This is a genomic window from Streptomyces sp. NPDC090798 (genome assembly GCF_044768965.1).
GTDB lineage: Bacteria > Actinomycetota > Actinomycetes > Streptomycetales > Streptomycetaceae > Streptomyces.
Genome location: NZ_JBIVXA010000001.1, coordinates 1 through 229,508 on the forward strand (window position 1 = coordinate 1; position 229,508 = coordinate 229,508).

A 229,508-nucleotide genomic window follows, 5' to 3' on the forward strand; every position below is an offset into this window, starting at 1 on the left:
GGTTGATAGGCCGGATCTGGAAGGCGGGTAACCGCTGGAGGTGACCGGTACTAATAGGCCGAGGGCTTGTCCTCAGTTGCTCGCGTCCACTGTGTTGGTTCTGAAACCACGAACAACCGTCGTAGCTATGCCACGGCTCCGGTTGACAGTTTCATAGTGTTTCGGTGGTCATAGCGTGAGGGAAACGCCCGGTTACATTCCGAACCCGGAAGCTAAGCCTCACAGCGCCGATGGTACTGCAGGGGGGACCCTGTGGGAGAGTAGGACGCCGCCGAACTAATTGTAGGGAGAACCCCCGTACCGGGAAATCGGTACGGGGGTTTTCTGCGTTCGGGATCATTTCTTGGGGCCTCTCGAATCGAGAGGCCCCCTTTTTTGTGCCGGCTTACAGCCGTCCCGCCGCCTTGAGCGCCAGATACGCATCCGCGAGGGCAGGCGCCAGGTTGTCCGGAACCGCGTCGACGACGGTTACTCCGTGGCGCTGAAGTTGTTCGGCCGTGCGATGGCGTTCCGTCTGGGCCTGGGCCGCGGCTGCCGCCTCGTACACCGCCTCGGCGCTTCCCCGAGCGGTAGCCATATGAGCAATGTGCGGGTCGGCCACTGAGGCCACGAGGACTGTGTGGCGGTGGGTGAGACCGGAGAGTACGGGGAGCAGACCCTCTTCGATGGGGGCCGCGTCGAGGCTGGTCAGCAACACGATGAGAGAGCGGCGAGGGGCCGTACGGAGGGCTGTGGCGGTGAGGCCGCGGGCGTCCGTTTCGACGAGCTCCGGCTCCAGGGTCGCCATCGCGTTGACCAGGGAAGGGAGGACGTCGCCGGCCGAGCGGCCCTGGACCAGGGCGCGTACCCGGCGGTCGTAGGCGAGGAGGTCCACGCGGTCGCCGGCCCGGGAGGCCAGGGCGGCAAGGAGGAGCGCCGCGTCCATGGAGGCGTCGAGGCGCGGGGCGTCGCCCACGCGACCGGCCGAGGTCCGGCCCGTGTCGAGGACCAGAAGGATGTGGCGGTCGCGCTCGGGACGCCAGGTGCGTACGGCGACCGTGGTCCGGCGGGCCGTGGCGCGCCAGTCGATGGAGCGGGTGTCGTCACCGGGGACGTACTCGCGCAGGCTGTCGAATTCCGTGCCCTCGCCGCGGGTCAGGACGCTGGTGCGGCCGTCGAGTTCGCGTAGGCGGGCCAGTTTGGAGGGGAGGTGCTTGCGGCTGGTGAAGGGCGGGAGGACCCGTACGGTCCAGGGCACCTTGTGGCTGCCCTGGCGGGAGAAGAGACCGAGGGGGCCGTACGAGCGGATGGTGACGCGGTCCGCCCGGCGGTCGCCCCGGCGGGTGGGGCGCAGGCGGGTGGTCAGGCGTCGACGCTCGCCGGCGGGAACCGTCAGGCGGTGGCGGGAGGCGGCCACCTCGGTGCCCGACTCCCAGCTGCTGGGAGGCCAGGCGTCACGGACGTGGGCGCGCAGGAGGCGGCCGGAGGGGTTGGTGACGGTCAAGGTGACATCGGCGGTTTCGCCGAGGCGTACGGAAGTGTCGCCGGAGCGAACCAGGCCGAGGCGGCGTACGGGTGCGGCGAGGACGGCGTCGCAGGCGCAGGCCAGGGCCAGGGGAGCGTTCACGGCGAGGATGCCCGCCCAGCTCGGCTCCCAGATGCCGACGGGGAGTGTGCCGAGGGCCGCCAGCAGGGCGGCGCGTCCGGTGAGTGCCATCAGCGGGGGACGGGGACGTGGGCGAGGATCGCGTTGATGACCGAGTCGGCCGTCACGCCCTCCATCTCGGCCTCGGGGCGGAGCTGGATGCGGTGGCGGAGGGTGGGCAGGGCCAGGGCCTTCACGTCGTCGGGGATGACGTAGTCGCGGCCGGTCAGCCAGGCCCAGGCGCGGGCGGTGGCGAGGAGGGCGGTCGCGCCGCGCGGGGAGACGCCGAGGGTGAGGGACGGCGATTCGCGGGTTGCGCGGCAGACGTCGACGACATAGCCGGTGATTTCGGGGGAGACCGATGTCTTGGCCACGGCGGCGCGGGCGGCTTCCAGGTCGGCCGGGCCCGCCACGGGGCGTACGCCGGCGGCGCGCAGGTCGCGCGGGTTGAAGCCCTCGGCGTGGCGGGTGAGGACGTCGATCTCGTCCTGACGGGACGGCAGAGGGATCGTCAGTTTCAGGAGGAAGCGGTCCAGTTGGGCTTCGGGCAGAGGATACGTTCCCTCGTACTCGACCGGGTTCTGGGTCGCGGCGACCAGGAAGGGTTCCGGGAGCGGGCGGGGGGTGCCGTCGACGGTGACTTGACGCTCCTCCATCGCTTCGAGGAGGGACGACTGGGTCTTGGGCGGGGTGCGGTTGATCTCGTCGGCCAGCAGGAGGTTCGTGAAGACCGGGCCGGGCTGGAACGAGAACTCGGCGGTGCGGGCGTCGTAGACGAGAGAGCCGGTGATGTCGCTCGGCATCAGGTCGGGAGTGAACTGGACTCGCTTGGTGTCGAGTTCGAGCGCGGATGCGAGCGCGCGGACGAGCAACGTTTTGGCGACTCCAGGGACTCCTTCAAGTAGAACGTGTCCGCGGCAGAGGAGGGCGACGACGAGGCCGGTCACGGCGGGGTCCTGGCCGACCACTGCTTTGGCGATCTCGGTGCGCAGGGCTTCCAGGGAGGAGCGGGCGGTGCCCGGATCCCCGGCGTACCCGGCGTTGTCAGTGGTCGGGGCCATCATGAACGGCGTACCTCTCTTTCGAGGGCGTCGAGTTGGTCGGCGAGGGAGATGAGGGCCGCGTCGTCGCTGGGCGGCGGGCCGAAGAGGAGGGTGTGCAGGGCCTGTCCGTCGCCGTCGAGGCGGGCGGACAGGGCGGGGAGCAGTGCCTCGGGCGCATGTGCCCGGGCGGGGGATACGCCGATGAGGGGGGCGAGTCGGGTGCGAGTGGTGGAGCGCAGAGCGGCGGCCGCGCGGTCGCGGGCGTTGGCCTTGCGGTAGAGGCGGGCGCGGCCTTCGACGGTTTCGGAGGCGCGGATCGCGACGGGGAGGCGTTCGGGCACGAGGGGGCCGAGTCGGCGTGCCCGCCAGAGGGCGGCCAGGCCTGCCGCGATGAAGAGCTGAAGGGTGCCCCAGAGCCAGCCCGAGGGGAGCAGGTCGAGGAAGGTCTTTTTGCCCGCGTCGGTGGCCGAGGTGTCGGAGAGCGAGGGGAGGTACCACACCAAGTGGGGACGGGAACCGAGCAGTTGGAGGGCGAGCGAGGCGTTGCCCTGCTTGTCGAGACGGTTGTTGTAGAGGATGTCGGGGGCGCCGATGACGACGGTGTCGCCGTTCCCGGTGGCCGCCGGGATGCGCAGCAGGGTGGGCAGGCCGTCGCTGGGGTAGCAGGCATCGGTGCCGAGGTCGCTGGTGCTGTAGCGGATGCCGCCGGTGTCGGCGCTGCCCGCGCGGCGGGCGGCGGGCAGGTCGCAGCTGGGGGAGAGCGTCGAGTCGAAGCTGATCGCGGCGTCGGCGGTGACTCCGGGGGCGAGGGTGCCGAGGGATGGCGAGTCTGGGGCGATCAGGATCGTGCGGCCGCCGGAGTTCTTGGTCGCCGCGCGGAGGCTGGTCTGCTGATGGTCGGTCAGCAGGTCCGGGGCAGCGACGAGGAGGGTGGTGTCGGCGCCGGCCGCGGCGCGGGCCTCGTCCAGGGTGGTGACCACGCGCGTGGAGACCCCGCGGTCGCCGAGGAGTTCGGCGGTGGCGCGGCTGCCGTAGGGGTCGGCGGAGCGTGGGTCGAGGCGGCCGTGCTGGGCGCCGGAGCGGATCGCGGCGATCGCGACGGCGGCCGCCAGCAGGATCACGACGGCGAGGACGATGCCTCGGGTGCGGGTCCATACCTGGCGGGCGGTGGGCGCGGCCGAGGTGGACGTGAGGGTGGCCTCGGTCATGAGGCGTCCCCCTGGCGGGTGTTGTGGTCCGCGCTCTGGGCGCTGCTGGTGAGTACGGGTTTGGTGCGCTCGAGGTCGCGGTCGAGTTCGGTGAGGCGGTGGTATGTGTCGGAGCCCGCGGACCGGCCGCCGTATGTGACCTCGTCGAAGTCCCGGGCGGCGGCGCGCAGTCGGTCCGTGTGGGAGGGCAGTGTGCGGCCCGCTTCGGCGGCGGCCTCGTCTGCGGTGCGGCCGGGGCGTGGGTCGAGCAGGGCGCGCTCCTCGAGGGAGCGTACGACGGCGCGCATGCGTTCCTGGACGGCTTGGTTCCAGTGGCCCTGGGCGGCGTGCGCTTCGGCGGCCGCGCGGTGTTCGGCGGCGCTGCGGGGGCGGTCGTCGAAGAGTGCGGCGGAGGAGGTGGGGGTGCGGTGCGGGGTGCCGAGGCGCCACCAGAGGGCGGCCACGACGGCCAGCACCGCCACCACGATGACGACAAGTCCGAGTGTGCCGCCGGGAGTCGCCGTGGAGGCGGCGCTGAACAGTTTGTCGACCCAGTCCCAGAAGGCGTTCAGGGCGCGTTGCACCGGGCTGGGGTCGTTCTCGTGGTACATCCGTTTGGACAGTTCGCGCTTGGCCGCCTCCCGCGCGGGGTCGCGCGGGATCGTCACCGGTGGTTCGTCGTCGCGCGGCAGCGCGAGTACGGCCGTGGCGCCGGTGCGCGGCAGTGCCAGTACCGCTGTGAGAACTCCCCCCGCCGGACTCACCGCATCAGCTCCCCGCAGTGGTGCCGGGGGTGCTGGAGCCGTAGTCCTGGACACCGGCGGCGCGGGCCAGGTCGAGGTCGAGGGCCTCGCGGCGGATGCGCTGGTCGATGTAGAGGAGCACGGTGACGCCCGCGGAGATCGGGAAGGTGATCATGGAGCCGACCACCGAACCGATTCCGCTGACGATGAGGAACGTCCAGCCGGGGCTGCCGCCGCTGCTCAGGAATCCGGCGACGCCGTCGCCGCTCAGGGCGGAGGCGATGACGGCGAAGGGGATCACGACGATCGACGCCACGATGTTGGCGATGATCGTGGCGAGCAGCTGGATGCCGAAGACTCGCCACCAGGAGCCGCGGACGAGCTTCGCAGAGCGGCTCATCGACTTCAGGACGCCCTGCTTCTCCAGCATCAGGGCGGGCGAGGCGAGCGAGAAGCGGATCATCAGCCAGAGGGCGACGACGCCCGCGCCGAGCCCGCCGAGGACCGCGAGCGCGGTGCCCGCGCTGCTCGAGCCGGCGATGGCGACGAGCAGGCCGGGAAGAGCGCCGACGGTGATGATCGCGATGGCGATGAGCGGCAGCAGGAAGGTCAGGGCGAACAGCTTCGGCAGCCGGGGTCTGGCGTCGCGCCAGGCTTCGGCGGTGGTCACCGACTTGCCGAGCACCGCGCGGCTGGTCACGGAGGTGAGCAGGGCCGTGGCGACGATGGTGCCGAGCAGGCCGATGAGCACGACGACGCCGGAGCTCAGCAGGGTGTCGCCGAGGGCGCGGCTCAGCTCGCCGGCGGTGGCGCTCGGGTCGTTGAGGACGTCCGTGCTCGCGCGGTCGTCCAGGACCAGGCCCTGGAGCAGGATGACCGCGATCTGTGTGACGACGGCGACGGTGAGCGAGATGCCCAGGACGGTGCGCCAGTAGGTCCGCATCGTGGAGACCGCGCCGTCGAGGATCTCGCCGACGCCGAGCGGGCGCAGGGGGATCACGCCGGGCTTGGCGGCGGGCGGCGGGCCGCCCCAGTTGCCGCCCCAGCCAGCGGGACCTCCTGGGCCTCCGTAGCCACGGCCGGGGCCTCCCCAGCCGCCGTAGCCGGCGCCCTGGCCTCCGTGGCCGCCCGCGCCCGGGGGCTGCTGACCGCCCCAGCCGGGGCCGGGGGGCGGTGGCGGCGGGGCCTGGCCGGGGCCCTGTGGGCTGGGAGCGGACCACTGGCCGGGCGGGGGCTGCTCCTTGGACCACTTCGAGGGCGGCTCCGGCTGGTTCGTGCCACCTTGGTCCGCGGGCTGCTCCGGGGGCTCGGCGGCGCCGGAGTTGTCCGGCTCCTGCCCGTCGGAGGGGGCAGATCCGGGCGAGGCCCAGCCCGGAGTGTCTTTCATCGTCGCTCCTTCACGGTGCCCGTCCGCGGTCGCGGCGGCAGGTTGGCAGCCATCGTGCCACGGTGTGCCCGGCATGGGACCGGCCCCCGTATGGGGTGGACACCTTCAATTGTCCGCCTGCTACGGGGCAGACTGGGCGGATGGCTGATCAGTACGCGCAATTCCGCGAGGGCGACGGGCCACTGGAGATACCGGCGATCCGCTGGGACGAGCCGCCCGAAGGTCCGGTGCTGGTCTTTCTCGACCAGACACGGTTGCCGGCCGAGGAAGTTGAGCTGGTGTGCACGGACGCTCCCGCGCTGGTGGAGGCGATTCGCACGCTGGCCGTGAGAGGGGCGCCGTTGCTGGGTATCGCCGGGGCGTACGGAGTCGCGCTCGCCGCCGTGCGCGGCTTCGACGTGGACGATGCCGCCCAGGCGCTGGCGGGCGCCCGGCCCACCGCGGTGAACCTCGCTGTCGGTGTGCGCCGGGCGCAGACGGCGTACCGTGCCGCGCTCTCCCGTGGCGGTGATCAGCGGCAGGCCGCCGGGGCGGCGCTCGAAGCGGCGCGGGCTCTGCACCGGGAGGATGCCGCGGCCAGCGCACGGATGGCCGAGCACGGGTTGGCGCTGCTCGACGAGTTGCTGCCCGGTGGTGGGCATCGGATTCTGACCCACTGCAACACCGGGGCGCTGGTGTCCGGCGGGGAGGGCACGGCCTTCGCGGTGGCCCTCGCGGCACATCGGGCGGGGCAGCTTCGGAGGCTCTGGGTGGACGAAACGCGTCCGTTGCTGCAAGGTGCTCGCCTGACGGCTTACGAGGCGGCGCGCAACGGAATGGCGTACACCTTGCTCACGGACAACGCGGCGGGATCACTGTTCGCGGCGGGGGAGGTGGACGCTGTGCTGATCGGGGCCGATCGGATCGCTGCCGACGGTTCGGTGGCGAACAAGGTGGGGAGCTATCCGCTCGCGGTGCTGGCCCGGTATCACCATGTGCCGTTCATCGTGGTGGCGCCGGTGACGACATTGGACCCGGACACCCCGGACGGAGCGTCCATCGAGGTCGAGCAGCGCCCCGGTCATGAAGTGACCGAGATCACAGCACCCCAGGTGCCTGTGGCGCGAGTGGAAGCGGGAGGCGGGATACCGGTGGCACCCCTGGGGACCCAGGCGTACAACCCGGCGTTCGATGTGACGCCCCCCGAGTTGGTGACGGCGATCGTGACCGAAGAGGGCGCTGTGTCGCCCGTGACGGCTGAGGCACTCGCTGAGCTGTGTGACAGGTCACGCCAGGTAACGATTTAGTTAATGGGATGATGTCGTTTATGAAGGGACGAGTCCTTGTCGTCGATGACGACACCGCACTGGCCGAGATGCTCGGCATTGTGTTGCGTGGTGAAGGTTTTGAGCCGTCTTTCGTAGCCGACGGCGACAAGGCGCTGGCCGCTTTCCGTGAGACCAAGCCCGATCTGGTGCTCCTGGACCTGATGCTTCCCGGCCGGGACGGTATCGAGGTGTGCCGCCTGATCAGGGCGGAGTCCGGGGTGCCGATCGTGATGCTCACGGCGAAGAGCGACACCGTCGATGTCGTGGTCGGCCTCGAGTCCGGCGCCGACGACTACATCGTGAAGCCGTTCAAGCCAAAGGAGCTGGTGGCGCGGATCAGGGCGCGGCTGCGTCGTTCCGAGGAGCCGGCGCCCGAGCAGCTGGCCATCGGCGATCTTGTGATCGATGTGGCCGGTCACTCTGTGAAGCGGGACGGGCAGTCGATCGCGCTGACGCCGCTGGAGTTCGATCTGCTGGTGGCGCTGGCCCGTAAGCCGTGGCAGGTGTTCACGCGGGAGGTGCTCCTCGAACAGGTGTGGGGCTACCGGCACGCGGCGGACACCCGACTGGTCAACGTGCATGTCCAGCGGCTGCGCTCCAAGGTCGAGAAGGACCCGGAGCGGCCGGAGATCGTGGTGACCGTCCGTGGTGTCGGTTACAAGGCCGGACCGAGCTGACGTGTCCCGGGACAGTGCCGCTTCGGCGCCCGGTGAGCCGGGGGTCCGTTCGGGGCGGCCTGTCGGCCGGAAGGTGACGGGCTCCCGTTGGGGACGTTTGTTGGAGGGCGGGCTGCTGCAGGGCGGAGTCCAGGGCAGCCCGGTCCTTCGGTTGTTCATGCGCTGGGTGCGCCGTCCGTTGCTGCCCGTGATGCGGCTGTGGCGGCGCAACATCCAGCTCAAGATCGTCGTCACGACGCTGCTGATGTCGCTGGGTGTCGTGCTGCTGCTCGGCTTCGTGGTCATCGGGCAGGTGCGCAACGGTCTGCTGGACGCCAAGGTCAAGGCCTCGCAGAGTCAGGCCACGGGTGGCTTCTCGGTGGCCAAGCAGAAGGCGGACGCGGCTGCCACGGCCAATGGTGACGACGGTTCGAGTGCGGACGGCCGTCCGTCCAAGAACGTCAGCCAGTGGATGAACGACCTCGTCGTCTCCCTTTCCAGTGGCGGCCAGGGCGCCTTCGACGTGGTGACGCTCAGCTCCACCGTGGCCGGCAACGGTGGTGCCGGGCGGGGTCCGCGTTCCTCGGGTGACGTCGATCCGACGGTGAGCATCCCGGAGGCCCTGCGCGCCCGCGTCGACAGCAACACGATGGCGGCCCAGAGCTACACCAGGGTCGTCTACAAGGACGGCACGGAGTCGCAGGCCGCGCTGGTCATCGGCAAGCAGGTCCTCGACCCCAACGGAGACTCGTACCAGCTCTACTACCTCTTCCCGCTGACGCAGGAGGAGAAGTCGCTGAGCCTGGTCAAGGGGACGCTCGCGACGGCCGGACTGTTCGTCGTGGTGCTTCTGGGGGCCATCGCCTGGCTCGTGGTGCGCCAGGTCGTCACTCCGGTGCGGATGGCGGCAGGGATCGCCGAGCGGCTCTCCGCCGGGCGCCTGCAGGAACGGATGAAGGTCACCGGCGAGGACGACATCGCACGGCTCGGTGAGGCCTTCAACAAGATGGCGCAGAACCTTCAGCTGAAGATCCAGCAGCTGGAGGACCTGTCGCGGATGCAGCGACGATTCGTGTCCGACGTGTCGCACGAGCTGCGTACGCCGCTCACGACCGTCCGGATGGCGGCCGACGTCATCCACGACGCGCGCGTGGACTTCGATCCGGTGACCGCTCGGTCGGCCGAGCTGCTCGCCGATCAGCTGGACCGGTTCGAGACGCTGCTCGCGGACCTGCTGGAGATCAGCCGGTTCGACGCGGGTGCGGCGGCGCTGGAGGCCGAGGCGATAGACCTCCGGGAAGTCGTACGGCGTGTCGTCAGCGGGGCCGAGCCGCTCGCCGAGCGCAAGGGCTCGCAGATACGCGTCGTCGGCGACCAGCAGCCGGTGGTCGCCGAGGCGGATGCCCGGCGGGTGGAGCGGGTGCTGCGCAATCTCGTCGTCAACGCCGTGGAGCACGGCGACGGCAAGGAAGTGGTGGTCAAGCTCGCCACAGCGGGCGGGGCGGTCGCCATCGCGGTGCGTGACTACGGCGTCGGCCTCAAGCCCGGAGAGGCGACCCGGGTCTTCAGCCGCTTCTGGCGTGCCGACCCGGCACGCGCGCGTACCACCGGCGGCACGGGGCTCGGGCTGTCCATCGCCCTGGAGGACGCACGGCTGCACGGCGGCTGGCTGCAGGCGTGGGGTGAGCCGGGCGGCGGTTCGCAGTTCCGGCTGACGCTGCCGCGTACCGCGGACGAGCCGCTGCGGGGGTCTCCGATACCTCTGGAGCCCATGGACTCGCGGCGTAATCGTGGACTTAATGACGCGGGACTGCCCTCCGGCGGCGGCGACAAGCTCGCCACGGTGCCGATGCAGGCCACGGGCGGGAGAGCGGCACCGCCGATGCAGCGGGCGTCCGTGGTGCCGCGGCTGGCCGGGGCATCGCCCACGGCCGATCCGACGGCGCTGCCGGGCAACGGCGCGCGTGTGGTGCCGAGGCCCTCCGGGGCCGTGCGGCAGCCGGACGACATGGCCGCCGAGGGTGGGGAGCGGAGCGTGCGGGAGCGTGGCCGGGACGGCGGCGGGCCTGAAGAACTCGGACAAGGAGAGCCCGAGGAACTCGGGCAAGGGGAGGCATTTCGTGGGCGCTGACCGCGAGGGGAGCGGCCATTGGCGTCTCGCGCACGTGGGGGTGTACCTCGGCTGCGGCGCACTGCTGCTGACCGGGTGTGCCTCGATGCCGGACAGCGGGGATCTGCGCGGGGTCGAGTCCACGCCGAGGCAGGACTCGCAGGTCCGCGTCTTCGCGCTGCCGCCCCGCGAGGACGCCCCGCCGGCGGAGATCGTGCAGGGCTTCCTGGAGGCTCTGACCAGTGACGACGCGCAGTACGAGACGGCGCGCAAATATCTGACGGCGAGCGCCCGCAAGGCGTGGGATCCGTACCGCTCCACGACCGTCCTCGCGGACGGACCCAACCCCGAGTCGGGGCACTCGGGCAGTAGGGAGGAGGGCGACGACACGTACACGCTCTCCGGCAGCAAGGTCGCCACGGTGGATGAGCAGCACGCGTACACGCCGGACTCCGGTTCGTACCGGACGGCGGTGCACCTCACGCTGCAGAAGGACACCAAGCAGTGGCGCATCGACGCGCTGCCGCAGGGCGTGGTGATGGGCAACTCCGACTTCCAGCGCAACTACGTGTCCGTCAACAAGTACTACTTCGCCTCGAATGTGCCCTCCGGGTCGGGCGGACCGCTGGGGACCGTCGCCGATCCCGTCTATGTGCGCAACAAGGTGGACCCGATGACGGAGATGGTCCGGTCGCTTCTGAAGGGGCCCACGCGCTGGCTGGATCCGGTGGTGACGTCGAGCTTCCCCTCCGACACGGAGCTGAAGAAGGGCGTCACGTCGTTGTCGCCCGACGACCGCAACAGGGTGACGGTCCCGCTGAACAAGAAGGCCGACCGGGTCGGAGAGACCCAGTGCAACAAGATGGCGACCCAACTCCTCTTCACGCTCCAGGACCTGACGCCCACGGGCGTCGACGAGGTGGAGCTGCAGCGGTCGAACGGTTCGCAGCTGTGCGTGGTCACCGAGAGCCGGGCGGAGACCGTCGCTTCGCACGGCACGGCAAATCACCCCGAGTACGAGTACTTCATCGACGCCAAGCAGCGGCTCGTACGGCTGCCCAGCGGCAACAGTGACAAGCAGCCCGAGCCGGTACCCGGTGCGCTGGGAGTGGGCGACAAGAAGCTGCGGTCGGCGGCGGTGTCCCGGACCGAGGACAGCGCGGCCGGTGTGTCGGCCGACGGGAGTTCGCTGTACGTCGGATCGCTGGTGTCGGGCGCCTCGCTGGGGGACGCGGTGCTGCACAGCCAGGGGGCGACGCCGGACGACCGGCTGACGACGCCCAGTTGGGACGGACAGGGCGACCTGTGGGTGGCCGACCGCGATCCGAAGAACCCGCGGCTGCTCTTGCTGGAGAAGGGCGCGGGTACTCCGCTGGCGGTCACCGCGCCGGGCATCGACGGCCGTGTCCAGGCGGTGCGGGTGGCCGCCGACGGCGCGCGGATCGCGCTGATCGTCCAGAAGGACGGCAAAAGCTCACTGCAGATCGGGCGCATCCAGCGCGACACCAAGACCGGCGGACGGCCTCTCATCTCGATCCTCGAGCTGCGCTCCGTGGCGCCGCAGCTGGAGGAGGTCACCGCCATGTCGTGGGCCGGGGACAGCCGGCTCGTCGTCGTCGGGCGCGAGTCCGGCGGGGTGCAGCAGATGCGCTACGTCCAGGTCGACGGCTCCACTCCGGTGGGCACCGCGCCCTCCGCGCTGACGGGGGTCAAGGAGGTCGCCGCGTCCGAGGACGAACGGCTGCCGCTGGTGGCGCACTCGGAGGAGGACGGGATCGTGCGGCTGTCGTCCGGGGAGCAGTGGCAGAAGATCGTCAAGGACGGCACCGCTCCGGTGTATCCCGGGTAGGGACCTTCTTCGTCCCGGGTAGGGACTCGCCGGGCCTCCCGTTTCGGGCAGGCCCGGCTGTCGTACGGGGTGGACCTGGCCGCTGTACGGGTGGACCTGGCTGTCGTACGGGGTGGACCTGGGGGTCATTTCGCGTGGGTCCCCCGGACGGGTGATGGCCGTGGAGTTGTCCACAGGCGGTTGTCCACAGGGGTGGCCGGTCGGCCCGCGCGTTGGCAGAGTGGTGGCATGCGGGGGTGGTGGCAGGACCTCACCGATCTGGTGCTGCCGGCCGAGTGCGGAGGCTGTGGAAGGCCTCGCACGGTGCTCTGCCCGGAGTGCCGTGCCGCCCTGAGCGGGGCCGCACCGCGCCGGGTGCGACCCGATCCGGAGCCGCCCGGGCTGCCGGTGGTGCACGCGGCGGCCCCATACGAGGACGAGGTGCGCGCGACGCTCCTCGCTCACAAGGAACGGGGGGCACTGACACTTGCGACACCTTTGGGAACGGCCCTGGCGGGGGCTGTACGGGCAGGGACGGGGAACCTGTGCCTCCCCGCCCCAGAAGGATTGCCCACGGCCCCGGACGGGCGCCTGAGGGGCGGCAACGGGCAACTGCGGCCCGGGGGCGGTCATGGAAGCGCGCCGCTTTCCGGCACAGGGCCGGTGCTGCTCGTTCCCCTGCCGTCCTCGCGGTGGGCGGTGCGGGCGCGGGGCCATGATCCGGCGCGGCGGATCGCGCTCGCGGCGGCGGGGGAGCTGCGTCGCGCGGGGACACCGGCCCGGGTGCTGGCCGTGCTGCGCCAGCGGCGCGCCGTGGCCGACCAGGCGGGGCTCAACTCGCGGCAGCGACTGGACAATCTCGCGGGCGCCCTGGAAGTGGCCGCCGGAGGTGCCCGGCTGTTGGCGGGCGGCGCGCGGGTCGTACTCGTGGACGACCTGATGACGACGGGCGCCTCGATGACGGAGGCGGCCCGTGCCGTACGGGCGGCGGTGGCGCGCATCGATTCGTACCCGGACATCGATGCATGCGTCGCGGAAGCGGGGGAACCAACGGGAGAACGGATGACCAAGACAACGACAGCGGATACCGACCGGACACAAGCAACCCGGGGAATGGCGGGTATGGGCGGAGTCGACGACATGATCTGCGCGGCTGTAGTCGCGGCCCCGCCGGACTCTTTCGAAAAAAACCGGAACTGACCGAGAACTTCCATCGTTGCAGGTAATGACCAGGTCAATTCACCTGAACGGAGGTACGCCGCAGTAGAGGGTGACGACATCCGTCCAGGCGAGATATGTTCGGTTGTGAGGCAATGGCGCAGGCCGTACCTCGCCCATCCGAATGTCGTGCTGCGGGTTTCTGAATCACCCGTAGCGGTGGGGTGTAGATCTTGCCCACGGGGGAGGAGGAGGTGAAAGTCACCAAGTCCGAGGCTCCGGCACTCACCGGGGCCTGGTGCAAAAGGGAGACGCTCCGCCAGTGCAGCGGAGCAATCCGGGAACGGAGTTCTGCGTGGACATCGTCGTCAAGGGCCGCAAGACCGAGGTGCCCGAGCGGTTCCGCAAGCACGTGGCCGAGAAGCTGAAGCTGGAGAAGATCCAGAAGCTCGATGGCAAGGTGATCAGCCTCGACGTGGAGGTGTCCAAGGAGCCCAACCCCCGGCAGGCCGACCGTTGCGACCGAGTGGAGATCACGCTCCACTCCCGCGGTCCGGTGATCCGGGCGGAGGCGGCGGCAAGTGACCCGTACGCGGCACTCGACCTGGCGGCGGACAAGCTCGAAGCCCGCCTGCGCAAGCAGCACGACAAGCGCTACACCCGCCGCGGCAACGGCCGGCTCTCGGCCGCCGAGGTGGCCGACCACGTGCCCGGCGCCGCGACGCTCAACGGGAACGGGGCCGTCGTCCACGAGGACGACATGGACAGCGTGCCGACGAAGAAGATCGGCTCCCTCGAGGTCATGGGCGAAGGCCCCCTCATCGTTCGCGAGAAGACCCACGTGGCCGCCCCGATGACGCTGGACCAGGCGCTCTACGAGATGGAGCTGGTCGGGCACGACTTCTATCTCTTCGTCGACTCCGAGACGAAGGAACCCAGTGTCGTCTACCGGCGGCACGCGTACGACTACGGCGTCATCCACCTCAGCACGGACCCCATGGTCACCCAGGCCGGATCGGACGCGCCGGGCGGTGCGCTCGGCGGCTGACCCGCCCCGATGACGGCTGAGCCGGTGCCCCTGGAGCGCGCGTGCGCCCCCAGGGGCACCGGTGTGCGACCACTTCGCGACCCGCTCTGTCACCGCACTGTCGTCCGGGCATGGAATCATGGCCGAACCGGCCTCAACCGGTGGGTCGTTGCCTCGGATCGGCGATGGCACAGGAACGCAGGCCACGGCCTTCAGGGGGAGGAACGATGGCGGACAGCTTCGGACCGATGCGTGACGGGGATGCCGACGGCGTCGTCGGCATGGGCCCGGACGCGGGCTCTCCACGCAAGGAGCCCATTCGGGTCCTCGTCGTGGACGACCATGCCCTCTTCCGCCGCGGTCTGGAGATCGTGCTCGCGGCCGAGGAGGACATCCAGGTCGTCGGCGAGGCGGGTGACGGGGCGGAGGCGGTCGACAAGGCCGCCGACCTGCTCCCCGACATCGTGCTGATGGACGTACGCATGCCGAAGCGGGGCGGCATCGAGGCGTGCACCTCCATCAAGGAGGTGGCTCCGAGCGCGAAGATCATCATGCTGACGATCAGCGACGAGGAAGCCGATCTCTACGACGCGATCAAGGCGGGCGCGACCGGTTATCTCCTCAAGGAGATCTCCACGGACGAGGTGGCCACGGCCATTCGCGCGGTGGCGGACGGGCAGTCGCAGATCAGCCCGTCGATGGCGTCGAAACTTCTCACCGAGTTCAAGTCGATGATTCAGCGGACGGACGAGCGTCGGCTCGTGCCCGCGCCGCGGCTCACGGATCGCGAGCTGGAGGTTCTCAAGCTCGTCGCGACAGGGATGAACAACCGGGACATCGCCAAGGAGTTGTTCATCTCCGAGAACACCGTGAAGAACCATGTGCGCAACATCCTGGAGAAGCTGCAACTGCACTCCAGGATGGAGGCGGTGGTCTACGCGATGCGGGAGAAGATCCTCGAGATCCGGTGAGTCGGCGCCGGGCTGGTCAGGGCGGTCAGTTCGGCCGGTCAGGTCAGGTCAGGCCAGTGCGCGGGTGAGTTCCTTCGCGAGGGGCTCGCGGAGGTCGGGGGCGTCCACGCGTTCCACGCGTACGTTTGTGCAGTCCACCCAGCTCGCTGCCTCCAGGAGGGCCTGAGCCACGGCAGGGACCGCCTTGGCGCCGTCCAGCGTGACCTGTTTGGCGACCAGGGTGCGGCCCTCGCGGGCGGGGTCCACGCGGCCGACGAGCCGGCCTCCGGCGAGGACCGGCATCGCGAAGTAGCCGTACACCCGCTTCGGCTTGGGCGTGTACGCCTCCAGACGGTGGGTGAAGCCGAAGATCCGCTCCGTGCGGGCCCGCTCCCAGATGAGTGAGTCGAACGGGGACAGCAGCGTCGTACGGTGGCGGCCGCGCGGCGGTGTCTCCAGGGCCGCCGGGTCCGCCCACGCGGGCTTGCCCCAGCCCTCCACCGTCACCGGGACCAGGCCCGAGTCCGCGATCACCGCGTCGACCTGGTCGCCCTTGAGACGGTGGTAGTCGGCGATGTCCGCGCGCGTGCCGACGCCCAGGGACTTGCCGGCCAGGCCGACCAGGCGGCGCAGGCACTCCGTGTCGTCCAGCTCGTCATGGAGCAGGGCCTCGGGGACGGCGCGCTCGGCGAGGTCGTACACCCGCTTCCAGCCGCGGCGCTCCGTGCACACCACCTCGCCGTACATCAGCGCGCGCTCTACGGCCACCTTGGTGCCCGACCAGTCCCACCACTCGCTCGTCTTCTTCGCGCCGCCCAACTCCGTGGCCGTGAGGGGGCCTTCGGTGCGGAGCTGCTTGATGACCTGGTCGTAGGTGCCGTCCGGCAGGTCGTGGTTCCAGTGCGGGCGGGAGCGGTAGGCGCGGCGGCGGAAGGCGAAGTGGGGCCATTCCTCTACGGGGAGGATGCAGGCGGCGTGGGACCAGTACTCGAAGGCGTGGGTGTCGGTCCAGTAGGCCTGGTCGACGGTTTTGCGGCCTACCGCGCCCAGGCGGGCGTACGGGATGAGTTCGTGGGAGCGGGCCAGGACGGAGATCGTGTCGAGCTGGACCGCGCCGAGGTGTCGCAGGATTCCGCGGACGCCGGCCCTGCGGTCGGGAGCGCCCAGGAAGCCCTGGGCCCGTAGGGCGATGCGGCGGGCTTCTTCGGCGGAGAGGTCGGTGGTGGGACGCGGGAGGCTCGTCATGTTCCACACGGTAGGCGGTGCCACTGACAGTGGACTCGCCCCCGCCGCCCCTACCCGTCCCATCCCCGGAGGCTCCGCCCCCGGACCCCCAGCGGGGCTCCGCCCCTGCACTCCAGCGGGGCTGCGCCCCTGCACCCCAGCGGGGCTGCGCCCCTGCACCCCAGCGGGGCTGCGCCCCTGCACCCCAGCGGGGCTGCGCCCCTGCGCCCCGGGTGGCTGCGTCCCTGCACCCCAGCGGGGCTGCGCCCCTGCGCCCCGGGTGGCTGCGTCCCTGCACCCCGGGCGGGGCTGTGCTGCCGCACCCCGGGCGGGGCTGTGCCCCTGCACCCCGGCGGGCTGTGCTCCCGCACCCCGGGCGGGGCTGTGCTCCCGCACCCGGGCGGGGCTGCGCCCCCGCACCCCGGGCAGGGCTGCGCCCCCGCACCCCACCTGGACCGTCGACCCTTGTCCGCTTCGGGATGAGGGGGCGGGTCCGCGGTCTCGAGTGTTGGATGGGGTGGAGGGGTGTTACGGGGTGGTGGGGGGCGGGGCGGGCAGGTATGGGGCCGTTGATGGCAGGCCCAGGTCTGAGGGGAGTAGGGAGCCGATCCAGCAGTCTCGGCGTACGCCCTTGTTGTTGAGGGCGGAGCGGAGGGTGCCTTCCAGGGTGAAGCCGGCGCGTTCGGCGACCGCGCGGGAGCCCTTGTTGCCGACCTCGGCGCGCCATTCCAGGCGGTCGACGGCGAGGCTCGTGAAAGCCCAGCGGGCGGTGGTGAGGGTGGCCTCGGTGATGTAGCCGTTGCCGCGGTGCTCCTTGGCCGCCCAGAAGCCGACCTCACCGACGCCGAGGGAACGCATGCTGATGGAGAGCATGCCCGCCAAGTCCCCCGACAGGAGGAAGGCACCGAAGGTGAACATGGAGCCGTCCGCCCAGCCGTCCGGCACCATCTGGTCCGTGAAGCCCGTCGCGTGCTCGCGGAGATAGGGCGAGGGAATCGTGGTCCAGCGCTGGATGTCGGGGTCCTGGACGGCTTCGTACACCGCGTCGGTGTCGTGAGAGTCCACGGCGCGCAGGAGCAGCCGGTCGGTGGTCAGCGTGACGGGGTCCATCGGCCGATTCTGCTAGGGCCGCCGAAAGGGCGCCATTCCTTTGCGGCGAGTGACGGTTCGGTTACTTTTCGCAGCGCGGACACGGCACCTTCCGCAACCCCTGTCCGTTGTCCTAGTGGCTGTCACTGGCAGACCTCCCGGCGCGGTGGGGTCCTCGCTTACGATGGCCGTTGCTCAAGCTGTGATTTGAATCTGACATTGAACCCGACCGTCCCAGGCCCGACCGGCAAGGAGACAAACCCCCGTGTCCGTCCTCTCGAAGATCATGCGTGCAGGCGAAGGCAAGATCCTGCGCAAGCTGCACCGCATCGCGGACCAGGTCAACTCCATCGAAGAGGACTTCGTCGACCTCTCCGACGCCGAGCTGCGCGCCCTCACTGATGAGTACAAGCAGCGGTATGCGGATGGGGAGAGCCTGGACGACCTGCTCCCCGAGGCCTTCGCCACCGTGCGTGAGGCCGCCAAGCGTGTCCTCGGTCAGCGTCACTACGACGTGCAGATGATGGGTGGCGCCGCGCTCCACCTCGGCTATGTCGCGGAGATGAAGACCGGCGAGGGCAAGACCCTCGTCGGCACGCTGCCCGCGTATCTGAACGCCCTCTCCGGAGACGGCGTTCACCTGATCACGGTCAACGACTACCTGGCCGAGCGCGACTCCGAGATGATGGGTCGCGTCCACAAGTTCCTGGGCCTGACCGTCGGCTGCATCCTCGCCAACATGACGCCGGCCCAGCGCCGCGAGCAGTACGCGTGCGACATCACGTACGGCACGAACAACGAGTTCGGCTTCGACTACCTGCGCGACAACATGGCCTGGTCGCAGGACGAACTCGTCCAGCGCGGCCACAACTTCGCGATCGTCGACGAGGTCGACTCCATCCTCGTCGACGAGGCCCGTACGCCGCTCATCATCTCCGGCCCGGCCGACCAGGCCACCAAGTGGTACGGCGACTTCGCCAAGCTGGTCACCCGGCTGAAGAAGGGCGAGGCCGGCAACCCCCTCAAGGGCCTCGAGGAGACCGGGGACTACGAGGTCGACGAGAAGAAGCGCACGGTCGCCATCCACGAGCCCGGCGTCTCCAAGGTCGAGGACTGGCTGGGCATCGACAACCTGTACGAGTCGGTGAACACACCGCTGGTGGGCTACCTGAACAACGCCATCAAGGCCAAGGAGCTCTTCAAGAAGGACAAGGACTACGTCGTCATCGACGGCGAAGTCATGATCGTCGACGAGCACACCGGCCGTATCCTCGCCGGTCGCCGCTACAACGAGGGCATGCACCAGGCGATCGAGGCGAAGGAAGGGGTGGACATCAAGGACGAGAACCAGACGCTCGCCACGATCACCCTGCAGAACTTCTTCCGCCTCTACGGCAAGCTCTCCGGCATGACCGGTACGGCGATGACCGAGGCCGCCGAGTTCCACCAGATCTACAAGCTCGGCGTCGTCCCGATCCCGACCAACAAGCCGATGGTCCGCAAGGACCAGTCGGACCTGATCTACCGCACCGAGGTCGCCAAGTTCGACGCGGTGGTCGACGACATCGCCGAGAAGCACGAGAAGGGCCAGCCGATCCTCGTCGGCACGACGTCGGTCGAGAAGTCCGAGTACCTCTCGCAGCAGCTCTCGAAGCGGGGCATCCAGCACGAGGTGCTGAACGCGAAGCAGCACGACCGTGAGGCCCCGATCATCGCCCAGGCCGGCCGCCGGGGCGCTGTGACCGTCGCCACGAACATGGCCGGTCGAGGCACGGACATCAAGCTCGGCGGCAACCCGGACGACCTCGCCGAGGCGGAGCTGCGTCAGCGCGGCCTCGACCCCGAGGAGCACATCGAGGAGTGGGCCGCTGCCCTCCCCGCCGCCCTGGAGAAGGCCGAGCAGGCCGTCAAGGCGGAGTTCGAAGAGGTCAAGGAGCTCGGCGGGCTCTACGTGCTGGGCACCGAGCGCCACGAGTCGCGTCGTATCGACAACCAGCTGCGCGGTCGTTCCGGCCGTCAGGGCGACCCGGGCGAGTCCCGCTTCTACCTGTCGCTCGGTGACGACCTGATGAGGCTGTTCAAGGCCCAGATGGTCGAGCGCGTGATGTCGATGGCCAACGTGCCGGACGACGTGCCGATCGAGAACAAGATGGTCACGCGCGCGATCGCCTCCGCCCAGTCGCAGGTCGAGCAGCAGAACTTCGAGACGCGCAAGAACGTCCTGAAGTACGACGAGGTGCTCAACCGGCAGCGCGAGGTCATCTACGGCGAGCGCCGCCGCGTCCTGGAGGGCGAGGACCTCCAGGAGCAGATCCAGCACTTCATGGACGACACGATCGACGCCTACATCGCGGCCGAGACCGCCGAGGGCTTCGCCGAGGAGTGGGACCTGGACCGGCTGTGGGGCGCCTTCAAGCAGCTCTACCCGGTGAAGGTCACCGTCGACGAGCTGGAGGAGGCGGCCGGTGACCGTGCCGGTCTGACGGCCGAGTTCGTCTCCGAGTCCATCAAGGACGACATCCACGAGCAGTACGCGGCCCGTGAGGAGCAGCTCGGCTCCGAGATCATGCGGGAGCTGGAGCGCCGCGTCGTCCTGTCGGTCCTCGACCGCAAGTGGCGCGAGCACCTCTACGAGATGGACTACCTCCAGGAGGGCATCGGTCTGCGCGCCATGGCGCAGAAGGACCCGCTGGTCGAGTACCAGCGCGAGGGCTTCGACATGTTCTCCGCCATGATGGACGGCATCAAGGAGGAGTCCGTCGGCTATCTGTTCAACCTGGAGGTCCAGGTCGAGCAGCAGGTCGAGGAGGTCCCGGTCGAGGACGCCGCGCCGTCGCTGGAGAAGAAGGAGGACGTCGTGCCCGCGGGTGCGCGTCCCGAGATCCGCGCCAAGGGGCTCGACGCCCCGCAGCGTCCCGACCGGCTGCACTTCTCCGCGCCGACCGTGGACGGTGAGGGCGGCATCGTCGAGGGCGACTTCGCCAGCGACGACGACGAGCCCGTGCGATCCGAGGCGGACGGCCTCACGCGCGCGGAGCGCCGCAAGCAGCAGAAGAGCAACGGGCGGCGCCGCAAGAAGTGACCGATCGGCTCGCGAGAGCTGACGAGAGCTGAGTGGTGGTGAAGGGCCGGGCACCTTTGGGTGTCCGGCCCTTTGCGTTGCTCAGTGGGGGTTCAGGGGCCCTCGGGAGTCGCCAGTGGGGTGTTCGGGCCCCAGGAGCTGCTCAGTCGTCGTCCGGGCGGGGCATGCGGGGGCCGCCCAGTTCCACCGCTGTGCAGCGCCAGCGGAGGTCGGGGCCCTGTTCCAGGCGGAAGGCCATCGCGCGGAGCCGGTCGCCCGCGCCGATGCGGGCGAAGGCCTCGATCGCGCCTGGCCGTGGCACGTAGTAGCCGATGTCGCGGACGACCGGGCGGGTGCCGCGGGTGCGCAGGGGGCCGCGTTCGGCGAGCCAGGCCAGCTCGTCGTAGGCCCGGCCCGCGGTGTGGCGCAGCATGCAGTGGACGGGACGTTGGCCGCTGAGCACCGCGAGGAGGCGGTCGGCGAAGAGGTCGGTGGGGCGGGGCTGCGGCGGCGGTGAGGACGGCGGTGACGGCCGTGGGTGGTCGGCCGGTGGGGGCAGGAGGAGGGTGCCGGATGCGGCCTCCGCCGGGGGCGCCTGCGGTGGGCTGTCTCCCGGGGCCGGGCGGGGCGCGCCCGCGCCCGGGGTGCGCGGCGGTGTGGTGCCGGGGCGGCGGGTGTCGTGGCGGCCGGGTGGGTGGGTGCCCGGGCGGCGCTTCGTCCTGGTCATCACCTTGTTCATGCGTCGTCCCCGTTCATGAGTCGGCCCCCCCACTCGCCGCGACCGGTTGATACCGGGCGGTAACTTCGTGTTGGGGATCTTCTACGAGGCGGGAGCGGGCCCCCGCAAGGACGCCCGGCGCGCGCCGCGGCGGCCGGGAGGTTCACCTATCAGAGTGAGCGGGAGGGGTGGGAGGCCTGGCGGGGAAGGGATGTACCGGGTGAATCGCGGGCCGGGGGTGGACGCCGTACGGGGGAGGGAGCGGGACCCGAAGGGGGACGCCCACACGTATCCTGAAGGCCTTCCCGGGAGGCGCGGGACCGCCCTTCCGGGAGCCCTCCGACCCGGGAAACCCTCCCGACTACGAAAGCGGCCAGCCATGCGCGTCTACGTCCCCCTGACCCTCTCCGGTCTCGCCGAGGCGTACAAGACGGGGCAGCTGGCGGCGGGACCGGTCGTCGCGTACGCCGTCACGCCCGCGTTGCGCGAGTGGTACCTCTCCGACGACATCGAGGAGCTCGAGTACGCGGCGCTGAACCGGGCCGCGCTGGCCTCGCTGCGGCTGCTCGCGGGAGAGCCGGCGGCCGTGCGGCGGCGGGTGGTCGTCGCGGTCGACGTTCCCGACCGGGCCGCGGTCGCCGATCCCGACCGGGGGCTCGATCCGGGGGCGCTCGGTGAGGTGCGGGTGTCGGGGCCCGTGGCCCTGTCCAAGGCGGCCGCGGTGCACGTGGACGCCGATGACGCCGGGGAGGAGGTCTCGGCCGCCGTGGACGCGCTCGGGGCGGCCGATCACGGGGACGACGACGCGCAGTTCATCGTGGACGGTGCCCAGGACCACGAGTTGTTGTGGTTCGCGACGCAGGAGATCCCCAGCCTGGTCGGGCTGGAGGACTGAGCCTGCGCCGAGGGGCGTTGTCAGTGCGGGCGGGTATTTTCTTGGTATGGGGAAGCAGGGCGCAGCAGCGCACATCGTGTGGGACTGGAATGGGACGCTGTTCCACGACAACGCCGCGATCATCGGGGCGACGAACGCGGCGTTCGCCGAGTTGGGGTTGGAGCCGCTCACGCTGGAGCGGTACCGGGAGCTGTACTGCGTGCCGGTGCCGAAGTTCTACGAGCGGCTGATGGGACGGCTGCCGACCGATGCCGAGTGGGTGGTCATGGACGACACCTTCCATCGGTACTACGCGGAGCACCGCATCACGTGCGAGCTCACCGAGGGGGCGACGACGTTGCTCGCGGACTGGCGGTCGGCGGGGCGCAGCCAGTCGCTGTTGAGCATGTATGTGCATGAGGAACTGGTGCCGCTGGTCAGGGGGTTCGGGATCGAGCCGCACTTCGTGCGGGTGGAGGGACGGGTCGGGCCGTCCGGCGGCAGCAAGGCCGAGCACATGGTGCGGCACATAGGGTCGCTCGCGGGCGTGGACCCGGAGCGCACGGTGGTGATCGGGGACGCCGCCGACGACGCGGTGGCCGCCCTGCACGTGGGGGCGCGGGCCGTGCTCTACACCGGCGGTTCGCACAGCCGCGCCAGCCTCGAAGGGGTCGGCGTGCCCGTGGTGGACAGCCTGGAGGAGGCGGTCGAGGAGGCCGAGCGACTGATGGCGGCGTAGGGCAGCTCGCTGCCCGGGGTGTGCGGCGCCCCTCGTCGGAGGGGCAGCCGCGTACGCGGCTCGCGTCTCGCCGGCGCTGAGCCGCGCACCCGGCTCCCACTTCACTGGCGTTGAGCCGCGTCCCGGCTCGCGTCTCGCCGGCGCTGAGCCGCGCACCCGGCTCACACCTCACCGCACTCACACCTCACCGCACGCGAGCCGCCCACCGCCCCCGCCGGGACCGCACCGCCCCCGCCGGGACCGCACCGCCCCCGAGTCGTTCAGCTCACCGGTGCCTTCGTCCTCAGTACCGTGAGGAACTCGCGCATCCAGGCCGGGTGGTCCGGCCAGGCGCGGGCAGATACGAGGGTGCCGTCGACCACCGCCTCCGCGTCCTGGAAGGTCGCTCCGGCGGCCTGCATGTCCAGTTCCAGTGCCGGGTAGGCGGTGACGCGGCGGCCGCGCAGGGCGTCGGCGGCGGCCGTGAGGAGGGGACCGTGGCAGATCTGCGCCACGGGCTTGTCGGCGTCGAAGAAGGACTTGAGGATCTTGCGGAGTTCGGGGTCGTTGCGGAGGTACTCGGGCGCGCGGCCGCCCGGGATCACCACGGCGGCGTACTGACCGGGGTCGACCTCCGAGAACGCGAGGTCGGCGGGCCAGGTGTAGCCGGGCTTCTCCGTGTACGTGTCGAAGCCGGGTTCGAAGTCGTGGACCACGAAGCGGAGCTGCTTGCGGGTGGGGGCCGCGATATGGACCTCGTAGCCCTCCTCACGCAGGCGCTGGTAGGGGTACAGGACCTCCAGTGATTCCGCCGCGTCGCCGGTGACCATCAGAATCTTCGGTGTCATGTCGGTGCCGCTCCCTTCGGTGGAGCTTCGGTGGAGCTTCAGCGGGGCCCAGCGGGTCTCGGCGGGTCCCAGCGGGACTTCGGAGGGGCTACAGCTCTATTCCGCCTCTGCCCCACCACCGTCGTCAACGTGGTGCCGTGGGAGAGGGTTACCGGAGGACTGCACGTTCCCGTCCCTTTCGTCCCTGTGCATACTGTCAAAGTTCCACCCCCGGTTTTGTACACATACGGCTCATGACGGGCCCCGGGTAGGGAGCGATAGCCTGGTGGCGTGATCAGCGCGATATCTCGCGGGGGCCCAGTTGCCCCTGCCTCGCGCCCGGAGCGCACGGACGACATCCGTGACCGGGCGGCGATCGCTGGTCTTCATGGGCGGGACGGAGCGGCGACCGCGGCAAGCACCAGCGGAAACGCGGGCGCAAGCGGAATCGCGAGCGTGCTCCGCAGGCCGCGGACACCCCGGGGACGGACGACGCGGAGATCAGCGTCACAGTCGCCGCAGGTGCCGAGAATGGCCGATACCACCCCGCTCATCTCTCCATGCGGCATAGCGTCGGACCAGACCGGACACCCCGCGTCACGGCGTTACGTCGGAGAAGAGACCGTACTTCCTTCTACGTCACGCAACGGCGCGCGACAGGAGCCAGAGGACAATGCAGACCAAGCTGGACGAAGCCAAGGCCGAGCTGCTCGAGAGGGCTGCCCGGGTAGCTGAGAACAGCCCGGTCGGGGGGCACCTACCGACTGGGACGACGAGCGAGGGCACTCCGGACAAGGACACCGTGCTCGCGTTCCTCCAGCGCTACTACCTGCACACCGCCCCGGAGGACCTGACCGACCGCGACCCGGTCGATGTCTTCGGAGCCGCCTTCTCCCACTACCGACTGGCCGAGAACCGCCCTCAGGGCACGGCCAACGTCCGAGTGCACACGCCCACCGTCGAGGAGAACGGCTGGACCTGCAGCCACTCCGTCGTCGAGGTCGTGACCGACGACATGCCCTTCCTCGTCGACTCGGTCACCAACGAGCTGTCCCGGCAGGGCCGCGGCATCCACCTCGTCATCCACCCGCAGTTCGTCGTACGGCGCGATCTGACCGGCGAGCTCATCGAGGTGCTGCCCGGCCGGCCCACCATCGAGGATCTGCCGCACGACGCGCACGTCGAGTCCTGGATCCACGTCGAGATCGACCGTGAGACCGACCGTGCCGACCTGAAGCAGATCACCGCCGATCTGCTGCGCGTCCTGTCCGACGTCCGCGAGGCCGTCGAGGACTGGGAGAAGATGCGCGACGCCGCGCTGCGCATCGCGGAGGAACTGCCCACCGAGCCGACCGCCGACGACCTGCGCGACCTGGAGGTCGAGGAGGCCCGTGAGCTGCTGCGCTGGCTCTCGGACGACCACTTCACCTTCCTGGGCTTCCGCGAGTACGAGCTGCGCGACGACGACTCGCTGGCCGCCGTCCCCGGCACCGGACTCGGCATCCTGCGCTCCGACCCGCAGCACGGCGGTGACGACAGCCACCCGGTCAGCCCGTCCTTCGAGCGGCTGCCCGCCGACGCCCGCGCCAAGGCCCGTGAGCACAAGCTGCTCGTCCTCACCAAGGCCAACAGCCGCGCCACCGTGCACCGGCCGTCCTACCTCGACTACATCGGTGTGAAGAAGTTCGACGCCGAGGGCAACGTCATCGGCGAGCGGCGCTTCCTGGGCCTGTTCTCCTCGGCCGCGTACACCGAGTCCGTGCGCCGCGTCCCCGTGGTCCGCCGCAAGGTCGAGGAGGTCCTCAAGGGCGCGGGCTTCTCGCCCAACAGCCACGACGGCCGCGACCTGCTCCAGATCCTGGAGACCTACCCCCGCGACGAGCTCTTCCAGACGCCCGCCGACGAACTGCGCTCCATCGTCACCAGCGTCCTCTACCTCCAGGAGCGGCGCCGGCTGCGCCTCTACCTGCGCCAGGACGAGTACGGCCGCTACTACTCGGCCCTCGTCTACCTCCCGCGCGACCGCTACACCACCGGGGTGCGCCTCAGGATCATCGACATCCTGAAGGAGGAGCTGAACGGCACCAGCGTCGACTTCACCGCCTGGAACACCGAGTCGATCCTCTCCCGGCTGCACTTCGTGGTCCGCGTCCCGCAGGGCACCGAGCTGGCGCAGCTCAGCGACGCCGACAAGGACAGGCTCGAGGTGCGGCTCGTCGAGGCCGCCCGCTCCTGGGCCGACGGTTTCGCCGAGGCGCTGAACGCCGAGTGCGGCGAGGAGCGCGCGGCCGAGCTGCTGCGCCGCTACGGCAGCGCCTTCCCCGAGGGCTACAAGGCCGACCACACCCCGCGCGCCGCGGTCGCCGACCTGGTCCACCTGGAGAAGCTCACCCGCGACCGGAGCAAGGACTTCGCGCTCAGCCTGTACGAGCCGGTCGGTGCCGGTCCCGGCGAGCGCCGCTTCAAGATCTACCGCACCGGCGAGCAGGTCTCCCTGTCCGCGGTCCTGCCGGCCCTCAACCGCATGGGCGTCGAGGTCACCGACGAGCGCCCGTACGAGCTGCGCTGCTCGGACCGTACGACGGCCTGGATCTACGACTTCGGGCTGCGCCTGCCCAAGGGGCTCAACGGCAACGGGGACTACCTCGGTGACGACGGCCGCGAGCGCTTCCAGGAGGCCTTCGCCGCCACCTGGACCGGCCAGGCCGAGAACGACGGCTTCAACGCCCTCGTACTGAGCGCCGGGCTGTCCTGGCGGCAGGCGATGGTGCTGCGCGCGTACGCGAAGTACCTGCGCCAGGCGGGCTCCACCTTCAGCCAGGACTACATGGAGGACACCCTCCGGAACAATGTCCACACCACGCGGCTGCTTGTCTCGCTCTTCGAGGCGCGGATGTCGCCGGACCGGCAGAGCGCCGGTCTTGAGCTGACCGACGCGCTGATGGAGGAGCTGGACGCCGCTCTCGACCAGGTGGCCAGCCTGGACGAGGACCGGATCCTGCGTTCCTTCCTCACCCTCATCAAGGCGACCCTGCGCACCAACTTCTTCCAGGAGGCGCTGGGCGGCAAGCCGCACGAGTACGTCTCCATGAAGTTCGACCCGCAGGCCATCCCGGACCTGCCGGCGCCGCGACCGGCGTACGAGATCTGGGTGTACTCGCCGAAGGTGGAGGGCGTGCACCTGCGCTTCGGCAAGGTCGCGCGCGGTGGTCTGCGCTGGTCCGACCGGCGGGAGGACTTCCGGACGGAGATCCTGGGCCTGGTCAAGGCGCAGATGGTGAAGAACACCGTCATCGTGCCCGTCGGCGCCAAGGGCGGCTTCGTCGCCAAGCAGCTGCCCGACCCGTCCGTGGACCGTGACGCCTGGCTCGCGGAGGGCATCCGCAGCTACCGGACCTTCATCTCGGCGCTGCTCGACATCACCGACAACCTGGTCGCCGGTGACGTCGTGCCCCCGGTGGACGTGGTCCGGCACGACGGGGAGGACACCTATCTCGTCGTCGCCGCCGACAAGGGCACCGCGACCTTCTCGGACATCGCCAACGAGGTCGCCGAGAGCTACAACTTCTGGCTCGGGGACGCCTTCGCCTCCGGCGGCTCGGCCGGATACGACCACAAGAAGATGGGCATCACCGCGCGCGGTGCCTGGGAGTCCGTGAAGCGGCACTTCCGGGAGCTGGGCGTCAACACCCAGACCGAGGACTTCACCGTCGTCGGCGTCGGTGACATGTCCGGTGACGTGTTCGGCAACGGCATGCTGCTCTCCGAGCACATCCGCGTGGTCGCCGCCTTCGACCACCGGCACATCTTCCTCGACCCGACCCCGGACGCGGAGACCTCGTACGCCGAGCGCCGTCGCCTCTTCGAGCTGCCGCGCTCGTCCTGGGCCGACTACAACACCGAGCTGATCTCGGCCGGTGGCGGAGTCTTCCCGCGGACCGCCAAGGCGATCCCGGTCAACGCGCACGTCCGCGAGGCCCTCGGCATCGAGGCCGGCGTCACCAAGATGACCCCGGCCGACCTGATGAAGGCGATCCTGCAGGCGCCGGTCGACCTGCTGTGGAACGGCGGCATCGGTACGTACGTCAAGGCGTCCACCGAGTCGCACGCGGACGTCGGGGACAAGGCCAACGACGCCATCCGCGTCGACGGCGCCGACCTGCGCGTCAAGGTCGTCGGCGAGGGCGGCAACCTCGGTCTGACCCAGCTGGGCCGGATCGAGTTCGCCCAGCACGGCGGCAAGATCAACACCGACGCCATCGACAACAGCGCGGGCGTGGACACCTCCGACCACGAGGTGAACATCAAGATCCTGCTCAACGCGGTCGTGACCAACGGCGATCTGACGGTCAAGCAGCGCAACAAGCTGCTCGCCGAGATGACCGACGAGGTCGGCGCGCTGGTCCTGCGCAACAACTACGCGCAGAACGTGGCGATCGCCAACGCGCTGGCCCAGTCGCCGAGCATGCTCCACGCCCAGCAGCGCTTCCTGCGCTTCCTGGTCAGGGAGGGTCACCTCGACCGGGCGCTGGAGTTCCTGCCCAACGAGCGGCAGATCCGTGAGCGGCTCAACGCCGGGCAGGGCCTGACCGGTCCGGAGACGGCCGTGCTCCTCGCGTACACGAAGATCACCGTCGCCGACGAGCTGCTCGCCACCTCGCTGCCCGACGACCCGCACCTGCAGAAGCTGTTGTTCGCGTACTTCCCCACCGCGCTGCGCGAGAAGTTCCGCGAGCAGATCGAGGCGCACGCGCTGAGCCGTGAGATCGTGACGACCGTCCTGGTCAACGACACGGTCAACACGGGTGGTACGAGCTTCCTGCACCGCCTCCGTGAGGAGACGGGCGCGTCCCTGGAGGAGATCGTCCGGGCGCAGACCGCGGCCCGTGCGATCTTCGAGTCGAGCAAGGTGTGGGACGCGGTGGAGGCGCTCGACAATGTCGTCGCCGCCGACGTCCAGACCCGGATCCGGCTGCACTCGCGCCGTCTCGTCGAGCGCGGCACGCGCTGGCTGCTCAACAACCGGCCGCAGCCGCTCCAGCTCGCCGAGAACATCTCCTTCTTCCGTGAGGGGGTCGCGCAGGTCTGGGGCGAGCTGCCCAAGCTGCTGCGCGGTGCGGACCTGGAGTGGTACCAGCAGATCTTCGAGGAGCTGACCGGCGCCGGCGTCCCCGAGGAGCTCGCCACGCACGTGGCCGGGTTCTCCTCGGCCTTCCCGACGCTGGACATCGTCGCCGTGGCCGACCGCATGGGCAAGAACCCGATGTCCGTCGCCGAGGTCTACTACGACCTCGCCGACCGCCTGAACATCACCCAGCTCATGGACCGCATCATCGAGCTCCCGCGTGCCGACCGCTGGCAGTCCATGGCCCGCGCCTCGATCCGCGAGGACCTGTACGCGGCCCACGCGGCGCTCACCGCGGACGTGCTCGCCGTCGGCAACGGCACCTCGACCCCGGAGCAGCGCTTCAAGGCCTGGGAGGAGAAGAACGCGGCGATCCTGGGCCGCGCCCGCACCACCCTGGAGGAGATCCAGACCTCGGACTCGTTCGACCTGGCGAACCTGTCGGTGGCGATGCGCACGATGCGGACGCTCCTGCGGACGCACTCGTAGGTCGCCTCTGAGTGGCCTTTTTCACTCGATCGGATGTACGTCGATGGGGGCAGTCCCGGCCGCGGTGGCCGGGGCTGCCCCTGTTCGTGCGGGCAGGCGCAAACGCCCTGGCCGCCCTCTTGCCTCGCTCTTGCAGATCTCTCGGGAAAACCGGAACTGGAATTTACCTATTGCTGATAAAAGGGACAATTGTGACCGTGAACCTCTCCGAGGGGCGGGCCCGTGCAGGCCGACAGGCCCCCGCACCGCCCCAGCCCGCACCAGCCGCCACTCCTCCCGGGGCGATCGAAAGGACCCGGCGGATCGTCCTCGAAGTGGTGAAGTTCGGAGCCGTCGGCGGTAGCGGTATCGCAGTCAACTTCCTGGTCTTCAACCTTCTCCTGCACGGCCTGAAGTGGGCCCCCATGGCCGCCACGGTCATCGCCAGCTGTGTCGCCATGGGCAGCAACTACCTCGGCTTCCGCTTCTTCGCGTATCGTGACCGGGCCTCGCGCAGCCGACGCCAGATCGCCCTGTTCTTCGCTTTCAGCGGCATCGGCGTCATCATGGAGAGCGCACTGTTCTACATCGGCTACCACGGTCTGGGCATGGACACCCCGCTCGGCTCCAACCTGGCCAAGGCGTTGTCGATCGTGCTGGCCTCGGCGTTCCGTTTCCTGGTGTACCGCACCTGGGTGTTCGAACAGGTGAAGCACAGCCGCTAGACAGTCGCTCGCAACCCTTTGCCTGTGATCGGCATCTACCTAGGTGATACGCAAATGGACTAGATCGCCTAGGTTGAACCATCAGGAATGTCTAGCATTAATAGGATGAGTGTGGATCACCCCCGCCCGCCAGCAGAAACAGCAGCCGTGCCCGCCGTGTCCGTGGTCGTGATCGTCTACAACGACGCGTCCCGGCTGACGACGGCCGTGCGCTCCGTTCTCGACCAGACCTTGCGCGGTGTCGAGGTCGTCATCGTCGACGACCGCAGCACGGACGGCTCGTACGACGTGGCACAGCGACTGGCCGCCGCGCACCCGGACCGCGTCCGGGCCTTCAGGCTGCCCGAGAACAGCGGCGGCTGCGGCGCCCCCCGCAACCACGGCATCCAGCAGGCCCGCGGCGACTACGTCCTCTTCCTCGACAGTGACGACGTCCTGGAGCGCAACGCCTGCCGCAACATGCTGGAGGCTGCCGAGTCCACCGGCGCCGACCTCGTCTCCGGCCTGTGCGTGCGTGTGCACGTCGACTCGCGCACCGGCAAGGAGGTCAAGTGGTACCCCTGGCTGTACGACCGCACGCGCACCCTGGAGTCCATCTCCGAGCTGCCCGACCTGCTGGTCTTCGACACGCTGTCGACGAACAAGTGCTATCGCAGGCAGTTCCTGCTCGATGAGGGCCTTCAGTTCCCGGTCGGGATCCACTACGAGGACCTGCTGTTCTCCGCGCAGGCCTACGTGGCCGCCCGCCGCATCACGCTCATCCCCAACCGGGTGTACGAGTGGCGGATCGTGGACAAGCCGAAGACGGCCGTGAAGTCCATCAGCAACCGGCGTGACGAGATCGCCAACTTCACGCACCGCATGGAGATCCACCGCCGGGTCGACCAGCTCCTCGCCGATCATGGCCTGCTGGAGCTGAAGTTCGCCAAGGACGTCAAGTGGCTCAAGCACGACCTGGTGCTGCACCTGCGCGAGCTGCCCTTCCGTGACGAGACCTACCGCCAGGAGTTCGCGCAGATCGCGCGGACCTACCTGGAGTCGATCGACCGCGTCGCCTTCGACGAGATCGAGCCGATCCACGCCATCTGCGCGTACCTCCTCCACGAGGCCGACTGGGACAACCTGCTGCCCGCCGTGGACACGCTCAGCAACCGCGACAAGATCTCCTCGCCGCTCGTCGAGCACGAGGGGCGCGTGTACTGGTGTGCCGAGCACATCGAGCACGACGCCTTCGCCCGGCACGTCCTGGACGTCACCGAGCTCGGCTACCACACCAAGCCGGTCGAGAAGATGTTCCTGCGCAACGCGCTGACCGGATACGCGGAGACCGACGGCACCGTCCGGCTGGCCGGGCGCATCACCAACCCGCTCGGCGTGATCCCGCCCGACGCCCGGCTCTCCGCGCAGCTGGAGTTCTACGCCCGCCGGCCGGGCGTGCGCTTCCAGACCTTCCGCTTCCCGGTGGCCACCGTGCGGCACGAGGGCGCGGTCATCGCCTGGGAGGCCTCGGCCGACCTCGCCAAGGGCCTGCGCCCGCTCGGCATCGTGGACGCGGTGTGGGACGTACGCCTCCACCTCGCCGTCGCCGGTGAGGGCGAAGGAGCCAGGACGGTCCGCACCGCGACCCGGCTCACGGCCTCCGAGCCCGAGCTGGCCCAGGGGCACCTGCCCGTGCGGCCCCGCCTCACCCGGCTGGTCGCCGACCGCATCGAGCCCGAGGTCTCCTCCCGCGGCCACCTCTCCTTCCGGCTCGTCCCGGACAAGAAGGCCAACGAACTCGTCCAGCGCGGTGTGCAGGGCCCGACCGGGCGGCTCGCCAAGACCGGCTACCGCAAGGTCAAGGCGCTGCGCAAGGAACTCGCCTCCGGTGACACCAAGCTCCGCGTCTACCACGACGTGTTCAGCCGCCTGCCCGTCAAGAAGGGCCTCGTCGTCTTCGAGAGCCACCTGGGCCGGCAGTACAGCGACAGCCCCAAGGCCATCTACGAGGAGATGCGCCGCCAGGGCATCGAGTTCGAGGCCGTGTGGGCCTACGCGGACAGTCCCCAGGGCTTCCCGGACGACGCCACCCTCGTACGCCGCTGGTCGCTGCCGTACCTCAAGGCGCTCGCCCAGGCCGAGTACTGGGTCGACAACCAGAGCTACCCGCTGAAGGTCACCAAGCGGCCCGAGACGACGTACATCCAGACCTGGCACGGTTCGGCGCTCAAGCGGATGGGCTTCGACGAGCCGGAGTGGAAGCTCAAGTCCCGTGAGGAGCAGGCCGAGCAGCAGCGCACCCTCGACCGCTTCGACCGCTTCCTGATCCGCTCCGAGCACGACGTGCGCACTCTCGCGCGGGCGTTCCGGCTCCAGGAACGGACGCTGCTGCGGGTGGGCTACCCGCGCAACGACGCGCTCGTCCAGGCCAAGGAGCGCGAGGAGGCCACCGGGCAGCGGGAGCGCGGCGCACTGGCGGCCGAGTTCGGCATCCCGGAGGACAAGCAGATCCTGCTGTACGCGCCGACCTTCCGGCAGCGCGGCGGCAAGCGCCGGTTCGAGCTGCCCTTCGACGTGGAGCGCTTCGCCGACACCTTCGGCGACCGCTATGTCCTCCTGGTCCGCTCGCACTACCTCAACCACGTCGTGCTGCCGCCCTCCGTGCGCGGCCGGATCATCGACGTGACGAACTACCACGACATGACCCCCCTGCTGGCGCTCGCCGACGGTCTGATCACCGACTACTCGTCCGTGATGTTCGACTACTCCCTTCTCGACCGCCCGATGTTCTTCTTCACGTACGACTACGACGAGTACGTGCACGAGGGCCGCGGAACCTACTTCGACCTGCTGGAGAGGGCCCCCGGCCCGGTCGTCCGCACCGAGGACGAGCTGCACGCGGTCCTCGACTCGCTGGAGGAGCAGAAGGTCAAGTACGCGGCCCCGCGCGAGCGGTTCGTCGCCGACTTCGGCGAGTTCGACCAGGGCAACGCCGCGCAGAGCATCGTCGACCAGTTCTTCTCCCAGTGGAGGCGCGCGTGACCGCGTACAGCGAGCGGGACGTCTTCTTCGTCTCCAACAGCGTCGACGAGCTCGGCGGCGTGACCAGCTGGTCGCACCAGATGGCCCGGCTGTTCACCGAACGCGGCCACCGCGTCCACGTCATCGGCATCACCGCGCCCGCGGTCGTCCAGGAGCTCGGCGAACTCCCGTACCCCACCACGACGTTGTACGACGTCCACCCGCCGCGCGTGGGCTCCGCGCGCGGCATCAAGGGGCGGCTCAACGTCGCCGAGCGCAGGCTGCGCGCCGAACGGGCGGCGGGCATGCGCGAGCAGGCCGCCAAGCTGACCCGGCTGTTCCGGGCCGCGCGCCCCGGCGCCGTCGTGATCGTCACGCAGGTGTGGGCGATGGAGTGGGTGGAACTCGCCGACACCACCGGCCTGACCGTCATCGGCATGAGCCACGAGTCCTTCGCGTACTCGAAGGCGACCTCGCGCTTCGGGCGGGTGCAGAAGCACTACAAGGACGTCGACCGGATGCTCGCGCTCACCCGCGAGGACGCCGACCTGTGGATCCGCCAGGGCCTCGACAACGCGTCCTTCATGCCGAACCCGATCCCCTTCATGCCCGAGGTGCCCTCCTCGCGCACCGAGAACGTCGTCGTCAGCGTCGGCCGGCTCTCGGACCAGAAGGGCATCGACATGCTCCTCGACACCTGGGCCGAGGTGGCGCCCCGCCATCCCGACTGGACCTTGCGGATCTTCGGCTCCGGCGAGGACGAGGAGATGCTCAAGAAGCAGTGCACCGCCCTCGGCCTCGACGACTCCGTCGAGTGGATGGGCCGCACCAGCGACGTACCGGGCGCCCTGCGCGGCGGCTCCGTCTTCGTCCTGTCCTCCCGCGGCGAGGGCTTCCCCCTCGCCCTCATGGAGGCCATGGCGACCGCCCTCCCGTGTGCCGCCTTCGACTGCGCTCCCGGCGTGCACGAGATCATCCAGGACGGCGAGGACGGTCTCCTCGCGGCCCTGGGCAACACCGGCGAACTGGCCCGTCGTCTCGACATCCTGATGTCCGACAAGGACCTGCGCGACCGCATCGGCGAGGCGGCCCGCGTCAACATCCAGCGCTACACGACGGACGAGATCGTCCGCAGGTGGGAAGAGCTCTTCACCTTCCTGGAGAGGTGAGCGGAGGCGCCCCGAAGGGGCGCGGGGAACTGCGCGACCGGCCACGACGAACTCGCGGCCGACATCGAGCAGTTCCCCGCGCCCCTGCTTCGTCCCGCCTACTTCCCCGTGAACTTCTCGTACTCCGCGAGCACATCCTCCGTGGGCCCGTCCATGCGAAGCTCCCCCCGCTCCAGCCAGAGCACGCGGTCGCAGGTGTCCCGGATCGACTTGTTGTTGTGGCTCACCAGGAACACGGTGCCCGCATGCTTGCGCAGCTCCCGGATCCGCTCCTCGGAGCGCTTCTGGAAGGAGCGATCCCCCGTGGCGAGGGCCTCGTCGATCATCAGCACGTCGTGGTCCTTGGCCGCCGCGATGGAGAACCGCAGCCGCGCCGCCATCCCGGAGGAGTACGTCCGCATCGGGAGGGTGATGAAGTCGCCCTTCTCGTTGATGCCGGAGAAGTCGACGATCTCCTGGTAGCGCTCCCTGACCTGCTCGCGGGACATGCCCATGGCGAGCCCGCCGAGGTAGACGTTCCGCTCACCCGTGAGGTCGCTCATCAGGGCCGCGTTGACGCCCAGCAGCGAGGGCTGACCGTCGGTGTAGATCTTGCCGTTCTCCACGGGGAGGAGGCCGGCGACCGCCTTGAGCAGGGTGGACTTGCCCGAGCCGTTGGTGCCGATCAGCCCGATGGCCTCGCCCCGGTAGGCGGTGAAGGACACGTCCTTGACGGCGTGCACCTTGCGTACGCCCGCGGCCTGCTCGGCCTGCTTGCGCCGCAGCATGCGGTTGAGCGCGGCGGTGGCGCTGCCCCGCCCCGCACCGGTGCCGTTGACCCGGTAGACGATGTCCACGTGGTCGGCGACGACGGTGGGGACGAGCGCGTCGGCGCTGCCGGCCGCACCCTGGGGCCGGGCGTCCTGCGTGAGGGTGTCAGCCATGTCAGCCACGTCCGTACGTCTCCTCGGCCTTCCAGAAGTAGATGAAGCCGCCGACCCCGGCGAGCAGCGCCCAGCCGGTCGCCAGCGCCCACACGTGGTGCGGCAGCTGGTGGGCGTGGAAGCTGTCGATCAGCGCGTAGCGCGTCAGGTCGATGTAGACGGCGGCCGGGTTGCTCTCCAGCGCGACCATCGCCCAGTGCGGCATGTGGCTGTGCTTGAGCGTCGAGGCGATGCTCCACATGACACCGGAGACGTACATCCAGGTGCGCAGCACGAACGGCATGAGCTGTGCGATGTCCGGCGTCTTGGCGCCCATCCGCGCCATGACCATCGCCACGCCCGCGTTGAAGACGAACTGCAGCGTCAGGATGGGCACGACGAGCAGCCACGACGCGCTCACCGGAACGCCGAAGCAGAGCAGGATGACGACCAGCGCGGCCATCGAGAACAGCAGCTGCTGGAGCTGCTGGATGGCGTACGACACCGGCAGTGCGGCCCGCGGGAAGTGCAGGGCGCGGACCAGGCCGAGGCTGCCGGAGATCGCCCGGGTGCCCGCCATGATCGAGCTCTGTGTGAAGGTCCAGATGAAGACGCCGGTGACCAGGAACGGCACGAAGTCCGGCACACCGTGCTTGGTGCCGAGCAGCACACCGAAGATGAAGTAGTAGACCGCCGCGTTCAGCAGCGGGTTCGCCACCTGCCAGACCTGGCCGAGCTTCGCCTGGCTGTACTGGGCGGTGAGCTTGGCGGTGGCGAAGGCGGTGATGAAGTGACGCCGTGCCCAGAGCTGGCGGACGTACTCCGGCAGGGTCGGGCGGGCGCCGCTGACGGTGAGGCCGTACCGGGCGGCGAGCGCCGCGGGATCGTCGGTGGGGGGAACCGACGTCGGCGGTGTGTGGAGGACCTGGCTCACATCCGCTGCTTTCGCTCGGGGGGTGGGATGCGCGGGCCGTCCTTGACGTTTCTTACTGCCGCTTTGCCAGCTTCTTACGTCGGGACGGGACCGTATCGTCGCAACGCGAGACTATGGCTTTTCGACGTCGGAACGCAACCGTTTCGTCGTCACGCCCTATGCTGGGAGGCATGACGACGAACGCCGACACCACGAGTGCCGCCGCGCATGCGGGGAGTGCTGCCGGGAAGGCCCCGCGTCGTAGGGCACCGGCGGGGGCGGCCGTGCTGCGCGAGGACGTGACCGAGGCGATCAGGGCCGCCGTCTTCGAGGAGCTCGCGGCCGTCGGCTACGCCCGGATGTCCATCGAGGGCATCGCGCGCCGCGCCGGCGTCGGCAAGACGGCGGTGTACCGGCGGTGGCGTTCGAAACTGCACCTGGTGCTCGACCTGGTCTCCGCCATCGCGGTCCAGGGACTGCCCGCCCCCGACACGGGCTCCCTGGAGGGCGACCTGCGCCTGCTGTACGAGGTCACCTCCCGTGCGCTGCGCCACCCCGTGGCCGGCCAGATCATCCCGGACCTCCAGGCGGAGGCGGCCCGCAACCCCGACATCGCGGACGCCATGCAGAAGGCGCTGCGGGAAGGCCAGCAGGGAGTGGCGAGCGGGATCGTCGCGGCGGCGGCCGCGCGGGGCGAGGTACGCGAGGGGATCGACCAGGAACTCGCGCTCGACCTCATGTCGGGCCCGCTGTACTGGCGGGCGGTGGTGGTCCGCGGGCCCAAGCTGCCGAAGGGGTACCTGGCGAGCCTGGCCCGGGCTACGGCGGCGGCGCTGCGGGCGTTGTGAGAGCGCCCGCGACCGCGGCGACGACGGGGTTGAACGGCAACGGGACGCGGTCGAACGGCGACAGGTAGTGGGCTGCACCGCACCAGGTCACCGTGCTGCCGATCACGGCCACGCTGACACTCGTGGTCGTCGGCGCCGGGCTGCTGCCCGAGGCTCGGCGACTTCCTCTGGATGATCTCCCACTACGTCTACGGCTTCCTCGGACTGCTCACCGACCAGGGCGCGCCGAGGGCGTCTCCCGCGGCGGAGCCGAGAACGGTGCCGAGGGCGCGTTCTTGAGGGCGGGTCATGGGGTCAGCCTGGTGCGGGGGCGTCCGGGGCGCAGCCGCGGAGGGTGTGGGCGATGACGTGTTCCAGATCCCTGTCCAGGGTTTCGCCGGGCAGGGTGACGCTGACCGCGAGCCGCGCGAAGCCGTTGAGGGTGCTGAAGATCGGGATGGCGATGGTTTCCATGGGTCCTTCGCGGACCTCGCCCCGGCGCTGGGCCTGCGTGATGAGTTCCGCTGCCAGACCCCCCATGCTCTGGGCGGCCTTGACCAGGGCCTCGGACGCCTCCGGGTCGTGCTTGACGGCGAACATGAGGTCGAGGAGTTCCGCGTTGGCGGTGGCGAAGCCCACGTAGGTGCGGGCCAGGGCGCCGAGCCGGTCGGCGAAGGACTCGCCCGCGGTCTCCTGCGAGGCGGTCAGGGTGGCCAGGAGCCGTTCGAAGCCGACCAGGGCCAGCGCGTCCAGCAAGGCCTGCTTGTCCTTGAAGTGCCGGCTCGGGGCCGCGTGGCTGACGCCCAGGTCGCGGGCCAGTTCGCGCAGCGACAGGGCGCCGGGGCCCTTCTCCTCGAGTGTCTCCTCGGCGCGGGTCAGCAGTGCGGCGCGCAGGTCTCCATGGTGGTAGCGGCGAGGGCGGGTCTGCATGCCCGACAGTCTATCCGGTATGTAACCGGCGACTACATTGTTGGCGCTGTCAGCTTTGTTGGCATCGCCATCATTGTTGTCGTTGACATCATTGTTGTCGGCGTCTACATTCGGACTATGGCTACCAAGCACTCGGCTGACCGGAACAGCAAGTGGAACGAGGGCGGCATCGGTGACCAGCGCGGCCGTACGGCCGTGGTCACCGGCGCCAACAGCGGGCTCGGCATCGCCACCGTCGACGCCCTCGCCCGGGCCGGCGCCCATGTCGTCCTCGCCGTACGGGACCCGGAGCGCGGCGAGGCCGCCGCCCGCACCGTCAACGGAAGCGTGGAGGTGCGCCGACTGGATCTCGCGGACCTCGCGTCCGTACGCGAGTTCGCCGCGTCCTGGCGGGGCGAACTCGATCTGCTGATCAACAACGCGGGCGTCATGAACATCCCCGAGGCCGGCACGAAGGACGGCTTCGAGATGCAGTTCGGGACCAACCACCTCGGGCACTTCGCCCTGACGAACCTGCTGCTGCCGCACCTGACCGACCGGGTGGTCACCGTGTCCTCGGGGGCGCACAAGATGCCCGGTACCCCCCGCATCCACTTCGAGAACCTGAACCTGACCGGCGAGTACTCGCCCGTCGCCGCCTACAGCCAGTCCAAGCTCGCCAATCTGCTGTTCACCCTGGAACTCCAGAGCAGGCTGGCCGCCGCGGGTTCGTCCGTACGGGCCCTCGCCGCGCACCCCGGCTGGGCCGCCACCGGCCTCCAGGGGCGGGACGCCAGCGTGCTGCGGCGCACACTGATGGCGGTGGGCAACCGGTTCATCGCCCAGGACAGCAAGGCCGGCGCCCTGCCCACGCTGTACGCCGCGACGCAGGACCTGCCCGGCGCCAGCTACGTGGGGCCCGACGGGCTCGGCGAGATGCGCGGCGCGCCGACACTGGTCGGACGCTCGGCCGCGGCCAGCGACCCGGTGTCCGCGGTCCGCCTGTGGGCGGCCTCCGAGGAACTGACCGGCGTCACCTTTCCCCGGCTGGAATCCGAGCAGAGCCGGAGCCGGACCCCGCAGACCGTCTCCGTCTAGGTCCTGTCCGCCGGACAGCACCTGGACGGACAGCACCTGGACGGAGAGGACCTGGACGGAGAGGACCTGGACGGAGAGGACCTGGGCCGACGAGACCTGGGCCTACAGAACCTCGGCCTACAGAGGACCTACGAGCGCGCCGCGCCGGGGTGCAGCCGTACCCACCCCGCCCATGCCGACGTGATCATGTCCTGGACGTCGTACTTCGCCTTCCAGTCCAGTTCCACCGCGATGCGGTCGGCGGAGGCGACGACGCGCGCCGGGTCGCCGGGGCGGCGCGGTGTGGTCACCGCCGGACGGTCGTAGCCGGTGATCGCGTTGATCCGGTCGATCATCTCGCGGACCGAAACGCCTTCCCCGCGGCCGATGTTGAGGGTCAGGTCCCGCCCGGGCGACGCCTCGAGGGCGCGGGCCGCGGCCACGTGGGCCTCCGCCAGGTCCACCACGTGGATGTAGTCCCGTACACACGTCCCGTCGGGCGTCGGGTAGTCGTCACCGAAGATGCGCGGCGGCGCGTCCTGCGTGAGCTTCTCGAAGACCATGGGGACGAGGTTGAAGACACCGACGTCGGCGAGTTCGGGGGTCGCCGCCCCCGCCACGTTGAAGTAGCGCAGCGACGCCGTGGACAGGCCCGTGGCGCGGCCCGTCGCGCGGACCAGCCACTCGCCCGCCAGCTTCGTCTCGCCGTACGGGCTCATGGGTGCGCACGGGGTCTCCTCCGTCACCAGATTGACGTCCGGCATGCCGTAGACCGCGGCGGAGGACGAGAACACGAAGGAGCCGACGGACGCCGCCGTCACCACCTCCAGGAGAACCCGCAGGCCCTCGACGTTCTCGCGGTAGTAGTGCAGCGGGAGGTCGACGGACTCGCCGACCTGCTTCTTCGCCGCGAGGTGGACCACGCCGGTGATCGCGTGCTCCTCGATCGTGCGGGCCAGCAGCTCGGCGTCCAGCGTCGAGCCGACCACCAGCGGTACGTCGGCGGGGACCCGCTCGGCGATGCCCGTGGACAGGTCGTCGTAGACCACGGCCTGCTCGCCCGCGTCCCGCATCGCGCGCACCACGTGCGCCCCGATGTAGCCGGCGCCGCCGGTGATCAGCCAGGTCATGAACGGTCGTCCCCTCGGGAGTGAGATCAGTGAGATCGGTGTGAATCAGTGTGAATCGGTGCGAGATCGGTGCTGTGAGACGGGAGAGCGGCGCCGGTGAGATCGCCGGGACGCTCGCGTATCAGTGAAGCAGGCGCTTGAGCCGGCGGCGCACCACGTCGGCCATCCCTCGCAGTCCGGGCGCCAGACGCAGCGCCAGCGCCCCCGCGTGGGTGCGGTAGGGCTGCACCAGCAGGATGCCGTAGCGCAGGTTCGGGACCGCGCGGCGGCGCAGCAGGCCCCCGCCGCCGACCGCGTGCGCGGTGACGTCCCGGCTCGAACCGTCACGGTAGTGAACCCGCAGCCGCAGGTCCCAGGTGCCCGAACCCAGCGCGGACAGGTCCACCGGCAGCTCGCCCGACCAGGTGGACCGGCCCGCGTCCTGCGTCAGCTCGACCGGCAGGCTCAGCCCGATCCGCCCCTCGTCCCGGTGCGCGAACTCCACGTCCGCGGAGGCCGGACCGGCCTCCGCGAGCCGTCCGTACAGGTCGTGCAGGCGCAGCCGCAGCCGGGCCGCACGCGCGTGGGGACGCAGTTCGGCGTCGATCGCGGCGGGCAGCATGTGCGCGGGGCGTTCCAGGTAGTGGTCCAGCGTGACCTGGGGGAGGTCGTCCGACCAGACGGGCGTGCCGTCGGCGGTGCGGGCGTACGGCGGGCGCAACCGGGCCGGGCGGGCGGCGAGTTCCTTGAGGCGCGGCAGGTCGCGGGGCTCTTCGGAGGCGAGCACGACACGGGCGATCAGCCGGCCCGGGGCGGTCGGGTTGACGGTGAAGTCGCCGGCGTCGAACGTCGACAGGTACGCGCGCGTGAGCTGCCACCAGGCCCGCCGGTAGTCGGCGTCGCGCAGCTCCAACTCGCGGGCGTACATGCGCAGTTCATGGTCGAGGAACTTGGCGTTGGCGGCCCGGGCGAGTTGCTTCTCACCGGCGCCGAGCAGGATCTCGTACGCCGTGTGGTGCGCCTCGGTGCGGGAGCGCCAGTTCTCGATGTCCGCGCGGTCCAGCGAGATCGACAACTGCTGGGCGTCGCGCCGCACATGCCACACGTACACCGTGTCGGGGATCAGTGCGACGCGCGGCCCGGCGGCCAGCACGCGCGCGGTGAACACGAAGTCCTCGTAGGGGTGACGGCCCTCGGGGAAGCGGATCGCGTGTTCACGAAGGAAGTCGGTTCGGTACAGCTTGTTGACGCACAGCGTGTCGTGGACCAGACGGGGCCGCTGCGACGGGTGGGGGATCAGCGCGGGCTTCACGTAGAGATCGCGCTCCCAGGGAACCTCGCGGCCCGAGGGCAGTTCGCGGCGTACGCACAGTCCCGCCGCGACCTCCGTGCGCTGTGCCCGCGCCGCTTCGAGCAGTGCGTCCACGGCGCCCGGCGGCAGCACGTCGTCGCTGTCCAGGAACATCACGTACGGGGCGGTGGCCGCGTCGATGCCGTCGTTGCGGGGGCTGCCGCAGCCGCCGCTGTTCTCCGAGCGGCGTATGACCTTCACGCGCGGCTCATCGGCGGCGAGGCGGTCGAGGAGGTCGGCGCTGCCGTCGGTCGAGCGGTCGTCGACGGCGAGCACCTCCCGGACGGCCGGGCCCTGAGCGAGTGCCGAACGCACCGCGTCCGTCACGTGGTCGGCGTCGTTGTAACCGATGACGACGACACAGACCTGCGAGTGGTGAGGTTTCATAGAATCCACGGGCCAAAATCGTAGGGCTTGACAGTAATTTTCCGTTAAGAGGTACTTAGTGGCCGGTCCGGAAGACGACAGGAATCGGGTGAGGGTTCCGTTTCTGTGTGTCGTCTTTCAGTCGATCCACCATGAGCGCGGGAAGTCCGGAGTGCCAGAGCCGGGTGAAGGACAGCACCGCCGCGGCGGCCAGCAGACCGTTGCGGATGAGCATGAGCAAACAGCCCGTCCAGGTGCTGTCGATGACCTCCCCGTACAGGGCAGGGTAGGCGATGGAGCTGACTGCCGTCGCCGCGACGACGAGCGCGGCCACCGGGCGCTGTGTGGTGTGCCGCGAGGTCAGGCACACGGCGGCCAGGCCGAGCAGCCACACCATGTACTGGGGGCTGATCACCCGGCTCGTCACCGTGAACATCAGCACAGCGGCGAGCGCGGCGTCGTAGGGGGTCGCCGCCGTCCAGTGCCGCGCGCGCACCCGCCACAGCAGCAGGAGCGCGAAGGAGACGGCCGTCAGGGCGAGCGAGAGGGTCGCGACGGTCTGGACGTAGGGGCCCACGAACTCCATCGCGCCGTACTGGTAGCGCACGGTGCCCGGCCAGCCCGCGTGGCGCGCGAAGCCGAGCACCGTGCCGCCCAGCGACTCGATCTGCACGCCCCGGCCGCCCTGCTGGCGCAGGAAGTCGAAGGGGTTGCTGAACGCCGTCGCGAGGACGGCGAGCAGGGTGACCCCCGTGAGCACCGCCGCCGTCCAGGCCTCCCGGGTCGTACGGCCCCGGGGTGTGCCGATGAGGGCGAGCGCGGGCCAGACCTTCACCAGGGCGCCGAGTGCGGCGAACGCGCCGCCCGCGCGCGGGGAGCGCTTCAGTACCAGCAGGGAGACGACGGCGAACGCCGTGACCTGTACGTCGTAGCGGGCGAGCGGGATGTGCAGCAGCAACGGCAGGCCCAGCGTCCACAGTGCCGCGCCGCGCAGGCTGCGGCCGGGTCTGCTGCCCGCGCGCGCCAGGGCCAGCACGATCACGGCGTCCGCGACGAGCGTCAGGGCCACGAAGGCGTGCGGGTACGTCAGGCCCGGCAGCAGCCCGGGCGAGAGCAGTACGGGGCCCGCGCCCGGCGGGTACTGCCACAGCCGGTCGCCCGCCGGATAGGCACCGTGCGACAGGGTCTCGTACCAGCGGAAGTAGAGGTGGCTCACCTCGCGGGAGACCCCGCCGCCGCCCAGCACGGAGAGGTCGTCGTGCGCGAGCAGCCACAGCATCAGGGCGCGGGTCGCCACCCAGGCGGCGGCGAGGGGGAACAGGCGGGATCGGCCTCGGGGGCTCAGGTATGCGCTCATCAAGGCCGGATCGTAAGCTCTCGGATGCCTCAAGAGAGCTGATACGCCATCAAGGCTAGTGAAGGTTAGTTAATAGTAAGAATTTGGACATGGGGGTAAGGGTGTTAATGAAACGGTCTGGCGCCGGCCGTCAGGAGGCTCCGGAGGTCTCGGAGGTCCCGGCCGAGCCCGTGGCGCGCGTCGTCGCCGTGGTGCTGCCCGTGGTCGTCATGCTCGCGCTCGGGCTCTGGAGGCTCGACCGCGGGGGCATGTGGCGCGACGAGGCGGCCACCTATCAGGTCGCGCGGCGCTCGGTTCCGCAGATCTGGCATCTGTTGCACCACGTCGACGCGGTGCACGGCCTGTACTACCTCTTCATGCATCTCGTCCTCGTCCCCGCCCCCGGCGAGGTCGCCCTGCGCCTGCCCTCGGTCGTCGGCGCCGCCGCGGCCACGGGTCTCGTCGCCGCCCTGGGGACCCGTCTGTGCAACCCTCGCGTCGGCCTCTGGGCGGGACTGCTGTACGCGGTCACCCCCCTGACCGGGCACTTCGCCCAGGAGGGCCGGTCGTACGCCCTGGTCGCGGCCGGGGCGACGGGGGCGACCCTGCTCCTCGTGCGGGCCCTGCGCAGGGGCAGGGGCTGGTGGGCGTACGGCGTGACCGTCGCCGTGACCTGCCTGCTGCACGAGTTCGCCGTACTCCTCCTGCTCGCGCACGGCACGACCCTGGCGCTGGCGCGGATGCCGTGGCGGGTGTGGTGGCGATGGGGTGTCGCGGCGGGGGCCGCGGTGCTCGTCCTGTCGCCGCTCGCGCTCGTCTCCCACCGGCAATCGGCGCAGGTGGCATGGCTGGCGATGCCGAACCGGAAGAGCGTGGACCACCTGATCCACGCGTTCCTCGGTCAGGCCCAACTGGTGTTCGTGCCCTACCTGTTCCTGATCGCCCTCGCCCTGTGGCGCCCGGTCCCGCGACGCGGCGAGGCGACCCTCCTGGCGGTCGCCCTGCCGCTGCTGCTGGTCCCGCCGACGGTCCTGATCGCGGTCTCCCGCTTCCGGCCGCTGTACGACGAGCGGTATGTGCTGTACGCGCTGGCGGGGGCGCCGCTGCTGGCGGCGGCGGGGGCGGAGCGGCTGACCGGGTGGGTGTCACGGCTGCCGGGCGCCGCGGCTCCCCGCCTCGTCACCCTCGCCGGTGTCCTCGCCGTCTCCCTCGTCCTCACCGTCCAGTTCCCCCTGCTTCGCAAGGACCGGGACCCGGCCCGTCGTCCCGACAACCTCGCCGCCGTCTCCGCCGTCGCCGGTCGTGAACTACGGCCCGGCGATCCGGTGTTGTACCTGCCGTCGCTCGCACGTCGCTCGGCGCTGGCCTATCCGGAGGGCTTCGGCGGGGTGCGCGACGTCGCCCTGAAGACGTCCGCCATGGCGTCCGGGACGCTGTACGGGACGGAAGTGGGCCCGCGCGAACTGCGCAGCCGGCTCGGCCGGCTCGACCGGGTGTGGCTGATCTGTGAACCGTTCGTGTTCCGGCCGAACTGGCATCCGGACACCTCGGTCGCGACCGAGGAAACCAAACGCGCCGTACTCACCCAGGAATTCACCCTGCGCGAGCAGATCGTCCGCAGGGGCGTCACCCTTCGCCTGTACGTACGCCACGGCTAGGGCCTGTCGGGGTCAGGCCTGGGTCGCGGGGTCGAGCGCCGCCGCGTCCAACGCCGCCGTGAGCCGGTCGAGCCGCGCCTGCAGCTCCCGGATCTCCTCGAGCTTCGCGCCCGTGGCCGCGGCGATCCGGCGCGGCACGAGCAGCGCACGCTCGCGCAGGGCCGTGCCCTCGTCCGTGAGATGGACGTGAACGGAGCGCTCGTCCACCGCGCTGCGCTCCCGCCGCACCAGACCCGCCGCCTCCAGCCGCTTGAGCAGCGGGGACAGCGTCCCGGAGTCGAGCCGCAGATGCTCGCCGACCTTCTTCACTGGCAGCTCGCCGTGCTCCCACAGCACCAGCATCACCAGGTACTGGGGGTAGGTGAGCCCGAGGTCCTTGAGGATCACCCGGTAGACGCCCCCGAAGGCGCGCGAGGCGGCGTTCAGGGAGAAGCAGATCTGCTGGTCGAGACGGAGGTAGTCCCCGTCGGACGGAGCCTGGGGGCTCGGGGTCGGCATGGCGGTCATGACTCCAGGATAGCTCTTGCCCGCCATTAAGTTGTGCACAATTGAATTGCGTGCTCTAATTGAGGACGTAAGGCGGTCGGACTGGCCGCCCCGGCAAGACCTTGACTTGAGAGGGATGGTCTCCATGGACGCGCTCTACACCGCTGTCGCCACCGCCACCCACGGCCGCGAGGGCCGCGCCGTCAGCTCCGACGGCAAGCTCGACCTCCAGCTGGCCGTCCCGGTGGAGATGGGCGGCAGTGGCCAGGGCACCAACCCCGAGCAGCTGTTCGCCGCCGGCTACGCCGCCTGTTTCGCCAGCGCGCTCGGCCTCGTCGGCCGCGCCGCGAAGGTCGACGTCAGCGAGGCCGCGGTGACCGGCGAGGTCGGCATCGGCAAGCAGGGCGAGGGCTTCGGCCTGGCCGTCACGCTCCGCGTCGAGCTCCCCGACTCCGTGGACGAGGCCACCGGCCGCAAGCTGGTCGAGCAGGCCCACCAGGTCTGCCCCTACTCCAACGCCACCCGCGGCAACATCCCGGTCGAGCTCGTCATCGAGTAGCTCGGGAGAGTTCCGTGAGGTCGTGAAACGCGCCCTGCGCCCCGTGCCCCTTCAGGGGTGCGGGGAACTGCGCGTTCGGCCCCCACCGCCCGCGGTCAGCGAACACCCCTTGACGCACGCCCCCACCCGGGCCAGCACCTCACCGGTCTGAGAACTCCAGGCCACCACCGTCGCCTCCGCCGGCACCCGGCGCTCCCGGGTCAGCAACAGCCACCGCACGTGATACCGCCGCACCACCGCCGAGCGCCCGGCGCGCGTCGACGCGGGGTCGAGGTACCCCCGGACGGCCGTGAGCCGCCGTACCCGCTCCCGTTCGTCCAGTCCCGCGTCCGGCCACACGGGCGCGGCCAGGTTCGGGCCGTAGCCCGGGATCAGACGGGCGGCGTAGTACCCGTCGGCGATCACCACCTCGCCGGGCTTGATGTGCTGCGCCGCCCAGTCGTACGACGGCCAGCGCGGCGGCTGGTCGAAACTCACCGGATCGAGTGAACGCGGTACGACGGCACCGGCCTGCACCGTGAGGAAACCGACGCAGGCGCCGACGGCCGCCACCACCCCCAGCGTCCGCCGCCACACCGGCCACGGCCGCGCCGCCGCCAGCTCGACCGCGAGCGCGAACTGCGGCGCCACGAGCGCGAGTCCCAGGATCCTGCCGTAGGTGTAGTGCCCGCTGACCCAGCCGTACGCCACCGCCAGGCAGTCCAGCGCGAACATCAGCACCAGGGGGTCCCGCCAGGAGCGCCGCGTGCGCAGCCACAGTGCCGGTACCCCGATCAGCGCCAGCCAGAAGTGCCCGGGCACCCCCTCGTACAGCCGCCGGTGCATCGCGTCCATGCTGTGGTCCCCGGGCAGCGTGAGGACGTCGAAGTACGGCCAGAGGTGGGCGGTCAGCAGCGCCGCCGCCCCCGTGACCGCCCACCGGACCGCCACGGCGGCCCGCCATCCCCGCTGCCACCCGGCCACGAACGCCACCGCCCCGAGCGCCGCCGCCGACGCGGTGATCGGATGGACGAGCAGGATCAGTCCGTACAGGACGCCGAGCCCCTTGTACCCGGACAGGCTCCGCAGCCCGCTCGGCCCGACGTACCGGACCGGGCCGCCGATCCCTCCCGCGAGCGTGCCCGTGAGCGCCCAGGCCCAGAAGGTGAGTCCGATGGCGAACGTCGACGGGTAGCCGAGGTTCCCCGTCATCGACATCAGCCCGAGGTAGCCGCTCGACCAGGCCCGCTCGGTGCCCCACAGCAGCACCATCGCGAGCAGCGCGCACACCGGTGCCCAGGGGCGGCGGGGCGCCAGGACGCGGACGAAGCGGCCGATCCCCGTCAGCAGCACCAGCAGGTTCAGCGGCGCGGAGAGCCGGACCACCTCCCAGCCCGCGAGGCCCGTCAGCCGGGCGAAGGCGCCCTGCGCCACGGTGTACGGCGAGTAGAAGGGGCTGCCCTCGCCCGGCAGGTCCGCCGTCGGATGGGCCGGATGCAGGAGGTTCGCCTTGAGGCGCTCGACGACCGCCGCGTGCTGGCCGAAGTCGCAGCACATCGGCACCCGCCAGGAGGCGAGACACAGCACCAGCCAGAACAGTCCGCCGAAGACCTGATAGGGCGTGGGGCGCCGGGCGGCGCCGCCGCGCAGCGCGGTCGCGCCACGGGCGGTCCGCCGGACGGGGAGGTCGACCTCGGTCTGAGCTGTTCGGGTCATTTGTCGTATATGCCCACCGAAGTCGACGGCTTTGCCGAACTTCACCTCATCGAGCGACTCCGGCGTCCAGCCCGGCGCCCGTACCGGAGTTCGCTCCGGTCTTCAGCCCCGCGTCCGTCCGAAGAGGGCCCGGCACCGTGTCGAGACCCCGCACCCGCGGCCGTACGACCTGTTCCAGCAGCAGCGGAAGTCCCACCACCGGCAGCACCCACGCCAGCACGATCAGCCGGGCGCCGTAGATGTTGATGTCGGGGTGCCCGGCCTGGTTGAGGACGCCGGTGAGCGCGCCCGCGACCAGGAACACCCCGAAGGCCGGACGCTGCCGCAGCGCGCCCCAGGCCCCGGCCAGCAGGGCCGTCAGGAAGAACGGCTCCCGGAGCTCGCGGCGCAGCCACTCCACCCAGAAGTTGACCTCCAGGTCCAGGAACTCCGGCCACGGGCGGCTGCGGTCGGGCCGGGAGAAGTGGGCCGTGAGCAGGTCCTGGAGGGACTCCGACTCGGACGGGTAGCCCAGCACCTTCGCCGCGAGCAGGGTGACGGCGACCCCGCAGGCCGCCACCACCCCCACCTCCCGCAGCGGCCGCGCGAGCCTGCGCAGCGGCTGCCGGGCCCCTCCGCGCCGGATGCCGAGCACCGCGCAGGCGCCCGCCAGGCACAGCCCGAGGAACAGGGCCTGCGAGTGCTTGACGGCGAAGAGTGCGGCCAGGGACCCGCCGACCAGCGCGGTCGCCGCCCGCGTCCGGCCCTCCAGAGCGAGTGCGCAGCCCCACAGCGCGGCCAGCGTCAGGGTCAGCAGCAGGCCCTCGGTCATGGGCCGCATGGCGGTCGTTCCGCACGGCAGGACGTAGAAGAGGGCCTCTCCGGTCAGGGCCGCGACGGTGGGGGCGCGCAGGGTGCGCAGCACCAGGAAGGCGAGTACGCCCCCGGTGACCGTGATGAGCACACTCGACGTCCACAGGCCCCACTTCACGCCGAGAACGGTGATGAAGGGGACCAGGAAGACCGGGTAGCCGGGGCGCGCCTCGAAGATCCGCATGAAGCGCGGCGGCATGAACGGCACGGTGTGGCCCGCAGTCTGCCCGGCGCTCAGCCGCTTCGAAACCCACCCCCACTGGTCGCGCCGGCACTCCTCGGCGACCTGCCCGGCGGGGCTCGGCTCACGGAAGTGGACGACGTTGACACTCTGGTTGCGGCGCGCGATGGACGCCCGGCCGGCGCAGGCGTAGTCGATGGTGGCCGCGGCCGCCTCGTGCTTGCTCGCGCCGCGCAGACTCAGGGCGTACGAGAGGTAGTTCTTGGTGTCGGGGGTGTCGCGGCCGGTGACGTTCGCGAGCTGGAGCAGGGCGAAGACGGCGGCCAGGACGACCACCCAGAACCGGGGCGGGCGCGGCTTCACGAGCAGACCGACGACGCTCATGAGGGTCCTCACGACGACGTGAGGACGTCGTGTCCCGCCTGCGCGGGCACCACCGCCACCGGCGCCGGGTGCTCGACGCGCTCGCCGAGCATCAGCGTCCGTACCACCCGCTCGGCCGCCCGCCCGTCGTCGAACGCGCAGAACCGCGCCCGGAACCCGGCCCGCAGCCGTGCCGACTCCTCGTCCCGCCAGGACCCGGACGCGAACATCCACGCCAGCTCCCGGTAGGAGCCGGCCACATGGCCCGGCGCGTCGGCCGTGATGTCGAAATACGCGCCCCGGCTCGCGGCGTACGCGCCCCAGTCGTCCGCGTGGATCACGATCGGCCGGTCCAGGTTGGCGTAGTCGAACATCAGGGCCGAGTAGTCCGTGACCAGCACGTCGGAGGCGAGCATCAGGTCCTCGACGTGCGGCTCGTCGGTCGCGTCGAGCACGACCCCGCGCCGGTGCAGCTCGGACAGGCCCATCCCGCGCGAGGGGCCGTCCGTGAGCGAAGGGTGCAGCCGTACGAGGAGGGTGTGGCCCTCGCCGAGGTCGTCGGCGAACCGGGCGAGGTCGATCCGGTCGACGAGCCCGCCGCGGACGTAGTCGCGGCGCGTCGGCGCGTACAGCACCACCCGGTGGCCGGCCGGGATGCCGAGGCGGGCGCGGACCGCCGCACCGTCCTCGGGCCGGGCCCGTACGAGGACGTCGTTGCGGGGGCTGCCGGTGCGCAGCGAGGTGAAGTGGCAGGGGTAGGCGCGGTCCCAGACCAGTTCGGAGTGACGGTTGGCGACCAGGCTGTAGTCCCAGCGGTCGGCGCGGCGCAGCATCTGCGGCACGTCGAAGCCGTGCCGGGCGCCGGGCTTGTCGCGCAGGTCGGCTCCCATGTACTTCAGCGGGGTGCCCTGGTGGGTGTGCACATGGACGCTGCCCGCGCGCTTGACCAGGGTGCCGGGCCAGTTGACGTTGTTGATCAGGTAGGTGGCGCGGGCGGTGACCCGGCGGTAGCCGAGGGTGTCCGGCAGGACGTACTCGACGCCGGGCGGCAGCAGCGGCACCTCGTCCTCGCGCACCACCCACACCCCCCGGACGTGCGGGGCGAGTTCGCGCGCCGCGTGGTAGATCGCGCCCGGGTCGCCGAGCACTCCGCGGTGCGAGAACGCCGAGTACACCGCGAGGTCCGGGTCCAGCGGCCGGTGTTCGTACGCCGCGGACCAGCCGCTCTTGACCCGGGTGGCCGCCGCCCCGCGCACCTGGAGCCCGCGCCGCCCGAGTTCCGCGCCGAGCCGGCCGGACTGGCGCCGGGCGAGGTAGGCCACGTAACCGCCCTGAAGGACGCGCAGTTCGCGCGGCACCGGGCCGCCGCCCTTGTGCTTGCGGAAGAGAGCGGCCGTACGCCGGAAGAACTCGCCCTTGTCGGACGCGGGCAGCCGGTCCGGCTTGGCGAGGATGTCCAGACAGTGCTCGCCCATCTTGCGGTGCAGGAACGGGCGCCAGCTCGACAGCTGCGGGCGGGAGTCGACGAAGGCGAAGACCCGCTCGTACTGGTCGTGGATGTCGAAGTGCTTGCGGCTGGTGGTGGAAAGGATGTTGCCCTGGCGGCGCTGCCGGTAGTTCAGGCAGATCCGGTCCAGGGTGGCGATCCGCTCCGCGCTGAGCATGACCGGGAAGGTCCAGGGAGTGTCCTCGTAGTAGCCGGGCGGGAAGGTGAAGCCCTCCCGCTCGACGAACGCGCGGCGGTAGACCTTGTTCCACACGACCATCAACAGGTCTAGGATCTCCGGGTGTTCGGCGGCCGTGAAGCAGCCGTCGCCGCCCCCGGCCAGCAGCTGCGCGAGGACGTTGCGGCGCGTACCGCCCCACCAGTAGGTGCGCGCGTAGTCGAAGACCAGTACATCGGGGTCGGCCGTCTCGTCGAGGCGGTCGGCCATGGCGCGCAGGGCGCCCGGCGTGAGGGTGTCGTCGCTGTCGAGGAAGAAGAGGAAGTCCCCCGTCGCGTACGGCATTCCGGCGTTGCGGGCGCGGCCGAGGCCCACGTTCCGCGGCAGGTGCAGCACCCGCAGGCGCGGTTCGCGGGCCGCGTACTCGTCGAGGATCGCGCCGCAGCCGTCCGGCGAGCAGTCGTCGACCGCGATCACCTCGATGTCGGTGTACGACTGATCCAGGACGGAGTCGAGGCACTCGCGCAGAAAGCCCTGCACCTTGAAGACGGGGACGATGACGCTGAAGCGGGGCACGTCAGCTCCTTACGAGGGTGGAGGCGGCGGGGGCCGGAAGGCGCTCGGCGAGGGGGATCACCGGGGGGATCGCTTCGGGCGGCTGGCCCAGCAGCACTCTGCGGACGACCCGCTCGGCGGCCTGCCCGTCGTCGAACTGGCAGAAGCGCTCACGGAACGCGGCCCGCAGGGCCCGCGAGGAGTCGTCGGCGTAGGAGCGGTCACGGAAGGCCCCCGCGAGCTCCTCCGGGGTGCGCACCACCGGGCCCGGCGGTGTCTCCATCAGGTCGAAGTAGACGCCCCGCGTCTCCCGGTAGACCTCCCAGTCGTCCGCGTACACGACGATCGGGCGGTCGAGGTTGGCGTAGTCGAACATGATCGACGAGTAGTCCGTGATCAGCGCGTCGGCGGCCAGACAGACGTCCTCCGAGGACCGGTGCCGGGTCACGTCGATGATCCGGCCGCTGCTTCTGCCCCTGCCCTCGTCGTAGAAGTAGTGGGCGCGCAGGAGCACGACGAACTCGTCGCCGATCTCCTCGCAGAAGGCCTCCAGGTCGAGCCGGGACTCGAAGCCGGTGCTGTAGTCGCGGTGCGTGGGCGCGTAGAGGAGGGCGGTCCTGCCCTCGGGGACGCCCAGCCGGGCGCGGACGCGGGCCACGTCCTCGGCGGTCGCCGTGTAGTAGACGTCGTTGCGCGGATAGCCGTACTCCAGGGCCTCGTACGTGCCCGGGAAGGCCCGCTCCCACATCTGGGTGGAGTGCCGGTTGGAGGAGAGGTTGTAGTCCCAGCGGTCCATCCGGGCCAGCAGCTTGGCGAAGCTGCCGGTCGCGGCGGCCACGATCGGATACGTCGACTGGTCGACGCCCATCGTCTTCAGCGGCGTGCCGTGCTGGGTCTGGAGGTGCACGCTGCCCGGCCGCTTGACGACATCGTCCGCGAAATTGGCGTTGTTGACCAGGTACTTGGCGCGAGCCAGCACCTCCCAGGCGCGCGGGCTGCCGATCACCGCGTGGTCGACACCGTCCGGCATCTGGTCCGCCACGTCGGCCTCGACCAGGAACACCGAGCGCAGATGGGGGGCGAGTTCGAGGGCCTTGGCGTGGATCGCGGCCGGACTGCAGGCGTAACCGCGGCCCCAGTAGGCGCAGTACACGGCGAGGTTCTCGTCGAGGGGGAGGCGCAGCCGCGCGGCGTACAGCGCGCGGGTGCTCAGCCGACGGGGGCGCGGCAGCTGCCGGCCGGCCCTCGTCATCCGCCGGCTGACGCCGCGCAGCGCGCGGAACGCGCTGTACGCCCCGGCCGCCAGGAGCCGGTACTGCAACCCGATCCGGCCCGGCGGCGGCCGGAACCCGGCAGGCCGGTGGCGCCGGTAGAGCCGGCCCGCCCGCCGGAAGAAGGCCCGGCGCCGGTGCAGCGGAAGCCGCTTCGGATGGGCGGCCGACTTCAGCACCGCCGCGAAGAGGTCACCGAACAGTGCCCGCGACCGCTCCACGGACAGCCCCTCCTCGGCCGCCCGGGTCAGCACCAGGTCGATCTGGTCGAGGAGCTGGAACTGGTGCTCGCCCGGCGTGTTCAAGCGGCTGCCCTGCCGCCGCAGTCGATGCCGTACGACGACCTGGCGCAGCACCGCCACCTGTCCGGCGGCGACCGTCACCAGGCCGCCCCAGCCGAGATCCGTGAAGTGCCCCGGGGGGAAGGCGAGGCGGCGTTCCCGCAGGAACGCCCGGCGGTAGGCCGCGCTCCATGCGGGAAGGCCCGCCCCGGTCAGCAGCGGCGCCCGGTCCGGGGTGAACACCCCCGCCGGGGTCTTCGGGAGCGATGGTGTGCTGGTCTCGACGTCCCACCAGTGGACGCGTTCGTGCCCGAAGTAGAGGACGTCCACGTCCTCGGGCTCCTCCTGGAGTTTGTGGTCCAGGGCGGCCAGCGCGCCCGGCACCAGGACGTCGTCGCCGTCGAGGAAGAGCAGATACGTGCCGCTCGCCGCCCCCATCGCGGTGTTGCGCGCCCCGCTCAGCCCGTCCGCGGGCGGTGAGTGGACCGGGGCGACCCGGGAGTCCCGCGCGGCGTACCCGGCGGCGACCTCGCCCGCCGGGGAGTCCGGCCCGTCGCAGACCGGGATCAGCTCGAAGTCGCCGAAGGACTGGTCGAGGACCGAGTCCAGTGCGAGGGCCAGTCGCCCGGCGACTCCATGAGTGGGGACGAGGATGCTGAAGCGGGGCATTCTGCTCTTTCTCTGCTTACTTCTCTGGGCTTACTTCTCTGGTTGCTTCTCGGGCTACTGCTGGGGTGCCGGTGGGTGTCAGCGCCAGGGCCGCCCGGCGGGGCGCCAGGTGACGGGTCTCGTCGGGGTGGGCCGGGAGGGGCTGGAGGACATGCCTGCTCCGGTTCAGAGGGTCTCGGCGACAGGGACGGGGGTGCCGGGGACGGGGGTGCCGGGCGCGGGCACCGTGGCCAGGGGAGTCCGGGGACGGGCGGCGGCGGCCGACGGGACCGGGTGGCGCTCCGCGGGCGACAGGACCCGCGGCAGCCCGGCGCTCTCGCCCAGTACGACATGGCGTACGACCCGCTCGGCGGCGCGCCCGTCCTCGTACGGGCAGAACCGCTCGCGGAACGCGGTCCGCAGCTGCGTCGAACGGGAACCGCGCCAGTGACCGGTCGCGAAGATGTCGATCAGCTCGTCCTCGCTGCGCGCGACCGCGCCCGGCGGAAAGTCCCGCAGGTCGAAGTAGGTGCCCCGGGAGGCCTGGTACGCCTCCCAGTCGTCCGCGTGGATCACGATCGGCCGGTCCAGGACCGCATAGTCGAACATCAGGGAGGAGTAGTCGGTGACCAGCGCGTCCGAGGCCAGGCAGAGGTTCTCGATGCTCGGGTGGTCGGAGACGTCGATGAGCCGGGCCCCGGAGCGGGTGCTCAGCGCGGCGGCGTACGAGTGGTGGGCGCGGGTCAGGACGACGAACCGGGGGCCGAGCCGGCGCAGGACGCGCTCCAGGTCGAGGGCGAGGCGCTGGGTGCGGCGGTAGTCGCGGTAGGTCGGCGCGTACAGGACGGCGACCGTGCCCTCGGGGATGCCGAGGGACTGGCGCAGCCGGGTGACGTCCGTCGAGGACGCCCGCTGGAACACGTCGTTGCGGGGGAGGCCGTACTCCAGCGTCGTGTACGCGGCGGGGAAGACGCGCTCCCAGATCAGGGTGGAGTGGCGGTTGCCCGACAGGCAGTAGTCCCACTTGTCGGCGCTGCGCAGCAGCTCGGCGAAGTCGGTGTCACGGGCGGCCGCCGGGCGGTCCTGGAGGTCGAGGCCCATGTACTTGAGCGGGGTGCCGTGCTGAGTCTGGATCATGATCTGGCCGGGGCGCTTGACCAGCCGGCGGTCGAAGTTGACGTTGTTGACGAGGTACTTGGAGCGGGCGAGTGCCGTCCAGTACGCGGTCGTTCCGGGCCGCAGACGGCGCGTCGAGGCCGGGATCGTGTGGTGGTGCTCGGGGTGCGCGATCCACGCCGTACGGATGTGCGGGGCGAACTCACGGAACGCGGACTCCAGGGCGCCCGGGTTGCAGCCATGGCCGCGCCCCCAGTAGCTGGAGAAGACGGCGCGGTCGGCGCGCAGCGGCAGGCGCAGCTGGACGCGGTAGTGGAACTGGAGGGCGCCGCCGCGGACCTTGCGCAGCAGTCCCTTGACGCCGCGCAGGGCCTTCTTGTGGGTACTCGTGGCCAGGCCGAGCAGGCGGTACGTGCGGTGGTTGCCGAGCCGGACCAGGGCGTGCCGGAGGCGGGTGCGGGGGCGGACGGGGGCGCCCGGGACGCGGTAACGGCGGTAGTGGGTGCGGGCCTTGCGCAGGAACTCGGCGCGGCTGCCGCGCGGCAGCCGGCCCCGCTTGGTGAACACCGTGGAGAGGTGGTCGACCATGCGGCGGAACAGGACCGGACGCCATCGCGCCAGCTCCGGGTGCGCGTCGAGGTGCGCGAAGACACGGTCGTACTGCTCGAAGATGTCGAAGTGCTTGCGGCTGCTGGTGCCGAGGATGTTGCCCTGGCGGCGCTGGCGGTAGTGCACACAGACCCGGTCGAGGGTGGCGATCGTCTCGGCGGAGATCAGCGCCGGGTAGGTCCAGGGGGTGTCCTCGTAGTAGCCGGGCGGGAAGGAGAGGCCCTCGCGCTCGACGAACTCCCTTCGGTACGCCTTGTTCCACACCACCATCAGGACTCTGAGCAGCCCCGGCCGGTCGTCGAGCCGGAAGGGCGCGGGGCCTCGCTCGCTGAGCTGCTCCGCGAAGTGGTTGCGGACGATGTCCCCGTTCCAGTAGGTGCGCGCGTAGTCGTAGACCAGGACGTCCGGTTCGGCGGTCTCCTTCAGCCGGTCGGCGATTGCGCGCAGGGAGCCCGGGGTGAGGGTGTCGTCGCCGTCCAGGAAGACCAGGTAGTCGCCGGTGGCGTGTTCGAGGCCCGCGTTGCGGGCGCGGCCGAGGCCCACGTTCCCCGGCAGGCGGACGGGGCGGACCCGGGAGTCGCGGGCGGCGAACTCGTCGATGATCGCGCCGCAGGCGTCGGGCGAGCAGTCGTCGACGGCGATCAGTTCGAGGTCCGGACAGGACTGCTCCAGAACGGATTCGAGGCATTCGTGCAGGTACGCCTGAACCTTGTACGCGGGGACGATGACACTGAACCTGGGCAAGGGACATCCATGGGTCGGCGCGGGCATACTGCCCGGCAACGGCCGAAGGGGTGACTTGGTTACGCCAGACGTGGCATACGGGGGATTCCGGGTGAACGCCGAGGGGCGAACCGGTGTCCGGCTCGCCCCTGATATGGTTATTTGTCCGGCTACTTCACCGCGCCTGCCATCACCCCGGACACGAACTGACGTTGGAACGCGAAGAACACTGCCAGTGGGATGATCATCGAGATGAAGGCGCCGGGCGCCAGCACGTCGATGTTGTTGCCGAACTGGCGTACCTGGGTCTGGAGTGCGACCGTGATCGGCTGGCTGCCCGAGTCGGAGAACACCAGCGCGACCAGCATGTCGTTCCACACCCACAGGAACTGGAAGATGCCGAGGGAGGCGATCGCGGGACCGCCGAGCGGCATCACGACCCGCAGGAACAGGCGCAGTTCACCCGCGCCGTCGAGCCGGGCCGCCTCCAGCAGCTCCCGGGGGATCTCCGCGAAGAAGTTCCGCAGCAGGAACACCGCGAAGGGCAGACCGAAGCCCACGTGGAAGAGGATCACCCCGAAGATCGTGCCGAAGATGCCGATCCTGCCGAAGAGTTCGGCGATCGGGATCAGCGCCACCTGCACGGGGACGACCAGCAGACCGACCACCGCCAGGAACCACCAGTCGCGGCCCGGGAACTCCATCCAGGCGAAGGCATAGCCCGCGAGCGCGCCGATGACGACGACGAGGACGGTCGCCGGGACGGTGATCAGCACCGTGTTCCCCAGCGAACTGGTGATGTCACCGTTCTCCAGGAGCTTCTGGTAACTGTCCACGGTGAGCTGGGAGGGCTGGCTGAAGACCTTCCACCAGCCGGACGCGCTCATGTCCTGCGGTGTGCGCAGCGAGGACAGCAGCAGCCCGATCGTCGGCACCAGCCAGAACAGGCCGACGAGGAGGAGGAAGACCCGGACGATCCCGCCGCTGACACCGCTCGCGAGCCGGGAGCCGAGCGACTGCCCGGCCTTGACGCCGGTGACGGGCGCGGTCTTCGTGAGACCGCCGGCCTGGGTGGTCATCGCCGTACCTCCCGCCGCAGACGACGCACGTTGAACCACACCACCGGGATCACGAGCAGCAGCAGGAACACGGCGATCGCGCTCGCGATCCCCGGCTGGTCCTCGGAGAAGCCCTTCCGGTACAGCTCCAGGGCCAGCACGTTCGCGTCGTCCTGGGACGAGCCCGGCGGGATGATGAAGACCAGGTCGAAGACCTTCAGCACGTTGATCATCAGCGTGACCAGGACGACGGCGAGGACGGGCGCGAGCAGCGGCACGGTGACTCTTCGCAGCACCTGCCACTCGTTCGCCCCGTCCACCCGCGCCGCTTCGAGGAGTTCACGCGGCACGCCCGCGAGCCCCGCCGCGATGAGCACCATGGCGAAGCCGGCCCACATCCAGACGTACGCTCCGATCACGGCCGGGGTGACGAGCGACGGGCCGAGCCAGTCGACGCCGTTGTAGGGCTCGCGGAAGTTGCTCGCCGGGAGCCGGAGTTGAGCCCCGTCGGCCTTGTCGGAGAGGGTGAAGGTGCCGTCGCCCCGCACCTTCGCCGAATCGACGACCTTGCCGTCCTTCACCGCCTCGATCTTCATGCCCACGTAGCCGAGTTCGCCCGGGTCGACCTGGCCGAGCCTGCCGACGCCCTTGCCCCGGGTGAAGTCCTGCCAGGCGGTGCCGGTGACCTTGCCGGGCTCGGACGGTGCCTGTACGGCCTTCTTCGCGCCGCCCGGCATCTTGTCGGGGGCGACTCCGACGAGGGGAAGGGTGACGGACTGCCCGGCGTGCACGGCCTGTTGGGTGAGGAACCCGCCCTTCTCCGGACGGAGCGGCGACTGCCGTCCCGGGTGGGCGTTCGGGAACGCCGACGACTCGGCGAAGGTGTCGTGCACCCCCACCCAGACTGCGTTCGCGACCCCCTTGTGCGGGTCCTGGTCGTACACCAGCCGGAAGATGATCCCCGCGGCGAGCATCGAGATCGCCATCGGCATGAAGACCACCAGCTTGAACGCCGTGCCCCAGCGGACCCGTTCGGTGAGGACCGCGAACACGAGACCGAGCGCGGTCGCGACGGTGGGCGCGAACACGACCCAGATGACGTTGTTCTTGAGGGCGGTGCGGATGCCGTCGTCGGTGAACAGCGCCTTGTAGTTGTCGACCCCGGCGAAACCGTCGCCGGACTGGTTGAGGAAGCTGCGGATCAGCGAGTACCCGATCGGGTAGACCACGAGCGCGCCGAGCAGCACGAGACAGGGCAGCAGGAACAGCACCGCCACGGCCCTGCGGGTGCCGGTCACGCTCTTGCGCGTACGGGCCGGAGGAACCGGTGGGGTTCCTCCGGCCGTTGCCGACGTCATCGCCGGATCAGCTTCCGCTGCCGTACGCCGCCGCCGCGTCCTTCTCCAGCGTCGCCTGGGTGCCCGCGACGTCGGTCGGGTTCTTCAGGAAGTCCTGGAGGTCCTTCCACTCACCCTTGCCGGGCGTGCCGCCGAAGGCCTGCGGGGCCTGGTCGGACATGTCGAAGCGGAAGTCGTCGCCCGACGCGATCAGGGACTTGGCGATCTTCTGCTGCACCGCGTTCGGGTACGCCGAGTTCGGCACGTTCTTGTTGGGGGAGAGGTAGCCGCCGAGCTTGGCCTGGATCGTCGCCGCGTCCGGGGAGGCCAAGAAGGTGGCCAGGGCCTGCGCCGCCTTGGAGTCCTTCAGGATGACGGCCGCGTCGCCGCCGGAGACCACGGGCGCCGCGCTGCCCACGGCCGGGAACGGGAACACCTTCGCGTCCGTGCCCACCTTGGCCTTGGTCTCGCCGATGTTGACCTGCGCGAAGTCGCCCTCGAAGACCATGCCCGCCTTGGGCTGGTCCCCGCCGGTGAAGGTCTGGGTGACCGAGGCCGGGAACTCCGTCTGCAGGGCGCCGTTCGCGCCGCCCGCGACGTAGTTCTTCTTGCCCCAGATCCCGGCGAGGGTGGTGAGGGCCTGCTTGACGGACGGATCCGTCCACTTGATCTTGTGCTGGCTCAGCTGGTCGTACTTCTCCGGGCCCGCCTGGGAGAGATACACGTTCTCGAACCAGTCGGTGAGGGTCCAGCCGTCGGCGCCGCCGACGGAGAACGGGGTGACACCGGAGTCGTAGACCGTCTGCGCGGTGGTCAGCAGGTCCTGCCAGGTCTGGGGCTCCTTCGCGCCCGCGTTCTCGAAGACCTTGGCGTTGTACCAGATCAGCGACTTGTTGGCCGCCTTGTAGTACACGCCGTACTGCTTGCCGCCCACCTTGCCGATGTCCTGCCAGCCCTGCGAGTAGTTCTTGGCGAGCTCGGCCAGGGCCTCGGGGCCGAGGGGTTTGGCCCACTTCTTGTCGACGGCCTGTTTGATGGCGCCGGGCTGCGGGAGCAGCGCGACGTCCGGCGGCTGGCCGCCCGCGATCTTCGAACCGAGGAAGTTGATGATCGGGTCCTGGGCCGCCACGAAGGTCACCTTCGCGCCGGTGCGCTTCTCGAACTCCGCTAGGACCTTCTTGAAGTTCTTCTGCTCCTCGCCGGTCCAGACGGCGGAGACTTCGAGGCTCTCGCCGTTGAGCTTGGGGAGGGTGACGGTGCCGCCGCCACTACTGGCGCTGCTCGTACCGCCGTTGTCGTTCTTGTCCTTGCTGCCACCGCCACACGCGGTGAGGGCGAGCGCGACGACGACGGCGGCTGCGGCGGCCTGTGCGGCCCTGGGTGACCTGCGGTTCTGAGCGGCTCTGGATGACCTGTGCGTCGAGTGATTGGGCGACCTGTGTGTACGAAGACCTCTGTGCATCACTGCCCCGTTCTCGTTCCTCGTCGAACGTCCGGCGCTGTCCCGTGCGCTCTGGTCTACGCCCGGGGCATCGAGGGCGGCAAGAGCGCCTGCGCTGTCAAGTGGGTGATCGTGATTGGGTCGTGACGTGGGCGGCTGTGCGAACGCGGTGCAGACTCTGTGCGGCGGCGGGCGGGGCGAGGGGACGGCGGCCGGTGGGCCATGGGGAGAAGGGGGACGGGAATTTGGGCGAGGGTGGGCTCGACGGCCGGCTCGTGTCGGCGGTCCGGGCGGGGGATGCCGAGGCGGTGCGCGCCCTGCTGGAACAGGGCGCGGATCCCGAGGCGGTGGACGCCCACGGGCTGCCGGTGCTGTGCGTGGCCGCGGCGGCGTACGACGCGCCGGTCGCCGAGGCGTTGGTGACGTCCGGCGCCGACCCCGATCGGCTGCTGCCGGAAGGGGACACGCCCCTGAGGCGCGCCGTCGACGGCGGCTCTCCCGCGGTCGTCTCGGCGTTGCTCGGTGAGGATCCCCTGAAGCGCCTTTCCGAGGCCGCCCGGGCAGGGCTGCTCGCCCTGGCCCGGGGCTGGCACGAGACGGGCGCGGTCGAGGAACTGCGGCGCAGGAGCGGCGCGCCGGGCCCCGCCGGGATCGTGCGGGTCCAGGACGACGAGTACAACTGGGTCGAGCAGGTCTCTCTGGGCGGACTCGTCGTACGAGCCGGGCACGGCGCCGTCCTGACCTCGCTGGAGTGGGCCTTCCGCATCCTGCCGCCCGTCGACGAACTGATCGACCGCGCCGTGCGGCGGCCCGACGAGAACCATGTGGGCTGGTCGACGGGCCGTCACGTCCTCTGCGGACGCCACAGCCCCGAGGCCTGGGCGGCCGTGCTGGCCCATCGCCACCACCCCGATCCGGCCCACCGCTCGTTCGCGGCCGACTACCTGGCGGGCAGGACGCTGTTCTCCAGTGGCAGTGGCTCGGACTACTACGCGAAGAAGGCGGGGCCGATCCTGGCCGCCTGGGCGACCGAGGAAACGGACGGCGAGGTGCTCGCGCGGGTGCTCTACGTCTTCAGCCACCACGACCACCCCGGCCAGGAGGCCATCGCGCTCCGCCACGCCGGCCATCCGCACCCTCGCGTACGCCGCCGGGCGTCCGACATCCTCTGCGGGCAGGACGCCCCGCACCCGCCCGCGGTCAGGACCGCGCTGCTCACCCTCGCGCGGGATCCCGACCCCGACGTGTGCGTCAGCGCGTGCGAGGTGGTCGCCCAGTGGGGCGACCTCGCCCCGGAGATCGCCCAGGCGCTGTTCGCCCTGGTCCAGGGACCGGACGCCGGATTCCGGGCCGACGCCGCGGGCGTACTGGCCGCGTCCCGGGACCGCACGGCAGCCGTCGCGGACGCCTTGGCGGCGTTGCTCGACGACGCCGACCTGCGGGTACGCCTGGCGGCGGCCTCCGGCCTGGCCCGCCGCGACGATCCGCGCACCGAGGAGGCGATCGAGCGGGTGGGGCCGCTCGGCCCTGACTTCGAGTACGACCGCCATGCCGAGGCGCTCTGGCGGTGGAAGTGGCACAAGGAGGACTCGAACGCCGGGTGATGGCCGGTCAGCCGGGCGGCGTGGGGTGCACAGTGCCGTCGAGGGGGCCGTCGGTTCATGTGCGCAGCACCAGGCCTGATCCCAAGGGCGTGCCCTACAGCAACGACGGCATCTCCACTGCCGCCACCGATCTCGCCGCTCGCTCCAGCGCGCTGGCCAGCAGGGCCAGGTCTGTGGGGCCGTTGCCGAGTTCGCGGACGGGGCGGCGGGCCGGGGGGTCGCCCATGCGGTGCCATTCGAGGGGGACGACCGTGGGGCGGAGGGTGGCCGTGCGGGGGATGCGGCCCGTGACCCGGCCGGCCTGGAAGGGGGTGAGGCGACCGTCGGGTGTGGACAGACGGCCCCGGCCGGGGGCGGGTTCGTCCGCGCCGGGGGACACCGGGTCGAGGGAGATACGGAGTGAGGCGGCGCGGCCCAGTTCGGTGGTCGCCGTGCGGCCGTCGTCCGCGGCGGCCGCCACAAGGTGTACGCCGAGACGGTCACCCTCGCGGGCGACGGCCTCCAGAGCCCGTACGACCGAACCGGCCGCCGGCCGTCCCGGGGAACCCAGCGCGGGGGAGAGCAGTGCGTCCAGGTCGTCGATGATGACGACGAGACGGGCCAACGGTGGGCCCGGATCCGTCCGTTCGCGGGCAGCCGCCGGGCGCAGCCGCAGCGTCGAACTGGGGGGCGCGTCGAGATCCGCGGCGCCGGAGGCGGAGGGAGAGGCGGCGCCGGGCTTCGCTCCTGGGGTGGGTTTGGGGGTGCGCTGGGCGACCATCCGGCCCGACACCTCGCCACGCGTGTGCCACTCCGCGAAGCCGAGCCGGCCCAGGAGCTCGGCCCGCCGCTTCAGCTCAGCACTGAGTGACTGGGCGAACTCCCGCATCCGTACGGGGTCGTTGGCGGTGAGGTGGGTGGTGACATGGGGCAGGTCCGTGCAGACCCGCAGCCCCTCCGCTCCTTGGCCCGCGCCGTGGCCCCCGGTGCTGTCCCGGCCGTCCATCAGCACGATCCCGAGCCGGTCGGGGCGCTCCGCGGCGGCCAGGGACGCGGCGACCGCGCGCAGCAGCTCCGTACGACCGCTGCCGGGCGGGCCCTCGATCAGCAGGTGCGGGCCCTCGGTGGGGAGCTCCACGGCGACCGGGCCGCGCGGGCCGGCGCCGAGGACGGCCCGGCCGCGGCCGCCGAGCGCCTCCGTGTCGTCCGCCGCGTCCGCCCAACGGGCCATGAGCGACGCCGGGGTGGCCCGGGCCAGTCCCAACTCGTCCAGCAGACGGGCCGCTTGAGGGAGCGGCGCGGACACGCGCGCGTGGCGGTCGGCGTGCGCCCCGTCCGTACGGAGGGGGGCGAGGGCGCGCGCGAAACGCTCCGCCCAGGCCAGTGACACCGCGTCCACGGCGGCGACCGTGCCGTGCCCCACGGGCCCGTCGGACCCCACCCGCATCAGCCGCAGCGCCGTCGCCACGTCCCCGCTGAGCAGCGCGACCGCCCCGCACTCGCGGAACGCCGGTGACGCCTCGCAGGCCGCCTGGTACGTCTCCGTCACCGGGGACGCGGGTGACGCCGACACGGTCTCGGCCAGACACACCACATGTATGCCTGCGAGCGAGCCCTCGTGCGTCAGCCGCAGCACCGCCTCCCGTACGTCGGCGCCCCCGGGGTCCCCGTCCACGACGAGCACGGTGAACGGCCCCTCGAAGTCCCGGTCCGCGCCCGTCGGGTCCTCGTCGCGGGCCCAGGACGGGCGCCGTGCGCCGCCCCGCGCGTCCACGGGGACGCGATCGGCCCTGTCGTACGCACCCCGGGTGCCGCCCGTGTCCGTCAGCTGGTCCTCCAGGCGGCGCAGGAGCTCGTCCGTGCGGGCCGTCGCCTGTTCACGGTCGTAGGCGAGGAGGAGTCGGCAGTCCTGGCCGTGGGTGGGGCGCAGATGCGGGAGCCAGCCGAGCCAGGACCACTCGGCGGTGCGCTCCTGCACCGTGCGGGAGCGGTCCGCGCTGATCAGGACGATGTCGAGGGCGTCGGGGGAGTGCAGTGCGGCGAGCTGGGCGACCACCGAGCGGGCCAGCCCGGCCAGCCGTGCCCGCGGCCCCGCCAGGCCCAGCGAGCCGACCTCCCGCAGGCCCGCGGTCACCGGCACCGCAGGCACCAGCCCCGAACCGTCGGCCGCCGCCCGGTCCGCCGTGCCCAGCCGCACCGCCAGCGTCTCCGGGTGGCCCGGGCCGCGCTCCCACAGCCGCGGCCCCGGACCCAGCGCGGTGAGCAGCAGCGTCGCGGGATCGGGCCAGCTCTCCGGGGCCTGCGTGGTCAGGGAGGCCGTCAGGAACGCCGCCGCCCCGTCGTCCCCGTCCGTGTCGTACGGATCCCCCGGTCCGGTGCCCGACAGCTCACCCCGGCCGCCGGCCAGCCGACGCGCCCACGCGCCGAACCCGCCCCGCCTGCGCACCCCCGGCGGCACGTCGGTGCCCCGCGTGGGCGTGCCTTTGCGGGTGTCCGGCTCGGGGCCGGCCGCGGCTCGGGGCGTGGCTTCGCCCGCCGACGTGCCGGGGCCGGACGGCCGCGCGGGCCCGCTCTCGATGCGGGGCGCCCGGCCCTGCTCGGGCACGACCGGGCCGTGCTCCTGCGCTCCGGGGACACCACCCGCCGCACCCCACTCCGCCGATCCGAAGCCGTGATGTGTGTCACCGACGGGCGGCACGGGCAGCGCGCCGGCACTGGACCCCACACGCGCGTGGGGCACGACAGGAGCGGAAGGACCGGCGGGAGCGGCGGAGGACGACGAGGGGCCGGGGCCGGTGGGCGGCTTCGGGCGGGTGGCCGTGCCGGTGAGGGTGGTGACCCTGACGTGGCCCTCCCCGTCCGGCGTCGTGCCCACCGGATCCGCGCCACCGGGAGGAGCCAGTCGCAGGGCGGACTCGCCGACGCGCAGCAGCGCGCCCTGCCCGAAGCGGACCGGGCGGGTGCCGACGGAGGCGCCGTCCAGCGTCGTGCCGTTCGTGGAGCCCAGGTCGGCGACCGAGACACGGCCCTCGGGCGTGACCGTGACCGCGCAGTGCAGGCGGGAGACGTCGGGGTCGTCCAGCGGGACGTCCGCGTCGGCGGAGCGGCCGATGTCGATCCGGCCGCCGTGCAGCAGATGGACGCCGCCCGCGTCGGGACCCGCGACGACATGGAGCTGGGCCGCGACCCCGTCCACGTCAGGACCGGGTTCGGCGGGGGAGCCCAGGGACAGCACGGCGCCGTCCGTCAGGGGCGGCTCGCCCAGCGTGCAGCGCTGGCCGTCGAGGCGCTCGGCGCCCGCGTACAGCACGACGGGACCTCCGCCGAGCTCTCGGCCACGGTCGTGCTGGCCTGCGCCCTCACCGCCGACCGCCGAGGCCAGACCCGCCGCCACCGCTGCCAGCGCCGTCCCGGCGGGAGCGGTGACCAGCACATCGCAGGCCGCGGCTCGCCCCCGCGGCTCCGAGGGCGAGCCCAGCGGGTCTACGACGGTCAGCCGGATCTGCATCGCCGCCAGCGGTCCCTTCCGCGCAGGCACCCGCGAGGAGGGCGAGGCTGCGCCGCGGTCCCCCACCGCAGATTTCCCCCACCGCACACGGGCACGTCGGCCAGTACTGAAGGCATCCTCGCACCTGTCACTGACAACACGCCCGCCACCCACCGGCAAGTGATCTTGATTGGTCGGCTCTGCCCGTAAAAGTGCCTGACCAGTGCCCGACCGGTGCCCGCTTGAGATCGGTCACGTCGCCCCCGCGGGCGCCGTCCGGCAACCAACCGCCGAATACGAGCGTCTTTCCATCGAACATGCGCGGGAACGCGTACGTAAGCGCTTATGCGAAGCACAGGCGCATATGGGAAGCAGTGAGAACCACAGGAAGACGACAGTCCAGTGCCAGGTGTCCCGGCACTACAGTGGAGCGGAAACCGCCGCAGCAGGTTGACGACGGCGGACGGACCAGGCAAGCAAGCAACAGGGAGCGCATGACGTGCGGCCGGTAGGGAGCAAGTACCTCCTTGAGGAGCCGCTTGGGCGCGGCGCCACAGGCACCGTCTGGCGTGCCCGCCAGCGGGAGACCGCGGGCGCCGAGGCGGCCGTCGCCGGCCAGCCCGGCGAGACCGTGGCGATCAAGGTCCTCAAGGAAGAGCTCGCCAACGACGCGGACATCGTGATGCGGTTCCTCCGGGAGCGCTCCGTCCTGCTGCGCCTGACCCACCCGAACATCGTGCGGGTACGGGACCTCGTCGTCGAGGGCGACCTGCTCGCCCTGGTCATGGATCTGGTCGACGGCCCGGACCTCCACCGCTACCTGCGCGAGAACGGCCCGTTCTCGCCCGTCGCCGCGGCCCTCCTCACCGCCCAGGTCGCCGACGCGCTCGCCGCCAGCCACGCCGACGGCGTCGTGCACCGCGACCTGAAGCCCGCGAACGTCCTGCTCAAGCAGGACGGCGGCCAGATGCACCCGATGCTCACCGACTTCGGCATCGCCCGGCTCGCCGACTCCCCGGGCCTCACCCGGACCCACGAGTTCGTCGGCACGCCCGCGTACGTCGCGCCGGAGTCCGCCGAGGGGCGCCCGCAGACGTCCGCCGTCGACATCTACGGCGCGGGGATCCTGCTGTACGAGCTGGTCACCGGGCGTCCCCCGTTCGCCGGCGAGTCCGCCCTCGAAGTGCTGCACCAGCACCTGAGCGCCGAGCCGCGCCGCCCCTCCACGGTCCCGGACCCCCTGTGGACCGTCATAGAGCGCTGTCTGCGCAAGAACCCGGACGAGCGGCCCAGCGCCGAGAACCTGGCCCGCGGGCTGCGCACCGTCGCCCAGGGCATCGGTGTGCACGCCAACTCCGCGCAGATCGCCGCCGCGGAGGGCGTGGGCGCGCTCCTCGCCCCCGACCCGGCGCCGGCCGCGGTGCCGGGTGTGCCCGGTGCGGCCGACCCCACGCAGGTGCTGCGGCACAACGCCCCGGGGGCCTACGACCCGAACGGCGCGACCAGCGTCCTGCCGCACACCGGCGCCCCCGGCGTGCCCGGCGCCGCCGACCCCACCGCCGTACTGCCGCACCGCGGCGCGGCCGACCCGACCGCGGTCATGCCGCCGGTGCCCCAGAACCAGCCGGGACAGCCTGGACAGCCGGGGCAGGGCGAGGACCCGCACCCCTGGCAGAACCAGCTGCGCGCGGCCCGGGACCGCAACGAACAGACCCAGGTCCAGTACCTCGACCCCGACCAGGACCCGCTGCGCCGCCGTCCGCAGCGGCAGGTCGCGCGGCCCCAGCAACAGCAGCGCCCGCCGCAGGGACAGCAGCCGCCGCCCGGATACGGGTATCCGCAGCAGCAACAGCCGCAGCAGTACGCGCCTCAGCACCAGCCCCAGCAGCAGCCGCAGCGCCGTCAGCGGCAGCAGCAGGGGTACGCCCCCGCGCCTCAGCAGCCGCAGCCTCAGCGGTACGCGCCGCAGCAGCCCGAGGCGCCGGCGCCCCGGCAGTCGCGCGAGCCGCGGCAGCGCAGCGCCAACCCGATGAAGATCCCGGGACTCGGCTGCCTCAAGGGCTGCCTGTTCACGATCGTCATCCTGTTCGTCGCCGGATGGCTGGTCTGGGAGTTCAGCCCGCTCCAGCATTGGATCGGGACCACCAAGGGTTACTGGGGTCTGCTGAAGGACGGGTTCCACACGGCGACCAAGTGGATCGGGGATCTCGGCGGCGGTTCCGGTAATTAGCTCCCGCTGATTCCCTTTTGATTCCTGGCGAATCCCTCGCGGTTCCCTCGCGACTCTGGGGATTTGTCGACACCTGACGGGTGATTTCCGTCTCTGGAGTGAAGGTTGGCTCTTCGGACGCGTACTTTTAGCGGCAACACGCGTCAGTAGGAGCAGTCTTGGCACGGAAGATCGGGAGCCGGTACACCGCCCACCAGATTCTGGGGCGGGGCAGCGCCGGCACGGTGTGGCTCGGCGAGGGACCTGAGGGGCCCGTCGCCATCAAGCTGCTGCGCGAGGACCTCGCGTCCGACCAGGAGCTGGTGGGCCGCTTCGTACAGGAGCGCACGGCTCTGCTCGGGCTCGATCACCCGCATGTCGTGGCGGTACGGGACCTCGTCGTCGACGGCAATGACCTCGCGCTCGTCATGGACCTCGTACGGGGCACGGATCTGCGTACCCGGCTCGACCGGGAACGGCGGCTGGCGCCCGAGGCCGCGGTCGCGATCGTGGCCGACGTCGCGGACGGGCTGGCGGCGGCGCACGCGGCCGGGGTCGTGCACCGGGACGTGAAGCCGGAGAACGTGCTGCTGGACATGCAGGGTCCGCTGGGCCCGGGGGGCTCGCACCCCGCGCTGCTCACGGACTTCGGTGTGGCCAAACTCATCGACTCGCCGCGGCGGACGCGGGCCACGAAGATCATCGGGACGCCGGACTATCTCGCGCCCGAGATCATCGAAGGGCTGCCGCCGCGGGCCGCCGTCGACATCTACGCGCTGGCGACGGTGCTGTACGAGCTCCTTGCCGGGTTCACGCCCTTCGGGGGCGGGCATCCCGGGGCGGTGCTGCGGCGGCACGTGACGGAGACGGTCGTACCGCTTCCCGGTATCCCCGAGGAGCTGTGGCAGCTGCTCGTGCAGTGCCTGGCCAAGGCGCCGGCGTCGCGGTTGCGGGCCTCCGAGCTGGGGGCGCGGTTGCGGGAGCAGCTGCCGTTGCTGGCGGGGATGCCGCCGCTGGACGTCGACGAACCGGACGGGGAGTCGGCGGAGGACGCCCCCGAGGGGGGCGAGACTGCGGAGCCGACGGTGCCGGCTTCGCGGGTGCGGCGGGGGGCGGTGCCGTTGGTGCCGGGGGCTGCGCCGGACTCCAACCGGGACACGCATACGTCGATGCGGGTGCCGGGGCCGGACGAGCTGGCGGGTGGGGCGCGCGGGACGGCTCGGGTGCCGCGGGCGGCGGGGGCGCCTCGGCCGGGGTCGGCTCGGCACCGGGCGTCGGCGCGGCGACGTCGGATCACGTTGGGGGTGGCGGGGGTCGTTCTTGCCGCCGCGGTGGGGGTCGGTACGTGGCTGGCCACGTCGGGGGACGATGCGGGGGCGACGCCGCACGACACGAAGAACTCGGCCCCGGCGTCTCCCTAGCCCCTGGACCCCGGGTGGGGGTTCTCGGCTGCGGGCCGGTGGGGGTTGGTCGCGCAGTTCCCCGCGCCCCTGGAGGGGCGGGGCTTCGCCCCGGGCCCCGGCTGGTTGGGTCTTTGGCTGCGGGCCGGTGGGGGTTGGTCGCGCAGTTCCCCGCGCCCCTGGAGGGCTGGGGCTTCGCCCCGAGCCCCCGGGTCCCGGCTGGTGGTTGTTTGGCTGTGGGCCGGTGGGGGTTGGTCGCGCAGTTCCCCGCGCCCCTGGAGGGCTGGGGCATCGCCCCGAGCCCCCCGGTCGGTGGGGACCGGCACGGGCCCCGGGCGTGCGTTTCGGTTCGTTCGGGGATTGAGGGCGAGGTCGTCAGGCCGACGGGGGCCGGGGGCGGAGCCCCCGGGGAGGGCTTGCGCCGCCCCCGTCGGACGAGGGGCAAGCCTCGCTTGCGGCAGCCGTTACGCTGGAGGCGTGGCAGTCGTCGATGTATCCGAAGAGCTCAAGTCCCTCTCCTCGACCATGGAGTCGATCGAGGCCGTCCTGGACCTCGACAAGCTGAGGGCAGATGTCGCCGTGCTCGAGGAGCAGGCGGCCGCGCCGTCCCTGTGGGACGACCCGGACGAGGCGCAGAAGATCACCAGCAAGCTGAGCCACCTCCAGGCGGAGGTCAGGAAGGCCGAGGCGCTGCGCGGGCGTATCGACGATCTGAGCGTGCTCTTCGAGATGGCCGAGGAGGAGGACGACCCGGACACCCGTGCCGAGGCCGAGTCCGAGCTCGTCGCCGTCAAGAAGGCGCTGGACGAGATGGAGGTCCGGACGCTGCTCTCCGGGGAGTACGACTCCCGTGAGGCCGTCGTCACCATCCGTGCCGAGGCCGGCGGCGTCGACGCCTCCGACTTCGCCGAGAAGCTCCAGCGCATGTACCTGCGCTGGGCCGAGCGCCACGGGTACAAGACAGAGCTCTACGAGACCTCGTACGCGGAAGAGGCGGGCATCAAGTCCACCACCTTCGCCGTCCACGTCCCGTACGCGTACGGGACGCTCTCCGTGGAGCAGGGCACCCACCGCCTCGTGCGCATCTCGCCGTTCGACAACCAGGGGCGCCGCCAGACGTCCTTCGCGGGTGTCGAGATCCTGCCCGTCGTCGAGCAGACCGATCACATCGAGATCGACGAGTCCGAGCTGCGCGTCGACGTGTACCGGTCGTCCGGCCCCGGCGGCCAGGGCGTCAACACCACCGACTCCGCGGTGCGCCTCACCCACCTCCCCACCGGCATCGTCGTCTCCTGCCAGAACGAGCGGTCGCAGATCCAGAACAAGGCGAGCGCGATGAACGTGCTCCAGGCCAAGCTGCTCGAGCGGCGCCGCCAGGAGGAGCAGGCCAAGATGAACGCCCTGAAGGGCGACGGCGGCAACTCCTGGGGAAACCAGATGCGTTCGTACGTCCTGCACCCCTACCAGATGGTCAAGGATCTGCGGACCGAGTTCGAAGTCGGTAACCCCGAGGCCGTTTTCGGCGGGGAGATCGACGGATTCATCGAGGCCGGAATTCGCTGGCGCAAGCAGCAGGAGAAGTAGTTCGAGGTATCAACATCACCTCGATGCCTCTTTGTCGACAAGGCAACTGCCGCCCATCGGGCGGCAGTTGCCTTGTGTGTGGGGGAATTCTGGGTTTTACGTCACAGTCACATGTCCGCACGGCAGGCAAATGTCACTGATCCGGACATCGCGTACGCAACGACCTTGACGTTGCTGTGAAAACTGGGAATGGTGACGCGTGGCATGCGTATCTCCGGGGCGCATGTGAACCGGGGGGCTGAGCGAGCCACCTGTGACGCCGTGGCCCCGGGCGCTGCTCCATTGACGATCAGCTACTGGGGGTAGCAAGCAAATGACCAAGAAGACGCGGATCCGCGTGGCACGCATAGCAGCCGGTGTGGTGATCGCCGCCGGTGCTTCGCTGACTGCCGCGGGTGCCGCCTCGGCGCTCGACATCAACGTCGGTGTCACGATCGACGGAGACCCGAGCGCCACCCCGACCGTCACGGGTATTCCCACCGACCCGCCCAGCACCCCGACCGACCCGACGACGGACCCGGGCACGCCGACGGACCCGGGTACGCCCACCATCCCGAGCACGCCGACCGACCCGGCCACGCCCACCACGCCGCCGACGGACGAGCCCACCGACCCCACCGAGAACCCCACCGAGCCCACCGACCCGACGGACAGCCCGACGGACGGTTCCGGCACCGGCACCGGTGGCAATGACAGCAACCCCGACGGCGGCTCCAAGCCCGTCGAGCAGGGCAAGGGTTCCTCCGGTCTGACCGACACCGGCGCGAACACCTCGTCCGACACCTCCGCCCAGGGCAAGAAGGGGCAGCTGGCCGAGACGGGCGCCGGCGAGACCGCGTTCCTGCTGGTCGGCGCCGCCACGATGATCGCGGGCGGTATCGGCTTCCGTCTGCTGCCGCGCCTCGCGAACGGCCGCGGCGCCGCTGCCTGACGCAGCTGAGCGCAGCACAAGAGGGGCCCGGAGCAGCGTGCTCCGGGCCCCTCTCGCGTCAGGCACATCAAGGATGCTTCACGGCGTGACCACCTCGGAGGGCGACCGCCATGGTGACCACCTCGGACGATGACCGTCATGGGGACCGTCCCAGATGGTGACTGTGGTCACATCGCCGCTCTCACGAGACTCATACCGTCTGGTGCGCCAGCAGTGCCACCGCCGCGATCAGCACGGCGAGCAGCGCGATCAGCGCCATCGGGTTCAGCCCCGCGAAGGGGCTCTCCTGCTGCAACCGCTCCCGGTTCGCGCGGCAGACCGCGCAGCGGCCTTCGCTGACGGGCGCCGCGCAGTTCGCGCACACCAATCGGTCGTACGTCATGCGCTTGCCCTCCTTGCGCCGTCCTCCGCCGCTTACATAACGCTGCGGGGAACGCAACCGTTCCCCTTCCACTGTGCCAGGTTCCGCGGGAAACGGCGCGGCTCGCCTTATCCTGCCCTGTGCTCGGCGGGTTAGGCGGGGAAACGGGCGCTTCCGCAGGGGCGGCCGGGGTCAGGACCGCGGCCGCGGGTGGGCCGGGTGGGCGGGGAGTGATCGCGCTGTTCCTCGCACCCTGAGGGGCGCGACCCAGGGGTCCGTACGAAGGCCCGTACAAAGGCCCGTACAAAAGCCCGTACAAAAGGGCCCCGCAAAAGACCTGTACAAAAACGCACAAGCCCCGCACAACCCCCGCGCAACCCTGACCGGCGACTGCGCTCGTGCACCCGGTTCGCGTATGGTCACGCTCACCTACCCCCGGCGACCCGTGGTGCATCCGTGATCCGATTCGACAGTGTCTCCAAGGTCTACCCCAAGCAGACCCGCCCCGCTCTCAGGGATGTCACCCTGGAGGTCGAGCGTGGTGAGTTCGTGTTCCTCGTGGGGTCCTCCGGCTCCGGAAAGTCCACCTTTCTGCGGCTGATCCTCCGCGAGGAGCGGACCAGCCAAGGTCAGGTGCACGTCCTGGGCAAGGACCTCGCACGCCTCTCCAACTGGAAGGTGCCGCAGATGCGCCGCCAGCTGGGAACCGTGTTCCAGGACTTCCGCCTGCTGCCGAACAAGACGGTCTCCGAGAACGTCGCCTTCGCGCAGGAGGTCATCGGCAAGTCCCGCGGCGAGATCCGCAAGTCCGTGCCCCAGGTGCTCGACCTCGTCGGGCTCGGCGGCAAGGAGGACCGGATGCCCGGGGAGCTGTCCGGTGGTGAGCAGCAGCGCGTGGCCATCGCGAGAGCATTCGTGAACCGGCCCAAGCTCCTCATCGCGGACGAACCGACCGGCAACCTCGACCCGCAGACCTCCGTCGGCATCATGAAGCTGCTCGACCGCATCAACCGGACGGGCACCACTGTGCTGATGGCGACGCACGACCAGAACATCGTGGACCAGATGCGCAAGCGCGTCATCGAGCTGGAGCAGGGCCGCCTCGTCCGCGACCAGGCGCGCGGCGTCTACGGCTACCAGCACTGACGACGGTCCACGGAAAGGCTTAGCAGACGCCATGCGCGCCCAGTTCGTTCTGTCGGAGATCGGTGTCGGTCTCCGTCGCAATCTGACGATGACCTTCGCGGTCGTCGTCTCGGTCGCCCTCTCCCTCGCCCTGTTCGGCGGTTCGCTGCTGATGAGCGACCAGGTGAGCACCATGAAGGGCTACTGGTACGACAAGGTCAACGTCTCGATCTTCCTCTGCAACAAGAGTGACGCGGAGTCCGACCCCAACTGCGCCAAGGGGGCCGTGACCACCGAGCAGAAGGACCAGATCCTCAGCGACCTCAAGAAGATGAACGTCGTCGAGAAGGTCTCGTACGAGTCGGCGGACCAGGCGTACAAGCACTACAAGGAGCAGTTCGGCGACTCCCCGCTGGCCAGCTCCCTCACGCCGGACCAGATGCAGGAGTCCTACCGCATCAAGCTGAAGGACCCGCAGAAGTACCAGGTCATCGCGACCGCCTTCGACGGCCGTGACGGCGTGCAGTCCGTGCAGGACCAGAAGGGCATCCTGGACAACCTCTTCGGCCTGCTCAACGGCATGAACTGGGCCGCGCGCGCGGTGATGGCGATGATGCTCGTCGTCGCCCTGATGCTGATCGTCAACACGGTGCGCGTCTCGGCGTTCAGCCGACGCAGGGAAACCGGCATCATGCGGCTCGTGGGCGCCTCCGGGTTCTACATCCAGGCGCCGTTCATCATGGAAGCCGCGGTCGCCGGACTGATCGGCGGAGGTGTCGCCTGCGGATTCCTGTTGGTCGCGCGGTACTTCATCATCGATCACGGCCTCGCACTGTCCCAGAAGCTGAATCTGATCAACTTCATCGGCTGGGACGCCGTGCTCACCAAGCTGCCGCTCATCCTCGCGACGAGTCTGCTGATGCCCGCGCTTGCGGCGTTCTTCGCGTTGCGCAAGTACCTGAAGGTGTGACGCATGCCAAGGGGGCCGTACTGCCAACCGGCGGTACGGCCCCTTGCGTTGTCCTAGACTCACCGCCATGTCAGGCCGAGACCTGTTCTGTCAGCCCCGCCGCGCAGGCCGCGGGGCCGCCCTGACATTGCTTTTCGCGAGTGTCCTCGTCGCGGGGGCCGCGACCGGGTCCTTCGGTGATCCCGACCGGAAATCCCCGTCTCCTTCGGCGCGTTCGACCCCGGCGGCGCACCGCGAGACGGTCACCGACGCCGCCGCCGAGGCGATGGCCGACGGCAAGTCCCCCATGGAGGCCGCCGAGCGGGCCGTCAGCCGCAGCGGGGACCGCTGGGGCGCCGTCTACTCCCAGGGCGAGTACGAGGAGTTCGAGGAGGCCCTCGACGGCCAGTACACGGGCGTGGGGCTGTGGGCCCGGCGCGAGCGTGACGGCCGTATCGAGGTGACCCAGGTGCAGAGCGGCTCGCCCGCGGCCGCCGCCGGGATCCGCACGGGCGACCGGCTGCGCAGCGTCGACGGCGAGAAGGTGGACGGCCGGCCGGTCACCGAGGTCGTCTCGTTACTGCGCGGGGACGCGGACGACGCCGCCGCCGGTACGAAGGTCTCCCTCGGCCTGGAGCGCGGCACACGCGCGTGGAGCGAGACGCTGCGCCGGGCGAGGCTGTCCACGGACTCCGTGACCGTCCACAAGCTTCCCGGCGACGTCACCGTGATCAAGGTCGCCGCCTTCACCAAGGGCGTCGGGGACGCCGTCCGGACCGCCGTCGGGCAGACCCCCGAGCATGCCGGGGTGGTCCTCGACCTGCGAGGCAACTCCGGCGGGCTGGTCACCGAGGCCGTCACCGCCGCCTCCGCCTTCCTCGACGGCGGCCTCGTCGCCACCTATGACGTCAACGGCGCGCAGCGCTCCCTGCACGCCGATCCCGGCGGCGACACCACCAGACCCCTGGTCGCGCTCGTCGACGGCGGCACGATGAGCGCGGCCGAGCTGCTCACCGGGGCCCTCCAGGATCGCGGCCGTGCGGTCGTCGTGGGCTCCAGGACCTTCGGCAAGGGCTCGATCCAGATGCCGAGCCGGCTGCCCGACGGCTCCGTCGCCGAGCTGACCGTCGGCCACTACCGCACCCCCGCCGGGCACGCCGTCGACGGGCGGGGCATCACCCCCGACCTGGAGGTGGACGCGGAGGCCCTGGAGCGGGCGGAGACCGTACTCAGCGGTCTCGGCGACCCTTCGTAGTCACCGGTTCGGCTCGGCTCGGTGCTCTTGTAATCGGCTTTCCTCCGGACCCCCCTGTAGTGCGAAAATGGTCAGCACTATGAGTAAGGGAATGTACGTACCGAAGGAGTCCCAGCCCAAGCAGGGCGGAGGGGCCGCGAAGGCCAAGGACGGCAAGCGCAAGATCGTCGCGCAGAACAAGAAGGCACGGCACGACTACGCGATCATCGACACCTACGAGGCCGGACTCGTGCTCACCGGCACCGAGGTGAAGTCGCTGCGCCAGGGACGCGCCTCGCTGACCGACGGCTTCGTCCAGATCGACGGGAACGAGGCGTGGCTGCACAACGCCCACATTCCCGAGTACAGCCAGGGCACCTGGACCAACCACACGGTGCGCCGCAAGCGCAAGCTGCTCCTGCACCGCGAGGAGATCGACAAGCTGGCGTCGAAGTCGGAGGAGACGGGTCACACGATCGTGCCCCTCGCCCTGTACTTCAAGGACGGCCGGGCCAAGGCCGAGATCGCGCTCGCCCGCGGTAAGAAGGAGTACGACAAGCGGCAGACCCTGCGCGAGAAGCAGGACCGCCGGGAGTCGGACCGTGCGATCGCGGCGGCGAAGCGGAAGCAGCGGGGCGAGTAGCCGTCGGGAAGCCCCCAGGTGTCCGCCGGGAATACGGTGGCATCGGCGTGCGTTGGTCACGTACGATGGGATCTGCACCTCACAGCGGGTGCGCAACCCTCTTCGGAGGGGCTTGAAAAAACAACATGGGGATGATCGGTTTCGACAGCGGCTGTCGAAGCAGGGGAAGCGTGTCGAGGAAGCGACAATGATCTCGTTAACCATATGTCGCAACCAATAATCGCCAATTCCAAGAGCGATTCCCAGTCCTTCGCCCTCGCTGCCTAATAAGCAGTGAGTGAAGGACCCTTAATGGGTGTCAGCCCGGGGGTGTTCCCGACCCGGACCCTGGCATAATCTAGGGAACTAAACCATCGAGCCCGGTCACGGGGTTCGATGGGAAATCAAACAGTGACTGGGCCCGTCGGCGACTTGTTCGCGTGATCACCGGGGCCGAGAAAATCGCAGCGAACTGCACACGGAGAAGCCCTGATTCCGCACCGGTGGACGCGGGTTCGATTCCCGCCATCTCCACGATCAGGAGGTCCTTCCAGACCTCCACATCCCATGTGGGCAAAGGCCCCGTCGCTTTCGGGCGGCGGGGCCTTCGTCATGTACGCCTCCCGTCCCGGTCATCCCTGCCTGTGGTGATCGCCGCGCCCGGCCGAGTCCGACCCCGCGTACACACCCGGGCCACCTCCCCCGCGGTGGTCGGCCCTCTCAGGGGCGCCTGCCGCTCGCTGCAAAGGCAAGGAAGCGATGACAAAGCTCGTGTCGTTCCCCTCCGGAGGGGCGGGAGAGGACCTCGACTGGTTCGCCACCGCCGCCCTCTTCGACGAGGTGGCCGCCTTCGTTCTCCGGCATGTGACGGACGAGCACGCGCAGCGTGCTGTCACCGCAGGTGCCGCATCGGGTCACGTGTTCATCGGTGACCTTCCCGAACCTGATCAGACGAACGTTCTGACCGCACTGCGCGACGATTTCCCCGGCCATGTGGATTTCGTGATCTATCCACCGGAGGTGGTCTCCAGAATGGACGACGCGGAGATATTCGTCGCACGTGCCAAGTCGCTCGCGCGGACGGCGGGTAGAAGCATCGCCCTGCGCGACGCTTCCGCAGCCGTGTCGAAAGGGAAGGACCGAGGGATTCCCCGGCGCTTCACCGAGTTCGGTTTCGGTGCCTCGTGGGTGATGGGTTTCTTCCACCAGGACTGGACCTACGACGGGCCCACGGCCGCCGACGTCGTCGCGAAACACCTCGCAGTAGAGGCCGACGAGGTGGCCCTGGCGGTCCGCCGCGACGCCCGGACGCTCCTCGACAACCTCCCTTCGGAGACGCTCGAGGTGCTGTGGACGGCCGGAGCGCAGTACATGGCGAGCTTCGTGGGGACCTCGGGAGCGGAGTGGACGCGGACGGTCATCGGCCTGTGCGATGCCAGGCTGGCCGGGAAGGCGGACGTACACCCGCTCACCGGGGCCGACACGGAGGACGGCTGGGCGTGCCGGGACGCCGTCGTCGCCGAGATCGAGACGGCGCAGTTCCTGGCCGCCGAGGTGCGCGAGGCGCTCGTCGACTGCGCTCGCCACTGCACTCCGGACCTGGCGTTCCGGGTGCTGCTCAGCACCGTGGTCAACGACGCCTCTGACCGGTCATTGTCTCCGGAGCAGTACACGAGGATGGAGAGCATCGGATCGGCCCTCTTCTACGGCGAGTTCGTGGTGGACTCCGTCGAGTTCCTGGTCGAGCGGGAGCCACCGCCGCTGGTGACGACGCGACCGCCGGCCGACAACTGAACGGAGTACATCGTCAAATGGCCCGTCAATCGTGATCCACGACGAACCCCGGCACCTTCTCGTCCGCGCCCGGGGCGAGCCGTCTCCGTTGTACGAGCCGGAGGATCCCAGGGACTACGAGGACCTCGGCGCCTTCACCCGTAACACCCCGCTGAACGATGACGGCCCGGCCCTCCCGGCGGATCTGGCGCACGCGCTGCGCTCCTGGTCGTTGTCCCGCCCGTCGGACGGTTTCCCGTCCCGCCGGCACATGCGGGAGTACGTCGAACGGGGCCTGGAGGCCGCCCGGGCGGTGGCGAGACACCTGGACTGCGCATGGGTGGTGCGCTACTGGGACGAGGGGCAGGCCAGGGCGAAGTTCGTGTGCTGGGGATGCGGACGCCTGGACTGGGCCCTCGACGAGCACGGCGAGCCCCCGCACCCGCTCCACATCGTGGTCGAAGGCGAGTTCACGTGGTATCCGCTCCGCGCGCAGGGGTTCGGAGACTTCGCTCCGGACGGCCCCGTCGGCAGTCTCCATCTGTCCGAGGAGCTGGTGGCCGGTCTGTACGCGTGGTCGAAGAGCATCGACGCCACGGTGAACCTGTATCTGCGGGACCGGGAGGAGGGCAAGTACGACGACGAGTGGCAGCGGCAGTTCCGCGAGGGGAGGGAACTGGCGAGACGCGTCGCGCACGAGCTCGGCCCTGCCCGGAAGGTGACCTACAGAGGTCTGGCGAACGGTGGTCCGGCCGCCATGACGTCGGTCACCTGGCAAGGCGACCAGGAGGTGTGAAAGTCCGCTGAACGCGACGGGTGAAATGCGGTTCGTATATGCCGTGAGAGGCCCGAAAGGGCGGAGGGGACGACTGTGACGGGCAGGCAGGAGCCGTACTACGTGGACTACGACAGGGACTTCGGGCTCAGTGGGCTGACCGAGGCGTTCGCCCTCTCACCCGCTCCGGAGAACACCGGCGCGGCACTCGGACTCGTCACGGAGAAGCTCGACGCGTACGACCTCGAATGCCTCGTGGACAGCGTCGACCATCTCAGCGCGGATGAGCGCGGCATCCTCGGCTATGACGCCAGCCACGACGGTTGGGGGTACGCCGACGATCTGCGCGAGGACGTGCGCGCGTTGGTCGAGTCGCCGCTGACGGACGAGGCGATCCGGGCCGTGTGGCGAGCTGCCGCCGGGGGCGTGTGGGATCCCGCGGCGTACGGCATGAGCGCCCGCGACTGGCTGCGGCGCGTCGACGAGACCTGCGCCGCACGCCCGCCCCGGAAAATCCCCGGGCGGCGCCCAGCACCTTCTTCGTGGTGGGGCGCCCGGCCGCCGACGGCCGACGGGATACGTGACGACGTCGTCGCGGAGATACGGTCCTGTCGCGAGCGGTCGGCCGGTTCCCTCCCTTCCCCCGACACCCTGTCGGCCCTCGAAGAGGTGGCCGCCCGCGTTCATCCCGATCTCGGCTTCCGGCTCTTGCTGCGCGTACTGAAGGCGCACTCCGTGCGGATCGAGAAGGCGCGGTACGACCGGTTCCAAGCGCTCGGTGAGAGGTTCGGCCACCCCGCTCCGCTCATTGACTTCGGTCTCGACATCGCGTGGCCGCCCCTCGACACCGCCCGCCGCGACGCCACCTGGGACTTCGGGCTCTCCCACCTCGCCGGGCAGGCACATCAGGACTGGCGTGAAGACCGGCAGGAGGTCCGGAAGGCAGCCGAGGGCGACGACATCGGGCAGACCCCGGGCTCCGCGGCGGCCGTCCTCCTGGAGGACGCGCTCCGTCTGCTGCGGTCCGCACTGCCCGACGCCGCGGTCACCGCCCTGTGGGCCGGCGCCTCCGACAGGTCGGGGCGCACCGACGGGCGGGACTGGCTTCGGCTGATCGCGGACGTGTGCCGGGAGCGGCTGAGGGAGGCCGCTCCCGCGTACACCCCTGTTGTGGCGCCCGCCCGCACCGAACTCGCCGACACGGTGCTGCGGGAAGTCCGGGAGACGGCGTCCGCGGTGACGGACAGGATCATCAGCCCGCACTGGCATCCTGTTCCCGTCACGGACGTCATGGACGCGCTGGAACACGTGGTCACCCGGATCGATCCCGACCTCGGGTTCCGGTTGTTCCTCCGCGTCCTGAACACGCTGTTCGTGCCGCTCACGCAGGAGCAGTACGACCGGTACGAGGCGATCGGCGAGCGGTTCGGGTACGGCGAGTACCACGTCTCCGACGTGGATTACCTGGTCGAGGCCGGCTGACCCGCCTCGTCACGGCTCCTCAGGAGGTCAGCGTGCGCGGTGCGGTGCTCGCGCGTTCCGTCAGCCGGGGTGCGAGGAGCGTGGCCTCGGGTACGTCGGTGCCGCCCAGCTTCTTCATCAGCAGCTCCACCGCTCGCGCGCCCACCTCGGTGGACGGGATGGGGACGGAGGTGACGGGGACGCGGACGTTCTCGGCGAGCTCGTCCGGGCAGATCGCGGTGACGGAGAGGTCGACGGGAACGCGCAGACCGAGCTGCGCGAAGGCGTCGATCAGTGGTTCCAGGAGCGGCTCGTTGTGCACGACGACGCCGGTGAGCGCCGGCTGTTCGCGCAGGAGCTGTTCGGCGACCCGGCGGGCTGCGGCGGGCGAGGCCTCGCAGGGGTGGACGGAGGACGCGAGGCCATTGCGGTCGGCGGCGGCGGTGAATCCCTCCACCACGCGCTGGGCGAAGGCCGTCCCCCGTACGTACACCTCGGGCGGCGATCCGACCAGCGCCACGACCCGGTGCCCGAGCCCCGCCAGCCGCTCGACGCACAGCTCGCCCGCCGCCTTGAAGTCCAGGTCGATGCAGGTCAGCCCGGCGGGCCGGGCGGGGAACCCGATGAGGACGGAGGCGCGGTCCAGGGCGCGCAGCAGCGGCAGCCTGGGGTCGTGCAGCTGGATGTCCATCACGATCAGGGCGTCCACGAGCGCGGTGTCCGCGACCCGCCGCAGCCCCTCCTCGCCCTCCTCCTGCGTCAGCAGCAGGACGTCGTGATCGTGTTGCCGCGCCGCCGTCACCACCGACACCGCGAACTGCATCACCACCGGCACGTGGATGCCCGCCCGCAGCGGCACCACCAGCGCCAGGACCTTGGACCGGCTGCTGGCCAGCGCCCGTGCCCCCGCGTGCGGGCGGTAGCCGAGCTCGCGGATGCTGGCCTCGATGCGCTGCCGGGTCTCCTCGGAGATGGGGCGCTTGCCGCTGAGGGCGTAGGAGACGGTGCTGGGGGAGACCCCGGCGTGCCGCGCCACATCGGTGATCTTCACCATGAGGCCGGCTCCACCGTGAGGAACCCGGTCCCCGCCCGCGCCCGCGCGGTCCGCTTCCCGGAGGCCAGCCCCCAGGGCGCCGAGGGATGGCCGTTCTTGACGAGCGGGCCGAAGCGCTCGCCGAGGCCGTAGACCTGGGTGCCGACCCCGAGGTTCAGCTGCTCGCGCAGACAGTGGGCGCCGGCCGCGTCCCGCATGATGCCCATGCCCTTGGGGCCGCTGGTGGTGAGGACACGGCCGTGGGCGAGGAAGTCGACGTGCCAGGGGGTGGTGCGGGCGACCCGGACGGACAGGGTGCCCGAGGTGAGGGTCGCGTGCTCGTCGTCGTGCTCCACGGTGGGGGTGCTGTGCTTTTCCGGGGGGTGTCCACCGGACCCCCGGACACTCCGGTGGAGTGCGAAGCGGGGGCCGCGCGGTTCCTCGCCCTGGAAGTGCGTGAACGTCGCGCCGATGACGTCCGGCATCGGCGCGTGCGGGCTGATCGTCACGACCGGTCCCTTCAGCAGGTCGCCGCGGTGGCGGATGGGCTGGGTCGGCGCGTGGATCTCCAAGGTGCCGTCGGTCACGCTCACGTCGAGGACCTCGACCGGGTGGGCCGCGGTGACGCCTTCGCGCAGCAGCCAGTAGCCGTCGGTGAACTTCAAGCCCACACCCCTTACTTGACCGCGCCCACGGCGATGCCGCGGGTCAGTGTCCGCTGGAAGACGAGGAAGAAGACGATCGCGGGGAGCACGCCCAGGAGGGCCGCCGCGTTGGTCATGGTCGCGTCCATCAGGCGCTGGCCCTGGAGGACGCCGAGCGCCACGGACACCGTCTGGTTGTCGTTGGAGATCAGCATGACCAGCGGCAGCAGGAACTCGTTCCAGGTCCAGATGAAGAAGAAGACCAGGAGGACGCCGATGGTGGGGCGGCTGACGGGGAGCACGATCCGCCACAGCACCTGCCACTTGTCCGCCCCGTCGATCCGGGCGGCCTCGATGATCTCGCGCGGGAACTGCCCGAGGACGGAGGACAGGAGATACGTGCCGAAGGCCGCCTGGACGACGCTGAACACGATGATCACGCTGAGCCGGGTGTCGTAGAGGCCCGCCTGCTTGCTCAGGTAGTAGACCGGGTAGACCAGCGCCTCCTGCGGCAGCATGTTCGCCAGCACGAAGAAGGCGAGTACCCAGGTGCGGCCCTTGATCCGGCCGATGCCGATCGCGTACGCGTTCAGGACGGACAGCACGGCGGCGCCGACCGCCACCGAGCCGGAGATCAGGACCGAGTTGACCAGCTTCTGGCCGTAGTCGACGCGCTGCCAGAAGTCCCTGAGGCCGCCGAGGTAGAGGCCGTGGGGCAGGCTGAGGGGCCCGTGCGACGCGTACTCGGCGGGGGACTTGACCGCGTTGACCGCGACGATGCCGAACGGCAGCACCATGAAGAGGGCCGCGATGATCAGGGCCACGAGGACGGGATAACGGCGTACGGCGGTCATGCGCGGAGTCCTTCCTCGGCGTCCTCGGCGCGGGTCTGGAGCTTCAGGCCGATCAGGGCGAGTACGAGGATGAGCACGGTCAGCACGGTGGAGATCGCGGCGCCGTAGCCGACCTGGGTCTTCTCGAAGAAGGTGGTGAAGGAGAAGTAGGACGGCACGTCGCTCGCGCCGCCGGGACCTCCCCTGGTGAGGACGTACACCGCGCCGAACACCTTGAGCGCGGCGATCGTGCACCAGAGGAGGACGACGTGGACCTCCGGGCGGATCTGCGGCAGCGTGATGTGCCAGAAGCGGCGCCACCAGCCCGCGCCGTCCAGCTCCGCCGCCTCGTACAGCTGCGGGTCGACGCGTCGCAGCCCCGCCATGAAGACGACCAGCGGGAAGCCGATCTGCACCCACACCATCACGCCCATGACGCTGTAGAGGGCGAGGTCGGGGTCGCCGAGCCAGTCCCGCTGGAGCGAGCCGAGGCCCACCGCCTTCAGCAGTGCGTTCAGGGAGCCGTCGTCGGGGGCGAGGATCCAGCTCCAGACGATGCCGGCGACGGCGATGGGCAGGACCTGGGGGAGGTAGAAGCAGGCACGCAGGACGGCGGCGATCTTCGTACCGAAGTGCTTGCCGACGAAGTCGAAGAGGGCGGCGGCCAGCACGAGCCCGAGGACCGTCGGTACGACGGCCATGGCGACGACCATGAAGAGGCTGTGCCGGAAGGACGCCCAGAACTCGGAGTCGTCCAACAGCTCGCGGTAGTTGGCGAGCCCCGACCACTTCGGGGAGCCGACGCCCTGCCAGTCGGTGAAGCTCACGCCGGTGTTCATCAGGAACGGGACGACGATCACCGCGAGGAAGGCGAGGACGCCGGGGAGCAGGAAGAGGGCGTAGGAGGTGTGGGGGCGGTGCGGGCGGCCCGTACGGCTGCGGTGCCGCCGGACCACCTGGCCGCCCCGTTCGGCGGTGGCAGTCATGTCTTCGGCGCGCCCTTGTCGTACGCCGTCCGCAGCGCGCTCAGATAGGCGTCCGGTTCCTCGCTCCCCGTGATCAGCTTCTGGGTCTCGGAGACGAGGACGTCGTAGAAGCCGGCGACCGGCCAGTCCGGGTAGAAGGCCAGACCGTCCTTGCCGGAGAGCGTGTTGAAGTCGGCGATCAGGGTCTTGGCCCGAGGGTCGGTGATGGCGGCGGTGTCGGCGGCCACCGGGACCCCGCCCTTGTCGCCCAGCAGGTTCTGGATCTTCCGCGACATGGTGATGTCGATGAAGTCGTAGGCGAGGTTCTTGTTCCTGGCACCCTTGGGGACGACCCAGAGGTTGCCGCCGGAGCCGAGGGTGAGGTCGCTGCCCGGCCAGAGGAAGGTGCCCCAGTCGAACTTGTTCTCCGTCTTGAAGCGCCCGTACCACCAGCTGCCGCTGAACAGGATCGGGCTCTTGCCCCGGATGAAGGAGACGCCCGCGTCCTCGGCCTTGAGCGAGGTGGACTTCTTGCTGATGTAGCCCTTCTTCACCCAGTCGGCGAAGGTCGTGGCGGCGTACGTCCAGGCGGCGTCGTGGAAGTCCGTGCTGCCCTTGTAGAGCTCGTACTTGTCGACCCACGAGCGGTCGGCCTTGGAGAGGGCGAGCTGGTACAGGTACTGCTGCGCCATGTACTCGGCGCCCGCGTTCGCCAGCGGGGTGATGCCCTTCGACACGAACGTGTCCATGGCGGCGGTGAGTTCGTCGAGGGTGGTGGGCTCCGCGATGCCGTACTTCTTGAAGAGGTCCTTGTTGTAGAACACCATCGTGTACTCGGCGTAGTTGGGCACGCCGTACCACTTGCCCGAGCCCATGACCCCGTTGGTGTCGTACTGGCTGGTGGTGCGCACACCCGCGCTGAGCTTCTTGTCCCAGCCGCGCTTGGTCGCCTCGGCGGTCAGATCGGTGAGAAGCCCCTGCTTGGAGAGCAGCCCGGCCGTCGCGTTGCCCTTGTTGTACTCCATGATGTCGGGCGCGTCGTTCGAGTTGAGGGCCATCGGGGCCGTCTTCTGGATCTGCTCGAAGCCCTTCTCCTCGAACTTCACCTTGACGCCGGGATGCTTCGCCTCGAACTCCCTGATGGCCTCGTTCCAGGCCACGCCCATCGCGCTGTCCGGCCCTTCGTAGTGCCACAGCTTCAGCGTCTTGCCGTCCGAGGAACCGCTGTCCGAGCCGCCGCAGGACGCCAGCAGCAGGGAGCCCGCCAGAGCCACCGCCGCCGTTGCCACCGCACGCCTTCGTGTCGTCAACATCCATTGCCTCCGAGGGAGTTGGATGGGTTTCGGGACCGTCACGCAGCGTTCGTCGAATCGTTTCGATGCGTGACGTCGAAGCGCTTCGACGGGGGAAGGTATGTGGGGGGCCTGGGCGCGTCAATGGGGTGCGCCGGAATTGGGGCCGAGGGGTTGGCGGCGGTTCGGCGGGTCGGACGACCGGTGCGCGTCCCGTGTCCTTGACGTGCACGCGGGGATGATCGTGTACGCGGCTGTCACCGGGCCCCGAGCCGGGCCCCGAGCCGGGCCCTGAGCCGGGAGAGGGCCGGTGAGATCGCGAGGGAGATCGCGAGCGCGCTGGCCGCCGCCGCGACCGGCACCCCGTACCCCGCCGTCGCCGAGATGTGTTCGACCACCCAGCCGCCGGTCGCCGAGCCGCAGGCGATCCCGCCGAGCAGGCCCGTCACCGCGAGGGTCATGCCCTCGTTCAACCGGGCCTCGGGAGTGCGCTGCTGGACGAGGGTCATGCCGGTGACCATGGTGGGCGCGGTCGCGGCTCCGGCGAGCAGCAGTGCGCCCGCGAGGGCCGGGAGCGAGGCGGTCAGGAAGGCCGCGAGCAGGGGGAGGGTCATGAGGGCCGTCATGGCGGCCAGGCACAGCGGGTGGCGCCGCGCGGCCGGACCGGCCGGCTTCCGCGCCCCGTACAGCAGCCCCGCCACGCACGACCCGGCCGCCTGGAGGGCGAGCACCGCGCCCGCCGCCGACCGATGCCCGTGTGCGTCCGCGAAGGCGATCGTGACGACCTCCATCGAGCCGAAGACGGCACCGGTGGCGAGGAAACAGAGGAGCAGGGGCGGCATTCCGGCGGCCAGGAGGGGGGACTTGGAGGGCGTACGGGGCTGGGGCGGCGGTTCCGTCGAACGCTGGGCGGCGAAGATCAGCACGCCGGTCATCATCAGCACGCCGGCCACCAGCGTGCCCGCCTCCGGGAAGAACGTCCCGCACAGGAAGGCCGCGCACACCGGGCCCAGCATGAAGCACAGCTCGTCCGCGGCCTGTTCGAAGGAGTTCGCGGTGTGCGCGGCGGCCGGGTCGTCCCGGAGGAGGTGGGCCCAGCGGGCGCGCGACATGCCGCCCGTGTTGGGGGTGGTGGCCGTGGCGGCGTACGCGGCGAACAGGGTCCAGTCCGGCGTCCCGAAGTGCACGCACAGCAGCAGCGCGATGCTTCCCAGCAGGGCGAAGGCCGTGGCCGGCACCGCGATCCGGGCCTGACCGTGCCGGTCGACGAGCCGTGCGGTCCAGGGGGCGACCAGCGCGGTCGCCGCGAGGCCGGTCGCCGTCACGGCACCGGCGAGGGCGTACGAGCCGCGCGAGCCCGCGATCATGATCACCGCGCTGACGCTGAACATCCCCATGGGGAGCCGGGCGAGCAGGTTCCCGACGGTGAAGGCGCGGGTGCCGGGGATGGTGAAGAGGCGGTGGTACGGGGTTGTCCGGCGGCGCGGGGCCTTCTGACGGCGTGGGTGGAAGTCGGCGAACACCAGGCTGTCGCCGGTGGCGGTGAGCAGGGGCGGGCACGCCTGCTCGGAGGGCTGTTGCGGCATGGGCCAACCGTCGCCGGGTGCGGGGTGGACGGTCCAACACCTACTCCGTGGCCATTGACGCACCTGCGTTGTAAGTTCGCGCGATGGCCGCTCCTCTCCACCACCATCTCGACCCCCGTCTCCTCCGCGCCTTCCTCGCCGTCGCCGAGGAGCTGCACTTCACACGGGCCGCCGCCCGGCTGTACGTCGCCCAACAGGCCCTCAGCCGTGACATCCGGCGACTGGAGCGCGAACTCGGGGCGGAGTTGTTCGTAAGGACGACCCGGCAGGTGGCCCTGACAGCCGACGGTGAGCGGCTGGTGCCGTACGCGCGGCGGGTGCTGGAGGCGCAGGACGCGCTGCTGTCCGCGTTCGCGGGGGACGGCCCGGAGCGGCCGCTGCTCGTCGACGTCAACTCCCCGGGCCTCGTCTCCGGCCGCGTCCTGGAGCGGGCCCGTGCGCTCGCGCCCGACTGCGAGCTGATGGCCCGCTTCGAGAGCGGGCTCACCGGCGCGGCGGGGGAGATCCTCGCGGGGCGTCTGGACGCGTCGTTCGGCCGGTTCGCGGGACTCGATCCGGCGATCCGGGCCCGGCTCGAACAGCAGCCCGTACGGTATGAGCCGATGGCCGTCGTGCTGCCCGAGGACCATCACCTCGCCGGCCTGGACGCGGTGCCGCTCGACGCGCTCGCGGGCGAGACCGTGTACGCCGGGGCGGGGAATCCGCGGACGCGGGAGTGGACCGACTTGGCGTTCCACCTTTTCGAGGGTCGCGGTATCGCGCTGGCGCCGCCCGCGCCGGTGGCCGTCGGAGCCGATGAGTTCCGGCGGGTCATGGCCAAGAAGCGGAACCCTGTCCTTGCTGTGGTGGATTTTCCGGCCATGCCTGAAACCGTAAGGAAACCTCTTGTTGGACCCGTTCCGTTGTCACCCGTGTCACTGGTGTGGCGAAAGGGGCTGGTGCACCCCGGGATCGATGCTCTTCGACGCGCCGCCGGCGAGCTGGCTGCCGAGGAGGGGTGGCTGCGGCGTCCTGCGGACGGTTGGATTCCGGCCAGTGATGAGCTGGTGATGGCGGGGCAGGATTGACACATAACCACACGGGTCTTCCGCATGCGCTACATTCATGGTCCGGGTGCAGTGTGGTAAAGGGGGGCGCTCGGGGCGGGTGGGGGCTCGTTCCGGACGACATATACGTAATGCCCGGAGTCGTGCGCGCACCCGAAATCTGTCCCTGGGGGGATGTGCGTGCACGTGGATAAGTGGCGGAAAGACGCCCAACCTGATCACCAAGATGTCGATCAGGCGCAGGGGCGTGGGGCCGGGGAGCCGGCTGCGCCGACGGGGTCCGGAGAGTCGGTGGTGTGGCCCGAGGCCGCCCGTGCGACCTCGACGTGGCCGCAGATCGCGGGCGGCGCCACCGTGGGGCTCGCCGCGGAAGCGGAATCTGACACCGATGTCGAACGCGGTGTCGAAAGAGAGCCTGGAGCTGGCATGGAAGGCCGATCGGGCGCCGATACGAGAACTGGGGCGGAACGAGGAGCGGGCGCGGAGGGTGCGTTCGGCGCGGGCGGGTTGCCGGGTGCGGGCCGTTCATCCGGCTCCGGGGATATATCCGGTATGAGCCGTTCATCCGGTCCTGAAGGTCTGTCCGGTGCGGGTTGTTCGTCCGGTTCTGAAGGTCTGTCCGGTGCGGGCCGTTCATCCGGTGTCGGTCGTCGGTCGGGCGTTGAACAACGCTTCGGTATGGACCGTCGGGTGAGCGCGGACGACGACGCGGGCGCCGACCGCCTCGGCGCGGAGCGTCACGACGACGCGAACCATGAAGAAGAGGCCGACCTGCGGGCCGGGGCGGGCCGTCGTGCCGGGGTTTCCGGCGGGGCGCTCGGATCGGACGGCCTTGCCGGGGTGCCCAAGCAGCCCGCCGGACCCGACTCCGGCGCCGTGCCCAAGCAGCCCGCCGGGCCGCGCGACCGCAGCGCACCGGATCAACTCGCCGGGGTACCCGACCAGCCCGCCGGACCCGACTCCGGTGCCGTGCCCAAGCAGCCCGCCGGGCCGCGCGACCGCAGCGCACCGGATCAACTCGCCGGGGTACCCGACCAGCCCGCCGGTCCGCGTGACCGCGCCGGAGCCGGTCGCCGCGTCGGCGAGGACGATCGGCCGGCCACGGGTGGCTGGCCGGATGCGCGCAGGCGACCCGACATCCTCGGCCGACCCGACACCCTCGGCCGATCCGGCACGCCCAGCCGATCCGGCACGCCCGGCCGATCCGACACGCCCGGCCGACCCGAGAGGGGTGGCTGGCCGGTCGCGGACCGCAGGCCGGACACGCTCGGCGGGTTCGCGGGGGAAGGCCGGCCGTCCGTGGGCCGTGGTGCCGACACGCCTGGCGGGCCCGCAGCCACGCCCTGGGAGCGGCCCGGTGAGCCGGGACACACCCACGATCCGCACGAGGTGACGGTCCAACTCGACGGAGTCGGACGGCGGAAGACGGAGGACTGGCTGGTCCAGCAGGCCAAGGACGCCCCGGGCGCCCAGGACGGCTCGGACGGCCCGGTGTTCGTCGACGAGTCCGGCCGCCGCAGCCGCAGATTCCGCCGGCTCGGCATCCTCGTCGGCATCGCCTGCGCGGTGTACGCCGTCGTCATCGTCGCCACGCTCCTGTCCGGCAACTCCAACGCGCCCTGGTTGCCGGTGCCCGGCCAGCAGGACGACACGCCGGCCGGGAAGGTCGAGACCTCGCCGCTGCCCACCGACTCGGTGTCGCCGTCCGGTTCGAGCAGCGCCGCGCCCGGCGCGAGCGCCTCGGTGAGCGACGGTACGGCCCCGGCACCGGGCGTCAGCCCGACACCGGGCGCCTCCGCGAGCGCCTCCGACCCGGGCACGTCCGCGGACCCGAAGCCCTCGACGTCCGTCACCACCAGGCCGAAGCCGAGCACCAGCACCACCAAGGACCCCATCACGCCGCCGTCCGTCCCGGTGTCCGACTTGCCCGACCCCAGCCCCTCGGAGGACGGCGCCGCCTCGCCGAGCCCCTCGGAGAGCACGGTCGGCGCCGGCGGCACCGGCACGGTCGCCGACAGCCCCGTAGAACCGGGCCCCATCGCGTCCGAGCCCGGCATCACCAGCTCCTCGTCCCCGGAGAACCCGGTGAGCCCGGCGACCCCGCACAACTTGGAGAACATCCTCTGATGGCATCCCGCACCCACGCGCACGGGCCCGCTCCCCGTGCGCGGCGTCCGGCACCCGATGTCCGGCGCCGACGGCTGCCCATGCGCTGGCTGCTGCCCTCGCTGCTCCTCGTCGCCATGCTGGCGATGCTGATGCTGCGCGGCTATGTGCACAGCGAGATCCTCGCCGACCACCGCATCCAGCCCGAGGCCGCCACCGACAAGGTGCCGGACAAGATCCTCGACGGCGGCCCGGTCATCGACACCCGCGGTGGCCGCACGAACAGCCTGAACATCCCCGACCACCGGCTCGTCCTCACCTTCGACGACGGCCCGGACCCCACCTGGACACCCAAGGTCCTCGACGTTCTGAAGAAGCACCACGCCCACGCCGTCTTCTTCGTCACCGGCACCATGACCTCGCGCTATCCGGAGCTGGTGAAGCGCATCGTCGAGGAGGGCCACGAGGTCGGCCTGCACACCTTCAACCACCCCGACCTCTCCTTCCAGTCCACGAAGCGCATCGACTGGGAGCTCTCCCAGAACCAGCTGGCGCTGGCCGGCGCGGCGGGCATCCGTACCTCCCTCTTCCGGCCCCCGTACTCGTCCTTCGCGGACGCCATGGACAACAAGTCCTGGCCGGTGACGGAGTACATCGGCACGCGCGGTTACATCACCGTGGTCAACAACACCGACAGCGAGGACTGGCAGAAGCCGGGCGTCGACCGGATCATCCGCAACGCCACCCCCAAGAGCGGCAAGGGCGCGATCGTCCTGATGCACGACTCCGGCGGCGACCGCCACCAGACCGTGCAGGCGCTGGACAAGTTCCTGCCGGAGCTTCAGGAGCGCGGGTACCGGTTCCAGAACCTCACCGAGGCCCTCGACGCACCCAGCGCGCACACCCAGGTCACCGGCCTCGAACTGTGGAAGGGCAAGGCCTGGATCTACCTGGTGCGGGCCTCCGACGCCGTCACCGACGTCCTGGTCGTCGGCATCGCGATCATCGGCGTGCTCGTCTTCACCCGCTTCGGCATGATGCTCCTGCTCTCCGCCCTGCACGCCCGCCGGGTGCGGCGCAAGGACTTCCGCTGGGGTCCGGCGCCGGTCACCGAACCGGTGTCGGTGCTCGTGCCGGCGTACAACGAGGCCAAGTGCATCGAGAACACGGTCCGTTCCCTGATGGCGAGCGAACACCCCATCGAAGTGCTCGTCGTCGACGACGGTTCGAGCGACGGCACGGCGCGGATCGTCGAGGACCTGCTGCTGCCGAACGTCCGTGTCGTGCGCCAGCACAACGCGGGCAAGCCCGCGGCCCTCAACCGGGGCCTGGCCAACGCCCGTCACGACATCGTCGTGATGATGGACGGCGACACGGTCTTCGAACCGGCCACCGTCCGCGAACTCGTCCAGCCCTTCGCCGACCCGAGCGTCGGCGCGGTCGCGGGCAACGCGAAGGTCGGCAACCGCGACTCCCTCATCGGGGCCTGGCAGCACATCGAGTACGTGATGGGCTTCAACCTCGACCGCCGGATGTACGACATCCTCGGCTGCATGCCGACCATCCCCGGCGCGGTCGGCGCCTTCCGCCGCTCCGCGCTGGAGAGGGCCGGCGGCATGAGCGACGACACGCTCGCCGAGGACACCGACATCACGATGGCCCTGCACCGCGACGGCTGGCGGGTCGTCTACGCGGAGAAGGCACGCGCGTGGACGGAGGCGCCGGAGTCCGTCCAGCAGCTCTGGTCGCAGCGCTACCGCTGGTCGTACGGCACGATGCAGGCGATCTGGAAGCACCGCAGAGCGCTCGTCGAACGGGGCCCGTCGGGCCGCTTCGGCCGGGTGGGCCTGCCGCTGGTCTCGCTGTTCATGGTCCTGGCCCCGCTGCTGGCCCCGCTGATCGACGTCTTCCTGCTGTACGGGCTCGTCTTCGGCCCGACGCAGAAGACGGTCCTCGCGTGGCTGGGCGTCCTCGCCATCCAGGCCGCCTGCGCGGCGTACGCCTTCCGGCTGGACCGTGAGCGCATGAGGTATCTCATCTCACTCCCGCTCCAGCAGATCCTCTACAGGCAGTTGATGTACATGGTCCTCCTCCAGTCCTGGATCACGGCGCTCACCGGAGGCCGGCTGCGCTGGCAGAAGCTGCGGCGCACGGGCGTCGTGGAGGCACCGGGATCGATCCCGCGGCAGCGGGCGGCACAGAGCGGGAACGATCGGAGGCCGGTCGCGTGACCACGCACGAGTACACGGCGGGTGCGACGCCGCCTCTGGGATCGGCCCGGGTCCACCCCGGACCGACACCGTCGCCGGTATCCGCGCCGACAACCGCGCCGGGATCAGCCGCGGATTCGGCCCCGCGGTCCGCTTCCGCGCCCAAGAAGCCCGGCCGCGACCGCTACCTGGACCTGCTGCGCTCGATCGCCCTGGTCCGTGTGGTCGTCTACCACCTCTTCGGCTGGGCATGGCTGACGGTCGTCTTCCCCTCCATGGGCGTGATGTTCGCGCTGGCGGGCTCGCTGATGGCCCGCTCGCTCAGCCGCCCGCCCCTCGGTGTGATCCGCGGCCGCGTCCGCCGCCTCCTGCCGCCCCTGTGGGCGTTCAGCGCGGTGGCCCTCGCGCTGATGTTCGCGGGTGGCTGGAACGTGGTGAAGGACCCCGACAACGGCGGCACCTGGGGCCTCGTCAAGCTGATCGACTACGTCATTCCGTTCGGCGCCCCGCCCTTCCCCTGGCACGTCGGCTCCAAGTCCGGCCTGCTGGAGGACACCTGGGCGGTCCAGGCGGCCGGCCCGCTCTGGTACCTGCGCGCCTATCTGTGGTTCGTGATCGCCTCGCCCCTGCTGCTGTGGGCCTTCCGCAGGGTCCCCTGGGCGACGCTGCTGGCCCCCCTCGCCCTGACGGCGGTCCTCGGCACCGGCCTGGTCACCATCCCCGGCGAGACGGGCAACGCGATCTCCGACTTCACGGTCTACGGCGGCTGCTGGGTCCTGGGCTTCGCCCACCACGAGGGCGTCCTGCAACGCGTCCCCCGCTATCTGGCGATCTCCTGCTCGGCCCTGCTCATGGCCTTCGGCCTGTGGTGGGCCTCGGGACACCTGGGCCCCGACGGCTGGGACCTGAACGACATCCCGCTCGCCCAGGCGGCCTGGTCCTTCGGCTTCGTCGTCATCCTGCTCCAGTACTCGCCGTCCTGGCAGGAGCTTCCCGGCCGGCTGGCCCGCTGGGACAAGCTGATCACGCTGTCCAACAACCGGGCCGTCACGATCTACCTCTGGCACAACATGCTGATCATGGCCACGGTCCCGATCATCGACCAGGCCTACAACCTCCCGTTCATGCAGAGCGACAGCGCGGTGGCCGCGCTCGACTCCTCGTACATGGTGTGGATGTTCCTCCTGGTCTGGCCCCTCATCGGCCTGACGATCCTGGCCTTCGGCTGGATCGAGGACATCGCCGCCAAGCGCAGCCCGAGGCTGTGGCCCAACGGCGCGAAGAGTGTGAAGACCGCGAAGAGCGCGAAGAGCGCGAAGAGGAAGAAGGGCGCCTCGCGGGGGAACCACCGGGTCTAGACGCAGGCAGGGGGCGACGGCACCCCGGACGTCCCCACCCGGACGTCCTCACCGTCGCCCCCTCCCCCTCGTGAGAGCAACGTTCCTTTCCGGTCACTCACAGCCACAGCCTCGAAACGCGTCCTCCCTACCTTCGGGACTCAGTCAGTCGTTGTACGACACCTGGGCACCGCACCGGAGAACCGTGGAGGCGTCATGACAGCCCCTAGTACAGCCCCCGCACCGAGCAGGGAAGGCCGCTGGATCCAGGAGTGGGATCCGGAGGACGAGACCTTCTGGAAGGAGACGGGTGAGAAGGTCGCCCGGCGGAATCTGCTCTTCTCCGTGCTCTGCGAGCACATCGGGTTCTCGATCTGGACCCTGTGGTCGGTGATGGTGCTCTTCATGGGCCCCGAGTACGGGCTCACCCCGGCCGACAAGTTCATGCTCACCTCGATGGTGACGCTGGTCGGAGCCGTGGTGCGGGTGCCGTACACCTTCGCGGTGGCGATCTTCGGCGGCCGGAACTGGACCGTCGTCTCGGCGAGCCTGCTGCTCGTCCCGAGCGTCGCCGCGTTCGCGGTGATGAAGCCGGGGACCTCCTTCGACACCTTCCTGCTGGTGGGGCTGCTCGCCGGCATCGGCGGCGGCAACTTCGCCTCCAGCATGACCAACATCAACGCCTTCTTCCCGCTGAAGAAGAAGGGCTGGGCGCTCGGTCTCAACGCGGGCGGGGGAAACATCGGCGTGCCCGTCATCCAGCTCGTGGCGCTCGCGATCATCGGCGCGAGCGGGGGGCCGAGGGTCCTGCTGGGGATCTACATTCCGCTGATCGTCGTCGCCGCCGTGCTCGCCGCCGTCTACATGGACAACATCGCGTCGGTGAAGAACGACACCGGCGCCGCCGGGGACGCCGCGAAGGACGCCCACACCTGGATCATGTCCTTCCTCTACATCGGCACCTTCGGGTCGTTCATCGGCTACAGCTTCGCCTTCGGGCAGGTGCTCCAGAACCAGTTCGGCCGCACTCCGCTGCAGGCGGCCTACGTCACCTTCATCGGCCCGCTGCTCGGCTCGCTGATCCGGCCCGTGGGCGGCCGGCTCGCCGACCGCTACGGCGGCGCGCGCATCACGCTGTGGAACTTCGTCGCCATGGCCGGCGCGTCCGGTGTCATCGTCGTCGCCTCCACCCAGAAGTCGCTTCCCCTGTTCACGATCGCGTTCATCGCGCTGTTCGTGCTCACCGGGCTCGGCAACGGCTCGACGTACAAGATGATCCCGGGCATCTTCCAGGCCAAGGCCGCCGCGAAGGGCCTGGCAGGGGAGGAGGCGGCCTCCTACGGGCGGCGGCTGTCCGGGGCCTCCATGGGCCTCATCGGCGCGGTGGGCGCACTCGGCGGCGTCGGCATCAACCTCGCCTTCCGGCAGTCCTTCCTGTCCTACGGCTCCGGCACCGGCGCCTTCGTGGCCTTCCTCGCCTTCTACGCGGTGTGCTTCCTGGTGACTTGGGCCGTATACCTTCGCGGCCCCGCCACCCAGACCCGTACGGCCACTGCCGCAGAGGCGAAGCCGCAGCTCAGCCATGTCGACGTCTGACGTAACACGGGTGACATCAAGGGGTACCGAGCCTGTCACGGGGCGTTGACAGGCTCGGTCGGCCGTGACCGCACGTAGATCCCCAGCGTGAGACGAGAGCCATGGACGACGAACAGCAGCGACCGGCCGGCCAGGACCGCGGCTCCCTCGCGGGGTTCACCGTGGGCGTGACGGCCGCGCGTCGGGCCGACGAACTCGGGGCTTTGCTCCAGCGACGCGGCGCCGCCGTCCAGCACGCGCCCGCCCTGCGCATCGTGCCGCTCGCCGACGACAGCGAACTCCTCGCCGCCACCAAGGAGCTGATCGACCAGGCGCCCGACATCGTGGTCGCCACCACGGCGATCGGCTTCCGCGGCTGGGTCGAGGCCGCCGACGGGTGGGGCCTCGGCGAGGCCCTGCTCGGCCGGCTGCGCGGGGTCGAACTGCTCGCGCGCGGCCCCAAGGTCAAGGGCGCCATACGGGCCCAGGGACTGACCGAGGAGTGGTCGCCCTCCTCCGAGTCCATGGCCGAGGTGCTCGACCGGCTCCTGGAGGAGGGTGTCGAGGGCCGCCGTATCGCCGTACAGCTGCACGGCGAGCCGCTGCCCGGGTTCGTGGAGTCGCTGCGGGCCGCCGGAGCCGAGGTCGTGGGGGTCCCCGTCTACCGGTGGATGCCGCCGGAGGACATCGGGCCCGTCGACCGGCTCCTCGACGCCACCGTCACCCGGGGCCTGGACGCGCTCACCTTCACCAGCGCGCCCGCCGCCGCCTCCCTGCTGTCCAGGGCCGAGGACCGCGGTCTGCTGTCCGAACTCCTCGCCGCCCTCCACCATGACGTCCTGCCCGCCTGCGTCGGCCCCGTCACCGCACTCCCTCTGCAGGCGCACGGCATCGACACCGTCCAGCCCGAGCGCTTCCGGCTCGGCCCCCTCGTCCAGCTGCTCTGCCAGGAACTCCCGGGCCGGGCCCGTACGTTGCCCATCGCCGGCCACCGGGTCGAGATCCGCGGCCACGCCGTGATGGTCGACGGGGCGCTGCGGCCCGTACCGCCCGCCGGGATGTCGCTGCTGCGGGCCCTGTCCCGCCGCCCCGGCTGGGTGGTCGCCCGGGCCGAGCTGCTGCGGGCGCTGCCGGGCGCCGGGCGGGACGAACACGCCGTCGAGACGGCCATGGCCCGGCTGCGTACGGCACTCGGCGCGCCCAAGCTCATCCAGACCGTCGTCAAGCGCGGCTACCGACTCGCGCTCGACCCCGCCGCCGACTCCAAGTACGCCGACGTGTGAGGCCGTCGGTACAGCAGCAGGGCGCGGGTGAGGCAGGCCAGCGCGAGCGTCGACAGCAGGGCCCGTACGACGTTCCAGGCGACCCAGGTGTCCTCGAACCTCCGGCGTACGGCGGCCGGGTCGGCGATCGTCGCGGGGTTACCGGCGTTTGCCAGGCGGTTGTTGAGCGGGATGTTCACGGCGAGCGTGAACAGGAAGGCCAGCGCGTACGCGGCGAGGGCGGCGAACACCCACCACCGGTGGGGGGACTTCCGCGACTGCCAGGCGGAGACCGCAGTGAGGACCAGTGCGCCCATGAAGCTCAGGAAGAACACCGGGTTCTGGATCACGTCGTTGATGTTCCGCATGACCTCGATGAAGACGCGGTCGTCACTGCGGGCCAGTGACGGCATGACGTCACAGGCGAAAATGTAGAAGACCCCGGCGATCAGGCCCATCGCGACCGTGGCCGCACCCAGGACACCTCCGGCGGTGATACGCCGCCCCGTGCTGTTCTCTGTCATGCCATCGAGTCAACCGGCGTGGTCCGGCCACGGACATGGCCGAGGCGCGCGGCCCCATAAGCGGACGTCCACCCCCTGAACACGCGCTGACCGGCACAGGTCTTCCGGTCGCGGGTGCAGCCATGCACTGTAGGGGGTACGACCCCCACCGACCCCTCACGGCGGTAACCCCAAGGCGGTGACAGGCACATGGCATCGGGCATGGCCACGGCCTCGTACGAGCTGAGGTTCGACTCCGGGCGGATCTGCCTGGACCTCCTGGCGACCACCCATCCCGAGGAACGGCTCGACTCGGTGGACCGGCTGCGCGCCTGGATCACCCGCTCCGGACTCGTCCCCGCGGGCACCCCACTCGCGGCGGCCGACATCTCCTGGATCGTGGGGTTTCGCGAACTACGCGGTCATGTCGCCCAGTTGGTCCGCGGTGAGCTGGACGCGCGGCCCGCCGACACCGCGCTCGCCCGCGTCAACGCCGTCGCTCTCGCCGCCCCGCCCGCCCCCTGGGCCGTACGCGCGGACGACGGCTCGCTGCGGCGCCGGCTGCACACCCCGCCCGGCGGCCCCGGGCTGCTCGCCGTCATCGCCCGCGACGCCCTCGAACTGCTCACCGACCCGATGGCGCGCGCGAGCCTCAGACAGTGCGAGGGGGACAACTGCCCGATCGTCTACCTCGACACCTCCCGGGGGCGGCGCCGACGGTGGTGTTCCAGCGAGGTGTGCGGAAACCGGGAGCGGGTGGCCCGGCACCGGCGCCGGGCGGCCCTCGCCCGCGCGTGAACCGTGTCTGACACGCGCGAACCGTGTCTGACACGCGTGATCCGTGTATGAAACGCGTCACAGCGTCCCGGTCTCGGCGAGTCGATCCGGAGCCCTCGCCTCACCCCTATGTGATGTGTCGATCGCCTGCAGTGATCAACAAACTTCCTTCACAACTCTTACAAGAAATATGTCCCACCTCTTTGAACATGCGCACGCCCAGGCACGTACTCCGGGACGAGCGACCGACTGGGGGATCCCCCGGACACCGGAGGTAGGCGTGCGCAAGGATTCCGCCGTGGCTGATGAACGAAGGTCAAGGGCCCGACATCGCATGAATCCGTCTGCGTCGGCTTCGTCGAACGAACCCGACGAGGAGCTGATGCGTGCGCTGTACCGGGAACACGCGGGTCCGTTGCTCGCGTATGTACTGCGGCTGGTCGCGGGGGATCGGCAGCGTGCCGAGGACGTGGTGCAGGAAACACTCATCCGTGCCTGGAAGAACGCCGGTCAGCTCAATCGGGCGACCGGTTCGGTACGACCCTGGCTGGTGACGGTCGCCCGGCGCATCGTCATCGACGGCCACCGCAGCCGGCAGGCCCGGCCGCAGGAGGTGGACCCGTCACCGCTGGAGGTCATCCCCGCGGAGGACGAGATCGACAAGGCGTTGTGGCTGATGACACTGTCGGACGCGCTGGACGACCTGACCCCTGCTCACAGGGAAGTTCTGGTCGAAACGTACTTCAAAGGGCGTACGGTCAATGAGGCGGCCGAGACGCTCGGCATACCCAGCGGCACCGTGCGCTCCCGGGTGTTCTACGCCCTGCGGTCGATGAAGCTGGCGCTGGAGGAGCGGGGGGTGACGGCATGAACGCATACGGGGGTTACGGAACAGGCGGTCCAGGAGCCATGCAGGGACCACGGGGACAACAGAACCCCGGTGACAACATCCACGAAACCGTCGGCGCCTACGCCCTCGGCATCCTCGACGATGCCGAAGCGACCGCCTTCGAGGCCCACCTCGCCACCTGCGAATGGTGCGGCCAGCAGCTCGACGAGCTCGCCGGGATGGAACCGATGCTCGCCGCGCTCGCGGATCTGCCCGCCTCACAGGGCACCCCCGCCATCGGCGAGTCGCTGTCCGCCCGCCCGAGCCCACGGCTCGCGGAACGGCTGGTCGACGAGGTGTCCGAGCGACGCGCGGTCAAGCGCAGGCGCGGCTTCTACCTGGTGGCGGCCGCGGCCGCGCTGATCATCGGCGGCCCGCTGACCGTGATGGCCGTCAACGGTGGCGGCAGCACCACCACCGCGTCTCCCGGCATGGCGATGGCCACCAGCCCGGCCAAGGCCGCCTTCGACGTCATGACGGACAAGAAGTCGGCCACGGACCCGAGCACCAAGGTCAACGCCGTCGTCGCGATCGAGAAGAAGGACTGGGGCACCCACGCCGTCCTCCAGCTCAAGAACGTCAAGGGCCCGCTGAAGTGCTCGCTGATCGCCGTCGGCAAGAACGGCGAGCGTGAGACGGTGACCTCCTGGGCGGTCCCGAACTGGGGCTACGGCATCGCGAACGCCAAGACGGAAGAGGGCAAGAACCCCCTCTACGTCCACGGTGGCGCGGCCTTCAAGCCGAACGAGATCGACCACTTCGAGGTCATGACCTTCGACGGGAAGCGGCTCGTCGAGGTGAACGTGTGAGCGATCTCAGGGCGCGCACGTAGCCTCACGGGGCCCCCTTCGCGTACGGTTGACGGCTGCCCAGCACGTCAGAAGGGGGCCCGGTGGCCGCTCAGGCTCAGCAGGAAACCGCGCTCGACCAGATCCACGATTCCGCACAGGACGATTCCGTACGGGATCGTGAGATCAGCGTCGAGCAGCAACATCTGGACCGGGTGTACCGGCGCCTCGAGGAGAAGATCCACGAGGCGGAGTTCCTGATGAACGACGCCGCCCAGCGCGGCCAGGTCGGTACACCGGGGGCGCTCGCGGAGCGCGACGCCCAGGTGTTCCGCGCGGGGATTCATCTGAATCGCCTGAACAACGAGTTCGAGGACTTCCTCTTCGGCCGGATCGACCTGTTGCTCGGGAAGGACGGCAAGAAGGGTCCGGACGGCGCCTACACGGCCGTCGAACCGGCCGAGGGTGTCGTACAGGTGGACGAGACCGGTCAGTACGCCTCCATCGCCGAGACGCTCCACATCGGCCGCATCGGGGTGCTGGACGCGGACTACGCGCCGCTGGTCATCGACTGGCGGGCGCCCGCCGCGGCCCCCTTCTACCGCTCGACACCGGTCGACCCGGGCCGCGTCGTACGCCGCCGGGTCATCCGCTCCAAGGGCCGCAAGGTCCTCGGCGTCGAGGACGACCTGATGCGTCCCGAGCTCAAGGCCACCCTCGACGGCCGGGAACTCCCGGTGATCGGCGACGGCGCCCTGATGGCCGCGCTCGGCCAGGCCCGCAGCCACACCATGCGCGACATCGTGGCGTCCATCCAGGCCGAACAGGACCTGGTGATCCGCGCCCCCGCCGCGTCGGTGACCTACGTGGAGGGCGGCCCCGGCACCGGCAAGACGGCCGTGGCCCTGCACCGGGCGGCCTACCTCCTCTACCAGGACCGCCGCCGGTACGCGGGCGGCATCCTGATCGTCTCCCCGACCCCGCTCCTGGTCGCCTACACCGAGGGCGTGCTGCCCTCCCTCGGCGAGGAGGGCCAGGTCGCCATCCGCGCCATCGGCTCCCTCGTCGACGGCGCGGAGGCCACCCTGTACGACTCCCCGGCCGTCGCCCGCGCCAAGGGCTCGTACAGGATGCTCAAGGTGCTGCGGAAGGCCGCCCGGGGCGCGCTGGAGGCGCCCGGCGGCAGCCCGGGCCGCCCCGCCGCCGACCGGGACCGGTCGGAGCAGCTCTCCTTCGGCGAGGAGGCCGCCCCGGCCCCCGCGGGTACCCCCACCCGACTGCGGGTCGTCGCCTTCGGGCGGCGCCTGGAGCTGGAGGCCGCCGAGCTCGACCGCATCAAGCACAACGCGCTGAGCGGGACCGCGCCGGTGAACCTGCTGCGCCCGCGCGCCCGCAAGCTGCTGCTGGACGCGCTGTGGGCGAAGTCCGGGGCCGGTACGCGGCACACGGACCCGGAGCTGGCCGCCGAGCTGCGGTCGTCCTTCGACGAGGACGTCGCCTCCGAGGACAGTTTCATCGACTTCCTGAACGCGTGGTGGCCGGAGCTGACCCCGCGGGGCGTCCTCGCCGCCATGGCCGACGAGCGGCGCCTCGGCCGCTGGGCGCGGCGGATCCTCAACCCAGGCGAGGTGCGCCGGGTCGCGCGCTCGCTCAAGCGGGACGGGCTGTCCGTCCACGACGTGGCGATCCTGGACGAGCTCCAGGCGATCCTGGGGATGCCCGTCCGGCCCCGCAGACGCCGCGAGCTGGACCCGCTGGACCAGCTCACCGGTCTCGAGGAGCTCATGCCCGTACGCGAGGAGTCGCAGCGTGAGCGGGCCGAGCGGCTGGCGCAGGAGCGCGTCGAGTACGCGCACGTCATCGTCGACGAGGCGCAGGACCTCACGCCCATGCAGTGGCGGATGGTGGGCAGACGCGGCCGGCAGGCCACCTGGACGGTCGTGGGCGACCCGGCGCAGTCCTCGTGGTCGGACCCCGACGAGGCCGCGGAGGCCCGTGACGAGGCCCTGGGGAGCCGTCTCCGGCGCCGCTTCACCCTCACCGTGAACTACCGCAACCCCGCCGAGATCGCCGAGCTGGCCGCCAAGGTCCTCGCCCTCGCCATGCCCGGCTCCGAGTCCCCCTCGGCCGTACGGTCCACCGGGGTCGAGCCGCGTTTCGTGGCGACGAGCAGCGCGGGCGCCGGCGTACGGGACTCGCTCGCGCACACCGTGCGCGCCGAGGCCGCGCGCCTGCTGGACCGCGTGGACGGCACGGTGGGCGTCGTGGTGGCCATGAACCGGCGCGAGGAGGCCGCCCGCTGGCTCGCAGGGCTCGGCGAACGGGTGGTGGCGCTCGGGAGCCTGGAGGCGAAGGGACTGGAGTACGACGCGACGGTGGTCGTCTCGCCGGCGGAGATCGCCGACGAGTCGCCCGCGGGGCTGCGGGTGCTGTACGTCGCCCTCACCCGGGCCACCCAGCAGCTGACGATCGTCTCCGGCGACCGCGACGAACCCGACGCGAACGGGGTGCCGGATCTGCTCCGGGACTGACGCCCCGCGGGGCCGGCGCCCCAGATGAACTCTCGGGGTGGGAATTGCCTTACGGGGATCGTTTGTTACCGTGGATGTGACACCGGCCCGATCCAAGCCCCCGGGCCCAACCTTCGTCGCTACGAGCGACCACTTGCCGCGAGGCGAGCATGGCGGGTCGGTGTCACTGAACGAGGAGAGGCTCACGTCACCTGACGTGAGCCTCTTTCATTGTCCGGCTTTCGTTGTCCGGCCGTTTCCTCTGAGGTCATGTCTTCTCGTATGGTGGAAGTTGTCTTCCGGAATCGCGCGCCTCACCTGCGAACAAAACGTTCGCAATCCGGGGCGGCTACCACGTACCGAAGGGTAGGTGCGACGATCGGACGGCATACCCGCGAGACAGCGCGACCCAGCAGTACACGGTGAAAGCAGAGGAAGTCGGCCATGGCAACGGCGCCCAGCGTCTCCTACTCGATTACGGTCCGGCTGGAGGTGCCCGCGAGCGGAACCGCGGTCTCCCAGATCACCACGGCCGTAGAGTCCCACGGAGGCTCGGTGACCGGCCTCGACGTGACCGCCTCAGGCCACGAGAAGCTCCGGATCGACGTCACCATCGCCGCGAGCTCCACGGCCCACGCCGACGAGATCGTCCAGCAGCTGCGCGGCATCGAGGGCGTCACGCTCGGCAAGGTCTCCGACCGTACGTTCCTCATGCACCTCGGCGGCAAGATCGAGATGCAGTCCAAGCACCCGATCCGCAACCGTGACGACCTCTCCATGATCTACACCCCGGGCGTGGCCCGCGTGTGCATGGCGATCGCCGAGAACCCCGAGGACGCCCGCCGCCTCACCATCAAACGCAACTCCGTTGCGGTCGTGACGGACGGCTCCGCCGTGCTGGGCCTCGGCAACATCGGCCCGATGGCCGCCCTCCCTGTCATGGAGGGCAAGGCGGCCCTCTTCAAGCGCTTCGCCGGCATCGACGCCTGGCCGATCTGCCTGGACACCCAGGACACCGACGCGATCGTCGAGATCGTCAAGGCGATCGCCCCCGGCTTCGCGGGCATCAACCTGGAGGACATCTCCGCGCCGCGCTGCTTCGAGATCGAGGCCCGGCTGCGCGAGGCCCTCGACATCCCCGTCTTCCACGACGACCAGCACGGCACCGCGATCGTCGTCCTCGCCGCCCTCACCAACGCCCTGCGCGTGGCGGGCAAGGCAATCGGGGACATCCGGGTCGTCATGTCCGGCGCGGGCGCGGCCGGTACGGCCATCCTGAAGCTGCTCATCGCCGCGGGCGTCAAGAACGCCGTCGTCGCCGACATCCACGGTGTCGTGCACGCGGACCGCGCTGACCTCGTCGACGCGGCCTCCGATTCGCCCCTGCGCTGGATCGCCGACAACACCAACCCCGAGGGCCTCACCGGCACGTTGAAGGAGGCCGTGCGCGGCGCCGACGTGTTCATCGGTGTCTCCGCCCCGAACGTGCTCGACGGCGACGACGTGGCCGCCATGGCCGAGGACGCCATCGTGTTCGCGCTCGCGAACCCCGACCCCGAGGTCGACCCGGCAATCGCCCGCCAGACCGCGGCAGTTGTCGCCACCGGCCGCTCCGACTTCCCCAACCAGATCAACAACGTGCTGGTCTTCCCGGGCGTCTTCCGCGGCCTCCTGGACGCCCAGTCCCGCACCGTCAACACCGAGATGATGCTGGCCGCCGCGGCCGCGCTCGCGGACGTGGTGACCGAGGATGAGCTGAACCCGAACTACATCATCCCCAGCGTCTTCAACGACAAGGTCGCGGGCGCGGTCGCCGGAGCGGTGCGCTCCGCGGCGAAGGCGGCGGGTGTGACAGCGGCGGAGTAGGGCACTCGACACCGGTGCGGGCGTCGCCGGGGGCTCGCCGCCCCCGGATCCGGCGGTGTGACTTGCTGTGACGATCGCCACGACCGCCGCGCGTCGGCGCGTCGCGGGATGCGGGGTCCCTGGCCGCCCTCTAGGGTTGCGGCCAGGCTCAGGCCTCCCAGGCCCTGCGGTCCGCTGCCGGGAGCGGACGGAGCGTCACCACACTGAGGCAGTGGCGCTTTTCGTGTGACTCCCAAGGGTGTTCGTGTGACTCCCAGGGGTGCCGGATTGGCTTTCCCGCCGCAGGTGGGGGCAGGATGCGTCTTCGGGCGCGAGGGTCTGGCTACGGACCCGGGTCCGGGGACCGACCGAGGGCCCTGGCAGCATCGGCTTCGCCGCATCCAACATGCGGCTCCGCCGCGTGGCACGCCTCAACGGCAAGAAGAACACGGGAGTAACAACATGAACCGCAGTGAGCTGGTGGCCGCGCTGGCCGACCGTGCCGAGGTGACCCGCAAGGACGCCGACGCCGTTCTGGCCGCGTTCGCCGAGACCGTCGGCGAGATCGTCGCCAAGGGCGACGAGAAGGTCACCATCCCCGGCTTCCTGACCTTCGAGCGCACCCACCGTGCCGCTCGCACCGCGCGCAACCCGCAGACCGGCGACCCGATCCAGATCCCGGCCGGCTACAGCGTGAAGGTCTCCGCGGGCAGCAAGCTCAAGGAAGCGGCCAAGGGCAAGTAAGCCGCGTCCGTGTGCCACGGGACGGCGCACGAACCGCAGTAACGCCAATGGGGCGGCCCCCTTGACCGGGGGGCCGCCCCATCGTCGTACACACGCCTGGAACTGTGGCCCGAGCGCCGGCCGCGCCCTCTGGGCGACAGCCAGCCACGTCAGCCGAGCGCCGGCCGTGCCGTGTTGTCCGAGCGCCGGCCGTGCTATCCGAGCGCCTTGCCCGGCAGTTCCACCTTGGCGCCCAGCTCCACGAGCTTCTCCATGAAGTTCTCGTAGCCGCGGTTGATCAGGTCGATGCCGTGGACGCGGGAGGTGCCCTGGGCCGCGAGCGCGGCGATCAGGTACGAGAAGCCGCCGCGGAGGTCGGGGATGACCAGGTCGGCGCCCTGGAGCTTGGTCGGGCCCGAAACGACGGCCGAGTGCAGGAAGTTGCGCTGGCCGAACCGGCACACCGAGCCGCCGAGGCACTCGCGGTAGAGCTGGATGTGCGCGCCCATCTGGTTCAGCGCGGAGGTGAAGCCGAGGCGGGACTCGTACACCGTCTCGTGGATGATCGACAGCCCCGTGGCCTGCGTCAGGGCGACCACCAGCGGCTGCTGCCAGTCGGTCTGGAAACCGGGGTGGACGTCCGTCTCCAGGGCGATGGACTTGAGCTGCGAGCCCGGGTGCCAGAAGCGGATGCCCTCGTCGTCGATCTCGAACGCGCCGCCCACCTTGCGGTAGGTGTTCAGGAACGTCATCATCGAGCGCTGCTGGGCGCCGCGGACGTAGATGTTGCCCTCGGTGGCCAGCGCCGCGGAAGCCCAGGAGGCGGCCTCCAGGCGGTCCGGGAGGGCCGCGTGGGTGTAGCCGCCGAGCGAGTCCACACCGGTGATGCGGATCGTCCGGTCGGTGTCCATGGCGATGATCGCGCCCATCTTCTGCAGTACGCAGATGAGGTCCTCGATCTCGGGCTCCACGGCCGCGTTGGACAGCTCGGTGACGCCTTCCGCGAGCACCGCCGTCAGCAGCACCTGCTCGGTCGCGCCGACGGACGGGTACGGCAGCTGGATCTTGGTGCCGCGCAGCCGCTGCGGGGCCTCCAGGTACTGGCCGTCCTCCCGCTTCTCGATCTTCGCGCCGAACTGCCGCAGCACCTCGAAGTGGAAGTCGATCGGCCGGCCGCCGATGTCGCAGCCGCCGAGTCCCGGGATGAACGCGTGCCCCAGACGGTGCAGCAGCGGGCCGCAGAAGAGGATCGGGATGCGCGACGAGCCCGCGTGGGCGTCGATGTCGGCGACGTTCGCGCTCTCCACGTGCGACGGGTCGAGGATCAGCTCGCCCGGCTCCTCACCCGGACGGACCGTCACGCCGTGCAGCTGCAGCAGCCCGCGCACGACGCGCACATCGCGAATGTCGGGGACATTGCGCAGTCGGCTCGGAGCGCTGCCCAGCAGGGCGGCGACCATGGCCTTCGGCACGAGGTTCTTCGCACCGCGGACACGGATCTCGCCCTCGAGCGGGGTTCCGCCGTGGACAAGCAGTACATCGTCAGAGCCGTTGACGGTCATGTATCTCGCGTTCCGATGAGTTGGGCAGGAGTATGCGTCGGCAGGCCGGTTGGGCGGGAGCCGAAGAGCAAGGGTAATCGCCGCCCACCCCCCTTAAGTAAGCCCAAGGACCACCCAGCAACGTCATAGCTTTGCCACAACACGAACCGTTCTGAATCGGGCACAGGGGGTCACCGGTGACGGTGTGCGCGGGGGGCGCTCCTCTGCGCCCTGAGCTGCATTCACTCGGGTACGGGTATTGGGTCCCCCTACGCGGGAAAGATGCGGGATCATGTCTGGCATGACCGAGGTGTCCTCGCTCACAGGGCGGCTGCTCGTGGCCACGCCCGCCCTGGCGGACCCGAACTTCGACCGCGCGGTGGTGCTGCTCCTCGACCACGACGAGGAGGGCTCGCTCGGTGTCGTCCTCAACCGGCCGACCCCGGTGGACGTCAGCGACATCCTGGAGGCCTGGGCCGACCTGGCCGGGGAACCCGGCGTCGTCTTCCAGGGCGGCCCGGTGTCGCTGGACTCGGCGCTGGGCGTCGCGGTGATCCCGGGCGGCGTCGCCTCCGGGGAGCGCGCGCCACTCGGCTGGCGGCGGGTGCACGGGGCGATCGGCCTCGTCGACCTGGAGGCCCCACCGGAACTCCTCGCCTCGGCCCTCGGCTCCCTGAGAATCTTCGCCGGGTACGCGGGCTGGGGCCCTGGCCAACTGGAGGACGAACTGACCGAGGGCGCCTGGTACGTGGTGGAATCCGAACCGGGAGACGTGTCCTCCCCGTCCCCGGAACGCCTCTGGCGCGAGGTCCTGCGCCGCCAGCGCAACGAACTCGCGATGGTGGCGACGTATCCGGACGACCCTTCACTCAACTGATGTCCGTGACCTTCAGTACCCTTGGCCTTTATGAGCACTCTTGAGCCTGAGACCCAGCCCCAGCGAGGCACTGGGACGGGGACCCTCGTAGAGCCGACGCCGCAGGTGTCGCACGGCGACGGGGACCACGAGCGCTTCGCCCACTATGTCCAGAAGGACAAGATCATGGCGAGCGCCCTCGACGGCACGCCCGTCGTGGCCCTCTGCGGCAAGGTGTGGGTCCCGGGCCGCGACCCGAAGAAGTACCCCGTGTGTCCCATGTGCAAGGAGATCTACGAGTCCATGGGCGCCGGCGGCGACAAGGGCAAGGGCGGCCAGGACAAGTAACGGGCCCCGCCGAGGACCGGCGGCCCGACGATCACAAGGCCCTCGGGGCGCGTTCCGGCGCGCCCCGAGGGCCTTTGCGTCGTGTGCGCCGGCGGCTTTGCGCCGGTGCCGTTGCACATGGTGCGCTCCGTGGTCACAGAGTGGTGGAGACCTCTTGTGGACATGTTCATGTAGTCCATAGCCTCCGGTGTGTTGTGCAGAGCGAAACCGTCATTGCGTATGTTGCAACGCCCCTCACCGGAGGATGCTCGATGAAGCTCTCTGTGAAGCTGCCCGTGAAGCTCCCCGCCCGAACGGCCGTCGCCCTCGCCGCCCTTGTCGTCGCCACCGCCTGCGCCCCCCAGACCTCCGACAACTCCTCCTCAGGAAAGGACGAGAAGACCGGCACGCTGCGGGTCTGGCTCTTCCAGGAGGTCAACAACGGGCCGAAGGAGAAGGTCGTCGACGCGGCCGTCAGCACCTTCAAGAAGGCGCACAAGGACACCAAGGTCACCATCGAGTACATCCCCGTGGAGACCCGCGCCCAGCGCATGAAGGCCGCCTTCAACGACCCGAAGAGCGCCCCCGACGTCATCGAGTACGGCAACACGGACACCGCCGGTTACGTCAAGGACGGCGGACTCGCCGACGTCACCGAGGAGTTCACCGGCTGGAGCGAGGCCAAGGACACCGACCCGACCGCCAAGCAGTCCGTGACGGTGGACGGGAGAATCTACGGCGCCCCTTTCTTCGTCGGCGTCCGCGCCCTTTACTACCGCACCGACATCCTCAAGGACCTCGGCCTCGAAGCCCCTAAGACCCAGGCCGAGTTGATCTCCACCGCCAAGAAGATCCGCGCGGCCGAGCCCGACCTCTACGGACTCGTGGTCGGCGGCGCGTACACGTACGGCGCGATGCCCTTCATCTGGTCCCAGGGCGGCGAGATCGCCCAGGGCAAGGGCGGCTCCTACGCCGCGACCATAGACAGCGCGGCCGCCCAGAAGGGCATCAAGACCTACACCTCGCTGTTCGGCGCCGACAACTGTCCCGCCGCCAAGTGCGCGGGCATGACCGGCAACGACACCGTCACCGCGTTCTCCTCCGGCAAGGCGGGCATGGCCATCGGCGGCGACTTCAGCCACGCCGCGATCGAGGCCGGGAAGATCAAGGGCAAGTACGCGGTCGTGCCGTTGCCCGGTGTGAAGCCGGGCTCGGTGGCCCCGGCGTTCGCGGGCGGCAACAACATCGGCGTCCTGAAGAGCACCTCGCACCGCACCCTCGCCGTCGGCCTGATGGAGCAGCTGGCGGGCAAGAAGACCCAGAGCGAGCTCTTCGACGCCATGGGGTTCCTGCCGACGTACACCGACGTACGGGACGAGGTCGCGAAGAAGCAGCCGTTCGTCGCGCCCTTCGTGAAGACCCTCGCCTCGGGCGCCAAGTTCGTGCCCGCCTCGGCCGCCTGGTCCCAGATCGACGCCTCGCTCGTCCTGCCGACGATGTTCCAGGAGGTCATCAGCGGCAAGAAGGACGTGCCGGCGGCCTCGAAGGACGCGGCGAAGAAGATGAACGACGCGTTCAGCTCCGTGGGGTGAGCGGATGAACACGCAAGAGGCCGTCGCCGAACCGGTCACGGTCCCGAAGGCCGTGGCCGGCGTCCCCGGCCGCCGGCGCGCCCGCTGGGCCCCCTGGCTCTACCTCGCCCCCGCCCTCGTCGTCCTCGGTGCCCTGCTCGTCTACCCCATCTACCAGCTCGGCCTGATCTCGCTCCTGAAGTACACCCAGGCACAGGTCAGCGGAGGTGAACCGACCGCCTTCGAAGGGTTCGGCAACTACACCACCCTCTTCGCCGACGACCAGTTCTGGCAGGTCCTGATCGCCACGCTGGTGTTCGCGGCGGCCTGCGTGCTCTGCACCCTGGCCTTCGGCTGCGCCCTCGCCGTGCTCCTCACCCGCGTACGGGCCCTGCCGAGGCTCGCGCTGATGCTGGCCGCGCTCGGCGCGTGGGCGACCCCGGCGGTCACCGGGTCCACGGTCTGGCTGTTCCTGTTCGACCCCGACTTCGGGCCCGTCAACCGGGTCCTCGGAATCGGCGACCACTCCTGGACGTACGGGCGCTACAGCGCCTTCGCGCTCGTCCTGCTCGAAGTGGTCTGGTGCTCCTTCCCGTTCGTGATGGTGACGGTCTACGCGGGGATCCGCGCCGTACCGTCCGAAGTGCTGGAGGCGGCCGCCCTGGACGGCGCCTCGCAGTGGCGGATCTGGCACTCGGTGCTCGCACCGCTGCTCCGCCCGATCCTGATGGTCGTCACCATCCAGTCGGTCATCTGGGACTTCAAGGTCTTCACGCAGATCTACGTGATGACGAACGGCGGCGGCATCGCCGGCCAGAACCTCGTGCTGAACGTGTACGCCTACCAGAAGGCCTTCGCCTCCTCGCAGTACGGCCTCGGCTCGGCGATCGGTGTGGTCATGCTGGTGATCCTGCTGGCGGTCACGCTGGTGTACCTGCGGCTGCTGCGCAGGCAGGGGGAGGAACTGTGAGCCTGATACCCGGCTTCGTACGGCGTCCCCGGCTTCCCCGGCGCCCCTGGCGGCTCGCCGCCGAGGCGTCCGCACTGCTGATCGCGGTGGTCGTCGCCTTCCCCCTCTACTGGATGGTGCTCGGCGCCTTCAAACCGGCCGGGGAGATCGAGTCCACCGAGCCCAGGCCGTGGACGCTTTCGCCCTCCCTGGATTCCTTCCGGCGCGTCTTCGGGCAGCAGGAATTCGGCCGCTACTTCGTCAACAGCCTTGTGGTCGCGGGGTCCGTGGTCGTCGTCTCGGCGCTGATCGCGTTTCTCGCCGCGACGGCGGTCACCCGATTCCGCTTCCGTTTCCGGACCACCCTGTTGATCATGTTCCTCGTCGCACAGATGGTGCCCGTCGAGGCGCTGACGATCCCCCTCTTCTTCCTGATGCGGGACTTCGGCCGGCTGAACACGCTGGCATCGCTGATCCTGCCGCACCTCGCCTTCTCGCTGCCGTTCGCGATCTGGATGCTCAGGGGTTTTGTGAAGGCCGTTCCCGAGGCGCTGGAGGAGGCCGCGTACATCGACGGGGCGAGCCGTACGCGATTCCTCTGGCAGATCCTTTTCCCGCTCGTCTTCCCGGGGCTGGTGGCCACGAGCGTCTTTTCCTTCATCTCGGCCTGGAACGACTTCCTGTTCGCCAAGTCCTTCATCATCAGCGACACCTCGCAGTCCACCCTGCCGATGGCCCTGCTCGTCTTCTACAAGCCCGACGAGCCGGACTGGGGCGGCGTGATGGCGGCGTCCACGGTGATGACGATTCCGGCGCTCATCTTCTTCGTACTCGTACAGCGACGCCTGGTCTCCGGCCTCGGCGGAGCGGTAAAGGACTGACGTGCACGATGTGATTCCGGCGCCCCGCGCCGTCGAGGGCCCCACGCGCTGCGGGGTCGGTCTCGACGCGAAGACCACCCTGTGGGCCGCGCCCGGCACGGACACCACGGAGCGCTGGCTGCGCGCCACGCTCGGCGCCGCGCTCGGCCTGCCGCTGCCACCAGGGCCGCAGGACGCCCGCAACGCCGTACGGCTGCTCCTCGACGACACCCTGGAGCCGGAGGCGTACAAACTCAGCGTCGTCGTCAACTGGGGCATCGAGATCCGGGGCGGCAGCGCGGCCGGCGTGTTCTGGGGCGCGCAGACGTTGCGTCAACTCCTTGGCCCCGATGCCTTCCGCCGTGCCCCCGTCCGGCCGGGGAGGACCTACGGAATCCCGCACCAGATCATCGAGGACGCCCCCCGATTCCCGTGGCGCGGCCTCATGCTCGACGTCTCCCGGCACTTCACGCCCAAGGACGGCGTCCTGCGCCACCTCGACCTCATGGCCGCCCACAAACTCAACGTCTTCCACTTCCACCTCACCGACGACCAAGGCTGGCGTGTCCAGATCAAGCGGTACCCGAAGCTGACGGAGATCGGATCCTGGCGGGCGCGCACGAAATTCGGCCATCGTGCCTCGCCCCTGTGGGAGGAGAAGCCGCACGGGGGCTTCTACACGCAGGACGACATCCGCGAGATCGTCGCGTACGCGGCCGAGCGGCATATCAGTGTCGTCCCCGAGATAGACATCCCGGGGCACTCGCAGGCCGCCATCGCCGCGTATCCGGAACTGGGCAACACCGACGTCATCGACACGACCTCCCTGACCGTCTGGGACACCTGGGGCGTCTCCAAAAACGTACTCGCCCCCACTGACAACACCCTGCGCTTCTACGAGGGGGTCTTCGAGGAACTCCTGGAGCTCTTCCCGGCGGACGCCGGGCCGTTCACACAGTTCGCGCCGTTCCCGGGGTTCGCGCCGTTCTCGGGGTTCGCGCCGTTCTCGGGGTTCGTGCACATCGGCGGCGACGAGTGCGCCAAGGACCAGTGGAAGCGGTCGCCGGCCGCGCAGGCGCGCATCAGGGAACTGGGGCTCGCGGACGAGGACGAGCTGCAGTCCTGGTTCATCCGGCACTTCGACAACTGGCTCTCCGCACGCGGGCGTCGGCTGATCGGCTGGGACGAGATCCTCGAGGGCGGGCTGGCCGAGGGGGCGGCGGTGTCCTCGTGGCGCGGCTACCAGGGCGGCGTCACGGCCGCCCGGGCCGGCCACGACGTGGTCATGTGCCCCGAGCAGCAGGTGTACTTGGACCACCGTCAGGCCGCGGGCCCGGACGAGCCGGTGCCGATCGGATATGTCCGCACCCTGGAGGACGTCTACCGCTTCGAACCCGTTCCGCCCGAGCTCACCGAGGCGGAGGCGCGGCATGTGCTGGGCACCCAGGCGAACGTGTGGACCGAGGTGATGGAGGACCCCGCGCGCGTGGACTACCAGACCTTCCCTCGGCTCGCGGCCTTCGCCGAGGTCGCCTGGAGCGCCCTGCCCGCCCCCGCCGAACGGGACTTCGCCGACTTCGAACGCCGGATGGCCGTCCACTACGGGCGACTTGACGCCCTGGGAGTGGCCTACCGCCCGCCCACGGGCCCCCTTCCGTGGCAGCGGCGCCCGGGTGTGCTCGGACGTCCGATCGAGGGGGCGCCCCCAAACGTGTGAGGTGACTCCCGACCGGCGTGTCCCGGCCCGCTCACCCCGGCACAGTGGCCCCACAAGGCAAAAGGCACCCAAGGGCCACCGAAGAGTGGCAATCCGTACCGACCGGCGATGCCGTAGGAAAACGGACCATCTCCCTGGTGAGGGGGCGAATGCCTCCTAGCGGACCCCCGCGTCGAGGGCCCGGGAAGATGTGCCAGAGTTGCCACGTCCGCCCTGTCAGCACGTACCGTACGCGCAACACAGGTGGGACCAGGTGGGGCAGCGGGAAGGGGCAGCCGGTTTGACCACGCACGCACCGCAGGCGGCGCAGGCCGTGACGCTGCCCGCCTCGCTGGACGAGGCAGTGGCGGCGCTCGCCGCCATGCCCGCCGCCGTCCCCGTGGCCGGCGGCACCGACCTCATGGCCGCCGTCAACTCCGGACAGCTGCGGCCCGCCGCGCTCGTCGGCCTCGGCCGGATCAGCGAGATCCGCGGCTGGCAGTACCAGGACGGCCACGCGCTGCTCGGCGCCGGCCTCACCCACGCCCGCATGGGGCGCCCCGACTTCGCGGCCCTCATCCCGGCGCTCGCCGCCGCCGCGCGCGCCGCGGGACCGCCGCAGATCCGCAACGCGGGCACCCTGGGCGGCAACATCGCCTCGGCCGCCCCCACGGGGGACGCGCTGCCCGTGCTGGCCGCCCTGGAGGCCACGTTGATCATCGCGGGCCAGGGCGGAGCCCGCCGTGAGATCCCGGTGTCGCACCTGCTCGCGGGCATGGAGATGCTCCGCGGCGGCGAACTCATCGGCTACGTGCGTGTGCCGCTGCTGCACGCGCCGCAGGTCTTCCTGAAGGCGACCGGACGCACCGGACCCGGGCGCGCCATCGCGTCCGTGGCGCTCGTCCTGGACCCGGCGCGGCGCGGCGTGCGGTGCGCCGTGGGCGCCATAGCGCCGATGCCGCTGCGGCCCCTGGACGCGGAGGCGTGGGTCGCCCAGCTGATCGACTGGGACAACAGCCGGGCGATCGTGCCGGAGGCGCTCAACGCCTTCGGGGAGTACGTCGCCGCGGCCTGCATCCCGGATCCCGTCCCGGCCGAGGACGGCTCCGTACAACAGCTTCCGCCCGCGGTACTGCACCTGCGGCGCACCGTCGCCGCGCTGGCCCGACGAGCACTGGGGAGGGCACTGTCGTGACCGACGACCAGCACGGAGAGGGCACTCCGCGGACCAGCGGCCGGTGGGACCCCCTCCCACAGGGGGACTACGACGACGGCGCCACCGCCTTCGTCAAGCTCCCCGAGGGCGGGATCGACGCCCTTTTGGCGGAACGTGAGACGCCCCTCGCGGCGCCCGGCCACGGCTATGTGCCCCCCCGGATCACCGCGGCGCCCCCGGCTGCCGACCCCGGGGCGACGGGCACCTGGGCCACGCCGGCCGAGGCGGTCCAGTGGCCGGACCCCAACGCCGCGCACCAGGAAGCCGTACGCCACGAGACCGGGCATCACGAGACCGGGCATCAGCAGGCCGCGCACGACGGGTTCTCGTACCACCCCGGCGCCACCGGCCAGTGGGACTTCGGGGAGGCCGCCCGGGAGGGCGCCTCCTCCGGTCACCACCCGGCCGACGCGGCCGGACACGACGTCACCGGACAGTGGTCAATTCCGGTCGCCGGAGGTGATCTTCCGGACGAATCGGGCGAGTTCACCACGTCGGCCCTCGTCGAGCAGTGGGGCGGCACCCCGCCCGCCACGCTCCCGGGCGGCGCGGCGGCGCCCTGGGCGACCACGGAGATCGGCGAGCCGTGGTCCGCCGCACCGCGAGCGGCGACCCCCGAGGCCCCGGGGGCCTCTGAGGGCCCCGTGGAGCCCGCGCGGCACGCGCATGCGCAATCGGCCGCCGAGGCCGCCCAGACGGCCGCGCAGGCCGCTCACGAGGCTCCTGAGCCGGGCGCCGGGCCCACGCCCGCGACGGCCGAGGCGTACGGCACCCCGGACCGGGGTGAACCGGACCCCGACCCGGCCACGCCGACCGCCCCGGCGGCGGCCCCGGGGGACTCCGCGGAGTACCTTTCCGAGCATCGTTCCGAGCACCCTTCGGAGCACCCCGAGACCCCGGCGCCGGACGCCCCCGCTGCGGAGACGGGCGACCCGGACACCCCCGCGCCGCCCCCGCACGACGAACACCCCCTGGCCTCCTACGTCCTGCGCGTCAACGGCGCCGACCGCCCCGTGACCGACGCCTGGATCGGCGAGTCGCTGCTCTACGTCCTGCGCGAGCGCCTCGGCCTCGCGGGCGCCAAGGACGGCTGCTCGCAGGGCGAGTGCGGAGCCTGCAACGTGCAGGTGGACGGACGGCTCGTGGCGTCCTGCCTGGTGCCCGCCGTCACCGCCGCGAGCAGTGAGGTGCGTACGGTCGAAGGCCTCGCCGCCGACGGACAGCCCTCGGACGTGCAGCGCGCCCTCGCCAAGTGCGGCGCGGTGCAGTGCGGTTTCTGCGTCCCAGGCATGGCCATGACCGTGCACGACCTCCTCGAGGGCAACCCGGCCCCCACCGAACTCGAGACCCGCCAGGCGCTGTGCGGCAACCTGTGCCGCTGCTCCGGCTACCGCGGGGTCCTGGACGCCGTAAGCGAGGTCGTCGCCGAACGCGAGGCGCACAGCGCGGCCGCCGCCGAGGCCACACCGGACGCGGACGAGCCGCGCATCCCGCACCAGGCGGGGCCCGGCGCGGGCGGCGTCAACCCGGCGGCGTTCGAGGACCCTTCTCCGTACGACTCCCAGGCGCCGTATGAGCAGCCGTACGGCCAGGACGGAGGCCAGGCGTGAGCAACGAGACCGCGACCGCGACTCCCGCGGCACCCGACACCGGACCCGAGCCGCTGCCGCACGGGCTCGGCGTGTCGCTGCCCGCCGCGGAGGCCCGCGCCAAGACGGAGGGCACCTTCCCGTACGCGGCCGACCTGTGGGCCGAGGGCCTGCTGTGGGCGGCCGTGCTGCGCTCGCCGCACCCGCACGCGCGCATCGTGTCCATCGACACCAGCCACGCGCGCGAGATGCCCGGCGTACGGGCGGTCATCACCCACGAGGACGTGCCCGGCGCGGCCCTGCACGGCCGTGGCCGTGCGGACCGCCCGGTGTTCGCCTCCGAGGTCGTACGCCACCACGGCGAGCCCATCGCGGCCGTCGCCGCCGATCACCCGGACACCGCGCGGATGGCCGCCGCGGCCGTCATCGTCGAGTACGAAGTACTCGACCCGGTGACCGACCCCGAGCAGGCGTTCGAAGCCGAACCCCTGCACCCCGACGGCAACCTGATCCGGCACATCCCGCTGCGCCACGGCGACCCGGACGCGGTCGGCGAGGTCGTCGTCGAGGGCCTGTACCGCATCGGCCGCCAGGACCCGGCCCCGATCGGAGCCGAGGCCGGACTCGCCGTGCCCCGCCCGGACGGCGGCGTCGAGCTCTACGTCGCCTCCACCGACCCGCACACCGACCGCGACACCGCCGCCGCCTGCTACGGCCTGGAGCCCGAGCGGGTGAAGGTCGTCGTCACCGGAGTGCCCGGCGCCACCGCCGACCGCGAGGACCAGGGCTTCCAGCTCCCGCTCGGCCTGCTGGCCCTGCGCACCGGCTGCCCGGTGAAGATCACCGCGACCCGCGAGGAGTCCTTCCTCGGCCACGCCCACCGGCACCCCACCCTCCTGCGCTACCGCCACCACGCCGACACCGAGGGCAGGCTGGTGAAGGTCGAGGCGCAGATCCTGCTCGACGCGGGTGCCTACGCCGACACGTCCGCCGAGTCGCTGGCCGCCGCGGTCTCCTTCGCCTGCGGCCCCTACGTCGTCCCGAACGCCTTCATCGAGGGCTGGGCCGTGCGCACCAACAACCCGCCCTCCGGCCATGTGCGCGGCGAGGGCGCCATGCAGGTCTGCGCCGCCTACGAGGCGCAGATGGACAAGCTCGCCAAGAAACTCGCCCTCGACCCCGCCGAACTGCGCCTGCAGAACGCGATGGCCACCGGGGACGTGCTGCCGACGGGCCAGACGGTGACCTGCCCTGCCCCGGTCGCCGAACTGCTCCAGGCCGTACGCGACTACCCCCTGCCCGCGCTCCCCAAAGACACCCCCGAGGACGAGTGGCTGCTCCCGGGCGGCCCCGAGGGCGCGGGCGAACCCGGCGCCGTACGCCGCGGCGTCGGCTACGGCCTCGGCATGGTCCACATGCTCGGCGCCGAGGGCGCGGACGAGGTCTCCACGGCCACGGTCAAGGTCCACGACGGCGTCGCCACCGTCCTGTGCGCGGCCGTCGAGACCGGCCAGGGCTTCACGACGCTGGCCCGCCAGATCGTCCAGGAGACCCTCGGCATCGACGAGGTGCACGTGGCACCGGTCGACACCGACCAGCCGCCCGCGGGACCCAGTTGCCGCGGCCGCCACACCTGGGTGTCGGGCGGAGCGGTCGAACGCGCCGCGAAGATGGTCCGTACGCAGCTCCTGCAGCCCCTGGCGCACAAGTTCGGCATGTCCACGGAGCTCCTCCAGATCACCGACGGCAAGATCACCTCGTACGACGGTGTGCTCTCGACCACCGTCACGGAGGCGATGGACGGCAAGGAGCTGTGGGCCACCGCGCAGTGCCGCCCGCACCCGACCGAGCCGCTGGACGAGGCGGGCCAGGGCGACGCCTTCGTGGGCCTGGCCTTCTGCGCGATCCGCGCGGTGGTGGACGTGGACATCGAACTGGGCTCGGTACGGGTGGTGGAGCTGGCGCTCGCCCAGGACGTCGGCCGGATCCTCAACCCCGCCCAGCTCACGGCCCGTATCGAGGCGGGCGTCACCCAGGGCGTCGGTGCCGCGCTCACGGAGAACCTCCGCACCGCCCGCGGTCTGGTCCGCCACCCCGACCTCACGGGTTACGCCCTCCCGACCTCCCTGGACGCCCCCGACATCCGCATCGTCAAGCTCGTCGAGGAGCGCGACGTCGTCGCCCCCTTCGGCGCGAAGGCGGCCAGCGCGGTGCCGGTCGTGACGTCCCCGGCGGCCGTCGCGTCCGCCGTACGGGCGGCGACGGGCCGCCCCGTCAACCGCCTCCCGATCCGTCCGCAAGCCGCCGTGGTGACCGCGTCATGAGTACCCCCGAGCCGACGGCCCACGACCCCGAGCCGACGGCCCACGACCCCGAGCCGACGGCCCACGACCCCGAGCCGACGGCCCACGATCCCGAGCAGCCGCGCTACGAGCCTCCGCCGAGTGTCGGGAAGCTGGCGCTATGGGTACTGCTGTTCGTCGTGGCGGCCGTGGTGGTCGTCCTGGGCGGCGTGTACTTCACCTGAGACGGGCGCCGGCCGCGGCAAGGCGGCCCCCCGATGGCTTGAACCCGCGTGTTTCAGGGCCGTACGCCCTGTGTGCCAGCGGGTTTCCGGCGTTGTCAGTGGGGCGGCGTATGGTTCTCGGTCAGTGGGGAAATGCCGCTGGGCGGCGGCGAGTTCCCCGCGGGAAGCACATATGCGTTCACATGCGCGGGGGAGCCATGAGTACGACTGACACCGATGTCGTCGGCGCGATCACGCTGACCGAGGACGAGCTGGATCCATACATCACGCACACGGACGCACGGCAGTGGCTGACGGGGCCCGGGCTGCCGGCCGAGGGCACGCTGCTGGGCTTCGGCGCACTGCGGGAGCACGGGCTGCGCAGGGTCGCCGACCTGGCCGGTGACGCCGACAAGCTCGCCGCGGAGCTCCAGGACCAGCTGGTCGTGGGAGCCCTGCGGACCTTCGACCGGGACCTGGAGTCGATCGTCCTGGACGGGGCGACGGGGAAGGTCACCACGACGTACTTCTTCTCCGACCCGGCTCTGATGGACCTCGCGCCCCTGGCCCCCTCCCTGGAAGCCCTGGTGCGCTTCTCGTCGGCGACGGAGGAACTGACGGCGTCCCGCGGACGGTTCGCCTCCTACGAGGGCCGGTTCGGCCCGAAGGCGGTCACGGAGGCCTCCGAGTCCCTCGCCGAAGTCTTCGAAGCGGGCGCGGGCGGCGAGGTGGCGCCGTACTGGCGGATGGCCGCCCTGATCCGCCCCCTCGCCCGGATCGCGGGCCCCGGCGAGGGCCTCGTCCTCGACCTGCCCAAGCGGCTGCTGGACGAGGAGTTCGGCGCGGGCGCGATCATGCGCTTCGAGGACGTCGACTTCCCGCCCGCGCTCGTGCACGAGCCGACCCGTCGCTTCCTGCGCGAGACCGGCCTGCCCGAGGACGGCCTCCTCTTCCAGCTGGACACGGAAGTGCCCCTGCCGGCCCTCGCCGACTACTACGCGGACCAGCGCCCCGACGACTTCTCCGCCGACGAACTCCCCCCGGCGGCCGACCGCCTGATACGCCTCGGATACCTCATCGAGGACACCAGCCTCGTGGTGGACGGCACCACGGGCGCGGTCCTCGCCTGGAGCGAGCCGGACATCACCCTGCGCCCCCTCAACGCCGACATCTCCACCCTCGCCTTCACCCTCTGGCTGCTCCACCGCGAGAAGGCCCTCGACGCGACCCACGACCTCACCGACTCCTACGAACAACTGGCCGCCACCATGGCCCAGACCCTCGCCACGGTCGACCCGATCGCCTGCGACCCCACCCCCACGCTGGAGGGCGACGACGGCTGGCGCTACTGGCCGGAGATATTCGAGGACGAGGCGGGCGGCACCCTCCACGGCTAGCTGACGGACGCCCACGCCCCCCCCACGCACGGAGGTCGAACGGGGGTCGGTAAACGGGCGACGGGGCCTAGAAAGCCGGGAGGCCGAAGAGGACGACCGTGACGATGATCGCGACGACGGCGCTACGGTCGGCGCCCTCGTGTCGGCCAACTGAAATGAGAACTGAAAAGGACGAACAGCAGGGCGGGATCCGGTTGTCCTAGTTCCCTTCGCGCAGGGTGGCGTAAGCCGCCGCCACCGAGGCGCAGTTGACCCGCGGGTTCCCGGCGGCCACCGACTGCTCCAGGTGCTGAAGGACGCTGAACTCGTCCTCGTCGTTGACACCGTTTTTCTTCAGGTCTCCCAGCGTAGAGTTGACGATGGCTGTCAGACGCGGGCGGTCCTCCGTGCAGCGTGGCGCCAATGCGTCGAGAACCTGCTGGTACATGCCGGCGGGCCGCCCGATCCCATCGAGGTCGGCCAGCTTCTGCGCCGGCCCAGGCGTCGACGCGTGCGTGGCCAGGGCCCGCTTCTTCTTCGCTGACGGCTTCGCTGCCGGACTGCTGTGGCTCGCTCCAGGCGTCGCGGCTGCTGCCGAGGTGTCGTGTGGGGCGGCATCCTTGACACCGGAGATCATGCCTGCGATGAACGGCGGAGCCGCGATCAGCACCCCGATACCGATAGCAATCTTCTTTCCCCTGCTCAGCGGCTTCTTCGGCGTCGGAACGGGCTGCTGACTCACGATCCCCCTCTACAGGCCGGGCGCCCCCTCATCTCGGCGCGGCATCGGGAACGTACACCTCACCTGCACCAGTAACCAGTCCGTCACCAGGCTCCGGACGACCAAAAGGGCGGCACCCTCCGAGGGTGCCGCCCTTTTGGTCTGCCTGGTCAAGGCATCGGAGGCCGTGGCGGGAATTGAACCCGCGTAACTCGCTTTGCAGGTTTGTTTGGCCTAATCAGCGCATGATCCGAGACTGTTCAATGGCGTTCGTCCTCGTACCGAGGCACTGTGCATCGCGGTAGGGCGAACCGCTCCGGCCAGCCGCGTACAGGGACGAACGAGACGGAAACTGAGACGGACGCGGGCTGCTCCGGGGAGCCGAGCACAGCGTCTGGATGACGCCGGGTGCCATGGGCGGCTGCCATCCGATGTCCCTGGCCCATCGCACTGGCACCTCGCCCTTCCGAGCTTCAGCACGCTGTCCGCAGACGATCCGCCCGGCCTGGTCAATCATGTGTGTCGATTTCGAGAATTCGATACCTCAGGCCAATGCGCGTTGCTAGACATGGAATCGTGACTGTGAAGCGCATGACACATGGTGGCGGCGAACCCGACTTAGTCCTGTTGGTGCACGGGACGTTCGCGGGCAACGAGAGGCGGGAGGAGCAAGGTGACCGCTGGTGGCAACGAGGCAGTACTGTCTGGCGTGCACTGGAGGAGAACCTTCCTCCCGGCACGCAGTTGCCCGCGGGGGAGACGATGTTGTTCCAATGGAGCGGGGCGAACGCCCAAATAGCCCGCTTAAGCGCGAGCAACGAGTTGCTTGCGAGGCTCATTCACCTTGAGCGTTCCGGTCGAAAATATCATCTCGTGGGTCATAGCCACGGTGGTTCCATTATATGGGAGGCCCTGGTCACCAGTCAGTTGGTGAGGAAATCCAAGCATGTCAGCCCATCTCTCCTTGACAAATTGCGGCGGCGTGGCATCGTCAGTCCGGAGCCCCATGTTCCTCTGCGGTCCAAGGTGCCCGAGGTGTATTTTAAGGTTCCTCCGTACGAGGAGATCCAAAAAGAGATATGCCTGAATGGACTGCTCAGTTGGACCACGCTCGGAACCCCATTCCTGCAATTCCATCACAAGAGAAGATTTCTTGACCGGAGGAGGCTCGCCGCTGAGGCGTCGACCCCAAGCGCCTCAACGGTATTGGGCGCCCTGCTCATGGGCTTCTTCGCTTTAATGGCGATAGGTTTTGTTTCGGTGGGTCTCGTGTCCAGGTTCGACCACTCGATGCGCCGTTTGCCTGTATGGCTGATGGTGGTGTCCTTCTGTCTCTTCATGGTCTTATGGCGACTCGGGACGGGCAGCTCCATCGCTGATGCCCTCGAAGCGCGGGCAAAAGCCGCACGCGAGGCCATGAGTGCCTTCCATGGCCGGTGGCTTGGTCTCTGGGCGCCGGACGACGAAGCGATTGGTCTCTTGAAGGATCTATCCAAGCACTCGGAAGGTCACTACGAAGCTTTGTGTACGGGGTCACCCGCCCCGTCAAGTGGTCGAGATTCCGCGTCGCGTGCCCTTTGGTACCGGCTGACCAAGGTGACCAGTAAAAAAGGCAATCAAAATGACTTGCAGGGTGATCTAAAGAGTTCGGCTGTCGATCCAGATCTATTGCGCAGATTGGAGTACAGTGAACCATACGCTGCGATCAGCGTGTTGACTGGCTCCCCGCTCAACTTCAGGTTCGCTTGGATCGGTGCGATATTTTTCCCGTTTCTCTCACCGGCGATTTGGATCGCCAACAAACTCCTAGTGCCTCGAGCTCTACGATGGTTTCGCGGATACTTGGCTAGGCAGGCTCAAGGGAATAATGTTCCGGGCGCTTTCCTGGCGTACTGCTCGACCTCCCCCTTGCCCGTTTCAGGCATGCCGGCTGGATTGCCGCAGGACGTAGCAGACGAACTTCAGAGAAGCATAATTCAGACATGGGGGGTGACTGCGCCATCGGCCCGATCAATATTGGTTCGAGCTCTTATGGATGGAGCACTTCCGCGCGAACCAATGGGCGGTGGCGGAAGTGACTTCCTTGTGCACACAGCCTACGTTTCCAATAGTCGAATCATCCGCTTGATTGGCGCTCATATCAGCCTGTCGCGGGCCGGTGGGGGCGACGGCCACCTGTCGCATGAGGACGATGAGCACGACTGGGTAATCCGAACCAAGGAGGCGATAGCTGAAGCGTGGGCGGAGCACACCCGAAACACCATCTGGCGCGCAGGGCATCACTGACTGCTTCGACTCCGGTACTGGAGGCGGCCACTCAGCTGGGCACTCTCCAGTCTGGACCAGGCCCTGAAGCTCCATGCCGGTCGTCACCCCAGCGGCATGCGAGTCTGCACCGACTGCGGTGAGGCTCGGCGGCCTCACGTGCCGCGCCCGAAGTACGCGGTCTCTCGTGGCGTCGCACTCCGAGCGTTCCATGCTTTGCAGGTTGGTCGGCGCTGGTCAGCGCATGATCCGGGTTCGTTCGGCGGTGTTCAGACCTGTACGGATGCCGGGCCCTACGGGGCGCGGCGTACGGGTCTGAACGGCCGTGTGCGGTTACGAACGAGGCGGAAACTGAGACGGCTGCCAGTGCCGAGCCAGTCAAGGTGAGCACGCTCGCAGGAAGCGCCCCGACTGCCCGTTCTCAGGTGCCGGTGCCTGATCTCCTTGCCTGCTGGCTCAGTTGGGAAGCGGCTGTTTTCATCGCCCTTTCATTAATTGCCCGCTTCATCTTGTAGATCAGGTCCGGAACTAGCGAGACGCCAAGACCGTACGGAAGCCCGGCAAGGCATGGACGGTCAAGGCGTGGCTGACCCACTGGATTGAGAACGTCGCGCCCCTCGCCGTCAACGACAACACGATGGTCGGGTACGGCGTGGCTGTACGGAAGCACCTCATCCCCGGCTTGGGCGCTCACCGGCTCGACAGGCTCAAGCCCGAGCACATCGAGGTCTTCTACGCCAAGATGCAGGCCAACGGCAGTAAGTCCGCGACCGCTCACCAGGTCCACCGGACCTTTCGCGCCGCACTCAACGAGGCTGTACGGCGGGGGCATCTCGGCAAGAACCCGGTGCTGTTGGCCAAGGCGCCGAAGACAGGGGATCACGAGGTAGAGCCCTACACCGTCCAAGAGGTGCAGCGGCTGTTGAAGGCCGCTGACCAGCACCGTAACTCCGCGCGGTGGGCCGTCGCCCTCGCGCTCGGTCTGCGTCAGGGGGAGGTGCTGGGGTTGCAGTGGGTGGACGTGGACCTTGAGGGCGGGTTCCTCGTGGTGCGTCGTAGTCGCCACCGGCCGCAGTACGCCCACGGGTGCTCTGAGCCCTGCGGCCGCAAGGCCGCCGGCTATTGGCCGCAGAAGCGCCGCACAAACCCGGAGTTGACCGTCACGAAGTCGCGCGCCGGCCGTCGGGCGGTCGGCCTCCCCGAACAGCTCGTTGACCTACTCCGGGCTCACCTCAAGGCGCTGGAAGCCGAGAAGGAAGCGGCCGGGAAGCGGTGGGATGAGAACGGGCTGGTCTTCCCTGATGAGCACGGCCGTAGCCCGTCCCATCGTCGGGACTGGACAGAGTGGAAAGACCTCTTGGCTGAGGCGAAGGTGCGGGACGGTCGGCTGCACGACGCGCGTCACACGGCCGCCACGGTCCTACTTCATCCTCGGTGTTCCCGAGCGGGCCGTCATGGGCCTCATGGGGTGGTCCACCACGGCCATGGCCGCGAGGTATCGGCACATGGTCGATGCCGTGCGGACGGACGTCGCGAAGCAGGTCGACGGTCTGATTCGGAAGCCCGAGACGGACCCGGCCGGACGATGACGACGGCGGGGCCGCTGGCGCCCCCGTACCGGCCAACTGAGACGGCAACTGAGACGGAGGACCAAAAGGGCGGCACCCTTACGGGGTGCCGCCCTTTCCTTTTGCCTGGTCAGGCAGTTGAGGCCGTGGCGGGAATTGAACCCGCGTAACTCGCTTTGCAGGCGAGCCCCTGAGCCACTCGGGCACACGGCCGTTCTCAGGTGCGGCACGGCTCACTCGTTCCGAACCTGATGGGTTGAACGTAGGCGGGGCGGAGGGCGGGCTCAAGGGGTGCGGGGGCGCTGCAACGGGACTGCCATACGCCGTTCATGAATGCCGGTTCCCGGGCCCTGGGCGTACGACCAAAGGCCCAGACGATCACGGTCTCCGGACAGGAGTCACTGCCAGTCGTGGCCCTTACGCTGGCGGCCATGACCGCGCTGGAAGCACGTGATGCCGCGACCGCCCCGCCCGAAGGCAAGGGCGAGGGAGGTGTGCTGAGCCGTCCCTACCGGGCGCTCAGCATCGGGATCGTGTTCGTGGAGCTGCTGATCGCCTTTGAAGCGACGGCCGTCGGGACGGCGATGCCCGTCGCGGCGCGAGAGCTCGACGGGGTGTCGTTGTACGCGTTCGCGTTCTCGGCGTACTTCACGACGAGCCTGTTCGGGATGGTGTTCGCCGGACAGTGGGCGGACCGCGACGGACCCCTGGCGCCGCTGACCACGGGGATCACGGCCTTCGCGGCGGGACTGCTGCTGTCCGGGACGGCCGGGACCATGTGGCTGTTCCTTCTCGGGCGGGCGGTGCAGGGGCTCGGCGGCGGCCTGGTCGTCGTGGCGTTGTACGTCGTCGTGGTGCGGGCCTACCCGGAGCGGCTGCGCCCGGCGATCATGGCGGCGTTCGCGGCGAGCTGGGTGATTCCGTCCGTGGTCGGACCGTTGATCGCGGGCACCGTCACCGAACATCTGGGCTGGCGCTGGGTGTTCACCGGGATACCGGTGCTGGTCGTGTTTCCGCTGGCGCTCGCGCTGCCCCGGATCCGACGGCTGTCCTCCGGGCGGTCGGCGGACGCGGGGCCCGCCGGTCGCGAGCCCTTCGATCGGCGGCGCATCCGGCTGGCGCTGGGGATCTCGCTCGGCTCCGGACTCCTCCAGTACGCCGCCCAGGGCCTGGACCCGCTCTCACTCGTCCCTGGCCTCGCGGGCGCCGCGCTGCTCGTCCCGGCCGTCCTCGGGCTGCTGCCGCGCGGCACCTGCCGGGCGGCGCGCGGGCTGCCGTCCGTGGTGCTGCTGCGCGGGTTGGCGGCCGGTTCCTTCATCGCCGCCGAGTCCTTCGTGCCCCTCATGCTGGTCACCCAGCGCGGGCTGTCGCCGACGCTCGCCGGGTTCTCCCTCGCGGCGGCCGGCGGGACGTGGGCGCTGGGGTCGTACGTGCAGTCGCGGCCACGGACGGAGCCGTACCGGGACCGGCTGGTGTTCCTCGGGATGGTGCTGCTCGCGGCGGCCGTCGTCGCCGTGCCCAGTGTGCTGATCCCCGCTGTGCCCGTGTGGATCGTCGCCGTCGCCTGGGGGTTCGGCTGCTTCGGGATGGGGCTGGTGATCGCCTCGACCAGCGTGCTGCTGCTGCGCCTCTCGACGCCGGAGGAAGTCGGCTCCAACTCCGCCGCGCTCCAGATCTCCGACGGCCTCTCCAACATCGTGCTCCTCGCGGCGGGCGGCGCGGCGTTCGCGGCGCTGGGCGGCGGCAAGGCCGCGGAGACGGCCACCTCGACGGCCGACGGTTCCCACCCCACCGCGTTCGCCGCCGTGTTCCTGCCGATGGCGGGGGTGGCGTTGGTGGGAGCCTGGGTGACTACGCGATTGAGAGAGCGGTGATCTAGAAGGGGAGCGGTGCTCTGGAAAGAGATCGGAGAGATCGGCGATCTGGAAAGAGAGCAGTGCTCTGAGAGTGGAGCGGTGCTCTCGTGGGGCGGCGGTGCTCCGGGAGGAGAGCGCTGCTCTGGTGGGGTGGGCGGCGTTCCGCCAGGGGAGCGGTGCTCCAAAACGGGAGCGGTGCTCCAAAGGGGGAGTGGTGCTCCAGAACGGGAGTGGTGCTCTAGAACGGGAGCGGTGCTCCAAAAGGGGAGCGGTGCTTCGGAAGCGGGGCAGCGATCTCGGTGCCCCGGGCCCGCGCTCGCGCCGCGAGCGAACCCGCCGCGGTCCCGTGTTCGAAATCCGCTCGGCCCGGGCGGCCCGCGAGCCCTACCGTGACCCCCATGAAAGAGCTGACCCTCCGTCTCGACCCCGCCCTCGCGCAGGCCCTCGACGACCTCGCGGACGCGCAGGACCGCCTGCCGGAAGAGGTCGCCGAGTACGCCGTACGCAGGTATCTGCACGACGAGGGCGCGCGCAGGTCCGTGCCCTCGCCGCCCGGCTCGCGCAGGAGCACGCCGAGTTGCTGAGGAGGCTCGGCGGATGACCCGGCACCTTACCGTCGTCGAGGTGACGGACCTTGCCCGGATCGCCTTCGGCGGGCGGGACCCCGAGGCGCGGGAGCCGGGGCTGCTCGCGTCGGCGGTTCACCGGCCCCGCGCCCGTATGTTCGGCGTCGCCGCCTACGACGACCCGTACGAGCAGGCGGCCGCGCTGCTGCACGCCCTCGCCACCAACCACCCCCTCGTCGACGGGAACAAGCGGACCGCCTGGCTCGCCGCCGCCACCTTCCTCGCCGTGAACGGTGTCGACCTCGCGGGCTGCGACCAGGACACGGCGTACGACCTGGTCATCGACGTGGCGGCCGGTGTGGAGCACGACATCGGGGTGATCGGTGGGCGGTTGCGGGGCCTGTGAGGTGGGTCCCATCCGTGGGTGACCCGGCGTCGTCCGCGCGTTGACAGCTCCGGGGCGCCGGTAGGGTGGCCCGGTTGTCATACGTAGCCGAGCCGCCCGCCCGTCTCCCAGCACCGCCCTACCTGACACGCTGCGCGCGGCCCCTTGATTCGACCCCACCACGGAGACCGTGACTACCACCGCCGCCAGCGCATCCACCTCGCACCACCTCTCACCCGCCTTCCCCGGCCGCGCCCCCTGGGGTACCGCCAGCAAGCTGCGTGCCTGGCAGCAGGGGGCGCTGGAGAGGTATATCCAGGAGCAGCCCCGCGACTTCCTGGCCGTCGCCACGCCCGGCGCCGGCAAGACGACGTTCGCGCTGACGCTCGCGTCCTGGCTGCTGCATCACCACGTCGTGCAGCAGGTGACCGTGGTCGCGCCGACCGAGCACCTGAAGAAGCAGTGGGCGGAGGCCGCCGCGCGGATAGGGATCAAGCTGGATCCCGAGTACAGCGCGGGTCCGCTCAGCAAGGAGTACCAGGGCGTCGCCGTGACGTACGCGGGTGTGGGCGTGCGGCCCATGCTCCACCGCAATCGCGTCGAGCAGCGCAAGACCCTCGTCATCCTTGATGAGATTCACCACGCCGGTGACTCGAAGTCGTGGGGTGAGGCCTGTCTCGAAGCGTTCGAACCCGCCACTCGGCGGCTCGCGCTCACCGGTACGCCCTTCCGGTCCGACACCAATCCCATTCCCTTTGTGACATATGAAGAGGGAAATGACGGGATTCGGCGGTCTTCCGCCGATTACACCTACGGGTACGGGTCCGCTCTGGGGGACGGGGTCGTGCGGCCCGTCATCTTCCTCTCCTACAGCGGCAACATGCGGTGGCGTACGAAGGCGGGGGACGAGATCGCGGCCCGGCTCGGCGAGCCGATGACCAAGGACGCCATCTCGCAGGCCTGGCGCACCGCGCTCGACCCGCGCGGCGAGTGGATGCCCAGTGTGCTGCGCGCCGCCGACCAGCGGCTGACCGAGGTCAGAAAGGGCATCCCGGACGCGGGCGCGCTCGTCATCGCCTCCGACCAGGACTCCGCCCGCGCGTACGCCAAGCTCATCCGTGAGATCACCGGGACGAAGGCGACCCTCGTCCTGTCCGACGACACGGGCGCGTCCAACAGGATCGACGAGTTCAGCCACAGCGAGGACCGGTGGATGGTCGCCGTCCGCATGGTGTCCGAGGGCGTCGACGTGCCGCGGCTCGCCGTCGGCGTGTACGCCACCACCATCTCCACGCCCCTCTTCTTCGCGCAGGCCGTCGGCCGTTTCGTACGGTCCCGGCGGCGCGGCGAGACCGCCTCCGTCTTCCTCCCGACCGTCCCGGACCTCCTCGGCTTCGCCAACGAGATGGAGGTCGAGCGCGACCACGTCCTCGACAAGCCCAAGAAGGAGGGCGAGGAGGACCCGTACGCCGAGTCCGAGCAGGAGATGGACGAGGCGAACCGGGAGCAGGACGAGGACACCGGCGAGCAGGAGCAGTTCTCCTTCGAGGCGCTGGAGTCCGAGGCCGTCTTCGACCGAGTGCTGTACGACGGCGCCGAGTTCGGGATGCAGGCCCACCCGGGGAGCGAGGAGGAGCAGGACTATCTCGGCATTCCGGGGCTGCTCGAACCCGACCAGGTGCAGCTGTTGCTCCAGAAGCGGCAGGCGCGGCAGATCGCGCACAGCCGCAAGAAGCCCGACGACGAGGCCGACCTCCTCGAACTGCCCGCCGAGCGGCGGCCCGTGGTCTCGCACAAGGAGATGCTGGAGCTGCGCAAGCAGCTCAACACCATGGTCGGCGCGTACGTCCACCAGAGCGGCAAGCCGCACGGCGTGATCCACACGGAACTGCGCCGCGTGTGCGGGGGGCCGCCGAGCGCGGAGGCGACGGCGGGGCAGCTGCGGCAGCGGATCGCCAAGGTGCAGGAGTGGGCCACCCGGATGCGGTGACGCTGGGCGCTGTGCCTGGGCGGTCGCCGTTCGTGGGGCGCTGGTTGTGCTTCGGCTGCGGACTGCCGGTGGCTGGTCGCGCGGTTCCCCGCGCCCCTTCGGGGGCGCGTCCGTGCGCGTGTGCGCTGTGTGTGGGGGGCGTGTGCGACACGCGGTGTGCGCCGTGCTTATCAGGACAAAGGATCGGCAAAGGGAAGGAGTCCGTACCAGGTCATGACCGGATTCTGGACGGAGACTTCCGCTGAGCGGACCGGCTCGCTACTGTCCCGCTACGCACACGCCCCGTGGCAGCGCCGCCGCGGAGCGCAGCCGTGTAGCGACTCCGCCCGGGAAGAGCCCGGGTTGTCAGCCGACGGCGGCCTCTGAAGCGCGTCGCCGACGGGACTCGGAGACGCAACCGCCGCGAGGGGCCGCCGACCTCACCACTAAGGAGTGGGCGTCGTGACCGCGGAGACCTCTCAGACGCTCGACCGGGGACTGCGTGTCCTCAAGCTGCTCGCCGACACGGACCACGGGCTGACCGTCACCGAGCTTTCGAACAAACTGGGCGTCAACCGAACCGTTGTGTACCGCTTGCTCGCCACGCTGGAGCAGCACGCGCTCGTACGCCGGGATCTGGGCGGTCGCGCCCGGGTCGGGCTGGGGGTACTGCGGCTGGGGCGTCAGGTGCATCCGCTGGTACGGGAGGCGGCGCTGCCGGCGCTGCGCGCGCTGGCCGAGGACATAGGGGCCACGGCCCATCTCACGCTCGTCGACGGGACCGAGGCGCTCGCCGTCGCCGTCGTGGAGCCGACGTGGACGGACTACCACGTCGCCTACCGCGCCGGGTTCCGTCATCCGCTGGACCGGGGCGCGGCGGGCCGCGCGATCCTCGCCGCCCGGCAGCCCGGGCCGGCGGACGCCCCGGGATACACGCTCACGCACGGGGAGTTGGAGGCGGGCGCGAGTGGGGCCGCGGCTCCCCTGATAGGGGTGACCGGGGTCGAGGGCAGCGTCGGTGTCGTCATGCTCGCGGACTCCGTGCCGGAACGGGTGGGGCCGAGGGTCATGGACGCGGCCCGGGAGGTCGCGGACGCGCTGCGCTGACGCTCCGCACCGGCCTGAGTCGGCGCCCCGCTCCCCGCATCCTGTTTCCGTGACCGACACCAGCAAGCCGCTCCCGCCCGACGACCTCGCCCCCGCCTCTGCGAGGTGCTCGCCGTGCTGGGGCCCCTGTACCGGCGCGTGACCCGCAAGGTGGAGCTGAACGAGCCGGTCGAAGGCCTGTCCATCGGTGTGCGCGCCGTCCTGGATCTCCTGCGCGCGCAGGGACCCCTGACGGTCCCCCAGATGGGACGCTCGCAGGCGCTCAGCCGTCAGTTCGTGCAGCGGATGGTCAACGAGGCGGCGGCCCACGGCCTGGTCGAGGCCAGCGCCAACCCCGCGCACCAGTGGTCCTCGCTGATCCGGTTGACCGGCGACGGTCGAACGGCCATCGACGCGGTGATCACCCGTGAGAGCGCGCTGCTGAAGCGGGTGGGCGGCGACCTCACCGACGAGGACGTGCGGACGTGCGTACGGGTGCTGACGCGCATGCCGGAGGTCTTCGAGGAGGTGGAAGCCAACTGACGGCCGGGCCCGAAGGGCGGCTCAGCCGCGGCTGCCGAGCCCGCCCAGCGTCCTCAACTGGAGCCACAGCACCAGCCGTTCGTCGGGATCGTCGAGGTCGATGCCGAGCTGCCCTCGGGCCTGCCGGAGGCGGTAGCGGCAGGTGTTGGCGTGCACGGCCAGCAGCCGCGCCGCGCCCGCCATGTCGCAGCCCGCGTCCAGCCAGGCGACGAGGGTACGCGCGTACTCGGTGCCGTGCTCGGCGTCGTGCGCGAGGACCCGCCGCCACCCGCCCGCGCTCAACTCCCGCCGTTCGCCGAGGACTTGGGTCAGTCGCAGCAGGGTGACGCGCGGCCGTACCTCCTCCACGGTCGCCACCGGCAACTCGGGGCCCAGGACCCGCAGGACGAGGTCGGCGTCGTCCCGGGAGTCCCGCACCTCCGCGATCCCGGAGACCACGTCCCCCAGCCCGGCCCGTACGGGCACCCGCAGCGCCTGCCCGGCCCGCCCCACGATGTCCTCCGCCAGCCGCTTATGGCGCGCTCCGCCACGCTCCCCGGGCGCCGGCAGCAGCGCGTAGACCACGCCGTCGACGAGGACACCCGCGTGCCGCCCGTAGCGCGCCTCGCACTGGAGGCGTACGAGGTCCAGGAGCCGTAGCCCGGTCTGTTCGACGTCCGCCGCCGAGACACTGGAGTCCAGGACGAACGCGGCCACGCGCACGGGCGCCGGGTTTCCGTCCGGGCCGAGGCCCATGCCCAGGCGGTGGGCGGCGCCCGCCGGGTCCGCGGTGCCGTCGAGCAGGCGGCGCAGCAGGTCGCCGTTCTGGTGGCGGGCCAGCTCCTGCGCGGCGCGGGCCCGCAGCAGGAGCAGCGCCGCCGTGGACGCGCCCTGGGCGAGGGCCTCCTCGGCGTCCGGCGCGAGGCCGCCGTCGTCGACGACCCAGAGCGAGCCGAGGGTCTCGCCGCCGGCCCGGACGGCGACGGCGAGCCGCGGCAGGTTGTCGCTGCCCTCCAACGCGGGCAGCCGGACCACGTCCCCGGCCGCGAACAGCACCCGGTACTGCTCCGAGTTGGCGGGGCTCCCTGGCACCTGGAGGCCGAGGATGCCCGTGCGGCGGTCCTCGTCGACCGGCTGCCCGGCAACCGTCGAGTAGGCGAGGATCCGCTGCCGCGGGTCCTCGATCGCGGTGGCGCCGCCGACGGCCGCGGCCACCGCGTCGGCCAGCGCGAACAGGTCCCCCAGACCGCTCCCGGCACTCGACGGCCGTGCGCCGATCGCGGAGGCGAGCAGCAGGTGCACGTGATGCCAGGCGGCGTCCTCGTCCACGGACAGCAGGGCCACACCCGCCGATTCCGCCTCCGCGAGCGGACCGTCCGGGCCGCGTACGACCAGCCCGCTCATCCCCGCCTCCGCAGCCGCCCGAGCCAGCGGCCCCGCCGCGGACGCCCGCACCCCGACCGCGAGCAGCAGCGCCCCGGGCGCACGGGTCAGCGGCGCGTGGGCGTCGTACAGCAGCGCCTCGGTGACGGGCACGGCGAGCCCGGCGGGCGCGGTGTGCAGCCGTACGGAGGGGCCGCCGACGACGTCCAGCAGGTCACCGAGGGTGCAGGCGTCCACGCGGCTCCTCCCGGCGATGGCGATGGCGATGGCGATGGCGATGTCGATGGGGATGATGGGATGCGGATGACGAGGGTGGTCGGCCGGTCCCCGGCGAGCGTAGTTGGCCGATTGGACGTGGTTGGCCGATCTCATAAGGAACGTACGCACGTGTTGTCCACATGTACAACGCGGGCGCCGCCGCGAGCTTCGACACTCGGTCCATGACCGAGGAAGTGAGCATCCGTACCGTGCACGACGTCGCCGGGATCGCCGCGGTGGCCGACCTCTTCAGCGACGTCTGGCAGACGCCCCGCAGCAGCCCGCCCTATCCGGCGGAGGTGCTGCACAGCCTGGTGCACGCCGGGGGCGCGGTGCACGCCGCGTACGACGGGACACGGCTGGCCGGAGCCGCCGTCGCCGTGTTCGGAGAGCCGGGGCGGCACCACGCGTACTCCCTGGTCGCCGCGGCCGATCGCGGGCTCGGATGCGCCGTGAAGCAGGCCCAGCGCGCCTGGGCCCTGGAGCACGGCGCCCGCACCATGCGCTGGACCTTCGATCCGCTGGTCGGCCGCAACGCCCGCTTCAACCTGGTCAAGCTGGGGGCCACCGGCACGGAGTACCTGGTCGACTTCTACGGGCCCATGGCGGACGGGGTGAACGACGGGGACGAGAGCGACCGGCTGACGGTGACCTGGGATCTGGCCGCGCCCCGTACGCCCCGGGAGACCGGCGACCGTGACGCCGCGCCCGCCACCCACCGCGCCCCCGACGACGCCTTCCTCGCCCGCCGCGATACCTCCGACCGGCACATCTGGTGCCGGGTCCCGGACGACATCGTCAAGCTGCGCGCCGCCGATCCGGTGCTCGCGCTGCGCTGGCGCCACGCCGTCCGCGCGGTCTTCACGGAGGCCTTCGCCGAGGGATACGTCGCCACGGCGATGTCCCGCGACGGCTGGTACACCCTCACCCGCCCCGCGACGGAAGGCGCCGCATGAAACTCGAACGCGTCGAAGCCGTCCACATCGCGCTGCCCCTCGTCACCCCCTTCCGTACCTCCTTCGGGACCATGACGACGAAGGACACCTTCCTCCTGCACGTCGTCACGGACGCGGCCGAGGGCTGGTCGGAGTTCGCCGCCGACCCCGAGCCGCTGTACTGCTCGGAGTTCGTGGCCGGCGCCGAGATCGTGCTCCGCGACTTCCTGCTGCCGCGCGTGACCGCCCTCCCGCACCTCACGGCCGCCGCGCTCGCCCCCGCGATGGCGAAGATCAAGGGACACGAGCTGGCCAAGGCGGCCCTGGAGACGGCCGTCCTCGACGCCGAGCTGCGCGCGCACGGCATGTCGCTCGCGACCTACCTCGGAGCCGTCCACGACCGCGTGCCCGCCGGGGTGTCGGTCGGCATCAAGGACTGCGTCCCGGCGCTCCTCGACGACGTCGAGCGCTATCTCGCCGACGGGTACGTCCGGATCAAGCTGAAGATCGAACCCGGCTGGGACATGGAGCCCGTACGGGCCGTGCGCGAGCGCTTCGGGGACGCGCTGCCGCTCCAGGTGGACGCCAACACGGCGTACTCGCTCGCGGACGCCGAGCACCTGCGCCGGCTCGACGCCTTCGGACTGCTGCTCATCGAGGAACCGCTGGAGGAGAACAACCTCCACGCGCACGCCCGGCTCCAGCGGCGCGTCGCCACCCCCGTCTGCCTCGACGAGTCCCTGCACAGCGCCCGCGACACCGCCTCCGCCATCGCCATGGACGCCTGCCGGGTCGTCAACGTGAAGCCCGCCCGGGTCGGCGGCTACCTCGAGGCGCGCCGCGTCCACGACGTCGCCCACGCGCACGGGGTGCCGGTCTGGTGCGGCGGCATGCTGGAGACGGGCATCGGCCGCGCACCCAACCTGGCCCTGGCGGCCCTGCCGGGCTTCACCCTCCCCGGTGACACCTCCGCCTCCAGCCGCTACTTCGCCGAGGACATCACCGAGCCCTTCGTCCTTGAGGACGGTCATCTGCCGGTGCCGCGCACCCCGGGCATCGGGACCGAGCCGCTGCCGGAGGCGCTGCGCCGCTTCACCACCGCCCGGCGGGACCTGTACGGAGGCCGCGCCGAGCGGTGACGTTAGATTGATCCTGTGCTCTCTCGCCTCACACGCCTCCAGGCCATCACCGTCTGCGCCGTTCCCGTCGTGGCCCTGCTCGCCACGGCGGCGTTCGCGCCGCTGCCGTTCTCCGTGGCGCAGCCGGGCATGACGGCGAACGTCCTGGGCGAGAACAAGGGCGACCCCGTGATCACGATCAGTGGAGCGCCCACCCGCGAGACGAGCGGGCAGCTGCGGATGACGACGATCGAGGCGACCGGGCCGGACGCGAGCGTCAGCCTCGGCGACGTGATCGACGGCTGGTTCCGTACGGACCGGGCCGTGATGCCGCGCGACTCGGTCTACCCGAGCGGGAACTCCGTCAAGGAGATCGAGCAGCACAACGCGGACGAGATGAAGAAGTCCCAGGACACGGCCACCGAGGCGGCCCTGTCCTATCTGCACGAGAAGAACGACGTGAAGGTCACGCTCAAGCTGGCCGACGTCGGCGGCCCCAGCGCCGGACTGCTCTTCACGCTCGGGATCATCGACAAGCTGGACGGCGACGGCAGCGGCGGCGACCTCACGGGCGGTCGCAACGTCGCGGGTACGGGGACGATCGACGCCGACGGCAAGGTCGGCGCGGTCGGCGGGGTCGCCCTGAAGACGCAGGCCGCCCGGCGCGACGGCGCGACGGTCTTCCTGGTCCCGAAGGCGGAGTGCTCGGACGCCAAGTCGGAACTGCCCAAGGGGCTGCGACTGGTTCCGGTGACCACGCTCAAGGGCGCGGTCGACGCGCTGGTCTCCCTGGAGAAGGGGAAGGGCTCGGTCCCCAGCTGCTAGCTGCTCGCTGCCGGCAGCTGGTGCGCGACGGCGACGCGGGGCGCGGCGGCGAGGCGCAGGCCGACCTCCACGAGGGTCCAGCCGAGGCGGGTGCGCAGTTCGCCGGGGCGCCGGGCGGAGGCGGCCAGGAGGTGGGCTTCGGCCTGGGCCCGGAGCTCGGCGGCGCGGGTGTGGTGCAGGGCGAGATGGGTCTCGGCGTGCGTCATGGGTGCGTCTCCGTTCGGTCCTGCGTGAAGGGGAAGGCGTGAGTGTGGATGCGGACCTGCTCCGCGTCGGGGTCGTCCTCGGCGCGGGCGAGGGGCCGGTAGCTTTCGAGCAGGCCGTGCATCTTCTCGATGAGTTCACGGGACTGCGCGGCCGTCAGCCGTAGGGTCCAGTCGCTCATGTCGCTGGCCCGGTACCAGTCCTCGGACCAGTCGGCGCGCGTACCCAGCCAAGTGGACAGCTCACGCGTGTGCGTGGTCGCGACCTCGTGCAGGTACGTGTCGGCCGCTCCGCGCACCGCCGGGTCGCCGTCCTTGAGCAGGTTCGCGTTGAAGATCAAGCCCTGTTCGACGGCCTGCCACCAGCGCTCACGGCCCTTGCCCCGCTCGGGTGCGTCCTCGACGAAGCCGTGCGTGGCCAGCTGCCGCAGGTGGTAGCTGGTCGCCCCGCTGGACTCGCCCAGCCGCTCGGCGAGCATCGACGCGGTGGCGGGCCCCCGCTGCCGCAGCGCGTACAGCAACTGCATGCGCAGGGGGTGGGCGATGCCGCGCAGCGTGCGGGCGTCGAGGGTGCGGACCTGTCGTTCCTGAGGCAGCGGTTCCGTGGGCTCTTCCATGCATCCAAAGGTAGCTTTGCAAAGAAATGCTTGCAAGGGTTTCTTTGCAACCACTTCTTTGGAAGGTCCCGCCCCGCTCACCCTCCCTTGACGAACCCCTCCTGCTCCATCCAGTCCAGCGCCACCTGATGCGGATCCTGCCCGTCGACGTCCACCTTGGAGTTCAGGGTCCGGGCCATGTCGTTGTCGAGCTTCTTGGTGATCGGGTCCAGGACCTGGGCGATCGCCGGGTACTTCTTCAGGGCCTTGGAGTTGATCACGGGCGCCGCGTTGTAGTTGGGGAAGAACTTCTTGTCGTCCTCCATCACCGCCAGGTTCATCGACTTGATGCGCCCGTCGGTGGTGAACACCTCCCCGTACGTGCAACTCCCCTTCGCCACCTGGGTGTAGATGATCCCGGTGTCCATCTGCGTGATGTTCTTCGCGGGCAGGCTCATCCCGTACGCCTTCTCCATGCCCGGCAACCCGTCGGCCCGGTTGGCGAACTCGCTCTCCACGCACAGCGTGACCGCGCCCGGGTCCGACCTGGACAGCGCGGCCACGTCGGAGAGCGTCTTCGTGCCGTACTTCTTGAAGTTGGCCTGGTTCATGGCGAGCGCGTACGTGTTGTTGAGCGCGGACGGCGGCAGCCAGGTCAGCCCGTTCTTCCGGTCGGCGTCGCGCACCGCCTGCCACTGCCGCTGCGGGTTGGGGATGGGCTTGCTGTTGCCGAGGTACGTGATCCAGGCGGTGCCCGTGTACTCGTACATCCCGTCCGCGTCCCCGCTCTTGACGGCCTCCCGCGCACCGATCGAACCCTGGATGCCCGTCCGGTCGAGGACGTCCGCGCCGGCCGCCTGGAAGGCGATGCCCATGATCGCGCCGAGGATCAGCTGCTCGGTGAACTCCTTCGACGTCACCGTCAGATGGGCGCCCTTGAGCGGCTGCCCCTGCCCGACCGAGCCGGGCGCGACGTTGTCGACCATGGGGGAGCCGCTGGTCAGCCCGCAGCCGGAGGCCAGGACCAGCGCCCCGGCCAGCACCGGACACGTACGCCTCGCGGCGGGCGCGGGGCCCGTACGTCTCGCGGCGGCCACGGGACTCGTACGTCTCATGAGCCCGCCTCCAGCCCGCGCGGTCTGAGCAGCAGTTCGACCAGGGAGGCGAGCCAGTCCACGAGCAGGGCCAGTGAGACCGTGAGGATCGAGCCGAGGACCAGGACGGGCATGCGCTGGGTGGTGATGCCGGTGGTGATCAGGACACCGAGGCCGCCGCCCCCGCCGAAGGTGGCGAGGGTCGCCGTGCCCACGTTCAGGACCAGGGCCGTCCGTACGCCCGCGAGGATCAGCGGTACGGCCAGCGGGAGTTCGATGCGGGACAGCACCCCCAGGGGGGACATCCCGATGCCACGGGCCGCCTCCAGCAGGGTCGGGTCGTTGGCCTTCAGGCCCGCGATCGTGTTGGAGAGGACCGGCAGGATGGCGTAGACGGTGATACCGATCAGGGCCGCCCGCTGGCCGGTGCCCAGCCAGATGACCAGCAGGGCCAGCAGGCCGATCGCGGGCGTGGCCTGCCCCATGTTGGCGAGTGTCATCGCGACCGGGGTCGCCTTCCGGAACGTCGCCCGGGTGAGCAGGATGCCCAGGGGGATCGCGATGACCAGCACGAAGAAGGTGGAGATCGCGGTCAGCCGGATCTGCTGCCACAGGGCCTTCGGCACCTGGCCGTTCGACAGCGCGTTCTCGGAGATCGGGTCCAGCCGGGCCTGCTGGAACCAGAGCCAGGTGGCCAGCAGCAGGGCCGCGAGGACCAGCGGCAGGAAGGTCAGCTTCTGCCAGGTGATCCGGCGCCTGAGGACGTCCTTCGGAGGCGGGGCCTCTCCCTCGATCCCGCCTTCACCGTCCCCGGGAAGGCCTTCGGGAAGGCCTTCGGGAAAGTCCTCGGGGAAGTCCCCGGAGCCCGGGGAGAACTCGCCGTCGTCCCGGAAGGCGAGCCCCTTCACCTCGTGCTCGCCCTCGGGCCGTTCCTCGGGCCGTTCCTTGGGCTGTTTCCTCGGCTGTTTTCTGGGCCGTTCCCTGGGCCGTTCCCTGGGCTGTTTCCTGGGCGGGGGAGTGTTCACGCCTTCGCCTCCCCGCCGCCCGCGCCCTCCTGCTCGAAGTGGGTCTGCTGGGCGCGCGCCTCCTCCAGCTCGTGCTGGTGTTCCATCGCCTCCAGCCGGTCTTCCTCCAGCAGCTCGTGCACGGAGTTCATCAGCGTCTCCATGTCGACGACACCGATGTACGCGCCGCGCCGCCCGGTGACCGGGACCCGGCCCGTGTTGTCCGTGAGCACCGCCTCCAAGGCGTCCCGCAACGTGGCGTCGCGGGTCACCGTGTCGTGCACCAGCGTGCCCGCCCGCGCCAGCGAACCCCTGGCCCGCATCAGATCGCCGCGCCGCAGCCACTTGTAGGGGCGGCCCCGCCGGTCGAGCAGCAGGATCTCGTTCGTGCCGCTGCTTCTGAGCCTGTTGAAGATCTCCTGGAGCGGATCGTCCACGGTGACCGTCGGATAGTCGGTGATCTCCACATCCCGTACGCGGGTGAGGTTGAGCCGCTTCAGCGCGGCGCCCGCGCCCACGAACCCCGACACGAAGTCGTCCGCCGGGTTGGTGAGGATCGCCTCCGGGGTGTCGAACTGCGCGATGTGCGAGCGCTCGCGCAGCACCGCGATCCGGTCACCGAGCTTGATCGCCTCGTCGAAGTCGTGGGTGACGAAGACGATCGTCTTGTGCAGCTCGCGCTGGAGCCGGATCAGCTCGTCCTGGAGGTGGTCGCGGGTGATCGGGTCCACGGCGCCGAAGGGCTCGTCCATCAGCAGCACCGGCGGGTCGGCCGCGAGCGCCCGGGCCACGCCCACGCGCTGCTGCTGGCCTCCGGAGAGCTGGCGCGGATAACGTCCCTGGAACTCGGCCGGGTCGAGGCCGACCAGGTCCAGCATCTCCTCGACGCGCGCTCTGATCCGCGACTTCGACCAGCCGACCATCTTCGGTACGAGGGCGATGTTCTGGGCGACCGTCATGTGCGGGAAGAGCCCGGACGCCTGGATGGCGTAGCCGATCTTGCGGCGCAGCTTCACCGGGTCCATGTCGGTGACGTCCTCGCCGTTGATGCGGATGCGGCCGCTGCTCGGCTCGATCAGCCGGTTGATCATCTTGAGCGTGGTGGACTTGCCGCACCCCGACGGGCCCACGAAGACGACCAGCTCGCCCGCCTTGATCTCCATGTTGACGCTGTCCACGGCGGGGTCCCGGCTGCCGTGGTAGTGCTTGGTGAGGTTCTCCAGCTCGATGGTGGCGCCGGTCGTGGGGGTGTGCGCGCCCTCCGGCGGCCGTGCGGCCTCGGTCGTCTCAGGCACGGATCCCCCTCGGAATGGTCAGCCGTCCGACGAGGACGTACGCGGCGTCGAACAGCAGCGCGAGGATGATGATCCCGATCGTGCCCGCGAGCACCTGGTTGAGCGCGTTCCTGCTGCCCAGGGACGCGAGACCGCGGAAGATCTCGTTGCCGAGGCCGGGGCCGGAGGCGTACGCCGCGATCGCCGCGATGCCCATCAGCATCTGCGTGGAGACCCGGATGCCGGTAAGGATCGGCGGCCAGGCCAGCGGCAGCTCGACCTTCAGCAGCCGGGCCGGACCGGACATGCCGATGCCCTTCGCCGCGTCCACCAGCGCGGGGTCGACCCCGCGCAGGCCCACGATCGAGTTGCGCACGATCGGCAGCAGCCCGTACAGCGTCAGCGCGATCACCGTGGGCGGCACTCCCAGACCCACGATCGGGATCAGCAGACCGATCATGGCGAGCGACGGGATGGTCAGGATGGTGGAGGTGGTGATCGTGGCGACGCCGCCCGCCCAGTCGCTGTGATAGGTGACGACGCCGATCACCACACCGATGAGCGTCGCGACGACCATGCACTGGAAGACCACGCTGGCGTGCTGGTACGCGTCCGTGAGCAGCTGCTGATGGCGGCTGCTCAGGTACTGCCAGAAGTTCACGCCACCTCCCCGGTCGTCGGTCAGTGCTCGGTCGCCGCCTGCTCCACCAGCGGGATGATCCGCAGCGGGACGGCGTTCTCCATGACGATCGCCGTGGAGGCCCGGACGATGCCATCAAAACCGACGACCCGGTCGATCACACGCTGGAGATCGGCGTTCGAGCGGGCCACCAGGCGGCACAGCATGTCGCCGCTGCCGGTGGTCGTGTGCAGCTCCAGCACCTCGGGGACGGTCGCCAAATGCGCCCGTACGTCGGTGCCTTGTCCCTGCCGGATCTGCAGCGTCGCGAAGGCCGTGACGGGGTAGCCGAGCGCGGCCGGATCCACCTGCGGACCGAATCCCCGGATGACTCCATTCGATTGAAGGCGGTCAAGCCGGGCCTGCACGGTGCCGCGCGCGACCCCGAGCCGCCGGGACATCTCCAGCACGCCGATGCGTGGCTCCTCGGCCAGCAGCACGATGAGCCGGCCGTCCAGGTGGTCGATCGCCATGTCGCTCTCCCGGGTGGTCATCATGTACAGAACGCCCGCAGGCATGGGCATTCTGCTGAGCATATTGTCCAGCTCTGCCGCAAACTATTGCGCACCTTGTGGAACGGAGAGAGTCTGCGGCCATGACGCAGACCACACACCTCACTCCCGACACCGTCCGGCAGGCAGACCCCTTCCCGGTCAAGGGAATGGACGCGGTCGTCTTCGCCGTCGGCAACGCCAAGCAGGCCGCGCACTACTACTCCACGGCCTTCGGCATGCGGCTGGTCGCCTACTCCGGACCGGAGAACGGCAGCCGCGAGACGGCGTCGTACGTCCTCGAGAACGGCTCGGCACGCTTCGTCCTCACCTCCGTCATCAAGCCCGTCACCACCTGGGGCCACTTCCTGGCCGAGCACGTGGCCGCGCACGGCGACGGGGTCGTCGACCTCGCCATCGAGGTCCCGGACGCGCGCGCCGCGTTCGCGTACGCCGTCGAGCACGGCGCCCGCCCGCTCGCGGAGCCCTACGAGCTCAAGGACGAGCACGGCACGGTCGTCCTCGCCGCGATCGCCACCTACGGCGAGACCCGGCACACGCTCGTCGAACGCACCGGCTACGACGGCCCGTACCTCCCCGGGTTCACCGCCGCCGCCCCGATCGTCGAACCGCCCGCCCACCGCACCTTCCAGGCCATCGACCACTGCGTCGGCAACGTCGAACTCGGCCGCATGAACGAATGGGTCGGCTTCTACAACAAGGTCATGGGCTTCACGAACATGAAGGAGTTCGTGGGCGACGACATCGCGACCGAGTACAGCGCGCTGATGTCGAAGGTCGTCGCCGACGGCACGCTCAAGGTCAAGTTCCCGATCAACGAGCCCGCCATCGCCAAGAAGAAGTCCCAGATCGACGAGTACCTGGAGTTCTACGGCGGCGCGGGCGTCCAGCACATCGCGCTGAACACCAACGACATCGTGCAGACCGTACGCACCATGCGCGCGGCCGGGGTCCAGTTCCTGGACACGCCCGACTCGTACTACGACACCCTCGGCGAGTGGGTCGGCGACACCCGGGTCCCCGTCGACACCCTGCGCGAGCTGAAGATCCTCGCCGACCGCGACGAGGACGGCTATCTGCTCCAGATCTTCACCAAGCCGGTCCAGGACCGGCCGACGGTCTTCTTCGAGATCATCGAGCGGCACGGCTCGATGGGCTTCGGAAAGGGCAACTTCAAGGCCCTCTTCGAGGCGATCGAGCGGGAGCAGGAGAAGCGCGGCAACCTGTAGGGCTCATCCGCGGTCATCTGACATCTTTTGTCATCTGTCATCTGTCATCTGTCATCTGACGTCTGATGCCTGCTGTCTGACCTCTGACCTCTGACCTCTGATGTCTGATGTCTGATGTCTGATCTCCGCCGTCTGTCGTCCGTCAGTGTGACGCCGTGCGCCGCGGTGCAGGTCCCGAACCCGGTGCCGGTGCGTGTGCCCTGGGTCGACGGGGCGCCCGCGGGGCCGCGGGGTTCGCCGGATTCACGGCGGTGCCCGGCGGCCCCGCCGCGCCCTCCGGTTCCGCCGGAGCCTCTTCCTTCGGTTCGGGCAGCGGCTCCGCGGGCGGCTCGCCGAGGGCGGCAAGGTCGTGCCGGGCCTGGGGGGCGAGGACGGGGGAGAAGTACGGGTTGATCTGGAGGGACTCCGCGATGTGGCGGCGCGCCGACGCGAGCAGGCCCAGCTCGCGTTCGATCTGCCCCCGGTGGTAGACGTACAGCGCGCTGCGGACGCCACCGCCCTTCGTCTTGTCCGTCGCCGTCGTCGCGAACTTCAGCGCCTCCTCGTCCTCCTCGGCCCGGTGCAGCGCCCACCCCAGCGCGTCCGCGACGGCGACACCCGGCTGGCGCTTCCACTCCTCGCGCAGCCGGCGCACCGCCTCCTCTGGATCGCCGTGGTCCGCCTCGAACAGCCCGAGGACCAGCTCGTCGTCGACACCCGCCGCGCTGTCGGTGCGCACCCGCTCCCGCAGCAGGGCGTACTGCGTCTGTGCCGCGTCACGCTCCCCCAGCGTCTCGTACAGCTCGCCCAGCTCCAGCGCGTGCCGCGGATCGGGCTCCTGGGCCAGCGCCGTCCGGTACGCACGCAGCGCCTCCGCGCTACGCCCGAGCGCCGCCAGCGCGCGCGCCTGTCCGGCGAGCGCGCCGCGCTGGTCGGGGTCGTTGCTCAGCGCGGCCTCGTAGTAGCGCAGCGACTCCTCGCGGTCCCCGCGCTCCCAGGCGAGCCGGCCCGACTCCGCCAGCCAGGTCGCCCGCTCAGCCGGAGCGGTGGCGCCCGCCGTCGCGTCCGCGAGGGAGGCCACCGCGTCCTCGCGCCAGCCGCGGTCCCAGTACACCTGGGCGGCCTCGGCCAGCACCGGCGGCCCGTGGTGCACCGCCTGGAGCTTCTCCAGCGCGCTACGGCTCGCCTTGTAGTCACCGAGGCCGGTGCAGGAGTCGATCAGCAGCGGATACGCCGTCCACCGCTTCGGCGCCAGCTTCAGCGCCTCCTCGGCCCACTTCCGCCCGGTCCGGAAGTCGTTGCGGGCGTTGGCGAGCGCGGCCAGCCCCTCCAGCGCCGTCAGGTTCCCCTTCGGTTTCGTCTCCAGTGACGTACGCAGCGCCTGCTCGGCCTTCGGGAAGTACGCGGGCGTGGCCGTCCGCTGCCCCTGCTCCACGTACGCCGCGCCGAGCACCGCCCACGACCGCTCGTCGCGCGGATGGGCCCGCAGATGGGCCTCCTGGTCGCCGATGAGCGCCACCAGATCGGGCAGCGCGGCGGGCGCCCCGGCCCCCGCCGCCGTCCCCGCCCGCGCCACCGGCCCCGCCGACGGCGGCGCCGTGGTCCGCCGCTGCGAGGGCAGCAGCACCAGCACCCCGCCGAGGACGACGGACCCCGCGACCAGGCCGATCAGCACGTGCTTGGCGACGGAGGGACGCCGCCCGGAGGGACCCTGGGGCGCGAGCCCCGTGAGCACCGGCTGTCGCTCTTCGATCTCCATGCCGCTCACTGTGCGTCAATACGAAGACCACACCCCGGCACGCCAAGCCCCGCACGGATGGGGTTCACACCGATGGCCCCGAGTGCGACGCTGTGATCATGAGCCGTATCGAAGCCCCGCGCGACGAAGTCACCGGCAACCTCGTGGACCGCCTGCTGAGCGGCCTGCCGGCCGAGGCCGTCCTCATCGACCCGGACATCACGGCCTCGTACGCGAACGACATGGCGAGCTTCTGCGAGGCGGGCACCCCTGCCGTCGTCGTCCTGCCCCGTACCGTCGAACAGGTCCAGCACGTCATGCGGATCGCGACCGAGCTGCGTGTCCCGGTCGTCCCGCAGGGCGCCCGCACCGGCCTGTCCGGCGCCGCCAACGCCTCCGACGGCTGCATCGTGCTGTCGCTGGTGAAGATGGACCGCATCCTCGAGATCAACCCGGTCGACCGGATCGCCGTCGTCGAACCCGGCGTCATCAACGCCACCCTCTCCCGCGCCGTGAACGAACTCGGTCTGTACTACCCGCCGGACCCCTCCAGCTGGGAGATGTGCACGATCGGCGGGAACATCGGCACGGCCTCCGGCGGCCTGTGCTGCGTGAAGTACGGGGTGACGGCCGAGTACGTCCTCGGTCTCGACGTGGTGCTGGCCGACGGACGCCTCATGTCCACCGGACGCCGTACGGCGAAGGGGGTCGCCGGGTACGACCTCACCCGCCTCTTCGTCGGATCCGAGGGCTCGCTCGGCATCGTCGTACGGGCGATCCTCGCGCTCAAGCCGCAGCCGCCCCAACAGCTGGTGCTGGCGGCGGAGTTCGGATCGGCGCGGGCCGCCTGCGACGCCGTGGTCCGGATCATGGAGGGCGGGCACGTCCCCTCCCTCCTCGAACTCATGGACCGTACGACGGTCAAGGCCGTCAACGACCTGGCCCACATGGGCCTCCCGGAGACCACCGAGGCGCTCCTCCTCGCCGCCTTCGACACCCACGACCCGGCCGCCGACCTGGCCGCCGTCGGCGCCCTGTGCGAGGCCGCCGGCGCGACGCAGGTGGTCCCCGCGGAGGACGCGGCGGAATCCGAACTGCTCCTCCAGGCACGGCGGTTGTCACTCACCGCGCTCGAAGCGGTCAAGGGCACCACGATGATCGACGACGTGTGCGTGCCGCGCTCCCGGCTCGGCGACATGCTCGAAGGCATCGAGCGCGTCGCCGAGAAGTACTCCCTGACCATCGGGGTCTGCGCGCACGCGGGTGACGGCAACACCCACCCCACCGTCTGCTTCGACGCCAACGATCCCGACGAGTCGCGGCGCGCCCGCGAGTCCTTCGACGAGATCATGGCCCTCGGTCTGGAACTCGGCGGCACCATCACCGGCGAACACGGCGTCGGAGTCCTGAAGAAGGAGTGGCTGGCCCGCGAGCTCGGACCGGTGGGCGTGGAGATGCAGCGCGGCATCAAGGCCGCCTTCGACCCACTGGGCATCCTGAACCCGGGCAAGGTGCTCTAGCCGTTCGCCGAGGGGCACTCGGCCAGGCACGCCTGCCGGCCCTGGTGGAGGAGGGAGTGCAAGGCGGCCGGCTCGTCCTCGGACGCGGCCCGCCCGCAGGGCACCGGCGCACGGCGCGTTCACTCGGCGTCCTTCGACTCGTCCGACGGCCACGGGTCGCGCAGCCACAGTTCGTCGTGACAGTCCGGGGTCGGGGCCAGCAACTCGGCGAGGCCCTCGTCGATGCCGAGCCGCTCAGCCTCGAAGCCCGGCGGGACCGCCCGAAGGGTGCGCTCCAGCCAGGCGGACAGCTGCGCGGTGGGCGCTTCGAGGAGCGCGTCCCCGTCCGGGGAGCTGAGCGCCATCAGGACGACGCTGTGGCCCGCGACCTTCGTCGGCCACACCCGTACGTCCCCGTGCCCGCACGGCCTGAACACCCCCTCGACGAGCAGTTCACGGGCGAAGGTCCAGCCGACGGGATGGTCGGAGCCGATGTGGAAGGTGATGTGGACGGCGTACGGGTCGTCGGAGCGGTAGGTGAGCCGGGCCGGTACGGGGATGCTGCGTTCGGGCGACAGGACGAGTTTGAGATCGAGTTCGCGTTCCACCACGGTGTGCATGCCGATGCCCTTCCCTTCGGGTACGGGGCCCTCAGGGCGGGCCCGTACGAGTGGAGAGCGCGATCACGCGGAACCATTACGCGGGTTCGAAGAAGTTTTTTGGCGGGCGTTCCGAGGCCGTGTTCCGGCGGCGACCGCTTGTGGCGGAACCTTGCCCGAAAGAGGTGGGTACGGCGGGAGCGCCGCTGACAGGCGCGCCCGTCTGATAGATGTGGAGCCCCCAACAACCCCCGAGCAGATACGGGACGACGGACATGAGCGCCCCAACCCCGGCCCCCGGTGACGACCGGCCCCGTGAAGGGTATTACCCGGACCCCTCCATTCCTGGATATGTCCGGTACTGGAACGGTGCCTCCTGGGTACCGGGTACGAGCCGTCCCGCGCCCTCCGACGGCGTACCGCTCACGCCGCCGTCCGGTACCCGGCCGACGGCCTCCGTTCCCGCGCCCGCTCCGGCCCCCGCCGAGGAGACCGGCCCGCACTTCTTCGACGAGGACCCGCAACCCGCCGCCGAGCCGCGCCGGGTGAGCCCGGCCGAGGCACAGCACGGCAGCAGGCCCGAGCCCGCGGCCGCGTGGGGCGCCGACCGCTCCCGGCAGTCCGGCTTCGGCGGCGAGCAGGACCGGCGGGTGTCCTGGGGCGCGCCCCCGACGGCCGACCCGCGGCTGGCGCGCGCGGCCGAACCGGGAGACGCGGTCGTCCAGCCGGACGGTGAGTCCGCCCGCGCCGACGGCACGGCGACGATCCCGCCCGCGGATTCGGGCGGCGCCGCACAACCCCCCGCGTCCGGCGGCACCGTGGTGTTCCGCCGCCCGACGGGACCGGCGCGGGCCACCGGCGCCGAGGGCGCGTCCGCGGCCCCGGCGAGCGGCGCGCAGTTCGCCGGCACCGGTCACCCCGACGCCACCGCAGAGCCCGCCCCTTCCGAGGGCACCATGATCTTCCGCCCGTCCGCCCCGCGCACGGGGCCGCAGCGCGGGGCGCAAGCCGGGGGCACGGCTCCGGCCACCGGCGCACCGGGGGCGGACACGCCCGCGGCCGCCGGCCAGGCCGGGGCCGGGGGCGGCTTCGGCGCAGGGCAGGCAGCCCAGGCCGCGGCGGAGGCGGCGGCCCAGTCGGCCCAGTCCGCCGCCGTGCGGCAGCCGGCCACCCCCGCTCCGGCCGCCCCTCCCACTCCTTCCACCCCTTCCACCCCTTCCACCCCCTCCGTGCCCCAGCAGTCCACCGGCCCCGCCGCCACACCCCTCACCAGTGGCCCCGGTGGGGGACAGCCGTCCTGGGCCCAGCAGGTGCACCGGCTCGCGGGTGACCCCGGCGCCGACGGCCAGCCGGTCGCGCCGTGGAAGCCACCGGTGGACGACGTGTTCCAGGCCGCCGCCCGCAGACAGTCCGAGGCGCGCCCGGCGAGCCTCGGCAGGCGGCTGCTGGCCCGGATCGTGGACACCGCGGTCCTGGGGACCGTCACCGCGGTGGCCGCCGTACCGCTGGGCACCAAGGCGATCGACCACATCAACGAGAAGGTCGACGCGGCCAAGCGGTCCGGCCAGACCGTCACGGTGTGGCTGCTCGACGGCACGACCACGGGCTACCTCGGGATCGTCCTGGCCGTCCTGCTCCTCTTCGGCGTCCTCTACGACGCGCTGCCCACCGCCAAGTGGGGCCGCACCCTCGGCAAGAAGGTGTGCGGCATCGAGGTCCGGGACATCGAGGGCCACGAACCCCCGTCCTTCGGGCGGGCGCTGCGCCGCTGGCTCGTCTACGCCGTCCCCGGCGTCCTCGTCATCGGTGCCGTCGGCGTCCTGTGGTGCCTGTTCGACAAGCCCTGGCGCCAGTGCTGGCACGACAAGGCGGCCCACACCTTCGTGGCCGCGTAGCCGCCCGTACGCCGTCGCAGCGGCCTGACTCCGCGCGGCGGCACGGCCGCCGGGAGCACGGTCCCCCGGACGGCCGCTCGCCGGATGCGCGGCGGCGGGGTTCGCGGTCGACTCGGGCCATGAGCAGCGAACCGCCGCCCCCGGGCTCCGGCCGGCCACCGGACGAGGATCCGTTCAAGAAGCAGCCTCCGCCTGCTGAGGGCGGCGGTTCCCCCTACGACGGCCCTCCGCCGCACACACCGCCCCAGGGCTCCCCGTACGACTCCTCGTACGGCAACCAGCCGCCTGGGTACGGCGGCGGCGACCCGTACGGCCCCGGCGGTCCCTACGGCGGCGACCCGCTGGCCGGCATGCCTCCGCTCGCCGACAGCGGCAAACGCACGGTGGCGAGGATCATCGACATGATCCTGGTGGGCATCGTGGTGTGGCTGCTGTCCTGGGCGTTCGGGGTCACGGAGTACAACATGAACGCCGACAAGATCCAGTACAGCAGGGGCCTCGGGCAGTCCGTGATCGCCGCGGTGCTCTACGTCGGCTACGACACCATCATGATCAGCAGGTCGGGCCAGACCCTCGGCAAGAAGCTGTTCAACCTGCGGGTGGCCAACCTCGACGACGGCTCCACGCCCTCCGTGCAGACCACGCTGGTCCGCTCGCTGGTGCTGTGGATCCCGTTCGCGTTCTGCTGCGCGTGCATCTGGACCGCGATCGCGGGCGGTTGGAGCTTCTTCGACAAGCCCTACAAACAGGGCCTGCACGACAAGGCGGCCAAGACGGTGGTGGTCAGCACGGCCTGACGTACGCGATCAGCCGCACTCCACGAGGAGACGGCTGACCGGGAGAGCGGCGGGTTCGTGGAATCACGGGCCCGCCGGTTCGCGTACGGCGGAGACGGACGCCGACGACACGGACACGGACGCGGTCTCGCGCTGTGCGGGCACCCGCTCCTGAACGGGGGCCGGTGCGGGAGCCGGTACGGCGGCCATGGAGCCGGAACGCACGCGCTTCGGCAGCGGAACCGTTACGGCGACGAGCAGTCCGAGAGCGAGTGCGGAGAGGGTGATCACCGCGATCCCCAGGCCCGAACTCGTCTGAGACAGCAGCAGCATGGCGAGGGTGGAGAAGATCACGGTGCAGGAACCGTAGGCGAGCTGTGCGGCGGTCGGACGAGGCATGGCGATTCCTCGGGGTGGGGGTACTCCCCCCGTGCCTCTCGCGATGGGGGAGGATGCGGACAACAACGGGACCGGACGGCGACCGGGACGATCGACAACGGGAGTGGTGCCGCCGATCAGGGTGGGGCTGCGAATCGTGGGACGACAACGGTGTCGACTTGTCAATCCGTTGACATTCCAACGTTCCGCCAATCGACTCTATTCGCCTGCATGCCCGAGTGGAACGTCCGGTAAGCGTGACCTTACCCACGGTGCCGGAGCACAGGGGGCGCACGGAGTCATCGCGTCCACCAAGTGGACGGACGGACGCGCCCGTTGAGGGTGCGGATCACGGTTCGGATACCGAACTACAGCTCCGCATAGTGCAGTTGCCAGGTTCAAGTCAAGATCTGTCTTTTCTTTGGTAACTCCGGTCAAATGTCGTCACTTGACACGCGTATACGCGCGCGGACCTCCATCACCCCGGGATCCCCCCATCCGCGCGAACGGACGCAGGGGAGGACTTCAAGTGACCAGCAGACCATGGACGTTCAGAGCGGCCGCGGTGGGTGTGGCCCTCGCGGCGGCCACCGCCACGTTCTCGACGTTCGCCGTTGCGCAGGCAGATGATGCCGCGTCGGCGGCGGCCTCGGCGAGCGCGAACCGCCACGAGCCCCAGCCGGCCGGCAACGAGGCCGAACACGACCTCGACGGCCCGCTCAGCAAGACCCAGGAAGCACAGCGCGAAGAGGCCCTGAACCAGGTCATATCCGGGGACGCGAAGGTCCAGGACCGGAACGGTTCGCAGGTCGTCAAGCTCAAGGGCAAGAACAAGTACGTCGAGCTCGGCCGCGAGAAGACCGACAAGATCTTCACGATCCTGGTCGAGTTCGGCGACCAGGTCGACAGCCGCTACGGCGGCACCGTGGGCCCGCTGCACAACCAGATAGCCGCGCCCGACCGCACCCAGGACAACAGCACGGCCTGGCAGGCGGACTACAACCAGGCGCACTTCCAGGACCTCTACTTCGGCACCGGCAAGAACACCGAGTCGCTGAAGAAGTACTACGAGAAGCAGTCCTCGGGCCGCTACTCGGTCGACGGCGAGGTCACCGACTGGGTCAAGGTCCCCTACAACGAGGCCCGTTACGGCTCCAACAAGGCGTCCACGGGCGCCTGGTACGCGGTCCAGGACGGTGTCACCGCCTGGGTCGCCGACCAGAAGGCGGCCGGCAGGTCCGACGCGGACATCAAGGCGGACCTGGCCAAGTACGACCAGTGGGACCGCTACGACTACGACGGCGACGGCAACTTCAACGAGCCCGACGGCTACATCGACCACTTCCAGATCGTGCACGCCGGTGAGGACGAGTCCGCGGGCGGCGGCGCGCAGGGCGAGGACGCGATCTGGGCGCACCGCTGGTACGCGTTCGGCACCGACGCGGGCGCCACGGGTCCGGCCGGCAACAAGCTCGGCGGCGCCGCGATCGGCGACACCGGCATCTGGGTCGGCGACTACACCATCCAGCCGGAGAACGGCGGACTCGGCGTCTACGCGCACGAGTACGGCCACGACCTCGGTCTGCCGGACGAGTACGACACCACCAACTCGGCCGAGAACTCCACGGGTTTCTGGACCCTGATGTCCTCCGGTTCCTGGCTCGGCACCGGCAAGAACGCCATCGGTGACCTGCCCGGCGACATGAACGCCTGGGACAAGCTGCAGCTCGGCTGGCTGAACTACGACACGGCCAAGGCCGCGACGAAGTCGAAGCACAAGCTGGGTGTCGCCGAGTACAACACCAAGAACAAGCAGGCCCTCGTGGTCTCGCTGCCGGACAAGGCGGTCACCACCCAGATCGTCACCCCGGCGCAGGGCTCGACCCAGTGGTGGAGCGGCAGCGGCAACGACCTCAAGAACACGCTGACGCGCTCCGTCGACCTCGCCGGCAAGTCGTCGGCCGCCCTCACGCTCGACGGCTGGTACGACATCGAGGCCGACTACGACTACCTGTACACCGAGGTCTCGACCGACGGCGGCGCCAACTGGACCGCGATCGACGGCACGGTGGACGGGCAGCCGATCCCGCGCGACGGCAGCGGCAAGCCCGCGCTGACCGGCACGGTGGACGCGTACAAGAAGCTGTCGTTCCCGCTCGACGCCTACGCGGGCCAGAAGATCGACCTGCGTTTCCGCTACCAGAGCGACGGTGGCGTGGCGCTGAAGGGCTTCGCGGCCGACGAGATCGCGGTGACCGCGGACGGTTCGGCGCTCTTCTCGGACAACGCCGAGACCGCGGACGCCGCGTGGACCGCCGCCGGCTTCTCCCGCGTCGGCACGTCCTTCACCGACGACTACCCGCAGTACTACATCGCGGAGAACCGTCAGTACGTGTCGTACGACAAGACCCTCAAGACCGGTCCGTACAACTTCGGCTTCTCGACGACGCGTCCGTCCTGGGTGGAGCACTACCCGTACCAGAACGGCCTGTTGATCTGGAAGTGGGACACCTCGCAGAAGGACAACAACGTCAGCGCGCACGCGGGCTCCGGGCTGATCCTGCCGGTCGACTCGCACTCCACCGCGCTGAAGTGGACCGACGGAACGTTGATGCGCAGCCGGATCCAGTCGTACGACTCGCCGTTCAGCCTGTACCGCACGGACGGTCTGACGCTGCACAACGCGGACGTGGCGACGAAGATCCCGTCGAAGCCGGGGGTGCCGGTCTTCAACGACCACACCAGCACCTACTACGACACGACGGCCCCGACCGCGGGTGTCAAGATCACTGACACCAACACCAAGATCAAGATCGCCAAGGAGGCCCGCGACGGGTCGACGATCTCGCTCGAAGTGGGCCCCGCGGTGAGGTAACCGGTATTTCCGCAGGTCAGAAGCGTGTCGGCGGCGACCCCCTGGCGGGTTGCCGCCGATCGTGTTTAGGTGCGTCCTGTGGATTTCTTATTGACACCGGTGCGCACGGGGGTGTGACTGCATGGCCACAGGAGGTTTCTGCAAGCTGCCGAACGGTAGCGTGGTGGTGGCGCTGAACCTGCCCAGCCCGGCGGGTCCGGGGCCCGGCTGCGTGCGCTTTCTGGTCCTGGCCCAGAACCGTGCCCGCGCCCTGACGCGTCTGCGCAACCTCGGACTGCGCGCGGTCTACCTCCGCGGGAACGCGGCGCCGCCCACCCCCGACGAGATCACCGCCGTCCTGCATCACCCCGACGGCCTCATATGGCGCACCACCCCTGACAGCGGCGTCCAGGGCCCCGACCTCACCCAGGAACTGTGGCGCCCGTTCAAATCCCTCCTGAGACGCCCGGCACCCCAGCCATGACCGGCGACGGCTCGGCGACACGGACGTAGACACCCGGCGGTCCCTTGCCGCGCGGGGACCGGGGGCACCGCTGCGGGGCGCCTGCGGCCCCGCGCCGGGCTGTCCACCACGCCGACGGGCGGCCCGAGGGCGGGCCGCCACCGAGCCGGGCGTCTCCGGTCGTGCGAAGACGCCCAGCGGGCGAGCAGGGCCGGGTGGTGGCGTCGGCCCGGAGGGCTAGACGACGGGCTTTCCGGTCAGGTCCACGCCTGCTTCTCGGAGTTCCTCGAGGGCGCGGTCCGTGGTTTCCTCGGAGACTCCGGCCGTGAGGTCCAGGAGAACCTGGGTGCGGAAGCCGCCCCGGACGGAGTCCAGGGCGGTGGCGCGGACGCAGTGGTCGGTGGCGATGCCGACCACGTCCACCTCGTCGATCCCGCGGGCGCGCAGCCAGTCACCCAGCGCGACCCCGTTCTCGTCGGCGCCCTCGAAACCGCTGTACGCGGCCGCGTACGCGCCCTTGTCGAAGACGGCGTCGACCGCGCCGGAGGCGACCGCCGGAGCGAAGTTCGGGTGGAAGCCGACCCCCTCCGTGCCGGCCACGCAGTGCGCGGGCCAGGAGTGGACGTAGTCGGGGTTGTCGGCGAAGTGGCCACCGGGAGCGATGTGGAGGTCACGCGTGGCGACGACATGCCGGTAGCCGGCGGGCGCCTGCCCGATCAGCTCCGTGATGGCGGCGGCCACATCGGCGCCTCCGGCCACCGCGAGGCTGCCCCCCTCGCAGAAGTCGTTCTGCACGTCTACGACGATCAAGGCGCGGCGCATGGTCGGTGTCCTTCGACTGTGTCGACTGTGGGGTCGGTGGATGTGGCAGGGGGTGTGCGGGACCGGCCTGTGGAGCCGAGCCCAGAGACTTCACGTGCGGCGCGGGAGGGGCATTCGGTTACGGCCTGCTGCGGCGGCCGGTGCGGTGTGCGTGTTGCCGTTGCATTCCCGCTGACCGCCCGTTCATTCGTGTTTGCCCAAGGGTGGCCGGAGCCGGCCGGAGCGCCGCCCGCGCGTGCTCCGGCGCACCCCGCGCACATCGCCGGGGCCGAATCAGATGTATTCCGTCGGGATGACCGGTTCCCCGCGTGAGAGCTGTGTCGCCGACAGCGGCAGGTTGGCGCGGGAGGACGCGTGCCGGTCGCGTACGACGTCGAGGGACTCGCGGGAGAGGACCTGCCCGCCCTTGACGAGCTCCACCAGCAGCTGTCGGTCGGCGAGCTCCACGGGGACCGCCCCGGTGCCGATCACCTCGGCCTCGGCGACCCCCCGCTCGTCGAGCCGGCGCGCGGCCCACTTGCGCCCGCCGATCGAGGTCTTGCCGCCGGTGGACTTCTTGGCCACGGGCTCCAGCGGAGCCTTCGGGTCCGCCGACTCGGCGCGGGCGACCAGCTTGTAGACCATCGAGCAGGTGGGATGGCCGGAACCCGTCACCAACTGCGTACCGACGCCGTACGCGTCCACGGGCGCCGCCGCCAGCGAGGCGATCGCGTACTCGTCCAGGTCCGAGGTCACGATGATCCGCGTGTCCGTCGCGCCCAGCTCGTCCAGCTGCTGCCGCACCCGGTACGCGACCAGCAGGAGGTCCCCGGAGTCGATCCGTACGGCCCCGAGTTCCGGCCCGGCGACCTCGACGGCCATCCGTACCGCCTCCGCGACGTCGTACGTGTCCACGAGCAGTGTCGTCCCCCGGCCCAGCGAGTTCACCTGGGCCTGGAAGGCGTCCCGCTCGCGGTCGTGGAGCAGGGTGAAGGCGTGCGCGGAGGTGCCGACGGTCGGGATGCCGTAGCGGAAGCCCGCCGCCAGGTCGGAGGTGGTCGTGAAGCCCCCGACGTACGCGGCCCGCGCCGCCGCCACCGCGGCCAGCTCGTGCGTCCGCCGGGCGCCCATCTCCATCAGCGGCCGGCCCCCGGCGGCGGAGGCCATCCGGGAGGCGGCGGCCGCGATGGCCGAGTCGTGGTTGAGGATGGAGAGGATCACCGTCTCCAGGAGCACGCACTCCGCGAAGGACCCCTCGACCCGCAGGATCGGCGAGCCCGGGAAGTACACCTCGCCCTCGGGATAGCCCCAGATGTCCCCGCCGAAGCGGTACGAGGCGAGCCACTCCAGGGTCGGCTCGTCCACGATGGCGTTCTCGCGCAGGAAGCCGAGCACGTCGGCGTCGAAGCGGAAGTTCTCGACGGCGTCGAGGACCCGCCCGGTGCCCGCCACGACGCCGTAGCGCCGCCCTTCCGGCAGCCGCCGCGTGAAGACCTCGAAGACCGAGCGCCGCTCGGCGGTCCCCGCGGCCAGTGCGGCCTGCAGCATCGTCAGCTCGTACTGGTCCGTGAAGAGCGCCGTCGAGGGAACGTCCACCGGCAGCCCAAGGTCCGCTGTGTTCATAAGCCTGGATGGTACCCCCATCTCGTCACTCTGACGATTTATGGGGGCCGTTGTCTTTCGGTTGTATCCCGTTGTATTCCGGGGGTCCGTTTGTGCGGGCCCCCCTCTCTGGTGGCAGCATGGGCCGTGTGACCGCTCCCGCACCCCTAGAGATCGAAAAGACCGAGTCGGCGGAGGAGGTCTTCGCCGTACCCGAGCCCGACGTCCCCTGGGTCACCATCGTGCACAACGACCCGGTCAACCTCATGAGCTATGTGACGTATGTCTTCCAGACGTACTTCGGCTACACCAAGGACAAGGCCACCAAGCTCATGCTCGACGTCCATCACAAGGGCCGGGCGGTCGTCTCCAGCGGCACGCGCGAGGAGATGGAGCGCGACGTACAGGCCATGCACGGCTACGGTCTGTGGGCCACCCTTCAGCAGGACCGGAAGTAGCGGGACCGGATGTGGCGGGACCGGAAGTCGTCGGACCGGCGGCCGTCGGACCGGCAGCAGCCCGAGCCCTCCCTGTAAACGCCCGAGCCCTCCCTGTAAACCGCGAGCAGGACCGGAAGTAGCGAACTCACTCCATGCCAGGACACTTCGAACCGCTCCCCGGCGGCGGCGCGGCCGTCGCGCTCGACGAGGTCGAGATCTCCATCATCCGCTCCCTCGCCGTACAGCTCCTGGAGCTCATCGGTCCCGGCCCCGCGGAGAACGCCCCCGACGACCCGCTCGCCGAACTGTTCGCGGAGGGGCCCAGCGAGCCGCCCTCCGACCCCGTGCTCCAGCGCCTGTTCCCGGACGCCTACAGCGGCCCCGACGTCGAGGCGTCCTCGCCGGAACAGGCGGAGGAGCAGCGTGCGTACTCCTCCGAGTTCCGCCGCTTCACCGAGAACGACCTGCGTGCCGGCAAGCGCGAGAACGCCCTCGCGGTGATCCGCTCGCTGGACGCCCTCACCATGGCGGGTGACGGCGGCGCGGTCCTCAAGCTCTCCCCCGGGGAGTCCGAGCAGTGGCTGCGCGCCCTCAACGACCTGCGCCTGGCGATCGGCGCCCGGCTCGACGTCGTCGACGAGGAGGACGCCGACCTCCTCTACCGCCTCCCGGACGAGGACCCGCGCAAGCCGATGGTGATGGCGTACCTGTGGCTGGGCGGTCTCCAGGAGACGCTCGTCGAGACGCTGATGTCCTGATCGGGTGCTGCGCGGGGAAGCGGTCGGTAGGCCGTTCGACATGCCCTGACCAGGGGTTGGTTCAGGGTTCAATCGGTGTTCGCTCAGAGGACGCTCAGATCCGGATAACGATCCCGTCACCGTCCTGGCCTGTTATAAGCGCGTGAGTACTTTTTGTCCGCTTCTCCCTGTGGCATGCCTTACATCACCCGCAGGCTGCCCATGTTGCAGCCGTGATAAATCTTCACGACCGCCCGACAGGACACCACCCATGTCCGGTCGGGTGCGCCACCGAGCCGGCGACCGCCGGCCAGGCACAGCTCCATCACATCCGGGGGGATCGGAACCCGATCCGAAGCCAAGTGACTGGCTCGGACCGGCATGGAGAAAGGCGCACCACACATGACCTCATCGCAGGTCGACAAGACCGACGAGCCGCGAGCCGGCAGTGAGGCCGTGGGCGGCGACGCCCCCGAAGAGGGGTACGAGCGCGGGCTCGGCAGTCGCCAGGTCCAGATGATCGCGATCGGCGGCGCCATCGGCGTCGGCCTCTTCCTGGGCGCCGGGGCGAACATCGCCAAGGCGGGGCCCAGCCTCATCTTCATGTACGCCCTCGCAGGCGTGATCATCTTCTTCATCATGCGGGCGCTCGGCGAGCTGCTCCTGTACCGCCCGGTCTCGGGCTCCTTCGCGGAGTACTCCCGCGAGTTCCTCGGCCCGTTCTTCGGCTACTTCACCGGCTGGACGTACTGGCTGATGTGGGTGGTCACCGGCATGGCGGAACTCACCGCCGCCGCGATCTACGTCCACTACTGGTTCCCGGCCATCCCCCAATGGGTGACGGCACTGGTCTTCCTGATCGTCCTCTTCGTGGCGAACCTGATCTCGGTGAAGCTCTTCGGAGAGATCGAGTTCTGGTTCTCGATGGTCAAGGTCACCGCCCTGATCGGCATGATCGTGATCGGCCTCGGCGTCCTCACCTTCGGCTTCAGCTCGGCCGGCGACACGGCCTCCGTCGCCAACCTCTGGCAGTTCGACGGCTTCTTCCCCAAGGGCATCGGCTCGTCCCTGATGACCCTCCAGGGCGTCATGTTCGCCTACCTCGCCGTCGAGCTCGTCGGCGTCACGGCGGGGGAGTCCGAGAACCCCGAGAAGACCCTCCCCAAGGCGATCAACACCCTCCCGTGGCGCATCGCGCTCTTCTACGTCGGCGCACTCACGGTCATCCTCTGCGTCGTGAAGTGGACGGAGTTCGCCCCGGGCGTCAGCCCCTTCGTCGAGGCCTTCGCGAAGATCGGCATCCCGGCCGGCGCCGGCATCGTCAACTTCGTGGTCCTGACCGCCGCCCTGTCCTCCTGCAACTCCGGCATGTACTCCACGGGCCGCATGCTGCGCACCCTGGCGGACAACGGCGAGGCCCCCAAGGTCTTCAGCAGGCTCTCCTCGACCAAGACCCCGGCGATCGGCATCACCGTCTCCATGCTCTTCATGGGCATCGGCGTGATCCTGAACTACATCGTCCCGGAGAAGGCCTTCGGCTACGTCACCTCCGTGGCCACCGCCGCCGGCATCTGGACCTGGCTGATGATCCTGGTCAGCCACATCCTCTACCGCCGCGCGGTCGACGCCGGACGCCTGCCCGCCTCCTCCTTCCCGGCCCCGGGCGGAGCGAAGTGCAGCTGGATCGCGGTCGTCTTCCTGCTCTTCGTCACGGGCCTCATCGCGTACGACGCCGACTCCCGCGTCTGCCTGTACGTGATGGCCGGCTGGGCCGCGGCCCTGGCCATCGGCTGGTGGGTGCTCAAGACACGCAACCCCCAGGTCACCGAGCGCCGCGAGCCGGCGCTCGAGAAGGTCGGCTGACCTTCCCGGTTCAGCTTGGCCGACCTTCCCGGTTCAACTTGGCCGACGTGCCCGGTTCAGCATGTGGGCCGCTCCGTACCACCCTTCGGTACGGAGCGGCCCTTCTGCTTATCCTGACCGACATGCTGACCATCACCCAGGCCCTCGTCGACCAGATCGTCGCGCACGCGCGCCAGGACCACCCCGACGAGGCGTGCGGCGTCGTCGCGGGCCCGGCGGGCTCGGGCCGCCCCGAGCGCTTCATCCCGATGCTCAACGCCGCCCGCTCGCCCACGTTCTACGAGTTCGACTCCGGCGACCTGCTGAAGCTGTACCGCGAGATGGACGACCGCGACGAAGAGCCGGTGATCATCTACCACTCCCACACGGCGACCGAGGCGTACCCCTCCCGCACCGACATCTCGTACGCCAACGAGCCCGGCGCGCACTACGTCCTCGTCTCGACGGCGGACGCGGACGACGCGGGTCCGTTCCAGTTCCGCTCGTACCGGATCGTCGAGGGAGAGGTGACGGAGGAGGAGGTCACGGTCGTGGACGCCTACTGATTCCGTCCCGGCTCCGCACCGATCCCGGACTTCGGGCAGAATTCATCCACCATCTGAGATCACACTCCGGGACCCGGACGGGGAATCGATACGATGAGCCCATGGTTTCCCACGACGTGAGCGACAAGACGCCGGGCATGCTGCTCGTGGCGCGGCTGCACGTCGACCTGTGCAGGCTGCAGAGCGCCATCTGTACGCGCTGAACCCTGCCGCCGTACGGCCGTGAGCCACGGCTCCGCGGGGCCGCGACCGGCCTTCCGCCCTGCCTCTCCCGCGCTGCCGCGCGCGCCCACCGACCTGACTTTTCCTTCCGACAGGAGCCCGCAACCATGGCCATCGAGGTCCGCATCCCCACCATCCTCCGCACCTACACCGGCGGCGAGAAGGCCGTCGAGGGCGGCGGCGCGACCCTCGCCGAGCTCTTCGCCGACCTCGAGACCCGGCACGCGGGCATCCAGGCCCGGATCGTCGACGACGGCCAGCTGCGCCGCTTCGTCAACGTGTACCTGAACGACGAGGACGTCCGTTTCCTCGACGGCATCAACACCAAGCTCACCGACGGCGACAACGTGACGATCCTGCCGGCCGTGGCCGGCGGCATGGTCTGATCGGCTGCTGATCGCTGATGCGCTACGACTCCCCGCTCGCCGCGGTGGGCAACACCCCTCTGGTGCGCCTGCCACGCCTTTCGCCGTCCGCCGACGTCCGGATCTGGGCGAAGCTGGAGGACCGCAACCCGACGGGTTCGGTCAAGGACCGTCCGGCCCTCCACATGGTCGAACAGGCGGAGAAGGACGGCCGGTTGACGCCGGGCTGCACGATCCTGGAGCCGACGAGCGGGAACACCGGCATCTCGCTGGCCATGGCGGCGAAGCTCAAGGGCTACCGCATGGTGTGCGTGATGCCGGAGAACACCTCCCAGGAGCGGCGGGACCTGCTGGCCATGTGGGGTGCGGAGATCATCTCCAGCCCCGCGGCCGGCGGTTCCAACACCGCCGTGCGCGTCGCGAAGGAACTGTCGGCCGAGCACCCGGACTGGGTGATGCTCTACCAGTACGGGAACCCCGACAACGCGGGCGCCCACTACGCGACGACGGGCCCCGAGATCCTGGCGGACCTCCCCTCCATCACGCACTTCGTCGCCGGCCTCGGCACGACGGGCACCCTCATGGGCGTCGGCCGCTACCTCCGGGAGAACAAGCCGGACGTGAGGATCGTCGCCGCGGAGCCGCGCTACGACGACCTGGTGTACGGCCTGCGCAACCTGGACGAGGGGTTCGTCCCCGAGCTGTACGACCCGTCGGTCCTCACCTCCCGCTTCTCGGTCGGCTCCGCCGACGCGGTCACCCGCACCCGTGAGCTCCTCCAGCAGGAGGGCATCTTCGCGGGCGTCTCCACCGGGGCCGCGCTGCACGCCGCGATCGGCGTCGGCAAGAAGGCGATCGCCGCCGGGGAGTCCGCCGACATCGTCTTCGTCGTCGCCGACGGCGGCTGGAAGTACCTGTCGACGGGCGTCTACACCGCCGCGACCACGGAAGAAGCCATCGAAACCCTCCAGGGCCAGCTCTGGGCGTAGGCCGCACGGGCGGCGGCCCGGAGGTTTCTCGCCCCCGCCGCCCCTACCCGTCCCATGACAGGCTGAAAGGTGCGCGCCGGCGCTCTTGAGGGGCGCGGGGAACCGCGCGACCAGCCCTCACCGGCCCGCAGCCGAAAGACCACCCGGCCTCAGCCGGCCAAGTAGCGGACCTGGTCCCAGAGGACCGGATCCACCACCCCCACCCGCCGCCGGAACTCCCACAAGGGCACCTCGCGCAGCTCGTCCGTCTCCAGGAAGCTCGCCCGCCCATGGGCATCGCCGACGGCACCCGGCGGCAGCGGAATCACCCCGGCCCGCTCGTCGTGGTACTTGCTCGTGATCTTGGCGACGGTCACCCGTTCGCCCCGCACGGCCAGCACCAGACACGGCCGGTCCTTCTCCCCGGGCCCGTCCTCGTACGGAACCTTCGCCCACCAGATCTCCGCAGGCCGCGGCCGAGGTATCCGCGGCCGCTCCCGGCCCCCGGCCGACGGCCGCCCGGGCGGCCGAGTCCGACCGGCGGCCCGGTCTCCGCGGCGCCCACGGCGCCCCCAGCCGTCCACCAGCGTCGCGACCAGCGCGAGCAGCACCACGGCCGCCAACGCGAGCCACCAGGACGTGTCCATACCAAAGAAGGTACCGGCGCGCACTGCGCCCCGCCCCCTGCCCGCGGGACCCAGGCATCCGACCTCCGGTCGACCATCCATCCGAACCGGTGACACCACAGGTGAGTTCGCCCACAACAGCCCCTGGTGGAGGAGCGACCCGCCCTTTTGCGCCTTACGCTCGACGGACCGCACGACCCCCGTTCCCGTATCCGCATCCGAGTACCTGCACCCCGCATCTACTCTCTGCACTTCCTGTCAGCGCGGAGGTTCCAGCTCCTATGAAGCTCACCGTCGTCGGCTGCTCGGGGTCGTTCCCGTCCGCGGAATCGGCCTGCTCGAGCTACCTCGTCGAGGCCGACGGCTTCAGGCTGCTTCTCGACATGGGCAATGGTGCCCTCGGCGAGCTGCAGCGCCACTGCGGTCTCTACGACCTCGACGCGATCTTCCTCAGCCATCTGCACTCCGACCACTGCATCGACATGTGCGCGTACTTCGTCGCGCGCTACTACCGCCACGACGGCGGCCGCTGCGACCCGCTCCCCGTCTACGGACCCGAGGGCACGGAACAGCGACTGACCACCGCGTACGCGGACACTCCCACCGCCTCCTCGATGAGCGAGGTCTTCGACTTCCACACCGTCAAACCGGGCACGTTCGAGATCGGCCCGTTCACCGTGCACACGGAGCGGGTGCGCCACCCCGTGGAGGCGTACGGCATCCGTATCGAACACGGCGGGAAGTCGCTGACGTACTCCGGGGACACCGGCGTCACCGACGCGCTGGACGAACTCGCCCGGGACACCGACCTGTTCCTCTGCGAAGCCGCGTTCACGCACGGCAAGGAGAACATCCCCGACCTGCACCTCAACGGCCGCGAGGCGGGCGAGAGCGCCAGCCGCGCCGGCGCCCGCCGTCTGCTGCTCACCCACATCCCGCCGTGGACGGACCCCCGGATCAACCTGGCCGACGCCCGCGCGGTGTACTCGGGCCCCTCGGATCTGGCGATGCCCCGGGCGACGTACGAGATCTAGCGCCGCGGCCACCCGTACGTACGAGAGGGCCCCCGGAGGATTCTCCGGGGGCCCTCGGTCGTGTACGGGGGCTACTTGGCCTCCGCCTTCAGCAGCTCCGCCAGCTCCTCGTCGGACTCGCGGCCCGGCGTGGGGAGGTTCCACTTCGTGATCGCGAAGCGGAAGACCGAGTAGTAGACGACCCCGAAGCACAGACCCACCAGGACCAGGCCCCACGGGTTGGTCGCGATGCCGAGGTTCAGGCCGAAGTCGACCGCGCCGGCCGAGAAGCCGAAACCGTCCTTCATGCCGAGCGCCCAGGTCAGCGCCAGCGAGACGCCGGTGAGGACCGCGTGGATGGCGTACAGGACCGGCGCGATGAACATGAACGTGAACTCGATCGGCTCGGTCACACCCGTCACGAACGAGGTCAGCGCGATCGAGAGCATCATGCCGCCGACGACCTTGCGGCGCTCGGGGCGGGCGCAGTGCACGATCGCCAGACACGCGGCCGGGAGGCCGAACATCATGATCGGGAAGAAGCCGGTCATGAACTGGCCCGCGGTCGGGTCGCCGGCCAGGAAGCGCGCGATGTCACCGCTCTTGCCGTGGTAGTCGCCCGCCTGGAACCACGGGTAGGAGTTCAGCAGGTGGTGCATGCCGATCGGGATCAGCGCACGGTTGGCGACACCGAAGATGCCGGCGCCGATGGCCCCCGAACCGACCAGCTTCTCACCGAAGTTGTGCAGACCCGTGCCGAGGACCGGCCAGATGTAGCCGAAGACTATGCCGATCAGCAGACCCGCGAACGCGGACAGGATCGGGACGAGCCGGCGGCCGCCGAAGAAGCCCGCCCAGTCGGGCAGCTTGGTCCGGTAGAACTTCTGGTACAGCAGGGCGACGACTATGCCCATCACCACACCGCCCAGGACCTTGGCGTCCACGGGGGCGTTCACCATGACCACCTTGCCGTCGACGGCCGTGGCCACCTTCGGCAGGTTCTTGTCGGTGAACGTCGCCAGCACGTTCTTGAAGACCAGGTAGCCGACCACCGCGGCGAGCGCCGTCGAGCCGTCCGACTTCTTCGCGAAGCCGATCGCGATACCCACGGCGAACAGCAATGCCATATTGTCGAGGATCGCGTTGCCACCGGCCGTCATAAACCCGGCGATCTTGGTGAGGAACGTGGGGAAGGACGCGCGTCCCAGCATGTCGGTGTTGCCGAGACGCACGAGGAGCGCGGCGGCGGGCAGTACGGCGACCGGCAGCATCAGGCTGCGGCCGATGCGCTGCAGGACAGCCATCGCGCCGGAGCCCTTCTTCTTGTCGGCCGCGGGAGCGGCGCTGGCCGTGGACACAACTTCCTCCAGTGTGCGTGGTCTATACCACTCGGTGGTGTAGACCTGTTGTAGCACGGTGAAGGTGAGATAAGGAACCCGCCAATTTTGTGGCCTGGGTCATAAAGGGAGGAATCGGTTCCGGGCGCGTCGAAGCCGCGCGACCAGCCCCCACCGGCCCGCGGTTCATGGACGCATCGCCTACGGCTTGGTCGTGTCCTCGTGCTCCGCCTCCGACTCCCTCCCCGGAGTCCTCAGATCGAACTTCGTGATCGCGAACCGGAAGATCACGTAATACACGACCGCGAAGCACAGCCCGATCGGCACGATCGCCCACGGCTTGGTCGCCAGATGCCAGTTGATGACGTAGTCGATGAGCCCCGCGGAGAAGGTGAAGCCGTCGTGCACGCCCAACCCCCACGTCACCGCCATCGACACCCCCGTCAGCAGCGCGTGGATCGCGTACAGCACCGGCGCGACGAACAGGAACGAGTACTCGAGCGGTTCCGTGATGCCCGTGACGAACGAGGTCAGCGCGACCGACAGCATGAGCCCGCCGATCTCCTTGCGGCGCTCGGGCCGGGCGCAGTGCGTGATCGCCAGGGCCGCCGCCGGCAGCGCGAACATCATGATGGGAAAGAACCCGGACGTGAACTGACCGGCGTTCGGGTCGCCCGCCAGGAACATGTTGATGTCGCCGTGCACGACCGTCCCGTCCGGCGTGGTGTAGCTGCCGAACTGGAACCAGACGGGCACGTTCAGGAACTGGTGCAGGCCGATCACCAGCAGCGCCCGGTTGGCCACCCCGAAGACACCGGCCCCCCAGGAACCCAGCCCTACCAGCCAGTCGCCGAAGTGCTCAAGACCCCGCCCGAACGGCGGCCAGACCCACAGGCACAGCGCGGCGAACGCGATGGCCACGAACGCCATGATGATCGGCACCAGCCGCCGCCCGTTGAAGAAGCCGAGCCAGTCGACCAGCCTGGTGCGGTGGAAGCGCTGCCAGAAGTACGCGGTCATCAGCCCCATGGCGATGCCGCCGAAGACCCCCGGATTCTGGTACGTGAACGGGGCCACGGAGAAGTCGGCCGCCTGACAGCCGACGTTCGTGACAGCCTTCGCCCCGCCCGCACAGCTCACCGGGAACTGGCGCAGCACGTTGTAGTAGACGAGGAAACCCGCGACCGCCGCGAGCGCCGTCGACCCGTCCGCCTTCTTCGCCATCCCGATGGCCACGCCCACGCAGAACAGCATCGGCAGCCCGAGCGAGCCGTCGAGCAGCGCGCCGCCCGCGCCCCTCATGATCTTGGATACGTTGTCCCAGCCGAGCCCCCCGGCGCCGAACACGCCAGGCTGACCGAGCCCGATGAGGAGGCCCGCGGCCGGCAGCACGGCGATCGGCAACTGGAGGCTGCGGCCCATCTTCTGCAGCCCCTGGAACAGCTTGTTCCAGCGGGCCCGTGCGGGCGCGGGGGCGCTTTCGGCACTCATGGGCGTCCTCCGGACGGGGCCGGGTTGGCGACTGCACGCCCACTGGTGTAGACCAGTCGACGAACGGTTGCGCTGTCGTGAACGCCATCATTCGGTACGCGCGACAAGGCCGCTCGCAAAGATGGGCCAACTGTGGGTTACTGCGACAAAACGGTTCTGATCAGGGAGTAGGACATGGCCACGAAGGCTGAGAAGATCGTCGCCGGGCTCGGCGGCATCGACAACATCGAAGAGGTCGAGGGCTGCATCACCCGCCTGCGTACCGAAGTCGTGGACCCGAGCAAGGTCGACGAGGCCGCCCTGAAGGCCGCCGGCGCCCACGGCGTCGTCAAGATGGGCACCGCGATCCAGGTCGTCATCGGCACCGACGCCGACCCCATCGCCGCGGACATCGAAGACATGATGTGAACCGAGAAGACATGATGTGAACCGACGCGAACCGACGCGAGTCGATCTGGGTCGGTGTGAGTCGAAAGGGCACTCTAGAGCCCCCTACCTCACCCTTGAGGGGCCGCTTCCACAACCGGAGGCGGCCCCTCGGCCGTATGCCGCTAGGCTCAACGCCATGTCTCGAATCGACGGCCGCACCCCCGAACAACTGCGCCCCATCACCATCCAGCGCGGCTGGAGCAAGCACGCCGAGGGCTCCGTCCTCGTCTCCTTCGGCGACACCAAGGTGTTCTGCACCGCCTCCGTCACCGAGGGCGTCCCGCGCTGGCGCAAGGGCAGCGGAGAGGGCTGGGTCACCGCCGAGTACTCCATGCTTCCCCGCGCCACGAACACCCGCGGAGACCGCGAGTCGGTCCGCGGCAAGATCGGCGGCCGTACGCACGAGATCTCCCGCCTCATCGGCCGCTCCCTGCGCGCCGTCATCGACTACAAGGCGCTCGGCGAGAACACCATCGTCCTCGACTGCGACGTCCTCCAGGCCGACGGCGGCACGCGCACGGCGGCCATCACCGGCGCCTACGTGGCGCTGGCCGACGCGATCACCTGGGCGCAGGCCAAGAAGCTGGTCAAGCCCGGCCGCAAGCCCCTGACCGGCACCGTCTCCGCCGTCTCGGTCGGCATCGTCGGCGGGATCCCCCTCCTGGACCTCTGCTACGAGGAGGACGTGAAGGCCGACACTGACATGAACGTCGTCTGCACCGGCGACGGACGCTTCGTCGAGGTCCAGGGCACCGCGGAGGCCGAGCCCTTCGACCGCAAGGAGCTGAACGCCCTGCTCGACCTCGCCCTCGCCGGCTGCGACGAGCTCGCCGCGATCCAGCGGGCGGCCCTCGAGGCAACCGCGGAATAACCCTTCGCGTTCTTAGGGGTACGGGCGTACGGTCCAGCCGTGCGCCCCCGTCGGCCCCCGCACGGGCCGAGCCGACCGCGTCACGGGGTCGACCACATGTTTGTCCACGGGGAGGGACCGTTCCATGGCCGCGCGCCACCGACGCCGCACAGCCGCATTCGCTGTCGCCGCCGTACTCGTCGCCCTGCCGGCGGCCGTCGGCTGTGACGCCGTCAACAAGGCCCTGGACTGCGTCCAGACCGCCGACTCCATCGCCGACAGCGTCACCAACCTCCAGCAGGCCGTGGAGAACGCGGCGAACGACCCGACGCAGACCGACGAGTCCCTCAACGCGATCGAGAACAACCTCGACAAGATCGGCGACAAGACGGACAACGCCGACGTCAACAAGGCGGTCGACGACCTGAACAAGGCCGTCGGCAACGTACGTACGGCCATCAAGAACGGCGACAACACCCCTGACGTCAGCCCGGTCACCGACGCGGCCGGAGAACTGACGAAGGTCTGCACGCCGTGACGAGCGGCTCTCCGGCCCCTGGATACTGGTCCCCATGACCCGCCTGATCCTCGCCACCCGCAACGCCGGAAAGATCACCGAGCTGAAGGCGATCCTGGCCGACGCCGGTCTCACCCACGACCTCGTCGGCGCGGACGCCTACCCGGACATCCCCGACGTCAAGGAAACCGGCGTCACCTTCGCCGAGAACGCCCTCCTCAAGGCCCACGCCCTGGCCCAGGCCACCGGCCTGCCGGCCGTCGCCGACGACTCCGGCCTCTGCGTGGACGTCCTGAACGGCGCCCCCGGCATCTTCTCCGCCCGCTGGGCGGGACGGCACGGAGACGACCGCGCGAACCTGGACCTCCTCCTCGCCCAGCTCTCCGACATCGACGACGCCCACCGGGGCGCCCACTTCGCCTGCGCTGCGGCGCTCGCCCTGCCGGACGGCACGGAGCGGGTCGTCGAGGGCCAGCTGCGGGGCACGTTGCGCCACACCCCCACCGGCACCAACGGCTTCGGCTACGACCCCATCCTCCAGCCGGAGGGCGACACCCGAACCTGCGCCGAACTCTCCCCCGAGGAGAAGAACGCGATCAGCCACCGGGGGAAGGCGTTCCGGGGGCTGGTGCCGGTGGTTCGGGAGTTGTTGGGCTGACACGACAGAGCCGTGGGGGGGGGGGGGGGGGGGGGGGGGGGGGGGGGGGGGGGGGGGGGTTGGGGGGGGGGGGGGGGCCCGCCCCCCCCCCCCCCGGCCCGGGGGGGGGGGGGGCCCCCCCACGGCTCTGTCGGCAGTGCGGCCGGTGGGACTCGAACCCACACGGGTGTGAACCCACTGGGACCTAAACCCAGCATGACTGCCAAATTCCATCACGGCCGCTCAAAAACGGTCATCGCGCTCGACCGGCGGCGTTCAGTCTACGGGGAGAACAGGTCACCCGGCGAGAGGCGCCCTCCCCTTCCGGCGGCACCACGTCTCCGTCCGTGCATGACAGTTGGGGCACAGGTATCGCAGACGTCCGGCAGGACGTCCAGCACCCGGTACGCGGTTGATGAGAGTGCTGGGCGCTCCGGCCGCCCCCGGGCCCGGCGCTTGAAGTGGCTGATGTCGATGCCCGCCGCGCTGATGCGGCGTCGGATGTGGGAGAGCGTTCCCGTGGCCGGGGTGGCGCCCGGTTTCAGGGCCACTTCGCGCAGCGAGGATGAGTAGTCAGGCCTTTCGGATTCGGACATGACGTCCGCCCGGGAGGCCTTTTTCATGCCCGGGATCCGGAATCTTTGGAGGGGGACCAGGTCCGACACGACCGTGCGCCTCGCCCGCGCCGCCGACCGGGCGCCGTATCTGGTGACGAGCCGTCAACACCCTGTCGGGTTCGCCTTCGTGCGGGGGTTGGACGGTCCGGTCCGCGTGCTCAGCAGCTTCTTCGTGGTGCGCGGGGCGCGTCGGACGGGGATCGGGCTGCGTGTCGTCCGTGAGGTCGTCGCCCGGCATCCCGGATCGTGGGAGGTCGCCTTCCGGGACGACAGACCGGGGCGCCGTGCGCTTCTGGCGCCGCGTCGCCGTCGGCATCGCGGGCGACGCCTGGACGGAGGAGCGCAGCCCGGTGCCGGGGCGACCGGATGTGGCTCCCGACGTGTGGATCTCGTTCTGACGCGGCGGGTCCGACGCGGCGGGAGTGGGTGTCTCAGTGCCCCGACGTCACCTTGAGGCCCACCACCGCCACCAGGAGCAGGCAGACGAAGAAGACGCGGGCGGCGGTCGCCGGTTCGCCGAGGACGAGCATGCCCAGTACCGCCGCGCCGGCCGCGCCGATGCCGACCCAGACGCCGTAGGCGGTGCCGATGGGGAGGGACTTGGCGGCGTAGGAGAGAAGGATCATGCTCGCCGCGATCCCCGCGCCCGTCAGGACGCTCGGGACCGGTCGCGTGAAGCCGTCGGTGTACTTCATGCCGATCGACCAGCCGACTTCGAGCAGACCGGCGACGAGCAGCAGGATCCAGGCCATGGGAGGCACCTCCGTGAGTGATCAACAGGGGTGCGTCGTCTTTGCCTGGGAGCTTTCGCTCTCCGCCCGGTACGGCGCGTCTCGTCGGGTCCTTCCAACGCCGTCCACGGTAGCAAAGCACAGGCAAAAGGGGCTGGTGACCATGGTCACCAGCCCCGTCATCCCGGCTGTGCCCTACAAATACAAGCCGGTCGAGTCCTCGGAGCCCTCGAAGCGGTCCGCCGCCACGGCGTGCAGGTCGCGCTCGCGCATCAGCACGTACGCGATTCCCCGCACCTCGACCTCGGCCCGGTCCTCGGGGTCGTAGAGGACACGGTCGCCCGGTTCCACCGTCCGTACGTTCTGCCCGACCGCGACGACCTCGGCCCAGGCGAGGCGCCGGCCGACGGCCGCCGTCGCGGGGATCAGGATGCCGCCGCCGGAACGCCGCTCGCCCTCGGCGGCGTCCTGCCGCACCAGCACGCGGTCGTGCAGCATCCGGATGGGCAACTTGTCGTGGTGGGGGGTCTGCTTGTCCCGATTGGCGCTCACGCCCAGAACCTACCTGCCTTTGAGCCGTCCGTACGCAGCCGGGTCGAGCCGGGTCGATTCGAGTCGAGCCGGTCGAGCCGGGGTCGAGCCGTTGTCAGCGCTTGCGTCGCCGTGAGCCCGCCACCGCCAGGCCCACGACGCCGACCGCGACGAGTGCGAGGGGCACGATGCGCCCCAGGCGCGGCGCGCCGTCCTCGGTGACGAGCTGGCCCTTCACATCGCCGACCACCCGGTTGACGCCGACGTAGGCGCGGCCGAGCGTGTGGTCGATCTGGGAGGCGACCTTGGCCTTGGCGTCCCCGACGATCGTCTTCGGGTGGACCCGCACGCCGATCTCGTCGAGCGTCTCGGCGAGTGTTTCGCGGCGGCGCTTGATGTCCGCCTCGATCTGCGCCGGAGTCCTGGTATCCGACGTTCTCGACGTATCCGACACCGCGCTGCCTCCGTGGTCGTGTTCCGGTCTCTGCCTCTGTGCCGTCGACAGTCTGTCAGCTCGGGCCGCCGCTCACCCCTCGGCACCCCCATTACGCTCGTTCCCGTAGTTCCGTAAGCATTCACCCCGGCCACGTGAGGTACCGATGAGCGAGCGACTCCAGCCCGGCGACACCGCCCCCGCCTTCACCCTGCCCGACGCCGACGGCAACGAGGTCTCCCTCGCCGACCACAAGGGCCGCAAGGTCATCGTCTACTTCTACCCGGCGGCCCTGACTCCCGGCTGCACCAAGCAGGCCTGTGACTTCACGGACAACCTTGACGTGCTCGCCGGCGCCGGGTACGACGTCATCGGCGTCTCCCCGGACAAGCCCGAGAAGCTCGCCAAGTTCCGCGAGAAGGAGTCCCTGAAGGTCACCCTGGTCGGCGACCCCGAGAAGACGGTCCTGCAGGCGTACGGCGCCTACGGCGAGAAGATGAACTACGGCAAGACGTACGTCGGCGTCATCCGCTCCACGGTGATCGTGGACGAGGAGGGCAAGGTCGAGCGGGCGCTGTACAACGTCAAGGCGACCGGGCACGTGGCGAAGATCATCAAGGATCTGGGTATCTGAGGTCCCTGAACCGCGGATTCTGGATCCGCGGTTCAGGGACCGCCGTCCGTCCGGGCGCGGGTCACTGTTTTCGTGACGTCAGTCCGCTCAGTGGCCCCGCTCCCGCGGTCGTCCCCGCCGTACCGCCGCCGTCCGTGGTCCCGCCCGACGGGGCCGCGGTGTCGCCGCCGGTGGTGGTGCCCGCGTCCGTGGTGCCGCCGGTGGTCGTCCCGTCGGTCGTGCCGCCCCCGGTGGTGGTGCCGCCGTCCGTCTGGCCCTGCGTCTGGCCCTGGGTCTGCCCCTCCGTCTGTCCCTGGGTCTGGCCCTCGGTCTGGCCGTCCGTCTGTCCCTGGGTCTGCCCCTGCGTCTCGTCCGAGGGCGGGCTCTGGGAGGCCGTCCCGCCGGTGGTCTGGCCCCCGTTGTCCTGGCCGCCGGTGCCGGGGGTCTGGTCGGTGGGGCCGGTGCTCGGGAGCTGCTGCTCCTCCGCGCCCGGCTGGAGCTGGAGGTCGAAGTCCTTGGCGCTGCTGCCCTTGAGCGCGGCCTTCGTGTACTGCGCCCAGATCTGCGCGGGGTAGCCGCCGCCGTTGATGCGGGCCTGGCCGAGGGCGCCGTAGAGCGATTCGTGGGTGCCGGTGTCGGGGTCCTGGCCCATGACGGAGACGACGGTGGCGAGGTCGGGGGTGTAGCCCGCGAACCAGGCCGCCTGGTCCTCCTCCGCGGTGCCGGTCTTGCCCGCGGCGGGCCGGCCGGCGGCCAGCGCGGCGGTACCGGTGCCGCCCTCGACGACGCTCCGCAGGATGGACGTGGTGGTGTCGGCGGCCTCCCGGCGCACAGCCTGCTCGGTCTCCTGCTTGGGCAGGCTCACGGCTGACGTGCCGTCCTTGGTGACCTTCTCGACGAGCGTGTACGTGCCGTGCCTGCCGTGGTTGGCGAGTGTCGCGTACGCCTCCGCCATGTCGAGGACGCTGGCCGTGGACGGGCCGAGCGCGATGGACGGGGTGGCGGTCAGGTCGGGAGTGTTGGAGGGGACGCCGAGGGCTTCGGCGGTCTGCTTGACCTTGCCGGGGCCGACGTCGACGGCCATCTGCGCGTACACGGCGTTGACGGACTTGTCGGTGGCGGTGCGCACGGTGATGGGCCCGTACGAGGTCTTGTCCTCGTTCTCGGGCGCGTACGAGCCGCCGTTCCAGCCCTGCACGGGGCGCTTGTTGGTGCCGTCGTAGACCGTGTTCGGGGTGATCGTGCGGCCGTCCTGTGTCTGCGAGCCGTTCTGCACGGCCGAGGTGAACACGAGCGGCTTGAAGGTGGAGCCGACCTGGTAGTCACGCCGTGTCGCGTTGTTGACGTACTGCTTGGTGTAGTCGATGCCGCCGTACATCGCGACGACCTTGCCGGTGGCCGGGTCGATGGAGACGCCGCCGGCGCGGACGTACCGGTCGACCTTGCGGTTCTTCTTGTCGAGGTTCGACATCACCTGGTCGTCGACGGCCTTCACGAAGGCGTTCTGCCTGGACTTCTGGAGGGTGGTCGTGATGCGGAAGCCGCCGGTGGTCAGGGTGTCCTCGTCGATGATCTTGTTCGAGACGAGGTAGTCCTTGACCGCCTGCACCAGGTAGCCGCGCTGGCCCGACATGGCGGCCGCGACCACTTCCTGCTTGGGCTGCGGGAACGTGACCTTGGCCCGGTCCGCCCGGGTCAGCCAGTTCTTCTTGACCATGCCGTCGAGGACGTAGTCCCAGCGGGCGAGGGCCGCGGACTTGTTCTCGGGGTGCGCGACCACGTCGTACTCGCTCGGCGCGTTCAGGAGTGCGGCGAGGTAGGCACCCTGACCGATCGTCAGGTTCTTGGCGTCGACGCCGTAGTACGCCTGGGCGGCGGCCTGGATGCCGTACGCGTTGCGGCCGTAGTAGCTGGTGTTGAGGTAGCCCTCGAGGATGTCGTCCTTGCTCTTCTGGCGGTCGAGCTTGATGGAGATGAAGAACTCCTTCACCTTCCGCGTGGCGGTCTGCTCCTGGCCCAGGTAGTAGTTCTTCACGTACTGCTGGGTGATCGTCGAACCGGACTGCCTGCCCTTGCCGGTGGCGGTGTTCCAGCCGGCGCGGATCATCGCCTTGGGGTCGACGGCCGACTCGGTGTAGAAGTCGCGGTCCTCGGCGGCGAGCGCCGCGTGCTGGGCGTCCTTCGAGATCTGAGCGAGCGTCACGTTCTCGCGGTTGACCTCGCCGTCGCGGGCGAGCTGGCTGCCGTCCGCGTACAGGTAGACGTTGCTCTGCTTGGTCGCGGCGGCGTTCGCCGGCGGGATCTTGACCAGGTAGTAGCCGAGTGCGAACAGGCCGATCACGAGCAGTATCACGCCGAGGAACGTGCCGAGCACCATCCGCCAGGTCGGGATGAGCCGCCCCCAGCCCGTCCGCTTCCGCCTGGGCTTCTTCCCCGGCTTGCCCGGCTTCCCCGCCGGGTCCGGCCCGCCCGGATCGCCCGGTGTGCCGTCGCTGCCCGGCCCGCCCGGTGCCGCTTGAGGCGCCGGTTCCCCTTCCCTCGGGGCCCAGCCCTGGCTGCTCTGCTGCGGCTGCGGCTTGTCACTCATCTGTACGCCGGACTCCTGTTTCGCATCGTACGTCGCCGTACGCCCTCATACGCCTGGTGCGCCCCCTGACGAAGACTGTCGCACCGAGCGTTCCGTTCCCGGATCCCGGCACGTGTCGCGCCTGAAAATGCCTGGCAGGCGAAGCCGGGCGGGGGCTAGGCTCCTGCGCTTCGGCCACAGCGGACCGTTTGACGCAAGGAGGACTTCCTCGTGGGGACAGGGCGGTTGTACACGGCCGTCGCGGTGGGCGGATTCCGGCGCTACGCCACTTATCGGACGGCGACGGCGGCCGGGGTGTTCACCAACACCGTCTTCGGGCTGATCCTGGCGTACGTCTTCATGGCCCTGTGGGACGAGAAACCGCACCTCGGCGGCTATGACCAGGCCCAGGCGCTCACCTATGTGTGGCTCTCCCAGGCGCTGCTCATGGCGATGGCGACGTTGGGCGGCGGCTTCGAGGACGAGTTGATCGAGCGCATCCGTACGGGTGACATCGCGATCGACCTGTACCGGCCCGCCGACCTCCAACTGTGGTGGTTGTCCCAGGACGCGGGGCGGGCCATGTTCCATCTGCTGGGGCGCGGGGTGGTGCCCCTGGCGTTCGGCGCGCTCTGCTTCGAACTGGCGCTTCCCGCCGACCCGCTGACCTGGATCGCGTTCCTGATCGCGGTCGCGCTCGGGATCGTCGTCAGCTTCGCGCTCCGCTACCTGGTGGCCCTGTCCGCGTTCTGGCTGCTCGACGGGGCCGGCGCGGCGCAGATGTCCATGATCGCGGGTGTCTTCTGCTCGGGGATGCTGCTGCCGCTGAACGTCTTCCCGGGCGCGCTGGGCGAGGTCGTACGCGCTCTGCCCTGGTCGTCCCTGGTCCAGGGCCCCGTGGACGTCCTGCTCGGCACCGCGGACCCCCTCGCCGTGTACGCCTTCCAGGCGTCCTGGGCACTGGGGCTCCTGGCCCTGGGCCGGCTGATCCAGTCAGTGGCGACACGGAGAGTGGTGGTGCAGGGTGGCTGACCCGGTGGAGGTAACGGAAAACTCACGGGGCCCCGGGGACCCGATCACCGCACGGGGACCCGGGGACTCGGCCTCCTCCGGGCGGCCGGCGGCTTCGGCGGTGCTGGGTGCGCCGCAGGGGACGTACGCCCGCGTGCGGGACGGAGTCCGCGCCTACCGGATGATCGCCGGGATGTGGATCCGCTCCACGATGACCTACCGCGTCTCGTTCGCGATGACCACGTTCGGGAACTTCGCGGCGACCGCCCTCGACTTCGTCGCCGTCCTGCTGATGTTCTCGCGGGTCGACCGGCTCGGCGGCTACAGCCTGCCCGAGGTCGCCTTCCTGTACGGCATCTCGGCCACCTCCTTCGGGATCACTGACCTGGTGGTCGGCTCCATGGACCGGCTCGGGCGCCGGGTGCGCGACGGGACCCTCGACACGCTCCTCGTACGCCCCGTCCCCGTACTCGCCCAGGTCGCCGCCGACCGCTTCGCGCTGCGCCGCCTCGGCCGGGTCACCCAGGGGCTGCTGGTCCTCGCGTACGCGATCGCCGTGCTCGACATCGACTGGACGCCGCTCAGACTGCTCATGGTCCCGATGATGCTGCTCTGCGGCGCCGCCATCTTCGCGGCCGTGTTCGTGGCGGGCGGAGCCTTCCAGTTCATCGCGCAGGACGCCTCCGAGGTGCAGAACTCCTTCACCTACGGCGGCACCACGCTCCTGCAGTACCCGCCGACCGTCTTCGCCAAGGACCTGGTGCGCGGGGTCACCTTCGTGCTCCCGCTGGCCTTCGTGAACTGGCTGCCCGGGCTGTACGTGCTGGGCCGGCCCTATCCGCTCGACCTGCCGGCCTGGATCGCCTTCACCCCGCCCCTGATCGCGGCCGGCTGCTGCGCGCTGGCGGGCCTCGCCTGGCGGGCGGGACTTCGTTCGTATCGCAGCACGGGGAGTTGAACCGACATGGAAACAGGCCTGATGACGGACCCGGTCAGGGATCCGGTGGGCGACTTCATCGAACTCGACGGCGTCGAGAAGGTCTTCGACGTCCGCAAGAAGACCGGCTTCCTGCGCAGCGAACGGCGCCAGGTACGGGCCGTGGACTCCCTCTCCTTCACCGTGGCGCGCGGTGAGATGGTCGGCTACATCGGCCCGAACGGCGCGGGCAAGTCGACCACCATCAAGATGCTCACCGGCATCCTCACCCCGAGCGCCGGCCGGCTGCGGGTGGCGGGCATCGACCCGTCCCGCGAGCGGACCCGGCTCGCGCGGCGCATCGGGGTCGTCTTCGGGCAGCGTACGACCCTGTGGTGGGACCTTCCGCTGATCGACTCCTACCGCCTGATGCACCGCATGTACCGGATCCCGGACGCCCGTTATCGCGAGAACCTCGACCGCTGTGTCGAACTCCTGGATCTGGAAGCCCTGTTGGACGTGCCGGTGCGCCAGCTCTCACTGGGGCAGCGGATGCGCGGCGACATCGGGGCGGCGCTGCTGCACGACCCCGAGGTCCTCTACCTCGACGAACCCACCATCGGCCTCGATGTGATCAGCAAGGCCAAGGTCCGCTCCTTCCTGCGGGACCTGAACGCCGAGCGCGGCACGACGGTGCTGCTGACCACGCACGACCTCACCGACATCGAGCAGCTGTGCCGGCGGGTGATGGTCATCGACCACGGGCGGCTGATGTACGACGGTGCGCTGACCGGGCTGCACGAGGTGGGGGAGAGCGAGCGGACCCTCGTGGTCGACCTGGCGCGGGAGCTCCCGCCGATCGAGATCGACTCGGCGCGGGTGGTGAAGGTGGAGGGGCCCCGGCAGTGGCTCGCCTTCCCCGCGGCGGCGTCGGCGGCGGAACTGGTGGCGCGGATCGCGGCCGAGTTCCCCCTGGTGGACCTCTCGGTGCGGGAGCCGGACATCGAGGCGGTCATCAGCCGCATGTACGCGGAGAAGGCTCTCTCGTAGGCTGGCTCCCATGACCGAGGATGCGCCTTCCAGGGGAAGCGACGACCAGCGACCGACGCCGCCGGACCCCGGATCCCCGAGCCCGGAGCTGCGGGCCTCCGACGCCGATCGTGAACGAGTCGCCGAACAGCTGCGGGACGCCCTCGCGGAAGGCCGCCTCGACATGGAGGAGTTCGAGGAGCGGCTGGAAGCGGCGTTCAAGGCGCGGACGTACAGGGAACTGGCGCCGCTCACCCGCGATCTGCCGGGCGTGCACGCCGCAGCCCCGGTCTCCATGGTCAAGCAGCCTGAGGCGAGCGGGAGTTGGGCGGGGCGGATCGTCGGCGGCGAGGGCTCGTCCTCGTGGGGTGTCGCGATCCTGTCGGGCTTCGAGCGCAAGGGCCGCTGGACGGTACCCAAGCGCTTCAACTCCTTCGCCTTCATGGGCGGCGGCGAGATCGACCTGCGCGAGGCGAACTTCGCGGACCGTGAGGTCGTCGTCAACGTCGTCGCCGTCATGGGCGGCGTGAACGTCATTGTGCCGCCCGGCGTCGAGGTCGTCGTCCGCGGTATCGGCATCATGGGCGGCTTCGACCACCGCGAGGAGGGGCGGGCCGGGGACCCGGGCGCCCCGCGCGTGATCGTCACGGGCTTCGCCTTCTGGGGCGGCGTCGGCGTGGAGCGCAAGCTGACCCGTGCCGAGCGGCTGCGCCTGAAGGAGGAGCGCCGCCAGGAGAAGCTGGAGCGCAAGAGCGCCCGCAGGGAACTGGAGGGTTCACGGCGGGACGGCCTCGGCGACATGTTCGACGCCCTGGACGACGCCCACGACCTCATCCGCGAACGCCACGAGGAGCGCAGGGAGCGCTTGGAGGAACGCCGGGAACGGCACCGGGAGCGCAGGGACGAGCGGCATCGGCGGAGGCACGGCGGTTACTAGTGCCGCGACAGGCAACGTTCGCCCCGTCGCGACGCACTAGATTCCGGCCAGGTGAAGCGCCCCCTCAGGGGCGCGGGGCTGTGACATTGTGCGGCTCCGCCGCCTGGGCGCGACAGGCCACGACGGCGCCGCAGTCGAAAAACGACCGGACCCTACAGCTCCGCAGGCGCCGCCCCCTTCAGATCCCCGAGCTCGAACACCTCCGCCATCCGCTCGTACCCCTTGTCACTGGGGTGCAGATGGTCCCCGGAGTCGTAATCGGCCCGCAGCCGCCGCGGATCGTACGGATCCCGCAACGCCTCGTCGAAGTCGACGACGGCGTCGTACACCTTCCCCGCCCGGATCTCCGCGTTGACGGCCCGGCGTACGGCGTCACGCGCGCGCGAGTAGCCGCGGTGCCCTCCGAAGGGCATCAGCGTCGCCCCGACGACCCGCAGTCCGCGCGCATGCGCCCGCCGCACCATCTCCCGCAGTCCGTCGGTGACGGTCCGCGGATCGACCTGGCCCTGGTTGCGCAGGATGTCGTTGACGCCGAGGTCGATGACGACGGCCTTGACGTTCGTACGGCCGAGCACGTCGCGCCCGAGACGGTTCAGGCCGCTCGGGTTGTCGGCGGGCCGGCCGAGCCCTTCGGCCAGGACCTGGTTGCCGCTGATTCCCTGGTTGACGACGCTGTAGCGAGGTACGTCGCCGGAGCCTGCCGCGACGCGCAGCCGGTCGGCGAGGACGTCCGTCCAGCGGTGGTCGGCGCCCGGCGTGGAGGTGATGCCGTCGGTGATCGAGTCGCCCAGGGCGACGACGGTGCCGACGGATTCGTCGCTCAGTACGTCGAGCGCGGTGAGGTAGCGCCAGTGCTCGGTCTGCTCGGTGTACGCGGTGGCGGTCACGTCCTCGGTGCGGTCGCCCTGGGCGGCGTACGAGATCTGCCGCGCGTGCGGGTGGTAGGTGACCGGGCCGGACGGGGTCGGGGCGTACGTGGTCACGAGGACGTCGGAGTCGCGCGGGATGCGCACGCGCACGGCGTCGCTCATGATCTGCTGTCCGGCCGGGACGATCACGGTGGTGCTGCCGGAGAAGGTGAGGCGGCGCATGGTGTCGGCCACCGCCGCGGCGTCGTTCCGGGCCGCGGCGACGGCGATCGAGGCGTGCGTGATGTTCAGCGGCTGCTGTCCGTAGAGGTTGGACAGGGTGATGCGGGCCTCGGCGCCGCCGACGTCCGTGTGCACGACGTTGCGCAGGGAGTGGCCCGCCATGCCGTTCGTCTCGGTGCCGGGCTCGGCTCCGGCGGGGGAGGCCGACCAGGTGCCGACCCAGGTGCCGGCGGAGGCGGGGGCGGCCGAGTCGCGCGGGGCGCGGTTGTCGGCGGTGGCGTTGCGGGTGCCGCCGGTGCCGTCGTCGGCGGCGACACCCACGTATATGGCTCCGGATATGGCCACGATCATGGCGATGACGGCGGCCAGCAGGGCATAACCATGACGCTTGGTCATGCGGTGCGTGTCTCCTCGGGCGAGGGGAGCCCGAGGCTCCGAAGTGATGATCACATGATGCGGTACGGGGTGGAGAGGAAATCGACGGGACCCCCTCCCGTGGCCTCGAACGACCCTGGGACGCCCCGGAGGTGCCCTGGGACGCCCCCGAGATTTCCCGGAGACGGCCCCGGGATTCCCCTGAGTTCCCCCCGCCCGAACAGACGCAGGGAACTCCTGTTCCGTTCCGGGAGTCGGTCAGGAAGGGACAATGTGTACGGAGCCCTCGGACGGCGCGGCGAACGGGTGGAGTGAATGGACCGAACAGAACCGGAAGACGCGGGCGCCGAAGGGCAGCCCGCCCGGCCCGGCGCCCCGGGCAACCGCGCGACGACCGCCGTCGACCACGCCGAACGCGCGACGGCCGGCCCCGGCCGGGAGCGGCGCGCGACGACCGCACCCGGCCCGCCGAACCGCGCGATGACCTCGTTCAGCCCCGCCGACGAGGAGAAGCGCCGCGGTGTCCGCCAGATGAAGCTGACGGCCACCGGCCTGCTGCTCTTCGTCGCCCTCGTGTACGTCCTCGCGACATGGGCGTCCCACGAGGGCGCCGGCGCCTGGGCCGGCTATGTCGCGGCGGCCGCCGAGGCCGGCATGGTCGGAGCGCTCGCCGACTGGTTCGCGGTCACGGCCCTCTTCCGCCACCCGCTCGGCCTGCCCATCCCGCACACCGCGATCATCCCTACCAAGAAGGACCAGTTGGGCGTCTCGCTCGGCGAGTTCGTGGGCGAGAACTTCCTCTCCTCCGACGTCGTACGACAGCGCCTGCGCGCCGTGGGCATCGGCAGCCGTCTCGGTGCCTGGCTCGCCGAACCGGAGCACGCCGACCGGGTCACCGCGGAGCTCGCCGCCGCGCTCAGAGGCGCCCTGACCGTGCTGCGCGACTCCGACGTGCAGGCGGTGGTCGGAGAGGCGATCACCCGCCGCGCCGACGCCCAGGAGATCGCGCCCGGCATTGGGAAGATGCTCGAGAAGATCGTCGCGGACGGTGGCCACAAGCGGGTCGTGGACCTGGTCTGCATCCGCGCCCACGACTGGCTGGTGCTCCACGACGAGCAGGTCATGGACGCGGTCCAGGGCGGCGCACCCGGCTGGACCCCGCGCTTCGTCGACAAGAAGGTCGGCGAGCGGGTCTACAAGGAGCTGCTCCGCTTCGTCACCGAGATGCGCGACGCCCCCTCCCACCCGGCCCGTGGCGCCCTCGACCGCTTCCTCACCGACTTCGCCTGCGACCTCCAGTCCGACACCGACACCCGCGCGCGCGTGGAGCGCCTGAAGGGCGAGGTGCTCGGCCGCGGCGAGGTCCAGGACCTGATCGCCTCCGCCTGGACGGCCGTACGGTCCATGATCGTGTCCGCCGCCGAGGACGAGCGCAGCGAGCTGCGGCTGCGCGTGCGGGCCTCCCTGCTCTCGCTGGGCGCCCGCATGGCCACCGATCCCAAGCTCCAGGCCAAGGTCGACCGGTGGGTCGAGGGCGCCGCGGTGTACGTGGTGACGACGTACCGGACCGAGATCACGTCCCTCATCACCGACACGGTGGCCGGCTGGGACGCCGAGCACACGACCAGGAAGATCGAGGCCCACATCGGCCGTGACCTGCAGTTCATCCGGATCAACGGCACGGTGGTGGGCTCGTTGGCCGGGTTGCTGATCTATACGGTGTCGCGGATCGTGGGGGCGTAGATCCCTCTCGGGAGGGCGTGACCGCCCTCGGGCGGGCGTAGGCCGTGCTCCGGAGGGAACCCGGGCAGGCGTCGCTCGACTTGGAGGGAGCCTCATGTCCACCGTTGAGGAAAAGGGCCGGGGGGAAGGCCGGGACAAAGCCGGGGGCCGGGTCACCAGCGCAGTTCCCGCCCGTCTCGACCGCCTTCCGTGGTCACGCTGGCACTGGACCGTGGTGATCGGCCTCGGCACGGTGTGGATCCTCGACGGACTGGAAGTCACGATCGTCGGCAACATCGCCGGACGCCTCTCCGAGCCCGGCAGCGGCCTGCCGATCACATCCGCGCAGGTCACCGGCGCCGCGGCCGCCCTCTATGTCGCCGGCGCGTGCGTGGGGGCGCTGTTCTTCGGCCGCCTCACCGACCGTTTCGGCCGCAGGAAACTGTTCATGGTCACCCTGGTGGTGTATCTCGCGGCCACGGCCCTGACCGCCCTCTCCTTCGAGCCCTGGTGGTTCTTCACCTTCCGCTTCCTCACGGGCTTCGGAATCGGCGGCGAGTACGCGGCCATCAACTCGGCGATCGACGAGCTGATCCCCTCCCAGTACCGCGGCCGGGTCGACCTGATCATCAACGGCAGCTTCTGGCTGGGCGCGATCGGCGGCTCCCTGCTGTCGATCGTCGCGCTGGACACCGCCCTCTTCCCGGCGAACATCGGCTGGCGGCTGACCTTCGCCCTCGGCGTGGTCCTCGGCCTGGTCATCCTCCTCGTACGCCGCAATGTCCCGGAGAGCCCACGGTGGCTGCTGATCCACGGCAGACAGGAGGAGGCCGAACAACTGGTGGCCTCGGTGGAGGAACGGGTCCGCGCCGACCTCGGCGGCCGCGAACTGCCGCCCCCCGCCGGGGAGATCACCATCCACCAGCGCAAGACCATCGGCTTCCTCACCATCGCCCGCACGGTCCTCGCGACCTACCGCAAACGCGCCGCGCTCGGCCTCTCCCTCTTCATCGGCCAGGCGTTCCTCTACAACGCGATCACCTTCGGCTTCGGCGCGATCCTGACAAAGTTCTACGACGTTCCGGCGGGCGCCACCGGCTACTACTTCGCCGTGATCGCGTTCGGCAACTTCCTCGGCCCGCTGCTGCTCGGCAAGCTCTTCGACACGGTCGGCCGCCGCCCGATGATCTCGTCGACATACCTGCTCTCCGGGCTGCTGCTGTTCGGCACGGCCTGGCTGTTCGGCCGGGGCTCGCTGAGCGCGGTCACCCTGACGGCCTGCTGGTGCGTGGCCCTCTTCTTCGCCTCGGCGGGCGCGTCGAGCGCCTACCTCACCGTCTCCGAGATCTTCCCGATGGAGACCCGCGCGATGGCCATCGCCTTCTTCTACGCCATCGGCACGGCGGCGGGCGGCATCAGCGGACCGCTGGTCTTCGCGAACCTCACCCAGTCCGGCGTGGTCGGCGACACCGTGCTGGCCTTCCAGATCGGCGCGGGCCTGATGTGCGCGGCGGGCCTGGTCGCCGCGTTCCTGGCGGTGAACGCCGAACGGCGCTCGCTGGAGGACATCGCGTCCCCGCTGTCGGCGGCACCCGCGGACGCCGCCTGAGTACGGGAAGCTGAGCACGGGCCTGAGCACGGGAACCTGAGCACGGGCCTGAGTACGGGAACCTGCGCACGGGCCTGAGTACGGGAACCTGCGCACGGGCCTGAGTACGGGAACCTGAGTACGCGTACTCTGTCGGCCCGCCGCCCGGACGGCAACCCTCGTACGCATGACCGAGAAGCTGTTAGGCCCTCTGCGAACGCGCCCCTGGCCGGAACGCTGGCTGACGCGCGTGCTCGGCGCCGCCCTCTCCGGCGCGGCGTACCTCCTCTGCCTCCCCTGGGACCTGCGCAACCGCCCCGGGACGACCGGGTCGGTCACCGAGACGACCTCGGTGACCGTCCTCGGCGCCGTACTCCTCAGCGTGGCCCTGCTGTTCCTGGCCGCCTACCTCGGCTGCCGGGACGCGCTGGCCTGGCCGTTGCTGCTGGTGGCGGGACCGCCGGCCGCGCTGATGTACATCTCCTTCCACTCCCACCCGGAGCCCCCGGACGCGGCGGCCTGGCCGCTCACCTGGGCGTTCTTCACGCTGGTGGTCGCGGCGGGAGTGCTGATCGCGACGGCGGTGGCGAGGCGGTATCGGGCGGCGGACTGGGCGAAGTCCTCGGGCTCCGGGGGCTCCGGGGGCTCGGGGGGCTCGGGGGGCTCCGGGGACTCGTCGGACGAGGCGCTCAGCCTCGCCCGGTGGTGGTGAACACCCGGCGGGGGAGGACTCACGGACCGTTGAAGTGACGATTCACGGACCGTAGAAGTACCGCGAGCCCTTCTCGATGAAGTACGCGGCGTAGACGCGCCCGAGGGCGGGCTTGCCGCTGTACATGCCCACGTACGGGCGGGAGCTGTCGACCACGACGGGCCGTGTCATACAGGCGAACCGGACCCGCTGGCGCTCCTCCGCCCACCGCACGGCGGCCGGGTCGACACGGTCGCTGACCAGGACGGGGAAGGCGCCGACCCCGTTCTGCAGACCGACGGGCAGGCCGCCCTTGGTGGCCTTGGCGTACTTCGTCACCTGTTCGGTGAAGCCCTCGATGACGGGCACGGTGATTTCCGGAACCGCCGCGGCCACGGTGAACAGATACAGCTTCGTCGCCATCCAGCGCAGCCGGAAGTCCGATCGTCGCCCCACCAGCACGGGCACCCCGGCCCAGTCCTCCCAGCGGGTGGCGCACCCGTCGGCTGTCAGCCTGCTCTCCACGGTGGCGAGGTAGGCCGCCGGGGCCGAGGGCGTCGACGGATCCTGTGGTCCGTACACCTGTTCATGCATGAGCCGGATCCTAGGGCTGATGCTGTGGCCGTGTCGTTGTGGGTGCGGGGTGTCCCTCGGCACGCGGCTGCGGGCGCCCCGTCAAATCGTCCACATCACGCAATGGGGCTGTTGCTGTACGTGCCGCCCGAGCAGTACTGGCCGTCGTACGGTCTGCTGTTCACCGTTCCGCCGCCGTCCCGGCACTGTTCGGGGGTGACGTTGGTGTGGGGTGTGCCGGCCTGCGCGATTGGGGCGCCGGTGAGGCTGAGTCCGGCGAGGGTTGCTGTGGCGATCGCGAGTCCGAGACTTCGGTGGATACGCATGGCGCCTCCCTTCGGGATCTTCCCCCAATCGGGTTACAACAGTTGCCGGTCACGGCGCCGCCCGCGCGCACTAGTACTCCGAATGGGTGAATGGGCAGGACCGACTTGGATCGGAGGCCCGAGATATGAGGTCGCCCCCTGCCGGTCCGGGTGAGCGTCCCTGAGCCCGGTGAAGGTTCCCGGTCACCGCACTAGGCGCCGGTGGTGGACCCCGGTCGGACAATCATCAGGATCGTGACGGTGGCCCAGAGGAGGTTGAAGAGTCCGGTGAACATGGCGAGCCGGGCGGTGGCCCGCCGTCCGACACGGCTCGCTCCGGGATTCGCCGCACCTTCCCCGCCTCCCCCCACGCCTACCGCTACCTCCATGCCCTCCATGCCCTCCATGAGCGCGGTCTGCCGGGGCAGGACCAGCGCGGCGAGGACGACGGCGGCCAGAGCCGTCAGCGTGATCGAGACGATCAGCCAGGTGTCGCCGAGCACGCCCATGTTCTTGGCCGTGGCGAACCCGAACACGGGCACGGCGACGCCGACCGTCGCGTACGCACGGCAGATGCGGTGCAGCACCCGGACGGTGGAGAGGGCCTGGGCGTCTCCGGGCTCGGCGAGCGCCTTGCGCGCACTGGGCGGGAACATGCTGGCGGCGACGGTGACGGGCCCGACGGCGACTATCGCGGCGAGGACGTGCACGGCGAGAAGGAACTTGTTCACGGGCTGACGCTAGGGGCGCGCTCGATCTTGCGGAAGCGGCACTTCTGCCAGGGTCCAACGGATTCTCGCCACTCACCGCGCCGCAGGCCGGAGGCGCCCCGACGCAGCCCTACGACGCTACAGACGCCCTACGAGGCTACGAGCCCCCATTGGCCACAATCCGCTGTACGCCTACGCTCTTGCCATGCACACCGTGGCCGTACTGGCGCTCGACCAGGTCATCCCGTTCGACCTCTCCGCCCCGATCGACACCTTCGGCTGGGCCCGGCTGCCGGACGGCCGGGAGCCCTACCGGATCCGGGTCTGCTCGCCCACGGCGGACGAGGAGGTGAGCGCGGGCCCGTTCACGATCCGCGCGCCCTACGGCCTGGAGGCGCTCGCCGAGGCCGACACGATCATCCTGCCCGGCGTCGCGAACCCGGCCGCCCCGCTCCCGCCGGGCGTGACGGAGGCGCTGCGCGCGGCGGCCGCGCACGGCACCCGGATCGCCTCGATCTGCGTGGGCGCCTTCGTCTTCGCCGCCACCGGCCTGCTGGACGGGCTGCGCGCCACCACGCACTGGGTCGCGGCCGCGGACCTGGCCGCCAGGTACCCCGCCGTGACCGTCGACCCGAACGTCCTCTACGTCGACAACGGCCAGTTCCTCACCTCGGCGGGCGCGGCCGCCGCCCTCGACATGTGCCTGCACATGATCCGCCAGGACCATGGTTCGGCGGTCGCCGCGCACGCGGCCCGGATGTCGGTCATGCCGCTCGAACGGGAGGGCGGCCAGGCCCAGTTCATCATCCACGACCAGCCCCCGGTACCGGCCGGCACCACGATGGAGCCCCTCCTCGCCTGGCTGGAGGAGAACGCGGAGCGTGAGCTGACCCTGGAGGACATCGCCGCCCACGCAGGCATGAGCACCCGTACGCTCAACCGCCGCTTCCGCGACCAGACCGGCACCACACCGCTCCAGTGGCTGCACCGCGCCCGGGTCCGCCGCGCCCAGTACCTCCTGGAGACGACCACGTACCCGGTCGAACGCATCGCGACCCAGGCGGGGTTCGGCTCACCGACGGCGTTCCGGGAACGGTTCAAGCGCGTGGTGGGAACGAGCCCGCACGCATACCGCCGCGCGTTCCGGAGCACGGAACCAACCCCGGTCCCGGTCCCAACCTCAGTCCCGGTCCCGGTCCCGGTCCCGGAACCCGTGTCCGCTGCCGCGGCCTCGTAGGCCCTCAGACCCTCAAGCCCTCAGACCCTCAAGCCCTCAGACCCTCAAGCCCTCAGACCCTCAAGCCCTCAGACCCTCAAGCCCTCAGACCCTCAAGCCCTCAGACCCTGAGACTCTCAAGCCCTCCGACCCTCAGGCCCGTAGTGCTCCGTGCTCGCTCAGGCCCGCCGGTCGGCCACGGCCCACGAGGCGAGGGCCACGGCACCGGCGACGCCGAACACGGAGGGCCAGGCGCCCACCTTCTTGGCCAGCGGGTGGGACCCGGCGAAGGCGGCGACGTACGCGACGGTCAGCGCCCCCGCGGCCTTCCCGCCGGCCTGCCGCCGCCACTGCTGCGCGGCCGTGGCCCCGGCGGCGGCGAGCACCACCCCGCCGAGCTGCCGCTTCTTGGTCCACCGGGCCACGCCGTACCCGCCGATGAGCCCACCCGCGGCCACCGCCGCGGCCGGTACCTTCGCCATTACTGCCTCCCGCTCCTGCCCGCCTCTGTCGAACAAACCGAGGCTAACGCGCACGAACGGACGTCCGGCGACCGCCCTACCCCCGGGCGACCGTGCGGGGAGCGTTGTAGGCGGACACGCTGAGCGCCGGACGGTTCGACGGCAGCGCGTGAGCCGGCCAGGACAGGGTGACCGTCCGCGACTCGCCGGGCAGCAGCCAGAGGTAGTTGTCGCTGTACAGCGTCGGCAGGACGCGGTCACCGCTGTGATCGTCCAGCAGCGACAGCCGGACCATCGGGGCGAGGGCCGACCCGCGGTTCTCGACGACAGCGGTCAGCTCACGTCGGGTACCGGAGCGCGACACACGGGTGATCGAGGCCGAGAGCCTGACCCGTGGGAGGTCGTTGAGTGCCTTCATCGCGGCCGGGGTCCGATGGCGCCAGTAGGTGTTGGCCGAGAGCGTACGACCCGCGTGGTCCTCGACGGTCAGACGCAGCAGATGCAGATCGGGCAGGTCGTCGGTCCAGTCCACGGAGAAGGTGCGGGTGGTGGAGGCCGACGCGACATCGACCACGGCCTTCCTGGTCCCGCCGATCCGGCGGCCGGCGAGGTCGTGCAGCCGGGCGGTGACGGTCGCGCCCTTGACCGCCTGGCGCGTGTGGTTCACCACGAGGAGCTGCCATTTCAACGGGTCGGCCTGGACGTGCAGGGGCTCGCAGGCGGTGCGGGCACCGTAGTAGGTGCCGTTGACGTCGAAGTCGTAGTCGTAGGTCTGCCAGACGGTGCTGTGCCAGGCGGGGTGGGACATCCACAGCATGAGGCCGCTGGCGTCGTCCCACAGGTGGGCGTTCCACGCCTCGAACATGCTGCGCGCGTTCTCGTAGTTGACGAACTGCGCCTTGCGGGCGAAGTCGTCGAGATCCGTCGCGGTGTCCAGGCGCGCTTCGATCGCCGCCCGGTACTGCTGCGGAGCCTGGTTCCCGTGTTCACTCCAGTCGTGGTAGTACCACGCGCCGCCGATCGGCCACTCCTTCTCCTCTCCCACCAGGTTGCGCATGCTCTCGGCGGTGGAGACGACCGGCATGCCGATCTCGGTGTGGAATCCGAAGCTCTTGCTGCCGTAGGTCGACGGGTCGTAGTACTTCTCGGGCTCCACCCAGTTGTAGGGGCCGCCGCCGCTGATGATGCCTCCGGCGGAGTTGTTCTGGTAGAGGATGCCGGGGACCTGCTGCTCGACGGCGTCGCGCATGCCCTTGTCGATGGCGGCCGGCGGGTCGCCCTCGTTGGCGCCGCACCACACCACCACGCACGGGTGGATGCGGTAGCGCAGTACGGTGTCGCGCGCGATCGCGTTGAACGCGTCATGGTCCGGCGGGTCCATGGCCCAGGCATTGGGGAAGTCGTTCCACACCAGGATGCCGTGTTCGTCGCAACTGGCGTAGAACTCCTCGCGGTTGATGCTGCCGACCCAGTTGCGGATCATCGTGAAGTTCATGTCGCGGTGCATGCGCACCGCCGCGTCCATCCGCTCGGCCGGCATCCGCCGCAGCAGTTCGTCCCAGCCCCAGTTGCCGCCCCTGGCCAGGACCCGTACGCCGTTCACACTGATCTTCAGCGGCACCGGGCTGTTGTCCACGGACTTCACGTCCGTCCAGGTGTCACCGTCGGACGACACCTGGATGACGTAAGTCTTCGGATAGGCCTGCTCCCACAGGATGGCCACCCGGTCGAAACTCTGGGCGGAGCCGAGGTCGACCTGGATCCACTGGTGGTCCTCGTACTGCGACGACCACCGGCTGTCGGGGCTGCCGTCGGTGGCGGCCGCGGCCGGATGGTCGGACTCCTCCGTGGAGGCCGTGGCCGCCTTGTGCAGTGCCAGGTCGGTGCCCGGACGGGAGCTGTCGATCACCGACAGGGACCAGAGGGAGTTGCCCCAGCTGGTGTGGCGCACACCGCAGTTGATCCGCACGAAGCGGGCCGTGCGGGCGGTGAAGTCCTCCACCTGCAAGCTCGCCCGGTCGGTGTTGAACGGCAGCGGTACGGCGGTGTTGTCGACGGACTTCACGTCCGTCCAGGTCGAGTCGTCCGTGGACACCTGGACCACGTACGTCCGGGCGTAGGCCTGCTCCCACACGAGGTCGACGCCGTCGAAGGACTGCGGGGACCCCAGGTCCACGCGGATCCACTGATCGTCCTGGTAGGCCGAGGACCAGCGGGTGCCGGGGTCACCGTCGGTGACGTTGCCGGGGCCGTGGTCGTCGCCGTCCGTCGTGGAGGAGGTGGCGCCCGCGTGCAGGGCGAGGTCGGTGCCCGGCCTGCCGCTGTCCGTCACGGACAGGGTCCACAGGGAGCTGCCCCAGTCCGTAGCCCTGGTCAGGCACCTGACCCGCACATACCGGGCCTGCTGCCTCCCGACCTCCAGCGACTGGGTGCAGGCGTCGCCGGACGAGGTGAAGGGCAGCGGCACGTCGTACTCGTAGCCGAACTGGCGGATGCCGAAGCGGGTGGTGCGCCGGTCGCTCTCCGTCCCGTCGACCGCGGCGGCCAGGGTGAGGTCGTGAAGGTCGGGACTGCCGAGCCCGTTGGGCCACCACAGCGCGGGGTTGCGCAGCCGCAGCCGGCTGAAGGCGTCCGGAGCGAAGGTGACGTCGACGCTCCGGCCGGCCGGCACGGTGACGGCCTTGGAGACACGTATGTCGCCGAAGGAGGCGGAGACGGTCGTGGTGTGCTCGACCGAATCGGCGTTACGGACCGGGACGGTGATGGTCAGTTCGGCGACGGAGGTGTCGGGCAGCTCCGGCAGAACCGTGTCCACCCGGGGGTCGCCGATGACCACGGGCCCCGTGGACCTCAGCCGGACGTGGTTCCAGATCCCCGAGACCCGGTCCCGGACGGCGGGCATCCAGTCCCACCCCGAAGCGGCCAGATACGTGGGCGAGTTGAGGTTCATCTGGCCCGCGCCCGCGTCCACCCAGGACTCCCCGGCGGGGCCCTTGTCCCCCGGGCTGCCGGGGACGGGCATCGGCGTGATCTTCACCGCCAGCGCGTTCTGGCCCTTCTCGGCGATCCACTCCGTCACGTCATGGGCCGAGCGGGCGAACGGGTAGGTGAGCCCTCCCACCCGGTGGCCGTTGAGCCAGATGTCGGCCTGATGGTTGATGCCGTCGAACTCCAGCCAGACCCTGCGGCCATGGCCGGTGCGCAGACCGGACGGCAGGCCGAAGTCACGCTTGTACCACCAGGAATGGCGGGAGAGCGCCTCAGGGATGTGCAGATTGTTCAGTCCGGCCACCGGGTCCGGAAGCTTTCCCTGGTCGACGAGCGAGGCGAGGACCGTGCCGGGCACGGTGGCGGGCAGCCAGCCACTGGTGTCCACGGTCGGCTTCGACAGGTCGGCGCCCTCGCCGTCGGCCCAGTCGTCCAGGGTCAGCCGCCAGCCGGACTCCAGCGGCACCGTGCCGTCCGCCGCGACGGCCAGCCGGGGAGCCTCGCCGTGGTGGGTTCCCCAGTCGGTCCAGCCGGTGGCCGAGGGCCGCCGGCCACCGACGGTGCCGTACACCTCGAAACCATTCAGACCGAGCGGGTTGGGACTGGACCGCCGCTGGGCCGTCATCCGCACCCACCGCGCCGTCACGGACCGGGTCAGCGGGATGTCCACCACCCCGCCCGTACCGGAGGTCGTGCGGTACACGCTCGTCCAGGAACTGCCGTCCCTGGACGTCTCGACCACGAAGGCGAGCGCGTAACTGGACAGGATCTCCTTGCCGGTGGTGCCGTCGGCCGGGTTGCCGGTGGTGGGCGGCGTGAAAACCGGATCACTCGCGTCGGCCTCGAAGGTGAGGCGGACCCGCGTGATCCGGCAGTCGGCCTGCAGGTCGACCGAGATCCACTGCGGGTCGTCCCCCGCCGCCGCACGCCATCCGCTTCCCCGGACCCCGGGCGACGCGAGACGGTCGACCACGAACTCGCCCGGGGTCGGCGCGTAGTCCGTCGAGGAGACCTTGACGGGGCGGTAGGCGGCGAGTTCACCGGACGACGCCGCCGCGGTGAGCGCGTCACCGCGCCCGGCGGCCGTGCTCGTCGCCGGGAACAGAGCGCTCAGACCGAACCCGCCGAGAAGAGTCGAACCCGTAGTGACCACCGACCGCCGGGAAGGACCGGAAGGATCCCGCGGCGCATGTGACTGACCTGCCATGAACGTGAGTCCCATCAGAAAACAGCGCGGCCGGCGAACACGCGGGTGGCGCCGGAGCCGACATGACAACGTTGTCAGAGGTTGTGACAACGTTGCCAAAGGTTGTGACGCGCCCAAGCTCATGTCAAGACCTCGCGCACGATCACCGCGTTCTTACGACACGATCACCGTGCCCCGATGCGGTCACCACACGCAGAGCAGCAAGTCACCCTGCGGCCGAGGGAGTCATGAAGCAGATCGTGGAACCTCCGGCGTACAGCCCCAAGGTGTGGCCTCCACTGGAAGCTGCCCGCCGAACCAGCGAACCAGAACAGTTGATCACTCACTCCCGATAAACGGGCGGCGCATTCCTGTACGTATGCCCCGTGGGACTCGTCCAACTGGCAATCCCGGTATGCGGATCCCGCGTCACCCTCCATCCGCGATGGTGGGTCTTCAGCCGATGATGCCGCCGACACAACGGCTGCAGATTCTCAGGAACTGTCAGCCCACCCGCCTCAGGACGCTCGTGATCGAACGGTTCGACGTGATCGACATCGCAGCGATGCGCAGGCATCCGACAACTGGGAAAGGCGCAGTACTGGTCGCGCGCGATGACCTGCCTCTCGGCATCAGCCGTGGGCCGATAGGTGGTCGGATCGACCTTCACGAGCAGCCCACTGCCAGGATCGGTAATGAGCCTCCGCCAGATCGTCCCCGGAGCAAAAGCGATTTCACGCGCCTGCCCCGGGGTGATCGGCCCGTACCCCTTCAGCTCGGCAGGCCCGTCCTCGGCCCCCACCAGAACATCAAGAGGCACCGTGACCTGCACGACGGCAGCAGCCCGCCCCCGCACCGGAGTCGCGCCATCTCCCACCACACCATTCCGGTTGACCACAAGGTCGTACAACGCGTCGGCACGCTTCTGCGCCAGAGTCCGCCCGTCATTGTCGAACGTGGCCGCATGCGCATCGACGGCCTGTCCCATCTCGGCAGCCTGCTCAGCAGGCAGGACGGCGCCGAAGAGGGCCATCCCATCCTCTCGCGGATAGAGGACAGTCTCCCGATCTGCCTTGCGCCGCCGATGCCGCTCCTCAGCTCCGTCAGGATCGGCCTTATGAATCTGCCGACGCAACAGGGCCCGCGTCTGCCCGACGGCCAACTTCGGCATTTTCGCGACCACGACGGCCTCAACCTGCCCAGCCTTATCCGGCTCGAGAACCGCACACAATTCCGTGACGGCTTCGGCCTGCAGATGGGAGATCTCCCCACGCTTCAGCAAGTCCAGAGTCGCCGGATATCGAGCGCACAGCTGCTGCGCCACCTCGAGCCGCCGCGAAGCGGTGCCGCCGGCCAGCCGCAAGGCACAAGCCACTTCATCGCTCGCGGCATCCCACTCCCGCAGCAGCCGAGCATCGAACGCCTCACCGGCTGCGGCAGCATCGGCCCCAGAATCCGCGTAATCCCCAATGGCCGCCAACACCTCGACCTGCATCCCCTGCATCCAGGCAAGGTGCCTCTCGAACACGGCCAGGGCATCAATCCGCCCCCGCGCCGAAAGCCGCTCACCGGCCAACTCGACCAGCAACCCCAGGGTCTCCACCGAAGGCGCGCACGACCGCAATTCAGAAATCCACTCATCTGCCACCGCAGACGACACATCGACTTCGGACTCCACCGCAACAGCCACCGCGCACACCCCCGTCCCCCATGAGAGCGCCGAACCTCACCCACCCACCAACGGTCCGACCCCTTTCATTATCGCTCACGGAGAGTGATATCCCCAGCTCATCGCCGCATTTCATCCGTCAGAATGATCCATCCCGGAACCGGGAACTCCGCCTGTCACCGGCCAGTCGTCAGCCCACGCAGCGCGTCATCGCAATCGGTGCCAGGCCAAGACGACCGGCGTCCTGGTCCACCCGGACCACCCCAGACATGCTCTCGTCCCACCCACCATCAGGAAGCCGCCATACCAACCCGGCGTGCGCGGAAGGCCATAGGCGTCCCCAAGCCACAAATTCCCGGCACCCGGCAACGCGAAGAAACCCCACCCCCGCTTCCCCCGCCGCCCCCTTTCGGGCCGCCCGGCCAAGAGCACTGCGCGGTGGAGGGGTGAGGGTCAAGAGTGCAGCGAAGCGAAATCGGCGCAGCCGACGCCCGAAGGGCGCTCTTGACGCTCATCCCGGAACCGCCACACTCAGCAAAACCGGGCGGCCTTGGGTGCGTTGATGTCAACGTGACGCGACCGGGCGTGATCGTCGCCGCAGTGACGGATCAGTTAGTCGTTGCTCCAGAACACCAGGGCCTTGGTGATCAGGTCCTTGGCGGCGTCGCCGTAACAGGCAACGCTGCTCAGAGCGTTGAAGGCCTTGTCGTGGAGCGCGAGTTCATCCGGCTCGGTGACGTCCACACCGGCGGAGACGAGTTCGTAGTGAACTCTGGCATCGTCGTACACACTGAAGCCGGGCATAGGGACAACGTTCACCTCGGCAGTGGCGGCCAGGACGCCGAGGGAGAGCGAGGGCAGGTCGATATCCCTGACAAGCCGTTCCATCTGCTCGCGCATCACCTCCGGCCCACCGATGTTCGTGTACAGAGCCTGTTCGCCGAGGATCACGTCGTAGTGGTGCTCACCGTCGTACAGCACCTGCTGCCGCTGCATCCGCTTGGCCACCCCTGCCGGCACATCGTCCGGAACCTTGAGGAATTCGACGACCCGGCGGAGGATCACGGTCGCGTAGGCCTCGGTTTGGAGGGTGCCCCAGATCATCGTGGGGACGTACCCCTTGCCATGCCGAGTCTGTTGGTACCAGCAGATCACCTCGTCCTGGATGTCTTCGGTGCTACTGGACAGACGCTGTTGCCACGGGACGGAATGGGTCACCGTCCCTCCCTTCGGTCAATGACGGTGAATCCAAGGCGGTCATATGCGGTGGTTCGTGAAACCACCGCAGCGTCTCTCGAACGCGTGGCGAGGCTCAACAGCGCGATCCGGCCGGCCATCAGGACGTCATGAGGGACCTTGCGGCCGCCGGGTAGCGCGTGCTGGCCCCGCTCGGGGGTGCGTCAGTTCAAACGTGGGCGTGGCCGGAGTCAACCGAGCCCGTCAGGCCGACGCGCACTCTGCACGGTGATGTCAGCACCTCGACGGGCACGTCGTGAAGGCTGCGACGGGCACTGCTTGTGCAGGTAGATGGTGATTCCGCCAGCGGATGACGAGACTTTGTCGTGTCCGTCGTAGTCCTCGCCGACCCGAATCGTCTGGTCACACTTCCCGCAGATCACAGTGACGAGTCTCCTTCCACACCGCTTTCCAGCTGCGGTACAGCAGCTGCGCTGCCGGGCATGTCTGGTCAGGCGATGCTCTGCAGTTACGGCAGATCAGGCAGTGATCAGCAAGGACGTTGAAGGCATCGACAACTTCGTTGGTTGCTTCCGCACTCATCGGGAATGCTCCGGCCGTGGGCCGTACTGCTCGTCGACCGCAGTCTGGAGTGCCTGACGCAGCTGCTCTGTCGGCGTGAATGGACGATCGGCGGGTGGCCTCACCACCCAGTGCAGATCCACTTCCTTGGAGTTGAGGGGCGGGACAACGACGTAGGTGGCAGCCCCGCATGCGGTCGTCTCACGCACTTTCCAGCCGGTCGTCGAGGACGGCTCGGTCAGAAAGTAGTAAATGCGGCTCCACGGATCGCAGATCACTGCTCCCGAGGAGTCTCCGAGCAGAGCGAGTGCGGCGGCACCGAGAGTTCGACCTGTCCGAACGACGTCGAAGTGGGTGCCCGCCTCGACGTGCCAAATTGTTCCTTCAGGCGGTAGCCATGGCTGCTGGGCCTCTGCGGCGACGTTCACGCTGCCACCGCTCCGCGTCGGTGTACGTCGGTCATGATCTGCCACACGTGCGTGCTGCTGCGGAGTGCCCCGTGCCCGGCCACGCGCAACTTGTTGGCGACGGCTCGGCCGCCGATGCAGGCTTCGCCGCGCAGTCGAGCGATGCTCATGCTGCCCTCGATGAGGATGGGCACGACTGGGGTTGCTTCAGGCATCCCTGTCCCATCTGTTGGTTCCAATGCCTCGGACAGATGGTGGGGGCCTGCAAGGGCCACAAGTACCCCAGCGAGGGGTAGCCGACAGGCAGCTCAGGTGGCAGCGCACCATTCGGCGAAGTTCGTGAGCGTCTCCGAGTCGGCACGCTTCAACCGCCGCAACGTGGCAGCGTCTTCACGGACCCACGGGTGCTCACGCGTGTGCTGCGGGGCGATCTGGCGGGCAACTTTCAAGGACTCGAAAGCATGGCCTGCGAGACCAGACCACAGTTGGGCTCGGGCCAGTTCGATGTAGAAGCCGGAGCGCCGCTCGGCCGGGAGTTCGGCGGGTGGCTTCCAATCACGCGCGACGGTGAGAGCACGGCTGACGTGGCCGTCTCCGAGGCTGACGGCTACGGACACCTCGTGGATGCGGACGGAGTCGGGCCCGAACGCCGTGCCGTGGTAGATCGCCTCGGAAACTTGGTCCGCGAGGGCTCGGGCTTCGGCGAGGTGGGTTTGCGAGGCTGTGGCGTCACGCGCTCGCCCGGCGATGACCGCGGCCCTCATGTGAAGGGCGCCTCTTGCCGCGATGGCAGGCGCCGTCTTCGCGGCGGGTGCTGAGTCGATGGCCTGCTCAAGAGCACGCAGCCCGGAGGCATGGGCGCGCGCGGCGAAGAACGTCTCTGTTCGTACGTAGGCGACGGACGCGGTGAGCAGCGGATCGTCTGTGTCGTGGGTAGCCCATCGCATCAGTTCGACCAAGCGCGCGGACAGGTCGTGGGCACCGAACTTGAAAGCGACGGCGTCGGCTGCGCGGTAGGCGGTGACCAATAGCGCGGCTGGCTTGTGCCTCTGGTGGGCAGGGGCTTCGTGGTAGGCACGAGCCAGTTCCGCGAGCAGGTCGGGAAGTTCGCGGACGATGCGCGTGTACTGGGCCGCAAGGCGCCAGCAAGCAGCCGCCGCGACGGCAGTTCGAAGTTCATCGAGAGGGCGAGTCGGACCGTCATCCGGGACGTCGTACGTGGCGATCGCTGCGGATAGCGCGGGCATCGCTTCGTGAACGCGGGTGTGCACAGGGCCGCGGTCGACGCGCAGACGGCTCGGGTCAATGCCGAGAGCGGCCGCGAGGGCTTCGAGGGTGGCATCGCTGACGCCGCGATCGCCTTGCTCGACCTTGCGGATGGTGCCGAGTGAGACGCGGGCGGCGTCGGCGAGCTGCTGCTGCGTCATCTTCGGGCGCATGACGCTGCGGTAGTAGGCGATCCGCTTGCCTACCCCACCGTTGGCGTGTGCGGGCATACCGGCTCCAGTTCGAGGCGTTCACTCCGAACCGTACTCGTGCCGAGACGCAGCGTGTTCACGAACCGTCCCGCCAGTCCTGACAGGCGGGACGGTTCGTTGCCGTCAACCCGCGGTGATCGTGGTGAGCTGAGTGAGGCTGTCGATCTGCCAGTCGGCTGCCGCTCTCAACGCCGGGTCGTCCGCCCACAGATGGCCCCAGGGTCCGCGACGGATGTGCGCCGTCCGCAGCCCGGCCGCCTTCGCTGGGAAGACGTCATTGGCCGGATGATCACCGACGTACACGGTCTCCCACGGCGCGGCTTGGGCTACTTCCAGCACGCGCTCGAAGAACTCTGAGTGCGGCTTTGCCACGCCCCAGTCCCCAGACGTGACGACGAGATCAACGGGCAGGTCAAGGTCACGCAACAGCTGGCCTGCGCGGGCAGTCTGGTTTCCGGCGATGATGACACGGATGCCGAGCTTACGCAGTCCGGAAAGGGCGGGACGGACATCGTCGTACAGATCCGTCTCGTCGAGGAACTCGCCCCGGCCGGCTGCCTCTCGGGCGTGGTACTCAGCCGCCACGTCGATGCCGGGGCGTGCAAGGCGTACAGCATCTGCGTTGTCGCGGCCTTGAGCGACCACGGCCCCCACGAGGGCGGAGAGAGTGTGGCGGGGGATGTCGAGCCAGTCCGCCCACGAGTGCCAGTAGCGGTCGTCGCGGGTGATGGTCTCGCCGACGTCGAGGACGATGGTCTCAATCACCCAGGGAAGCCTACGGCGTCGTGCTCTGGCACAGGGAGACCTGAACGCCCCGTCGGATATAGGAGCAGATGTTGGGGAGTCAACGGACTCTGACGGGAGGGGCGAGAGACGGAGCGTCAGCTACCGTCAGTCGAGCAGGGCGGGGGCAGGATTGCCACGACGGGGCTCGTACAGCAGTCCGCCATAGGCGTTCGCCGTTGCCTGCCACCACTCGATGAATGCGTCGAAGGCGTCGAAGCTCGTGTGCAGTTCCTTGGGGCGACCTGGGAGACGCGGCGCGTCAGCAACGACTTGATCTCGGCAGAGGTGAACATCAGGAGGCCGACGTTGTAGGGGCCGAGGACTCGTTGGCATGAGCGATTGGGGCGGGGAGCTCATGAGGGGTGATGGCGTTCCTACGTGCTCGGTAGGGCGAAGTACGGTTCGGGCCATTCCACTGACCCGTCCCTGTCGGACTGGGCCACGTGTTGCATGAGAAGTGCTGTGGGGTTTTGAAGGTCTACCTTTCTGGCGGACTCGGCAGCTCCAGGGGGCGTGGAGGTGTAGTCGATGCCGAGTAGTCGGCATATGTGCTCAAACTCTTTGTTCTCGTTGCATTCACCGAGCCTTCCGTGGAGGTAATCGCGAAGTCGAGAGCAGACGTCGATAATGGCGTTTCCGCTATCGCTGATCCGATAGATGCCACCCTGGAGGCTGTCGCTTTCTAGGAATCCTATGACGAAAAGCCGTTGAACCTCTTCCTTGAGGATTGGTGTGCTGAATCCAAGCCTCTTGGAAGCGTCAGATAGGCTCCGGAATCCGTGTGTTTTGATGTGCGAAAGGATGGCGAGCGGATAGCCCGGGCGGCCAGAAGCTGCGAAGCGAGAAACATCCTGAGGAGTAAGACCGCCTAGAGCCACCTGTATCAGCAGGTCCTTCGTCATCTCTTCCTTCAGATTTCGGTAGGCTGACTGTCTGGCCTTCTCGTCATCCGCGTCAAAGTCATCTGGAACCCAGAATATGCGCAAGCGGGAAAGTCTATCGCGCATCGGAGTGTCGCGATACGAGCCGGCTACTTCAGCCACTCGCACCTTGTTCTGCATCGAATGGCGTGCTATATATACCGCGGCGGAAACATCTCGCTCGGTGAGCAGGGTTCTTATGTCTTTGTCTATCCCATCCCTGTCGTGCTTCCAGAGAGTTTGCCCGGAAACTATCTTCGACCAGTCTTTCTTGAGGTCGCATGAGAAATCGAAAAGCTTTCGACTTCCCTCTTGGTAAGTGAAGAGGCCAGACCTGGAAGTACTCTCCATTATTCGGAGAGCAGCATCCGACAGGAACTCGTGCTCTGGTGACGGCATGTTGGCTCCCGAGGTCCTTTGGTGAGCTGGCGGCTATGAGAAAGGGAAGGGGACGTAGTTCTTTTCGTCTTGGTAGATCACGCTGATGCCTTCCCTGTGCAGCAGGTCATGAAGGTCTCTGTGGGGCTTCTCGGGAAGGAGCACTGTCAACTTCGGGTTGGTCGGCTCGATGTGTCTTACGTAGTCCTTGAGTTGGCCAATGGCCATGCGAATCTCGTCGCGGCTGCTAGCACCCTTCACGGAGTACAACACGTGATCGGTGGCGTCGTAGAGGTCGGTCTTCAGAGTGATTGTGGTTCCGGCAATCTTGATCTGGAAGGCGCCGACCTCGTGTTGCTGTTCCTCAAGGTGCCTGATGTATTCATCCAGCAACCTGGATTTGCGGAGGTCGGCAATGGTACTTGGTTGCGCGGAGCGCCTACTCTCCCGTGCCCGATTTTTTGGCGGTTCGGCGATCGAGCTTGCCGTAATGGCTGCCGATACACGTTGAGCTCGAGTCTTCTCCGCGGGCTCGATTGCGTCCGCCGGGATATGTTGAACTTTTCCCTTGGGTCGCATTCTGAAGACTATTATGCGCCGCCGGTTTCCGGCCGGATCATTAGCTTCGCGGATGGTGTACGGCTGTTTCGTATCTAGCTCGAATTCGCCGAGGTAGCGCTGCAACTTTGCATCGGAGTTCGATCCGGGGATCTTTCCGGCTGAGACGAAGAGACGCAGTCTTCTGCCATCATCAACGTGCTGCAATATCGCGTTGTTGCGGGATCCGGCCTGCCCTAAGAAGGTCTGGTCCCCATAGCGCCCTCTGCCCGTGTACTCGAACACGGGCCCTTGATCGTCTTCTTCTTCGAGCCAGCCGTCCTGGTAGCCGTACTCTTTACCGCTCTCGTGGTCTGTGTATATCAGTATGTTTGGTGTGGTTGTGGACGGAACTATCCCTTCGCGATCCCCTCCACCGAAGAGCTTCTGCATCTTGGCGCGTGTCGTGAGTTGCCCAGGTCTGATCGAAGAATCGTTCATGCCCTCGACGTTAGCGGATGGCACTGACATCGGGCCTCTGGGTAATCAGCCCGCTGCGATGGCTGAATACGTCCACACGTCGGCCGGAAGCTCATGCTTCAGTCGCCACGTGATCGCCATCGGCTTACTGCCCGTATGTTCCACATACGTCGCTGGGCCCAGGAGCATCCAGGGCTGAGACTTGCCGATGTCGGTGTTCTTGTAACGGCGCATGAACAGCAAGACGTGACTGTTCCGCTGTGCGTGCTGTTGGTAACGCAAGCCAGTGCGGGAACTTTCCGCCGTTGCGTTCTGAGACTCCCAGTGGAAGAGCGTAGGACTCAGCGCGTAGTCCTTGTAGCGGATCGTGGGGGAGAAATCCTTCTCGTTCTTCTCCAACGTGATCAATAGGGCATCGGTTTGGAGCTCATCGACCCACTGCACGCCTTGAGCGAAGGATCTGGGCATCTGGCCGCCGAAGCGGGCTACGCCGAGGGCGGTGAGGATCTCGGAGCGGTTGTAGGCGCTGTGGACCTTGAGCGGGATGTGGCGATGGTCGCCCGACAGAGGAATCGGGTAGTGGTCAGACTGCTCGATGACGTACGACAGCACTTGCTGAAGCTCATCGCGGAACGCTCGTTGGGGGCGCAGCGACTCGAGGCCTTGCTGGAAGCTGGTGAAGCCGCCGGCGTTGTCCCAGAGGTTGAAGAAGAACATGCGGGCGTAGGTCTGGTCCGTGGGAGACAGATCCTCGTACGCGAGGGCATCGTCGGCGAGTAGACGAAGGTATGCGTGCGCGCGCTCTGGGTCGTCGACGTGTAGGAACGCGTGGACGCGCTTGAGGAGTGCCGTTTCCTCTGAGGACGCCGGGCCTTCGATGAAACCTGCCTTGCGAAGCACCGTCGTCCAGGAGTTGTCGCTCTTATATAGCTCCTTGATCTCCCGACGGCTTTCGCGGAGATAGTCCGCGAGCCTCGGCGTGCTGTACGCCTTGGCCTCGGTCACCAACGTCTTGATGGTGGCGGCCAGTTGGGCACGGATGTTGCCAAGGACCAGCTCTTTGGACTTGCCCTCCAAAATGATCTGACATCCGGAAGGAAGTTGCGGGAAGTCGTGCTCGATATGGTCGACGAGGCGGTTTCGGGAGAGGTTGGTCAGGGCTCTGAATTGCTCCTCGAAGCGAAATTCTGCTCGGTGCTGCCCGATGAAGTCGAGGACGGTGAGCACCGGCTTCGTCTCGGTGCGTCGTAGACCTCGGCCGAGTTGCTGAAGAAAGATCGTGGCGCTGTTCGTGGGGCGCAAGAGGAGTAGCGTGTCGACATCAGGGATGTCGAGCCCCTCGTTGAACAGATCGACGGAGAAGATCACCTGTAGCTTGCCGTCGCGTAGGTCAGCTAGCGCCTGAGTACGGATTCCAGCGGGAGAGTCGCTGTCGAGAGCGAGGGCCTGGAACCCGGCGCCACGGAAGAAGTCGGCCATGAAGTGGGCATGAGCCTTGGTGACACAGAAGCCCAACGCCCGCATGGACCCGGGGGCGGAGACCTTGTCTCGGATCTGCTTGACCACGATGCGGGCGCGCGCATGGTTGCCGGTATAGAGGTTGCCGAGGTCTCGATCTGCGTAAGCGCCCTTCTGCCAGCCGAGGTTGGTTAGGTCTGTGCCGTCTGGGATGCCGAAGTAGTGGAAGGGGCAGAGCAAATCATTCTCGAGGGCTTCCCACAGCCGCATCTCCGCCGCAATGCGTCCGTCGAAGAACTCGTCCTGTACGTTGCGCCCGTCCATCCGCTCAGGCGTGGCGGTGAGACCCAGCAGCTCCTTAGGCTTGAAGTGGTCGATGACTCGCTGGTAGGTAGCCGCTGTGGCGTGATGGAACTCGTCGATGACGATGATGTCAAAATGGCCAGGAGTAAGCTGCTCCAGCCGTTGGACGTTCAGGGATTGGACGCTGGCGAAGACATGGTTCCAGTCGCGAGGATCTTCACCGCTGTGGAGTAGTTCTCCGAAGGAAGCGTCATCGAGTACTTCGCGGTATGTGCGGAGGGATTGCCGGAGGATTTCCTTGCGGTGGGCGACGAACAGCAGTCTCGGATTGCCTTTTGCGAGCTTCTTGCGCAGGGCTCGGTAATCCAGGGCTGCCATGACCGTCTTGCCCGTGCCCGTGGCTGCAACGAGGAGGTTGCGCTCCCGTCCACGGATTTCGCGCTCGACACGGAGGCGCTCAAGCATGTCCCGCTGGTGCGGGAAAGGGCGCACTTCGAGTCCGGAGAGATTGATCTTCAGGTCAGTACCTGAGCCAGTGCCGCCCGCCTGGGCTAGGGCACTATCGAGTCGCTCGCCGTCCTCGTAGGGGTCGTACGACTCAAAGGCGCTGTCGTTCCAGTACGCATCGAAGGTCGCCTCGAACTTGTCGAGTACCGCAGGCGTGGCAACCGACGACAGGCGTACGTTCCACTCCAAGCCATCGAGGAGCGCGGCCTTCGAAAGGTTCGAGCTACCGACGTATGCCGTGTCGAAGCCGCTCTTGCGTCGGAAGAGCCATGCCTTCGCATGCAGTCGCGTAGATCGAATTTCGTAGTTGACCTTGACCTCAGCACCAAAGTCTTCAACGAGCCGGTCGAGCGCGTGACGGTCTGTGGCGCCGATGTAGGTTGTTGTGATGACGCGGATCGGCACCCCACGATCCTTTGCGGCGCGCAACGCGTCCTCCAGGACGCGAATGCCATACCACTTCACGAATGCACACAGCAGGTCGATGCGGTCGGCGGTGGCCAACTCGGCCCTTAGTTCCGCGCCAAGGCTAAGGTCTTCTGGAGAGTTGGTGATCAGCGAGGTTTCGGAAAGTGGAGTAGAAGGGCGGATGGCGTAGACCCCCGGTGCCTCTTGTTCGGCGAGGGCCAACAGTTGTCGTGGTCCTTCTGCGACGGTGTCGGCGGCCACTTCTTCACTCAGCTCAGGTGCGCTGGCGGCGAGTGACTCCAGGATCCTGTTTGCTGCGGTGACCTGTTTGTCGTGAGGGAGTTGACTCAGCCTCCGCCCCACCGTCTCGCTGATGTAGCGGGCCAGCACATGGGGAGAGGACTCGGCGCTGACGTCTGCCTTGATGGTCTTCCAGCCTGCGGCCTCGAGTCGCTCGAGTTCATCCCGCAAGCTGTGAGTGATCAACTTCTCGTAGACGCCCACAGCCGGTTGTGCCAGATCGCCCGATTCCTCCACAGCTACCCCCTCGATCGCCATGCCAGTACGACTCTGTTTTAACAGCAGCTACCGACAACCGAAGACGTTCGGATGAAAAGTGATCGTTTTCAAGGTAGTTGTGAATCCGAGTAGTCACCGGTCCTGATTCGCCTCCAGACACGCCAGCTCCATGCCGTCCAGGACCGCCTCAAGCGTTCGCCCGGTCAGCTGGGCGTCACGTTCGATCCCGGCTGCGGCCCAGCCCGTCAGGCTTACAGCAAGAAGGCGTAGGCCGTCGGCCCCGTGGTCCTTGAGGACCTTGTCGGTCGGCGATGGCCAAGGCTTCCTCGGGGACGCGTTCTGCGGGTTCTAGGCCGACGACCTGGCGGAGCAATGTGATCGTTAGCTGGGAGATTTCCGGGGCGATGGCTCGAAGTTGCTCGTCCTCGGCCTTGTCCACGGGTCCCCCAACTGCGTGCGTCGTGTCCCGGAATAAGCCTGCCCGATCATTCCTCGGTTCCGTGGCACCCCCCATAACCCCGCCCCGACCCACACCAGCACTCAACCCCCCGCTGCGGCGGCCAAGTCACCGCCAGCCCCCGCGCCGCCAGCGTCGTCGCGTACTGCGGGAGCAGGGTCGCGTCCGACGGGGACGAGGCCTCCGACGCGGCGAAAGCCTCGTACGACGGGACCGTGCCCGTGACGATGCCGAGGTTCGGGGTGCCGGAAGTCGCCAGTTCCCGTAGCGACGCCTCTATGGTCGCGAGGTGTTCCTCGTGGGACGGGTACTCCGAGGAGAGGGTCGGGTACGCCGTCAGGAGTTCCGTCAGTTCGGTGGTCGGCCAGTGGAGGATCGCCACCGGGAACGGGCGGGACAACGCCTCCCTGAACGTGCCCAGTTCCGCCCTGAGGCGGGAGATCTCCGCCTGGAGTTCGGCGGGGTTGTCCGAGCCGAGGGACCAGACGCGTTTCGGGTCGTGGAGCTCGTCCAGGGAGACCGGGGACGAGTGGAGGGTGTCGGCCAGGGTGTCCCAGTCGTCGTGGGCCGCGCCCAGCATGCGGCGGACGCGGTGGCGGCCGAAGAGGAGCGGGTGGGTGGAGTACGGGGGCTCCGACGTCTCCGTGAGGAGGAGCTGCGCGGCCTGGGTGAACGTCTCCTGCGCCGCTTCCAGCTCGTCGTGGGACTCCAGGGCCTCGGCCACGATCACCCAGGGGGCCGGGTCCCGCGGGGACGCGGCGCGGATGCCGTCGATGATCGCCCGGGCCTCGGCCTCGTGGCCGTACTCCCACAGGTTCGACGCCTTGAGGGCGCGGACGAGGTGGGGATGGTCCAGGGGCGTCGAGGACGACAGCAGGCGGTCGTAGAGCGCGGTGGCTCCGGGGCGGTCGCCGGCCAGTTCGAGGTGGGCCGCGGCCTGCACGAGCAGGTGTTCGGCGTCCTCGGGGTAGAGGCCTGCGGTCCGCTCCAGGCGCGCTGCTTCGGCGTTGTGGTCGACGTGTTCGGCAGACGTGTCGGGGCGCATGGGGGACACCGTACTGCCGATGCCGTAAGAGGGAGAGATATCTGCAGGCCAGAGGGCGGGATCTCTTCGTTGCCCTTGGGTGCCGAAGAACGGTTCGGGCGGTCATGGGGCTGGTGAGTTCGGGGCGCAGCCCTTATCTTGCGGGCCCGGTCAAGGAGGCGAGGCGGTCGAGGAGGCGAGGCATCGGGATGCGGGCTCCCGGCATCGTGCGGCGCGGCCTCGGGGCCCCCGGCGTCGTGGATCACGGCACTCGGCGGCGGCGGGCCGCGTACCGGCGGGTGGTGTGGGGCGGGGGCGAGGTTCTCGTCACCGTCGGACTCCTTCTCCTGCTCCTCGTCGTGCATCAGCTCTGGTGGACCAATCGGCAGGCCCGGGAGGGCGCCGAGAGGAAGGTTCAGGCGTTGGAGAAGGGGTGGGGGAGCGGGGAGGGAGAGGGGAAGGGGGAGGGACAGGAGCAGGGTGCGGGGAGTGGTTCGGGTGCCTCGGCGGGGGGTGGGGCGTCCTCCGGTAGTGGTTCCGGAGCCTCCGGCGGGGGTGGTTCAGGGGCGTCCACCGGGAGTCGGCGGGCTCAGGGAACGCCCCGGTCGTCCCAGGCGTACGCCGTTCTCTCCATTCCCCGGCTCGGTCTTCGGGTGCCCGTCGCGGAGGGGGTCGGCAAGCGGGATGTCCTCAACAAGGGGTACGTCGGGCACTACCCGCACACTCAACAGGCCGGACAGGCGGGAAACTTCGCGCTCGCGGGGCATCGGAACACTCATGGGGAGCCGTTCCGGTACATCAACCGGCTGCGGCGGGGGGACGAGATCGATGTCGAGACGGCGGCCGGGCGCTACGTCTACGTCGTCGACAAGACGCTTCCGCAGACCTCCGCGAATGACGGAGGGGTCATTCGGGAAGTGCCGCGCAGTACCGTGCGGCCCGGCTACGGGTACAGCGCGCCGGGGTACTACATCACCCTCACCACCTGCACGCCCGAGTACACCTCCGGGTATCGGCTCGTGGTGTGGGGCACGTTGACCTCCATGCGCCCCCGTTGACCACGGTCACCGTCCCGTGCGGGGAGCGGTTCCCGTCCGGGGGAGCCGTCCGGCGCAGGGAACCGGTCCGTCCGGGGAGCCGTCCCGCGCAGGGAACCGGTCCGTCCGGGGAGCCGTCCCGCGCAGGGAACCGCTCCGCCCGGGGAGCCGTCCCGCCCAGGGAACCGGTCCATCCGGGGAGCCGTCCCGCCCGGGGACCCGTCCCCTCCGAGGGAACGGCCCCGCCCGGCAGGCGTCAGACCCGGTCCCGAAGGGCCAGCACGCTCGCGCCCGCCACCAGCGCCAGCCCCGCCGAGACCGCGATCGCGATGTCCGCGCCGTGCGCGAGCCCGCCCGTGGAGGTGACGATCGCGATGGTCAGGGCCACGCCGGCGCACGAGCCGATGTAGCGGAACGTCTGCTGCGCGCCCGAGCCCATCGCGGCGCGGGTCGCGGGGACGGATTCGACCGCGACGAGCGGCAGTGCGGCGTTGAGGAGCCCGCTGCCGACGCCGGAGACGAGGAAGCCGGGCAGCAGGCGGGTCCATGAACCAGCGTCGAGCGCGCCGAGCATCGTCAGGACGCCGACCGCGTGCAGGGCGAAGCCGAGGGCGAGTTGGTGGCGCGGGGAGACCCGGCCCGCGAGGCGCCGCACCTGCAGAGCGACCCCGAAGGACAGCCCGGACCAGAGCAGGAACAGCCACGCCGTGTCCAGCGCGGACAGGCCCAGGGTCTGCTGGAGCAGCGCCGGCAGGAAGCTGAACAGGCCGATCACCGCGAGGCCGGTGAACAGACCGCTCGCGGAGGAGGCGAGGAAGCGGCGGTGGCGGAGCAGGGAGAGGTCGATCATGGGCGTACGGGTTCGGTGTTCGACGAACACGAACGCCGTCGTCAGGACGGCGAACGCCGCCAGCAGGAGGCCGACTGACGGGCGCAGCCAGCCGTCCCGGCCCAGGGTGAGCGCGGCCACCAGGGCGACGAGCGCCAGAGCGAAGGTGAAGGCGCCGGCCAGGTCGGGGCGACCGCCCCGGGAGGCCCGCGACTCCGTGAGGGACCGGGTGCCCAGCAGGGCGACGAGGAGCGCGGCGGCGCCCAGGACGGCGTACGCGATCCGCCAGTCCGACGTCTGGGCGATCGCGCCGGCGAGCAGCGGGCCCAGGGCTATGCCGCCGCTGACGAACGCGCCCCACACGCCGGTCGCGTGCAGCCTGCCGCGGGCGGTCGGGAAGGCGTGTACGAGCAGGCCCAGGCTGCTGGCGAGGATCGCGGCGCTCGCCGCGCCCTGCGCGACGCGGGCCAGCGTGAACAGCCAGGTGGAGGTCGCGAGCGCGCCGAGTGCGGTGGTGATGCCGAGGGCGACGGTGCCGGAGAGGAAGATCCGGCGGCGGCCGTAGTCGTCGGCGAGGCTGCCCGCGACCAGGAGGAGTGCGGCGAGGCCCAGCGGGGTGCCGTTGAGCAGCCAGGCCTGGGCGGAGACGGGGGTGTGCAGCGCGGCGGCGGTGTCGGGGAGCGTGACCATCGGCGCGGTGTACGTCATCAGGGCCACGGCGGTGGCGGCGCTGGTGACGGCGAGGGTGGCGGTTGCCCGCGGGGGTGTCTCGAGGTGCGTGCCGGGGGGTGCCGAAGACGCCTTCGCGGTGGTGGCGTGGTCGAGCGGTGACATGGTCTGCCCTTCGGGCTCCGGAGCGGATCAGTGGAAGGGTGGGTTCAGTCAATGAACCAGCCCCGTGGGTTGACCGTAGCAGCTTAGGTTCGTTCATTGAACCTGCATGTCGAAAAGTGGCTACAGTGGGGTCATGGCTCTCGGCAAGGACTACGCGACGCAGGAGTGCTCGATCGCCCGCGCGCTCGAGATCGTCGGCGAGCGGTGGACGCTCCTCGTCGTGCGCGACGCGCTCTACGGCGTACGGCGCTACAACGACTTCCTCGTCCACCTCGGCATCCCGCGCGCCGTTCTCGCGTCCCGCCTCCAGGCGCTGACCGCCGAGGGCATCCTCGAGAAGCGCCGCTACCAGGAGTCGCCGCCGCGCGACGAGTATGTCGTCACCGACCGCGGCATCGCCCTGTGGCCGACCCTGCGCTCGCTCGGGCGGTGGGGCCGCGAGCAGCTTGGTGAGGCGCAGCTGCGCTATTTCCGGCACGCGACCTGCGGTACGGAACTCGGCCCGTACGGCGAATGTGCCACGTGTGGAACCGTCGTACCCGTCCCGGACGTCGAAATGGTGCCGGGACCCGGACTCGATCCGGACCCGGCGGATCCGGTCAGCCGGGCGCTGCTCAGGCCGAGGCGGCTGCTGGAGCCGATCGAGGCCGGTCACGCATAAGATCGACACCGGTCACGCGTAAGCGGGTACGGGGGACGTGAGCCGCCGTACGAGAGGGCGAGAGGAGGGGTGGTCCGTGGTCCGGAGCTCGACGAACGTGCGAAACGTGCGCCCTGTCGCCCTGCTGCTCGTGCTGCTCGTGCTGCTCCTCGAAGTCGCCGTGCTGGATGCCGGCAGCCTCCCGGCAGCCGTCGCCGTCGCGTTCACCGCGACCGCCGCGGCCGGGGCCGCGCTCGCCGTCTGCGCCCTCAGCGGCTCGCGCCGCGCGTCCGCCGTCCCGCGTACGCGGGTTCGTACGGCGATCCGCGACCGTGAGCACCGTACGGCGTTCCTGCCTCAACGTGATCCCGACGCCTCGGGGCGTCCGCGCCCCCGAGCGCCCGGGCGGGCCCTCCTGACGGCCGCCGCGTAGGGATCCCAGCAGGAACTCGCCAGAACTCGCCAGTCGTACAACCCCTGTCTGCGTACCCCGCGCGGGTCGTCATGCCGACGCGTCATTTCTCATTCCGGCACGACGAGACCCCCGGAGGGCTCATCCATGTCCACCGCCATGTCCACCGCCATGTCCACCTTCATGTCCACCGCCATGCCCACCTCCATGTCCGCTTTCCCGCCCGCGCCCATGTCCGCCTTCGCCGGGCTGGTCGAGCGGCTCGCCGATCTGCTCGAACCGCTGTTCCACGCCTCCGCGGCCGCCGCCGCGATCGTCCTGTTCACCGCGCTCGTACGACTGCTCGTGCATCCCCTGTCCCGGGCGGCCGCGCGGGGACAGCGGGCGCGTGCCGCGTTGCAGCCGCGGATCGCCGAGCTGCGCAAGAAGCATCGGAAGGATCCCGAGAGGATGCGGAAGGCGGTGCTGGAACTGCACGAGAAGGAGAAGGTGTCGCCGCTGTCCGGGATTCTGCCCGGGCTTCTTCAGCTGCCGGCCTTCTTTCTTCTCTATCACCTGTTTTCCAGTTCCACCGTCGGCGGTGAGGCCAACGAGCTGCTGAGTCACCAGCTGTTCGCCGCGCCGCTCCGCGGGCGATGGGCGGACGCGCTCGGGGACGGCGGGGTGTTCGGTGCCGCTGGGCTTGTCTACGTCGCTCTGTTCGTGGTTGTCGGCGCGGTGGCCGCCTTCAACTACCGCCGTACGAAGCGGACGATGGCCGCCTCGGTGCCCGCGGCCGGCGGGGCGGAAGTGCCCGGGCTCGGTGCGGTGAGCGCGTTCGCGCCGTTCCTGTCCTTCTTCACGCTGATCACCGTGGCGGTGGTGCCGTTGGCCGCCGCGCTGTACGTGGTGACCAGTACGGCCTGGAGTGCCGTGGAGCGAGTGGTCCTGTATCCCTGAGGGTGTGGTGGCGGTCCAGTCCGTGAACGGGGTATTGCGGAGTGGACGTGCAGCTTGGAGGATCGACCAGTCCTCCGATGGCTGCACCCATCGGTGGCTGCCCGCGATCGAGGGAGATTGTGATCATGAAGCTGCTGCGAGTCGGTACGGCGGGATCGGAGCGGCCCGCGCTGCTCGATGCCGAAGGGATCCTCCGGGATCTGTCGGGTGTCGTGCCGGACATCGACGGGGCGCTGCTCGCCGACGACGCGGCGCTCGGGCGGGTCCGTGCGGCCGCCGAGTCGGGGGAACTGCCCGTGCTGGACGCGGACGGGCTGCGCGTCGGGCCGCCGCTCGCCCGGATCGGCAAGGTCGTCTGCATCGGGCTCAACTACCACGACCATGCTCGCGAGACCGGGGCCGAGCCGCCTGCCGAGCCGGTGATCTTCTTCAAGGCGGCGGACACGGTGGTCGGGCCGCACGACACCGTGCTCGTGCCGCGCGGGTCGGTCAAGACCGACTGGGAGGTCGAACTCGCGGTCGTCATCGGGCGTACCGCCCGCTATCTGGAGTCGCACGAGGAGGCGCTCGCGCGTGTCGCCGGATACGCGGTGGCGCACGACGTCTCCGAGCGTGAGTTCCAGATCGAGCGCGGGGGGACGTGGGACAAGGGGAAGAACTGCGAGACGTTCAATCCGCTGGGGCCGTGGCTGGTGACGGCGGACGAGGTTTCCGACCCGCAGGATCTTTCGTTGAAGCTGTGGGTGAACGGTGAGCTGAAGCAGGACGGGACCACGGCCGAGCAGATCTTCTCGGTGGCGGAAGTGGTGCGGTACGTCAGTCAGTTCATGACGCTTTATCCGGGGGACGTCATCAATACGGGGACGCCGGCGGGGGTTGCGTTGGGGCAGCCGGAGCCGAAGCCGTATCTGCGGGCCGGGGATGTTGTCGAGCTGGAGATCGGGGGGTTGGGGAGGCAGCGGCAGGAGCTCAAACCTGCGTAGGCACTCCGTTGGGTTTGGCGGGGGGGGGGCTTGGGGGGCGTTGTCGGGTGCCGGTTCGTTGTGGCTGGTCGCGCAGTTCCCCGCGCCCCTGAAAGATTGCGCAGTTCCCCGCGCCCCTAGGGGCTGGGGTCGTCCTCGTTTCCAAGGCTGCGCTGTTTTCCGCGCCCCTGAAAGATTGCGCAGTGCCCCGCGCCCCTGGGGGGTTGCGGTCGCCCTCGTTTCCCAGGGGCGCGGGTGTGGGGGTCAGCTTTTCAGGAACTGTTGGAGCGCTTTGAGGACCATGGCGTGGTCTTCCAGTTGGGGGAGGCCCGAGACCACCACCGTGCCGATGACGCCCGCGCCCTCGACCGTGAGGGGGAACGCGCCGCCGTGGGCCGCGTAGGTGTCGGGGTCGAGGCGGGAGGAGGCCTCGAAGGTGGTGCCCTTGGCGCGGAAGCGGGTGCCGACGAGGAGCGAGGAGCAGCCGTAGCGCTCGACGACGCGGCGCTTGCGGTCGATCCAGGCGTCGTTGTCCGGGGTCGAACCCGGCAGGGCCGCGTGGAACAGCTGCTGGCCGCCGCGGCGGATGTCGATGGCGACCGGAGCGGCGGCCTCGCGGGCCATGCTCACGAGCAGAGTGCCCAGGGTCCACGCGTCGTCGTACGTGAAGTGGGGGAGGACCAGTTGCCGCTCCTGGGACTCCAGTTCCGCGATCTGTTCCGCGAGCAGCCGCGCGGTGTCCTCGGTGCTCACAGGGACACCGCCGTGCCCTCGGTGGCGGAGCGGCGGGCCGCCTCCAGGACGTCGAGAGCGGCCGCGGCCTCCTGCGCGGTGACCGGGTTCGGGGCGCCGTCGCGGAGGGCGGCGGCGATGGCCGCGTAGTACGCGGGGTACGCGCCCGGGAGGGTGGGCTCGGGGCGGCCACCGCCCGTGAGCGGGGACTCTCCGGAGCCGACGCGCCCCCACAGGGACTCGGGCTCGGTGCCCCACTCGGCGGTCGCGTCGGGACGCTTGCCCTCGCGCAGGTCCGCCTCCTGCGGGTCGAGGCCGTACTTCACGTAACCCGCCTGCGAGCCCAGTACGCGCAGGCGCGGGCCGAGTTGGGCGGTCGTCGCGGAGACGTAGAGGTGGGAGCGGACGCCGTTCACGTGCGTGATCGCGATGAAGGTGTCGTCGTCGGTCTGCGCGCCGGGGCGGCGGACGTCCGTCTCGGCGTACACCGAGGCCGCGGGGCCGAAGAGGACGAGGGCCTGGTCGATGACGTGGCTGCCGAGGTCGTAGAGGAGACCTCCGATCTCTGCCGGGTCGCCGGACTCGCGCCAGCCACCCTTGGGCTGCGGGCGCCACCGCTCGAAACGGGACTCGAAGCGCCATACGTCGCCCAGCTCGCCCTCGTCGAGCAGCTTGCGGAGGGTCAGGAAGTCGTTGTCCCAGCGGCGGTTCTGGAAGACGGAGAGAAGCAGGCCGCGCTCGTCCGCCAGCGCGGCCAGCTCGCGGGCCTCCGCCGCCGTACCGGCGAGGGGCTTGTCGACGACGACGGGCAGGCCCGCCTTGAGGGCGGCGGTCGCGAGCGGGACGTGGGTCTTGTTCGGGGAGGCGAGGACGATCAGGTCCAGCTCGTCGGCGCGCGCCCAGAGCTCTTCGGGTGTGGCGGCGAACGAGACTCCGTCGCCGAACTCGGCGCGGGCCTGCTCCTGCCGCTCCGGGTTCGAGGTGACGATCGTGTCCAGGGCCAGGCCCTCGGTCGCGGCGATCAGCGGGGCGTGGAAGACGGAGCCCGCGAGGCCGTAACCGACGAGGGCCACGCGGAGGGGAGGAGTACCAGTCATGACGTCCACTTTCGCAACGCTGTTGCCAAAGTGCAAGCGCGGGGGACAATGGCGTACGTGAACAGGACCAACGCGGAGTCGGGAGTGAATCTGCTCGCCCTGCGCAGCCACAATGCCGCGCTCGTGCTCGATCTGCTGCGCACGGCCGGGGAGGGCGGCATCAGCCGGCTCGAACTCGCGGAGCGCACCGGGCTGACCCCGCAGGCCGTCAGCAAGATCACCGCTCGGCTGCGGGCGGACGGGCTGGCGGCGGAGGCGGGGCGCCGCGCGTCGACCGGCGGCAAGCCGCGGACCGTGCTGCGGCTCGTGCCCGAGGCCGGCCACGCGGTCGGGCTCCACCTGGACCGCGACGAGGTGACGGTCGTGCTGTGCGACCTCACCGGCGCGGTGGTCGCCGAGCGGCGGGTTCCGCTCGATCTGGGGGCCGGGGCGGAGGCGGTCGTCGAGTCGGCGGCGGGGGAGGTAGAGGCGCTGCTCGCGGGGGCGGGGGTGTCCGTACTGGGCGTGGGCGTCGCCCTGCCGGGGCCGCTGGACCATGCCCGGGGTGTGCTGCATCGGGTCACCGGGTTTCCCGAGTGGGACGGGTTCCCGCTGCGGGACGCGCTGGCGGGGCGGCTCGGGGTGCCCGTGGTGGTGGACAAGGACACGAACGCGGCCGCGTTGGGGATCGCCGTGGTGGGGAGCGGGAGCGGTGACCCGGTGCTGGGGTGTGTCCCCTCCGTCCCCCTCGAATCCTTCGCCTATCTGCATCTCGGTACGGGGCTCGGGGCGGGGCTTGTGATCGGTGGGGACGTGCACCGGGGGGCGCGTACGGGGGCGGGGGAGTTCGGGCATCAGGTCATTCAGCTGGACGGGCCGCCGTGTGGTTGCGGCAACCGTGGCTGCATCGAGGCGTTGTGCCTGGCCGCGGTGGACCGCGGCGCCGTGGGTGAGGCGGCGCGGGTGCTCGGGGTGGGCGCCGCGAATCTGGTGGGGCTGCTGGACATCGACCTCGTGCTGCTCGGCGGGCGTACCGTCGCGGCGCATCAGGAGGCCTTCGTACGGGGTGTCGGCGCCGTTCTTGAGGAACGGGCCCGGCTGGAGGGCGTGGACGATGGGGCGGTTCCGGTGCGGGTGGCGCCCGGTGGGGCGCGTGGGGTCGCGGAGGGCGCGGCGCAGTTGCTGCTGGCGCCGTTGTTCGGGCGTGGGGAGGGCTGAGCGGCTCGGTTGTCCGGGCGTGGGGAGGGCTGAGCGGCTCGGTTGTCCGGGTGATTTCCGGGGCCGGGGCGGCTCGGCTGTTCGGGGCCTTCGTGGGTCGCGTGGCTCGGCTGTTCGGGGGACTTCGGGGGCCGGGCGGGGTGTGTCACGGGCGTGGCGGGGCGGTGGGCGCCGGGCGGTGTGGGACGGTCACGGGGCCGTTGCCCTGTACGCCGTTGCCCTCACCGCCCGACGCTCCCGACCCCCCTCCCGCCGCCCTTGATCGGCAAAGGCCCCTCATGCGACTGCGCAAGACCAGCCCCTTCGCCCTGACCGCCGTTGCCCCCGCCCTGGGCCTCGGGCTCGCACCGCCGCCCGCCGCCCAGGCGCTCACGCCTCTCGGGCCCACCGCGAGCCCCCGCCCCACCTGTGCCGCGCCCGACACCCGGGCCTTCCCGATCAAGACCCGGATCCATGGCGGGCCGGACGCCTACGACGTCGGCGGCGACTTCCGGACCTGGTACATCGACCTGACCAACACCACCGCGCACACCTGCGGCAACATCCACCCGATCGTCGTACTCGTGGACAGCAAGCGGGTGCTGCGGCCGGAACAGGCGCAGCTGGAGTTCTACGAGGGGGAGCGCACGCATCCCGTCGAGTTCGAGAAGAGCGACCAGGACGAGAACGTCGGGGCGTTCGACGACGGGTTCCCGGGGTTCACGGTCGGACCCGGCCGGACGCTCACCGTGAAGGTCCGGCTCTCCGTGACCTCCGACGCCGCCGTGCCGAACGACGTCGTCGCCAACGCGGCCGTGGTGCAGCGCCACAACAACGACGGGGACTGGGTGGGGGAGTCGAACGAGTACCGCTTCCGGATCGACGACGAGAGCAAGACGAGCGACGGCGACGTTGTGGACGCCGGGGGCACCGGAGGCACCGGAGACACCGGAGGCACCGGGGGCGGCGGGGATGGCGGGGGCACTGGGGGCACTGGAGGCACCGGGGACGGCGGTGACGGTGGGGGCAGCGGTGGCACCGGCGATGGCGGAGGTGACGGGGGAGGCGATGGCGGAGGCGGCGGCGGTACGAGCGCGGCTCCCGACGCCAGCGGTACCGGTACCGGCACCGGCAGTAGCACCGGTAGCAGCATGGGCGGCGTCACCGGCACTGGCACCGGCACCAGCAGCCCCACCGGTGCCGGTGACGGTAGCGGCGGCGGTGGCGGCGGTCGCGACGGCGGTGACGGTGACGGTGACGCCGCAGGAAAGGAACGGGACGGGTCCTGGTCCGCGGACGAAGGGTCCTCGTCCGCGGACGAGCTGGCCATGACCGGGCCGCGCGGGGCCGCCCTGGCGGTGGGCGTCGTCCTGTTCGCCGCCGGAGGCGTGCTGCTGGCGGTCTCCCGCTGGTCCCGGTTCCGGCGTCGCTGAGCCCTCCCACCGGCGCACCGCCCGTACCGCGTCTGCGACCATCCCCCCGTGGACTACCCGAACGACCAATCGCCCGGCGCCCCCGTCCGCTCCGGCATCCCGGAGCACGGCCGTATCCCGAAGTACTACGCGGTCAAGGCGCACATCGCCGTGCTGGTCGAGGAGTTGGGTGAAGGGGGACTCCTCCCCACCGAGCGCGATCTCGCGGAGAAGTACGAGGTGGCCCGCGAGACGGTACGGCAGGCCCTGCGGGAGCTGCTGCTCGAAGGGAAGCTGCGGCGGCAGGGGCGCGGCACGGTCGTCGCGGGACCGAAACTGGAGCAGCCGCTCTCCCTGGCGAGCTACACCGAGGGCGTACGGCGGCAGGGGCGCACCCCCGGTCGTACGCTCATCTCGCTCGACCGCTTCCCCTGCCCGCAGGCGCTGGCCACCGAGGCGGGGCTGACGCGTGGCGAGCCCGTCTGGCACATGGAGCGCGTGCTGCTCGCCGACGACGAGCGGGTCGGGCTGGAGAGTACGTACGTCGCCGTGGCCCGGGTGCCCGACCTCGACCGTGACTTCGATCCCGACTCCTCCTTCTACGCCTACCTCCACGACCGGCTCGGCATCGCGTTCGGCGACGCGGACGAGCGGATCGAGACGGTGCTGGCCACGCCGCGCGAGGCGCTGCTCATCGGTACGCCGCCCGCACTGCCCATGCTGCTGATCCACCGGGTCTCGCGGGACACGAAGGGGCGGCCGCTGGAGCGGGTGCGGACGCTGTACCGGGGGGACCGTTTCTCGTTCACCGCCCACCTCGGCAACTGACCTTCACAGCCCACCTCGGCAGCTCACGTTCCGCCCACCTCGGCAGCTGACGCTCGGCGTGCCGGAGCGGGCTTGGGCGCACCCTTCCGGTCAAGTAGTGTCACGAGAAGATAACGGGTCTAGCCCAAACGTGATGGGCGGTTCACCATCTGGTTGCTGTCCGGACCCCTTCGATTCCCCCTTCCCGAGGAGCGTGGCCGTTGTGAGAGTGATAGTCGTCGGAGCCGGCGTGGTGGGTACCCTGCACGCCTGGCACGCAGTGGAACGCGGCCACGAGGTCGTGCAGATCGAGCGTGAGGCGGAGGCCCGCGGGGCCTCGCTGCGCAACTTCGGGCAGATCTGGGTGAGTGGTCGCGCCGGAGGAGAGGAGCTGGAGACCGCCCTGCGGGCGCGAGAGCTGTGGGAGGAGATCGGGGCGCGCGTCCCGGACCTCGGCTTCCGGGCGTGCGGGTCGCTGACCCCCGTGCGCAACCCGCGCGAGCTCGCCGTCGCCGAGACCGCCCTGGCCCGCGCGGACGCCGCCGCCCGCGGCTACAAGCTGCTCACGGCGGACGAGGCGCGCGCCGTGAACCCCGCCCTGCGGGGTGCGTTCGAAGCGGCCCTGTTCTGCGAGCGTGACGCGGCCGTCGAGCCGCGCACGGCCCAACTCGCCCTCCGGGCAGAGCTGTCGAAGTCCCCGCACTACACCTTCCTGCCGGGTCGCGAGGTCCGTGACGTGGTCGGAGAACACGCCGTGCGCGACGACCACGGGGACGTCCACACCGGCGACGTCGTCGTGCTGTGCACGGGGGCCTGGCTCGGCGGCCTCGTACGGGAGCTGGCCGGGCCCGAGCTGCCCGTACGGCGGGTGCGGCTGCAGATGATGCAGACCGAGCCGCTCGGCGAGCCGCTCACCACCTCCGTCGCCGACGCCGACAGCTTCCGGTACTACCCCGCGTACCGCAGCCCCGCCCTCGACGAGCTCGACGCGCACCAGCCGCAGGCGCCGATCGCCGCCGCGCACCGGATGCAGCTGCTCATGGTGCAGCGCGCGGACGGCGGGCTGACCATCGGCGACACCCACGAGTACGAGCATCCCTTCGCCTTCGACACCCTCGAAGACCCCTACGACCACCTCACCGAGGTCGTCGAGTCCTTCCTCGGCCGCCCGTTGCCGAAGATCCGGCGCCGCTGGGCCGGGGTGTACGCGCAGTGCACCGACCCGAGCCGGGTCGTGCACCGGCAGCGGGTGCGGGACGGGGTGTGGCTGGTCACCGGGCCCGGCGGGCGCGGCATGACCTGCTCGCCCGCCATCGCCGAAACGACCGCCAACGAGCTGGGATGGTGAAAGAAATGACCGAGGACATACGACTCGTCGTGCTCGACATGGCGGGCACCACCGTCGCCGACGGCGGCCTGGTGGAGCAGGCCTTCGCCGTGGCCGCCGGGGAGCTGGGCGTCGAGCCCGGGTCCGCCGACCACACCGAGAAGCTCGACCACGTCCGGGCCACCATGGGCGAGTCCAAGATCTCCGTCTTCCGGCACCTGTTCGGCGAGGAGTCCCTCGCCCGGCGGGCCAACGCCGCCTTCGAGAAGGCGTACGGGGAACTCGTCGACGGCGGGCGTCTCACCCCGATCGCCGGGGCGCGCGGGGCGATCGAGGAGCTCCAGGCGGGCGGCCGTACCGTCGTCCTGACCACCGGGTTCGCCCGCGTCACCCAGGACGCCATCCTCGACGTCCTCGGCTGGCAGGGGCTGGTGCCGCTCACGCTGTGCCCGGCCGACGCCGGAGGCCGCGGGCGGCCGTACCCCGACATGGTGCTGGAGGCCTTCCTGCGCACCAAGGCGGCGGAGGGCGTCCAGCAGGTCGCGGTCGTCGGCGACACCTCGTACGACATGCTCAGCGGCGTACGCGCCGGGGCGGGCGTGGTGGCCGGTGTGCTCACCGGGGCGCACGGCGACGAGGTGTTGCGCGCCGCCGGGGCCGGGCACGTACTCGGCTCGGTGGCCGAACTGCCCGCGCTGCTCGGCGCCCACGCGACCGCCCGCGGAGCCGGACGATGAGCAGCGGCATCCGCTTCGACCGGGTGTCCGTCGCGTACGACGGCACCACGGTCCTCGACTCCCTCGACCTGACCGTCGAGCCCGGCGAGGTGATGGCCCTGCTCGGGCCGTCCGGCTCGGGCAAGACCACCGCGCTGCGGGCCGTCGCCGGATTCGTCCGGCCCGCCGCGGGGCGGGTGTTCATCGGCGACCGCGACGTGACCGGCCTGCCGCCGCACCGGCGCGGCATCGGCATGGTCGTCCAGCAGTACGCGCTCTTCCCGCACATGCGGGTCGAGGACAACGTCGCCTTCGGGCTCAGGGCGCAGAAGGCTCCCAAGGGCGAGATCCGCGGGCGGGTGGCCGAGGCGCTGGAGATGACCGGGATGGCGGCGTACGCGCGGCGCTACCCGCGTGAACTGTCCGGCGGGCAGCAGCAGCGCGTCGCCATCGCGCGGGCGCTCGCCATCCGGCCCGGCGTGCTCCTGCTCGACGAGCCGCTGTCCGCGCTCGACGCCCGGCTGCGCTCCGGGATGCTCGCCGAACTCGCCCGGCTGCACCGGGAGTTGCCCGACGTGTCGATCCTGTACGTCACCCACGACCAGGTCGAGGCACTGACCCTGGCCGACCGGATCGCGGTCATGGACAAGGCACGGTTGCAGGACGTCGGCACGCCGCAGGAGCTGTACCGTGCGCCGCGCACCGAGTTCACGGCGTCCTTCGTGGGAAACGCGAACCTGTTGCCGGTGACCGTGGGGGCGGCCGGGGTCCATTTCGCCGGGGCCGAGCTGAAGGTGCCGACCGGGGGCGCGGTCGAGGGCGCGAGCGCCACGCTCTGCGTACGGCCGCACCTCGTCGGGCTCGGTCAGGGACCCAACGCCGTCACCGGGTCGGTCGCCGAGGTGCAGTGGCGGGGCGCCACCCATCGGCTGTACGTGGATGTGGGCGGCCACCGGATCAAGACGGACCTGCGGGAACTGCGGCACCCGCCCGCCCTCGGGGACGAGATCACCGTGCACTTCGCGCCCGAGGACGCGGTGCTGCTCTCCGCGGGAGTCGCCGAGGGGGTGACCCGGGATGGCTAGCGCCGCGGTCGCCGCTCCCGCGAAGGCGGTCCCCAAGTCCCGTACGGGTCTTCCTTCCTGGGCGTGGGCGCTGCCCCCCGTCGCCGTTCTCGGGATGGTCTTTCTCTATCCGCTCGCCCTTGTCGTCCAGCAGTCGTTCCGGCCGGACACCGGGGGCACCTCGGCGCAGGCCTACGGCGACGTGTTCGCCTCCAGCGCGTTCCGGGAGGCGCTCGGCACCACCGTGTGGCTGGCGCTGGGCTCCACGGTCGGGTGCCTGGTCCTCGGGTTCGTGCTCGCCCTGGTCATCGCGTTCGTGCCGTTCCCCGGCGGGAAGGCCGTCGCCCGGTTCATCGACGTCTTCCTGTCCTTCCCGTCCTTTCTGATCACGCTCGCGCTGCTGTTCATCTACGGCACGGTGGGCATGGCCAACGGGCTGTGGACGGACGTGACCGGCGCCGCCGAGGGACCGTTCCAGTTCCTGACCACGCCGTGGGGTGTGCTCCTCGCCGAGATCACGTACTTCACCCCGTTCGTGGTGCGGCCCCTGCTCGCCGCCTTCTCGGGGATCGACACCGCCCAGCTGGAGGTGGCCTCCTCCCTCGGGGCGCGGCCCGCGCGGATCGTGCGGCGGGTGATCCTGCCCGAGGCGCTGCCCGCGCTCGCGGCCGGCGGCAGCCTGGTCCTGGTCCTGTGCCTGAACGAGTTCGGGATCGTGCTGTTCACCGGGGCGAAGGGGGTCACGACCCTGCCGATGCTCGTGTACAGCAAGGCGATCCTGGAGTCGGACTATCCGGGAGCCTGTGTCGTCGCCGTCGTCAACGTCCTGGTATCCGTGGGGTTCTACGGCCTCTACCGGGTGGTGAGCGGTCGTGTTGGTGCATAGCCGCAAGGGGAAGTGGGTCATCTGGGCCGTCTTCTTCCTCCTCTTCCTGCCCCTGTTCGCCCTGCCGCTGCTCGTCGTCCTCGCCGCGTCGTTCGCCACGAACTGGTCGGGCGCGTTCCCGTCCGGCTTCACCACCGGGCACTACACCGCCGCCACCCGCGGCGAATCCCTTGATGCACTCACCACCAGCCTGGTCACCGCGGTCACCGCGAGCCTGCTCGCGCTGGCCGTGGGCAGCTGGGCGGCGCTCGCCGGGCACGCCCTGAGGAAGCGCGGCAAGCGCGTTCTGGACGCGCTGTTCATGCTGCCGGTCGCCGTGCCCTCGGTCGTCGTCGGCCTGGCGGTCCTCGTCGCCTTCTCCAAACCGCCGGTGCTGCTCAACGGCACCCGGTGGATCGTCGTCCTCGCGCACGCCGTTCTTGTCACGGCGTTCGCCCACCAGTCGGTGTCGGCGGCCATCGTCCGTCTCGACCCGGCGTACGAACAGGCCGCCGCCTCGCTCGGCGCCCGGCCCTCCTACGTGCTGTGGCGGGTGCGGCTGCCCCTGCTGCTGCCCTCGCTGACCGCCGCCGCGGGGCTCTGCTTCGCCCTGTCCATGGGTGAGCTGAGCGCCACGATGATGCTCTACCCGCCGGACTGGACTCCGCTTCCCGTCCAGATCTACGCGGCCACCGACCGCGGCGCGCTCTTCACCGGTTCCGCGCTCGCCGTGGTCCTCATGACGGCGACGGTGCTCGTCCTGTTCGTCATCTCCCGGATCCGTACCAAGGCCTCCTACCGCTGATCCGTCCCACCCTCGACAGCCCTCGACAAGCACTGACAGCACTGACAGCACTGACAGCACTGACAGCACTGAACAAGCACTGAACAAGCACTGACAAGCAAGGAGTTCACCTCGCCATGCCCAGAAACGCCCGCCTGCGCCACCTCACCCCGATCGCCGCCGTGATCGGCGGCCTCGCCCTCGCCGCCACCCTCACCGCCTGCGGCGGCGACTCCGCCGCCTCCGACGCCAAGGTGGTCACCGTCTACAGCGCCGACGGCCTCAAGGGCGAGAACGGAGACGGCTGGTACGACCAGGTCTTCAAGGACTTCGAGAAGCAGACCGGGATCAAGGTCAAGTACGTCGAGGGCGGCTCGGGCGAGATGGTCCAGCGCGCCGTCCGCGAGAAGTCCAACCCGCAGGCCGACGTCCTCGTCACCCTCCCGCCGTTCATCCAGCAGGCCGACGGCAAGGGGCTGCTGCAGAAGTACACCCCGAAGGGCTCCGACCAGGTCGCCGGCGGTGACAAGGCCGCCGACGCCACCTGGACCTGCGTCGTCAACAACTACTTCGGCTTCGTCTACGACAAGAAGGAGCTGAAGCAGGCCCCCACCACCTGGGACGAACTGCTCGACGCGAAGTACAGGAACAAGCTCCAGTACTCCACCCCGGGCGTCGCCGGTGACGGAACCGCCGTGCTCGTCAAGGCGATCCACGACTTCGGTGGCAAGGACGCGGCGCTCGCCTACCTGAAGAAGCTCCAGGCCAACAACGTCGGCCCGGCCGCCTCCACCGGCAAGCTCGCGCCCAAGGTCGACAAGGGCGAACTCCTCGTCGCGAACGGCGATGTCCAGATGAACTACGCCCAGTCCAAGGACATGCCCAACCTGGGCATCTGGTTCCCGAAGGCCACGGACAAGGCAGCCGACGCCGCCGGGAAGCCCACCACCTTCGCCCTCCCGTACGCCGCCGGCCTCGTCACCAAGGCCCCGCACACGGCCAACGGCAGGAAACTCCTCGACTTCATGCTCTCCGCCAAGGCGCAGCAGCAGGTCAGCGAGATCGGCGGCGGCTTCTCCGCACGCAAGGACGTCAAGGCCACCGACGCGAACGCCATCGCCCTGACCAGGCTCATGGACGGCGTCGCGCTCTTCGAGCCGGACTGGGCCGACATCGACAAGAACCTGACCTCGTACGTCGAGGACTGGAAGACGGTCACGGGAAGCTGACACTCCGCCCTGACTAGGCTGGGGGCGTCGGCACATCGTCGTTCCGGCGCCCCGGATCGTGTGCGTACGTACGCCAGGACGGCAGTACGCCAGGACGGCAGGAGAACCAGCACCATGGCAGAGCGCAAGCCCATCGAGTCGTGGCTCACCGACATGGACGGCGTCCTCATCCACGAGGGTGTGCCGATCCCTGGCGCGGACGCCTTCGTCAAGAGGCTGCGGGAGTCCGGGAAGCCGTTCCTGGTGCTCACCAACAACTCGATCTACACCGCTCGTGACCTGCACGCCAGGCTGCGGCGCATGGGCCTGGACGTGCCGGTCGAGAACATCTGGACCTCCGCGCTCGCCACCGCCAAGTTCCTGGACGACCAGCGGCCCGGCGGTACCGCGTACGTCATCGGCGAGGCGGGTCTGACCACGGCGCTGCACGACATCGGGTACGTCCTGACCGACCACGAGCCGGACTACGTGGTCCTCGGCGAGACCCGTACGTACTCCTTCGAGGCCATGACCAAGGCGGTCCGGCTGATCAAGGGCGGTGCCCGGTTCATCGCCACCAACCCCGACGAGACCGGCCCGTCCGCCGAGGGTCCGCTGCCCGCCACCGGCGCGGTCGCCGCGCTGATCACCAAGGCGACCGGCAAGCAGCCGTACTTCGCCGGCAAGCCGAACCCGCTGATGATGCGGACGGGGCTCAACGCCATCGGGGCGCACTCCGAGACCAGCGCGATGATCGGCGACCGGATGGACACGGACGTCCTGGCCGGTCTTGAGGCGGGCATGGTGACCTATCTCGTCCTCACCGGGCTGACCACCCGCGAGGAGATCGAGCGGTACCCCTTCAGGCCCTCCAGGATCGTGGACTCGATCGCGGACCTCGTCGAGCGGATCTGACGCCGCCCGGACCGAGGGCCACCGGGCCGCGTCAAACCGTTCGAGACCCGTTTGGAGCAGTCGGGGGCGTCTGAGGATGCGTCCCGGGGCCCGGAGGGGGAGTCTCCAGGTATCTGGAGGTTCACGATGGGTTCATGTCGACTCGCTCTCTGTGTGCGACTCACTCTCTGTGCCGGTGCGGCGTACGCGGCGGCGTTCACTCCCGCCGCGTACGCGGCCGACGGCGGCGTCTCCGTCTCTCCCGCGTCCCCGGCCCCCGGCAGCGACATCCAGCTGCGGGCGCTGGGCTGTACGGGGACGACCGGTACCGCGGTCTCCACGGCGTTCGTCGCGGACGCGCGGCTCACCGGCCAGGGCGGGGTGCTCGTCGGTGACACCCGCGTCCGCTCGTCGGCCACGGCCGGTACCTACGAGGTCAAGGTCAGCTGTGACGGCCGCCAGGACCGGGTGACCGGCACGGTCACGGTCGCCGCGCCGGGCGGCCCGAGCTCTTTGAGGTCCGCCCTCGCCGTCCCGACGGGCCTCGCCTCGCCCGTCGCCCCCGTGCACGCGGGCGGCGGCGGCACCGCGCACTTCGCCTCCGTGGACGCCCGCTCGTCGAGCCCCGGCACCAAGCACGCGGTGATCGGCCTCCTCCTCGCGAGCGCCGCCGCGGTGGCGGTCGCGGTCCGCAGCGCGCGCCGGGGCCACGACACCCGGGACTGACATGTCCGACGACATGCCCGAACACGGGCGTTCCTCCGGCGCAGGCCGGCTGGTGACCGGTGTCGCCTGGGCGGTGCTGTTGCTCGGGCTGTGGCTGTGGGGCCGTGAGCTGACCGACGTACGGCAGGGGATATCGGCGCCGACGACGGGGGACATCGCGGCGGTCGGACGACCGCCCGAGGTACGGCTGCCGCCCGCGGCGAAGCCGCTGACGAACGCCGCGCCGCAGCGCATCGACATTCCCTCGATGGGGGTGCAGGCCCCGGTCGTGGGCCGCGGGCTCGACAGGCAGGGGGCGATCGATCCGCCGCCCTTCGACCAGCCGGGCGTGGTCGGCTGGTACGCCGCCGGGGTGCGGCCGGGGGCGGCCGGGACCGCGCTGTTCGTGGGGCACGTCGACACCGAGACCCGGCCCGCGGTCTTCTACAAACTCAGCACGGTACGGCCGGGGCAGACGGTCCGGGTGGTCCGCGACGACGGGACGGTCGCCGAGTTCACCGTGGACGACGTGCAGGTCTTCCCGCGCGACCACTTCGACGCCCGACAGGCCTACGGGCCGCGGGAGTCGGGGCGGGCCGAGCTGCGGCTCGTCACCTGCGGCGGCACCTTCGACCGGGTGAGCCGCACCTACACCGCGAACGTGGTCGTGTCGGCGTACCTCACGGGCCACGGACGATGAACCAGTCACCGGTTCCACCTGGCCCGGTCGGCGGCACGCTCCCCCCGGAGCCGCCGACCGGGCTGGTCCTCGACCGCGCGCGCACGGGCTGCGGGAGTAACCCGGCGGTCGGCGCGGGAGGTTCTGGGTCCGTTTGAGGCAACTGTAGAACGTATGAGCGTTCTGGCCTAGGACCTGTCCCGGGGGCTGTAACAGCTCGCCGACAAGGGGTGGGCGATCTCGTGGGCGAGGCGCCACCTATGTCACGATTGACCCCAAGGACAGTGCACCCGAGGGGGAGTTGCATGTACGGCAGTAAGGGGGCCGGGGCTCGGGCGTCCGTCGCGGTGGTGGGGGCGTTGCTGGTGCTCGCGGGGTGTTCCTCCGGGGGCGGCGGCGACAAGAGCGACGGTTCCGGTTCCAAGGTCACACAACAGCCCAAGAACTCCGACCCGTTCTGGGTCAACCCGGCGGGCAACGCGGCCGAGCAGGTCACCGCGTACGTCAAGGCGGGCAAGAAGGACGACGCCGAGCAGATCCGCAAGATAGCCGAACAGCCGACCGGCGAGTGGATCGGGCCGGAGAATCCCGAGCAGGAGGCGCGCGGTTTCACCGAGGCGGCGCAGCAGGCCGACCGGGCGGCCATCCTGGTCCTCTACAACATCCCGCACCGCGACTGCGGCCAGTTCTCGCAGGGCGGCGCGGCGGACGGCGACGCCTACAAGGCCTGGATCGACGGGGTCGCCCGCGGTATCCAGGACCGGCCCGCCACGGTGATCCTGGAGCCGGACGCCATCCTGCACCTGGTCAACCAGTGCACCCCGGCGCAGTTCCAGGAAGAGCGGTACTTCCTCCTCGAGACCGCGGTCACCAAGCTCAAGGCCCTGAAGAACACGAAGGTGTACCTCGACGCGGGCAACGCGGGCTGGGGCCACCCCGACCAGATCTTCCAGCCGCTGAAGCGGGCGGGCATCGACAAGGCCGACGGCTTCTCCGTCAACGTCTCCAACTTCTACTCGACCCAGGACTCCATCGCGTACGGCAAGCAGCTGTCCGCGAAGGTCGGCGGCAAGCACTTCGTCATCGACACCAGCCGCAACGGAAACGGCCCCTACACGGCCGGCGAGGCGGACGAGAACTGGTGCAATCCGCCGGGGCGCGCGCTGGGCGAGACCCCGACGACCAAGACCGCCGATCCGCTCGTCGACGCGTACCTCTGGGTCAAGCGGCCGGGCGAGTCGGACGGGGAGTGCAAGGGGGGTCCGAAGGCGGGCGACTGGTGGGCGGACTACGCTCTTAAGCTGGCCAAGGCTTCAAACTGACGGCAGTTCCCCGCGCCCCTTCTTTTTCTTTTAGGGGCGCGGGGAACTGCGCGCTCAGCCCCCACTCAGCCGCAGCCAAAACCAGCCCAACCCAGCGGAGCGCTACGGCACCTTGACCCACTGCGCCTTGCTCGGGGTCCCCTGGTCGTCCGTCACGAACAGCATGTACCAACCGGACTCCACGAGATTCCGGTTCTTCGGCACGGTCACCGTGACCCCGTTCTTCGTCTTCTTGAAGTCCAGCGCGATGGAACGCTGGTCGACGTCGGTGACGTGCGTGGACGCGCTCGGCCGGATCAGCCGGGCCGTCCTGATGGTCGACGCGTGCTGCGAGGTGAACGTCGCCGAGCCACCGCGCGCGATCGTCTTCGGGCCGCCGGTCAGATCGGGCCGCGAGTCCCGGTAGAGGTACGGCGGCGTGTAGATCTCGATGCGCTGCTCGAACGTGGCCGGTTTGGTGTTGGCCTTGTCCGCGTAGAGCGAGTTGGAGCCGAAGAACATCACCCGGCCGTCGGGCAGCAGGATCGAGCCCGAGTGGTAGTTGCGGCCCACCAGCGGATCCGCGACCCGGTCGAAGGTGTTCGCCCTGGTGTTGTAGATCCGCGCCTGGAGGATGTTGGAGGCGCCGCGCCCCCGGTAGTCCTCGGAGCCGCCAGAGACGAGGACGGTGTCGTCCGGCAGGATCGAGGACTGCGGGTAGCGGGTGCCCTTCTCCAGTTCGGGCCCGTCCACGAACCTCGGGTTCTTGTCCTTGAGGTCGATCAGCCGGGTCTTCTTGCTGGACAGTTTGGACTCGCCGACCCCGCCGCCGCCGATCACCATGTACTTCTCGTCCTGCGCGGGCGGCAGCAGCACCGTGCCGGACGTCTCCATCATGTTGGGGTCGCTCAGGCCCGGCAGCTTGGTGAACTTGTTGGTGGCCACGTCCCAGATGCCGGGGTCGCGGCCCACGTTGTCCGGTCCGTAGCCCGCGTTCGAGCCCGAGTAGAACATCTCGCCGTTCTGCATCAGGGAGATCGCCGGGTAGGTCGGGAACTGGCGGACTCCCTTGGTGTACGTCCACTTCTTGGTCTTCGGGTCGAACACCTCGTTCTTGCCCGGGACCAGCTGGCCGATCTCGTCCAGACCGGAGAGGCTGAGGATCTTGCCGTCGCTCATGGTGGTGAGCGTCGGGTACCAGCGGGCCTCGTTCATCGGGTCGACCTTGATGTACCGCTCGGCGACCGGATCGAACTCGTACGCGTCCCGGATGCCCTGGAAGTCCTTCTTGTCCAGGGCGAGCTTCTGTGCGATGCCGTAGGTGTTGCGGGCGTCGGCGCCGGTCAGGCCCTGGATGCGGTAGTTGTCCTGGGTGCCCGTCTCATACTTCTGGCCGCTCTGCTGTGCCTCGACGTAGATACGGCCGAGGCCCGGGTCGTTGCGCAGGAACTTGCCGGTCGCCTTGTCGAAGACCTTCGTCGCGCGCGGGACGAGCACCGGGTCCTTGGAGACGAACGTCTTGCCGCCCTCCTTGCCGGTGAACTTGGTACCCGCGGGCAGCGTGATCGGCTTGTCCGGGTTCTCGTTGTGGACGACCATCAGACCGCCCGCCTTGGTGACATCACCCTTCAGCGTCTCGTACCGCTTGGTGCCGCCCGCGATCAGCAGATTGCCGTTGGCGAGCTGGGTGTGGCCCGTGCAGAACAGGTCGGCCGGCGTCGGGATCTTCTTGATGGTGCCCTTGACCGGGTCCCAGATCCGCGTGTCGAACTTCTTCGCGTCGAAGTTGTCCTGGTTGTTGCCCGAGCCCGCGATCAGCAGGATCTTGCCGGTGTGCAGCAGGGCCGCGTGGATGGTGTTCTGTCTGTATTCCTTGGGGAACTGGATGATGTCCCAGTGCCCGTTCTTGGCCTTGTACTCGGGCTTGTTGATCGTGTACTCGTGGTATTTCTCCGTGCTGAAGCGGTACACCCACGGCCCGTTCATTCCGGCCAGCGCGAGCACCACCGCCCCGCCTATCGCAAGACGACGAGCACGGCGGCGACGGGCACCGTCTTTCATTTCTTACGTCCCCCAAGGGAAATCTGCATGGTCTGGTCATTGCCTCCGCCGCTGCCGCCGCCCTGTGCCGCCGCCCAGCTGGGCTTGTGCTGCGGGGCGTGCGGGGCGTGCGGCGCGTGCTGCTCCTGCTGGGGCGCCGAGGCCTGAGCGGGCAGCGGCACCGTCTCCTCGGGTGAGGCGGGCGGCACCGACGGCTTCTTCTTCGCCTGGCGCAGGGCCCACTGCCAGGCGAGGATCGGCGAGGCGGTGATCAGCAGGGCGAAGGAGGCCCAGGTGATCATCGCGGGGTGGGAGTGCCCGAGCAGGAGTCCGGCGGTGATCGAGCCGGCGAAGACCAGGATGAAGAACAGGTGGATCCGGAAGGTCCCGAACAGCGTGTCGGGGCTGGCCGAATCACCCTTGGGGGTCACCACGAACTTGCTCTTGCGGCGCAGCACCGCGTCCATCAGCGAGCGGGCGTAGATCGGCGCGGAGAGCGCCGACATGATCATGCCCGCCACTCCGCCGGAGCCTTCGGGCTCGTGCGGGGAGACGTTGTGCCGGCGGTTCCACACGTACAGGCCGATCTGCAGCGCGGAGGCGTTGCCGTACAGCATCAGCCAGACCGTCGGGTCGATGTTCACACCGGATGCGCCCAGGCCCAGGAAGAGCGCGCAGCTGAGGGCCGCGAGGATCCAGTTGAGGGCGGACATCGGGTAGAAGATGATCATCATGGTGTAGTTGAAGAGCTTGCTCGGCGGCAGCGAGAAGAAGCCCTTCCAGTACTGCTTGAGGATCGTCTCGTAGGTGCCCCGGGACCAGCGCAGCTGCTGGGTGAAGAAGTCCGTCCAGGCGTTCGGGCCCTCGCCGACCGCGAGGACGTCCGGGGTGTAGACCGAGCGCCACTTCCTGCCCGTCGCCGGGTTCTTCGCGCGGTGCATCTCGAAGCCGGTCGCCATGTCCTCGGTGATCGAGTCGTACAGACCGCCGATCTGCTTGAGCGCCTTGATGCGTACGGCGTTGGAGGTGCCCACGAACATCGGCGCGCCGTAGCGGTTGCCGGCCCGCTGGATCAGCGCGTGGAAGAGGAACTGCTGGGACTCGGCGGCCTTGGTGATGGGGTTGTCGTAGTTGCCGTAGACCTGCGGGCCGATGACGAAGCCGATGTCCGGGTCGCGGAAGAAGCCGAGCATCCGCTCCAGGTAGTTGGGCAGCGGCACGTGGTCGGTGTCGACCGAGGCGAAGAAGTCGTACTCGTCGCCGTGCGCCTCCAGCCAGGCGTTGTAGTTGCCGTGCTTGGTCTTGGCGCGGTGCGGGCCCTTGGCCTGGTTCCACTTCGCGACGCCCTTGCGGGAGAAGTGGTGCACGCCCAGGCGCTCGCAGACCTCCTTCACCTCCGGGTCGTCACCCTCGTCTAGGAGCCAGATGTGCAGAAGGCCCCGGTGGCGCAGCTTGACGGCCGCCTCCAGGGTCTTGGTCACCATGGCGAGGGGTTCCTTGCCGGGCACGAAGGAGGTGAGGAAGGCGACTCTGGTGCCGGTCTCCGGGACCACCGGGATCGGGTCGCGGGCGACCAGGGTGGCGTGCGCGTTCGACAGCACGTTCATGCAGCGGAAGAACTCGATCAGACCGATCGAGACCAGCATCACGATGTCGAGCACCGGCAGGAAGTCGTAGGCCGGGTAGTCGCGTTCGGTCCAGTGCTCCGGCTGGAGCAGCCAGCCCAGCAGGATCAGCGACAGCAGCGGCGCGGCGCCCAGCATCAGAGCGGCTCGTATGCGGTGCGGCTCCTGGGACAGCAGCGAGCGGTACTGCACCTTGTACGGCTTGCTCGGATCGGGCTGTGTGAGGGGACCCGCGAGCCGGCTGTAGTGCTCGTAGTCGTATCTCGGCAGGGTCTTCTTGATCCTGCGGAAGTTGCTGCCGGTCCGGTGCGACGGCATCCGGAGCTGGGTCGTCTCAGACGGGTCGAAGTTCTGCCGGGCGCCGGTCGGCGTCGACGTCATGAGTCATTCCCCCCGCACGCACGTCCAGGTGCGTGTTCGTCGGTTCTTGTCGCCCGTTCGAGTCCCCCTTGACCGTCACGGACGCATGCTGGCAGGTCGGCATCACCACATCCTCCACACAACGAAGACATAGAAATGCGACCTTCCGGTTGCAGGATGCCCCCCTCGGCATCGGTTCATGAACGGGGCCCCCAACCCCCCATGGTCGCAACCGGCCATACCCCCAACTGTCAGGTATCGACAGTCCCTTGAAGCCCAGGGTTCTACGGCGTTCATCATGATCGCAAGATGCGAAACGCGGTGTTAACCGGTCATACGCGCTAATTGGGACGCGTGTACGAAGATGGGGTCACTGCCCCATACGCCGGGCGCATATGCCCGGCCCGTATGCGCCTCTATGTGACCCTTTGCGCCGGTTGTGCCCGTGGGGGAGCCCGCCCGGCCCATAAGACGAAGGGCCCCTCACAGTGGTGAGGAGCCCTTCGCTGTCGGTGCGCCGCCAGGGACTCGAACCCCGGACCCGCTGATTAAGAGTCAGCTGCTCTAACCAACTGAGCTAGCGGCGCCTGCTGACCCGAGAACTCTACCCGACCGGGGAGGGTGCTCCGCACCGCGGGAGGGCCGTGAAGTGAGCGGTGAGGCGTCCCGGACCGGCCGGAAGTGGTCCCTGTACATCATTCGGACCGTCAACATGCGACAAGAGACGACAGTTGCGAAACTGGCGAGTGTGCAGAAGTGCGGAGATATGAACCTGTGGTGTGAGGGGAATCTCATGGAGGCTCCGGTGTTCGAGGAATTCGATCCCGCGAGCGACTGCGATTGCCCCGGATGCGCGCACTGGCGGCGCGTCATTCCCCCTGCCTCACCGGCCGGGCCCGTGGGACACCCGGCGGCGCGGGGCGCGCTGCTGCTGGCCGCGGCGGCGGCCACCGTCCTCGCCGCGGGCCAGCCGGTGCCGGCCGTGGCCGCCGCGCACGGACCCGCCCGGCCGGGCGACCTTCGAGGTGACGAGCCCGGCACCCCGCAGGGCGGCAAGGCCCCGCTGCACGGTCCGGGCGGGGGTCCGGCGGGGTCCGCGAAGCCCGGGGCCGGGGGCGAGCTTCCCGTGACCACCCGGGCGGCGATCATCAACCGGGCCAAGAAGTGGGTCGCCTCGCAGGTGCCGTACAGCAAGTCCGAGTACTGGCCGGACGGATACCGGCAGGACTGCTCGGGCTTTGTCTCGATGGCCTGGAACCTGCCGGGAAACGAATGGACGGGCAACCTCGACACGTTCGGCGTACGCATTTCACGCGACCAGCTGCAGCCCGGCGACATGCTCCTCTTCCACAATCCGGCGGTTCCGCAGAACGGCTCGCACGTCGTCCTTTTCGGCGGCTGGTCGGATTACACCCACACCTATTACCTCGCCTATGAACAGACCCGCCCGCACGCCCGCGGGCAGTCCACTCCGTACGCCTACTGGAGCAACTCGGACCGCTATGTGCCCTACCGCTACAAAGGGCTGGCCGAGGGGACGAGCGGCGCGGGCGTCTCGGCGCCGGGGGTGAGGAGCAGCCGCTACCCGGGCCGGTCCTCCTTCGGCCCCGGTGCGGACAACCCCCATGTCACCCGGCTTGGCCGGCTCCTCGTGGAACGCGGCGCGGACCCCTTCTACTCGACCGGCCCCGGATCGAGCTGGTCGGACGCGGACCGGCGGGCCACCCAGGCGTTCCAGCGGGCGCAGGGCTGGCGGGGCACGGACGCGGACGGGCTGCCGGGGCCGCAGACCTGGTCCTACCTGGTGGAGAAGAAGGGCAGGGACATTCCGGCGGCGGGGACGTCCGTGCCGGAGACCCCGGCGGTGGGCGGACCGGGGACGAAGGGTTTCTCGGCCCCGTCCGTGCCCGGCTATCCGGGGCGCGGGATGTTCAGGCCGGGCGCCGACAACGAGTTCGTCACCCGGCTCGGGGAGCAACTCGTGAAGAAGGGGTTCGGCAAGTACTACACGTCGGGTCCGGGGCCGCGCTGGGGCGAGGCGGACCGGCGGGGCGTCGAGGCGTTCCAGCGGTCGCAGGGCTGGCGCGGCGGCGCGGCGGACGGCTGTCCGGGGCCGGAGACCTGGCGCCGGCTCTTCTTGTGACAGGGCCGGGATCACTCTTCCACGCGCGGAGGCATGGAGGCAGCTATGAGTACGACGACTTCACCCACCCCTGAGTCCGGGGGGACGCCGGAGGGCGGCGGCGCTTCCCGGTCCGCCCGGCTCATCCACAACGAGGCGACCACCGAGATCCCCGTCCATCTGCTCTTCCGGGACGACCCCGAGCCGGTGTCCGTGCCGCTCTCGCCCGCCGTGGTGGGGCGGCGGCGCGGCACGGGTGAACAGCCCCGGATCCGGCGCCCCGTGCTGGGCCGGGCCCCGCGGCCGGTGCCGGACGTCGACCCCGAACTGGTGGAGCGCCCCGCACGGGTGCTGCCCGGAGTGGCGGGTGTGCTGGCCGGGGCCTGCGGGGTGGCCGGATGTGTACTCACCACTTGGTGGTCGGGTGTGCTTCCGCACAGCGCGGCGAGGGTGATCGGGCTGCCCTGGTACGCGGGCGCCGGGCTCGGTCCCGCGCAGTGGGCCGCGTACGCCGGGGCCGGCGCGCTCGGGCTGTTCGGGTTCGGCGGGCTCTCCCGTGGCCGGACCGGGCGCGCCTGGGTGCTCGGTCTCTTCGGCCGCTACCGGGGCACGGTCCGGCGCACCGGGCTGTTGTGGATCAACCCGATGGTGCTGCGGCGCCGGGTCGACGTACGGCTGCGGCACTGGCGCAGTGAGCCGATGTCGGTGGTCGACGCGAACGGGGTCGCGCTGCGGGTGGTGGTGCTCGTGGTGTGGCGGGTCAAGGACACCGCGCGGGCCGTGCTCGGCGTCGAGGACCACGAGACGTATCTGCGCGAGTGTGTGGAGGCGGCGATGTCGCGGATGCTCTCGCAGTTGCCGGCCGAGGCGCCGCCCGCCGTCATCAAGGACGTGGCGACCCTGCGCAACACGGACGCGGTCGGCGAGGTGCTCACCGGGATGATCGCCGCGGACACCGCGCCGGTCGGCCTGGAGGTGTTCTCGGCGCAGCCGACCCGGATCGAGTACGCCCCCGAGGTCGCGGCCGTGATGCAGCGCCGCCGGATCGCGACCCTGGACGCCCAGCACCGCGACACCGTGCTCACCTCCGTCGTCGACTCCGTCGAGGACACGGTGACCCGGCTGACCATGCGCGGACTGGTCGAACTCGACGACTACGAGCGCAAGGCGCTGGTGAAGGACCTGACGGTGGCGTTCTACACGGGGCGCAGGGAGTCCTCGCCGTGACGGGGACCGACAGCGGGGCCGTGACGGGGACCGGCAGCTTGGTGATTGGTCTGGACATGTTCAAGTCGTGGCAATAATCTGGGACTTGGTCTAGACCTGAAAATCGCGCGCACGGCTCACGAGAACCTCCCCCACGTCCTCCAGGAGCGGCAGCATGCGCATACGGACGACCAGGATCGCTGCGACAAGGGTCCGTACCAATAGGAAAGCCAAGCTGTACGCCGCTGTCGTGGGCCTCGCCACGGCGGGCACGTTCGTGCTCTCCACCGGCGGAGCCGACGCCCACGGCTACACCGACCAGCCCCTCAGCCGGCAGAAGTTGTGCGCCGCCAACGGGGGCAGTGTCGCGGGCTGCGGTGACATCCAGTGGGAGCCGCAGAGCGTCGAGGGCCCGAAGGGCTTCCCGGCGGCGGGACCCGCGGACGGACAGATCTGCTCCGCGAACCACACCAACTTCAGCCAGCTCGACCAGCCCAAGACCCCCTCGGGTGCGGCCTGGCCGACGACCAAGGTCACCGGCGGGCAGAGCTACACCTTCCGCTGGCAGTTCACGGCCGTGCACGCCACGACCGACTTCAAGTACTTCGTCACCAAGGCCGGCTGGAACCAGAACCACGCGCTGACCAGGGCGGACCTGAACACCACCCCGTTCCTGACCGTCCCGTACAACGGGCAGCGCCCGCCGTCCACGTTCAGTCACACCGGCACACTGCCCTCCGGGCTGAGCGGTCACCACGTCATCCTCGGCGTGTGGACGATCGCCGACACCGCGAACGCGTTCTACTCGTGCGCGGATGTCACGTTCTGAGCGCGTCCCGACCGGAAATGTTCTGAGCCTCTCTTGAGGAGCTCGCGCACCCCCCACGGGTAGGTTCCACGCACGTCGACATGACCATGACGGCGTGCGTGGAGCTGTACCGGACAACGGGGGAATGTCATGGACGTGTTCTTCTATGCCGTGCCAGGGCTGATCATGGCTGTGACCCTCTTCATGGCGGTCGCCGTGATCCGCCGCTCGATGGAGATGAACCGGGCTTGGAGCAGCGGGCTGACCGCCGAGGCGCGCTGTTTGCGGTCCTTCACGACGACCAGCGGTGGCGGAGGTGACACCTCCGTGAGTACCACCCTGCACCACGTGTACGAGTTCACGACGCGCGACGGCCGCACGGTCCGCTTCGAGGAGAAGAACGGCCCGGCGACGATCATCGAGGGCGACATCGTCACCGTCCACTACATCGCCGAGCGCCCGGAGAAGGCCACGGCTCACACGCCGAGCCGGGGCAAGCTGGCTGCGGGAACCGTGGGCATCTTGATCTTCTGCACGGTGGTCATCCTCTTCTGTGTCGGCTTCATGGTGGGTGTCCACGGGTTCTTCTCGATGGACGACTCGTCCGGCGGAGACGACTTCGAAGGCACAGGCCTCCCTTTCTGACGGACCGTCAATTATTGTGCGCCCCCATGGGGTCCATGAGGCGTACCGTCGCGGAACTCGTACAGGAACGGTGGGGCGACCACCGGCCCGGGCTGTGGTTCGAGGGGCGGGTACTGAGCCATCACCGGGTGGCGGCGGGCGCGGCGGCGCGGGCGGCGCTCCTCGCCGACCTGCTGCCGACCGGCACCACACCGCACGTCGGGGTGCTGCTCGACAACACCCCCGAATATCCACTCTGGTTGAGCGCGGCGGCCCTCTCCGGTGCCGCCGTCGCCGGGATCAACCCGACCCGGCGCGGCCCCGAACTGGCCCGCGACATCCTGCACACCGAGTGCCGTGTCCTGGTCACCGAGCGGACCCACCTGCCCCTCCTCGACGGCCTCGAACTGCCCGGCGTACGCGTCCTGGTCACCGACACCGAGGCGTACGGGGAACTCCTCGCGCCGTACGAGGGCGCGAAGCCGGACGCGGCGCCCTCCGTGTCGCCCCACGCCCGTCTCCTCCTCTACTTCACCTCCGGCTCGACCGGCGCCCCCAAGGCCGCGATCTGCACCCAGGGCCGGCTGGCCGCCGCCGGGCGCTCGCTCGTCGAGCAGTTCGGGGTGCGCCCGGACGACACGCACTACATCTGCATGCCGATGTTCCACGGCAACGCGGTGATCGCCGACTGGGCGCCCGCGCTGGCGGCGGGCGCGGGGATCGCGTTGCGGCGGCGCTTCTCGGCGTCGGGGTTCCTCGCGGACGTCCGGGCCTGCGGGGCGACGTACTTCACCTATGTGGGCCGCGCGGTGCAGTACCTGCTGGCCACGCCCGCCCGCGGCGACGACCGCGACAACCCGCTGCGGATGGGCTTCGGGACGGAGGCCGGGGCCGTGGACGCGGCCGCCTTCGAGGAACGCTTCGGGGTGCGGCTGGTGGAGGGGTACGGCTCGTCCGAGGGCGGCGCCGCCATCCAGCGGACGCCCGGCGCCCCGGCGGGCGCGATCGGGCGGGCGGCACCGCGCGACGACCTCGCGGTGGT

At 70.0% G+C, this 229,508-nt stretch carries 187 protein-coding genes, 3 tRNA genes, 1 rRNA gene, 1 other RNA gene and 4 pseudogenes (1 of these 196 running past the window's edge); 117 read left to right on the forward strand and 79 right to left on the reverse strand.

Annotation, left to right across the window (positions count from 1 at the left end):
- Nucleotides 1-160: 160 nt before the first annotated feature.
- Nucleotides 161-277 (forward strand): 5S ribosomal RNA (rrf, locus tag ACIQTP_RS00005).
- A gap of 108 nt (nt 278-385) precedes the next feature.
- On the opposite strand, the gene ACIQTP_RS00010 is transcribed toward rrf, so the two are convergent.
- The 5 genes from ACIQTP_RS00010 to ACIQTP_RS00030 are packed head-to-tail and all read right to left on the reverse strand — an operon-like array spanning nt 386 to nt 5,984.
- Nucleotides 386-1,696 (reverse strand): DUF58 domain-containing protein, encoded by a 1,311-nt coding sequence (locus tag ACIQTP_RS00010; protein ID WP_403394762.1) that lies wholly within the window; start codon nt 1,694-1,696, stop codon nt 386-388.
- Nucleotides 1,696-2,685: an AAA family ATPase gene (locus tag ACIQTP_RS00015; RefSeq protein ID WP_403396028.1), complete on the reverse strand. Its 990-nt coding sequence runs from the start codon at nt 2,683-2,685 to the stop codon at nt 1,696-1,698. Before ACIQTP_RS00015 ends, ACIQTP_RS00010 begins: the two co-directional genes overlap by 1 nt.
- Nucleotides 2,685-3,875, reverse strand: coding sequence for a DUF4350 domain-containing protein (locus tag ACIQTP_RS00020; RefSeq protein ID WP_403394764.1), 1,191 nt, complete (start codon nt 3,873-3,875; stop codon nt 2,685-2,687). Before ACIQTP_RS00020 ends, ACIQTP_RS00015 begins: the two co-directional genes overlap by 1 nt.
- Nucleotides 3,872-4,618, reverse strand: coding sequence for a DUF4129 domain-containing protein (locus ACIQTP_RS00025; RefSeq protein WP_403394766.1), 747 nt, complete (start codon nt 4,616-4,618; stop codon nt 3,872-3,874). Before ACIQTP_RS00025 ends, ACIQTP_RS00020 begins: the two co-directional genes overlap by 4 nt.
- Before the next feature lie 4 nt (nt 4,619-4,622).
- Nucleotides 4,623-5,984: a hypothetical protein gene (locus ACIQTP_RS00030; RefSeq protein WP_403394768.1), complete on the reverse strand. Its 1,362-nt coding sequence runs from the start codon at nt 5,982-5,984 to the stop codon at nt 4,623-4,625.
- Nucleotides 5,985-6,124: 140 nt separating this feature from the next.
- Here ACIQTP_RS00030 and mtnA point away from each other — a divergent pair, with 140 nt between their 5' ends.
- From mtnA to ACIQTP_RS00065, 7 genes are all read left to right on the forward strand, one after another.
- Nucleotides 6,125-7,270 (forward strand): S-methyl-5-thioribose-1-phosphate isomerase, encoded by a 1,146-nt coding sequence (gene mtnA, locus ACIQTP_RS00035; RefSeq protein ID WP_403394770.1) that lies wholly within the window; start codon nt 6,125-6,127, stop codon nt 7,268-7,270.
- Nucleotides 7,271-7,278: 8 nt separating this feature from the next.
- Nucleotides 7,279-7,968, forward strand: coding sequence for a two-component system response regulator MtrA (gene mtrA, locus ACIQTP_RS00040; protein ID WP_015659998.1), 690 nt, complete (start codon nt 7,279-7,281; stop codon nt 7,966-7,968).
- A 1-nt stretch (nt 7,969) separates the two neighbouring features.
- Nucleotides 7,970-10,078: an MtrAB system histidine kinase MtrB gene (gene mtrB, locus ACIQTP_RS00045; protein WP_403394772.1), complete on the forward strand. Its 2,109-nt coding sequence runs from the start codon at nt 7,970-7,972 to the stop codon at nt 10,076-10,078.
- Nucleotides 10,068-11,906, forward strand: a complete 1,839-nt coding sequence (locus ACIQTP_RS00050; protein ID WP_403394774.1) for an LpqB family beta-propeller domain-containing protein — start codon at nt 10,068-10,070, stop codon at nt 11,904-11,906. Before mtrB ends, ACIQTP_RS00050 begins: the two co-directional genes overlap by 11 nt.
- Nucleotides 11,907-12,134: 228 nt before the next feature.
- Nucleotides 12,135-13,085 (forward strand): ComF family protein, encoded by a 951-nt coding sequence (locus ACIQTP_RS00055; protein WP_403394776.1) that lies wholly within the window; start codon nt 12,135-12,137, stop codon nt 13,083-13,085.
- A gap of 313 nt (nt 13,086-13,398) precedes the next feature.
- Nucleotides 13,399-14,091: a ribosome hibernation-promoting factor, HPF/YfiA family gene (gene hpf, locus ACIQTP_RS00060; RefSeq protein WP_402040758.1), complete on the forward strand. Its 693-nt coding sequence runs from the start codon at nt 13,399-13,401 to the stop codon at nt 14,089-14,091.
- A 206-nt stretch (nt 14,092-14,297) separates the two neighbouring features.
- A complete protein-coding gene (locus tag ACIQTP_RS00065) occupies nt 14,298-15,041 on the forward strand; it encodes a response regulator (RefSeq protein WP_402040761.1) in 744 nt (247 codons plus the stop codon).
- Between the two features lie 48 nt (nt 15,042-15,089).
- Here ACIQTP_RS00065 and ACIQTP_RS00070 read toward each other — a convergent pair whose 3' ends face one another.
- Nucleotides 15,090-16,265 (reverse strand): winged helix-turn-helix domain-containing protein, encoded by a 1,176-nt coding sequence (locus ACIQTP_RS00070; protein ID WP_393013235.1) that lies wholly within the window; start codon nt 16,263-16,265, stop codon nt 15,090-15,092.
- A gap of 507 nt (nt 16,266-16,772) precedes the next feature.
- On the reverse strand, nt 16,773-17,354 hold the full coding sequence (locus tag ACIQTP_RS00075; protein WP_403394778.1) for a GNAT family N-acetyltransferase: 582 nt from the start codon (nt 17,352-17,354) through the stop codon (nt 16,773-16,775).
- A gap of 244 nt (nt 17,355-17,598) precedes the next feature.
- On the opposite strand from ACIQTP_RS00075, the gene secA reads away from it, so the two are divergent.
- On the forward strand, nt 17,599-20,415 hold the full coding sequence (gene secA, locus ACIQTP_RS00080; RefSeq protein WP_403394780.1) for a preprotein translocase subunit SecA: 2,817 nt from the start codon (nt 17,599-17,601) through the stop codon (nt 20,413-20,415).
- A gap of 142 nt (nt 20,416-20,557) precedes the next feature.
- On the opposite strand, the gene ACIQTP_RS00085 is transcribed toward secA, so the two are convergent.
- Nucleotides 20,558-21,133 (reverse strand): Rv3235 family protein, encoded by a 576-nt coding sequence (locus ACIQTP_RS00085; RefSeq protein ID WP_402040771.1) that lies wholly within the window; start codon nt 21,131-21,133, stop codon nt 20,558-20,560.
- 358 nt (nt 21,134-21,491) lie between these two features.
- On the opposite strand from ACIQTP_RS00085, the gene ACIQTP_RS00090 reads away from it, so the two are divergent.
- The gene (locus ACIQTP_RS00090) at nt 21,492-22,007 is read left to right on the forward strand and encodes a DUF6912 family protein (RefSeq protein WP_403394783.1); all 516 of its coding nucleotides are present in this window, start codon (nt 21,492-21,494) and stop codon (nt 22,005-22,007) included.
- Nucleotides 22,008-22,053: 46 nt separating this feature from the next.
- A complete protein-coding gene (locus ACIQTP_RS00095; RefSeq protein WP_402040777.1) occupies nt 22,054-22,725 on the forward strand; it encodes an HAD family hydrolase in 672 nt (223 codons plus the stop codon).
- 260 nt (nt 22,726-22,985) lie between these two features.
- Here the strand turns inward: ACIQTP_RS00095 and ACIQTP_RS00100 are convergent, their stop codons facing one another.
- Nucleotides 22,986-23,552, reverse strand: a complete 567-nt coding sequence (locus tag ACIQTP_RS00100) for a DJ-1/PfpI family protein (protein ID WP_402040780.1) — start codon at nt 23,550-23,552, stop codon at nt 22,986-22,988.
- Nucleotides 23,553-24,204: 652 nt separating this feature from the next.
- Between ACIQTP_RS00100 and ACIQTP_RS00105 the strand changes: the two genes are divergently transcribed.
- The 4 genes from ACIQTP_RS00105 (at nt 24,205) to ACIQTP_RS00120 (ending at nt 34,018) form a co-directional block, all read left to right on the forward strand.
- Nucleotides 24,205-29,145 carry an NAD-glutamate dehydrogenase gene (locus ACIQTP_RS00105; protein WP_403394785.1) on the forward strand — a complete coding sequence of 1,647 codons (4,941 nt, stop codon included), beginning with the start codon at nt 24,205-24,207 and terminating at the stop codon, nt 29,143-29,145.
- Between the two features lie 314 nt (nt 29,146-29,459).
- Complete coding sequence (locus ACIQTP_RS00110; RefSeq protein WP_403394786.1) at nt 29,460-29,849, forward strand: GtrA family protein; 390 nt, start codon at nt 29,460-29,462, stop codon at nt 29,847-29,849.
- 105 nt (nt 29,850-29,954) lie between these two features.
- Nucleotides 29,955-32,870: a CDP-glycerol glycerophosphotransferase family protein gene (locus ACIQTP_RS00115; RefSeq protein ID WP_403394788.1), complete on the forward strand. Its 2,916-nt coding sequence runs from the start codon at nt 29,955-29,957 to the stop codon at nt 32,868-32,870.
- Nucleotides 32,867-34,018, forward strand: a complete 1,152-nt coding sequence (locus ACIQTP_RS00120) for a glycosyltransferase (protein ID WP_403394790.1) — start codon at nt 32,867-32,869, stop codon at nt 34,016-34,018. Before ACIQTP_RS00115 ends, ACIQTP_RS00120 begins: the two co-directional genes overlap by 4 nt.
- A gap of 98 nt (nt 34,019-34,116) precedes the next feature.
- On the opposite strand, the gene ACIQTP_RS00125 is transcribed toward ACIQTP_RS00120, so the two are convergent.
- Both ACIQTP_RS00125 and ACIQTP_RS00130 read right to left on the reverse strand, forming a co-directional pair.
- A complete protein-coding gene (locus ACIQTP_RS00125; RefSeq protein WP_402041690.1) occupies nt 34,117-34,941 on the reverse strand; it encodes an ABC transporter ATP-binding protein in 825 nt (274 codons plus the stop codon).
- A 1-nt stretch (nt 34,942) separates the two neighbouring features.
- Nucleotides 34,943-35,854 carry an ABC transporter permease gene (locus tag ACIQTP_RS00130; protein WP_402040795.1) on the reverse strand — a complete coding sequence of 304 codons (912 nt, stop codon included), beginning with the start codon at nt 35,852-35,854 and terminating at the stop codon, nt 34,943-34,945.
- A 170-nt stretch (nt 35,855-36,024) separates the two neighbouring features.
- Between ACIQTP_RS00130 and ACIQTP_RS00135 the strand changes: the two genes are divergently transcribed.
- Nucleotides 36,025-36,681 (forward strand): TetR/AcrR family transcriptional regulator, encoded by a 657-nt coding sequence (locus tag ACIQTP_RS00135; protein ID WP_403394792.1) that lies wholly within the window; start codon nt 36,025-36,027, stop codon nt 36,679-36,681.
- 294 nt (nt 36,682-36,975) lie between these two features.
- Here ACIQTP_RS00135 and ACIQTP_RS00140 read toward each other — a convergent pair whose 3' ends face one another.
- Nucleotides 36,976-37,590 (reverse strand): TetR/AcrR family transcriptional regulator, encoded by a 615-nt coding sequence (locus tag ACIQTP_RS00140; RefSeq protein WP_403394794.1) that lies wholly within the window; start codon nt 37,588-37,590, stop codon nt 36,976-36,978.
- Between the two features lie 117 nt (nt 37,591-37,707).
- On the opposite strand from ACIQTP_RS00140, the gene ACIQTP_RS00145 reads away from it, so the two are divergent.
- The gene (locus ACIQTP_RS00145) at nt 37,708-38,667 is read left to right on the forward strand and encodes an oxidoreductase (RefSeq protein ID WP_403394796.1); all 960 of its coding nucleotides are present in this window, start codon (nt 37,708-37,710) and stop codon (nt 38,665-38,667) included.
- 128 nt (nt 38,668-38,795) lie between these two features.
- Here ACIQTP_RS00145 and galE read toward each other — a convergent pair whose 3' ends face one another.
- The 3 genes from galE to ACIQTP_RS00160 all read right to left on the reverse strand — a co-directional run bounded on the left by galE (nt 38,796) and on the right by ACIQTP_RS00160 (nt 42,829).
- A complete protein-coding gene (galE, locus tag ACIQTP_RS00150; RefSeq protein ID WP_403394798.1) occupies nt 38,796-39,776 on the reverse strand; it encodes a UDP-glucose 4-epimerase GalE in 981 nt (326 codons plus the stop codon).
- Between the two features lie 121 nt (nt 39,777-39,897).
- Nucleotides 39,898-41,493 (reverse strand): glycosyltransferase, encoded by a 1,596-nt coding sequence (locus ACIQTP_RS00155; RefSeq protein WP_403396030.1) that lies wholly within the window; start codon nt 41,491-41,493, stop codon nt 39,898-39,900.
- A gap of 55 nt (nt 41,494-41,548) precedes the next feature.
- Entirely contained in the window at nt 41,549-42,829 is a 1,281-nt protein-coding gene (locus tag ACIQTP_RS00160; protein WP_403394799.1) for a glycosyltransferase 87 family protein, read from the reverse strand.
- Nucleotides 42,830-42,936: 107 nt separating this feature from the next.
- Between ACIQTP_RS00160 and ACIQTP_RS00165 the strand changes: the two genes are divergently transcribed.
- On the forward strand, nt 42,937-44,466 hold the full coding sequence (locus ACIQTP_RS00165; protein WP_403394801.1) for a glycosyltransferase family 39 protein: 1,530 nt from the start codon (nt 42,937-42,939) through the stop codon (nt 44,464-44,466).
- 12 nt (nt 44,467-44,478) lie between these two features.
- On the opposite strand, the gene ACIQTP_RS00170 is transcribed toward ACIQTP_RS00165, so the two are convergent.
- The gene (locus tag ACIQTP_RS00170) at nt 44,479-44,973 is read right to left on the reverse strand and encodes a MarR family winged helix-turn-helix transcriptional regulator (RefSeq protein ID WP_403394803.1); all 495 of its coding nucleotides are present in this window, start codon (nt 44,971-44,973) and stop codon (nt 44,479-44,481) included.
- A 124-nt stretch (nt 44,974-45,097) separates the two neighbouring features.
- Between ACIQTP_RS00170 and ACIQTP_RS00175 the strand changes: the two genes are divergently transcribed.
- Nucleotides 45,098-45,511: an organic hydroperoxide resistance protein gene (locus tag ACIQTP_RS00175; protein WP_261687152.1), complete on the forward strand. Its 414-nt coding sequence runs from the start codon at nt 45,098-45,100 to the stop codon at nt 45,509-45,511.
- Between the two features lie 51 nt (nt 45,512-45,562).
- On the opposite strand, the gene ACIQTP_RS00180 is transcribed toward ACIQTP_RS00175, so the two are convergent.
- The 8 genes from ACIQTP_RS00180 to ACIQTP_RS00215 form a co-directional block, all read right to left on the reverse strand.
- Complete coding sequence (locus ACIQTP_RS00180; protein WP_403394805.1) at nt 45,563-47,206, reverse strand: hypothetical protein; 1,644 nt, start codon at nt 47,204-47,206, stop codon at nt 45,563-45,565.
- A 46-nt stretch (nt 47,207-47,252) separates the two neighbouring features.
- Complete coding sequence (locus ACIQTP_RS00185; RefSeq protein WP_403394807.1) at nt 47,253-48,623, reverse strand: hypothetical protein; 1,371 nt, start codon at nt 48,621-48,623, stop codon at nt 47,253-47,255.
- Nucleotides 48,624-48,631: 8 nt separating this feature from the next.
- Nucleotides 48,632-50,842 (reverse strand): CDP-glycerol glycerophosphotransferase family protein, encoded by a 2,211-nt coding sequence (locus ACIQTP_RS00190; protein ID WP_403394809.1) that lies wholly within the window; start codon nt 50,840-50,842, stop codon nt 48,632-48,634.
- 1 nt (nt 50,843) lies between these two features.
- Nucleotides 50,844-53,042, reverse strand: coding sequence for a CDP-glycerol glycerophosphotransferase family protein (locus tag ACIQTP_RS00195; protein WP_403394811.1), 2,199 nt, complete (start codon nt 53,040-53,042; stop codon nt 50,844-50,846).
- Nucleotides 53,043-53,207: 165 nt separating this feature from the next.
- A complete protein-coding gene (locus tag ACIQTP_RS00200) occupies nt 53,208-55,490 on the reverse strand; it encodes a CDP-glycerol glycerophosphotransferase family protein (protein ID WP_403394813.1) in 2,283 nt (760 codons plus the stop codon).
- 149 nt (nt 55,491-55,639) lie between these two features.
- The gene (locus ACIQTP_RS00205) at nt 55,640-56,548 is read right to left on the reverse strand and encodes a carbohydrate ABC transporter permease (RefSeq protein ID WP_403394815.1); all 909 of its coding nucleotides are present in this window, start codon (nt 56,546-56,548) and stop codon (nt 55,640-55,642) included.
- Entirely contained in the window at nt 56,545-57,885 is a 1,341-nt protein-coding gene (locus tag ACIQTP_RS00210; RefSeq protein WP_403394817.1) for a carbohydrate ABC transporter permease, read from the reverse strand. Before ACIQTP_RS00210 ends, ACIQTP_RS00205 begins: the two co-directional genes overlap by 4 nt.
- Before the next feature lie 7 nt (nt 57,886-57,892).
- Entirely contained in the window at nt 57,893-59,326 is a 1,434-nt protein-coding gene (locus ACIQTP_RS00215) for an ABC transporter substrate-binding protein (protein WP_403394818.1), read from the reverse strand.
- 224 nt (nt 59,327-59,550) lie between these two features.
- On the opposite strand from ACIQTP_RS00215, the gene ACIQTP_RS00220 reads away from it, so the two are divergent.
- On the forward strand, nt 59,551-60,909 hold the full coding sequence (locus ACIQTP_RS00220; protein WP_403394820.1) for a HEAT repeat domain-containing protein: 1,359 nt from the start codon (nt 59,551-59,553) through the stop codon (nt 60,907-60,909).
- A gap of 94 nt (nt 60,910-61,003) precedes the next feature.
- Here the strand turns inward: ACIQTP_RS00220 and ACIQTP_RS00225 are convergent, their stop codons facing one another.
- Nucleotides 61,004-64,396, reverse strand: coding sequence for an FHA domain-containing protein (locus ACIQTP_RS00225; protein ID WP_403396032.1), 3,393 nt, complete (start codon nt 64,394-64,396; stop codon nt 61,004-61,006).
- 478 nt (nt 64,397-64,874) lie between these two features.
- On the opposite strand from ACIQTP_RS00225, the gene ACIQTP_RS00230 reads away from it, so the two are divergent.
- From ACIQTP_RS00230 to ACIQTP_RS00245, 4 genes are all read left to right on the forward strand, one after another.
- Nucleotides 64,875-66,605, forward strand: coding sequence for a serine/threonine-protein kinase (locus ACIQTP_RS00230; protein ID WP_403394822.1), 1,731 nt, complete (start codon nt 64,875-64,877; stop codon nt 66,603-66,605).
- A gap of 158 nt (nt 66,606-66,763) precedes the next feature.
- Nucleotides 66,764-68,005, forward strand: a complete 1,242-nt coding sequence (locus tag ACIQTP_RS00235; protein WP_402040844.1) for a serine/threonine-protein kinase — start codon at nt 66,764-66,766, stop codon at nt 68,003-68,005.
- Nucleotides 68,006-68,461: 456 nt separating this feature from the next.
- Complete coding sequence (gene prfB, locus ACIQTP_RS00240; protein WP_054229629.1) at nt 68,462-69,568, forward strand: peptide chain release factor 2; 1,107 nt, start codon at nt 68,462-68,464, stop codon at nt 69,566-69,568.
- 313 nt (nt 69,569-69,881) lie between these two features.
- A complete protein-coding gene (locus ACIQTP_RS00245) occupies nt 69,882-70,499 on the forward strand; it encodes a hypothetical protein (protein ID WP_403394825.1) in 618 nt (205 codons plus the stop codon).
- A 190-nt stretch (nt 70,500-70,689) separates the two neighbouring features.
- Here the strand turns inward: ACIQTP_RS00245 and ACIQTP_RS00250 are convergent, their stop codons facing one another.
- A complete protein-coding gene (locus ACIQTP_RS00250) occupies nt 70,690-70,881 on the reverse strand; it encodes a hypothetical protein (RefSeq protein WP_402040851.1) in 192 nt (63 codons plus the stop codon).
- Between the two features lie 435 nt (nt 70,882-71,316).
- Here ACIQTP_RS00250 and ftsE point away from each other — a divergent pair, with 435 nt between their 5' ends.
- The 8 genes from ftsE to ACIQTP_RS00290 all read left to right on the forward strand — a co-directional run bounded on the left by ftsE (nt 71,317) and on the right by ACIQTP_RS00290 (nt 78,820).
- Complete coding sequence (gene ftsE, locus ACIQTP_RS00255; protein ID WP_067379910.1) at nt 71,317-72,006, forward strand: cell division ATP-binding protein FtsE; 690 nt, start codon at nt 71,317-71,319, stop codon at nt 72,004-72,006.
- 31 nt (nt 72,007-72,037) lie between these two features.
- Complete coding sequence (gene ftsX / locus ACIQTP_RS00260; protein WP_402040856.1) at nt 72,038-72,955, forward strand: permease-like cell division protein FtsX; 918 nt, start codon at nt 72,038-72,040, stop codon at nt 72,953-72,955.
- A 67-nt stretch (nt 72,956-73,022) separates the two neighbouring features.
- Nucleotides 73,023-74,189 carry a S41 family peptidase gene (locus ACIQTP_RS00265; RefSeq protein ID WP_403394827.1) on the forward strand — a complete coding sequence of 389 codons (1,167 nt, stop codon included), beginning with the start codon at nt 73,023-73,025 and terminating at the stop codon, nt 74,187-74,189.
- 79 nt (nt 74,190-74,268) lie between these two features.
- Nucleotides 74,269-74,811: an SsrA-binding protein SmpB gene (gene smpB / locus ACIQTP_RS00270; RefSeq protein WP_054229635.1), complete on the forward strand. Its 543-nt coding sequence runs from the start codon at nt 74,269-74,271 to the stop codon at nt 74,809-74,811.
- A 127-nt stretch (nt 74,812-74,938) separates the two neighbouring features.
- Nucleotides 74,939-75,327: a transfer-messenger RNA gene (gene ssrA, locus ACIQTP_RS00275) on the forward strand.
- 222 nt (nt 75,328-75,549) lie between these two features.
- On the forward strand, nt 75,550-76,584 hold the full coding sequence (locus ACIQTP_RS00280; protein WP_403394830.1) for a contact-dependent growth inhibition system immunity protein: 1,035 nt from the start codon (nt 75,550-75,552) through the stop codon (nt 76,582-76,584).
- Between the two features lie 31 nt (nt 76,585-76,615).
- Nucleotides 76,616-77,359 (forward strand): hypothetical protein, encoded by a 744-nt coding sequence (locus tag ACIQTP_RS00285; RefSeq protein ID WP_403394832.1) that lies wholly within the window; start codon nt 76,616-76,618, stop codon nt 77,357-77,359.
- A gap of 75 nt (nt 77,360-77,434) precedes the next feature.
- Nucleotides 77,435-78,820: a hypothetical protein gene (locus ACIQTP_RS00290; protein WP_403394834.1), complete on the forward strand. Its 1,386-nt coding sequence runs from the start codon at nt 77,435-77,437 to the stop codon at nt 78,818-78,820.
- Nucleotides 78,821-78,839: 19 nt separating this feature from the next.
- On the opposite strand, the gene ACIQTP_RS00295 is transcribed toward ACIQTP_RS00290, so the two are convergent.
- From ACIQTP_RS00295 to ACIQTP_RS00320, 6 genes and pseudogenes are all read right to left on the reverse strand, one after another.
- Nucleotides 78,840-79,853 (reverse strand): LacI family DNA-binding transcriptional regulator, encoded by a 1,014-nt coding sequence (locus tag ACIQTP_RS00295; RefSeq protein ID WP_403394836.1) that lies wholly within the window; start codon nt 79,851-79,853, stop codon nt 78,840-78,842.
- A gap of 85 nt (nt 79,854-79,938) precedes the next feature.
- Nucleotides 79,939-80,497: pseudogene (locus ACIQTP_RS00300) on the reverse strand (alpha-xylosidase); the annotation flags it as partial.
- 11 nt (nt 80,498-80,508) lie between these two features.
- Nucleotides 80,509-81,330: a carbohydrate ABC transporter permease gene (locus ACIQTP_RS00305; protein WP_403394838.1), complete on the reverse strand. Its 822-nt coding sequence runs from the start codon at nt 81,328-81,330 to the stop codon at nt 80,509-80,511.
- Nucleotides 81,327-82,295: a carbohydrate ABC transporter permease gene (locus ACIQTP_RS00310; protein ID WP_403394840.1), complete on the reverse strand. Its 969-nt coding sequence runs from the start codon at nt 82,293-82,295 to the stop codon at nt 81,327-81,329. The genes ACIQTP_RS00305 and ACIQTP_RS00310 overlap by 4 nt, the downstream gene beginning before the upstream one ends.
- A complete protein-coding gene (locus tag ACIQTP_RS00315; protein ID WP_403394842.1) occupies nt 82,292-83,587 on the reverse strand; it encodes an extracellular solute-binding protein in 1,296 nt (431 codons plus the stop codon). Before ACIQTP_RS00315 ends, ACIQTP_RS00310 begins: the two co-directional genes overlap by 4 nt.
- Before the next feature lie 236 nt (nt 83,588-83,823).
- Nucleotides 83,824-85,152: an MFS transporter gene (locus ACIQTP_RS00320; protein ID WP_403394844.1), complete on the reverse strand. Its 1,329-nt coding sequence runs from the start codon at nt 85,150-85,152 to the stop codon at nt 83,824-83,826.
- A gap of 83 nt (nt 85,153-85,235) precedes the next feature.
- Between ACIQTP_RS00320 and ACIQTP_RS00325 the strand changes: the two genes are divergently transcribed.
- From ACIQTP_RS00325 to ACIQTP_RS00350, 6 genes are all read left to right on the forward strand, one after another.
- Nucleotides 85,236-86,219 carry a LysR family transcriptional regulator gene (locus ACIQTP_RS00325; RefSeq protein ID WP_403394846.1) on the forward strand — a complete coding sequence of 328 codons (984 nt, stop codon included), beginning with the start codon at nt 85,236-85,238 and terminating at the stop codon, nt 86,217-86,219.
- 669 nt (nt 86,220-86,888) lie between these two features.
- Nucleotides 86,889-88,325, forward strand: coding sequence for a hypothetical protein (locus ACIQTP_RS00330; protein ID WP_403394848.1), 1,437 nt, complete (start codon nt 86,889-86,891; stop codon nt 88,323-88,325).
- The gene (locus ACIQTP_RS00335) at nt 88,325-90,535 is read left to right on the forward strand and encodes a glycosyltransferase (protein WP_403394850.1); all 2,211 of its coding nucleotides are present in this window, start codon (nt 88,325-88,327) and stop codon (nt 90,533-90,535) included. The genes ACIQTP_RS00330 and ACIQTP_RS00335 overlap by 1 nt, the downstream gene beginning before the upstream one ends.
- Nucleotides 90,532-91,872: an acyltransferase gene (locus ACIQTP_RS00340; RefSeq protein WP_403394852.1), complete on the forward strand. Its 1,341-nt coding sequence runs from the start codon at nt 90,532-90,534 to the stop codon at nt 91,870-91,872. The genes ACIQTP_RS00335 and ACIQTP_RS00340 overlap by 4 nt, the downstream gene beginning before the upstream one ends.
- Before the next feature lie 195 nt (nt 91,873-92,067).
- Nucleotides 92,068-93,447: a nitrate/nitrite transporter gene (locus ACIQTP_RS00345; protein ID WP_403394854.1), complete on the forward strand. Its 1,380-nt coding sequence runs from the start codon at nt 92,068-92,070 to the stop codon at nt 93,445-93,447.
- Between the two features lie 101 nt (nt 93,448-93,548).
- Entirely contained in the window at nt 93,549-94,709 is a 1,161-nt protein-coding gene (locus tag ACIQTP_RS00350; protein ID WP_403394856.1) for a uroporphyrinogen-III synthase, read from the forward strand.
- Here ACIQTP_RS00350 and ACIQTP_RS00355 read toward each other — a convergent pair.
- Nucleotides 94,658-95,212 (reverse strand): DUF1772 domain-containing protein, encoded by a 555-nt coding sequence (locus ACIQTP_RS00355; RefSeq protein ID WP_403394858.1) that lies wholly within the window; start codon nt 95,210-95,212, stop codon nt 94,658-94,660. The genes ACIQTP_RS00350 and ACIQTP_RS00355 overlap by 52 nt on opposite strands.
- Nucleotides 95,213-95,401: 189 nt before the next feature.
- Here ACIQTP_RS00355 and ACIQTP_RS00360 point away from each other — a divergent pair, with 189 nt between their 5' ends.
- From ACIQTP_RS00360 to ACIQTP_RS00385, 6 genes are all read left to right on the forward strand, one after another.
- Nucleotides 95,402-95,989 (forward strand): CGNR zinc finger domain-containing protein, encoded by a 588-nt coding sequence (locus tag ACIQTP_RS00360; protein ID WP_403394860.1) that lies wholly within the window; start codon nt 95,402-95,404, stop codon nt 95,987-95,989.
- Between the two features lie 313 nt (nt 95,990-96,302).
- Nucleotides 96,303-96,839 carry a sigma-70 family RNA polymerase sigma factor gene (locus tag ACIQTP_RS00365; RefSeq protein ID WP_054229655.1) on the forward strand — a complete coding sequence of 179 codons (537 nt, stop codon included), beginning with the start codon at nt 96,303-96,305 and terminating at the stop codon, nt 96,837-96,839.
- Nucleotides 96,840-96,877: 38 nt separating this feature from the next.
- Nucleotides 96,878-97,666 carry an anti-sigma factor family protein gene (locus ACIQTP_RS00370; protein ID WP_403394862.1) on the forward strand — a complete coding sequence of 263 codons (789 nt, stop codon included), beginning with the start codon at nt 96,878-96,880 and terminating at the stop codon, nt 97,664-97,666.
- Between the two features lie 83 nt (nt 97,667-97,749).
- Nucleotides 97,750-100,176, forward strand: coding sequence for a HelD family protein (locus tag ACIQTP_RS00375; protein WP_403394864.1), 2,427 nt, complete (start codon nt 97,750-97,752; stop codon nt 100,174-100,176).
- A gap of 423 nt (nt 100,177-100,599) precedes the next feature.
- Nucleotides 100,600-102,021 carry an NAD-dependent malic enzyme gene (locus ACIQTP_RS00380; protein ID WP_402040920.1) on the forward strand — a complete coding sequence of 474 codons (1,422 nt, stop codon included), beginning with the start codon at nt 100,600-100,602 and terminating at the stop codon, nt 102,019-102,021.
- Nucleotides 102,022-102,462: 441 nt separating this feature from the next.
- Nucleotides 102,463-102,744, forward strand: coding sequence for an HU family DNA-binding protein (locus ACIQTP_RS00385; protein ID WP_007382399.1), 282 nt, complete (start codon nt 102,463-102,465; stop codon nt 102,742-102,744).
- A gap of 194 nt (nt 102,745-102,938) precedes the next feature.
- Here the strand turns inward: ACIQTP_RS00385 and murA are convergent, their stop codons facing one another.
- Nucleotides 102,939-104,285 (reverse strand): UDP-N-acetylglucosamine 1-carboxyvinyltransferase, encoded by a 1,347-nt coding sequence (gene murA, locus ACIQTP_RS00390; protein ID WP_101404898.1) that lies wholly within the window; start codon nt 104,283-104,285, stop codon nt 102,939-102,941.
- A gap of 280 nt (nt 104,286-104,565) precedes the next feature.
- Here murA and ACIQTP_RS00395 point away from each other — a divergent pair, with 280 nt between their 5' ends.
- The 11 genes from ACIQTP_RS00395 to ACIQTP_RS00445 all read left to right on the forward strand — a co-directional run bounded on the left by ACIQTP_RS00395 (nt 104,566) and on the right by ACIQTP_RS00445 (nt 117,231).
- Nucleotides 104,566-105,141, forward strand: coding sequence for a YqgE/AlgH family protein (locus tag ACIQTP_RS00395; protein ID WP_054229660.1), 576 nt, complete (start codon nt 104,566-104,568; stop codon nt 105,139-105,141).
- A gap of 30 nt (nt 105,142-105,171) precedes the next feature.
- Complete coding sequence (locus ACIQTP_RS00400; protein WP_075029065.1) at nt 105,172-105,468, forward strand: DUF3039 domain-containing protein; 297 nt, start codon at nt 105,172-105,174, stop codon at nt 105,466-105,468.
- 251 nt (nt 105,469-105,719) lie between these two features.
- Nucleotides 105,720-107,039 carry an extracellular solute-binding protein gene (locus tag ACIQTP_RS00405; RefSeq protein ID WP_403394867.1) on the forward strand — a complete coding sequence of 440 codons (1,320 nt, stop codon included), beginning with the start codon at nt 105,720-105,722 and terminating at the stop codon, nt 107,037-107,039.
- 4 nt (nt 107,040-107,043) lie between these two features.
- Nucleotides 107,044-107,988: a carbohydrate ABC transporter permease gene (locus ACIQTP_RS00410; protein WP_403394869.1), complete on the forward strand. Its 945-nt coding sequence runs from the start codon at nt 107,044-107,046 to the stop codon at nt 107,986-107,988.
- Between the two features lie 2 nt (nt 107,989-107,990).
- A complete protein-coding gene (locus ACIQTP_RS00415) occupies nt 107,991-108,848 on the forward strand; it encodes a carbohydrate ABC transporter permease (RefSeq protein ID WP_403396034.1) in 858 nt (285 codons plus the stop codon).
- A 1-nt stretch (nt 108,849) separates the two neighbouring features.
- Nucleotides 108,850-110,544 carry a beta-N-acetylhexosaminidase gene (locus ACIQTP_RS00420; RefSeq protein ID WP_403394871.1) on the forward strand — a complete coding sequence of 565 codons (1,695 nt, stop codon included), beginning with the start codon at nt 108,850-108,852 and terminating at the stop codon, nt 110,542-110,544.
- A gap of 280 nt (nt 110,545-110,824) precedes the next feature.
- Nucleotides 110,825-111,718, forward strand: coding sequence for an FAD binding domain-containing protein (locus tag ACIQTP_RS00425; protein WP_402040932.1), 894 nt, complete (start codon nt 110,825-110,827; stop codon nt 111,716-111,718).
- A complete protein-coding gene (locus ACIQTP_RS00430) occupies nt 111,715-113,349 on the forward strand; it encodes a 2Fe-2S iron-sulfur cluster-binding protein (RefSeq protein WP_403394874.1) in 1,635 nt (544 codons plus the stop codon). The genes ACIQTP_RS00425 and ACIQTP_RS00430 overlap by 4 nt, the downstream gene beginning before the upstream one ends.
- Nucleotides 113,346-115,652 (forward strand): xanthine dehydrogenase family protein molybdopterin-binding subunit, encoded by a 2,307-nt coding sequence (locus ACIQTP_RS00435; protein WP_403394876.1) that lies wholly within the window; start codon nt 113,346-113,348, stop codon nt 115,650-115,652. The genes ACIQTP_RS00430 and ACIQTP_RS00435 overlap by 4 nt, the downstream gene beginning before the upstream one ends.
- Complete coding sequence (locus ACIQTP_RS00440; RefSeq protein WP_403394878.1) at nt 115,649-115,855, forward strand: hypothetical protein; 207 nt, start codon at nt 115,649-115,651, stop codon at nt 115,853-115,855. The genes ACIQTP_RS00435 and ACIQTP_RS00440 overlap by 4 nt, the downstream gene beginning before the upstream one ends.
- A gap of 197 nt (nt 115,856-116,052) precedes the next feature.
- Nucleotides 116,053-117,231 carry an SUKH-4 family immunity protein gene (locus tag ACIQTP_RS00445; protein WP_403394880.1) on the forward strand — a complete coding sequence of 393 codons (1,179 nt, stop codon included), beginning with the start codon at nt 116,053-116,055 and terminating at the stop codon, nt 117,229-117,231.
- Between the two features lie 199 nt (nt 117,232-117,430).
- Here ACIQTP_RS00445 and ACIQTP_RS00450 read toward each other — a convergent pair whose 3' ends face one another.
- On the reverse strand, nt 117,431-117,952 hold the full coding sequence (locus ACIQTP_RS00450; protein ID WP_403394882.1) for a hypothetical protein: 522 nt from the start codon (nt 117,950-117,952) through the stop codon (nt 117,431-117,433).
- 555 nt (nt 117,953-118,507) lie between these two features.
- Between ACIQTP_RS00450 and ACIQTP_RS00455 the strand changes: the two genes are divergently transcribed.
- Complete coding sequence (locus ACIQTP_RS00455) at nt 118,508-120,217, forward strand: hypothetical protein (protein ID WP_403394884.1); 1,710 nt, start codon at nt 118,508-118,510, stop codon at nt 120,215-120,217.
- A gap of 511 nt (nt 120,218-120,728) precedes the next feature.
- Nucleotides 120,729-121,825, forward strand: a pseudogene (locus tag ACIQTP_RS00460) (tyrosine-type recombinase/integrase); the annotation flags it as partial.
- Nucleotides 121,826-121,905: 80 nt separating this feature from the next.
- Here ACIQTP_RS00460 and ACIQTP_RS00465 read toward each other — a convergent pair.
- Nucleotides 121,906-121,977 (reverse strand) — tRNA-Cys (locus ACIQTP_RS00465).
- 218 nt (nt 121,978-122,195) lie between these two features.
- Here ACIQTP_RS00465 and ACIQTP_RS00470 point away from each other — a divergent pair.
- From ACIQTP_RS00470 to ACIQTP_RS00495, 6 genes and pseudogenes are all read left to right on the forward strand, one after another.
- The gene (locus tag ACIQTP_RS00470; protein ID WP_403394886.1) at nt 122,196-123,638 is read left to right on the forward strand and encodes an MFS transporter; all 1,443 of its coding nucleotides are present in this window, start codon (nt 122,196-122,198) and stop codon (nt 123,636-123,638) included.
- Between the two features lie 380 nt (nt 123,639-124,018).
- Nucleotides 124,019-124,204, forward strand: a complete 186-nt coding sequence (locus tag ACIQTP_RS00475; RefSeq protein WP_403394888.1) for a hypothetical protein — start codon at nt 124,019-124,021, stop codon at nt 124,202-124,204.
- 13 nt (nt 124,205-124,217) lie between these two features.
- Entirely contained in the window at nt 124,218-124,592 is a 375-nt protein-coding gene (locus ACIQTP_RS00480; RefSeq protein ID WP_403394890.1) for a type II toxin-antitoxin system death-on-curing family toxin, read from the forward strand.
- Between the two features lie 169 nt (nt 124,593-124,761).
- Nucleotides 124,762-126,561, forward strand: a complete 1,800-nt coding sequence (locus tag ACIQTP_RS00485) for a DEAD/DEAH box helicase (protein WP_403394892.1) — start codon at nt 124,762-124,764, stop codon at nt 126,559-126,561.
- Nucleotides 126,562-127,002: 441 nt separating this feature from the next.
- Nucleotides 127,003-127,647, forward strand: a complete 645-nt coding sequence (locus tag ACIQTP_RS00490) for an IclR family transcriptional regulator (protein ID WP_101408088.1) — start codon at nt 127,003-127,005, stop codon at nt 127,645-127,647.
- 49 nt (nt 127,648-127,696) lie between these two features.
- A pseudogene (locus ACIQTP_RS00495) lies at nt 127,697-128,169 on the forward strand (MarR family winged helix-turn-helix transcriptional regulator).
- Nucleotides 128,170-128,190: 21 nt separating this feature from the next.
- On the opposite strand, the gene ACIQTP_RS00500 reads toward ACIQTP_RS00495, so the two are convergent.
- Nucleotides 128,191-129,768 carry a PucR family transcriptional regulator gene (locus tag ACIQTP_RS00500; RefSeq protein ID WP_403396036.1) on the reverse strand — a complete coding sequence of 526 codons (1,578 nt, stop codon included), beginning with the start codon at nt 129,766-129,768 and terminating at the stop codon, nt 128,191-128,193.
- A 203-nt stretch (nt 129,769-129,971) separates the two neighbouring features.
- Here ACIQTP_RS00500 and ACIQTP_RS00505 point away from each other — a divergent pair, with 203 nt between their 5' ends.
- The 3 genes from ACIQTP_RS00505 to ACIQTP_RS00515 are packed head-to-tail and all read left to right on the forward strand — an operon-like array spanning nt 129,972 to nt 132,667.
- A complete protein-coding gene (locus ACIQTP_RS00505) occupies nt 129,972-130,745 on the forward strand; it encodes a chorismate synthase (RefSeq protein ID WP_403394894.1) in 774 nt (257 codons plus the stop codon).
- The gene (gene menC / locus ACIQTP_RS00510; RefSeq protein WP_403394896.1) at nt 130,742-131,863 is read left to right on the forward strand and encodes an o-succinylbenzoate synthase; all 1,122 of its coding nucleotides are present in this window, start codon (nt 130,742-130,744) and stop codon (nt 131,861-131,863) included. The genes ACIQTP_RS00505 and menC overlap by 4 nt, the downstream gene beginning before the upstream one ends.
- A 15-nt stretch (nt 131,864-131,878) precedes the next feature.
- Nucleotides 131,879-132,667, forward strand: a complete 789-nt coding sequence (locus ACIQTP_RS00515) for a PDZ domain-containing protein (RefSeq protein WP_403394898.1) — start codon at nt 131,879-131,881, stop codon at nt 132,665-132,667.
- Here ACIQTP_RS00515 and ACIQTP_RS00520 read toward each other — a convergent pair.
- The 7 genes from ACIQTP_RS00520 to ACIQTP_RS00550 all read right to left on the reverse strand — a co-directional run bounded on the left by ACIQTP_RS00520 (nt 132,664) and on the right by ACIQTP_RS00550 (nt 137,990).
- The gene (locus tag ACIQTP_RS00520) at nt 132,664-132,873 is read right to left on the reverse strand and encodes a hypothetical protein (RefSeq protein ID WP_403394900.1); all 210 of its coding nucleotides are present in this window, start codon (nt 132,871-132,873) and stop codon (nt 132,664-132,666) included. The genes ACIQTP_RS00515 and ACIQTP_RS00520 overlap by 4 nt on opposite strands.
- Entirely contained in the window at nt 132,870-133,487 is a 618-nt protein-coding gene (locus tag ACIQTP_RS00525; protein WP_403394902.1) for an ArsR/SmtB family transcription factor, read from the reverse strand. Before ACIQTP_RS00525 ends, ACIQTP_RS00520 begins: the two co-directional genes overlap by 4 nt.
- A gap of 77 nt (nt 133,488-133,564) precedes the next feature.
- On the reverse strand, nt 133,565-134,581 hold the full coding sequence (locus tag ACIQTP_RS00530; RefSeq protein ID WP_403394904.1) for a glycine betaine ABC transporter substrate-binding protein: 1,017 nt from the start codon (nt 134,579-134,581) through the stop codon (nt 133,565-133,567).
- Nucleotides 134,578-135,468, reverse strand: coding sequence for an ABC transporter permease (locus ACIQTP_RS00535; RefSeq protein WP_403396038.1), 891 nt, complete (start codon nt 135,466-135,468; stop codon nt 134,578-134,580). The genes ACIQTP_RS00530 and ACIQTP_RS00535 overlap by 4 nt, the downstream gene beginning before the upstream one ends.
- Nucleotides 135,469-135,581: 113 nt before the next feature.
- On the reverse strand, nt 135,582-136,859 hold the full coding sequence (locus tag ACIQTP_RS00540; RefSeq protein WP_403394905.1) for a betaine/proline/choline family ABC transporter ATP-binding protein: 1,278 nt from the start codon (nt 136,857-136,859) through the stop codon (nt 135,582-135,584).
- Nucleotides 136,852-137,499, reverse strand: coding sequence for an ABC transporter permease (locus ACIQTP_RS00545; protein ID WP_403394907.1), 648 nt, complete (start codon nt 137,497-137,499; stop codon nt 136,852-136,854). Before ACIQTP_RS00545 ends, ACIQTP_RS00540 begins: the two co-directional genes overlap by 8 nt.
- Nucleotides 137,500-137,519: 20 nt before the next feature.
- Nucleotides 137,520-137,990: an Lrp/AsnC family transcriptional regulator gene (locus ACIQTP_RS00550; protein WP_403396041.1), complete on the reverse strand. Its 471-nt coding sequence runs from the start codon at nt 137,988-137,990 to the stop codon at nt 137,520-137,522.
- Nucleotides 137,991-138,112: 122 nt separating this feature from the next.
- Between ACIQTP_RS00550 and hppD the strand changes: the two genes are divergently transcribed.
- Entirely contained in the window at nt 138,113-139,258 is a 1,146-nt protein-coding gene (gene hppD, locus ACIQTP_RS00555) for a 4-hydroxyphenylpyruvate dioxygenase (RefSeq protein ID WP_403394909.1), read from the forward strand.
- Nucleotides 139,259-139,400: 142 nt separating this feature from the next.
- On the opposite strand, the gene ACIQTP_RS00560 is transcribed toward hppD, so the two are convergent.
- Nucleotides 139,401-140,996, reverse strand: coding sequence for a tetratricopeptide repeat protein (locus ACIQTP_RS00560; RefSeq protein WP_403394910.1), 1,596 nt, complete (start codon nt 140,994-140,996; stop codon nt 139,401-139,403).
- Nucleotides 140,997-141,088: 92 nt separating this feature from the next.
- Here ACIQTP_RS00560 and ACIQTP_RS00565 point away from each other — a divergent pair, with 92 nt between their 5' ends.
- On the forward strand, nt 141,089-142,495 hold the full coding sequence (locus tag ACIQTP_RS00565) for an FAD-binding oxidoreductase (RefSeq protein WP_403394912.1): 1,407 nt from the start codon (nt 141,089-141,091) through the stop codon (nt 142,493-142,495).
- A gap of 119 nt (nt 142,496-142,614) precedes the next feature.
- On the opposite strand, the gene ACIQTP_RS00570 is transcribed toward ACIQTP_RS00565, so the two are convergent.
- Nucleotides 142,615-143,094 carry an SsgA family sporulation/cell division regulator gene (locus ACIQTP_RS00570; protein ID WP_403394914.1) on the reverse strand — a complete coding sequence of 160 codons (480 nt, stop codon included), beginning with the start codon at nt 143,092-143,094 and terminating at the stop codon, nt 142,615-142,617.
- Between the two features lie 254 nt (nt 143,095-143,348).
- Between ACIQTP_RS00570 and ACIQTP_RS00575 the strand changes: the two genes are divergently transcribed.
- Both ACIQTP_RS00575 and ACIQTP_RS00580 read left to right on the forward strand, forming a co-directional pair.
- Entirely contained in the window at nt 143,349-144,968 is a 1,620-nt protein-coding gene (locus ACIQTP_RS00575) for an RDD family protein (RefSeq protein ID WP_403394916.1), read from the forward strand.
- 119 nt (nt 144,969-145,087) lie between these two features.
- A complete protein-coding gene (locus ACIQTP_RS00580) occupies nt 145,088-145,765 on the forward strand; it encodes an RDD family protein (RefSeq protein ID WP_403394918.1) in 678 nt (225 codons plus the stop codon).
- A gap of 63 nt (nt 145,766-145,828) precedes the next feature.
- Here ACIQTP_RS00580 and ACIQTP_RS00585 read toward each other — a convergent pair whose 3' ends face one another.
- On the reverse strand, nt 145,829-146,143 hold the full coding sequence (locus ACIQTP_RS00585; RefSeq protein ID WP_403394920.1) for a hypothetical protein: 315 nt from the start codon (nt 146,141-146,143) through the stop codon (nt 145,829-145,831).
- Nucleotides 146,144-146,651: 508 nt separating this feature from the next.
- Between ACIQTP_RS00585 and ACIQTP_RS00590 the strand changes: the two genes are divergently transcribed.
- Nucleotides 146,652-148,997 (forward strand): immune inhibitor A domain-containing protein, encoded by a 2,346-nt coding sequence (locus ACIQTP_RS00590; protein ID WP_403394922.1) that lies wholly within the window; start codon nt 146,652-146,654, stop codon nt 148,995-148,997.
- A gap of 121 nt (nt 148,998-149,118) precedes the next feature.
- The gene (locus ACIQTP_RS00595) at nt 149,119-149,460 is read left to right on the forward strand and encodes a hypothetical protein (RefSeq protein ID WP_403394923.1); all 342 of its coding nucleotides are present in this window, start codon (nt 149,119-149,121) and stop codon (nt 149,458-149,460) included.
- Between the two features lie 216 nt (nt 149,461-149,676).
- Here ACIQTP_RS00595 and ACIQTP_RS00600 read toward each other — a convergent pair whose 3' ends face one another.
- On the reverse strand, nt 149,677-150,261 hold the full coding sequence (locus ACIQTP_RS00600; RefSeq protein WP_403394924.1) for an isochorismatase family protein: 585 nt from the start codon (nt 150,259-150,261) through the stop codon (nt 149,677-149,679).
- 273 nt (nt 150,262-150,534) lie between these two features.
- On the reverse strand, nt 150,535-151,863 hold the full coding sequence (locus ACIQTP_RS00605) for a nicotinate phosphoribosyltransferase (protein ID WP_403394926.1): 1,329 nt from the start codon (nt 151,861-151,863) through the stop codon (nt 150,535-150,537).
- 119 nt (nt 151,864-151,982) lie between these two features.
- Here ACIQTP_RS00605 and clpS point away from each other — a divergent pair, with 119 nt between their 5' ends.
- The 7 genes from clpS (at nt 151,983) to ACIQTP_RS00640 (ending at nt 157,003) form a co-directional block, all read left to right on the forward strand.
- Entirely contained in the window at nt 151,983-152,300 is a 318-nt protein-coding gene (clpS, locus tag ACIQTP_RS00610; RefSeq protein ID WP_054229692.1) for an ATP-dependent Clp protease adapter ClpS, read from the forward strand.
- A gap of 134 nt (nt 152,301-152,434) precedes the next feature.
- Complete coding sequence (locus ACIQTP_RS00615) at nt 152,435-153,040, forward strand: DUF2017 domain-containing protein (protein ID WP_403394928.1); 606 nt, start codon at nt 152,435-152,437, stop codon at nt 153,038-153,040.
- Nucleotides 153,041-153,421: 381 nt separating this feature from the next.
- Nucleotides 153,422-154,882, forward strand: a complete 1,461-nt coding sequence (locus tag ACIQTP_RS00620) for an amino acid permease (protein ID WP_403394930.1) — start codon at nt 153,422-153,424, stop codon at nt 154,880-154,882.
- 122 nt (nt 154,883-155,004) lie between these two features.
- Entirely contained in the window at nt 155,005-155,427 is a 423-nt protein-coding gene (locus ACIQTP_RS00625; protein WP_095854396.1) for a Mov34/MPN/PAD-1 family protein, read from the forward strand.
- A 101-nt stretch (nt 155,428-155,528) separates the two neighbouring features.
- Nucleotides 155,529-155,630 (forward strand): putative leader peptide, encoded by a 102-nt coding sequence (locus tag ACIQTP_RS00630; RefSeq protein WP_313904860.1) that lies wholly within the window; start codon nt 155,529-155,531, stop codon nt 155,628-155,630.
- A 126-nt stretch (nt 155,631-155,756) separates the two neighbouring features.
- Nucleotides 155,757-156,035, forward strand: a complete 279-nt coding sequence (locus tag ACIQTP_RS00635) for a MoaD/ThiS family protein (RefSeq protein WP_054229696.1) — start codon at nt 155,757-155,759, stop codon at nt 156,033-156,035.
- A gap of 17 nt (nt 156,036-156,052) precedes the next feature.
- Nucleotides 156,053-157,003 carry a PLP-dependent cysteine synthase family protein gene (locus ACIQTP_RS00640; protein ID WP_403394933.1) on the forward strand — a complete coding sequence of 317 codons (951 nt, stop codon included), beginning with the start codon at nt 156,053-156,055 and terminating at the stop codon, nt 157,001-157,003.
- Nucleotides 157,004-157,152: 149 nt separating this feature from the next.
- Here ACIQTP_RS00640 and ACIQTP_RS00645 read toward each other — a convergent pair whose 3' ends face one another.
- Nucleotides 157,153-157,629 (reverse strand): type II toxin-antitoxin system PemK/MazF family toxin, encoded by a 477-nt coding sequence (locus ACIQTP_RS00645; protein ID WP_403394934.1) that lies wholly within the window; start codon nt 157,627-157,629, stop codon nt 157,153-157,155.
- 260 nt (nt 157,630-157,889) lie between these two features.
- On the opposite strand from ACIQTP_RS00645, the gene ACIQTP_RS00650 reads away from it, so the two are divergent.
- Complete coding sequence (locus ACIQTP_RS00650) at nt 157,890-158,642, forward strand: MBL fold metallo-hydrolase (protein WP_403394936.1); 753 nt, start codon at nt 157,890-157,892, stop codon at nt 158,640-158,642.
- 71 nt (nt 158,643-158,713) lie between these two features.
- On the opposite strand, the gene ACIQTP_RS00655 is transcribed toward ACIQTP_RS00650, so the two are convergent.
- Both ACIQTP_RS00655 and ACIQTP_RS00660 read right to left on the reverse strand, forming a co-directional pair.
- On the reverse strand, nt 158,714-159,979 hold the full coding sequence (locus ACIQTP_RS00655) for a PTS transporter subunit EIIC (RefSeq protein WP_403394938.1): 1,266 nt from the start codon (nt 159,977-159,979) through the stop codon (nt 158,714-158,716).
- Nucleotides 159,980-160,159: 180 nt separating this feature from the next.
- Nucleotides 160,160-161,449: a PTS transporter subunit EIIC gene (locus tag ACIQTP_RS00660; protein ID WP_403394940.1), complete on the reverse strand. Its 1,290-nt coding sequence runs from the start codon at nt 161,447-161,449 to the stop codon at nt 160,160-160,162.
- Between the two features lie 174 nt (nt 161,450-161,623).
- On the opposite strand from ACIQTP_RS00660, the gene ACIQTP_RS00665 reads away from it, so the two are divergent.
- From ACIQTP_RS00665 to rdgB, 4 genes are all read left to right on the forward strand, one after another.
- Entirely contained in the window at nt 161,624-161,857 is a 234-nt protein-coding gene (locus tag ACIQTP_RS00665; RefSeq protein ID WP_030569190.1) for a glucose PTS transporter subunit EIIB, read from the forward strand.
- A 157-nt stretch (nt 161,858-162,014) separates the two neighbouring features.
- Nucleotides 162,015-162,749: a ribonuclease PH gene (gene rph, locus ACIQTP_RS00670; protein WP_402041068.1), complete on the forward strand. Its 735-nt coding sequence runs from the start codon at nt 162,015-162,017 to the stop codon at nt 162,747-162,749.
- Nucleotides 162,750-162,873: 124 nt separating this feature from the next.
- Nucleotides 162,874-163,266: a hypothetical protein gene (locus ACIQTP_RS00675; protein ID WP_099922434.1), complete on the forward strand. Its 393-nt coding sequence runs from the start codon at nt 162,874-162,876 to the stop codon at nt 163,264-163,266.
- A gap of 34 nt (nt 163,267-163,300) precedes the next feature.
- A complete protein-coding gene (rdgB, locus tag ACIQTP_RS00680; RefSeq protein WP_403394943.1) occupies nt 163,301-163,903 on the forward strand; it encodes an RdgB/HAM1 family non-canonical purine NTP pyrophosphatase in 603 nt (200 codons plus the stop codon).
- A 137-nt stretch (nt 163,904-164,040) separates the two neighbouring features.
- Here rdgB and ACIQTP_RS00685 read toward each other — a convergent pair.
- Nucleotides 164,041-164,125, reverse strand: a tRNA-Leu gene (locus ACIQTP_RS00685).
- A gap of 438 nt (nt 164,126-164,563) precedes the next feature.
- Here ACIQTP_RS00685 and ACIQTP_RS00690 point away from each other — a divergent pair.
- Nucleotides 164,564-164,897: pseudogene (locus ACIQTP_RS00690) on the forward strand (GNAT family N-acetyltransferase); the annotation flags it as partial.
- A gap of 33 nt (nt 164,898-164,930) precedes the next feature.
- Here the strand turns inward: ACIQTP_RS00690 and ACIQTP_RS00695 are convergent.
- The 3 genes from ACIQTP_RS00695 to ACIQTP_RS00705 all read right to left on the reverse strand — a co-directional run bounded on the left by ACIQTP_RS00695 (nt 164,931) and on the right by ACIQTP_RS00705 (nt 166,215).
- The gene (locus tag ACIQTP_RS00695; RefSeq protein ID WP_403394945.1) at nt 164,931-165,251 is read right to left on the reverse strand and encodes a DMT family transporter; all 321 of its coding nucleotides are present in this window, start codon (nt 165,249-165,251) and stop codon (nt 164,931-164,933) included.
- Between the two features lie 174 nt (nt 165,252-165,425).
- Entirely contained in the window at nt 165,426-165,728 is a 303-nt protein-coding gene (locus ACIQTP_RS00700; RefSeq protein WP_187285621.1) for a co-chaperone GroES, read from the reverse strand.
- Nucleotides 165,729-165,876: 148 nt separating this feature from the next.
- Complete coding sequence (locus tag ACIQTP_RS00705; protein WP_402041084.1) at nt 165,877-166,215, reverse strand: DUF3618 domain-containing protein; 339 nt, start codon at nt 166,213-166,215, stop codon at nt 165,877-165,879.
- 145 nt (nt 166,216-166,360) lie between these two features.
- Here ACIQTP_RS00705 and bcp point away from each other — a divergent pair, with 145 nt between their 5' ends.
- Nucleotides 166,361-166,828 carry a thioredoxin-dependent thiol peroxidase gene (bcp, locus tag ACIQTP_RS00710; RefSeq protein WP_402041087.1) on the forward strand — a complete coding sequence of 156 codons (468 nt, stop codon included), beginning with the start codon at nt 166,361-166,363 and terminating at the stop codon, nt 166,826-166,828.
- Nucleotides 166,829-166,889: 61 nt separating this feature from the next.
- On the opposite strand, the gene ACIQTP_RS00715 is transcribed toward bcp, so the two are convergent.
- Nucleotides 166,890-169,394 carry a transglycosylase domain-containing protein gene (locus tag ACIQTP_RS00715; RefSeq protein WP_403394948.1) on the reverse strand — a complete coding sequence of 835 codons (2,505 nt, stop codon included), beginning with the start codon at nt 169,392-169,394 and terminating at the stop codon, nt 166,890-166,892.
- 210 nt (nt 169,395-169,604) lie between these two features.
- Between ACIQTP_RS00715 and ACIQTP_RS00720 the strand changes: the two genes are divergently transcribed.
- The 4 genes from ACIQTP_RS00720 to ACIQTP_RS00735 all read left to right on the forward strand — a co-directional run bounded on the left by ACIQTP_RS00720 (nt 169,605) and on the right by ACIQTP_RS00735 (nt 173,266).
- The gene (locus tag ACIQTP_RS00720; RefSeq protein ID WP_403394949.1) at nt 169,605-170,405 is read left to right on the forward strand and encodes an ABC transporter permease; all 801 of its coding nucleotides are present in this window, start codon (nt 169,605-169,607) and stop codon (nt 170,403-170,405) included.
- A gap of 160 nt (nt 170,406-170,565) precedes the next feature.
- Complete coding sequence (locus tag ACIQTP_RS00725) at nt 170,566-171,342, forward strand: ABC transporter permease (RefSeq protein ID WP_403396043.1); 777 nt, start codon at nt 170,566-170,568, stop codon at nt 171,340-171,342.
- A 6-nt stretch (nt 171,343-171,348) separates the two neighbouring features.
- Nucleotides 171,349-172,350, forward strand: a complete 1,002-nt coding sequence (locus tag ACIQTP_RS00730) for an ATP-binding cassette domain-containing protein (protein WP_403394951.1) — start codon at nt 171,349-171,351, stop codon at nt 172,348-172,350.
- Between the two features lie 10 nt (nt 172,351-172,360).
- The gene (locus ACIQTP_RS00735; protein ID WP_403394953.1) at nt 172,361-173,266 is read left to right on the forward strand and encodes a DUF1707 domain-containing protein; all 906 of its coding nucleotides are present in this window, start codon (nt 172,361-172,363) and stop codon (nt 173,264-173,266) included.
- A 152-nt stretch (nt 173,267-173,418) separates the two neighbouring features.
- Here the strand turns inward: ACIQTP_RS00735 and ACIQTP_RS00740 are convergent, their stop codons facing one another.
- Nucleotides 173,419-174,753 (reverse strand): SGNH/GDSL hydrolase family protein, encoded by a 1,335-nt coding sequence (locus ACIQTP_RS00740; RefSeq protein ID WP_403394955.1) that lies wholly within the window; start codon nt 174,751-174,753, stop codon nt 173,419-173,421.
- Nucleotides 174,754-175,047: 294 nt separating this feature from the next.
- Between ACIQTP_RS00740 and ACIQTP_RS00745 the strand changes: the two genes are divergently transcribed.
- The 3 genes from ACIQTP_RS00745 (at nt 175,048) to ACIQTP_RS00755 (ending at nt 178,754) form a co-directional block, all read left to right on the forward strand.
- Nucleotides 175,048-176,475, forward strand: a complete 1,428-nt coding sequence (locus ACIQTP_RS00745) for a DUF445 domain-containing protein (protein ID WP_403394957.1) — start codon at nt 175,048-175,050, stop codon at nt 176,473-176,475.
- A gap of 94 nt (nt 176,476-176,569) precedes the next feature.
- Nucleotides 176,570-178,063 (forward strand): MFS transporter, encoded by a 1,494-nt coding sequence (locus tag ACIQTP_RS00750; RefSeq protein WP_403394959.1) that lies wholly within the window; start codon nt 176,570-176,572, stop codon nt 178,061-178,063.
- A 166-nt stretch (nt 178,064-178,229) separates the two neighbouring features.
- Nucleotides 178,230-178,754: a hypothetical protein gene (locus tag ACIQTP_RS00755; RefSeq protein WP_403394961.1), complete on the forward strand. Its 525-nt coding sequence runs from the start codon at nt 178,230-178,232 to the stop codon at nt 178,752-178,754.
- A 42-nt stretch (nt 178,755-178,796) separates the two neighbouring features.
- Here the strand turns inward: ACIQTP_RS00755 and ACIQTP_RS00760 are convergent, their stop codons facing one another.
- The 3 genes from ACIQTP_RS00760 to ACIQTP_RS00770 all read right to left on the reverse strand — a co-directional run bounded on the left by ACIQTP_RS00760 (nt 178,797) and on the right by ACIQTP_RS00770 (nt 180,342).
- Nucleotides 178,797-179,327: a levansucrase gene (locus tag ACIQTP_RS00760; RefSeq protein ID WP_403394963.1), complete on the reverse strand. Its 531-nt coding sequence runs from the start codon at nt 179,325-179,327 to the stop codon at nt 178,797-178,799.
- 95 nt (nt 179,328-179,422) lie between these two features.
- On the reverse strand, nt 179,423-179,632 hold the full coding sequence (locus ACIQTP_RS00765; protein WP_403394965.1) for a hypothetical protein: 210 nt from the start codon (nt 179,630-179,632) through the stop codon (nt 179,423-179,425).
- A gap of 191 nt (nt 179,633-179,823) precedes the next feature.
- Nucleotides 179,824-180,342, reverse strand: a complete 519-nt coding sequence (locus ACIQTP_RS00770) for a hypothetical protein (protein WP_403394967.1) — start codon at nt 180,340-180,342, stop codon at nt 179,824-179,826.
- 184 nt (nt 180,343-180,526) lie between these two features.
- On the opposite strand from ACIQTP_RS00770, the gene ACIQTP_RS00775 reads away from it, so the two are divergent.
- Nucleotides 180,527-181,558, forward strand: coding sequence for a GlxA family transcriptional regulator (locus tag ACIQTP_RS00775; protein ID WP_403394969.1), 1,032 nt, complete (start codon nt 180,527-180,529; stop codon nt 181,556-181,558).
- A gap of 158 nt (nt 181,559-181,716) precedes the next feature.
- On the opposite strand, the gene ACIQTP_RS00780 is transcribed toward ACIQTP_RS00775, so the two are convergent.
- The 12 genes from ACIQTP_RS00780 to ACIQTP_RS00835 form a co-directional block, all read right to left on the reverse strand.
- A complete protein-coding gene (locus tag ACIQTP_RS00780) occupies nt 181,717-182,019 on the reverse strand; it encodes a hypothetical protein (protein WP_075029125.1) in 303 nt (100 codons plus the stop codon).
- Nucleotides 182,020-182,095: 76 nt separating this feature from the next.
- Entirely contained in the window at nt 182,096-186,193 is a 4,098-nt protein-coding gene (locus ACIQTP_RS00785) for a discoidin domain-containing protein (protein WP_403394972.1), read from the reverse strand.
- A gap of 322 nt (nt 186,194-186,515) precedes the next feature.
- Nucleotides 186,516-187,862 carry a DUF222 domain-containing protein gene (locus ACIQTP_RS00790; protein WP_403394974.1) on the reverse strand — a complete coding sequence of 449 codons (1,347 nt, stop codon included), beginning with the start codon at nt 187,860-187,862 and terminating at the stop codon, nt 186,516-186,518.
- 591 nt (nt 187,863-188,453) lie between these two features.
- Nucleotides 188,454-189,059, reverse strand: a complete 606-nt coding sequence (locus tag ACIQTP_RS00795; protein ID WP_403394976.1) for a DUF5753 domain-containing protein — start codon at nt 189,057-189,059, stop codon at nt 188,454-188,456.
- Between the two features lie 557 nt (nt 189,060-189,616).
- The gene (locus ACIQTP_RS00800; RefSeq protein WP_403394978.1) at nt 189,617-190,027 is read right to left on the reverse strand and encodes a hypothetical protein; all 411 of its coding nucleotides are present in this window, start codon (nt 190,025-190,027) and stop codon (nt 189,617-189,619) included.
- Nucleotides 190,024-190,176: a hypothetical protein gene (locus ACIQTP_RS00805; RefSeq protein ID WP_403394980.1), complete on the reverse strand. Its 153-nt coding sequence runs from the start codon at nt 190,174-190,176 to the stop codon at nt 190,024-190,026. The genes ACIQTP_RS00800 and ACIQTP_RS00805 overlap by 4 nt, the downstream gene beginning before the upstream one ends.
- Before the next feature lie 138 nt (nt 190,177-190,314).
- On the reverse strand, nt 190,315-191,502 hold the full coding sequence (locus ACIQTP_RS00810) for a helix-turn-helix domain-containing protein (protein WP_403394982.1): 1,188 nt from the start codon (nt 191,500-191,502) through the stop codon (nt 190,315-190,317).
- Between the two features lie 105 nt (nt 191,503-191,607).
- Complete coding sequence (locus tag ACIQTP_RS00815; RefSeq protein WP_403394984.1) at nt 191,608-192,249, reverse strand: HAD family hydrolase; 642 nt, start codon at nt 192,247-192,249, stop codon at nt 191,608-191,610.
- 395 nt (nt 192,250-192,644) lie between these two features.
- A complete protein-coding gene (locus tag ACIQTP_RS00820) occupies nt 192,645-193,589 on the reverse strand; it encodes a hypothetical protein (protein WP_403394986.1) in 945 nt (314 codons plus the stop codon).
- Nucleotides 193,590-193,622: 33 nt separating this feature from the next.
- Complete coding sequence (locus tag ACIQTP_RS00825; protein ID WP_403394989.1) at nt 193,623-194,606, reverse strand: hypothetical protein; 984 nt, start codon at nt 194,604-194,606, stop codon at nt 193,623-193,625.
- Between the two features lie 45 nt (nt 194,607-194,651).
- Nucleotides 194,652-197,819, reverse strand: coding sequence for a DUF3427 domain-containing protein (locus ACIQTP_RS00830; protein WP_403394991.1), 3,168 nt, complete (start codon nt 197,817-197,819; stop codon nt 194,652-194,654).
- Between the two features lie 446 nt (nt 197,820-198,265).
- On the reverse strand, nt 198,266-199,282 hold the full coding sequence (locus ACIQTP_RS00835; protein WP_403394993.1) for a hypothetical protein: 1,017 nt from the start codon (nt 199,280-199,282) through the stop codon (nt 198,266-198,268).
- A gap of 188 nt (nt 199,283-199,470) precedes the next feature.
- On the opposite strand from ACIQTP_RS00835, the gene ACIQTP_RS00840 reads away from it, so the two are divergent.
- Nucleotides 199,471-200,319, forward strand: a complete 849-nt coding sequence (locus ACIQTP_RS00840) for a class E sortase (protein WP_403394995.1) — start codon at nt 199,471-199,473, stop codon at nt 200,317-200,319.
- Between the two features lie 235 nt (nt 200,320-200,554).
- Here the strand turns inward: ACIQTP_RS00840 and ACIQTP_RS00845 are convergent, their stop codons facing one another.
- Nucleotides 200,555-201,961, reverse strand: a complete 1,407-nt coding sequence (locus ACIQTP_RS00845) for an MFS transporter (protein WP_403394998.1) — start codon at nt 201,959-201,961, stop codon at nt 200,555-200,557.
- 133 nt (nt 201,962-202,094) lie between these two features.
- Here ACIQTP_RS00845 and ACIQTP_RS00850 point away from each other — a divergent pair, with 133 nt between their 5' ends.
- The 4 genes from ACIQTP_RS00850 to ACIQTP_RS00865 all read left to right on the forward strand — a co-directional run bounded on the left by ACIQTP_RS00850 (nt 202,095) and on the right by ACIQTP_RS00865 (nt 204,935).
- On the forward strand, nt 202,095-202,622 hold the full coding sequence (locus tag ACIQTP_RS00850; RefSeq protein ID WP_403395000.1) for a winged helix-turn-helix transcriptional regulator: 528 nt from the start codon (nt 202,095-202,097) through the stop codon (nt 202,620-202,622).
- Between the two features lie 97 nt (nt 202,623-202,719).
- Complete coding sequence (locus ACIQTP_RS00855) at nt 202,720-203,034, forward strand: DUF6412 domain-containing protein (protein ID WP_403395002.1); 315 nt, start codon at nt 202,720-202,722, stop codon at nt 203,032-203,034.
- Between the two features lie 210 nt (nt 203,035-203,244).
- A complete protein-coding gene (locus ACIQTP_RS00860; protein ID WP_403396045.1) occupies nt 203,245-203,952 on the forward strand; it encodes a YidC/Oxa1 family membrane protein insertase in 708 nt (235 codons plus the stop codon).
- Between the two features lie 125 nt (nt 203,953-204,077).
- A complete protein-coding gene (locus tag ACIQTP_RS00865; protein WP_403395004.1) occupies nt 204,078-204,935 on the forward strand; it encodes a fumarylacetoacetate hydrolase family protein in 858 nt (285 codons plus the stop codon).
- Nucleotides 204,936-205,178: 243 nt separating this feature from the next.
- Here ACIQTP_RS00865 and ACIQTP_RS00870 read toward each other — a convergent pair whose 3' ends face one another.
- Both ACIQTP_RS00870 and ACIQTP_RS00875 read right to left on the reverse strand, forming a co-directional pair.
- Nucleotides 205,179-205,667 carry a heme-degrading domain-containing protein gene (locus tag ACIQTP_RS00870; protein WP_403395005.1) on the reverse strand — a complete coding sequence of 163 codons (489 nt, stop codon included), beginning with the start codon at nt 205,665-205,667 and terminating at the stop codon, nt 205,179-205,181.
- Entirely contained in the window at nt 205,664-206,743 is a 1,080-nt protein-coding gene (locus ACIQTP_RS00875) for a Gfo/Idh/MocA family oxidoreductase (protein WP_403395006.1), read from the reverse strand. The genes ACIQTP_RS00870 and ACIQTP_RS00875 overlap by 4 nt, the downstream gene beginning before the upstream one ends.
- Nucleotides 206,744-206,791: 48 nt before the next feature.
- On the opposite strand from ACIQTP_RS00875, the gene ACIQTP_RS00880 reads away from it, so the two are divergent.
- From ACIQTP_RS00880 to ACIQTP_RS00940, 13 genes are all read left to right on the forward strand, one after another.
- Nucleotides 206,792-207,940: an ROK family protein gene (locus ACIQTP_RS00880; RefSeq protein ID WP_403395008.1), complete on the forward strand. Its 1,149-nt coding sequence runs from the start codon at nt 206,792-206,794 to the stop codon at nt 207,938-207,940.
- 278 nt (nt 207,941-208,218) lie between these two features.
- Entirely contained in the window at nt 208,219-209,352 is a 1,134-nt protein-coding gene (locus ACIQTP_RS00885) for a hypothetical protein (RefSeq protein ID WP_403395010.1), read from the forward strand.
- A 48-nt stretch (nt 209,353-209,400) separates the two neighbouring features.
- Nucleotides 209,401-210,159 carry a GntR family transcriptional regulator gene (locus tag ACIQTP_RS00890; protein WP_403395012.1) on the forward strand — a complete coding sequence of 253 codons (759 nt, stop codon included), beginning with the start codon at nt 209,401-209,403 and terminating at the stop codon, nt 210,157-210,159.
- 202 nt (nt 210,160-210,361) lie between these two features.
- Nucleotides 210,362-211,486 carry a TIGR03364 family FAD-dependent oxidoreductase gene (locus ACIQTP_RS00895; protein WP_403395014.1) on the forward strand — a complete coding sequence of 375 codons (1,125 nt, stop codon included), beginning with the start codon at nt 210,362-210,364 and terminating at the stop codon, nt 211,484-211,486.
- Between the two features lie 5 nt (nt 211,487-211,491).
- Nucleotides 211,492-212,202 (forward strand): HAD family hydrolase, encoded by a 711-nt coding sequence (locus tag ACIQTP_RS00900; protein WP_403395016.1) that lies wholly within the window; start codon nt 211,492-211,494, stop codon nt 212,200-212,202.
- The gene (locus ACIQTP_RS00905; protein ID WP_403395018.1) at nt 212,199-213,266 is read left to right on the forward strand and encodes an ABC transporter ATP-binding protein; all 1,068 of its coding nucleotides are present in this window, start codon (nt 212,199-212,201) and stop codon (nt 213,264-213,266) included. Before ACIQTP_RS00900 ends, ACIQTP_RS00905 begins: the two co-directional genes overlap by 4 nt.
- Complete coding sequence (locus ACIQTP_RS00910; RefSeq protein ID WP_403395020.1) at nt 213,259-214,131, forward strand: 2-aminoethylphosphonate ABC transporter permease subunit; 873 nt, start codon at nt 213,259-213,261, stop codon at nt 214,129-214,131. Before ACIQTP_RS00905 ends, ACIQTP_RS00910 begins: the two co-directional genes overlap by 8 nt.
- A complete protein-coding gene (locus tag ACIQTP_RS00915; protein WP_403395022.1) occupies nt 214,118-214,915 on the forward strand; it encodes an ABC transporter permease in 798 nt (265 codons plus the stop codon). Before ACIQTP_RS00910 ends, ACIQTP_RS00915 begins: the two co-directional genes overlap by 14 nt.
- A 116-nt stretch (nt 214,916-215,031) precedes the next feature.
- Nucleotides 215,032-216,123, forward strand: coding sequence for a 2-aminoethylphosphonate ABC transporter substrate-binding protein (locus ACIQTP_RS00920; RefSeq protein ID WP_403395024.1), 1,092 nt, complete (start codon nt 215,032-215,034; stop codon nt 216,121-216,123).
- A 114-nt stretch (nt 216,124-216,237) separates the two neighbouring features.
- Nucleotides 216,238-217,017 (forward strand): HAD-IIA family hydrolase, encoded by a 780-nt coding sequence (locus tag ACIQTP_RS00925; RefSeq protein ID WP_403395027.1) that lies wholly within the window; start codon nt 216,238-216,240, stop codon nt 217,015-217,017.
- Nucleotides 217,018-217,143: 126 nt separating this feature from the next.
- Entirely contained in the window at nt 217,144-217,722 is a 579-nt protein-coding gene (locus ACIQTP_RS00930) for a hypothetical protein (protein ID WP_403395029.1), read from the forward strand.
- Nucleotides 217,723-217,735: 13 nt separating this feature from the next.
- Nucleotides 217,736-218,401 carry a class F sortase gene (locus ACIQTP_RS00935; protein WP_403396048.1) on the forward strand — a complete coding sequence of 222 codons (666 nt, stop codon included), beginning with the start codon at nt 217,736-217,738 and terminating at the stop codon, nt 218,399-218,401.
- 284 nt (nt 218,402-218,685) lie between these two features.
- Nucleotides 218,686-219,702, forward strand: coding sequence for a glycoside hydrolase family 6 protein (locus tag ACIQTP_RS00940; RefSeq protein ID WP_403395031.1), 1,017 nt, complete (start codon nt 218,686-218,688; stop codon nt 219,700-219,702).
- Nucleotides 219,703-219,804: 102 nt separating this feature from the next.
- Here ACIQTP_RS00940 and ACIQTP_RS00945 read toward each other — a convergent pair whose 3' ends face one another.
- The 3 genes from ACIQTP_RS00945 to ACIQTP_RS00955 all read right to left on the reverse strand — a co-directional run bounded on the left by ACIQTP_RS00945 (nt 219,805) and on the right by ACIQTP_RS00955 (nt 224,293).
- On the reverse strand, nt 219,805-221,742 hold the full coding sequence (locus tag ACIQTP_RS00945; protein WP_403395033.1) for a galactose oxidase-like domain-containing protein: 1,938 nt from the start codon (nt 221,740-221,742) through the stop codon (nt 219,805-219,807).
- Nucleotides 221,739-223,727, reverse strand: a complete 1,989-nt coding sequence (locus ACIQTP_RS00950; RefSeq protein ID WP_403395035.1) for a glycosyltransferase family 2 protein — start codon at nt 223,725-223,727, stop codon at nt 221,739-221,741. The genes ACIQTP_RS00945 and ACIQTP_RS00950 overlap by 4 nt, the downstream gene beginning before the upstream one ends.
- A 492-nt stretch (nt 223,728-224,219) precedes the next feature.
- Nucleotides 224,220-224,293, reverse strand: a tRNA-Lys gene (locus tag ACIQTP_RS00955).
- Between the two features lie 206 nt (nt 224,294-224,499).
- Here ACIQTP_RS00955 and ACIQTP_RS00960 point away from each other — a divergent pair.
- From ACIQTP_RS00960 to ACIQTP_RS00980, 5 genes are all read left to right on the forward strand, one after another.
- Complete coding sequence (locus tag ACIQTP_RS00960; protein WP_403395037.1) at nt 224,500-225,849, forward strand: peptidoglycan-binding protein; 1,350 nt, start codon at nt 224,500-224,502, stop codon at nt 225,847-225,849.
- Nucleotides 225,850-225,894: 45 nt separating this feature from the next.
- The gene (locus ACIQTP_RS00965) at nt 225,895-227,055 is read left to right on the forward strand and encodes an SPFH domain-containing protein (RefSeq protein WP_403395039.1); all 1,161 of its coding nucleotides are present in this window, start codon (nt 225,895-225,897) and stop codon (nt 227,053-227,055) included.
- A 154-nt stretch (nt 227,056-227,209) separates the two neighbouring features.
- A complete protein-coding gene (locus ACIQTP_RS00970) occupies nt 227,210-227,863 on the forward strand; it encodes a lytic polysaccharide monooxygenase (RefSeq protein WP_403395041.1) in 654 nt (217 codons plus the stop codon).
- 129 nt (nt 227,864-227,992) lie between these two features.
- On the forward strand, nt 227,993-228,487 hold the full coding sequence (locus ACIQTP_RS00975; RefSeq protein WP_403395043.1) for a DUF3592 domain-containing protein: 495 nt from the start codon (nt 227,993-227,995) through the stop codon (nt 228,485-228,487).
- A 26-nt stretch (nt 228,488-228,513) separates the two neighbouring features.
- On the forward strand, nt 228,514-229,508 hold the 5' portion of the coding sequence (locus ACIQTP_RS00980) for a long-chain-fatty-acid--CoA ligase (RefSeq protein ID WP_403395045.1). Its footprint extends 670 nt past the window's final position; 995 of the gene's 1,665 nt are visible here — the first part of the coding sequence; the start codon lies at nt 228,514-228,516; its stop codon lies off the right edge, out of view.

Bases quoted from the DNA above. Each gene is read 5' to 3' on its own strand.
- ACIQTP_RS00965 (WP_403395039.1), top strand. From the start codon at position 225,895: ATGAGTACGACGACTTCACCCACCCCTGAGTCCGGGGGGACGCCGGAG.
- ACIQTP_RS00575 (WP_403394916.1), top strand. From the start codon at position 143,349: ATGAGCGCCCCAACCCCGGCCCCCGGTGACGACCGGCCCCGTGAAGGG.
- ACIQTP_RS00860 (WP_403396045.1), top strand. From the start codon at position 203,245: ATGTCCGCCTTCGCCGGGCTGGTCGAGCGGCTCGCCGATCTGCTCGAA.
- ACIQTP_RS00595 (WP_403394923.1), top strand. From the start codon at position 149,119: ATGGCCACAGGAGGTTTCTGCAAGCTGCCGAACGGTAGCGTGGTGGTG.
- ACIQTP_RS00920 (WP_403395024.1), top strand. From the start codon at position 215,032: ATGCCCAGAAACGCCCGCCTGCGCCACCTCACCCCGATCGCCGCCGTG.
- ACIQTP_RS00630 (WP_313904860.1), top strand. From the start codon at position 155,529: ATGGTTTCCCACGACGTGAGCGACAAGACGCCGGGCATGCTGCTCGTG.
- hppD (WP_403394909.1), top strand. From the start codon at position 138,113: ATGACGCAGACCACACACCTCACTCCCGACACCGTCCGGCAGGCAGAC.
- ACIQTP_RS00725 (WP_403396043.1), top strand. From the start codon at position 170,566: ATGATCGCCGGGATGTGGATCCGCTCCACGATGACCTACCGCGTCTCG.
- ACIQTP_RS00195 (WP_403394811.1), bottom strand. From the start codon at position 53,042: ATGCCCCGCTTCAGCATCCTCGTCCCCACTCATGGAGTCGCCGGGCGA.
- ACIQTP_RS00970 (WP_403395041.1), top strand. From the start codon at position 227,210: ATGCGCATACGGACGACCAGGATCGCTGCGACAAGGGTCCGTACCAAT.
- ACIQTP_RS00065 (WP_402040761.1), top strand. From the start codon at position 14,298: ATGGCGGACAGCTTCGGACCGATGCGTGACGGGGATGCCGACGGCGTC.
- ACIQTP_RS00215 (WP_403394818.1), bottom strand. From the start codon at position 59,326: ATGCACAGAGGTCTTCGTACACACAGGTCGCCCAATCACTCGACGCAC.
- ACIQTP_RS00865 (WP_403395004.1), top strand. From the start codon at position 204,078: ATGAAGCTGCTGCGAGTCGGTACGGCGGGATCGGAGCGGCCCGCGCTG.
- ACIQTP_RS00700 (WP_187285621.1), bottom strand. From the start codon at position 165,728: ATGCTGCACGACCGCGTGCTGGTGCGGCAGGACGCCGCCGAGGGCGAG.
- ACIQTP_RS00505 (WP_403394894.1), top strand. From the start codon at position 129,972: ATGACCGAGGAAGTGAGCATCCGTACCGTGCACGACGTCGCCGGGATC.
- ACIQTP_RS00925 (WP_403395027.1), top strand. From the start codon at position 216,238: ATGGCAGAGCGCAAGCCCATCGAGTCGTGGCTCACCGACATGGACGGC.
- ACIQTP_RS00945 (WP_403395033.1), bottom strand. From the start codon at position 221,742: ATGAAAGACGGTGCCCGTCGCCGCCGTGCTCGTCGTCTTGCGATAGGC.
- ACIQTP_RS00900 (WP_403395016.1), top strand. From the start codon at position 211,492: ATGACCGAGGACATACGACTCGTCGTGCTCGACATGGCGGGCACCACC.
- ACIQTP_RS00395 (WP_054229660.1), top strand. From the start codon at position 104,566: ATGACCGAGGTGTCCTCGCTCACAGGGCGGCTGCTCGTGGCCACGCCC.
- ACIQTP_RS00765 (WP_403394965.1), bottom strand. From the start codon at position 179,632: ATGCGTATCCACCGAAGTCTCGGACTCGCGATCGCCACAGCAACCCTC.
- ACIQTP_RS00165 (WP_403394801.1), top strand. From the start codon at position 42,937: ATGAAACGGTCTGGCGCCGGCCGTCAGGAGGCTCCGGAGGTCTCGGAG.
- ACIQTP_RS00210 (WP_403394817.1), bottom strand. From the start codon at position 57,885: ATGACGTCGGCAACGGCCGGAGGAACCCCACCGGTTCCTCCGGCCCGT.
- ACIQTP_RS00530 (WP_403394904.1), bottom strand. From the start codon at position 134,581: ATGAGACGTACGAGTCCCGTGGCCGCCGCGAGACGTACGGGCCCCGCG.
- ACIQTP_RS00315 (WP_403394842.1), bottom strand. From the start codon at position 83,587: ATGTTGACGACACGAAGGCGTGCGGTGGCAACGGCGGCGGTGGCTCTG.
- ftsX (WP_402040856.1), top strand. From the start codon at position 72,038: ATGCGCGCCCAGTTCGTTCTGTCGGAGATCGGTGTCGGTCTCCGTCGC.
- ACIQTP_RS00180 (WP_403394805.1), bottom strand. From the start codon at position 47,206: ATGACCCGAACAGCTCAGACCGAGGTCGACCTCCCCGTCCGGCGGACC.
- ACIQTP_RS00475 (WP_403394888.1), top strand. From the start codon at position 124,019: ATGAAAGAGCTGACCCTCCGTCTCGACCCCGCCCTCGCGCAGGCCCTC.
- ACIQTP_RS00470 (WP_403394886.1), top strand. From the start codon at position 122,196: ATGACCGCGCTGGAAGCACGTGATGCCGCGACCGCCCCGCCCGAAGGC.
- ACIQTP_RS00650 (WP_403394936.1), top strand. From the start codon at position 157,890: ATGAAGCTCACCGTCGTCGGCTGCTCGGGGTCGTTCCCGTCCGCGGAA.
- ACIQTP_RS00355 (WP_403394858.1), bottom strand. From the start codon at position 95,212: ATGACAGAGAACAGCACGGGGCGGCGTATCACCGCCGGAGGTGTCCTG.
- ACIQTP_RS00660 (WP_403394940.1), bottom strand. From the start codon at position 161,449: ATGAGTGCCGAAAGCGCCCCCGCGCCCGCACGGGCCCGCTGGAACAAG.
- ACIQTP_RS00665 (WP_030569190.1), top strand. From the start codon at position 161,624: ATGGCCACGAAGGCTGAGAAGATCGTCGCCGGGCTCGGCGGCATCGAC.
- ACIQTP_RS00840 (WP_403394995.1), top strand. From the start codon at position 199,471: ATGCGGGCTCCCGGCATCGTGCGGCGCGGCCTCGGGGCCCCCGGCGTC.
- ACIQTP_RS00935 (WP_403396048.1), top strand. From the start codon at position 217,736: ATGCCCGAACACGGGCGTTCCTCCGGCGCAGGCCGGCTGGTGACCGGT.
- ACIQTP_RS00365 (WP_054229655.1), top strand. From the start codon at position 96,303: ATGAATCCGTCTGCGTCGGCTTCGTCGAACGAACCCGACGAGGAGCTG.
- ACIQTP_RS00345 (WP_403394854.1), top strand. From the start codon at position 92,068: ATGACAGCCCCTAGTACAGCCCCCGCACCGAGCAGGGAAGGCCGCTGG.
- ACIQTP_RS00640 (WP_403394933.1), top strand. From the start codon at position 156,053: ATGCGCTACGACTCCCCGCTCGCCGCGGTGGGCAACACCCCTCTGGTG.
- ACIQTP_RS00570 (WP_403394914.1), bottom strand. From the start codon at position 143,094: ATGCACACCGTGGTGGAACGCGAACTCGATCTCAAACTCGTCCTGTCG.
- ACIQTP_RS00820 (WP_403394986.1), bottom strand. From the start codon at position 193,589: ATGCCGTCACCAGAGCACGAGTTCCTGTCGGATGCTGCTCTCCGAATA.
- ACIQTP_RS00905 (WP_403395018.1), top strand. From the start codon at position 212,199: ATGAGCAGCGGCATCCGCTTCGACCGGGTGTCCGTCGCGTACGACGGC.
- ACIQTP_RS00715 (WP_403394948.1), bottom strand. From the start codon at position 169,394: ATGAGTGACAAGCCGCAGCCGCAGCAGAGCAGCCAGGGCTGGGCCCCG.
- ACIQTP_RS00400 (WP_075029065.1), top strand. From the start codon at position 105,172: ATGAGCACTCTTGAGCCTGAGACCCAGCCCCAGCGAGGCACTGGGACG.
- ACIQTP_RS00405 (WP_403394867.1), top strand. From the start codon at position 105,720: ATGAAGCTCTCTGTGAAGCTGCCCGTGAAGCTCCCCGCCCGAACGGCC.
- ACIQTP_RS00360 (WP_403394860.1), top strand. From the start codon at position 95,402: ATGGCATCGGGCATGGCCACGGCCTCGTACGAGCTGAGGTTCGACTCC.
- ACIQTP_RS00295 (WP_403394836.1), bottom strand. From the start codon at position 79,853: ATGGTGAAGATCACCGATGTGGCGCGGCACGCCGGGGTCTCCCCCAGC.
- ACIQTP_RS00930 (WP_403395029.1), top strand. From the start codon at position 217,144: ATGGGTTCATGTCGACTCGCTCTCTGTGTGCGACTCACTCTCTGTGCC.
- ACIQTP_RS00075 (WP_403394778.1), bottom strand. From the start codon at position 17,354: ATGGACCCCGTCACGCTGACCACCGACCGGCTGCTCCTGCGCGCCGTG.
- ACIQTP_RS00620 (WP_403394930.1), top strand. From the start codon at position 153,422: ATGACCTCATCGCAGGTCGACAAGACCGACGAGCCGCGAGCCGGCAGT.
- ACIQTP_RS00310 (WP_403394840.1), bottom strand. From the start codon at position 82,295: ATGACTGCCACCGCCGAACGGGGCGGCCAGGTGGTCCGGCGGCACCGC.
- ACIQTP_RS00410 (WP_403394869.1), top strand. From the start codon at position 107,044: ATGAACACGCAAGAGGCCGTCGCCGAACCGGTCACGGTCCCGAAGGCC.
- ACIQTP_RS00105 (WP_403394785.1), top strand. From the start codon at position 24,205: ATGCAGACCAAGCTGGACGAAGCCAAGGCCGAGCTGCTCGAGAGGGCT.
- ACIQTP_RS00775 (WP_403394969.1), top strand. From the start codon at position 180,527: ATGCACACCGTGGCCGTACTGGCGCTCGACCAGGTCATCCCGTTCGAC.
- ACIQTP_RS00480 (WP_403394890.1), top strand. From the start codon at position 124,218: ATGACCCGGCACCTTACCGTCGTCGAGGTGACGGACCTTGCCCGGATC.
- ACIQTP_RS00010 (WP_403394762.1), bottom strand. From the start codon at position 1,696: ATGGCACTCACCGGACGCGCCGCCCTGCTGGCGGCCCTCGGCACACTC.
- ACIQTP_RS00825 (WP_403394989.1), bottom strand. From the start codon at position 194,606: ATGAACGATTCTTCGATCAGACCTGGGCAACTCACGACACGCGCCAAG.
- ACIQTP_RS00750 (WP_403394959.1), top strand. From the start codon at position 176,570: ATGTCCACCGTTGAGGAAAAGGGCCGGGGGGAAGGCCGGGACAAAGCC.
- ACIQTP_RS00305 (WP_403394838.1), bottom strand. From the start codon at position 81,330: ATGACCGCCGTACGCCGTTATCCCGTCCTCGTGGCCCTGATCATCGCG.
- clpS (WP_054229692.1), top strand. From the start codon at position 151,983: ATGGGCCGTGTGACCGCTCCCGCACCCCTAGAGATCGAAAAGACCGAG.
- ACIQTP_RS00735 (WP_403394953.1), top strand. From the start codon at position 172,361: ATGACCGAGGATGCGCCTTCCAGGGGAAGCGACGACCAGCGACCGACG.
- ACIQTP_RS00015 (WP_403396028.1), bottom strand. From the start codon at position 2,685: ATGGCCCCGACCACTGACAACGCCGGGTACGCCGGGGATCCGGGCACC.
- ACIQTP_RS00145 (WP_403394796.1), top strand. From the start codon at position 37,708: ATGGCTACCAAGCACTCGGCTGACCGGAACAGCAAGTGGAACGAGGGC.
- ACIQTP_RS00600 (WP_403394924.1), bottom strand. From the start codon at position 150,261: ATGCGCCGCGCCTTGATCGTCGTAGACGTGCAGAACGACTTCTGCGAG.
- smpB (WP_054229635.1), top strand. From the start codon at position 74,269: ATGAGTAAGGGAATGTACGTACCGAAGGAGTCCCAGCCCAAGCAGGGC.
- ACIQTP_RS00205 (WP_403394815.1), bottom strand. From the start codon at position 56,548: ATGACCACCCAGGCCGGCGGTCTCACGAAGACCGCGCCCGTCACCGGC.
- ACIQTP_RS00115 (WP_403394788.1), top strand. From the start codon at position 29,955: ATGAGTGTGGATCACCCCCGCCCGCCAGCAGAAACAGCAGCCGTGCCC.
- ACIQTP_RS00615 (WP_403394928.1), top strand. From the start codon at position 152,435: ATGCCAGGACACTTCGAACCGCTCCCCGGCGGCGGCGCGGCCGTCGCG.
- ACIQTP_RS00385 (WP_007382399.1), top strand. From the start codon at position 102,463: ATGAACCGCAGTGAGCTGGTGGCCGCGCTGGCCGACCGTGCCGAGGTG.
- ACIQTP_RS00520 (WP_403394900.1), bottom strand. From the start codon at position 132,873: ATGACGCACGCCGAGACCCATCTCGCCCTGCACCACACCCGCGCCGCC.
- ACIQTP_RS00940 (WP_403395031.1), top strand. From the start codon at position 218,686: ATGTACGGCAGTAAGGGGGCCGGGGCTCGGGCGTCCGTCGCGGTGGTG.
- ACIQTP_RS00830 (WP_403394991.1), bottom strand. From the start codon at position 197,819: ATGGCGATCGAGGGGGTAGCTGTGGAGGAATCGGGCGATCTGGCACAA.
- bcp (WP_402041087.1), top strand. From the start codon at position 166,361: ATGAGCGAGCGACTCCAGCCCGGCGACACCGCCCCCGCCTTCACCCTG.
- ACIQTP_RS00635 (WP_054229696.1), top strand. From the start codon at position 155,757: ATGGCCATCGAGGTCCGCATCCCCACCATCCTCCGCACCTACACCGGC.
- menC (WP_403394896.1), top strand. From the start codon at position 130,742: ATGAAACTCGAACGCGTCGAAGCCGTCCACATCGCGCTGCCCCTCGTC.
- ACIQTP_RS00960 (WP_403395037.1), top strand. From the start codon at position 224,500: ATGGAGGCTCCGGTGTTCGAGGAATTCGATCCCGCGAGCGACTGCGAT.
- ACIQTP_RS00740 (WP_403394955.1), bottom strand. From the start codon at position 174,753: ATGACCAAGCGTCATGGTTATGCCCTGCTGGCCGCCGTCATCGCCATG.
- ACIQTP_RS00095 (WP_402040777.1), top strand. From the start codon at position 22,054: ATGGGGAAGCAGGGCGCAGCAGCGCACATCGTGTGGGACTGGAATGGG.
- ACIQTP_RS00380 (WP_402040920.1), top strand. From the start codon at position 100,600: ATGGCAACGGCGCCCAGCGTCTCCTACTCGATTACGGTCCGGCTGGAG.
- ACIQTP_RS00580 (WP_403394918.1), top strand. From the start codon at position 145,088: ATGAGCAGCGAACCGCCGCCCCCGGGCTCCGGCCGGCCACCGGACGAG.
- ACIQTP_RS00910 (WP_403395020.1), top strand. From the start codon at position 213,259: ATGGCTAGCGCCGCGGTCGCCGCTCCCGCGAAGGCGGTCCCCAAGTCC.
- ACIQTP_RS00155 (WP_403396030.1), bottom strand. From the start codon at position 41,493: ATGAAACCTCACCACTCGCAGGTCTGTGTCGTCGTCATCGGTTACAAC.
- ACIQTP_RS00810 (WP_403394982.1), bottom strand. From the start codon at position 191,502: ATGCCCGCACACGCCAACGGTGGGGTAGGCAAGCGGATCGCCTACTAC.
- ACIQTP_RS00440 (WP_403394878.1), top strand. From the start codon at position 115,649: ATGAGTACCCCCGAGCCGACGGCCCACGACCCCGAGCCGACGGCCCAC.
- ACIQTP_RS00265 (WP_403394827.1), top strand. From the start codon at position 73,023: ATGTCAGGCCGAGACCTGTTCTGTCAGCCCCGCCGCGCAGGCCGCGGG.
- ACIQTP_RS00245 (WP_403394825.1), top strand. From the start codon at position 69,882: ATGACCAAGAAGACGCGGATCCGCGTGGCACGCATAGCAGCCGGTGTG.
- rdgB (WP_403394943.1), top strand. From the start codon at position 163,301: ATGACCCGCCTGATCCTCGCCACCCGCAACGCCGGAAAGATCACCGAG.
- ACIQTP_RS00250 (WP_402040851.1), bottom strand. From the start codon at position 70,881: ATGACGTACGACCGATTGGTGTGCGCGAACTGCGCGGCGCCCGTCAGC.
- ACIQTP_RS00030 (WP_403394768.1), bottom strand. From the start codon at position 5,984: ATGAAAGACACTCCGGGCTGGGCCTCGCCCGGATCTGCCCCCTCCGAC.
- ACIQTP_RS00645 (WP_403394934.1), bottom strand. From the start codon at position 157,629: ATGGACACGTCCTGGTGGCTCGCGTTGGCGGCCGTGGTGCTGCTCGCG.
- ACIQTP_RS00525 (WP_403394902.1), bottom strand. From the start codon at position 133,487: ATGGAAGAGCCCACGGAACCGCTGCCTCAGGAACGACAGGTCCGCACC.
- ACIQTP_RS00745 (WP_403394957.1), top strand. From the start codon at position 175,048: ATGGACCGAACAGAACCGGAAGACGCGGGCGCCGAAGGGCAGCCCGCC.
- ACIQTP_RS00730 (WP_403394951.1), top strand. From the start codon at position 171,349: ATGGAAACAGGCCTGATGACGGACCCGGTCAGGGATCCGGTGGGCGAC.
- ACIQTP_RS00140 (WP_403394794.1), bottom strand. From the start codon at position 37,590: ATGCAGACCCGCCCTCGCCGCTACCACCATGGAGACCTGCGCGCCGCA.
- ACIQTP_RS00445 (WP_403394880.1), top strand. From the start codon at position 116,053: ATGAGTACGACTGACACCGATGTCGTCGGCGCGATCACGCTGACCGAG.
- galE (WP_403394798.1), bottom strand. From the start codon at position 39,776: ATGACCTGGCTGATCACCGGCGGCGCCGGCTACATCGGGGCGCACGTG.
- rph (WP_402041068.1), top strand. From the start codon at position 162,015: ATGTCTCGAATCGACGGCCGCACCCCCGAACAACTGCGCCCCATCACC.
- ACIQTP_RS00625 (WP_095854396.1), top strand. From the start codon at position 155,005: ATGCTGACCATCACCCAGGCCCTCGTCGACCAGATCGTCGCGCACGCG.
- ACIQTP_RS00320 (WP_403394844.1), bottom strand. From the start codon at position 85,152: ATGCCGCAACAGCCCTCCGAGCAGGCGTGCCCGCCCCTGCTCACCGCC.
- ACIQTP_RS00805 (WP_403394980.1), bottom strand. From the start codon at position 190,176: ATGAGCATCGCTCGACTGCGCGGCGAAGCCTGCATCGGCGGCCGAGCC.
- ACIQTP_RS00160 (WP_403394799.1), bottom strand. From the start codon at position 42,829: ATGAGCGCATACCTGAGCCCCCGAGGCCGATCCCGCCTGTTCCCCCTC.
- ACIQTP_RS00780 (WP_075029125.1), bottom strand. From the start codon at position 182,019: ATGGCGAAGGTACCGGCCGCGGCGGTGGCCGCGGGTGGGCTCATCGGC.
- ACIQTP_RS00835 (WP_403394993.1), bottom strand. From the start codon at position 199,282: ATGCGCCCCGACACGTCTGCCGAACACGTCGACCACAACGCCGAAGCA.
- ACIQTP_RS00550 (WP_403396041.1), bottom strand. From the start codon at position 137,990: ATGGCGATCGACCACCTGGACGGCCGGCTCATCGTGCTGCTGGCCGAG.
- ACIQTP_RS00785 (WP_403394972.1), bottom strand. From the start codon at position 186,193: ATGGCAGGTCAGTCACATGCGCCGCGGGATCCTTCCGGTCCTTCCCGG.
- ACIQTP_RS00175 (WP_261687152.1), top strand. From the start codon at position 45,098: ATGGACGCGCTCTACACCGCTGTCGCCACCGCCACCCACGGCCGCGAG.
- ACIQTP_RS00325 (WP_403394846.1), top strand. From the start codon at position 85,236: ATGGCCGCTCCTCTCCACCACCATCTCGACCCCCGTCTCCTCCGCGCC.
- ACIQTP_RS00225 (WP_403396032.1), bottom strand. From the start codon at position 64,396: ATGCAGATCCGGCTGACCGTCGTAGACCCGCTGGGCTCGCCCTCGGAG.
- ACIQTP_RS00170 (WP_403394803.1), bottom strand. From the start codon at position 44,973: ATGACCGCCATGCCGACCCCGAGCCCCCAGGCTCCGTCCGACGGGGAC.
- ACIQTP_RS00055 (WP_403394776.1), top strand. From the start codon at position 12,135: ATGCGGGGGTGGTGGCAGGACCTCACCGATCTGGTGCTGCCGGCCGAG.
- ACIQTP_RS00135 (WP_403394792.1), top strand. From the start codon at position 36,025: ATGACGACGAACGCCGACACCACGAGTGCCGCCGCGCATGCGGGGAGT.
- ACIQTP_RS00280 (WP_403394830.1), top strand. From the start codon at position 75,550: ATGACAAAGCTCGTGTCGTTCCCCTCCGGAGGGGCGGGAGAGGACCTC.
- ACIQTP_RS00695 (WP_403394945.1), bottom strand. From the start codon at position 165,251: ATGGCCTGGATCCTGCTGCTCGTCGCCGGTCTGCTCGAAGTCGGCTGG.
- ACIQTP_RS00875 (WP_403395006.1), bottom strand. From the start codon at position 206,743: ATGACTGGTACTCCTCCCCTCCGCGTGGCCCTCGTCGGTTACGGCCTC.
- ACIQTP_RS00100 (WP_402040780.1), bottom strand. From the start codon at position 23,552: ATGACACCGAAGATTCTGATGGTCACCGGCGACGCGGCGGAATCACTG.
- ACIQTP_RS00885 (WP_403395010.1), top strand. From the start codon at position 208,219: ATGCGACTGCGCAAGACCAGCCCCTTCGCCCTGACCGCCGTTGCCCCC.
- ACIQTP_RS00845 (WP_403394998.1), bottom strand. From the start codon at position 201,961: ATGTCACCGCTCGACCACGCCACCACCGCGAAGGCGTCTTCGGCACCC.
- ACIQTP_RS00185 (WP_403394807.1), bottom strand. From the start codon at position 48,623: ATGAGCGTCGTCGGTCTGCTCGTGAAGCCGCGCCCGCCCCGGTTCTGG.
- ACIQTP_RS00560 (WP_403394910.1), bottom strand. From the start codon at position 140,996: ATGGAGATCGAAGAGCGACAGCCGGTGCTCACGGGGCTCGCGCCCCAG.
- ACIQTP_RS00335 (WP_403394850.1), top strand. From the start codon at position 88,325: ATGGCATCCCGCACCCACGCGCACGGGCCCGCTCCCCGTGCGCGGCGT.
- ACIQTP_RS00125 (WP_402041690.1), bottom strand. From the start codon at position 34,941: ATGGCTGACACCCTCACGCAGGACGCCCGGCCCCAGGGTGCGGCCGGC.
- ACIQTP_RS00085 (WP_402040771.1), bottom strand. From the start codon at position 21,133: ATGAACAAGGTGATGACCAGGACGAAGCGCCGCCCGGGCACCCACCCA.
- ACIQTP_RS00585 (WP_403394920.1), bottom strand. From the start codon at position 146,143: ATGCCTCGTCCGACCGCCGCACAGCTCGCCTACGGTTCCTGCACCGTG.
- ACIQTP_RS00350 (WP_403394856.1), top strand. From the start codon at position 93,549: ATGGACGACGAACAGCAGCGACCGGCCGGCCAGGACCGCGGCTCCCTC.
- ACIQTP_RS00880 (WP_403395008.1), top strand. From the start codon at position 206,792: ATGGCGTACGTGAACAGGACCAACGCGGAGTCGGGAGTGAATCTGCTC.
- ACIQTP_RS00070 (WP_393013235.1), bottom strand. From the start codon at position 16,265: ATGACGAGCCTCCCGCGTCCCACCACCGACCTCTCCGCCGAAGAAGCC.
- mtnA (WP_403394770.1), top strand. From the start codon at position 6,125: ATGGCTGATCAGTACGCGCAATTCCGCGAGGGCGACGGGCCACTGGAG.
- ACIQTP_RS00975 (WP_403395043.1), top strand. From the start codon at position 227,993: ATGGACGTGTTCTTCTATGCCGTGCCAGGGCTGATCATGGCTGTGACC.
- murA (WP_101404898.1), bottom strand. From the start codon at position 104,285: ATGACCGTCAACGGCTCTGACGATGTACTGCTTGTCCACGGCGGAACC.
- ACIQTP_RS00755 (WP_403394961.1), top strand. From the start codon at position 178,230: ATGACCGAGAAGCTGTTAGGCCCTCTGCGAACGCGCCCCTGGCCGGAA.
- ACIQTP_RS00090 (WP_403394783.1), top strand. From the start codon at position 21,492: ATGCGCGTCTACGTCCCCCTGACCCTCTCCGGTCTCGCCGAGGCGTAC.
- ACIQTP_RS00675 (WP_099922434.1), top strand. From the start codon at position 162,874: ATGGCCGCGCGCCACCGACGCCGCACAGCCGCATTCGCTGTCGCCGCC.
- ACIQTP_RS00605 (WP_403394926.1), bottom strand. From the start codon at position 151,863: ATGAACACAGCGGACCTTGGGCTGCCGGTGGACGTTCCCTCGACGGCG.
- ACIQTP_RS00950 (WP_403395035.1), bottom strand. From the start codon at position 223,727: ATGACGTCGACGCCGACCGGCGCCCGGCAGAACTTCGACCCGTCTGAG.
- mtrA (WP_015659998.1), top strand. From the start codon at position 7,279: ATGATGTCGTTTATGAAGGGACGAGTCCTTGTCGTCGATGACGACACC.
- ACIQTP_RS00850 (WP_403395000.1), top strand. From the start codon at position 202,095: ATGGCTCTCGGCAAGGACTACGCGACGCAGGAGTGCTCGATCGCCCGC.
- ACIQTP_RS00370 (WP_403394862.1), top strand. From the start codon at position 96,878: ATGCAGGGACCACGGGGACAACAGAACCCCGGTGACAACATCCACGAA.
- ACIQTP_RS00760 (WP_403394963.1), bottom strand. From the start codon at position 179,327: ATGCATGAACAGGTGTACGGACCACAGGATCCGTCGACGCCCTCGGCC.
- ACIQTP_RS00020 (WP_403394764.1), bottom strand. From the start codon at position 3,875: ATGACCGAGGCCACCCTCACGTCCACCTCGGCCGCGCCCACCGCCCGC.